Source organism: Rhodoferax ferrireducens (genome assembly GCF_003347515.1).
Classification (GTDB): domain Bacteria; phylum Pseudomonadota; class Gammaproteobacteria; order Burkholderiales; family Burkholderiaceae_C; genus Rhodoferax.
Window position 1 is genome coordinate 114,155 of sequence record NZ_QEII01000298.1, and the last position, 211,493, is coordinate 325,647.

The window sequence follows — 211,493 nt, forward strand, 5'->3', positions numbered from 1 at the left end:
GCTGATCGACCCGGTCCCCATAGATTTCATCCGCTACCGCCCGCAACTGTTGATGCTCAATGGTCTGGCGCACTTCGGCCTCAACGAGCGCGAAAAGGCCAAGCAATACCTTGAAGCCTTTCAGAAGACGCAAGGCAACAGCGCCGCATCGAAATTGCTGGCGCAAATCTACTTGGGCGAGTCAAACGTTGATCGCGCCATTGAGGTTCTTGAAACCTATCTGAAAGCGCAACCGGCCGACGGTCAGGCGATGACCTTGCTGGGTTCCGCGCTCCTGTCCAAGGGGCACCATGCGCGGGCCGCATCCTTGATGCAGCAGGCGCTGAAAACCAATGACGCACCCGAATTTCGTACCGTGCTGGGCTTGAGCCTGATTCGCAGCGGCCAGTCCGGCAACGGCGTTGTGGAGCTGGAAGCCGCCTATAAAAAGGATCCGCACCAGACCCAGGCGGCCACCGTTCTTATTAGGCTTTATTTGCGCAGTGGACAAGCATCAAAGGCGGCGCTTATTGGGGAAAATCTGGTCAAACAACAACCCTCCAACGCGAGCTTTTTCAATCTTCTTGGCATGGCCCGAGGGGAGTCGGGCTATCTGGCGGGAGCCAGATCAGCATTTGAGCAAGCGATCAAGCTGGACGACCGGCTGGTATCGCCAAAGATCAATCTGGCGCGCCTTGAGATTGCCAGCAAGTCCTATGACGCAGCCGCCGCCCGTCTTGCCGCCATTCTCAAGATCGACGAAAAGAACACAGAAGCCATGTATGAAATGGCAAGCCTGTCAGATCGCAGGGACCAGGCCGCCGAGACCCAGCGCTGGCTCGAGAAAGCCAACGACCTCTCAGGCCCGAAAGAAACCCGCTGGGGACTTGCCTTATCCGACTTCCATTTGCGCAACGGTCGCCCAAGCCCGGCGCTGGAGGTGGCAAAGCAGGTCTCTGCCAAAGCGCCAGACGATCTGTCAGTGCTGATGGCATATGCCAAGGCGCAATTGGCCAGCAGCGACAGCATTGGCGCCAAGGCTTCCTTGACAAGTGCCACCCGCGTGGCCGACTACAACCCGGTTTCACAGTTGCAAATTGCCGTGTTACAGCTGGCCGCGAACAATGTGGCCGGTGCGGCCTACAGTCTCGAAAAAGCGCTGTCAGGTCAACCAGATTATTTGCCGGCCATGGCATTGATGACCGAGGTAGAGCTTCGCCAGGCCGAGCCTGCCAAAGCCGAAAAACGCGCGCGCGATATTGTGGCGAAGAATCCGAAACGCGCCATCGGCTACAGCCTGCTGGGCGACGTGGCCATCGCCCGGGGCCAGACCCCGGCTGCACTGGACGCTTACCGACGCGCGCATCAGCTGGAGCCATCCACCGACACCTTGTTGCGGTTGTTTCGCACCCTCGCCGCCCAGGACGGCGGCAAACCAGCCCAGCTACTGGCTGAGCAGTGGATGAAAATCCACCCCAAGGATGCGCTCACTCAACGGGCGATGGCCGATGGCTATGCCAGAACCGGCAATTTCATCATGGCCAAGACGGCTTATGAAGGCCTGATAAAGATGAGCCCCGATGACAGCCCGGCCTTGAATAATCTGGCCAACGTCATGCTCCGCCTCAAAGACCCCGAAGCCGTCAAGACGTCTGAACAAGCCGTGGCCAAGAATCCGGGCAACCCCAACGCCATCGATACGCTTGGCTGGGCCCTGTCTCAGTCTGGACAAAACGACCGCGCCCTGCAACTCTTGCGCGATGCCCGCCTGCGCGACCCCGGTAATCCCGAAATCCGTTACCACCTGGCAGTCGTGTTGGCGCAAACCGATCGAAAAACTGAAGCCCGCGAAGAACTTGAAGCGGCCTTGAAAAGTGGCCAGGTCTTCGAGAGTTCTGCGGACGCGGGCGCATTGTTGAAGTCACTCAAGTAAATGACGCAGGCAGGCGCGCTGCGTCGATATTCTTTACACCTTGATTTACGACATCCACAAAGAAAAATGTAACCTCTTGAAACATAAGCATTAATTTGTACTGGCATGAATTTCGCTAGAACAAATCATTCGCAGCGCGCTGCAAAGGTTTCTGTTTCCAAGCCTGCTTAATATGAGGATGAACATCATGAAAATCACCACTTCCAAACGTATAGTCAAGTCGCTTGCTGCGGTTGCATTGGCGGTGTTGGGAGCCACGGCGTTTGCAGCATCGACCTGGGATTTGGTTGGACAGTGCACATCAAATTCCACCAGCCAGGTTTGTGGTGCATCAGGCGCGGCGATCAGCGGCTGGTCTACAGGAACCGGAACCGTTATCGCGCCTACAACGGGTACAACCTTTGCCGCAGCGACGGTGTACAACTGGGGCGCCGCCGCAGGCTTGGGCGTCGTTGCCATCAATGACGACCCGAACACGAGCGGACCACACGCCACGGATAACAAATACGGAATCGATGCGCTTTTAGTCAACTTTACAAGTGCTCCCGTAAACCTGAGTAGTTTGAAAATAGGCTGGAATGGCACGGACAACGCGACAGGGACCTATATCGACTCCGATTTATCTGTTCTAGCTTGGACTGGAGGCGGGACTCCTACCCTGGCCGGAGCTGGCCTGTTGTCGTCGGGTTGGACACTCATCGGGAATTACACCGACGTTGGCGCATCTAATGGCAGCACGGCCGGCGGCACGCAAGGAATATCGACTCCAATCTACTCGAGCTATTGGCTTATCAGCGCCTACAGTACCGCTTACGGCGGCACGTTGAGCCAATTTAATGATGCATTCAAGATACTGTCAGTGGCCGGCAACACATGCGCCGGCACAGTGACCAATAACAGTTGCGGTAGCAGCAGAGTGCCAGAGCCGGGCTCTGTCGTCTTGCTAGGCGTCGGCCTGGTAGGTCTTATGGCTTCGCGTCGCCGCGGTCAAAGCAGCTGAAAGCCTGAACCAAGCTCCCCGCCATTCCCCAAAAAAGCACTGATTTCCAGTGCTTTTTTTTGCCGCAGATTCAAGTACGAAGTACACCGTATCCGGCAATCCGGACTTCATGTTTGTACAGGAAAACGCCGCATCCAAGCCTTCCTTGCGAGATGGGGAACGACCTGATGCAAGGGCATGCGCAAAGCGTGTGAGCGCACAAACAACAGCCAGCGGGCCAGGTCCGTCCATCGGGTGTCGCAACTGGGGTGATCGGGCCGAAGGGCCAAACCGAGCAGCCAGGCCATCATGATTCTGGCAGGCGCCGGGGGACTGAGCCGGCCCACCCGCCCCATCCATTCGGCTGGCGCCATGACCCCAAACAGCCGTCGAATATGAAACAAGGCATGGAACAAGGGGATTTGCAAGCCCAGTTCGTGCGCGCGATCGAACAGCCGCAGCCAGAACTCCGTTTGCAACGAAAAATGCTCCAGCAAGTCCTTTAGGTCAAGCAGGTCACGCAGGCCGTGGTCGAACTCCCCTTCCTGAAACAGGTGCACGGCGCTGTGCAGCACCATGTCTTCGGGCGCCAAGACGAACAGGTCCCCCGCGTCGTCAATGGCCTCGATACGCTCAAGAAGCTTGGCTCCATCAACCTTGAAGCGGGAGGTCGGGGGTGTGATGGTGTGATGAACATCAATCACCGTGCCGCGCTGTACATGCCTCAAGGGCGGGATCTCGTGCATCCATTCGCGGTAGTAGCGCTCGTTGTAGGCATCGCGCTCCTCACCGATCCAACCGGCCCGAAACAACGCGCCTTCGACTTCTGGCAGGCGCTCCCGTTTGACCATGATGTCTATGTCAGAAAAAAGCCGGCCGTGCCGCGGCGGCAGGCCGGCCACGAAATAAGCCGCGCCTTTGAGCATGACGATGGGAGTGCCCACTTGCTTCAGTGCGCGCCTGATGCAGTGCACCTCCCATTGCACTTCATGGTGTTGGCGGTCAACCAGCCTCAGCGCCCCTTCGAGATATTGTCGTGGTTTCGCAGGAACCTCTGACAACCAACCGTGCGCAGCATGGTGCTGCGCGAGACGCCCCAGCAATCGCGCTTGCCTAGCCTGACCCAGCAGCATTTCCCAGTCCGAAAGCGTCAGTTCGGGCCTTTGGTCTGATTGCGCCCAGACGCCCGAAAGTAGATCTGGTTTCAAATCCGCGCCCTCTCGGCAAGCCGGTCGAACACGGACACGGCTTCATCCAGCTGGCTGTACCTGAAGTCATAGCAATCACTGGACCCAATAACGTCGGCGAGCAGTTCAAAGCCGGTTAATCCGAGCAAGGTGTAATTGAATGAGTTGCGGCCCAGTTCCAGCATGCTGTTGGCCTTGGATCGAGGCGTGAGTTCTGCCCGGGTATCGGGAACATATTTCGGGAATATCACCCATCTCGGTCGGGCCCGATCCTCGATGCGCTCCACATGAGCGGCAGGCGCCTTCATGTGGCTGACAGAACCTTTGGAGGTGTCATGGGTCACCTGATTCAACACTGCGCCCGGGACAAACTTCCTGATCACCTCAAGTGACTGATTTTTCAAGCTGATGGGCCGACCCAATGGCGCAATCAAGCCGTCTTCGAGTGAAATCAATGTCAGTTCATCCGACAGAAGTCGCCAGCCTCGGTTGACGAGACCTGCGCACAACGTACTTTTCCCCGATCCTGGAGGGGCCGGCATGATAACGGCACAACCGTTTCGCTCCATTACAGCGGCGTGCAGAGTCAGGTAATGGTGGGCTTGGGTCGAGATGCACCAGTTCATTGCCCACTCAAGCAAGGGAAAAGCATGATCAATGGGCAAGGCGGTAAATGGATGCTCGCCGTCATAAATTAATTTGACCTGCGGTCGCCACCATCTCCGTAATCCTCCGCTTGGGGCCAGAGTCACGGTGAAGTCGACAAACTCCTGATTGTCAACGAGTGGGTAGTTTGGATAGAGCAGTCTCAATCCATCGGCAACGGAGTCAATGGCTGAAATAATTCTGAAACTGAACGGGCCGGTACGAATTGTCAAACCCGTTTGACGAAGTCGACTCTTGACTTCAGAAGAACTTAACTCCGACATCATCATTGCGATGCTGACTCAATCAATCCTGCCGCTGCCAATCGTTCCAGAATGCCACTCAGCGCATGTGACAGCTCCTGATCGCAGGGTATTAGCATTTCTTCTGCAACCCATGAAACAAGTTCCGAAAGACTGAGAGAGGTGGCCTCAACCATCATCAGAGTAACGGCCGTGAGGGTGTCCATCTGATGAGTCTGTCCGGACCCGACGTCAAATACCGCCCACTCGTCGTTCCAGCAGCGCCAGTGAAGCGAGGCCAGTGCGTTCAGATGCCAAACCACTGTTCAAATATTTTCAGTCTATCTGCCAAGGAGAAAAGGCTTGTCATTGTAGATATCTTATGGCGCATGAGTTTCCATGTAGGTCTTGAAGAATGCCAGGGCATCTTCGTACACAGTGGACGAGGTAGAGTTGTAAAAGTCAAGTACCTGCTGCCCAGTATAAGGAAAGTTGAAGCTCGTCGACAAAGCGTTCAACCAGGCACAAATCCAGTGAAATTCGTCAGTATTAGCGAAATTTGGTGGGTTCATGACCTCAAACAGCGTCGGGTTGCCCGTCAATGTTCTCTTGGTGAAAACAGTACTGCATTTTGTTTTATAGGTCCAAAATTTCGGAAGTGCAGGCCACGTACGCTTTGGCACCAGCTTTCCACTCACCGTCATTGATTGACCCCACCACCCGGGGCTATAACCACCGCAAACCGGAGTATTCGTTGGCGTTTTTGAATGCACGCCGGATGTCATGCCCGATACACTGCATTGATGTTTGCCATCAAAAGTCAGCAAACTCTGACCTGCCAAAGTCTGAATGGGTACCGTCGCGGCCAGAACCGCAGCTCCCTTGCCGACGCCTTGAAGAAGAATACGACGGCGCGCAATTGCCCCAAATGAAGGGGTGTCCGGCTTCCCCAGTCCTGTCGGATCAATATTTTCAGTGCCCATATCAGTTCCCTCACGTTGCCGCTAATCTTGCGGTAGGTTCAGCATATTTCGTGCCGCGCTCTCTAAGCTCTTGATTCATATTGCTATTGTCTTAGTGACGATCCATATTGATCACTAGCTGTAAATAAATTCGACATATCTATAAACTCTTCAAAAGAGTTGCAACCTCAGTCTGCCCGGCAAACTTGTCACCCAATTTATTCAGTTCGTCCAGCTCCTTCTTGGCCAATTCTTTCTTTCCTCCCTTGATATGAATTTTTGCCAGGTTGAGTTTGAACAAGGCGTTTTGCGGCTGCAGAGCCAGCGCTTTCACCTGAAGCTCTATCGCCTTTGCGTAGTCGCCTCTATCAGACAGCAACATAGCCAAGGTGTCCATGAAAGCCGGTTGATTTGGAGCCAAGGTATTTGCCTTCTCGGCATAAGAAATAGCGCCCTCTTTGTTCAGTTTGGCGCTCACCCAAGCCAGATTGTTGTAGGCGACCGCGTTGTTGGGCTGCAATTTGACCACCGTCGCATAGTTCTTTTCGGCATCGCCGTAATCTTTGCGTGCAATAGCGCCATCGCCCAGGTAAGACAGGAAGGTTGCATCTTTGGGGTTGCCCTTTTGCCAGGTAGCGGAAAATTTGTCTGCTTCAGCGCCTTTGCCAGAAGCCAGCAAAACAGAGTGCAGCTTCAGCGCTAATTCAGACGAAGAACTTATCTGCTTCAGCCCGACACGATAGGCCGTTGCAGCACTTTCCCAGTTCTTCTGAAAGGCATTGACGTCGCCTTCCAGCACATAGCCCACGGCCTCTTTAGGCCGTTGCTTCTGCACCGTGCGCGCCATCGTCAGGGCATCCTGGAACTTCTTCCCATCCAGATCGAGCAGGATCAAGGCACGCTGCGCGTCCAGCAGGTCGGGCTTGATCTCGAGCCCCTTGCGAAGGCTATTGCCCGCAGCTTCCTTGTTCTTTGCAGCCATATGGGCCTCAGCGAGGCGTACTTGAGGTAACGGAGACAGCGGTTGCATGCCCGCCAACTTGTTAAATGTAGCAATGGCCTGATTAAGTTCCCCTGAAGCCTGTTGCGTGCGACCCAACGCATCCAGCACCTCAGGACTGTCTGGCAACGCAGCCACTGCATTCTGGGCCGCCGACGAAGCTGTTTTGAATTCCTTATTGCGTAGATGAAAATCAATCAGTAACAAACGTGCTGACACATCCGTGGGGTTGGCGGCAACCGCACTGCCAATGAGCTTGGCCACATCCTCTTTTGTGGCCCCCGACCTGGCTGCAAGTTCGGCAAGCGCCAGCAAGGCCTGGCTATTTTTGGGGTCCTTGGCCAGCACGGCCTCGAAGCGCTTTTTGGCGTCATCAGGTCGTTTGTCCGCCACGTCCAACCCGGCCAGACTGACCACGGCTGGAAAGTAGGTCGGGTCAATCGCCAAAGCACGCTCAAAGCTCTGTTTCGCACCGGCCACATCTCGTTTTGCCAACAGGGTTCGCGCGCGCAAATGGGCTGCCAATGGCTTGTCTGGCTGCTTTTTCTCAAGCCCGTCGATGGCCTTCAAAGCCTTGTCAAACTCTTGCCGCCTCAAGTGCGCGCTAATCAGGGCCAGGTCTGCTGTCGTACCCGTGTCAGACCCGGCAATATCCTGCAACTCTTCAAATGCCGAGTCCACCTGCCCGCTCATCAAATGGGTCAACGCCAGCGAGGTCCGGTTTCTGCCGTCCTTGGGGTTCTGCTGGGCCGCTTTCGCGAAGTACTGTTCAGCGCTCTTGACATCGCCGTTTTGCAAATAAACCTCGCCAGCCACTGCCAGCAGGCCAGGGTCGATATTCTTCCTGTTCAGGCCTGGAAGCAAGGTCGCCAGCGCTTTGGCCGGCTGTCCTGAGCGCAGATAGGTCACAACAAGCAGCCGACGGGCCAGGAGCAACTCGGGCGCCATCTGCACGGCTTTGCTCAAATAGCCTTCCGCCTGCAGCAGTGAATTGAGTTGAAGCTCCACGGCGCCGGCCAACTGCAAGCCTTGAAGATTGCCAGGGGCCGCTTTCAGAACCTGCTGGGACAGATCTCTGGCCAATTTGAAATCTTTCTTCTGAAAGGCGAGCTGGGCCTCAAAATATTTGCTTTGTGGATGTTGGGCTGCAAACTTCTTTAGTTGGTCGACCTGCTTCTCAACTTCTTCAAGATTGCCTTGCCGCATCAACAGAGTTATGACGGCTGCATGACCGGGCAGAAAATCCGGCTTGATTTCAATCGCTTTGCGATAAGCGGCCAATGCGTCAACGAGTTGATTTTTCGCATACAGCAAAATGTCGCCTTTAAGCTTCCAGGCCTCATGGCTCCGGGGCGACTTGGCAATTACTGCCTCTGCCATCGCCAGCGCCCCGTCAAAGTCACGCTGCATGGCCTTTTGTCGGGCCTGTGCGATGCGGGCAGGCGCATAGTCTGGGTCCGCCAGCAAGGCTGCATCCAGTGCCGCTTGTGAAAGCTCAGCCTTCCCCTGCATGGCATAGGCCGAAACAAGCGACATCTGCAGACTTGCTTTTGGGGATGGTTGACTCAATTCAACCTTGGCGAATTCGTCCGTCAGTTTCCTGGCATGACCTTGCGCCAACAGGGCTCTGGCCAATGGCGGAATAACTGTATCTTGGGGGTACTTCAAATCAAGGGCTTTGCGCAGTTCAGTTTCAGCGCCAATGGGGTCCCCACTGTCCAGTAGTGCCGTACCCAGCAAGTAGCGCGCCTCAGGCAAGTCCGGATTGCTCTGAAGCGCATTCTTGATCTGTATGACCGCAGCCTTGTTATCGTTCTTCGCCAAATAGTCTTTGGCAGAGATGAGCATGGCGTCAGGCTGGTCGCCGCAACCGGCGAACAACATAGATACCAGCACAGTTGAAAAAACTGTGCGAGCATGTGATTTTATTGAGTTCATGTCTGTACCGTGAATTGAAATTTGAAGGCGAAGCAAACTACTTTAAACCCAGCCGGTGCATCAAATCGTAGAGTGTGGGCCGACTCACACCAAGCAATTCCGCAGCCTTGACCATATTTCCATTGACGCGACCCAGCGCCGCAATAATCGCCCGTCTTTCAGCGTTGTCGCGAATCACTCGCAGATCAAGTGAGTTGTCAAAATCGTCCGTCGCAGTATTTTTCAGCCCCAAGTCTTCGCAGGAAATCTGGTTACCGTCCGTCATGATGGTGGCACGCTTGATGCAGTTCTCAAGTTCACGGATGTTGCCTGGCCAAGGGTGGCATTCCACCGCCTTGACCGCCTCTTCGCTAAGCGTCATGGACGATCGATTTTGTTCGTGTGCAAAGCGTCGCACGAACGCATGTGCCAACAATGCAGCATCCCCAACACGGTCACGCAGTGGCGGAATGTTGACAACAATTTCTGCCAACCGGTAATACAGGTCCTCGCGAAAACGGCCTTCTTTGCTGAGCGCATTCAAATCCTGATGCGTCGCACAAACGATGCGCACATCCACCGGTATTTCTTGCCGACCACCTACACGCTCAATCGTTCTTTCCTGCAAAAAGCGCAGCAGCTTGGCCTGCAACGGAAATGGCAAATCTCCAATTTCGTCCAGCATCAAGGTCCCGCCATTGGCCATCTCGATCTTGCCCAGCGTCATCTTTGCCGCGCCGGTGAAGGCGCCTTTCTCGAAGCCAAACAATTCACTTTCCAGCAAATTCTCCGGAATGGCCGCGCAATTGATGGCAACAAATTTCTCCGCTCGCCGGGGAGAAGACTGGTGCAAACCGCGAGCCAATACCTCTTTTCCCGTACCGCTTTCGCCAAGCAGCATGACCGTGACGTTGCTGGTCGCCACTTTTTCAATCGTGCGGCAGATACGCAACATGTTGGGGTCGCGCGTCATCAAATCTGACAGGGCATCCGGTTGATACAGAGTTTGCAGCCGCCTATTCTCGCTTTGCAACTCAAACAACCTGAAGGCGCGCTCAATAGTCAGGTTGAGTAACTCGGGTTCGAACGGCTTCGCGAAAAAATCATAAGCACCCATTGCAACGGCACGCAAGGCATTGGCCTGATCGTTTTGTCCAGTCAGGACAATCACCTTGATGTCCGGGTCAAAAACCAACATTTGCTCAAGAAGTCGAAAACCTTCAGAGACCGAGTCCGTATCAGGCGGCAGTCCCAAATCCATTGTGACGACCGCGGGCGCGCTCTTGCGCAATTGCAGCAATGCGCTTTCCCTGTCATGGGCCATCACAGAGTCAAACCGGTCAAGCGACCACTTGATCTGCTTTTGCAGGGCCAGATCATCTTCAACAATCAGCAACGACCGCGTTTTTTCAGATGTCATGAAACCTCCAGCGAGTGAAGGTCTGATTCCTTCTGGATTTCAAACAAAGGCAGGAGCATCTTCACCGTGGTGCCTTGACCGAGTTGGCTGTCAACCTCAATTCGTCCACCCAGCTCCTGCACATACTGGAAGCTCTCATAAGCGCCAATGCCCATCCCGGCTTGCTTCGTCGTCTGGAAGGGTTTAAACAGGCGATCCCGAATGAAATCCGCGGACATACCCTGCCCTGTGTCACCAACCACAATTCTGGCCTGTCCACTCACACGATCGAGATTTACCCAGACGCGTCCGCCAGGGTCTGTAGCATCAAAGGCGTTTTGCACAACATGTCCGATAATTCGCTCCAATCGTTCCTCATGACCACGCGTCAGGACCGGCTCCGATACTTGAACTTCAAGCGTTCTGCCACGCCCTGCGGCGACAGCCTCTATGCGTTGAATTATTCCGCCAAGATTCACCCCGAATGCCATCCCAGGTGGCGTGGCCCCTTCACGCAACTGAAGCATGAGCTGCCGCATTCTGTCCAGTGAATTCTCGACCGTCATCAACATGTCTTGCTGAAACTCCGGGTTATCGCCCAAGCGTTTAGCATTTTTCATCATCAAGGAAAGTTGGGTCACGATATTCTTCAGATCATGCACGACAAAGGCCGACATGCGATTGAACGCATCAAACTTGCGCACCTCCAGCAGCGCCTCCGTCGCCTGCATTTGCGCCAGGAAACTGGCCGCCTGCTGACCCGCAGTTTTCAACAAATCATTGACTTCCCAGTTCACATCAACGCGTGTACGCGCGCTGGCCAACACACAAAATCCAATCAGCTCATCACCCACCATCAGGGGCACCACCAGCCAGGCCTTCGCAATTCCTTGCAGCCATTCCGGCACTTTGAGTTGCCCGTAGCGCCGGGGGAAAGAGCGGTACTCTTCCAGATTGACCACCCAGCCACTGGTCACCATGAACTGGCACAGTGGCGAGTCGGCGTCTTCTTTTTTCTGGGTGTGCGCCATATTCCAGCGCGCCGTTTGACTGAACGCAGCCTCGCCCTTTGCCTTCATCCAAAGCCCCCCCGCCGGACTTTCAAGCATGTCTGCCAGTCCACGAATCACCTGCTGCCCCATTTCCTGGGGGGAATTCCTGGCGGTTAACGTGTGAGTAAATTTGAGCCATTCCTCTCGGTAGTCAAAACGATAGCGGAAGAAATGTTTACCCAAAAAAACCCGGAGCTTGGCGCGTACGGTACCGGACAGCACCAAGACCACCAGTAAGACCAAGGCAATGAATACCAACCCCAACTGCAACGCCCGACCCCACTCACCACCAAAGTAGCGAACGTAGTAACCAACACTCGATATGAAGATCAAATACACACCGGCCATCAGCAGGGTTGCCGAATGAAATGCAGCCCGGGGTGAAAGGCGGATCTTTGAAACCCAGTCACTGCGCCGCGTCATCGAAAGCAGCAACAGCGGTACGATCAGTGTGTGCACAGCACCACGGATGCTGAGGGCGTCACTGTCCAGGCGGTTGAACAAAACAGCTTCTGAAAATAAGTACAAATCAAACAAAAATGCCCCGGCCAGGCCAAGACACAAGGGCTTGATATTCCAGCGCGAATCTTCCGTCACGTTTCGGAATACCTGTTCAAGCAAGACCATGGCCAAAACCGGGAAAGCCATTGAACTGAACAAGATCAACCTTGTCGCGTCGCCCAACAGGTTGATATGCAAAGCGGCCAATGTGTTTGCCATCAGTCCAAAGACCAAGACGGCCGCAGTCACTGGCGCTATCCAGGTCATCCCTGCAGGGCTGGCCTCCACCCGCTTCGGCTGAAGCAGGATTAACAATAAGGCACACCAAAAACTGTATCGAAGCAGGTCAGACACGGCGCTGAAATATAAGAACAGCGGTTTCCCCGTCAGTATGAGCGCCAGCCCAAACCATCCCCACAGCGCACTGCAAGTCACCGCCGCAAGCTCCGTGGCTTTGGACCACTCGCGCACAGAGCGCCAATAGCCGAGTTGGAGCAGCCGCAACGCAAAGGCCGAATAAGCCAAACCGACCAACCCATAACTCCAGGCGGTCAAAACAAGATTGCTGCTATCCATGGCTCAACAATTGCGGCATTGGACCCCACTCCCAGCCATAGTCAAATCCATCTTACTGCGCACCTTTACCCATCACGACCACACCCACGGTTTCAAATAATACAACCAGGTCAAGAAACAAGGTATGGTTTTTGACGTAATAGAGGTCGTACTGGAGTTTTTCAGCGGCGTCTTCCACCGAAGCCCCATAGTGGTAGCGCACTTGTGCCCACCCCGTTACGCCAGGCTTGACACTCTGGCGTACCGCGTAATACGGAAGCTCTTGCGTGAGCTTGTCCACGAAATAGGGCCGCTCTGGACGTGGTCCCACCAGACTCATATCGCCCCCCAGTACACTGAACAATTGGGGCAACTCATCAATCCGGAGTTTGCGAATCACCCGCCCGACCCGTGTGACCCGACTGTCTGCTGCTGACGCCCAACGAGGTTCGCCATCTTTTTCTGCATCGGTGCGCATGCTGCGGAACTTCACCACATTGAATAGCCGACCGTTGAGTCCTACACGCTCCTGCAGGTACAGAATGGGGCCACCACTCTCCAGAAGAATCAAAATTCCTGTCATCAACATGACGGGCAATGCCAGCACAAGCAACAACGTCGCACACACAATGTCAAAAAGACGCTTGATCAGGGTTCGCACCAGCCCCTGCTCAAACCCATCCCCAAAAATGAGCCACCCCGCCGACACGGAATCGCGCCTGATCTGCCCCAAGGTCTTCTCGAAGTGGGTGGCAATGTCAACGACCCGAACGCCATGCAGTTTGCAGTCCAGCAATTCGCGCAGAGGCATACTCCCGCCACGGCGCTCGCTTAAGGCGACCACGATCTCGTCAACCTGCTCTTCCAGGACAATGTCAGTCAACGACTTTTCGCGCGACAAAAGGCCCCATGCAGAAACCTCAGCGATATCCTCATTGGGGCTGGCGTAATACCCTACCAAATCAACATTGGGGTCTGCGTTTTTAAGCGTTTTCCCGACCAGCCTGGCCCGCGCACCCGAACCGTAGACCAAGACACGCTGTCGCATCATGGCTCTCGGCTTGGCATGTGTCACGTAAACACGATGCATCAGCATGACAACCACGGCGCCGACCAATGCGAACACAATTACGCCTTCATTTTCCAGCCGAAGAGGAGAAAGACGAAAAACTCCGTAGCCCAATGGCAAAGAGAGGCACAGGGCCAGCACGGCGCGGGCGCGCGTCTGGCCCAACGTGCAACTGTGGACACGCTGGTAAAAACCGAGACCCGCATTGATGACCACAATGCCCATCGCCAACAGGAGAGACGTGGTCACAACCGTGGACGAAACCGAAGCCGGATTCGACACCTGAGACAAGACGGAAACGACCATGGCAGTAACAACCAAACCAAGATCGAAAAAGATTTGCAAAAGCGTGCGCTTGTGAAAATAGTGATTGAATATTTTGATCATGTACAAGCTCCGCAGACCATCGGCTCAAAATTGAGTCTGCACTGAGACGTTTTAAAGCTCTTGATTTTTCTCAAGGTCGCTGTAACCAGCTGTATCAGCTGTATCAGCTGTCGCAGGATTTCAAGCAATCGCGCTATCGGGGTGATTTTCTTGGGCGGCCTGAATTGAAAACAGTATCAAGAGATAAAACAGGAAGGCCACTCGAGGCACATCCATCACGCTGCTAACCAACCCGACCAACAGTGCAGCACACAATGAGGCCGCCAGATACGGCGACAAAGCCTGTGACAAAGCCTGTGACCGGGCGCGCCCGAACACCAAGTGCCAAAGTGCATACCCCCACAGCACAGCGAGAAGCAGCAAGCCGGCCACGCCCCGTTCAATCAGCACTTCAAGAAACATGTTGTCGATGTGCCAAGGCAAAAAATAGCGCTGGGCAGCGGGAAACCAGTGCGACAACCCTTGAGAGAAGTTGCCGTTTCCAAGCAGTTCCTCCCGCTGTGGCCCGATCAGCCTGACATTGTCGAAATCCGCAACTCCACCCGCGTTGACAACGGACAGCGAGAACACGCCCATGCGTGGTGCATACCAAAAGCCACCTGCCAAAGCCGGGCCTATAAGCGGTAATACAAAGGTTTGCCATGAAGTTTGGGCTGGTAAGACTCGAATGAATGCCGCTTGGCAGCCTCCGTCGTACAGCAGATGTCTTTCACACAGCGCCAGATAAACATCCGTTTCCTTCTTCACCCGAACATCTAGACTGACACGCTGCCGCCCCGTCAGAAGCATCGGCACCCGTTGCGTCAACGCATACAGGCCGCCCAGTTCATTCATCGTTCCAGGACCTCGCACGGTCACAAAGGTGTTCACACGCCGCCCCGGCGCCCACTCACCGTGAAACTTCACATCACCCGAGAATTCGCCTTGAGAACCACGACTGGCATAGTTTTCCGGCAGACGCCCAAGGCCCTTACCCAGCAGCCAGTCGGAAGACCCCTTCAGCAGCGCAAGGCCATGCTGCCAATGCTCAGCGCGGCTAACCAAGTCTCGGTCTGCTCTGGCCAGGCGCTCGGTCATGAATGAGCCTCCACCCAACACCGCTGCCACCTCGGCAGCCAGTGCAAGTATCAGCAGCAGGCCCGCCTTGGCGCGCCAGCCCTCAAGTTTGTAGCGTCGCCATGGGGAGCTGAAGAACGCCCGGGCATTGAAGTCACACTTTTGAGCCCAGAGCAACATGACCAGCAACGCGAGGGAGGCCGCCACGGCAAAGTAGACCCCACGGGCAAAAGTCGTCAGGCAGGCATAAGCGGTAAGTAACGCCAAGGCGGCCGCAGCAGTCCAGGACACGGGACGACGGGCGGCGAGCACGGCCCATGCGACAAAAGGGGTCGTCAACGCCAGGTAAGCATCAATCGCAGCGCCCCCGACATGCATCTCCCAAAACAAAGCCACCGTGCGGTAGTGCCTTATAAAATCCAGTAGCCCGGGGAAGGCGGCACGCTCCCACAGAACCGCCAGCGCGACCACAGCGAGCCCCACCACCATGCCGCTTGCCAGCCGCTGACTCGAATGCGTTCTGGAATTTTCAATTTCCTGCTGAAGCAAAGGAATAAAAAGCAGTGCAAAAGCCAGACTTTTGAACAAGCGCAAACTGTTCAATGCATCGGCATACCCGGCAAACCAGTCAAAGGCAAAGCCTCCGGCATCCACGAATCCGCGGTACAAGGACAACAGTCCAGAGCCAGCCAACAGGGCCGTCAGCGCCAACAAACGACATGGAATTCTTATCCCATTGCGTGCGTGGGACGACCAGGCCAAACGGCCATAGCCCCCCACCAAGGCGCCCAGCAACAGGAGGTCGAACTCCTCAAAGACAAGCCATCCCGTCCACGGAGAGAAATTCAAAAATGGAAGACAGGCGGGCACCACAAAGATCCATAGACCCGGACGCCACGCCACCAGAAGACACCACAGCCCGAAGAGCAGCAATGCCGCCACAGGCCATAGCGGGTGGTGCCAGGCCAGCGCCGCCCCGGCAGAGAAGCTGCCCAAGACCACCAGCAGCCAAGTTGGATGCTTCAGTGGCCCACCCCTAAACAAGAACCTCAAGACAAACTGGATGCCCCAGGAACCCCTGCGGACTTGCGCTTGCGCCATAGGCGCCCGACTGGTAAACCACCACCAGGTCGCCCACCCGTGCCACGGGTAAGGTCATGCGGTCGGCCAGCAGGTCTAAAGGGGTACACAAGGGTCCTACCACCGATGCAGTTTCTTTTTCTGGCGAATCAACCTTGTTGCCGATCGTGACGGGATAGTTTTTGCGTATCACCTGTCCAAAATTGCCAGATGCGGACAAGTGGTGATGCAGCCCACCGTCCGTCACCAGATACACCTGCCCGCGCGAGATCTTGCGGTCCACCAGGCGCGCCACATAAACACCCGCCTCACCCACCAGGTAACGCCCCAGCTCGACTACCAACGAGGCCTCAGGCAGCTCGGCCTGCGCCCGTTGGGCAAGCCGGGCCAGGTTGTCGCCAATCGGCCCCAAGTCAAGCCTTTGCTCACCGGGAAAGTAGGGAATGCCAAAGCCACCTCCCAAATTCAGAAAGCGCACCGGCGCGGGCGCATCCTGCGCCAGCCGCAGCGCCAATTCGAAAGATTTTTGCTGGGCTTCGCAGATAGACTCCGAACGCAAATTCTGTGAACCAGCGAACAAATGAAAGCCTTCAAAGGCCAAACCAGCACGGCCAATGTCGGCCAGCAGCGTGGGCATCTGCTCCACATCCACGCCAAATTGTTTGGGGCCACCTCCCATTTTCATGCCCGAGCCTTTGAGTTCAAAGTCCGGATTGACACGCACCGCCACGCGGGCCGGCAGGCCCAGTTCACTGGAAATCGCCTCCAGTGCCACGACTTCGCGAAAGGATTCAACGTTGATCAGCACGCGGGACGCCACCGCTTGGCGTAACTCGGCGTCGCGCTTGCCTGGCCCGGCAAAGCTCACCTCCAGCGGGTTGGCGCCGGCATCCAGCGCAACCTTCAACTCCCCCGCCGAGGCCACATCAATCCCATCTACCAAGCCCGCCATGAACCCCACCACGGCCGGCATGGGGTTGGCCTTCATCGCGTAGTGCAGCTTGACGCCCTTGGGCAGCACATCACGCAACTCGGCCACCCGTGCCCGCAACAGCGAGCGGTCATAGGCATAAAAAGGCGTTTGCCCCACCCTGGCGGCGAGTAGAGACAAACGCTCGCCACCGAGCACCAGTTCCCCGTCGCTCACAGAGAACTGATTCATGGGGGCATGCACGGGCAGTTGGTGTTCGGTGACGGACATGGATTTTCTTCAGCCTTGAATTTCAGGTAGGGTGGAGGACTCAGCTGCATTGAGCCTTTCTCGATTGCGCTCAATCCACTCGGTGGATAGCAGCTTGCGATCGATCTTGCCATTGGGGTTGCGCGGCAGCGGCCCGGCGACGATCTCAATGCCTGCCGGTACCATGTACGTGGGCATCCGCGCACGGCATTCATTTATTAGGTCATTTAGACCTCTAGCCACCGCCCCTATTGCGTAAGTAGCTATTACTTGTATAGCATGCCCTAATGTGGGGTGATCTACACCAAAAGCCACACACTCGCCCACCAGTTGGGTGGCGTACAAAATTTCTTCCACCTCGGTGGGGCTCACCCGGTAGCCGGAGGTTTTCATCATTTCATCGCGTCGGCCAATGAAGTAAAAAAAACCTTCGGCGTCCATACGCACGGTATCGCCCGAGAAAACCGCATATTCGGGCAACTGCAAGCCCGACTGCCGCCCCGGCGCGTCTGAGGCCAATAACTTGTAGCGCTCAGCCGTCTTTTCGGCATCGTTCCAGTAGCCCATGCCAACCAGGGCACCCCGGTGCACCAGTTCGCCCGGTTCTTCCGGACCACATGCCGATCCATCTTCGCGCAACACCAAAATTTCAGCGTTAGGAATGGCCTTGCCAATTGAATCGGGGCGGCGGTCAACCTCTGCCGGTGGCAGGTAGGTTGAGCGAAACGCTTCTGTGAGGCCATACATCAGGAAGGGTTTGGCTTTGGGCACGCGCTGGCGCAACGAGGTGAGCGTTTCACGGGGCATGCGGCCGCCGGTGTTGGCGAAATAACGCAACTTTTCGTTAATGGCTTCGGGCCAGTCCAGTTGCGCCAACTGGATGTACAAGGGCGGCACGGCGGTCAGGCCGCTCACGCCTTCAAGAGCCATCGCTTTCAGTACATCGCGCGGCATCAGGTAGTTCAACAACACCACCCGCGCACCGGCATGAAAGGCGGTGGTGAGCTGGCTGAAGCCGGCATCAAACGACAAAGGCAGTGCCGCCAGCAACGTGTCTTGTGGATTATTCTCAAGATAGGAGGCCACGCTCTTCGCACCCGCCACCATATTGCGATGCGACAGCACCACGCCTTTGGGCTTACCGGTGCTGCCCGAGGTGTACAGAATGGCGGCCATGTCGGTATCAATCACCCGGTGCCCGGACTGCAGGGGACCGTCAAGCAAGTCACGCCAGAAGGTCAACCCAAATCGGCCTGAGGCGGTCACGTTGGTGGGGACTGAATTCGCGACAGAATCGGTCACCACCACATGGCGCAAGTCATGGCACTCAGCCAACACATCTTTCATCAAGGCCAGACGCTCCGGCGAAGTCACCAACACGCGAACGTTGCAGTCGCGCAAGATGAAGGCCACCTGCTCCGGCTTGAGCAGCGGATTAACCGGCACAAAAACCGCCCCGGCCGCCGGCGCGCCAAAACTGGCAATAACGGTCTCGAAACGCTTTTCAAGGTAAATGGCGACACGTTCACCGCGCGCCAGGCCCAGGCCCAACAGGCCGGAAGCAAACTGATTGACGCTGGCGCTCAGATCTGCGTAACTTAGATTGGAGGCACCGCTGGTCAGTGCAATCGCCTCCGGAGCACGGCGGGAAGTCAGGGCTATCAGTTCAGGCAAGAGTGTGGATTCAGTCATGGAAATACAACAAAGGCCGCAGCAGTTGAGAAAACGCAAGTGGATGAAAAGTACCAAAAGCTATACATGATTCCTTGGTTCCCAAAAGAATTTGGGTTGGGTCAGTCGCCACTCAGGAAGCTTGAATTGAACATATCACAAGAAGTACTTCGTGTTGTTGACGAAGTTCTCAGTTTGAATGGGCGCGCAGCCACCTTCACGCGCGACACACCGTTGCTGGGCGCCATTCCCGAATTGGACTCGATGGCTGTTGTTACGCTGATCACGACGCTTGAGGAACAGTTTGGCTTGGTGGTTGACGATGATGATATCGATGGGTCAACCTTTGCCACGCTGGGCTCGCTAACCGACTTTGTCAGCGGCAAACTGGCGGCCTGACAACTCATGCCGGTGCAACCCGAGGCTTTTTTTCTGTCTGCCGAGGCGGTGCAGACCATGCAAAGCGGTCAACGCTTTTGCCTGTTTTACCCGCCTCAAGGATACCGCGTCCGAGGCTTGGTGTTGTACATCCACCCCTTTGCCGAAGAGATGAACAAAGCCCGCCGTATGGCAGCACTACAAGCACGTGCGCTGGCCCAGGCGGGTTACTCTGTGCTGCAGATCGACCTGCGGGGCTGCGGCGACAGCTCTGGCGATTTTGGTGATGCCACCTGGAAAAGCTGGGTGAGCGACGTGGTGCAAGGCTGTCATTGGCTGCGTAACCAAAGCAATGCACCAGGCGCGGATTCGGGCCAAGTGCCGCTGTGGTTGTGGGGCCTGCGCGCCGGATGCCTGCTGGCTGTGGAGGCGGCCAGCCAACTTGGCGAGCCCTGCAACTTTCTCTTCTGGCACCCCCCGTCAGCCGGCAAGCCGCTGCTGCAACAGTTCTTGCGCCTCAAAGTGGCGGGCGACATGCTGGGTGGCCAAGCAAAGGGAGTCATGGAGGGTATGCGCCAGCAGTTGGGCGTTGGCGTGGCAGTAGAGATCGCCGGCTATATGCTTTCACCCGGACTGGCATCTGGCCTGGAGCAAGCGGCCCTGGTGCCACCTGCCGACCAAGGCCTGGCGCAGCGCGTGGAATGGTTCGAGATTTCTACGCGGGACGATGCCAGTTTGAGCCCGATCTCAGCCAAAACCATTGCCCAGTGGCAGCAAGCGGGCTTTGCCGTTAACAGCCATGTCGTGCCAGGCCCGGCTTTCTGGCAAACCATGGAAATTGAAGACGCCCCGGCACTGATTTCAGCCACCACTGCCGCGGTTTTCGCGTCTGCGCCTAAAGCCATCGGCGAGGCATCCTTGGCATGAACTACACCGAAGAGACCGCCCTCTTTGCATGCGCTGGTGACACGCTGATGGGCATTCTGGCCAAACCAGAAATACCGGCACAGATCGGCGTAGTCGTGATTGTGGGTGGCCCGCAGTACCGGGTCGGCAGCCACCGGCAATTTGTGCTTTTGTCGCGTGCCTTGGCTGCGGCCGGTTATGCCGTTCTGCGGTTTGACTACCGGGGCATGGGCGATAGCGAAGGTGAACAAAGGGATTTTGAGGCGGTGAATGCAGACATTGCAGCAGCCATTGACGCGCTGCAAACACGCATTCCGTTCGTCAAGCAGGTGGCCCTGTGGGGCCTGTGCGACGGCGCATCTGCCGCCTTGCTGTACTGCCATGAAACCCAAGACCCACGTGTCAGTGGCCTGTGCCTGTTGAACCCCTGGGTTCGGTCCGAGATGAGCTTGGCGCGCACCCAAGTCAAGCACTACTACACACAGCGATTGATGCAAAAAGAGTTTTGGTTGAAATTGCTTGGCGGCAAAGTTGAGCTGGGTTCCGTGGGTAGTTTTGTCCAAAAAATTCGCTTGTCGGTCTCAGGTTCAAGCCGACCAGCCATGGAAAAAGAACCCTTTCAGCAGCGCATGGCCACAAGCTGGCACAGCTTCCGGGGGCACATTTTGCTGCTGTTGAGTGGCGAAGATTACACAGCCAAAGAATTCATGGACTATGCAAGCAAAAACGCAGGATGGGGAAACGCGTTAGCGCATCCACGCTTGGTTCGACATGATCTACATGGGGCTGACCATACATTCTCTAACGAGGTTGCACGCGCCTTGGTTGTGAACTTATCCATTGACTGGTTTGATTGCCAAACCAGACAGCGGGAAGACTGAAACAAGTTGGAATGTTGCTCAATTATTGCCGGGGAAAAGATATGATTTACAAAAGCCAGACTCGAAAAAATGCATTTGAGAACACAATTTCTGTTCGCGCCCAACTCGGTCGAGAATTTATTGTTACATCAATCGGCCTGTTGGTCGCTATCTTCAGCGCCATGCCCCTGTATGCACAATCAGGCTATTCGGCTTGTGGTTCGCTCAAAAACGGGTATGGCCCTTACGACTATCGCACCGACCGGGACAAACTCCCAATTGTTACGGGCGCTCATTTCACCGAGGTGGTTGAAGCCTTGATACGTGGCACCACCAACACGCGTCCTGGCGGTGACATTGACTACACCCTGAGGGCAATTCCCAACAACCACCGGGCACTCATGGCAATGATGCGGCTGGGTGAAAAAGAAAAAACAACCCAGCCCAGCGGTTCAAGCTACTCCATCGAATGCTGGTTTGAGAGGGCCATTCTTTTTCGCCCTGACGACGGCATTGTGCGCATGATCTATTCAACCTACCTCAACCGCAATGGGCGCATCCCAGATGCAACAAGACAATTGGAAATTGCCACTACCTACGCCAAAGACAGTGCAGTCACCCACTACAACATCGGGCTGCACTACTTCGACCTGAAAAACTACGATAAGGCTATTATCCAGGCGCACAAAGCCATGGCTCTGGGATGGATGCAAACAGAATTGCGGGACCAATTGCGCGGGGTTAGCAAATGGACTGAACCCGTGGATTTGCAGGCCACCCCGGCAACGGACAGCGCATCTGCACCTGCTTCCAAGTAGTCTTCATGCCCGTGTCGCTGACACCCCTTCCACGCGGCCCCATCCTGGACTGGTCGAGCTTCAAGATTGTTGACTCCCCGGGCATCGCGAGTATTGAGAATCTGACTCACACCGAATTTACAACCAGCGGACGCGCTGCCATCTACCATGCCCTGTTGCAACTTCAACTCCCTCCGGAAAGTACCGTGCTGGTTCCAAGTTACCACTGCCCGACCATGGTTGCGCCAGTTTTGTTAGCTAACTTGACCGTCGCCTATTTTGGAATAGGGGCTGACGGGCTACCAAACCTTGACACCATTGATGCGGCCACGGCAAACAAAAGTAAAGCCATGATCGTATCGCACTATTTCGGGTTGGCGAGGTCACTCGCTGAAGTTCGTCAATGGTGCGACGAGCGCGGGATTGCATTGATCGAAGACTGCGCCCATTGCTATTTTGGCGAGGCCGGCGAGCGACCGATTGGTGCTTGGGGCGATTTTTCGACCGCCAGCCTTTCGAAATTTTTGCCTGTGCCGGAAGGCGGACTTCTTGCCTCGGCGCATCGTCCTATCGTCCGCCTTCGGCTTTCACCCCCCAGTTTCAAAGCGCAGCTCAAAGGCTGGGTAGACGTACTTGAGTTGGCAACAAAGTACAACCGATTTGCCGGCATCAACCACGCACTGTCCCTGCTCTTCCAGCTTAAAAATTCGAATTTTCTGCTTGAAACAAAGGCGGTGACTACGCCAGATACCACGGCGACCAACATGATGCGGGATTGCGACATGGCACGCATCTCTCAATCTCCACTTTGGGCCTCAATGACCTTGAAGTCGGTATTGCCCCGAGGACGAATGGTCGTCAGACGACAGGAAAATTTTGCCAGTTATGCCAAGTACTTTGAGGGCGTCCGCGGTGCAATACCACTTTTCCCCTTGAACACGACACCCTTTTCGAAGATCGCTCCTTACGTGTTTCCGCTCTGGGTCGACGATGCCGACCGTGTTTACCCCGCGCTTAGAGCCCTGGAACTGCCTGTATTTCGGTGGGACAGAATCTGGCCGGGAACACCCCGTCTTGACCGTGATGTGGGTCCACTGTGGAGCCAGCACGTACTGCAATTGCTTTGCCACCAAGACCTTAGCGAAGCGGATATTGATCGAACGTCCCACTCCATACTGAGCTTGCTATCCCCCCATAACGTCCCGGCGACTGCCGTTGCACAGTAGCAACCCCAAAGAAATACCACGTAATGTCAACCTCACGCATTCTCTGGAAGAACCTTCCAGCCTCATCCCTCCAACAAGACGGCCAACTATTACTGGATTGGGACCGGCTGAACGCAGCGCGCGGCAACCTTCCTTTTCTGGCCGGCGACGCCATCGTTTCTGCGCTAAAAATTCTGGGCGATGGCAGCGAAAGGCTTCTCGTCGGGTATGACGGAACGACTGTGGTGACGATGGTCCTGCTTAGCCCTCAGGGCAAATTTCAATGGCGTACTTTTCAGCCCTCCCAACTGCCACTGGGCGCCTGGGTTGCAGAGGCTCGCTTGCAGTTAATGGACGTCACGCGTAGCCTGTTGCGGGGCCCACTGGGTTTTTGCCTCGGGCTTTCCATCACCCAGGTTGACCCGCACATCGCCCCACGCGCCGAAGACAACCCCGACAGCCAGCATACTGACTACATCGACACCGGCTGGATTGATATCCAAGGCAGCTTCGACGACTATTGGAGCGCGCGCGGGAAAAACCTCCGCCAAAACATGCGCAAACAGCGCGTCAAGCTGCTTGCCGACAACGTCAAATTAACCATGCAGGTATTGCGCGACCACGCTGACATGGCCCCTGCCATCGCACGCTACGGCAGCATGGAAAGCGCCGGCTGGAAAGCACAAAATGGCACGGCCATCCACCCCGACAATGCCCAGGGTCGCTACTACCGTGAGCTACTGGAGCACGCCAGTCTCCAGGGTGAAGCGGTCGTCTACCAGTATCTGTTCGACGACCGCGTCGTTGCCATGAATCTTTGCCTGATACGCCAAGGCACACTGGTTGTCCTCAAGACCACTTACGACGAATCGATTCAAACCTATTCACCTGCTTTTCTTTTGCGAGAAAACGAACTGCAAGAGATCCACCAGCAGGGCCAAATCAAGCGCGTGGAGTACTTCGGCCGCCTCATGGACTGGCACACCAAGCTGACCGACCAAAAGCGAACTGTTTATCACCTGACGGTCTACCGCTGGCCATTCATAAAAAAATGGGCCGAAGTCCGCCGTCGCAAGGCGGACACGACAAGCCCTAGCCCTAGCCCTAGCGCATGATTACCGTCATCATCCCCTACTATCAAAAATCGCCCGGCATTCTGGCCAAGGCGCTGGCCAGCATCGCGGCGCAGCAGGCTTGCCCGCTATCCGTGCATGTAATTGTTGTGGACGATGCATCACCCGCCCCAGCAGGCCCCGAGCTTGCCAGTGCGGGCCCCATCCCCCACCCAGTGCAAGTGATCGAGCAGCCCAACGCTGGCCCCGGTGCCGCCCGCAACACAGGGCTGGACAACGCCCCACCCGGCACCCGTTACGTCGCGTTTCTGGACTCTGACGATGAATGGACGCCAGACCATCTGGCGCGAGCAATTGCCGCACTTGACAGTGGCTATGACTTTTATTTTGCCGATCACTACCAACTGGGGCAAACCACCAACGCCTTTGAACGAGCAGGTCGAATCCAACTCACCCAGCATCCAGTTTTGCCTGGTTTACCTGCAGGTTTGCATGCCTACCAGGGCGATATGCTCGACCAGATCATGCGGGGCAATCTCATTGGCACCTCAACGGTTGTTTACAACTTCAACCGCTTTTCCAATCAGCGCTTCAAAGTCGAGTTCACGAACGCGGGGGAAGACTATTTATTCTGGATGGAGCTTGTTCACAAAGGCACAAAAATCGCATTTTCCAGTCAATCTGAAGCCCGCTACGGCAAGGGCGTTAATGTTTATGCCAGCGCCGGCTGGGGCAGCGAACAACATCTGCTGCGCATACACAATGAACTCAAGTATCGAAAAACTACAGCCAAACTGTTTACGCTAACGGCCCCCCAGCACACCCACATTCAAACCTGTGTGCGTGATTTGCAAAGCGCATTTATCCGCGACCTGATTCATCGAATTACGCACCGGCAAAAACTGCCATTAGAGCTGCTCGCAAAGCACTTAAAAATGGATCCATTGACCTACCTGACTGCCCCGATTTCTCTTGTCAGAATACTGCTTGGAAAGTTGTGAAAAAATCACCCATCCAAAGTTGGATAAAACTCCATACCGATTTACTGGAAAAAATGAATAAACAAACCTTCCCATTGGTTTCAATCATCATGCCAGTCTTCAATACAGGTTCATTTTTGATTGAAGCAATCAATTCTATTTTGAACCAAGAAGCCCTCTTCGATTGCGAGTTGCCATCATTCGAATTAATTGTTGTGGATGATCACAGCAATGATCCAAAAACGCTTGAAATTCTCGGTGGAGCTACATGTTCAGACTCTCGAATTCACGTTATCTCGAATCAAAGGTGCAAAGGTGCTTCCGGCGCTCGAAACACCGGAATCGACAGGGCACGTGGCATATGGATCGGGTTCCTGGATTCGGATGACATTTGGTTTCCACAGGCCCTGGCACTGCGATGGCGTTGCATTATGCAAAACGAAAATGTAAAGTGGACAGGCGCGCATTTTCGGTTGCTAAAACCGACAACCAGCATAGAAGGTAAGCCAGTTTTTGCAACCGCTGAAAATCTAATAGCGGATCTTGACCAAAAAAATAACATACCAGAAATAAAGTGCTTACCTCGGCCAGTCGAGGAATTTGGCGATAGCTGCATGATTCAAACCACAACGGTCCTGATCCTACGCACTCTAATCGTTGAAAAGGGCATGTTCAACGAACAGTTGCTTCGCGCTGAAGACTACCATCTCTGGTTCAAATGTGCTTTTGATACTGACCTATGGATGACTAAGGCTGAGGTCTCTTTCTACCGCATACATTCAGGCAGTCTTACCCATGGCAACACTCCCAAATACCTCTACGAAGACGCCATGATTGAGTTGCTATTGAAAGAAACTTCCAGCAATATTTATAAAATCATATTGACCAGACGTTTCGATTTTGTGATGCAGGACCAATGTTATTTTTATCGCAGTCAAAAACTATTCGACTGTGCCTTAAAAAAAACATTTCAATGGATTATCAAAAGGCCACTTAATATGTCGGCTTGGAAGGAGTTACTAGCCTGTGGCTTACGAGTTGGGTAATGCGATACATCGAAACTATCCGAAATTAATTGAAGCTATCCTTTACGCCTGTTCATCATAGATTCTTCTCAAACAATATCAAACTATTCACTATAGTTGACCAAGGATTCCGAAATGGAAATAGATCCAGGACACGCCAGTACGGTCATTGTCGATTCATATCGAAATTTAAACCAACCACCATTATCAGAATCAAACAGTTATAAGGGATTAAGAATTCATGCGCTACCAGGGTTGCACGAATTTTTGGCAGCTGTCACACTCAAGCATATGAAAATTGGCAGTTCTTTATTGGATATCGCAGCAGGTAGCGGCGCTATGAGCCAACGACTAAGCGATATGGGGTATCAGGTTACTGCAACAGATTACGTTACAGAAAACTTTAAGCTTCACAGCTCCATACCATTTGTCACCTCAAATTTGAACGAATTATTTTCGAATGAATACTCGCTCTCTTTTGAAGCCATTATTGCCTCGGAAATCATCGAACATCTGGAAAATCCAAGACATTTCGCACGCGAGTGTTTCAAGCTTCTTGCACCTGGTGGCAAGCTCGTCTTGTCTACCCCGAATATTGATAGCCCCGCGTCCATAGCGAGCTTCTTGCGCTCGGGCACATTTCTATGGTTTTCCGACACCGAGTACCAAGTCGATGGGCACATCACCCCCCTGAGCCAATGGCAATTGCATAAGTGTTTTTCAGAGGCCGGTTTCTTGTTCCGCTGGAAAGGATCTTTTGGCAAGTCTGAACAGAGAATACAGGGATCGCCACGGCTGATGCTTTTGACCAAAGGAGTCCAGCGACTGTCATGCCGAAGCAACGATCTAGAGGGTGAAATTTTTGTCGCAGTGTTGGAAAAACCAGAGGCAGGGACGTCTGCCTCTGGTTGCGTCTAGACTTATTCGCTATTCAGCAGCGCGCTGATTAACTAGTCGGCCCGGCACCCCCCCCGCCAACCCGCATGAACACTAGATTTTTTGTGTGAATTGTGTGCACCAAATCCCTCAAGAAACGCTTTATCGGGAATCGATTTCTGAGGGATTTGAAGATGGAAACGAGTGACTTTTTCCGCAGCCACATTGACGCCATGATCAACCTGAACGACCCTTTGGCGGTGCTGGCAACTCGGCTGCCATGGAGTCAGATCGAAGCGGCCGTGGCGGCCAAGTTCGAACACCAGCATCGCACAGGTCAAGTCCTCAAAGACCAGGACATGTTTGGCAGCACCGAGACTTTGGTGGGAGCAGGTCGCAGCAACGCCGGACGCCCCAAGCTGCCCGTTCGCTTGATGGCCAGCCTGCTGTACCTCAAGCACAGCTTCAACCTCAGCGACGAAAAACTGGTGGTGCGCTGGAGCGAGAACATCCCGTGGCAGTTCTTCAGCGGCATGGCCTATTTTAAGCACCGCCTGCCCTGCGATGCCACACAGATTGGGCGCTTTCGCCGCGACTTGGGCGAAGATGGCCTGGAGCTGTTGCTCAAGGCAACCATCGACACGGCCGTCGCCATGGAGGCCGTCAAACCCAAAGATCTGGAGCGCGTGATTGTCGACACCACAGTCCAGGAGAAGGCCATCGCGCACCCGGTAGACAGCCGCTTGCTGGAGATCGCCCGCCACAAGGTAGTCAGTGCCGCCAAGCGCGCAGGCATCCAACTCAAACAGACCTTTGCCAAAGAAGGCAAAGCCTTGCACTGGAAGGCCGGCGGTTACGCCCATGCCAAGCAGTTCCGGCGTCTTCGCCGCGTGCTCAAACGCCAGCGCACGATTCTGGGCATCGTCATGCGCGAGGTGCAACGCAAAACACAAGGCGCCGACTTCTCGTGCGACCAGCCCAAGGCTGTAAGCGATTTGTCAATGTGGATTGGGCGCGCTGAGCGCATCCGCACGCAACAGCGTCACAGCAAGAACAAGCTGTACGCGCTGCATGCACCGGAGGTCGAGTGCATTGGCAAGGGCAAGGCACGCAAACCCTACGAGTTTGGTGTCAAGAGCGCGGTGGTGGTCTCACACCAGCATGGCCTGATGCTGGGTGCACGCACCTTCCCCGCCAACCCCTACGACGGCCACATCCTGAGCGCTGTCCTGGAGCAGGCAACAAATTTGATGCAGGACTTGCCGGTCAAGCTCAAGCACATCGTGGTCGATCTGGGCTTTCGCGGCGTGGACGCCGATAACCCCGACCAGCAAATCATTCATCGCGGCAAGTTCAAGCGCCTGAGCGCGCAGCAAAAGGGCTGGCTCAAACGGCGCCCAGCCATCGAGCCGGCCATTGGACATTTGAAGTCGGATCACCGCATGGAGCGCTGCTGGCTCAAAGGGTCGATTGGGGACGCCTTGCATTCCATCAGCTGTGCCGCGGGCTACAACCTACGCTGGCTGCTGCGCGCCATTGCTCGCCTGGGTATAGGGGCGGGTTTTTTGCGCCTGTGGCAGGCCGCGTTGTTGCAGCAATGGGGCATGGCAGCGCTATACGGGACAACTGGGAGCGCGTGGACAGCACGCGTGAGAGATTGCTTGGACCGTACGACGAATGTCAAGAAACCGATTTTTGGCCCAAGCGTTTATGCCGCCTGATTGAAAAGCGAATTTTGCAGGGCCGACTAAATAGTGAGTGAATTTTACAGGGCCGACTAACTAAGGTTTTACTATGAACGATATTCTGGTCTCCGCAATAGTTTCCACCTACAACGCCGAGCGTTTAATGGTAAGCGACCGACGAATACCGTTCTTGCGGACGGTATTCGTCGATCGCTTACGACTATTGGAGAAATTCAGCTGGAAATATTTTTGTGTGAATTGAGGTCACGAATTCAGGTCTAAAACTTGTGTTGCCAAGGCCACGGACTTCAAATTCTTCAGAGTGCAGTGCTCAGCAAGCCAGCGGTAGGCATCTCGCAGTCTCACTTCCAGCCCAGCGACGTCAGGCGTTCAATGTCCATATCTGGTGTGTTGCACAGAGCGGCGAGCGTGTAGACGGCTGATTCTGCGGCGCGGTTAGGAAGTGACTGTCGGTTGATTTGAAACCGATTATTCAAAGTTTGCGGCGACGCCTCTTCTACCTCAAAAAAACGCCTCGGGGCCACGGCCTGTGAACTGGAGTGAAGATGTTTCACGCCAAGTTCGGCGAAGGCAAAGTGCAAACGCTCGAAAGCGTGCTCGACGATGCCACGACGCGCCAGCCGCTGGCACATGGCCCGGCGCCGCATTGACGCCTGTCAACACCAGGCGGCGAGCCATATGTGATGATAAAGCTATAACGCTATACATTGAGGAGACTGTCATTCCCGCGTCCCCTTACATCCGCTGGTTTCACAAGTTGTCACTAGTCGATCTGCCTTTGCTCGATGGCAGGAATGTCTCGCTGGGCGTGCGGGTACCAGTCGGCTTTGCCGTTTTGACATTGCTGATATCGCGGCGCAGTTCGGCCACAGCCGAGGGTTTACCCAGCCCGCTTTGCCGACCAGCACGATACCTACCTCAACATCCAGGGCGAGGATATGTTGATTGACACAGTCCAGCGCTGCCCTATCTCAATAACCCAGGACTTACCATGACTAGCGTGTTTATCAGCATCCTGAATTGGAACGATGCGGCGCGCACGCTCCACTGTGTGCATGCCGTTCACAAAAGCGCCGTCTCCCGCAATGTAACCGTCACGCTCGTGGTACTTGACAACGGCTCTAACCCTGCCGACTGGGCCGTTCTGCAACAAGGGCTGGCCAATACAGCTATCACACTTATTCGCCAAGAGGCCAACACGGGATTCGCAGCGGGCCACAACGTAGTCATCCGGCAGGCCATTGAACGGCAGGCCGACTACATCTGGTTGTTGAATAACGATGCCATCGTGAAGCCCGACACTTTGGCTGGCCTGCTCCAGGCCATTTCAGAATCTCCGGAGTGTGGGGTCGTGTCGCCCTTGATTTATGCCCACTACGACGAAGGAATTGTTGACTTTATTGGCGCAGTCCAGGACTGGAAAAAGCTCGAAACCAGGAACGCTGGTAATCCCGCCGAGGCGAAAGAAATGCAGGCGAGTCATCCAAGCGATTTTGTTGTTTGGGGGACAGCCCCTCTTTTCAAAGCCACTGCTCTGAAAGCTACCGGACTTCTGGCAGAGTCCCTGTTTGCCTATTGTGAAGATGGCGAACTTTGCGCTCGTCTTTCGAAAGCAGGCTGGTCCAGCAGAATGGCATTTTCAGTATCTATTCAACACTTTCGGCGGAAGGCCGTCTTTGATGAGCGCCCACCTTATTGGTTCTATTTGATGACTCGTAACTCTCTATTAGTTTATCTGCTGCACACTCCCCCAGAATTTCGACGCCGGATTCGGCTACGACTCCTCAGCCGGGCCATGATCTCGGCCGCTAATCTGCGCGAGCATGGACAGCCCGAGAAAAGCAATGCCTGTCTGCTGGGGATTTGGGACGGATTACTTGGACGAGACGGCCCGCCCCGATTAAACGTTACGCCACCGGCGTTTCTAGGTTGGATATCGAGCGTCTTCCCATACCGTCTGCAACAGTGGCTGGATGCTGACTAGTACAGTGACATGTAAATAACGAAACATGAATACACTCCAGTTATCGCCATCCGGCATACACGGGAGTGGTCATGCGTCAGACGGAACTGAAGTTGAGCGAGGAGGATCGCTCGGTTATCGAAGCAATTCGCAGCAAGGGCGTGCATCAGGCGCGCGAGGTCAATCGTGCTCATGTCCTGTCATGCCTGGACCGGGACATACCCGAAGCCCAGATCATGGAGGTTCTGGGAATTGGTCGTACCGCCGTATGGCGCGCCCGTGCCGCGTATTTGCAAGGTGGCTTGGAATTGGCGGTATTCGATATGGCACGTTCAGGACGCCCGCGTCAGTACGACACCGACGCCGCCGAGGCGCGTGTGATTGCCCTGGCCTGCTCAACCCCACCCAAGGGACACCAGCGATGGACCATGGTCGAACTTGAACAAGCCGCTCGCCAAGAGCCTGGCATGCAATCCGTGAGTCGGGAAACCGTGCGGCGCATGCTCAAAAAAACGATCTCAAGCCCTGGCGCCGAGTGATGTGGTGTATCGGGGCGTTGACCGAGGAGTACCGTGCCCGGATGTATGCTCTGCTCGAACTGTATGCGCGTCCCATATCCAAAGCCGAATCCGTCATCTGCATTGACGAGAAGAGCCTGCAACTTATTGCTCACAGCCACGAACCGTTGCCCATGACGCAGCACAACCCAAGCAAGCAGGGCTACGAGTACGTGCGCAACGGCACCGCCAATCTGTTCGTTGCCGTCGAGCCCAAAGCAGGGCAGCGAATCGTCCCGGTCACCGAGCGGCGCGGCAAGATTGACTTCGTTGCCTTCATTGATGAGTTGCTCACTGGCGCATACGCCAAGGCACGACGAATTCACTTGGTGCTCGATAACCTGAACACTCACTTCAGAAGGTGCTTTGACGATGTGCTTGGCAAGCGCGCGGCCGCGAAGCTCTTGCGTCGCGTGCAATTTCACTACTCCCCGAAGCACGCAAGCTGGCTGAACATGGCGGAGATCGAGATCGGCATCCTCAGCCGCCAATGCCTGGATCGGCGCATTGCCAGTCGGGAACTTCTGGAATCCGAAGTCGAGGCCTGGCAGCAAGCGCGCAACGAAGACAAACAAACCATCGAGTGGAACTTCACTCGGCAGGATGCGGATCGAAAGCTGGGACGACATTATGTTTCCAAACTTGCGTGTTGATGTACTAGTAATGCGACAATCGACAATCTAGCATTGTCGTCCCGCACTACCACTCAGCACTAGCCGCAACGCGACTAAAAATAGAGAAGCGCCAACTAATCCACCACGATCAGGGGGGGCCTCCGGCGGCCTGGCAGGGGCCCATTTGTTCAAAAATAAACCAACTCCAGACAACGGAAAACAGCCGAAAAAGCAAGCCGGCATAAAATTAAAACGCGCAACACCGACCTTCGGTCACGTTCGCCGGAATACCGGTCACGTTGCCGGAATCAGTGGTCACGTTCACCGGAATACGCAGTCACGGATTCAGGAGTATGTTAGGCGGCGCGAAAGAAATCGCGCGATGCCTTTCCTGATGGAGGCATGGTGACCCGACCGCCTGAACTTTAAGTTTGCCAAGACCATTCTGCTTAGTGGATGGATGGGGCTTGAGGTGGGCCTCGACGGTACTTGACTCAGAATCTCGTGTAGTACGCTTACGCCAGTCGTCAGGATTGCTCTTTGTGTCCAATGAAGTCTTCTAACAGGCTGCTGAAATACCTCGCTCCAAGGTCGACCCCTGCCACGCCTCAAACGTTATAGACGAGGCAATATTGCAAGCCCCAAGACCACCAGACCATGCGCGGAGCCGATACCTTCACCGAGAGCTTGTTCACCATGCGTCGTCTGGATGACTTCGTGCCGGCTAGCCATCCCCTGCGCGCCGTGCGCGAGATGGTAAATCTGGCATTGAAGAACATCGAGCCACTGCTGTCTGGCATGTACGCCGCCGACGTCAAAGGTGGTCGTCCAAGCATTGCTCCGGAGAAGCTACTGCGCGCCATGCTCCTGCAAATCTTCTACAGCATTCGCTCGGAGCGCCTGCTGATGGAGCAGACCCAATACAACCGGCTGTTTCGCTGGTTCATAGGCCTGTCCATGGACGACACGGTCTGGGTGCCCACGGTATTTACCAAGAATCGTGAGCGCTTGATTGCGCATGACGCTGTCATCGAACTCTTCAACGAAGTGCTGGCGATTGCCAACAAGAATGAATGGCTCTCAGGTGAACACTTCAGCGTGGACGGCACGCTGATTCAGGCCTGGGCCGGCCACAAGAGTTTCGCCCGCAAAGACGGCAGCGACGATGACACGGGAAACTTCAAAGGCAAGAGCCGCAGCAACGACACCCACGAGTCCACCACCGATGCTGATGCACGGCTATACCGCAAGGGCAACACGGCCAGTGAGTTGCGCTTCATGGGGCACACCCTGAGCGACAACCGCCATGGCCTGATTGCCAGCGCTGTGGTCACCACAGCAGATGGCTATGCCGAGCGTGAAGCCGCCAAGGTAATGATTACCGATGCAAAGCAGGTTGCTGACGAGAAGGCGCAAATCACGCTGGGTGCCGACAAGGGTTACGACGCAGCAGAGTTCATTGAGGCGTTGACGGAGATGAAGGCGCTGCCCCATGTGGCGCAGAACACCAGCAACCGCAAGTCAGCGGTGCCAGACAGCGTCGCCCAGAGCGATGGCTACGCAATCTCGCAGCAAAAGCGCAAGCTCATCGAACAGGGAATTGGTTGGGCCAAGTTCATTGGCCCGATTCGCCAAGTCATGGTGCGTGGATTGAAAAGGGTAGACCAGCTATTTGTGCTGACGATGGCGGCCTACAACCTCACGCGTATGCGCACCCAGGAACAAATCCGTCTGCAGACGACATAGTGGCAGGAAAGCGATGCAAAACGACCTCAAAAGAGCCCGATATTGACCTCAAATGAGCCAAGTTTTCAAATTACGAAATCAGCTCCAAAATACTCCGCTCACCCGGGCGGCGAAGGACGTTATGCAGACTAATATTTCAGCAGCCTGCTAACTCCGTGCCATGAAACTGGCCGCCCATTCAGCTCCGGGATGGGCATGCTTGTACAGAATTCATTGATAGAACGCACTTCAATCTCAGAACTCAGTGATATGTTATAGGTGTCTTCTCATTTGTCATGGTCGCCTGAGATGCCGGCTCATGCCAGCCGATATACAAACATTTTAGACTTCTTACATTAGGTCTGAATGTCTACCAAAGGAAGTTAAGGATGGTGCTGAAGAAGTATTTACGAACGACGCTGGTCAAGCTGGCGAACTCACGACATTATGAGTTGATTCCGTCCTGGAGATTCGGAATCCAACCCTTGGCCCGCCATTTGAAGGCGATTTTTGAAACGTACAAAATCGATTGTGCCTTCGATGTTGGAGGCAATCTCGGGCAGTATCACGACCTCTTGCGGGATGAAGTCGGTTTCAGGGGCTGGATCTTCTCATTTGAGCCTGTGAGCAAGTACGTCGACATTCTTAAAATGCGATCTTCATCGGACTCCAAATGGCGAATATTTGATTTTGCTCTCGGGAGCACGCCCGGAATGGCTTCAATAAATGTCACAAAATCTCCGGGATTAAATTCTTTTCTTGAACCGCGTAAGGATGCCGTGCTGGATTATTGGAGTGCCGATTCGGTGTCTGGAATGGAAGAAGTTTGTATTAAAACAATGGATGGTATATTTGAAGATTTAGTTAAGGAGCATGAATTTAGCGCTCCTTATCTAAAACTGGATACGCAAGGATTTGACCTTGAAGTTCTTAAAGGGTCAGCCAATTTTTTGAGGAATTTCCGGGCCATGCAAACTGAGGCAGCAATCATGCCTTTGTATAAGGGTATGCCCGACTTTCGAGAGGTCATAGAGTATTTAATGCTCGCTAATTTTGAGTTGAGCGGCATGTTCCCGGTTTCTCACGACAAATCGTTGAGACTGATTGAGTTTGATTGTCTTATGACCAATAAATTGTTCGCTGAAAAAAAACTCTAGCCAGGTCATTTTCTGCTCACATTACGGTTTATTCTTGCTTCATTTAGCAAAGCAGCATACTTTGTCAACGCGGCAGTCCAGGTAAAATTAGTAAGTACACGATATTGCAGGCGTCTACCCATGGCTTGGGCCGTTGCTGGGATGTCAAGAAGTGATCGAAGGCATAGCGCCAATTCAGCAGGATCGTCTGGCGCAACAAGCCGCCCTGTGACGCCATCAGTCAATATCTCCGGGATACCCCCTACACGTGAGGCGACTACCGGCAAGGCAAACGCACCAGCCTCCAGCAGCACAATGCCAAACGATTCTTGCCTGCTGGGGAGTGCAAAAACTGTGGCCCGCTGAAAGAACTCAGCCATCCTGTAATGCGGCGTGTCTGGAAAAAAGTGAACCCGCTCGGCAACACCCTTACGACGGCATTGTTCCTGCAATGACGTCAGTGCGTTGTCGGTCGCTCCGATAAAGACGAGGTCTACGTCAGCATATTCATCTGCAATGGCGGCATAGGCTTCGATCAGGACATCCTGGCCTTTCGTCTGCTCAAACTTGCCAACATTGAGGATAAACCGCTCACCAGTAGGTATCTGGGATCCCGCCATGGCAGTAAATGCCGATGCATCGATGCCGTTATGAATTACGCGCGGAACCACTTCGATACCAAGAATTCTTGTAAGCCTTCTTGATAGCTCGTCTGAACACACGACCACTCCAGAGACACGCAGGAGTAGTCGCCGCCATTGTGCGATTGTATCGGCCGATGCACTTCGAAGACTATTCACGTCGGTCCCATGAAACGAAAGGATCAAGGGAATGAAAGTGTCAAAGCAATTCGTGATGCGATCTAATGCAAAGGCAGTAGATCCAGGGTAGTGCGGGTTAATTACAGCTACTCGGTGTTCGCGGCAAAATCGCCGAAACGCGGGGCAAAATCGCTGCTCCCATAACCAGAATACAAGCCCCTCCTTTATACCCATTTTTGACGGGTAGGGTCGGATACGCCAACGTACTGTTTTCAAGCCGTTGACCTCCTCCCAAATGGGATCAATGGCACTCCAGTCGGCAATGAGCACTATCGGATCAAAAACGGCGGACTTCACCATTTCGCGAGCAAGATTGATGATCACTTGATTGACCCCGCCCAAATGGGCGAGGGACCAGGGTAGAACAAACAGATATGTTGAACGTTGGGAGGCCGCGCGGACAAGCGGCCTTACTGAGGGTGCGGTTGGATGGCTCATCAGGATATAAAGATACGGCCAGAGTAAGGATGTTTACATCTCACGTGGTTTTAGCGGCTTGTTGTTTTGCTTTTGACCAGATTCCCACGATTTCATCCTGCAGCGGATGCTGAAAAATCATGATGCCGACGACAAAACCTGCCAGACCACCTGCGCCGCCCAGCACAAGTGGCATGACAACGGCGTCTGGGTAGGGTCCATAAGTTAGTAAAGCCACCACAGGCGCTATCGCCGCCAGCAAGGCAACCCACATGCTCCGGCGCAATGTGCGCAATAGCACAAGAAGTGGCAGGTCGATGTGCCTTAACGTTGCTCGCAGCCACAAGCCGGCACTCACCGCTGCGGATGCGATCATGGCAAAACCCAACGGCATAAGGCCATGCGAAGCGCTGAGTGCTACAAACACCACGCTCTGGAGCGAACTGAAAATCGTCACGCGGGCAATGGCCGTAACCGCGCCGGATGACAGCAGCGCGGTCTGGCACAAAGCAGTCGGCACGCTGAAAGCAATCGCTACAGCCAACAAACGCGCCAGATCAACGGATTGATCCCATTGATTACCGTACAAGACACGCACAATCGGATGCGCCAGACAGACAACAGCGAAACAAAAAGACCAGCCAAATGCTGTGACATATGACGTCGCTTTCAGAAATGGGTCAACAAAGCTGTCCCGTTCACGCGATTGCCTGGCAAACCAGGGCAGGCACACTGCGCCTACGGCATCTACAAAAAGCCTGTAAAACATCTGCACCAGACCACTGGAGCGCGAATACAGGCCCACCGCAGTCAGGTCTTGCAACTTTCCAAGCAGAAGCTCCGGAGCGCTGCCCGACATAACACCAACGATGGAGCTGACGGTAAGTTGTGAGCCAAACACCAAAACGCGTCTGATTTCACCCACTCCCGGCAGCCATGGAAAACATTTGGGCCGAAAGTAAACCGCCATCAACGCATTGACAATCGTAGAAGCAAGTGATCCATACGCCAGACTGATGGGGCCATAGTTCTTCCAGGCCAACCAGGTTGACACCAGCGCCCCGCTCAGTGCTGCGGAGAAACGCATTAACGCAATGCTCTCGAAACGCATTTCCCGCATTAACCAGGCATAGGTGAGCGAGCCAAAGGGATTGACAGCGTAATTCAAAGCGACCAGCAGCATGATGTCACGCATGCGGGGCTCGTTGTAAAACACCGCGACGGGAAAACTGGCCAGCACCACCACGCACGCCAACCCAAGGCCCAGACCTAGCTGCACGGCCCATACCGCGCGGATTCGCTCGATCGTGAGATTTTTCTCTTGCACAAGGTACTGCCCTGCACCCATGTCACGGACGGTGGCCACAAACATCAATAGCACCATAGTGACTGAAAAGACCCCGATCTCGGCCGGCGTCAACAGTCGCGCTATGACCATGGACGACACCACGCCGATCAGCAGACTCACATAGCGATCCAGAAAGGAGAATACCAACGATTTTCGAGTGGGCATGAGGTTCAGCACGTGCTGGGCGCAACTATTGTTTGCGCCAGTAAAGCCGCTAGGGCCTGTGACCGACCGCGCCGGGATGCTTGTTGCACAGCCAAGGTATGCGGAAGAACCGCTTTACCTTCACGCCAGCCACGCACCAACGCCGGTAACACCCGTGCGATCTCATCCACTGAGTCCAGCCGCGCCACGTTAGTCAAACCAGCCCCTCGAAGGACGCCAGCCGTGTCACCTTCGGGATCTGTCAGCCCCAAAATAGGTTTACCAGCCCGCAGATATTCATAAATCTTCGCCGGAATCTGGGCATTGCAGTTGCTCGCCTGCATGACCAGCAGCGCGTCAACCGCCAGCATTTCGGCCAGCGCCTCTCGGTAAGGGATCGCGGGGCAAAGCTCGATAAAGTCTTGTGCACCGTGGGTTCGCGCCAAACTTTGCAACAAGTCGTCATGCACCGAGGCCCGAAAGCGGATGCGCAAGTCAGCCGGGCCCAGCGCGCCGGTCTTTTGCAGCCGACCAAGTGCCCCGAAAAGTTGGGTGGGGTCACGCTCTGATGGGTAAACGATGCCGCTGTGCAACATAACAAGAGGGTGCCTGATAGCCCCCTCAGCGTAGGCACCGTTTGGAGGTGGCGCAACAGACGCAAAGCTTTCTTCGTCGTAGCCATTTTCCAGCACCACCATGCGGCTGGCCGCAGCTGGGTAGCGCTGCTGATACATGCGTGCCGCACCGGGAGTGGTGAACACGCAGTATCGTGCGTGCGCAGCAGCATCGGCCTCTATGTCCTGGTAGCTCTGCCAAGTCAGCGGGTCGGCCGGGTAACCCGCTTGCGCCATGGGGTCACGAAAATCGGCCACCCAAGGAATACTGGTCTTGCGGTGCAGTGCAGAGGCAATCACATGCGCGGTGGCGATGGGGTAGGTAGACCAAATCACATCCGGCTTGAACTCATCAATCAGCTTGAGCCCCTCGCGGATGGCGGCAAACTTCCAGCTGATCCAGCGGTCAGGGCGCGCCATCCAGCCCAGATAGCGCCCGGCGATTTGTAGGTGGCGGGCCGTGTCGAGCGCAAAAGCCCGGCGCACCACGGTACTGGCAGGCACGTCGGCCAGCAGATCATCGCTGGTTTTTTCATAGGCACGGGGATGGGCGCTGAGCACCAAGGGCTGCCAGCCAAGGGATGGCAAATGCTGTACAAAGCGCAGTGTGCGTTGAATGCCACTACTTCCAGCCAGCGGCGGGAAGTGGTAGGCAATCATCAAGATTCGTTTCAGGCGAGCTCCGTGCGGAAAAGCAATGCCACCGCCAACGTATAAACGCTGACGCAAGCTCGTGACATGGCTAACGTCAAGAGGCACTGCGGGTTGCTTGTCTTCAAGGGATAGGAGCCAGAGAACTACAGCTCCCCTGACCTATCTTGATTGTGGCCCCAATCTCAGGAGGAGTTCCGCCACAAAAACTGTACGTGGCAGTGGTTCCGGCTCCATTCTTGAAGACCGTGTAGGGGTAAGTGCCGCCGCCATTATAGGTATGGGTGACTATGTGATTACTTCCACTTCCCGAGACACTCCAGGTACCGACCGTCTCCGTAGGATCCATTGTGTTGGACCCGAGCTTCCAGTCGGTGAGGGCTCCCCCAGATCCAGTTGAATGAAACTCCTGCCAAGTCCATCCGCCAGTGCCATTGGTGACGCAAACAGTATTGCCTGTCAATAAACTGGCAAGATTACCTACCTGATTTACACCTGCGCCATTGCTACATGCCGCCATCGCGTCCCCTGAAAAAACGACAAACGCGATAGTGCTTGCAAGAACAAAAATTTTCATGCCATTTCTCCGAAAAATGAAATAGGACGCCTATTCAACTTCTTGATCGACTAAGCATGCCCGTTACTTGAAGTATCAAAATGCGAAATATCAAAGACGCACTCGTGTGTAATGTGTTTCATGACGGCAACCTGCCATTCGACCGCGCGACTGGATAAAAGCAGGCCCAAGCGAGTAGCAACAACAGCATCAAGAACCTGGGCGCGTCGATTTGGGTATCAAAAAGGCCACCCACCAAAAAACTACTAAGTGCGGCAAGTGCTGCACCCGATACAGCATCGCCCCGCCAAGCCTTTTTAGCTGCCCGGGCTAACGCCAAGAAGAAGAAAATGCCTAATGCCATCACGCCAAACCAGCCTTGGTCAAACAGCACGCCGTAGTACAGACTGTGTACACGCCAGTGGGCATGCAGGGTGCCGACCGTGGCAAAAAACCAGCGGTCCAAGCCCTGTGAAAAATCGCCATTTCTTAGCAAATTGGTGTTGCTCCCGGACTCCAGCCTCACGTTGTCAATATCGATGGTCGATTGCGGCACGTCGTAGGAAAGCGAAAGTTTGATGGGCCTGTGGCGGTACCAAGGGCTGTCGGAAAGCCCGTTGGTGGTAAAGCGTGCTTCGACCCTGCGCCACGCACCAAACTCTTTGCCAAGGTCAAAAGACGGCGCTATACAGTTGGCAGAATTCAACAGCCACTTCTCGCAAATGGGTACCGTCATTTTGGCGTCTGGGCGGCCGGGGCGCACATCAAGCGTGAGTACGTAGTGTTGTCCCGGCACCAAAGATACAAATTGATCTACGCCAATGGAATCCCCCGCGCCGAGACGCAAATAGGTGTTACCGGCTTCGTTTTTCAGCTGATAGGTTCCCACCTTGGGATGTAAGGTGCTGCGCCAGTATTTGGCTTCAGGAAAACGGCCGAGACCCATGCCAAAAAGCGACGTAGCCCAGCCGGGATCCCGAATATTGAGCACATCATCCCAATGCGTCTGCCGAAAGCCCAGGTCGGCGCTCACGCTTGCCATACGCGCTTGCGCAAACTCGCCCTTGAAGATAGGCACGGCCAGCAGCAGCATGGCGCTTACCAGCCCGGCAATGACGACATCGGCATGAACACGTTGCTTCGCTTTAAGTATCGTGGCCAGCAGCACGATGATAACGACAACCGCAAACGACAGGTAGCCGCCGCGAGAAAAAGTGACCATAAGTGCATAGGTTGAAGCCAGGATGAACGCCATGCCTGCAAGCCTGATCAGCCAGTGCCGTTTCTCCAGTGTCAGAACTATCAAAAAGGGGATGGCCGCCGCAAGAAAGCAGTCAATGTAGGCGCCACCGGTGTGGGCGGCCGAAAAGGGCCCGGTAACGCGATAGCCGTCAGAGAAGTTCCAGAGTCCGCTAAACGCGACGCGCTCCCACACAACAACAGCCACCGTGAGCCCCAAACCCGCAGCCATGCCCCAGCAAAACGGGCGGCGCGCATCAACGCCAGACGCGACAAACCGACTGGACAAGCCATAAACCAACAACGCCCAAAAGGCGCCTTTGACAATTCGCAAGGCGTTGTAATGGCTGTAGTAGTTGTTGAACGCGTTTGCGTCAGGTAGCGTAAACGGCCACAAGCCCTGGAGGGTGCTGATGACGAAGCTCAGTACAACGAGGGTAGTCGCCACGATAAAGAGGATATCGGCCCGCGACCGACTGCGGGGCAGCGCTGGGGCACGACCGTAGGCAACTGCCAGGCAGACCAACAAGAGTGCGTCAAATTCATCCAGAAAGAAGCGCCCGCTCCACGGCGCCAGGTCAAATACCGGCAAGGCTGCCGGAATAATGGCAAACACCGACACAGGGCGATGCCAGACCGTGGCGGCGCATGTGATGAGTACTGGACCCACGAGTAACGGGAAGGCCGGAAAGGTAGCAACCCAAACGCCCGTTGCAGCCAGGCAGAGGAGCAGCCAAATGGGAAGCCCCTTTTTATCTGCAACGCTCGCTGCAACAATGTCAACGGGTTTGCGCTCCTTTTGGGAAAGTTGTCGTAGGAGACGCACGGTGAACCAGCTCGCAGCGCATGCCAGCAGGATGTTGGTAGGGTCGGGGTGAGCGCCCCGAATGAAAAGTTTGCTGCTTTCAATGCCCATCGCGCTAACTAAGGCCATGCCCAAGGCGAACTTGGGTGAGCGACCATGTGCCCAAGCCAGCAGGGCAATGGGCATGTAGGAGATGGAAACTACCCCGAGACTAAACAGCGCCATAGCTTCGGTGGTGTAGTAATGGTAATAAAAAGGCATGAAATTGACTTGCGCCAGCTGCGCAGTTGCGGCGTTCAGCCCCTGCCAACTGGCGTTAAACCAGCCATTGATCTCAAGCAACGCGATCAGATAAGCCGTGACTATTAAGGTTGTGAAGCGGCGCAACACGAGAACAATCTGATGGGAAGTCCAGCGATCCCTATGCCTGCTCAGCACCAAGCCACCCCAAACACCGACCGCTCTGGTTAGCACTGACAAACCTTGCGAGACACCCGAGGCCATGAAGAATTGCACAAGCTCAATGAAACCGCCTAGCAGCAGACCGATGAGCACCGCTTGCTTGTGGTTGGCAAAGCCCGCAAGGCGTGCCAACAATAAGCCAAGGGGCAAGGTCAACGCAACTTCAACAGCCAATTGAAGGCTCACTAGCATGAGCCTGGGAGCACTGCTCGCAACCAACCAACCCCAGTTGCTCGAATCAATCTTGGTAGAAAGCTCCGGCCACGACACTAAAAAGTCGTAAGGAAAAAAGGCGAAAGCAAGGTACGCAAAGACATAGCCATCAAGGGTCAGCACCTTCAGTCGCTGCGGGTCATGGAGGAACGATTTGAGCAGCGTGTCGAACCAGTTCGCATACCTGGTCGAGAGTGCAAGCCCCACAAGACTGCCGATGCACTCGGCCAGGATGTCGTTCAGAGACACCGTTCGCGGTGGAAAGAAGAGCTGGGTGAATTCAACCCCCACCGCCAGTGCCAATGAAAAAGCGCCGGCAGTGGCAAGCAACAGTGTGCGAGGCACTTTTTGGAAAGTTTGCATCAACAAGCAAGCCGTCAAGAACCCCACGGGGACGTAGAGCACGCCGTTAGCGACCCAGTCGGCACGAGAGTCAACACCAAGCACCAGAAATGGGATATTCTGAAACGCCAGGATGGCATCATCCAATGAGCGATACACGTACTGCAATGGAACCAAACTGCCGTAAACCACAAACAGCACATAGAGCACGAAGAGCCATTTCACGATGGCGTGAGATGCTGGCGGGTGGTCGAAGGGATTCGTCATGGCAAGGCTTTGGTTGTCATATGGTCAATGCTAACCGCGCAAATTGCCTGGCCGCAAACGAAAGACGCTCGGCATGATCGATAGGCAAGTGTTCACCAGGTCAGCCATGGTGCTGGCGGGTAGCGTTGTGCTCTGTGGCTACCGATCCTCTCTCCTGGCTCAGCCTCGAGAGCACTCTGGCAATCCCGGCGTCCTGCAAGTTGGCCCTACAAGAACTGTCAAAACAATAGCAGAATCCGCAAGGCAAGCAACGGCAGGAAACACAATTGAAGTGGATTCTGGCGACTACACCGCCGACGTAGCCGTCTGGGAGCATGACGATATAACTGTGCGCGGCGTGGGTGGCCGGGTGCGGCTGCTGGCTCATGGTGCGGCGGCCGAAGGCAAAGGCATCTGGGTGGTACGCGCCAACCGAATGCGGGTGGAGGGCTTTGACTTTGAAGGGGCTGCGGTGCCCAGCCGCAACGGTGCGGGCATCCGGCTGGAGAGGGGTTCTCTGCTGGTGCGCAACTGCCGCTTTATGCGCAACGAAATGGGACTACTCACCAGCAACGACCCGACTACCGTGCTGGAGGTGGAAAACAGTGAGTTTGCCTTCAACCAGCGCCCTGACGGCCACAACCACAATCTCTACGTGGGGCAGATTGCAAGGCTGTCGGTCAAGGGCAGCTACTTTCACCACGCACACATTGGTCACCTGCTCAAGAGCCGAGCAGCGGTGAACCACATTTATCACAACCGGTTGACCGACGAGGAGGGTGGCACGGCCAGTTACGAACTGGAGTTTCCCAATGGCGGGGTAGCCCATGTGGTGGGCAACCTAATTGCGCAAAGCACTCACACTGATAACCCGCACCTGATCTCGTTTGGCGCCGAGGGCTACAAGTGGCCGCGCAATGAGATCCACCTGGAAAACAACACATTGGTGAACCCGCTGTCCCGCGGCGGTGTGTTTCTGCGGGCGGCACCGGGTGCAGACGTGATACGCGCCGTCAACAACCGGTTGGTGGGCCCGGGCACGCTGGAGTCGGCTGGCCCGGGGGAATACCGAAACAACGTCTCGGTATCATCCACGCATGATCCCGAAGCAGTGAAGCGCATGGCGCCGCGCATACCCAACTGAACCTTTAACGACCGTATGGACGACCTTATGCCCGTGACTGACTCATCCCTTGCTCTTGGTTCACCCCATTTTTCTGATACGCGCCTGGCCGGACTGGCCAGCACTCAGGGACACCTGGTGGCTTGGCGTGAAGCGGTTGGTAAAGATGCCGACAAAGCTGCCATCGGGGTGACCGGTGACTTTGCTGTGGGACTGCACGAGCCTGGTGGCCGCTCCTTTCTGGCGGTGGACCGCTTTGCCATTCACACCCTGTGCTACCAAGTGGTGGATGGACAACTGCGCTTTGCCGCCCGTGCCGATGAACTGGCGAATGCTGGTACTGAGATTGATCCACAGGCAATTTTTGACTACCTGTACTTTCACGTCATTCCGTCACCGCGCACCATTTACAAAGGCATCTACCGGCTGCCGCCCGGGCACTATGCCTTGTTTGAAAATGGACAGCTCACCGTCGCGCCGTATTGGATGCCGATTTTTGAGGAACAGCGCAACCCTTCGTTCGACGCGCTAAAGGATGAGTTTAGACAGCTGCTGCGTGATTCGGTAGCTACGCAACTGGATGGCAGTAAACCGGCCTGCTTTTTGAGCGGTGGCACCGACAGTTCGACCATTGCAGGTATGGTGGCCCTTGCCAGTGGAGAGGTGGCCGCCAGTTACTCGATTGGTTTTGACGCGCAGGGCTACGACGAAATGGAATATGCCCGTCTGGCAGCCAAACACTTTAAGACTGAGCACCACGAGTATTACGTAACGCCCGATGACCTGGTACGCAGCATTCCAGTCGTTGCGGCGCACTTTGACCAGCCCTTTGGCAATTCGTCCGCACTGCCCTCTTACTACTGCGCCAAGATGGCGCGCGAAAACGGCGTCAACAAAATACTGGCGGGCGATGGCGGCGACGAGCTGTTTGGCGGCAACAGCCGCTATGCCAAGCAAAAAGTGTTTGGCTGGTATTGTCATCTGCCTGGTTTCCTTCAAAAGGGCCTGATGGAGCCGCTACTGGGCACCCGCGCCGCCGCGGCCTTTGCACTGACCCGCAAGGCTGGCAGTTACGTGGAGCAGGCCCGCGTGCCGATGCCTGATCGGCTGCAGATGTACAACCTGATTACTCGCCTGGGCGTGAGCGAGGTGCTGACACCGCAATTACTGGCACAAATTGACACTACCGGCCCGCTAAGTCTGCAACATGAGGTGTGGCACAGCCGCCAAGGCTGCAGCCACTTAAACAAGGAACTGGCCTTTGACTGGCGCTTTACCCTGGCCGAGAGTGACCTGCCCAAGGTACTTGGCGCCACCAGCTTTGCAGGGGTGGCCGTGGGCTTTCCGATGCTCGATGACCGGTTACTGGCTTTCTCACTCAAGCTGCCGACCGAGTACAAACTCAAGGGGCAAAAGCTACGGTGGTTTTTCAAGGAAGCGCTGCGCGGCTTTTTGCCCGACGAGATACTGACCAAGAAAAAGCAGGGCTTTGGCCTGCCATTTGGCGTGTGGGTCAACACGCACCCTGAACTCAAGACGCTGGCCACCGACTCGCTGCACAGCCTGGCCCGACGTGGCGTGGTGCGAGCTGATTTTGTGCAGAGCCTGTTGATGCAAAGGCTGCCTGAGCACCCAGGATACTTCGGCGAGATGGTGTGGATCTTGATGATGCTGGAGCAGTGGCTGCAAAGGCATGCTTCAACATTCAAGATGTAGCTTCACTGCGACGCCCGGCTCGTTATGTATTGTCTTAGCTATCGGGTCTTGCCGAGCTCCATAGCCGTGTCGCATCATGCTTGTTAGTTGACATTGAACAAAGGCCTGCATCCCTTCGCAGCCAACAATTCATCACGATGATTGTCAGGGAACACGAATGGCGGACACGCAAATGTATCGTAGGGGAATCGTCCTCGCAACTGGCGCGGGCACGCGTCTTCATCCTGCCACTGCTGCCATATCCAGGCAAATGCCGCCGGGCCACGACAAACCAGTGATCGCGTGTCCGGAAGAGCTTGCGTTTCGACTCGGCTATATTGACGCAGTCAAACTGGCCGCTTTGGCTGCACCATTGGGCAGGAGTATCTATGCACAGTACTTGTTTGACATTCTTCGTGAGCAAAGGGGTGTATATGCTTAAAACGAAACACGTAGATCTTCTAACCGATGCAAGCTTGCAGTGTTCCACTGCGGGGGAAGCGACGGCCCGCTGGCCATTCGTGGTCATGCTTCGAGGTTCTGGTGTACTCGAACCCCTTTGAAGAGGAGAATCCGCTTTGACAAATTTACATTTGTCGGTCGTCATTCCGGTCTACAAGTCGGCTGCCACCCTCAAAGAGCTGCATCAGCGGATTTCTGCGACTCTGGATGCCGAAAAGATCCCATTCGAGTTGATTCTTGTCGAAGATTGTGGCGGCGATGATTCTTGGCTCGTCATTGAAGAGATCGCGGCGATAGATACACGCGTTAGAGGTTTCCAACTCAGTAGAAATTTTGGCCAGCATGCAGCCACGATATGTGGCTTTACGCAATCCCGCGGCGACTGGGTTGTGACTATGGATGACGACTTGGAGCAAATCCCTGAGCATTTGCCCAAGCTCATTAGCAAAGCAGCGGAAGGCTATGACTTGGTGTACGGCATTTATGCAGAGCGTAACCATAAAGCGTGGCGCAACATTAGCTCCTCGATCGCGCGTTGGTTGTTCAATAAGGCGATCCCCTCGCTAAACTACACTTATACGAGTTACCGCGTAGTCCGTGGCGACATCGCGCGTGCATTGAGTCAATTTGACTCCCCTTTCCCCTTTGTTGATGGGTATCTTTCATGGCTTACCGGGCGTTATGCCTCCGTTGAAGTCCCGCACGGTACTCGACTCCAGGGAGTTAGCAACTACACCCTGAAGAAACTCTTTACGCACACTGTCAATATCTTTGTTACGTTCTCTGATTTGCCTCTACGCATGGCAACATGGCTCGGGCTTGGTGCATTCATGTTCGGTGTGATCTGGATGCTTGCGATATTGGTTCGATATGCACTTGGTGGAGTGTCCGTTTCGGGTTTCACGTCGATCATGGTTGGTACGTTGATGTTCGGAGGTGTGCAATTGCTGATGCTGGGGATTTTTGGAGAATATCTCGGCCGTATGAACTTCAAGTCATCCAAGAAACCGTTGTACCTAATTGGCAAGCGTGCAAGCAGGGATGAATGAGTATGGTACCGTGCCGAGTGGTGATTCTTGGGGGGAAAGGGACGGCGGTGAATATCGCTGAGCAAATAGACCATGCGTATCGAAATTATCAATATCCCATGACCGTAGAGGGCTTTGGCATAGATGACCCTGGTCTCGGCAACAGCATTGCGGGTTTCCCAGTGATATGCGGTCTGCACGATGCCTGGCCAAAATATCGAGATACGCAGGTACAGTTCATATTCGCACTGTATAAGCCTGATGTGATGGAGCGGAGAGTTGCGCTGCTAAGGCAACTAGGTATCCCAACCGAGCGCTACGCCAACTTCATCCATCCCACGGCCTATAGATCAGGCAGCGCCATCTTCGGGCACGGTAACGTCATTCTTTCGAATGCCAGTCTGCAGCACAACGTCCGACTCGGAAATCACAACATCGTCAACTCGAATGTAGTGATCGAACACGAAGCCACTTTGAGCAACAGCGTATTCATAGCCGCCGCCGCTTGCATAGGTGCGCGAGTCGCGATTGGCGACGGCTCATTTGTTGGCTTATCAGCAACGGTCAGGGAGGACGTTTCGATTGGCGCATACTCATTCGTAGGCATGGCATCGGCAGTTTTGCACGATGTTGCTCCTCGAAACACTGTTTACGGTTTGCCCGCGTCCACCAAATCATGATTGCCTACGAGCGCAGAGCGTGTACCGTTCTCCACAACTTGCTTGCTTGTCATCTACCCACTAAACCGATATTGCTGCCAGCAAATGTGTGTCCGATCGTACCTATTACGTTGCACAAGGCACGTCGCAGCTTTGAGTTTGTGGATATTTCCCGCGCGACACTTTGCATCGATCATGAAAAGCTGCTTGCGCGCTGGACAGCTTCGGCAGAGCCGCCAGGGGGGCTCATTTATGTCCGAACCTATGGCGCAATATTCGAGACGGGCGGATTATTTGATGAGATTAAGCGCCTGACACCGGGAGCGTTGATCATTGATGACCGATGCGCGTGTGCGCCATCGTTTGCGGCAGATGCTTTGCTTGAGCATGTTGATGCGGTGATGTACAGCACCGGCTACGCAAAGCATGCTGATATTGGATTCGGGGGCTACGCCTTACTAAAGGATGAGTCACTTTACAGGCGCATCAGATTGCCCTTTAACGTGCGTGACCTTGAATTTCAGACAGCGCAACACAAAAAGGCGCTCTCAAGTCGACGGGAATTTAACTACATAGACAATGCCTGGCTGGATTTTTTAGAGCCTGAGGCAGACTGGGCTGCATACCGCAAGATGGTGGAGGAAAAAGCCACCCAGGTCTCGCTAGCAAAACAAACAATCAACCGCATTTATTCCAGCAGACTGCCGCAAGAGATCCAATTGTCATCGGAATTCCAGGAATGGCGTTTTAATATCCACGTAGCAGACAAGCCTGCCCTACTAACGGCCATTGGAGAAGCTGGCTTATTTGCTAGCGGTCATTATGATTCCCTGGACGGATTGTTTGGGACCGGTACAGGCGAAAATGCACGCGCGCTGCATCGGCACGTGGTCAATCTCTTCAATGATCTACATTTTGATGTCGACAGAGCCACGTTGCTTGCCAATCTAATTCGCAATACAACAGGCCTTGCACCGAGTCCCTTAGGCCTATGAAAACCGTCGTCGTTTTGCAGTCCAACTACATCCCCTGGAAGGGGTACTTTGACTTGATACACGATGCCGACGTATTCATTTTTTATGACGACCTGCAATTCACCAAGAATGACTGGCGCAACCGCAACAAGATTAAGACTGCCCAGGGCAGCAAATGGCTCAGCATACCGGTAGGTACCAGTGCCAATCGGCTCATATGCGAGGTTGCGATGGAGGATGCGCGTTGGCAGCGCTCGCATTGGGATAGCTTGCGGCAGCAATACGGAAAGTGCCCTTACTTCAAGCTGTATCAGCCATTTTTTGAGGAAGTCTATTTAGACAGGCGGTGGACGAACTTGTCTGGACTGAACCAGCACTTGATTCGATACATCTCCCACGACATCCTGAAAATAACCACTCAATTTCGCGATTCGCGGGAATTTGAATTGGAGGGCCAGAAGCTGGACCGGCTGCTCGACTTGGTCGTTAGAAGCAACGCCACGCGCTATGTTTCGGGGCCGGCTGCCAAGGACTATATCAAGTCGGAACGATTTGGCGAACTGGGTATTGAACTGGTGTGGAAAGATTATTCAAACTATCCAGAATATCCTCAACCATATCCACCATTCGGGCACGGCGTATCCATTCTCGATTTGTTGTTCAACGTAGGCCCTGAGGCCCCACACTACATTTGGGGTTGGCGCGATGAAAAGGTTTCATCGTGAAGCGAGCGCTGACACAGCTTGTGCGCTACACCATCGTGGGCTTGGCATCCAATGCGATTGGCTATGTACTCTACCTCGTGCTGACGCGTCTTGGTTTGGGCCCCAAGCTTGCAATGAGCTTGCTGTATGGCATAGGCGTGCTGCAAACTTTTGTTTTCAACAAAAAATGGTCATTCCGGTTTAACGGCGCGGCGGCGCCGGCTCTTGTTCGCTACGCCACAGTCTACGCGCTGGGTTACGTCATCAACTTTCTAGCGTTCATCCTGCTGGTCGATCAGGCCGGGCTACCGCATCAATGGGTAATGGCGGGCCTGGTCCTGTTCATGGCCGTATTCTTTTTTGCGGGGCAAAAGTTCTGGGTGTTTCGACAGACTCCTGTCCCGGGGTTGAGGGGCCGAGTTTGAGCACGCCTTTGTTGCCGACTGGGTCAAATGTGGTTTTCAAGCGCTCGTTGTTCGGTACTTACTCGTTCATCGAAAACCTACTTCGGATATTTTTGGAGTTGCTTCCGCATCCATTGCGTTACTGGATCTTCAAGGCCCTGCTCGCACAGTTGGGCTCTGATTCGATGATCGACTATCAGACCTACTTCCGCTATCCATGGAAGATAAGCATCGGCAATGGGGTCTGGATCAACCGAGGCTGCGAGTTCTACGGCTCAATGCTGGGCGGCAACGCGCAAATCACTATCGGCGACCACTGTGCCTTGGGCCCGAGGGTGAGAGTATTGAGTGCTACGCATAACTATCATCGGCTGGACCTGCCTGACGAGGCCGCGAGCGTGACCATAGGGCACCACGTTTGGGTTGGTGCGGGAGCAACGATTTTGCCAGGGGTAACCATAGGTGATGGCGCTGTGGTGGCCGCAGGCAGTGTGGTGACACGCGATGTAGCACCTTTTTCCATTGTGGCCGGCAACCCGGCGCGTTTCTTGAAATCCCGGGAGTTAGACGATGAATGTGCCATTTAACAAACCATATATGACCGGCAAGGAACTCTGGTACATCTCGCAAGCCCACGCAAGTGGTCACTTGGCGGGCGATGGCCAGTTCACCAAGAAATGCAGTGCCTGGCTGGAGCAGCGCATAGGCTGCCAAAAGGCGCTTCTCACCCAGTCTTGCACTGCTGCACTGGAGATGGCGGCAATCTTGGCTGACGTACAGCCTGGCGACGAAGTGATCATGCCGTCTTACACGTTTGTGTCCACCGCCAATGCGTTCGTGCTGCGTGGTGCCACACCCGTGTTTGTGGATATTCGGCCGGACACGCTCAATATCGACGAGACCAAGATCGAAAACGCCATCACGCCGCGCACCAAGGTAATCGTGCCGGTGCATTACGCGGGCGTCAGTTGCGAGATGGACACCATCATGGACATCGCGCGGCGCCACAATCTCCTTGTGATTGAGGATGCTGCCCAGGGCATCATGTCCACCTACAAAGGGCGGCCTCTCGGCAGCATTGGCCATATGGCGGCATTGTCGTTTCATGAGACCAAAAACATCATCTCCGGCGAAGGCGGTGCACTGCTAATCAATGACGCACGTTTTGTTGAACGCGCCGAAATGATCCGCGAAAAAGGAACCAACCGCAGTCAGTTCTTCAGGGGGCAGGTGGACAAATACACGTGGGTAGATATCGGCTCGTCCTACTTGCCCGGTGAAATTGTCGCCGCATTCTTGTGGGCGCAAATGGAAGAGGCGGACGCCATCAACAAGCGGCGCCTGGATATCTGGGCCAACTACCATCAGTGGTTCGCCAGCCTGGAAAAGGCCGAAAGAGTGCGTCGGCCAACCCTGCCCCGTGAATGTGTTCACAACGCGCACATGTACTACCTGATTTTGCCGAGCTTGGGCCTGCGCACCGCATTCATTGAGCGCCTAAAGGCTAGAGGCATTCATACCGTGTTTCATTACATTCCCTTGCATTCGTCTCCTCGCGGCCAATCGATCGGTCGTGCGCATGGTGACATGACACATACCAACAACACTGGTGAGAGGCTGGTGCGGTTGCCGCTGTGGCTGGGACTGGAAGAGCAGCTCGCAGATGTTATTGCCGAGGTGGTGGCCGCTGCGCAGTAGCATTTTGGGTTGCACGGCTGCGCAGTTCGTGCATGTTTTATTGAAAAACGAGGGATTTGTGCTGTGGAAAATGTAAACACATCTTCATGGAGAACGGTGCAGATATCGGCTATGCAGAAAACCGACTGGCTCAGTCTTGTTGCGGTACTTGCCCTTGCCATCGCGCTTCGGGTTCTGTTTTACACGGGATTTTTTGGGTCGGACGAGGTCACTTACGTGGAGACCGCTGCCAATATCGCGGCAGGTGACTGGCGTGCTTCCAACTACATTGGGGCCACGCGATACGGTATGAACCTGCCGGTGGCACTTTCCATCTCCCTTTTTGGATTATCGGAGGCCAGTGCCAATGTCTGGCCACTATTTTGCTCGGTCGGCGAAGTGGCGATTGTGTTCACCGTTGCACGGTGGTTGTGGAATACCCGAACCGCGATTGTGTGCGCCAGCTTGCTCGCGTTATTGCCATTGCATGTGCATTTTGCTGGTCGCATGATGGCCGATCCGCCATTGGCCTTTTTCCTGTCGCTCAGTGTGGCGCTAATGCTGCGGGCTGCCTCTTCGAAGTATTGGTTGAATTATCTTGCGGCTGGCTTAGCTTGGGGCGGTGTGTTTTGGGTCAAGGAATCGGTTGCTTTGCTGTATTTGCCCGTGTTTCTTATCCTGGGTGCCTATCTCAATCGGATCAGTAGTCGGTGGCTCTGGTTATTCGCTGGAATGGCCTTAGCAGTGGCGGCAAACTGCGTGCTGATGAATTTTGTAGCTGGCAACCCCATGTATTTGTTTGTTGTTATGAAGCAGAATGTAACAACCTACGCTGCCGGTGGCTTGTTTAGTTCCGCAATGGCGACCTCTCCTTGGTATTACCTCCGCTACCTGTTCTTGGACATCAGGCACACATTCTTGCTGGGGTTCCTGGTTGCGGCCGGATCCATCCTCTATGCGCGATATTTTATACGCGACAAACAGGTTGCATCCGGCGCTCAATTCGTCGTCTTGTGGATGTTATTGCTGGTTGGTATGTTTTCTTTTGCAGTCGTGTCTTTTTCGCCTGTGAAACTGATCACGAAGCAGACCAATTACATGTTGATCTTCGTTGGCCCGCTGGCGCTGCTGGCTGGCTGGTTTTTGGCCTCGCTGCCAAGGCGGGTCTTTGTACCTTTGGCTGCCCTGGTTGTCTGCGGATCGGTGGTGCTGGCTGCGCTTGAGCAGCAGGCGATTGCTGTGTTCACTGCCAACAGCAAAGCGGTTTATTTTTTCCTGCGCGATCATCCAAGCGCCTACCTGGTAGGAACGACCAACAATGAACGGGCGATCAACTTTTTCTCGATGATGGAACACCGTCGAGAACTGCGTGAACGAATCATCTCGTTTGGCGAGCTGGCTGCCGTTGAGAGCTCCAATGCCACGGTCAATCTGGCTATCAGAACATCCGGAAAGAATGTGTTCACGGTGCTCGACTTGCAAAACATCGATTGGGGTAACAAGCCCGGCGGCATAAAGCGCCTTTCAGATGTACCCAAATGCTGGACATCAATGGGCACGTTGACTCCAGCTGCGCTGGGCAATGGACGCTGGGTAGCCAAGGGTCTCATCGCTGCAGGCGCTGTGCTTCCCGCGAGTCTGCAGCAACGTTATATGTCGGCCCTGCAACCCGTGGCAGCGCCTGCCCCTGCGTATTTATTCAGAGTAGACCACTCATGTCTGGCGAGCTAAGAATACTCCTATTTGTATAGCTACTTACGCATATTAGACGAGGACTAGAGCCCTATTTAGCAAAAAACTCCAACCAAGTTAAATCGGGAATTCTGATCTTCATGCGCTGCGCAAGTTGGCCAGCATGCGGGTCCCGAAGCTCAGACGGGTCTGATCCCAGGGCGTGAAGCGCCGGATCTGAAACAGGTCAGTTCCTACGCCCGAGGCACCCCACTGGGTGCTGACGGCGGCGTCAAAACCCAGGCTTCGTACCACGTCCACAGTCTGTGGTATGTAGTCTTCACCCGGCTTGCCGTTGGGGTAAGCGAACAGGCCCACGCGCTCGCCCAGCAGCTGCTCCAGAAAATGCTTACTGCCCTGGATTTCCTGTCGGGACTGCTCATCGGTGAGCCGGGCCAGGATAGGATGAGATACGGTGTGTGCGCCAATTTGCATGCCGGCCTGGCGTATGGCCTTGACCTCTTGCGAGGTCATCATCAAGTCATGGGGAAGCGGCACCCTTGCCTGATTTGCTATTTGCTCAGCGATGGTGATCCGCTCGTCAACGGGCCGATACTTGATCTGACCGATGAGTGCGGCAATAGCGGTTCTCTTTTCGTCGATGGAACCAACGGGGTGTTGGCCCAAATTCAAGAAAGACAGGTCGAGCACCGGCCCGGCGCAGGCGCGGACGGTCTCAATGATGGTGTCATTCCACATGCGGCCTCCGTCCAGAAAGCCGGTGGCAATAAAGAATGTTGCCGTCAGGCCATGCCGCTGCAGGATGGGCATGGCCACATGGTGGTTGTCGGCATAGCCATCGTCAAACGTGATGCACGCCGCCCGCGCGGGCAGGGTACTGGCCTTCAGGTGGGCCACTGCCTCGCCCAGCGGACGCACGTTGAACCACGACTTGAGCCAACCGCAGACTTCATCGAAGCGCCTGGCATGCATTTCGTCGGGGAAGAGCGGGTCGGGCTCTGCCAGCACTCTGTGAAAGATCAGAACCGACAGGCGTGCCTTCGTGCCGCCTGGCGACATGCATGCCAAAATTTGTTTCAACATGGGTTAACCTGGTTTGGTCAGTTTTGCCAGACCGGGAATGGTCCTCCAGCCAGGCGCATAGGCAGGCTCAGTCTTCCAGCTTTGTCTTTCGACCCAAATGCGGGTCAATACCACCATCACCAAAATGTTGTAAGGCAAGTCAAAATAAGCCAGACTCAGAAAAGCCCCACCGACCGCGTAACCCACCAGAGACACCTGACACATGGCACCCAAATCCGCCGTCCACTTAGCCTCTGGCACCAAGTCTTTCTGGGCGTGCATCGAGCCTGCCATGCGCCACGTGGCAAACCAGATACCTAAAAACAGGAACAGCCCCACAAAACCATGGTTGCCCAGCACCTGAAAATAAATGCTGTGCGCCGCATGCACATCAGTGGGATTTGGAGAAAATCTGGCAAAAAGCGCTGGAGTGGCCGGGTCAAAGCCGACGCCAACTGGATAACGCCAAGCTATCCGCCATGCGACCCACCAGGCGTTGATACGCCCCATAGCCGAGCCATCCTCTTCGTATGTGTTGATGGTGGACATCCGCGCTGACCACTCGTCCGGCATGAAGGCCACCAGTGGCACGGCCGCCGCGACTAACAAAATACTCATGCGCAGCTTGTTTTTACCGCGCCACCACAACATAAGCACCATGGCAGAAATACCCAGCAGTGCCCCACGGGATTGAGACCCCAACGCCGCCGCCGCGCATAACACCATGGAGCCTGTCATGGCGAGGCGCGCCCATGCGTTGGCAAGCTGAAGCTGCAAAAACCTGAGCAACGGAATCGTCACCACCAAGGCCAGCGCTATTTCATTGTTACCTTCAATGAATGAATCGGGTGGCCCCCAAACACGGTGGCTACCGCCAGTGGTTAGAGTGAAAATGCCACCCTTGATGCCCAATAGGGCGAGCGAGCCCACGCTCACCCACATCAGTGCAAAGATATGCTTTTTGCTCTGTAGAACCATCAGTGCCAGCAGAATCATGAGGTCAATCTTCATGACTTTTTTCCACTGCACATAGTCCCCCGCCACGTCCATCCCGGCCAACCATGATAGGGTCATCCAGAGCATAAATATCGCCAACCAAATGACAGGGCTCGCCTTGAAGGGCGATTCGCGCTCTTTAGTCATCAACAAGCCCAACATGACGCTTACCGCCGCCACAGCGGCCAGTGGCGCGTCGTAAGCCAAGCCCCAGGCGTAGCGGTGCGGGTTCATGATGCTGAGCCAGGTCCACAGCATGATGCCGATCCAGGGCTGTCGCAGCGCGGCCAGTGATCCTGCCATAACGATGGCGATAATGAGGAGGTCACGCATGGCTGATGATGTAGCGAAACTTGCCAGACTTCTCAGTGGGGATGCTGTCCACCAGCTCCACCACCACGGATACGTCAACCCCCAGCCGCCGCTTAAACCCGCTGACGATCTGGTCCAAAGCGTCTGGGGTAAAACCCTTATCGGTGACCAGCAGAACGCGGGTGAGCGCCCGGGTTTCCTGCACTACTTTGAAAGCTTTGACACCCGGCAGGTCACGCAGGATGTAAATGAGTGACAGACCATGCATCACCGTGCCGTCTGCTGCCACAACAAAGTCAGTGCTGCGGCCCTGAATATCTTGAAGCAGTGGCAGGCCACGCCCACAGCTGCAGGGGGTTGCGCTCAGCACGCCAATATCGCCCGTGCGGTAGCGGATAAAGGGAAAATCGTTGGTGGATAGGTGGCTTACGACGATTTCACCTGCCACACCAGGGAGCTGAACCTGCCCTGCGTCGTTGACGATCTCCACTACGATGTCATCCGCTGTCAGATGCATGCCGCCGCCGGGGCATTCGTGAGCGATGAAACCGGCGTCTCGCCCGCCATAGCCGTTGGCCACCTTGCATCCAAATACCTGGCTAATGGTGCTGCGCTGCTCGTCATACAGGCGCTCGGATGTAACAAATGCCACCTTGATGCCCAGATCGGTCATGACCACGCCACGCTTTTGGGCATGCCGGGCAATGTGGGTCAGGGCGGACGGATAGCCAAACAACATGCGGGGCTTGACCGCGCGGATGGTGGTGATGAATTGGTCGAGCTTGGGCTCGGACATTTCAAACGCGGGCAGTAACTGGGTGCGCAGTAGTTTGTCGCGCCAGCGCTTGATGCCGTCTTGTTTACCCAGCTCGATGGGCGAGCCCCAGACCACGATTTCAGGGTCGCCAATATCAACATCCCACCAGCGAGTGGCGCGCCATTTGGCGGCGACGTCATGGCTGACGCGCTTGTTGCCGATAAAAAAGACAAGTGGCTCACCTGAAGAGCCGCCGGTATTGAAGCGGGCAAGACCCCGCGCATGGGCATGTTTAAGCGTGTCGGTGTTGGTGCGGATGATGGACTTTGTCAAAAAGGGAAGGCGCTGCAGGTCGGCTGTGCTTTGGATACTGGATGGCACAAAGCCAAGCTGGGCAAACAAGTCACGGTAATAGGGCACATGCATTGCCACGTCTTGCAAGAGATCACGCAGGCGCTGCAGCTGGAACGCAGCAATGCGATCGGCAGGCCACCACTGAACCTCTTCCATGCGGCGGCGCAGCGCCACCGTGTTGTGCCGTTTCAGGCGCTCATGCACAGGAAACAGGAATGAAGATACAAAAGAGGTGTACAGACCCATGTCACATCCAGTTAGTCAGGGCGTGGCCTGCTGCAAGGCTCGCCGATAAACAGCACCTAGCACGGGCTGCACGCAAAACCACGTGTAGCGTTGCGCCTCTTGCAGACCGGCCTTCGCCAGTTGCTGCCAAAGGGGCTCGTCTGACAACAACACCATGCAAGCTTGCGCCATGGAAGCCGGATCAGCCGGTGGCACCAGTGAGGCGGTTACACCGTGTTGCGCAAGATGGGGAATACCGCCTACATTGGTGCTGACCACGGGCACACCGCTGGCCCAGGCTTCAAGCACTGAGTTTGGCATGTTGTCGGCCAGGCTTGGGTTGAGCATGAGGTCTGCACTGCGGTACAGCGCGGCCATGGCATCGCAGTCAAGGCGACCAGCGAACTGCACCGCATCGCCAAGGCCCTGCTCAAGAACGAACTGGCGCAGGCACTGCTCCTCGGGGCCACTGCCGGCAATGGTGAGGCGTGACTGCTGAAAGCTTGCCCTGATGATTTGAAATGCACGGATGGCGGTTTCGTTGTCGTACAGCGGCTCCAGGTTTCGCGCGACGACCAGGTGGGGCGCTCCCTTGCGAACAGGGTCACGCGGATGAAATCTGCTGAGGTCAATGATGTTGGGGACAATGTCACTGTGCATGCCAAAGCGGGAAAACACACCCTGCAAGAAACCCGAAGGCACGACGAGTGCGCGAGTCCGACGCATGGTGAACCTGACCAGGTGCCCGGAGCGCTGGAGAAACTCCTCTGCCTCGCCGCCCCGATAGTTGACCACCACGGCTACACCGCGACAGCGAGCCACCCAGACGGCTGGGGCAGCAAACAAGTGCCATGACCAGCCGGAGTTGGCCATGATGTGAAAAATATCTGTACGGCCGGCGGCACGCCAAAGCGATACCAGGAAAGGGGCCAGTCTGAACAAGGAGCGTAGCACTGGCACGCTACCGATCCAGCTTGGCCGATACGGTGGATTGACCTGCACAGTGGTGACGATGGCGCCACCTGCGGTCAATAGCTCAGCCAATTGCCGAGTCTGATTAGCCATGCCACCCGATGGTGGCGGCAGCGGACCAATCAGGCCTATGCGCAGTCCGGGCAAGCAGGGCATGGTCATGAGTTGCTCGCCAGCGCTGAGTAGGCCTTGGCGTAGTTGGCCACACTGTTGGTCCAGTTGCGTTCTGCTTCCACAAAGCGTCTGCCTGCCTCACGCATAGCTGGCCAGCGGGCTTGGGCAGCCAGCAGATCAAACACCGTTTGTGTCAATGCATCGGCACTGCCGGCCTTGAACAGCATGCCGGTCTCGCCATGGCGAATCAACTCTTTGTGACCGCCAACGTCAGACGCCACCAGCAACCTGCCTTGAGCCATGGCTTCGAGGGGTTTAAGCGGGGTAACCAGTTCAGTCAGGCGCATGGAGTGACGGGGGTAGACCAGCACGTCCACCAGATCGTAATAACGTTGCACCTGATCGTGCGGCACGCGACCGGTAAAGACCACCTTGTCGGCCACGCCCAAGCGCTGGGCTTGGGCCTTCAGCGCGGCGTCTTGCGGGCCACCGCCCACCAGAAGCACACGCACATCGGGTCGCTGTACCAGGATGCCCGGCAGCGCGTCAAGCAGCAGATCGAGCCCTTCGTAGGCATAAAACGAACCGATGAAACCAATGACACTGGCATCTTGCTGGCCTAGCTGGGCCTTGAGCGCCGCGTCGGGCTGGCCACCAGGCTCAAACGATTCGATGTCGACCGCGTTGGAAATGACAGTGACCTTGGCGACGGGGATACCACGGGCCACGATGTCGCTGCGCAGGCCTTCGCAAATGGTAAACACGTGGTGGGCGCGTTTGAGCGCCCGGGTTTCAAGCCAGTGGGTCAAGTCATAGCGCAGGCTGCCCTCAGAAGTGGTGCCGTGGTCCACGGCAGCATCTTCCCAAAAGGCGCGCACTTCATAGACCACCGGAATGCCCAGTCGCTTGCCCACGCGCAGCGCAGGCAAGGCGTTAAGAACCGGGGAATGGGCGTGGATGATGTTAGGCCGCAGTTGTTCGGCCACCTGCTGCAGGCGACGCTCCAGTTGGCGCATAAGAGCGATTTCGCCCAGTCCGGGCAGCTGGCTTACGGGCTCAGGTGGGGTGCGGTAAAAGTGCCAGCCGTCTACATTTTCCTCCGGCACGTCGCAGTCAATTTGCTTGGGGCTGGTGAGGTGGAAGGTTTCCCACCCTAGCTTGCGCTGCTCGCGCAAAATAGAGAGCGTGCGAAAGGTGTAGCCGCTGTGCAGCGGGATGGAGTGATCAAGGACGTGGAGGATACGCAAGCTCATGCGGTCACCGCTACGGACTCAGCCTTACTGGTGTCTACCACTTGTCGCAAAAAGGCTTCAAACATCAGCAGCGTCCACAGCGGCGCGCTGTAGTCGCTAGCGCCAGACTGATGAGCCTCAACCAGATGATGCAAGTAGGCCGGGTTGAACCAGCCGGTAGCGGCCAGCCGCTCACCCAGCACCGCGTCGCGCACGCGCTGCTTCAGAGGGCCGCGGAACCAGCGCGCCAACGGCACAGAAAAACCCATCTTGGGTCGGTACAGCACATCTTGCGGCAGGTACGGCTCCATGGACTTTTTGAAGATGTATTTGCCTTCTTGGCCGCGAATTTTGTGACTGGATGGCAGTGTGGCCAGCCACTCTACAAGCTCATGGTCCATCAAGGGCTCGCGCACCTCGAGGGAATGAGCCATGCTGGCGCGGTCGACCTTGGTGTTGATGTCGCCAACCAAATAGGTTTTGAGGTCCACGTATTGAATGAGTGCGAGCGGGTCGTCGGTGTCGGCTTGGGCCGCGTGACGGTTGAATACTTCTTTCGCGTTGTAGCCAGCTAGCTCAGTTTTAAAGCGCGGGCTGAACAACGCCTCCCGCATGGGGCCGCGCAGGATGGAGATCGTATGAAAATAGGCCCCTACCGAGCCGCGGGCCAGACCCTCGAAGGTAGTTTTGGCGCGAAACATGCGCGGCGCCCAGTCAGCTTTGGGGTAGAACCTGCCCAGCGTACCAAACACCGGGCCGCGCACACTCTGGGGCAGCGCGGCGCGCATGCGCTCTTCCATCAGGTGCATGCGATAGCGGCGGTAGCCGCCTAACGATTCGTCGCCACCATCGCCGGATAGTGCCACAGTCACATGCTTGCGCGCCAGTTGGCAAACCCGGTAGGTGGGGATGGCAGAGCTGTCGGCATAGGGTTCGTCGTACAGGCGAGCCAGGGTGTCGATGAGGTCGAAGTCATCGCTTTTGACAACTTCAACACGATGGTTGGTGTGATAGCGATAGGCAACCGTTTGCGCAAAGGCAGACTCGTTGAAAGCCGGGTCGTCAAAGCCAATGGAGCAGGTGTTGACGGGCTCTTGGGATAAGCCGGCCATGACTGCGACGACGGCGCTACTGTCCACCCCGCCCGATAAAAAGGCACCGAGCGGCACCTCCGCGATCATGCGCAGGCGAACGGACTCCTTCAAACGTTGGACCAGTTCAGCTTGGGCGTCGGCCTCCGAGATCGGGTTGTCCAGACTAAAACGAACATCCCAGTACGCCACTGGCTCGCCAATCGGATGACCACGCCGAATGGCGAGGGTGTGGGCGGGCGACAGCTTACGGGCCTGTTTGAAGATGGTGCGAGGCTCGGCCACGTAACCCAATGCAAAATATTCTTCCACGGCCAGAGGATCAATGTCGCGACGCAGGCCGCCATGGGCCAGGATGGACTTGAGTTCCGAGCCGAACAGCAGGGTGCCGTCGTCCAGCAGCGCGTAATACATGGGTTTGACGCCCAGGCGGTCACGCGCCATGAAGAAGATTTGCTGGTTGCGGTCCCACAAGGCGAAGGCAAACATGCCGCGAAAACGCTTGACGCAATCGGCACCCCAGGATTCCCAGGCATGGACAATGACCTCGGTGTCGCTTTTTGTGTGAAACACATGGCCCAGCGCCTGCAGCTCGGGAATGAGTTGCTGGTAGTTGTAGATTTCACCATTGAAGACGACCACCACAGAACCATCTTCGTTGAATAGGGGCTGCTGACCGGTGGCAATGTCGATGATGGACAGGCGCCGATGGCCCAAGCCCACGCCGGGCTCGATGTGCAGACTGCCCTCGTCCGGACCGCGGTGCAGTTGCGAGTCGTTCATGCGCTGAAGCACAGCGCGGCTGATGCCACAGCTGCCTCGGGTGTCAAAGATACCGGTAATGCCACACATGATGTTTATTGATTTTGTTGGATGGGGTGCATGGGATGTATGCGGTGCAACTGCTGGTCATACACAGACTGGTAGGTGAACACCATGGACTGCATGCTGAATGAGGTCTGCACACGCTGGCGACCCGCCTGACCCATGTTGCGAGCCAGCTCGCGGTTGGAGGCCAGCGCCACCAACTGATGCGCCATGGTCTGCGGATTCGCAGAGGGAACGATATAACCGGTCTGCCCCGGCACAACGAGGTCGGCGTTACCGCCCACTGCCGTGGCGACTACGGCCAAGCCGCTGGCCATGGCCTCCAGAATGGTGTTGGAGATGCCCTCGGCCAGTGAGGGCAAGGCAAAGACGTGCAGGCCACGCATGATGTCGGACACGTCGCTTCGCTCGCCAGGCAACCAGGCCAAATGGGCCAAGCCTGCGGCCTGCAGCACAGCTTGGACCTGCGCACGCAAAGGTCCCTCTCCCACCATGGTGAGGCGCATACGGGACTGAAGTTCAGGGGCCAGGGCAAGGGCTTGCACAAAAGCATTCGCCAGCATGACCTGGTCTTTGACGGTTTGCATGCGGCCCACGGTACCGACCAGCCAATGCTGCGCCGGATCGAACGGGCAGCCGACAATGGGCTGCGGCCCAGCGGGAGCCGGGCAGAAGAGCGAGGTGTCGACCCCGTTGTAGGCCTGCGTGATTTTTTCTCGCGGAACACGTACCTTGTCCACCAGATAATCAGCCAGATCACGCGACAGAGCCGTGTAGTGGTGGACGAAGGGATTGTAGAAACGGCGTACGCGCTGATAGGTGACGTTGTTGCCATCCAGGTCTCCCACGTCGCGGCCGTGTTCACCGTGAATGCGAATCGGCACCCCGGCGGCCCAGGCGGGGGCCTGCACTTCGAGCGCAGCGAGGTTTCGGCTATGAACGATTGCGGGTCGCAGCTGACGGAACAGCTTGAACAGTTTGGGGTATTGCCAGACGCCGTGGCCCGGCGGCTTGCAGAGAGAGATGAACTCAACGTCGCTGCGCTTGATGCGCTGGCCGAACTCCGACACTTCGGTCAGCGCGAGTACAGCATGTCGATAGGCGTGGGCGGGCATGTGGTTGATAAGGTTGACAATGCCATTCTCCAGCCCGCCCGTGTCAAAGCGATACATCACATGGAGCACGAGGGGGCGATGGTCTGGCATTTACAGGCGCCAGAGTTTGTAACCAGCCTCTTCGATAGACCTGCGGTCGAAAGCGGCCTTGACGTCAATGAACGCCCCGCCCTTGACCAGTTTTTTGCCAAAGTCTTCCACGGTCAATGTGGCGTATTCCCGGTGTGCTACCGCCGCCACGATAGCGTCAGCCCGGGGCAGATCAGCCCATGACAACAGAGGCACACCATATTCATGCATGGCTTCATCCGACTCGGCCCGTGGGTCGGTCACAAAAACTTCTACGCCGTACGACTTGAGTTCATTGATGATGTCAATCACTTTGGAGTTACGCAAGTCGCCACAGTCCTCCTTGAAGGTGAGCCCAAGCACATTCACTTTGGCACCTTTGATGTAACTGCCGGCCGCAATCATGTGCTTGATGGTCTGCTCTGCAATGAACTTTCCCATGCCGTCATTGATGCGGCGGCCGGCCAAAATAACTTGTGGGTTGTAGCCCAGCATCTCGGCCTTGTGGGTCAGATAATAGGGGTCAACGCCGATGCAATGGCCGCCTACCAGGCCCGGCTTGAATTTAAGAAAATTCCATTTGGTGCCCGCCGCTTCGAGCACCTCGGTGGTGTCGATGCCGAGCTTGTCGAAAATGATGGAGAGTTCGTTCATCAGGGATATATTCAGATCGCGCTGGGTGTTCTCAATCACCTTGGCTGCCTCTGCGGCCTTGATGCTGGAGGCGCGATGGACGCCGGGCACGATGATGGTCTCATAGAGTTTGGCCACTTTATCCAGCGTGGCGGGGGTATCGCCTGACACAATTTTGAGAATTCTGGTGAGGGTGTGCTCTTTGTCACCGGGGTTGATTCGCTCAGGCGAATAGCCCACGAAAAAGTCTTTCCTCCACTTCAGACCGGACTCCCGCTCCAGTACGGGAATGCAAACCTCTTCTGTGGCGCCCGGATAAACCGTGGATTCGTAAACAACGATGGCGCCCTTTTTCATATGACGACCGACGCTGGTGCTGGAGCCAATGAGCGGACGAAAATCAGGGATATGCGCGTTGTCTACCGGTGTGGGCACAGCCACCACGATGATGTCTGCCTCGGCCAGCATGCCGGGGTCTGCCGTGTACAACGCATGGGGCGAAGCCCGCATCTCATCGTCCGACAATTCACGGGAAGGGTCAACGCCTTTGAGGCACGACTCAACCTTGGACGCCGCGATATCAAACCCGATGGTGCGAAAGTGTTTGCCAAACTCCACCACCAGAGGCAAACCCACATACCCTAAACCAATTACTGCAACGACATTCATCACGAAACCTCCACAGCATTCATAAAATCAAAGAGCGCTCAAATTTCTTGTTTGTCACTTGTCCATCACTTTTTTCCCCGCGTCTTCAGCAATAACTCATTGATGGCCGCGTAATTAGTAGCCCAAAAGGAGTCCAACACCGCTTCGGCGCCCCCGGCCTGGTCTTTAGGGGTATAGACGATGATGACTGCAGAGTCATCACCACGCCCCAATAGCCGGTGGAACGCGCCATAGGCCTTGGCAAGGTAATCGCTGGAAATCAGCGTTCCATTGATCCAGTAAACTTGAAAAACCATCATCCGACCTTCATGGGCTGTGTCGGTCAAGGCGGCACTACGCAGTTCTGCCGTGCGCAAGGCAAGCTGTTTGCCACCGAAAGTGACCTTCCGGGTACCGCTGTCCACCAGGACCCACTGCGGATCTTTACTCGTAACCAGCACATTGTTGGAACTGACCAACTTCCGGCTGTAATCCTGATGGCGGTAATAGCCCAGATACAGCCCCACGGTACGGCCCTGACTGGCGTAGCTGCTGTTCATTTCGGCGGATGGATTCTGGAAAGCCGGCTTAAAGTCAGCCACAGCCGGACTAACGGATAGCCAGCTTGGAGCCAGAGCCGTCGGCGCAGTGAACGAGACCGGATCGAGCCCTTTGCCCCGATCAGTAGCCCACAGAGCGATATGGGGCAATGTCACCAGTGCCACCAAACAAACCGTGCTTGTCCATAGCCTTGCAGTTGTCACCGGGTGCTTCTGCGCGGGGAACCCGGAGCCGCTCTCGCCCATCAATTTCTCGGGTTCTGCCCAACGGGCGCCGATGACGAACATCAGCATAATAACGACGCCAAAAAAGAGCCAGCCGTAAATCAGGTGATCAACGCCTGCTGCGAGTTTGTTGCCCGAGACGTGCCCCAGCATGACGATGATGTAGGCGCGCATCCAGTTGGCAACGACGGGGACAACAATAGAGACCATCACGAACAGGATGCGGCGCTTGTTGGATTGGTAGTTCAAGTAGGCAAACAGGGTGCCCACGGTGAGCGAGGCAATCAAGTACCGCACGCCGCTGCAAGCCTCCACCACCGACCAGTTACCGGAAGGAATGACAAACTGTAGCCCTTCACGATAGACGGGAATGCCACTCAGGCGCAAGGCGATCACGGTGAAATTTGCCGTCCACTCCATGAGCTGAGGCATGAGAAATTCACCAATAGGCACGGCAAAAAATAAGAAACCTAGCGGGAAAATAATCACACGCGTAACAGTCCAACCCAGCACAGCAGGCACGGCCAAAACCAGCAGCGCTACAAACGCCAGTTGCGTAAGCGCATTGATAGCGGCCAAATCACCCAGTAGCCAGACAAAGGCAGCACAAGCAATGAACAGAAATGATCCAAACGCTGGCTGGGGTGTCTGCACAGCAATTGCATGGCGCTGTCGCCAGACTAGCCACAACACAATCGGAGGCACCAGGAAGCCGTGGGTAAAGGTGTCAGACCGGGCCCAGATTGTCACGATGGCAGCGCCGGTCTCGCGGTACAAGAAAATCGTCCAGACCACCAGCGAGGTCAATGCGGTAAGGGCCTGCCGCCATGGCTGCGCCACATGTGCATTGGCCGCAAAAACGTAGGGGGTCGCGACTGGGTTCATGCGTTTTCTCGTGCAGGCGTTTGATCACCCAAATAGCGGTCGATGCCGCCCAAGTGAGCGGTCCAGCTGTAGCTCTCGATCACCCGCAGTCTTGCGGACTGTCCCACGGCAGCAGCCCGAGCCGGCGCTTTAAGCAAAGAATCAATTTCGCGTACAAAGCCGCCGACCCCTGAAGCACAAACCAATTCTTCGCTTCGTGCCGCGATCACCTGCGCGCATGAACGGGAGGCCACCACCGGCCTGCCCATCGCCATGGCCTCCAAAATTTTATTTTGAATACCACGCGCCACCCGCAAAGGCGCCACCACCAGCGCTGCATGCTGCAGATAAGGCCGGACATCAGGCACGGTTCCGGTGACCACCACCGAATAAGACGCCAGGGCCAAAACGGACTGCGGCGGATTGCGTCCTACGATATAGAAGCAGAGCTGCGGCCAGGACTGGCGCAACCGCGGCAGGATGTCACGTGCAAACCAGGTGACGGCATCGATGTTGGGCCAGTAATCCATGGCACCGGTGAACACCACGGGCATCTGCTCTGGCGGTAAGGCCGGCCTTGCAAAGGGTGAAGCCCGAAAGGGGTCAGGAGAGAAATAGTCGGTATCAACACCGTTGCTCATGGCAACGACCGTGTCGGCGCATTCAGGTGCCATTTTCTGAAACAAGGTCGTCTCATTCTCAGTCACAAAAAACGACTTTTGAGACCGCGCCGCCACCGTACGTTCGAAGCCCCTCAGTCGCTCGCCCTCTCGCCGATACAGCCATGAAAGAGGCCACCGGTGACTGGTCGCATATTCTGTCCACTTGGCCGAGTCGACATCGACAAAATCGACCACCATGGGTGGACGGGTGACTCCCGGCATGGCCGGCACATACTGTGCCATGACTGACGAAAAAATCACTGTGGCATCAATTTTGTAGTCAGCTAGGGTCTGGTTGACCCATGCTTGCAGATGGGCATCCTGATAGTAATGCAGGCTCAAGGGCTGCTGCGTCAACAATCCAGTGAGGCTACGCAATTTAGCCATTCGGGGGTTGAGCCGCGCAACATACAGATCAGGACACATTTCCCGCACGGTATCAATGTAGGCATCGTCGTCGGGATCGTCCACGAAGGTACCCAGAAAAACACGGTGCCGGGCAGTCAGGTGCTTTAACAAATGATAGGAACGAACTTTGTCACCCTTGTTTGGCGGAAAAGGCAGCCGGTGCACCAGGTAAAGCAAGTTACTCATGATGGCTGTCAACCGAGGTTGCGCACAACAAAAGGCCCCAACCAGTTGGCCAGGACAATGGGCATGCGCCGCCAGGTTTCAATCAGCAGCTTGTATTTGGCGTTGGACGGGTTGTTTTGCGGAATGGCGTCGCGCTTGTAGAGGCAATACTCATAGTGCAGGGGCTTGGGCTCAAAGCCCCAGTTCTTCTTGAACGAGAACGAGCCGGTGCCTTGCTTGCTGCGGCCATAGTCAAACACCTTGAGTCCGCGCAGGCATGCGCGGCGCATTAACTCCCAGTATTTGAAATCATTGGCGGCCAGTTCACGCGCGGATTCATCGTCGCCCGCGTAGTAGGGCAAGACCTCATCACGAAAGTAAAAACTCAACACGCTGCTAAGCGGGCGGCCGTCTGGCGCGGTGACGGTTAGCACTTCGCAATCAGCGCCAAACTCGGCGAGCAAAGACTTGAAGTACCGCTTGGGCATGGCGGGTGTGCCATGGCGGTGAACATTATCCGCATACAGGGCAAAGAAACGATCAACGTCATGGTCAATCTGGCTCACCAGACCATTCTTGATACCTTTGCGAACCATAGCCCGCTGCTTGCGCGGAATGGCCAACATGTTAGCGTCCTCTTCAGGCTGGATTTCCTTTCGAAACGTAACATACAGGTCTTGCGTGGGCCAGTCTGAGTGACGCGGTTTCACGTTGCGCCATTCAAGATGGGCCACACCCAGGCGTTTGGCGATTTGCTGAGCTTCAAGTTCCAAGACGGCGGCAGCCGGCGCGTTGACCGCAGCAACGCCGCCATACACGGCAAAAGGTAGGGCCACCAGTGAGTTGCCAAACAGCCAGCTCTTGACATGGCCAAGAGGCAACACGCCCTGGATACTGCCATCCGCCATGGCATACAAGAAATAGGTGTCGTGGCGAAAAACATCACGCACAATTCTTTGCCATCCAGCGCGATGAAAAAATGTCGCGTCGGGACACGCCATGACGAACTCATCCCACAGCACTGATGTAGCAATGTCTTGCATTGATAGGCGCTTGACGGTCAACACAGGGGTCTCAGGCGACACTGACATGCTTGGCAATTCTGTTCAGAAAAATGTGATCCATACGTCCCCACTTGAAATCACCTAGCAGATGATTCAATCGAACTTGCATCCGGTCAATGTTGACGTAATGGCGAAAGCGCGTTTTCCGGCTGATACCCGCAATACGAGGTTGCCCGGTGTCAAGCTCCCACGGATGGAAATAGAAAATGCCTGACTCGCGGTCATGTCCGTTCACCCGATTGAGCATCCAACGTGACAGGAAGTAGGGCAACAATCTGAAGTATCCCCCACCGCTGGATGGCAAGTTACGGTTTAACACCCGCAACGTCGTAATCGGGATTTCCATCAAACCCGGACGCACCTCGTAGGCAAAGCGAGGTGAGTCCGGCATGCCGTAGTGGTCGTGGCGAATAGGGTAAATGCTTGAGCTGTAGCGGTAACCGGCCCGAGCCAGGCAGTCAAAGGCCCAGAGGTTCCCCGTACCGATCGAAAAACTGGGTGCGCGATAGCCATTGACCTCGCTGCCCGTCAAATCTTCCAGCACAATTTTGGCCAGATGAATATCGGAAAAAAAAGCGGCTTCGGTTTGTTCGCTGGCTCGCTCGTGACCATAGCCGTGGCTGGCTATTTCATGCCCTTCGTGCACGATCTGACGCACTAACTGAGGGTAACGCTCGGCAATCCAGCCCAAGGTAAAGAATGTTGCCTTGGTATCGTGACGCGCCAGCATTTCAAGAATGCAGTTGATGTTGCGCTCTACGCGACATTCACGGGTGTTCCACTCGGAACGTGCAATGTACGGTGCAAATGCAGAGACTTGAAAATAGTCTTCAACATCGATCGTCAATGCGTTGGTAATGGCCGAGGCGGGCATACGGGTCTTCTTAGTTAGTGACCGTTCGCGAGGCGATTTCCGCTGGCCTATGTTTCAACCACCGGTACAAATCAGCCGTAATGCGTTCGGAGGCATGCCCATCCCAAAATTCAGGAACACGACCACGCTTGCCATTTCCAGTCAAGATATCGTGCACAGCACCAAGAATGGCATCACGGTCGCGTCCAACCAGGATATTGGTACCTTGCTCAACGGTAATAGGACGCTCAGTGTTTTCTCGCAGAGTCAAGCAAGGCACGCCGAGCGCCGTCGTTTCCTCCTGCAGACCACCCGAGTCGGTAAGTACGACAGTGGCTCCCGCCATAAGACCCAGCATTTCAAGGTACCCCTGCGGTGGCAATAAAACCATGCGCGCAGAATCAATTAAGTCCATCAGACCGAATCGCTCGATATTGCTGCGGGTTCGCGGATGCAGGGCAATCACCAAGGGCAAGCTGGCTGCAACCTCATCTAGCACTCCGAGTAGCGCACGCAGGGTTTCAGGATCATCCACATTGGAGGGCCGATGCAGGGTCACCACACCATAGCCGAAGGGATGGCTTAATACCAAAGGATCGACATTGCAGGCTTGCAGGGTGTCCTTGGCGCCACGAGCGTTCGCCCGCCCAAATACCACCGAGTCAATCATGACGTTACCCGCAAAACAAACCCTGTTCGACGGTATGCCCTCCCGTGTCAGGTTATCTTCAGCCGTGCGCTCCGTGGTGTAGAGCCTGTCAGATATTTGGTCAGTGAGAATGCGATTGATTTCCTCCGGCATGGCGCGGTCATAGCTACGCAGGCCGGCCTCAATATGCACCACCGGCACACTTTTTTTGACGGCAACCAGTGAACACGCTAGCGTTGAATTGACGTCTCCCACCACCGCCACACATGAAGGCGTGTGTGCATCAATAATGGGCTCGAACCGTCTCATGACTTCGGCCGTTTGGATGGCATGGGTGCCAGACCCCACTTCAAGATTAACGTCCGGCCGGGGCAGGCGCAGATCTTCGAACAGGCGGTCACTCATGTCTTTGTCATAGTGCTGACCGGTATGCACCAGCAACACTGGCAGGGGCGGAATATGTGCCGCCATAGCCCTGAGAATGGGGGCCATTTTCATAAAGTTGGGCCGAGCTCCCACCACGCAAATGACAGGACGCAAGTTGCTCATTGAGTGCTCTCCTGGTTTGCCTTATTGACCGCCGAGACGAGTTTTTTCAGCATGACAAGAATTTCCAGGTTGATACGCTCAAGGCGAAGCACGCTTCCCTCCAGACGTCTCAAGCGACCGTCATATTGCTCAACGCCCAGGCCGTCAATTTGACTTGAAATTGCACCGGCCAAGCCGGGTGTAACCTGCAATTTAACAAGATCGATATCAACCAAATTGGCCGTTGTCAGATCCGCAATTTGTGAATCGGCCCAGTCCGATCGGTCCTCCTGGGTCTTGTTGGCGGGGGCCGCTGATTCATCATGAATCTCGCTCACGACCTCGTTGACATCTTCAAGGTCAAAGGCGTCTTTATTTCCCAAAAATCCAAGTAACAACAAGCGGTCACAAATCAAGTTGATACGGCGGGGAATGCCCCCTGAGGACTGGAAAATGCCTTCATATGCGCCCATATCGAAGCTAGGTCGACCGGACGCACCGGCACATTTCAAACGATGTTCAATATAGCCCCGCGTTTCATCCAGATCCAATGGCCCAATATGGCAAGTGGCGGTGACGCGCTGCCTGAGTTGCTGCATGGTGGGACTTCGCAAAATCGTACGAAACTCGGGTTGCCCAACCAAAAACGTTTGTAGCAGCGCCTGCTGGCCAAACTGAAAGTTGGACAGCATACGTAATTCTTCCACCGCCCGGGATGTGAGGTTTTGAGCCTCATCAACAATCAGCAGGCAGCGTTTACCTTGACTTGCCTGGCTGACCAGATACGCCTCCAGCGCCATGAGCACGTCAGCTTTTGAAACGTCTTTGACACGCACACCAAAAGCCGCGCCCACCATGCGCAGGGTGTCTTCAGCATCGAGTTGCGTGGTGACGAGATTGGCGGCCACGACCTTGGTGGGGTCCAGACTGGCAAGCAAGCCCCGCACAATGGTGGTCTTGCCCGCGCCAACCTCGCCCGTGATAACTATGAAACCTTCGTTTCTTTGCACACCGTACTCAAGGTAGGCCTTAGCTCGTCGGTGCTGCTTGCTGCCAAAATAAAAACTGGGATCAGGGTTCAGCTGAAAGGGTTTGCTGCTTAACCCGTAAAATGATTCGTACATGGGTCAGAACTGCACAATCAAACTACCAATGACGGCGGTTTCGATATAAGACGACGTGTTGCCGCTAGAAACAACGCGACGCACCGCTATAGAAGCTGTGGCCTTTCTGCCTACTCTGCCAGTAACGTTGATGTTGAACGAACGCAATGTAATGTCTTGCTGACTTGAAACCCCAGAGGTGTTTTGCTGCGACACAAGGACACCCAATGAATAGTCGGGCGTTAGGCGATGCGCATAGTTGACCATAAAGCCGCGCTGGCGAACCAACGAAGAATTCGAGAAATCATCGACGCCTGTCGACACAGTGTCGAGCCTGCTGCCCTCGCTTCGCGTGGCAATAAATGTGACAGTATCGCGCACGCCAAGCAACGCCAAGGAAAAATCTTGCCGACGCTGCAATGACACTGCCGCCGTCAAAAAGCTGCTGACGACAATTGCATTTGGACTGATGCCATTTGCCTGCAAATAGGCATTGACCAACCTTGCGCGGGCTGTCGGGTTGGGCTCAAGAGATTCGAACTGGCTGTACAACAGGTCATAGATGGATCCGAGACTGGCAATGCCGGTCTGGCTTGGTGTCGCTGAAACATCCTTGGAATCAGTAAATCGCCACATGGTGCGCGCCGTTCGGTGCGAAAAACTCAGGTTGTGCGCTTCTCCGAATGAACGGTGATCCCGCGATGCTGACAAACTGGTCAACTCTGACGGAAACCAGCTTGCTCCAAAGCCGCTTGTACCGTAACTTTTCTTCTCGATGCTTGTATAGTTATTGGATTCACGTCCTGCATTGGAAAATATGCGCAATTGGGGCGTGATCGAATATGACAAGCCAAGACTTAATCGATCATTTTCGGTGGGACGACCTGCGCTGTAGTTAACAGTTTGACGATTGCCATCTGCCGACCAGCCAAGGTTACGAAAGGCACTAGCACCGCTCAATCTAACGCTGCCATCGACCATACTGACGCCCGATCCCTCAGCCGTATCGCTGTTAGTGACGGATCTGCTGTAACGAGCCTCATAGCTGGCCATATCGCCCAATCGCCCGCGCACGTAGGGCGAAAGCCGGTAGTGGGCAACCTCAGCTTTATTGGCGTTGATAGCGGCATTGTCGACGGACTGCGTACCAAAAGCAGAAACCGCCTGCTGCGAAATGGAGCCATTGAAATCGACAAAAGCCCAGCCATCAACCACCTCCAGCGTACCAAACGTATTGAGACCGTTTTGGAATTGAGTGCTGTCGGGTGATGAATTTTGCGCATACATCACACTGGTTAAAGAATAGTCAAAAAACGTCTTAAGCGTTGCACCGTCAATATTGATGCGGACACCGGCACTGATTTCAGTAATCTGTTCCGACTGCTGTCCATCACTGGCCAGACGCACGTTGTCGGTCAAGGTTTCAGAAACCGAGACACTCGGCATGACAGTCACCTGACCATAGACGCCAGCCGACGCCATGAACAGCATGGCTACCACAGGGCCTGCAACAGCAGGGATTTTCCGGGTTCCGAGAGAAGGCGGATTACAAATCATGACTGAACGTGACAGCGAATATAGTTAAGCTTGCGGCTGCTCATGCCCGTAGCCGTATCCCTGTCCGTATCCGCGTCCGTATCCATACTGCCCCATGAAGACAGCTTTTGCCTGATTAAGCAACATTAACTTGACGGGGCATGCCTCAATAGTGGCGAGCGCTTGCCGAACTTCTGACTGCAAGGTTCTTTCAGCTTGTACCACCACCACAATCTGGCCCATATGAGACGCGAGCACCCGCGCCTCCGTGGTGAGAAGAAGCGGTGGTGAATCAAAAACAATGATGCGGTCCGCATAGCGCTTTGCCATATCATCCAACAACCGAATCATTGCATCGCTGGCCAACAACTCTGTGGCGCGCGCATGCGGTGTTCCACTGGGCAAAATGGTCAGCTTCTCAATGTTGGTTTTCAACAGCATGCTTGACATATCCTTTGACTCATCAAGCACCAGATCAAGCAACCCGGGGCCAGAGGGAAGCCCCAGCACGCGCATGACAGACGGACGCGCCACGTCGGCGTCCACGAGCATGACTGTGTTATCCAACTCGGTGGCAATGCTCAGCGCCAAATTGATGGCATTGAAACTCTTGCCCTCGCCGGGCAGCGCGCTGGTAATCATGATCAGATTGCCATTGACGATTATCGAGGCGCCCTTGCCCATGGCGTTTTGAATCAATGGCCGCTTGATCACCCGGAATTGATCTGCAATTTCGGACCGGGGCGCATTGGGGCTAACAATTCCCGCCGTAGCAAGTGCATCCAGGTCAATTTCAACACGCCTGGACAGCGGCGCAGGCTGCCCCTCAGGCGTTCCGATATCAGGATTTTTGGCCGTAATGGATGGAGTCGCAAGGGTCTGCGTAGCAGGCATATCTACACCCGCCTGGCGAAGCTGTTCCAAGCGTTGCGCCGCCTGTTCGATCAAGCTACTCATATTTGATTCATCCTGCCCGCCCCGACAAAAGGGAGAAAATAATCATTCCTCCAATAAAAACACCAACTAAGCCACCTGAAGCACCCAGAAACTTCTTCAAATCAGATTTTTCTTTCTGCACAGCCCCTTCACCCATTACCAGGGTAACCACACCAAGCAGCGGTAACCCAATCGCATCTCTCAGAGAACGTGCATCGTAAAAAACGGCGCGCAACTGACTTGCGACAAAGGCGACCGCAAGCCCGGCACCCAACGCAGCCAACAAAGCAAGGGGCAGGAGCAGCAGACGATTGGGCGCCACCGGATTGGGAGACACGCGCGGCGGGTCTATCAGACGAAAATCGACAACGCCAGCGGAGCTCTCCAGCTCACCCGACATCGTTGCCGACTCTCTGCGGGACACAAGGTCGTTATAGTTTCTCTTGTTGATTTCGTAGTCACGATTCAACTGGGAGTATTCCGCTTCAATTTGCGGGGCTGTCTTCATCAACTCACGAGCCCGGTTGAAACGCGCCTCGTACTCACCAACCCTTGCTCGCAGGGCAGCGACTTGCACCTCCGCGCTGGCCTGCATGCGATTGAGTTCCTGATAGGCCAAGCTGTTGGTCGCCCCCGACTCGGGGTTGGCCATTGCGGTCTTACGCAATTCTTGCACTTCTTTGCGCTTGATTTCTTCGAGCTCTTTAATCAGACGCCTGGCGTTCGAAACATCAGGATGTTGCTCGGTAAAACGCTGTAGCAATCCATCAAGATATCGCTTCTGCGCGTCAATGCGCGCATCAATTTCAGGTGTCGAGATCGACATGGCTGATTCTTGCAGCAGGCTACGCGACGTTATATTGGCGTTTTGCGATTTTTCGGCGTCCAACTGACGCTTTGCTGCATCACGCGCGTTTTCTGCCTCACGCAATTCCAGTCGGGCTTGACTCAGTTGACTGCTCACGGCACTAAGCTGCCCGGCCATGTCTTTCCCGTCGGCGGCTTGAGTTTCAATGTTTCGAACCTTGTATTCCTTCAAACGAGTTTCAGCTTCTTCGAGCTTGGCCACATAGGCCTTGATCTGCTCATCGATGAACATTTTGGCCGCATTTGAATCCTGACGGGTGTTCCCCAAACTTGATTCAACAAAAATTGAAACCAGGGACTGAATCACTCTTTTGGCTTTGTCCGGACTGGTGTCACGATACGACAACACGTAAAGGTTATCCCGGCCGACATTCTGGATTTGAAGCGTCTTCATCAGATTATCAATCAATGCGTCCTGCGCGCTCTTGGATTGACTTTTCAAATCAAGGTCTGCCATGCGAATGAGCTTTTCGACATTGGGACGACTGATGAGTGTGCGGCTCAACATCGCCACCTGTTGCTCAATATTGGGTTGCACCGTCAAGCCCGACATCAAAGGCTTCAAAATGGACTGCGTGTCCACAAAAATGCGGGCGGTTGCCTCGTATTTATCGGGCACCGACAGCACAACCACCGAACCAACGCCGGTAACCACCCAGGCAACCAGCAGGCCCAGCCAGCGATGCTTCCACATGCCTCTGGCGATAGTTAATATTTGGCTAATCAGGTCATCCATCGGATATTGTCTTTGCGGTCAGAGTTTTTGGACGCTGCAAAGCCTTCATCAAGCGAAGCAGCACGCAGAAGTGAAGCCCGCCTTAGAACCAGCCTTGCGGAATAATCAGAATATCGCCCGGCTTAACTTCGACATTGGCCGATATGTCGCCGCGCTTGATGAGGTCTTTGATGCGCACAGAATAGCGTTTATCACCCTCTGATGCACGCGTGATGGACGCCCCATTTCCATCAGCAAAGTCAGTTAACCCGCCTACTGCAATCATCACATCCAACAAAGTCATATTTTGTTTGTAAGGCAAGGCTTGGGGTTTGGCAGCCTCGCCGACGACCCGAATTTGCTCGCTGTAAGGGCCAACAAAGCCGGTGACAATGACCGTCACCACTGGGTCGCGTACCAGTTTACCCAACACCTTTTCAACTTCGCGGGCAATCTCTACCGATGTCTTGCCTTGCGCCACCAACTCATCGACTAAAGGCATAGTAACCTTGCCATCTGGCCGCACAGGTACTGACATGGAGAGCTCGGGATTGCGCCATACACTGATGTTCAAGGAGTCTCCAGCACCCACAATGTAGTTGTAATCCGGGGTGGCTGCGGCAGCTGGCGCCGGAGGGTAGACAGGAGAAAATCCTGCGCAACCCGCGACAAGACTGACCAGCAATCCGAGCGCCGCCCAGCAAGACCCGAGTTTTAGAATGATGCAAAGACTTTTCAAAGCGTTTCCCCTAGACAGGTTGAATGCATTCGTTTGACGCGAGGGCAGAAATTTAGCGGATCTGCTTGAATGGCCAAGTACGAATCATGCTTTCTAGTCTGCCTTCAACGACTTTAAATACCTTGATATTTCTCAAGATAGTCACAGCCCTGTTACAGAATTTGGCGGATTCCTAAATGCTTACCCCGGCAAAAACCGAGTAGCATTGTCCAAGTCTTCATGGATTGCGCCAGCCTTGAGCACGCCGACAAGTTTTCGCCAGGGCAAATCCGCTTCAGCCAATCTGAAGCCGTATAGCCCGTGAGCGCCATTGTATTTTCCACGTACTGCCATGGCTCTAATAATCGATTTTTCCTCACTCCCCAATCGAATTCTGGCCTCGCCCCAAGCATTTATGGGCAGGGGGACTTTGGAGTTCGCCAGAAAGCCGTCATCGGAAAACTCCACCACCTGTAGGGCGTAGACGTCTGTTTTTTCGGGACTGATGACAGAGAAAATGCCGGGGCATTTGAGTGAATAGCGTTGATGCTTGCGCTGCCGACTCGGGAAATTTGACTCGGACAAATCAGCTGGTAGTACCTGCTTATACTCCGGGAGGTTATAGATGGAATGCAGCAGTCCCTTCTCTCTTTCACTTAGATTTTCAAAAGTCCGGGTACGTTGGTTAAAAAAATAGTCGAGCAAATTCGGTGTCATCACTGGATCATTTGTCGAGAAGTAACGCCGACGTGGCATCACAATATTGCGCAGGCGGCTTCGCATCAGATACACATAAAGATTCTTGCGCCTCGGTTTCTTTTCATAAACCCGTTTGAAAAGTCCAGGGGCTGCATGCAGGTCAATAGTTGCGCCTACTGCCGGGGCTCCGTTGGCGAAGTCGTAGTTTTCAACCTCGTTTTCTTTCAATCTTTCAAAGAGCAAAAGAGACTCGTACATTTCAATCCGATTCGGATTGACGGCAATCACAAGATGCCGCGTATCGAAGAAGGTGGTGCAGTATTCATACATGAATTTCATCAGAGGGAACAATATCATCCCGCCGGTGTTCCTGAATTTTGGATGTACCGCAAGCGCTGATACTTCAGCTATTTGGCCGATTTCCTCGCGAATTGCGTGCAGGTCAAAAATGGACTGCAAAGGAAATCCGAAAACACTTTCGCGGATCAGCGAAAGTGTTCCAACAACCTCGCCATCAAATTCGGCGCAGAGCGTAGTCGTGGTGGGCAGCGCGTGGTAGATCGTGACACGCATGCCTGACGGGTCAGGTCGCATGAAGCCGCTGCCAACGTAGGCATCATGCAGGAGCCTGAAACACGCTTCTAGCTCTTCTTTCGTTTCCGCTATTTTGAGGACCAGACGTTTGTCGGGTTTGGGATCGCAATCAACAAAAGACCTGTACACGGCAAACCGAAGGGGCCTCGGGAAGTATGAAAATACTTTCCGAAGTGTATGGTGCAAGAGTCTTCTCGCACCTGATACATATGGATTGTTCATTCAACCGTTTGCAGCGTTGCCAATTTGCGCATGAAGGGATGGTTTGGAATAGTGTTATCCACACCATCATTTCTCGTACTCCAAAGCATTGCATTGACAAATACGATGTTCCCTTAAGAAAAATCGCGCCGTGTCGGGATGAATCCAAGAGAAACAGCAGATACCAGACAATCGACTGAACACTTTGCAGATGGCCACTGCGTCACTAACTCAACCGTCAGATTGTCCGCGCAACACAGGCCGTATGAACTTCAACAGCAATTGTTGCAACGGGTTGGAATTCCCAAACGGACGCCAGGTCAACTTAAGCTTTTGATGATAGGCATCGAAATGCATCCCCCACGGAGCCGCTTTGATGGAGCCTCGGCCCAGCAATACCTTCAAGACAGATGTACCCATCACCCCAGCACATAAGTCGCAGGCCATGATTGTTGACGGGCCCCTCTTCTCCTGAAAATTAACCGCGTCGGGCGCCACCAGGTAATCACGTTGAACCATTGCTGGCGACAGGCCGGCAATGAACCGCGCGTATTGCTCCTGTGATTCGTGGCCATCTACCTTGAAGTACTTTTCAAAACTCATGCCCTCAGGACGAAAGTAAAGGAACGCAGTGCCCATGCCGAGCGGTGCCGCCGTCAGCGCGGGAATTCCTTTTTCCCGACACTTCGCGAACACCATGCGGCGGGCCGGCAGCGCAAAGAAGTCCAATCCATCCACATAAACATCGACGTCACGCAAAAATTCGTCAACATTTTCAGGCGTGACGCCTTGCGGAGACAGGCGCAGATCGATCTCGGGATTAATGTCGCGCGCCATCCGGGCGACTGTGTCGATCTTGGGCTGCCCCATAAAAGGCATAAACGCGCCAGCTTGCCGGTTCATGTTGTGCACATCGAAATTGTCAAAATCGGCAATATTGAAATTGGCGATGCCCAAACGGGCCAGCGTAAGCAAATGCGCACCGCCAACGCCGCCCAGCCCGGCAATCGCGATGCGAGACTTTTTCAATTTAGCCTGTTCGCGCTGTGTAACCCAGCCAATATTGCGTGAAAAAGCACTGTCATAGTCAAAGGAGATTGCGGCGGCCATGGATACTCTCACTGTGTTAGATTTTGTATTGTGCCCCCGAAATCAACGCAAGGAAAACCAATGAGTCGTGACACGCTGACCCACATTCTTGACCTCGCGCGCTGGGCACCCAGTGGTGACAACACACAACCGTGGCGGTTCGAGATCGTGGACGATCATCTGATCCGGGTACATGGCACCGATACGCGCGACCATATCCTTTATGACTACGACGGGCACCCGAGCCACATCGCCCACGGCGCGTTGCTTGAAACGATTCGAATTGCGGCGTCTGGCTTTGGCCTGACAACCAACTGGACTATTTCGTCAGAAGGCGATGATCGAAATCCGACCTACGATGTAAGTTTGGCCCACAGCCCGACGATCGTCCAGGACCCGCTCCTCCCCTGCATTGAGATACGAACGGTGCAGCGCCGACCCATGAAAACCAAGCCGCTGACGGACACGCAGCGCCGGGCACTGATTAACGCTGCAGGCGATGGATTTCACGTGCAGCTGTTCGAGTCCTGGGGAGATCGAATGAAGGTTGCCAGCCTCCTGTGGGGCAGTGCGAAAGTGCGACTGACCTGCCCGGAAGCTTATCCAGTTCATAAAGAGATCATCGAGTGGCGCGCTCGCTACAGCAAGGACCGCATTCCGGAACAGGCCATCGGCGTTGATCCGGCGACCGCGCGACTGATGGAATGGGTCATGCAAAGCTGGGAACGCGTGGCCTTCTTTAATCGTTATCTTTTAGGCACGGTGGCACCGCGTATCGAGCTCGACTTGCTGCCCGCGCTATGTTGCGCCGCACATCTATTGGTGCGACCCCAACGCGCCCCTGAGGTACTCGCAGACTGGGTTCATCTTGGCATCGCAGTGCAGCGAGTCTGGCTGACGGCGACGCACCATGGCTTGCACTTGCAACCGCAGATGACCCCTCTGATTTTCCGTTGGTACGCCCGCGCGGGGCGTCAATTTTCCAGCGAGCCGGCACTGTTTGAACAAGCGCTCAAGTTGTCTGGTGACTTTGAGAAAATCGCCAATGCAACAGCGAAGGATGATTTTGGCTTTTTCGCTCGAGTTGGAATCTCGCCAGTGCCACAAAGCCGCTCGATCAGACAAGACCTTGCGGCGCTGATGAAGAGGTGAGGCGAAGTAGGACGGTGCACCGACAATCAGCACGATGGCCACCAGCACTATGATGTGATGGCGTTGGCTATGGCACGCTGCAGCGTACGATGATTGCCGCCCGCCCCCACTGACATGCGGCCTGAAGCAACACCCGTCCGGGGGCTGCCACCTGAAGATACTTTTACGACTTGGCGTGGCACTTTCAAAATGGCCTGATTAGCATCCCAACCCCGCGCGGGGGTGGGATGCTAATCAGGCCACTTTGGAGATTATTTTTGTTCGATGCTGTCAATTGCAGCCGTAAGGTCCATACGACGATTCCAAGCATCGGCAAATCAAGACTAAAAGTTCTGGCCGCGATATTCAGGTTCAGGCGTGCCAGCGATTACTACAGCGCCTCCTGGGATGAGCACTGCACCACCCAACGTCCTTCCTGACAAGATGAGCTGTGAAGAACACTTGCTCTGGGGTAATTTAACGGATGATAAAAAGGCCCTGCGCTTTCTGGCTGGCTTAGCGCAGGGCACACCAACGGAGTAAATGGCTGTCGAATTCCTTTACATCGCAATCCGACCTGTGCGGGTGGCACACTGTAGTTCGACACGATGTTGATGAATTTTCTTTGTAAATCAACGCGTTAGGCAGGACCACCAAAACTTGGCCCGTGTTTTGCTTATAGAGCTGGTCTCTAGCCTCCGCTTCCGACTAAACCTTAACCCACCCTGACAAGGAGAAACCATATGAGACTGCTTAAGAAATCGCTGATCGCGGCGTCCATTGCCGCGCTAGCCCAAGTGAGTGCCTTCGCCGCCCCGCTCACTTGGTCCTACGACTGGGGTGCGGCCAATACGGCCTTAGGCGTTGCCCCGGCCGTTCTGCTCTCTAACCCGACCGATGAACTGAAATTCACGGCCGAAAGCGTCGTCAGGTTCACGGACGGCGCTGGACAGGGGGTGGGAACCGGTGCTGGTGTGGTCTCTGCGGGTGATGCTTTTGTCGACTACATCATCATCCGTATTGACCAGTTGTTTCTTGGCGGCAATGTCAGCAGCCAACCTGGCTACCAAACCTTACGGGAAATCACAGTGACGGCCCAGCTCACCGGGACGCAACTGACCGCTAACACCTATTCGGTCGCCAACGGTGGCATCATCAATTTCCTTTACGACTCGGGTGCCGGGTTCACTACTGCGGACTTCGCGAGCTTGGCCACCTTCCTTGACGGCAATGGCGTTCTCGGTGCCGCGCTCTTAGCCGAGCATGGGGTGACTCGTAGCCCCAGCGGAGGTCTGAACAGCAATAACCTTCCTGACGGCACCATCGACGTTACCATGGACCTAGTCGACGATCTTGCCCTTGGAGACTTCGAGGTCAGTACGGGAGGACTGAGCATTGACGGTTTGGTAGTAGGCATTGCCGACGGAAATAACCACGTCTGCACTGATTCCGGCGGGTCAGCGAGCTGTTTCTCGAACACCGCCGCTATCCTAGGCGTCTTCGGTGCTGGGGGGTTGGGTGCTGGCGAGTTTCAGTTCCACACCAGGAGCGACGGTTCGTTCGTCAAGGATCTGCCCGAGCCGAGCAGCTTAGTCCTCATGGGTGCTGCACTGCTGGGACTGGGTGCGGTCGGCCGTCGGCGTCGTCAGAGCTGATCTTCAAGACCCGCAGAAAGGAGCGGGCACACACTCAAAAGGCCCCGCCATGAAGCGGGGCCTTTTGTCATTTTGAGTCGGATACCGGTTGAAAAACCAAACTTCACTGCACGGAATATCTCTCAAGAAACACCACCCAAGTGATTGATTTGTAATGGCGTTTTTATACGGCTTATTCAACGGCGACGAGTTTCATGCCCATCTTATCTTGGTGGCGCGTTGTGTCAATTGGCGCAGGATCCGATCGCGGTAGCGCTCTTCGTAGTAATCCTGTCCTTGGTCGGTGTACTCCTCGCCTTTGGTCAGCATCGTGTGGATCAGCCGCGCCAGTTTGTGAGCGGCGGCTGTCACGGCCTTGGGTTTGTCCATGCGTGAGCACATGCGCCTGCAATACGCACCGAGCGCCGATTTGCTGCTGCGCAGCGCAGCCGCAGCCAAACGCAGCGCTTGCGCGGCGCGGTTAGCGACCCGCTTGGCCTTGCCACTCATCACTTTGCCGCCGGTGATCTTGGTGCCCGGACACAGACCCAGCCAACTCGCGAAATGGCCAACGCTGGGGAATCGCGATATATCTGCACCAGTCTCTGAAATCACCGCCAGTGCCGTGGTCACGTCGATGCCGTCGATGCGTGTCAAGTCCATGCCACACATTTTGAAGAGCTGCGTGCACAAATCGAACTTTGGTGCGTTGCGCGCCCATCCGCGCTTTTTGCCTTTGGCCGGTTCCCCGTCATGAGCCTGCAGACTTTGCAACTGGGCCTCAATCAGGACGTCACACTGAGCCACCTGAGTAGCGATGAAATCGAACGCGTCCAGCGCCTGCTTGAGTGCAAACAGATGCTCAGATCGCCAGTTGCCTTGCAGGCTTTTGGTAATCTCTTCGATGCTGGCGTGAATACGCACATTCTTCATCGCTGCCAATACGAGACCGTCACGCTCACCTGCGACGATGGCGCGCAAAATCTTCTGGTCGGTCTCGCCCACCACGTCCGAGATGACATTGGCCCGCTGCACGTTCATCTGCGTGAGCGCCTTTTGCATGTGCTGCACATGGCGACCCTGGCTGCACAGCAGCATGGCGCGTTGGCGCCATAGCGAACGTAACACACAGATGACATCGGCGGGTCGAAACGCGCCGCTGAGCAAGCCATAAGTCATGAGCTGCTGCAGCCACTGGCAATCCAGCACGTCGGAATTGCGTCCCGAGACGTTCTTGACGTAACGCGCGTTGACCAGCAGCACGGTGAAACCGCGTTGCTCCAGCAGTTCGAACAGAGGTATCCAGTAGACGCCGGTGGACTTCATCGCCACCGTGTCCACGCCACAAGCGTCGAGCCAGTCGGCCAAGACATTCAGGTCGCCCGTGAAGCTGGGGAATTCGCGCACCGGTTGGTCGTCACGATTGGGCGGTACGGCCACGAAATGCGATGCGCTGCCGATATCGATGCCAGCGGCGTTGGGGTGGGTGATCGTCAGGGCGACGCGAGACTTTCCCGGTTTGAGGGGAACAATGAGATTGCGTTTGGCCATACTTTGCTCCATCAAACAAGCTGGAATGTGGCGCCGCATCGGGTACGTCGTCTTGCTCACCCTCTCAAACGGCATATCGGTGCAGCAGTTGCAAACCGCCGAACCGATTCACCAATGTCGATGACGTCACCCAGGACCACGCTAACTTGCGGGCAATTGGCACCATTGCTACATCGGTCTTCAGCGGCACCGCATTCCACCATGCAACAACAACGCCAACACGTGTTTCTTCGGCGCGATTTGCGGCAACGGGCCGATTACTTCGCTAACTTAGAAATAGTAGGCTCCCAAGACTTGGATTACACGGCGATCCGGCAATATTCCAAATTCACTGGTGGGGTTGCCGATGTTCTGCTGCAGCTGCAAGGTCAGATCGAAGCTCGGCCAGTGATGGCGCAGTTCTATCCAGGCCAGCCGACTCTCGTCGCCTGGATTGAGACGAAGGTATGCGGTCAGATCCAAGTCCTTAAATAGCAGACTTTTTTGCGTGACATAGATCAGGTAAGCCTGCTGGGGTGCCAATTCCTGGAGCCGCAGGGCTTCACGCAGGTACGTCAGCTGGGTCTGTGGCGCTAAGCCAAGGGCAGCCCAGTCTGACTGATTCAGGCCAAAGCCGTTGTACTGGTATTCGGCCGTGACGGACAACTTGCTACGCGTGGTGTAGGTGATCCCACTGACAAAGCGATTGCGCGTGGTCGCGCTTACCGGGAAAGCCAATGCGCGGCTCAGCAAGTCGGGCTCACTGCCTCGCGACCATTCCATGTGTGCTACTGCGGCGTCCGACAGCAAGGCCGTCAAATTGGCGCCCAGCGTCGGCGACCTCCCGTTTTCCTTATAAACCAGCACTTGGCTACTAATGCGTTGCGAAAATTGAGTGCCTAGCGCGATCAAGGCGCGGTCCCGGTTGTTGGTTGACCCTAGGTCCAGGCTCCAGCCGTCCGGATTGGGGCGATCTGCCAACTTCGGTGAAAAGGCAACTGATAACGAACCGTTGGTCCAGAGGCTTTGTGCACGCAACATGACCGAGCCAAGTCGATTTTCGCGAAGCGCAAAAGGATCAGCGGTGGTCACGACGCGTAAGCTGCCGTCACGGAAAAAATCGGTGGGGTTGTAGCCGTAGCCCGGCCCATAGCGCAGATTGATACGGCCAAACTCCAACACTGTGTTTTCACTCTCGGGCTGCCAACTCAAATAGGCCTCGCGCAGGCTGTTTACGGTCTCATCAGCACCTGCATCTCTGGGATGAACGTGATCAAGGCGGTCAGAAATGATGGCGCGAAAACCCGGCGCAAGCGATGCCGAATGCGAAAAATCCAGCGATCCGCGTCCAATGTTGCGACTGTCTGGCAAGTAGCGTTGACTGGCGTTGCCGATTGCGCCCTCGATGAAAAACTTGGTGTTGCGGGCGGCTTCAGGAGCTACTTCTGGCGCGCTTTCCAGGCTCAGGGCCTCAACCTCCGCGTCTGCGCCCAGAGCGGGCATCGCCTGGGTGAATGCCACCGCGAGAAAGGAACAATAAACGGCATGGGTGAATGAGCGCATGGGCTTAGTCCGGTTGGAAGCGAGGCAGGTAATCTCTTTGCATCCACGTATCAGGAATGGCGCGTGCCTTGTAGTCAGAAAAGCGCATGAGCGTGACCGACTGGGGATTAAGACCGTCAATGATCACGGTCTCGGTCGGGCGCTCGGCGCCGAGTTGGGGCTGAAAGCGGCGGTAGTAGGCCGTCTTGAGCAGGCGCGACGATTCGGCGAAAAAGCGCGCCTTGAGGGGCCGGTTGTTTTCAACGTCAACCCATATCTCGATGCTGGCATAGGTGACATCCGGTGCCGCTGCCGTGAGGGCAAGTTTGTGTGCCTTGCGTGTGCGGCGCTCGCCATCCTGAATATCCTCATCGACCACCCAAGTCGCCTTGTAATCTTTCGCTAAATTCACGGTAGCCACATCGCCATTGGACGCCTGCCCCAACAAGCGCTGTTGCGGGGACAGACGAACACTCGCCTTACTGGTCGGATCGTAAAACCACATGTCATTGCCGTTCTTGAGCATTAACTTGCCCACGTCCCGCGCGGGCAAGACAAAACGGATCAGGCTGGCGAACTGGCCGCCCTGCTGTTGCGTCCGGGAGTAGCTGGTCAATGTGCTGGTGTCGACCTGCTTGCCCGCCTGGAATTCAGTTAAGGTGACGGTAACGCTGAACGGGCGTCCCGGGTTGCGAATGGCATCGCTGGCGGCCAGTATCTCTTCCGCGCTCGGCGCGGACCATGCCAGGCTAGACCCAAATAGAAACGAAAATAAAAACAGACCGAATGACTTCATGATCGTGGACCTCTCTCTATCAGACGTGGCGCAAGGCCTCGACCACATCCAGGTGCGCGGCCCGGTACGCGGGCCACCAAGCCGACAGGATCGCAATGCCGATGAGGCCGAAGGTCGTGCCAATGATCATGCGATTTTCCCCCCAGACGTTGACCGTGAACGGCACCAACTCAACGTTGCCTGGTGGCAACCAAGGCATACCGATCTGGTTGATGATGACAGACAACATCAACGCCAGCACAACGCCGAGCAAAGCCCCGCACAAGCCAAGCAGGGCTCCTTCCGTCACGAACAAGCGAAGAATTCCGGCGCGCCTCAGCCCAATAGCACGCAGGGTACCTATCTCGACAGTACGTTCAACAACCGTGGTATTCATCGTGTTGCTGACCGTAAATAAAACGATGCCCCCAATCAGAACAAAAACGAAACCAAATATGGTGTCAAACATCTGCATGGTCTGGACATAAAAAGGATTCAGCGCCCTGAAGTCCAACACAGCCAGCGGTTGGCGGGAGGAAAAGTTGGCCAGTATCGGTGCCAGACGCGCCAGCGCCGCCGGAATCTGATCAGAGTGGCGCAGTTGAAGCATGATCGAAGTTGCACTGGGTGGTAATTTCCCATAGATCAACTGCTGCAGCTGCGCAAGATGCATCATCATGGAGACTTCATCCAGCTCTTTGACGCCCTGATCTTCGGCACGAATCACTTCCAATGACGTGACATTCGGTGCGCCCCGAGCGTTAACGACCAGTACTTCAATCCTGCGTGGGCTGGCCCCGCCAGAGGCGGATGCAACCGGCGTTTCTTGCAGGCTGAGCTGGGCGACGTCGTCCGGCAAACTGGCGCCGTCGGACTTCGCTTCCTTTTCGGGCTTGGGACAACGGGCAATCTGTAACGCATCGCATAACTGCAATACCCGCGCCACACCAGTACCTACGACGGCGGCATCTTTTGCGGCCCCTTCCAGGGCAGACAGCGGAGCCTTGGTGCGTAGATCAAAATCGTTCCAGCGCCGCATACGGTTGATGTCTTCTGCAACAAACCCATGGCCGATGATAGTGCGGGACACGCTGGCCGCGTAATTGCCCGCAATACCGCCAAACTGTAAGGTTGGTGTCGCTACTAAGATCATTTTTTGCAACGCTTCATCGCTTTGAATGGCATCTAGGACCTTTGTGTAGTCGGCTATGCCATAGGCCGTCGGATTGCCGCTACCGTAAAGATAAAAATCCCGATGCTGAATTTGCAGATGCCCCCCCTTTTGCACGTGTCTCGTATGCAACTCGTAATTGACGTTGGTGCTGAAGCCGCCGAACAAGAGTATCGAGGCGGCGCCTATCGCCATCGCCAACAAGGTGGCCAACGAGCGGCGACGGTTGCGCAAGAGATTGCGCACAGCCAGGGACAAGGTCATCATGGCGCGTCTTCCTCGCCTTGGCGACGAATGCCGTGAATCGCTCCATCCTTCAGAAAAATCGTGTCGTCAGCGGCCTTGATCACATCAGGATCATGGGACGAAAATACAAAGGAGACCTCGTAACGATCCACCATCTGGCGCATCAAGGTCAGAATGGCGGCGCCAGTCTGACTGTCCAGATTGGCCGTTGGTTCGTCAGCGATAACCAACTTGGGCTTTCGGGCCAAGGCGCGGGCAATGGCCACCCGTTGGCGTTGCCCGCCAGACAATTGGCCCGGAAAATATTTTGCTTTGTCTTTCAAGCCCACCGCGTCGAGCAGCTTGGGGACCCGTTCACCCCGTTTCTTTGCCGAGGCGCCTGCCAGCAACAAAGGATATTCGACGTTCTCATACGCGCTCAGGACAGGTAGCAAGTTGAAATTCTGAAAAATGAACCCGATATTTTTGGCGCGAAAATCCGACAGAGCATCGTCTGTCAAGTCGCCCACCTTGCAGTCCGCCACGATGATTTCGCCCATGTCAGGCTTGTCGATGCAGCCGATCATGTTGAGCAGGGTCGTTTTGCCACTGCCCGAAGGGCCCAGTAGCACCGTAAAACATGCCCGGCGGATGAGGATATCAACCCCCTTGATCACCGGGACACTAACTGTATCCATGTGATAGGTCTTTTCGACTCGCGTAAGAATGGCCACCGGCCGGTGATCTACCGTTTTCTCCGCCGCCTGTTCTGTCATGCATCGCCCCTATTCGTGATTGCACAACGGCTTTCTCAGACGGTGCGATCCTAGCTGTTTGAACTTCGCTCTTTTTATCAATTATTACCGCTTCCTCATCTGAAGCCAAGTGCATGATCGACTAAGCTGATACGCTTTCGCTTGCCGTAAGAACCCGAAAATTGGCAAGTGTCTGTTACGAATTCCCAGAAAATGAGCGTTCTGAGATATCCTCCAATGACGAAACTACTGATGGTCTGCATGGGCAATATCTGCCGCTCGCCGATGGCGCAGGCGGTGACCTTGCATCTGGCGGAAGTATCGGGTCTTGCGCGCAATATCCAGGTCGATTCGGCCGGGACCCATGTCGGTCGTTGCGGCATGCACCCTGACCCCAGGGCTGCCACGGCGCTGTCTGGACGTGGATATCGAATAGGTAAAAGTCGCTCACGTCAGGTCACCGAACGCGACTTCGAGCGCTATGACCTGGTACTGGCGATGGACCATGCAAACCTGAACGATCTGTTGCGGATCTGCCCTGCTGAGCAATCGCACAAATTAAGGTTGCTTCTCGAGTTCGCCCAGAGCTTGGACGTCCGCGACATTCCTGACCCCTATTACGGCAACGTCCAAGGCTTTGAGCGCGTCCTTGACCTGTGCGAAGCCGCCGCGCGGGGCCTGGTCAAGCACTGCCAAACTGCGCCGTGATTGTTTTTACACCGTGTAATAGTCGCGGTACCAGGCGACAAAACGCGCGACGCCGTCCTGGACGCTGGTGCCAGGCACAAAGCCAACCCAATCCTGCAGGGCATCGGTATTGGCATAGGTTGCCGGCACATCGCCATCCTGCAGGGGCAGCAGGCGTTTTTCAGCCTTCTTGCCCAGCGCATCTTCAATGCAGGCAATGAAATCGAGCAGCGGCACCGGGTTGTTGTTACCAATGTTAAACACGCGGTAAGGCGCGCTGCTGGTGGCCGGATCAGCCAAAGCGGGGTCATAGGCGGGATTGGCGACAGCCACCCGGTCCAGCACGCGGATGACGCCCTCGACAATGTCATCCACGTAAGTGAAGTCACGCTTCATATCACCGTGGTTGAACACGTCGATGGGTCGTCCTTCCAAAATGGCCTTGGTAAACAGGAACAAAGCCATGTCAGGCCGGCCCCAGGGGCCGTAGACGGTGAAGAAGCGCAGACCGGTGGTGGGCAGCCCATACAGATGACTGTAGGTGTGCGCCATCAACTCGTTGGCCTTCTTGGTGGCGGCATACAAGCTGACGGGGTGATCCACGCTATCGTGCTCGGAAAACGGCATCTTGGTGTTGCCACCATACACGCTGGAGCTTGACGCGTAAACCAGGTGCTGAACTCCTTCGTGGCGGCAACCCTCCATGATGTTTACAAAACCCACGATATTGCTGTCGATATAGGCGTGCGGATTTTGCAGGGAATAGCGCACACCCGCTTGGGCGGCCAGGTGAATAACGCGATCAAATTTCTCGGTAGCGAAGAGCTGAGCCATGCCCGGTCGATCGGCCACGTCCAGCTTGACGAAGCGAAAACCCGCGTGGGGTGTCAGGCGCTTGAGGCGACTTTCTTTCAGGGTGACGTCGTAATAATCATTGAGATTGTCCAAACCCACCACTTCATCGCCACGCGCCAGCAGGCGCAGTGCTGTGGTCATGCCAATGAAGCCAGCCGCCCCCGTCAGAAGTATTTTCATAGATCGATGTTTGAACCCGTTTATTCGGGCTAATCTTAATGCTTGCCAGCCAAAGAGCTTGCGTTGACATCAATGACATCGGCCGCATCGAGAAAAAAAGAGCTCATGAGCTTGGCCGCAACGCCCAATACACCGTGCTTGCGATTGATCCGAACCACTTCACCATCGCAAGCCAGCTTTTGCCTCTGCCCATGGACATGCACCTCAACAGAAAAATGCACATGCGAACCTGGATCCTGCGTCATTTCAGTTTCGAAATAGATACCGGTGGCGCTGATATTGCGGGTCAGGCCCTGAACGCCACCGATCTCGACCGGCAACTCCGTATCGAATCGGTCAGCGCCCCGCCCATGCGCCAAAGACGGTGTTTTGCTTTGTGAATTTATGTGTTTCATGCTTCGGCAATATCAGCGACCATTCCACGCACAATTCGTGCAATCGGCCTAAAGCCGCCCAATCAAGCGTCCACCTGACCAGACTGAGTAGCATGAACTGCGCCGGGACAAAGCCATAGCCAAAAAATTCATGCCAAATCAATGACTTAAGGCTTTTTTCGAGGACTTGCCGAAATGGCTTGATCCAACTATCGCGCGAAACTGTAAGCTAATCCGACATCTTGCAGGATCATCCGCACCGCCCCGGTTACGGGGTCACAAACCCAGCCGTCGGCAAATTTCCACCGTCGCCACACTCTGGTTCATGGCGTAAAAATGCAGTCCCGGTGCGCCGCCGGCACGCAATTGCTCACACAGATCGGTCACCACGTCCAGGCCGAAGGCCTTGATCGAGACCACATCATCACCAAAACTTTGCAGGCGCAGGCGAATCCAGCGCGGGATCTCGGCGCCGCTGGCGTCGCTGAAGCGCATGAGCTGGGTCGAGCTGGTGATGGGCATGATGCCGGGCACCACGGGAATGCTCAGTCCCAGCGCATCGACCTCTTCCACAAAGCGGAAGTAGGCGTCGGCGTTGTAAAAGTACTGGGTAATGGCGGAGTTGGCGCCGGCTTTGACTTTGGTGGCGAAGGCCTGCAGGTCCGCCGCGGGCGACTTGGCTTGGGGGTGGACTTCGGGGTAGGCGGCTACTTCGATGAAGAAATCGTCGCCGGTCTCAGCCCGGATGAACGCCACCAGATCACTGGCATATTGGAATTCGCCACCCGCGCCATAGCCGCTGGGCAGGTCACCGCGCAAGGCCACCAGGCGTTTCACGCCCATGGCTTTGAGCGTGGCCAGCTGCTCGCGCACGGTGGCACGGGTGGCACCGATGCACGAAAAGTGCGAGGCGGCGCTCACGCCCTCGGCCAGAATGTCGCGCACGGTGTTGAACGTACCCTCTTGCGTGGAGCCCCCCGCACCAAAGGTGACCGAGCAAAACTCGGGTTTCAGGGCGTACAACTGCTGACGCACCAGGCGCAGCTTTTCCACACCCTCAGGGGTTTTGGGCGGGAAGAATTCAATGCTCAAAGGGGTGCGGGTGATGTCGGTCATGTTGAGGCACTTATTAATTCGTGATTGCGAGCGTAGCGTGGCAAACCAGGAGTCGTGGATTGCCACGCTACGCTCGCAATGACGTCAATGTAGATTTACAAAGCGTTCAGTTTGCGGGCGCAAATGAAAAACTCGCGATTGCCATCGCCGCCTTCAATCGGCGAGTCGAACCACGCGGTCACGGTCAGGCCGAGTGCTGTGCAGGCGTCACGCAGGCGCTGCTCAATCAGCGGGTAAAAGCTGGCATCTTTCACGATGCCGCCCTTGCCCACCTGACCGGGTTGCAGCTCAAACTGGGGTTTGACCAACGTCAGCAGTGTGCCGCCGCTTTTCAGCAAAGGCACGATGGCCGGCAACACCAGGGTTTGCGAAATAAAGGACAGATCGGCCACGATCAGGTCAAACTCGGGCGCGAACTCGGCACCGTCTTCATCATCCTCTTCAACATCAAATTGGCCGTCAGCCCCCGTGCTGTCTGCGTAAGCAGCTATTAAATCAGCAGCACCCAGATTTCGGGCATTGACCTTTTCGACGCACAACACACGCGGGTCTTCGCGCAGACGCGGATGCAGCTGGGCGCTGCCCACGTCCACACCCACCACTGACGCAGCGCCGTGCTGCAACAGGCAGTCGGTAAAGCCGCCGGTCGACTGACCAACATCCAGGCAAGCCAGCCCGGTCACGGACAAGCCCACCTGCTTCAGCGCCGCCTCCAGCTTCAGGCCGCCACGCGACACATAGCGCGCCTCAGAGTCGTCCAGCAGCTTCAGTTCAGCCTCTAGCGGAATCTCGTCACCGTTTTTGGTGACGGTCTTCCATTCAGTGCCTTTGAGCCACTGCACGCCGTCGGCGATCAGGCGCTGGGCCTGCGAGCGCGTGCTGGCAAGTTGCCGTTGAACGAGTAATTGGTCAGCACGCATGATGTGTAGGTGTCATTCAGAAGAAAAGCGAGGCGGCATGGATTGCAGGTCCCTCCCGCAATCCAATGCCGGTTTTTTTAATAGCGGTACGTGTTGGCTTTGTAAGGGCCAGCCTTGCTCACGCCGATGTAGGCGGCTTGTTCGTCCGTGAGTTCAGACAGCATGGCGCCGACTTTTTTCAGATGCAAACGCGCCACTTTTTCGTCCAGGTGTTTGGGCAACACATAAACCTTGCCGGTCTTGTATTCCTTGGGCTTGGTGAACAGTTCGATCTGGGCGATGGTCTGGTTGGCAAAGCTGGACGACATGACAAAGCTGGGGTGGCCGGTGCCGCAACCCAGGTTCACCAGACGGCCCTTGGCCAGCAGGATGATGCGTTTGGACGGGGTCTTGCCCTTGGCCGGGAAGATGACGTGGTCGACCTGCGGTTTGATCTCTTCCCACTTGCATTTGGACAGCGAAGCGACGTCGATTTCATTGTCAAAGTGGCCGATGTTGCAGACGATGGCCTGGTCCTTCATGGCCGCCATGTGTTTGTAGGTGATGACGTTTTTGTTGCCGGTGCAGGAGACAAAAATATCGCACTTGTCGGCCGCGTATTCCATGGTCACGACCTTGTAGCCTTCCATCGCGGCCTGCAGCGCATTGATCGGGTCGATCTCCGTCACCCAGACCTGCGCGGAGAGTGCGCGCAGCGCTTGGGCCGAGCCCTTGCCGACGTCGCCGTAACCGGCGACGCAAGCCACTTTGCCGGCAATCATCACGTCGGTGGCGCGCTTGATGGCGTCCACTAGGGATTCGCGGCAGCCGTACAGGTTGTCGAACTTGCTTTTGGTCACCGAGTCGTTGACGTTGATGGCGCGCAAGGCCAGTTCGCCACGGGCCGCCATTTCGTTTAAGCGCAGCACGCCGGTGGTGGTTTCTTCGGTCACGCCGATGATGTTTTTCAGGCGACGGCTGTACCAGGTCGGGTCCAGCTTGAGCTTGGCCTTGATGGCGTTGAACAGGCAGATTTCCTCTTCGCTGCCGGGCTTGGCCAGCACCTTGATGTCTTTCTCGGCCTTGGCACCCAGGTGCATCAGCAAAGTGGCGTCGCCGCCATCGTCCAGAATCATGTTCGGGCCTTCAGCCGCAGTGCCTTTTTTGCCACTGAATTCAAAGATGCGGTGGGTGTAATCCCAGTAGTCAACCAGCGTCTCGCCCTTGTAGGCAAACACCGGGGTGCCGGCTTCCACCAAGGCCGCCGCGGCGTGGTCCTGGGTGGAGAAAATATTGCAGGAAGCCCAGCGCACTTCAGCGCCGAGGGCTTGCAGGGTTTCGACCAGCACGCCGGTCTGGATCGTCATGTGCAGCGAGCCGGTGATTCGTGCGCCTTTCAAAGGCTGGGCCTTGGCGAACTCTTCACGAATCGCCATCAGGCCGGGCATTTCGGTCTGGGCAATGTTCAATTCCTTGCGGCCCCAGGCGGCCAGGCTCAGGTCGGCGACAACAAAGTCTTCGACTTTGGCGACGGCCTGGAGGGCGGCCTTCACGGCGGCTTTGGCCGGGGCTTTAACGGAGGCCTTGGCCAGGGTTGTCACTTGGGTTTTGACGGATTTCAATACGGCGCTCATGCTTGACTCCAAAAAATGATTTTGAAAAATCACCGCTCGCGCAGGAGAAGCTTTCGGGAAAGACTCACCTCACAGAGCAGTGGGTGAGCGCGGTTGATGCGGTGAATGGCGGGGCGCCAACTCACGCGGTCCGAGCCTCGTTCACTGGGTGTGAACTGCAACGCTCCTCGGAAGGCTGTGATTCTACCTATTCCGGATTATGTTTTTCATGCAGCGCTGGCGATGACGACGACAGAGCGAATTCGTCGTGAACTATTCCCGCCCCTGCAACTGATCGATCCGTCGCAGTGCTCGTCTCTGGCCTGCCCGCATGTCGGATTTTTTTACATAGTCGATCCACCCACCCAATTCTCCACGCGCAACTCGTTGATTTTCCTCAAAAAACATAAAGCGGCATTATTTTTGCTTTTAACGATTTGTTACATCATTTACTTAACCACAGGAGAATAACGATGAAGATGAAATTGAAATCGTTAGTGAGCGCCGTCGCTTTGGCTCTAGCGGGCACCACGGTGCTGGCTGGCCCGGTGATCATTGACGGCACTGACGCAAACGACCACGGTTTTGCCTCTGGCAGCGCGAACTTCTCTGGTTGGCTGTATATGCAACGCGCTTTGGAGAACTTGGCTGCGACCGTCAATCCCAGCGCCACCAAAGTGGTGGTTGATCTGGGCACAACAGGTAGCCAAGCTGGCGCTGCAATTCTTTCAGCATTCAATCTCTCATCCCTGCCCGGATCGGGCTGGACTCTTTTGAACGTCGACGGGGCAGCGGCCATCTCCGCCCATCTGGCCAGTTTGTCGACCGCCAACACGGGCATTCTTTACCTCCCGACCTTCGGTAATTCCGGCGGAGACCTTACTTCTGCTGAAATGGCAGCGATCAACGCCGGCGCAGCCAGCATCAACACTTTTGTTGGCGGCGCAGGCACCCCGCTAAACGGGGGCGGGCTATTCTCGATGGGAGAGTCCGGAACGGGCGCCTACGGCTGGCTCACGACCTTGATCCCAGGCATCATTGCCACTGATGTAGGCGGCGGCGGAATCGGCACCAACATCACGCTGACGGCGGCGGGCTCAACAGCCTTTGCAGGCGGACTTACAGACTCCGACCTGGCCGGAGCTGACCCGTGGCACGGCCACTTCAGTGGCGACCTGGGTGGCTTGAGCGTCTTGGGAGTCGCCCTTCAAGGCGCAACGTCGCGCAATGTGATCATTGGAGGCGGTGCAGGCACAGTTATTGGCTGCGGGCAACCTGGTCAAGTTGCCTGTCCAAACAGCGTTCCAGAACCTGAAACGCTGCCGCTGGTGGCTATCGCTGGTCTGGCTATGTTGTTCAATGGCTTGCGCAGGCGCCGGACGAAGTAATTCAAGCGAACAACGGTCACGTCAGAGCCCTTCCGTGGAAGGGCTTTTTTTCGTCTGAAGTTCGGCGCTGCGGGTTGCAGCATGGCCGAACGCGAACAGGGTGTGAGCATAAATTCAGCCGCCCTTGCCACCCCGTTAAAATCCAACGCCTGCGCGCGGCGGTTGAGTCGGACCGAGTGGATTGCCCTTCGAAGGGCGACCAACCGATCTTTGACGTTGATTCCGGCGGCATTTTCAGCGTGCCCCAAGCCGCGGACTTCCCCGCTCGCCTCGCATCCTGATATTTTTTGGATTTTTATCTTGTCATTCCTCGCCGAAACCCGCCGTCGCCGCACCTTTGCCATCATCTCCCACCCTGACGCGGGTAAAACCACGTTGACCGAAAAGCTCTTGCTGTTCTCGGGCGCGATCCAGATCGCCGGCAGTGTCAAGGCACGTAAAGCGACCCGCCACGCCACCAGTGACTGGATGGAAATCGAGAAGCAGCGCGGCATTTCGGTCGCATCAAGCGTGATGCAAATGGTGTACCGCGAGCACGTCATCAACCTGCTCGACACCCCCGGTCACAAGGATTTCTCGGAAGACACCTACCGCGTGCTGACCGCCGTGGACTCGGCGCTGATGGTGATTGACGCCGCCAACGGTGTCGAAGCGCAAACCCGCCGCCTGATCGAGGTCTGCCGCCAGCGCGACACGCCCATCATCACCTTCGTCAACAAAATGGACCGCGAAGTGCGCGAGCCACTGGACATTCTGGACGAGATCGAGCGCGAACTCGGCATGCCTTGCGTGCCCATGACCTGGCCGGTCGGCCAGGGCAAGACCTTCGGCGGCATCATCAACCTGCGTACGCGGGCCATGACGGTGTTCGAGCCCGGCAGCGACCGCGGGCCGAAGGACTTCACCACCATCCCCATGAGCGATCAAGCCACCCTGCTGAAACGCTTCGGCCACGAGTTCGAAACCGCCATGGAAAGCATGGAACTGGCCACTGGCGCCTCGCCTGTCTATGACCACGACGCCTTTCTGGCCGGCAAGCAAACCCCGGTGTTTTTTGGCTCGGGCGTCAACAACTTCGGTGTCATGGAAGTGCTGGACGCGCTGGTCGATCTGGCGCCCTCGCCCCAGTCCCGCACCAGTTCCTTCGTGGTCAACAGGCAGCCGGTCATTAAAGAGGTCCAGCCAGAAGACGACTTCTTCTCGGGCGTGGTGTTCAAGGTGCAGGCCAATATGGACGCCAACCACCGCGACCGCATTGCCTTTGTGCGCATGGCCTCGGGCAAATACACGCCGGGCATGAAGCTCAAGGTCATGCGCACCGCCAAGGAGCTGCGCCCGACCAGCGTGGTGACCTTCATGAGCCAGCGCCGCGAGGCCGTGAACGAGGCCTACGCCGGCGACATCGTGGGTTTCACCACCCATGGCGGCGTGCAGCTGGGCGACACCATCACCGACGGGTCCGTGAACCTGCAGTTCACCGGCTTGCCCTTCTTTGCGCCCGAATTGTTCATGACCGTGGTACTGCGCAACCCCTTGCGCACCAAGCAATTGCAGCAAGGCCTGGCGCAGCTGGGGGAAGAAGGCGCGATTCAGGTGTTCCGGCCTGAGGTCGGCGGCAACATGCTGCTCGGTGCCATTGGTCAGCTGCAGTTTGAAGTGGTGCAGCACCGCCTCAAAGGCGAATACGACGCCGACATCCGGCTGGAAAGCAGCCAGTACACCGGCGCGCGCTGGATCACCGCCGACACCCCGGCCGAACTCAAGACCTTTTGCGAGGCCTACCCGATGCGCATGGCGCGCGATGCGGCCAACACGCTGGCTTATCTGTGCACCTCGCCCTATGACGTGCGGCTGGCGCAGGAGCGTTTTCCGAAAATCCACTTCCACCCGCTGCGCGAGCACGCCGGGCTGGCACTGCAAAGCGCTGGTTGAGCAAACCGTCATTTCGGGCTTGACCCGGAATCCGGTCGCACGCCGCTGGACTCCTGCCTTCGCGGGAATGACGGTACAAAACAGTTTTCATCAAACAATTAACAAGCCGTGAAGCCACTCTCACATTGGCCACTCGAAGACCGGCGCCAGCTCCTCGGTGTCTTCACCGACATCGACGACACACTGACGACCGAGGGCGCGATCACGCCCGACGCCTTGCAGGCGCTCGGCGCGCTGAAAGCGGCCGGCCTGCATGTGATTCCCATCACCGGCCGTCCGATTGGCTGGAGCGAGCTGTTTGCGAAGGGTGATCCTGCCCGCGGCCTTTTGCCCTGGCCGGTCGATGCCATCGTGGCCGAAACCGGCGCGGTCGCCTTTGTCGGCCAAAATTTAGATGAAATAGGCATCCAGCCCCCGTCCCCCCTGCGCAGACAGCTATCAAAACTATACCAACAGGATGCCACCACGCGGGCCGCCAATTACCGCCGGATGCAGGACGTGGCACGCCAGGTGCTGCGTGAGGTGCCCGGCGCCCAGCTCTCGCAGGACTCGCCCGGCCGCGAAACCGACATCGCCATCGACCACAGCGAGTTCACCCATCTGGGCCCGGACCAGATCGCCCAGGTGGTGCAGATCATCCGAGCCGCCGGCATGACGGCCACCGTCAGCAGCATCCACATCAACGGCTGGTTTGGCGCCCACAACAAACTGGTCGGCGCACGCTGGATCGTGGACAGACTGTTCGGCCGCGACCTGGAGGCCGAGCTGAAGCGCTGGGCTTTTGTCGGCGACTCGACCAACGACCAGGTGATGTTTGAACATTTTTCGCACAGCGTCGGTGTTGCCAATGTGCGGCGTTTTGAGGCCCAGCTGAAGCACTTGCCGCGCTACATCACAGCCAGTGTGCGCGGCGCTGGTTTTGCCGAGGTGGCGGCGGCCATTTTGCAGGCACGACGCCCGTGAACGCGCAGCCGTCGACCGGCATCCCTACCCACCCTGGCGCGCGGCTGGGCTTGCTCAGCATATTTGGCTCCACGTTTTTTGAGCTGATCGGCTACTTCATGCTGCTGCCGCTCTTGCTGCTGCGACTCAAAGGCGCCGAGGTGTCCACCACCGTGGCCGGGCTGTTTGCCGCCACCGGCTGGCTGGGCGTTTTTCTGGTCACCCCGTTTGCCTCGGCGGTGACCCAGCAACTGGGACGCCGGCAAACGCTGTGGCTGGCCGCTGCCCTGCCGGTGATTTCGTCCGTGGGCTTTGCGCTGAGCAACACACTCTGGCTGTGGTTTGTGCTGCAGCTGGTCGCCGGGGTGGCGTCCGGCCTGCGCTGGGTGCTCGCCGAGGCCATCGTCGCCGAGTTTTGTCCGCCGGGCCAGCGTGGCCGCTATGTCGGCATTTTCGAAACCATGGTCGGCGCCACATTTGTCATCGGCCCGGCGACCCTGGTGTGGGTGGGCGCGAACAGCCCGCATGCGCTCTGGGTGGTGATCGCTTTTTTCACCATCGCCTTGGGCTGGAGCGCGCTGATACCGCCACTGCCGCCGGCCGCCGATATACACACCGCCCGGGTCGGCCTGCACGGCGTCTGGCACGCGCTGCGGGCGCACCCCATCATCATGCTGGCGGGTTTTGTGGGTGGTTTTTTCGAAAGCGGCGTGACCTCTATCCTGCCGCTGTACGGCCTGGCACTGGGCCTGAGCGCCGCCACCGCCGCGCTGCTGGTCTCAAGCAGCGGACTCGGCAGCGCCCTGACCATGTTGCCGGCCGGGATGCTGGCCGACCGGTTTACCGACCCCAGCCAGGGGCGGCGCACCCTGATGGTGATGTTTGCCGCCCTCACCCTGGTCGCCACCTGCGTCATCCCCGTTGTCGCGCACATCGCCTGGCTGGCCTGGCCGCTGGTGTTTTTGTGGGGCGGCGCCGGCGGCAGCCTCTACACCCTGGCCATGATCGACATCGGCTCGCGCGAGCAGGGCATCACCCTGGTCAACAGCACGGCGGTGCTGGTGCTGACCTACACCCTGGGTGGCCTGGTGGCGTCCGGGGCGTCAGGGGCACTTATCCAGTGGTCGCCCACGCTGGGCTTTCCGGCGCTGCTGGTCAGCGTGGCCGGTGTGGGTCTGGTGGCGTTGATCCGGACGCGCCGGTCCCGTCACATTTAAGCCGCCCCGGCGCGCGCCCCAACACGACAATGCAAGCTACATCAAGAACACTTTTCACCCGGAGCCTCCATGTTTTTTGCCGTTGATCTCGCCACCGTCACCCATGGCATCCAGCTCGCTGTGGCCCCGGTTTTTTTGCTGACGGCCGTGGCGGCGATGATCGGCACCGTGGCCGGCCGGCTGGCACGCATCATCGACCGCGCGCGCATTCTCGAAGACAGGATTGAAGCCGCGCCGGCCGGCGAGGCCATGACACCGGCCTATGAGGAGCTGGGGAGTTTGCGGGTGCGTGGCAGGTTGGTGAACATCTGCATCGCCCTGCTCACCTTCTGCGCCATCCTGATCGGACTGACCATCGTGGCGCTCTTTCTCGGCGAAACCACGGAGATGCAAATCCTTCGCCTCGCGACGGTCTCGTTTCTGTCGGGCGTGGTCTGTTTCCTGCTGGCGCTGCTGTGCTTTTTGACCGAAACGGTGTTGGCCACGCGGATACTCAAGTTCGCCCAGCCCAAAGCGTCTTAAAACGGCGCGTCCAGGTCGCGGTTCCAGATCGGCTTCAATTTTGCCGCCTGTTCGACCAAGCGCTCAAACGGCAAAGCCTGTTTGACCAGGATCACCGTGCAGGGCGCATCCATGGCCACCTTGATTGGCACGGTGGCGACAAAGCGTTGCGTCATCAGGCCGTGCGTGGCGGCGCCCATGACGATGAGACTGACCTGGTTGCCGGCCGCGTAATTCACCAGCGCCTGCGCCACATCGCCCGACTCCAGCACGTGGTAGGAAGTCTGGTGACCCGGCATGTCCAGCGGCTGTGCCCACTGGCGCAGGCTGGCGAGGTAGCGGCGGTGCACACTGGTCTCGCTGGTCAAGTCGCTGGAGGCGTTGGTCTGGCCGGGTGAGATCACGGTCACGCAGGCCAGGCGGGCGCCGGGACGCGTCCCCAGCGAACGCGCCACGGCCTGGCGCAGCGAGTACAAGGTGGCGTCGCTCACGTCTTTGTGCGGGATCGCCACCATGACGATGGGCACCTCTTCAATTTGCTGTGCCGGCAGCGGGCTGGGCTGGTAGTGCATGCCGGCGGCCTTGAGCCAGCGCTTGAAATGGGTGCCAAAGCCGGTGCCCGTGAGATTGCGGCCGCGCGCGGTCACGGTGATCTGCTCGGGGTTGCGCAAGTCAAACGCCAGATGGGCGGCCGACGGATAGCGCTTGTCCGCCTCGGGCTCCAGGCAACGCAGAATCACTTCCTGCAGCCACTCGGGCAAGTTCGGCTGCAGCTTGCGCGGCGGCGTCGGGTCCATCCACAGGCGCTGGCGCAAGCCGCCCTCGGTCTGCGGCGCGCCAAACGGCAGCTCGCCGGTGGCCAGCTGGTACAGCATGACGCCAATGGCAAAAATATCGCTGCGCGGGTCGCCGCGTACGCCCACCACTTGCTCCGGTGCAATCCAGGCCGGCGAGCCGACCGCCTTGCGCAGCTGTTCGGCCAGCAGATCCGGGTAGAGCGCGTTGCACGACAAGCCAAAATCCAGCAGCACCGCGCTGCCGTCGGGGCGGATCAGCACATTGGCCGGCTTCAAATCGAGGTGCACCGTGTTTTGCTGGTGCAGGCTGTGCACCGCCAGCGCCACGGCCGCGCCCAGGCGGGCCAGCTCGTCAGCCGCCGGGCGCTCGGGCGCCTCCAGCCAGTGCTCCAGGGTTTGGCCGGGTACGTACTCCATGACGAGATAGGGCACGTTTTCCAGGTCGCCCGCGGCCACAAAGCGCGGCACATGCGGGCCCGACAAGGCCTGCATGATCTGGTGCTCGACCTCAAAACTGACGATGGTCTCGGCGCCGTCCCCGGCCGTCATGCGCGGGATCTTCATGGCCAGCGGGAAGCCGGGATCACTCGCGCCGTCGCTTTCGCCCTGCGTGTAATGCACGCGGTAGATGTGGGCCATGCCCCCGGAATGGATGCACTCGTCGATCGTAAAACCGTCCAGCTGCGCGCCGGGCTCCAGCAGCTTCATCGCCCCTGCTCCAGCCGGTCGGCAAAAAACGCCGGCAAACCGGCCCGCCGGATGGCGGCTGCCGCCGCGTGGTGGTCGTACGAAACGCGGTGAAAAGTCAGCTGCAGCTTGTCGGTATCAAACAGGGCGTACATGGCCTGCGGATTGCCATCGCGCGGCTGGCCCGCCGAGCCGATCGTGGCCAGCCAGTGGCGATGGCGCGGCACCGGCACCGCAATGCCAGGCGTCGGCAGGAACTTCATCAACCCAGCCCCCACACCCCGGTAATACAGGGTTTGCTGGTGCACATGGCCGCCAAACACATAGCGCACCTCGGGCCAGGCGGCGGCTGCGTCCAGGCTGGCGGCGGCGGCGCGCTGGTCGTACACATAGCGCCACAAGGCGGGGTCGTCCACGCTGGCGTGCACGAGCAGAACATGGCGTTCCTGAAGGGTCAGGGGCAAGCTGTCGAGAAAATGGCGCTGGTGGTCGTCGAGTTGCGCGTGGGTCCAACGGGCCGAGGTCTCCCCCACGGTCTTGATCTCGGCCGGTGGCGCCACGGCCATCGCGTCGTGATTGCCCTTGATGAGCAGCGCGCCGCCGGCAGCCAATTCCTGTGCCTGTTCGACCACGGCCGCGGGGTCGGCGCCGTAACCCACCAAGTCGCCCAACAGCGCAAACTGTTGCGCTCCCTGTGCACGGGCATGGTCCAGACAGGCATCAAAGGCCTGAATGTTCGCGTGAATATCTGACAGCAAAGCCAGCTTCATGTTGCTCCTTGAGTATTCTTTGCAACATCATGCCCGATCGCGCTGACGGCTAGCTTGTTTGTTGCTCGAATCCTTCGAGCACATTGACGGCATTGACGCCGATCTCCGCCACGGCGTAGCCGCCCTCGAAGACAAACACGGTGGGCAGGCCTGCGGCGGCCAAGTCTTCGCCCACCCGCAGATAGTCTTCGCTGCGTAGCCTGAAGCCCGAAATCGGGTCGCCCTCGAAGGTATCGAGCCCCAGCGACACCACCAGCGCCTGCGCGCCGAAGCGTGCAATGCCTTGCAGGGCGTTCTTCAGTGCTTCACGCCAGGCGGCAAAGTCGCTGCCCCGGGGCAGCGGCAGGTTATGGTTGAAGCCCAGCCCGGCGCCGGCGCCCTGTTCGTCCGCGTAACCCAGGAAAAACGGGTATTCGGTGTGCGGATCGCCATGGATACTGGTAAACAGCACGTCCGAACGCTCATAAAAGATGGCCTGTGTACCGTTGCCGTGGTGGTAGTCGATGTCGAGGATCGCCACGCGTTCCGGCCCGCTGTCGCGCAAGTGTTGCGCCGCCAACGCGGCATTGTTCAGAAAACAATAACCGCCAAAGAAATCAGCCCCGGCATGGTGGCCGGGTGGACGCGACAGGACAAAAGCCGAACGCGCACCCTGCATCAACTGCTCGGCCGCGGCAAAAGCGCAGTCCGCCCCGACACGGGCGGCGTTCCAGGTGCCGGCGGTCAGCGGCGAGCCGGCGTCATAAGAGAACAAGCCCATGCGCGCCGAAAAATTGGCTGGCAACACATCGGTTCTGAAAGTACGGGCCGGCCAGACCGACGGCAGGGCATCACGCGCGGCGTTGGCCGGGTCCAGCGCCACCCACTCCTCCCAGGCGCCCGCCAGGAAGTCAAGATAGCGCGGGGCGTGGATGGTGGTCAATGCCGGCACGTCAAACCGGGACGGCGACCTGATCTCTCCCAGTTGCCGGCGCTGGAGCTCCTGCAACACATAGTCGACACGGGCGGGCACTTCAAAACACGGCACCAGGGCGCCGCGAAACATTTCAAGCTTGCCCTGGTGCAGGGCGTGGTGGGGATTGAGGTAGGCGATCATCTTGCAAGGGGATGGAAAAACACCATCAAAGTATGCCGTTGGCAGGGCGAACCCGCTTTGCTTTTTTGAGGTGTCTGAGCCTATGATTTAAGTAGATCAAACTAATTTAAAGTCGAAAATGAGTTCAAAAAATTCAAAGCAGGACCTGGATCACGTCGACCTGACCATTCTTCGTCTGCTGCAGCAAGATGGCACCCTGTCCAATCCCCAGCTCGCCGAGCAGGTGTCTCTGAGCGTCACGCCGTGCTGGCGCAGGCTCAAGCGCCTGGAACAAGACGGTTTCATCACCGGCTACCAGGCCAACCTCCATCGCCGCAAACTCGGCCTGGACGTCCTGGCTTTTGTCCAATTAAGCTTTCTGGTGGTGACCGACGTGTCGATCCAGCTTTTTGAGGAGGTGATCCGGGGCTGCCCCGAAGTCCTGTCCTGCCACAAAGTCACGGGCCAGGCCGACTACCTGCTCCAGGTCGTGGCGAAAGACCTGGATGCTTATAGCGATTTTGTCGACAACGTGTTGCGCGTCATACCCGGCATCAGCATGATTCACTCCAGCCTGGCCATGCGCGAAATCAAGGCATCCAACCGGTTTCCGGTGCCGGATTAGCGTTTCCAAATTGACATTGAAAGCCAACCAATATCACGCCGCCAGCCCCAAAAACTTCAAGAAGAATCAGCCGCTGGCGCACATCCCGCATGCCTGCATAGCTACTATTTTCATAGCCAAATCAATGGCAAAAACGTGAGTGACAATGCAGCGTCCAGTCCAAGCTTTTTTTCCGGCTCTTCCAGGTTGGTTGCCGATGATCCCGCCACAGCGGGCGCCTGACCGCAAAAGTCTCACTCTTTTAAATGGGGTCCTATGTACTCGCACCATTTCGGCCTGACGCAAGACCCGTTTTCCATCGCACCCGACCCCCGCTTTCTCTTCATGAGCGAGCGCCACCGGGAGGCGCTGGCGCACCTTCTTTACGGCGTGACCGGCCCGCACAAAGCCGCCAGCGGCGGCGGCTTTGTGCTGCTGACGGGCGATATCGGCACCGGAAAAACCACCATCTGCCGCTGCTTTCTGGAGCAGATTCCCGCCGACTGCCATGTCGCCTATATCTTCAACCCCAAGCTCACCGTCACCGAGTTGCTGCAGTCGATCTGCGAGGAGTTTCATGTTGCGGCGGTAGCCGGGGCCTCCCGGCCGCCCACGGCCAAGGACTACATCGACGCGCTCAATGCCTTTTTGCTGCAAAGTCACGCCGCCGGGCAAAGCAGCGTTCTCATCATCGACGAGGCGCAGAACCTTGAAGCCGATGTGCTGGAGCAACTGCGCCTGCTGACCAACCTGGAAACCAACGAGCGCAAGCTGCTGCAAATTGTGCTGATTGGCCAGCCCGAACTGCGCGCCATGCTGGCCCGCCCGGAGCTGGAGCAGCTGGCCCAGCGCGTGATTGCGCGTTTTCACCTGGACGCGCTGACCGAGGCCGAGAGCACGCAGTACATTCAACACCGTCTGGCCGTGGCCAGCCACACCGGCCCGCTGCCGTTTGAGCGCCAGGCGCTGCAGCGCATTCACCGCCTCACGCATGGCGTGCCACGCCGCATCAACCTGCTGTGCGGACGCGCGCTGCTGGGCGCGTGGGCGAATGGGTTGCACCGGGTGGACCGGACGGTGGTGAACAAGGCGGCGGCCGAAGTGTTCGGGCCGGACCTCCCGCACCTACCCAGCGCCAGCCCAAGGCCGGTCGCCTACGCGCTGGGCGGCCTCGCCTTGCTGGCCGCAGCCGCGCTGACCGGTTTTCTGGTGTGGCCCGGCCCGCCCGCAGCCCGTCAGACGGGCGCCTCGCCGCCGATCCGGGGGGCGCCGATGGCCCAAAACCCGGTCGAAGAGATCGACGCCCTGCTGCCGCAACTGCCGCCTGACATCAACCTGGCCTGGCGCGCGCTGGCCCCGGTCTGGAAACTGCCGGCCAGCGACGGCGACCCCTGCCAGGTCGCTGGCGTGCAGCAGCTTCAGTGCTACCGCGCCGACAAACTCACCGTGCCGCTGCTGCGCCAGCTTGATCGCCCCGGCATCCTGACCTTACAGGCGGACAACGCCCCCCCGCTGTACGCCGTGCTGGTGGGACTGACCGAGCAGACCGCCACGTTGCGGGTGGGTGCCAGCCTGCATACCGTCCGGCTGATCGCGCTGGGCCGGCTGTGGCACGGCGACTTCGCCACCTACTGGCGCCGCCCGCCCGGTTACAGCGCCAAACTGCGCGATGGCAGCAGCGGCCCGGCGATCGAGTGGCTCGCCAGCCAGCTGAGCCGGCTCGACGGCGTGCCAGCACCGACAGCGGGCGCCTCTGCGGCCCCGCCCGTGCTGGACGCGGCGCTGAGGAAGCGCGTGCAGGCTTTTCAGCACGCACAAGGCCTCATCGCCGACGGGCAACCCGGCCCCATGACCTTCATGCAGATCGACAGCGCCACGGATGTGAATGAGCCGCGCCTGCAAACCAACCCGCGATAAGCCCATGTCCTACATCCTCGATGCCCTCAAACGGGCCGACGCCGAACGCGGGCGCGGCGCCGTGCCCGGCTTGCACGCACGCCAACTGACGACCCCCGCCGCCCGGGACACCGACAACACGCGACAGCGTCTCTGGCTGGCGGCCGCTGCCGCGACCCTGATGCTGGGCGGCATTGCCGCAGGCCTGTGGTTCTGGCCAACGCCTGACGGCCATGCGCGCCCGGCGGCCGTGGAAGCGGCGATGACCAGGCTCCCCGAGCCTGCGCCCGTGGCGCAGAGCGCAGCGATACCAAGACCCCAATCGGCGCCGGTTCCTCTGCCTATTCCGGCACATGTGCCTGCGCCGGTCCCGGCACCAATACCAACGCCCGTACCCGCGCCGGTTCCTGCATGGCAAGCGACGGTTCCCGCACGACCTGCAGCGGCCTCGTCACGGCCCGTCGTCACCGCCGCCGCCCCGGCAACGCCGAAGGCGACGCCCTTGCCCTTGCCGCTCGAAAAAGCCTCTGCTCCCCAAGCGGCGTTGGCCGCCATCCCGATGCTCAGCGAATTGTCCGAAGACCTCCGTCGCGACATCCCGAAGCTGATCATCACCGGCACCGTTTATTCGGAAAACCCGAAGCAGCGGCTGCTGCTGGTCAACGGCCAGGTGCTCTCAGAGGGCAGTCTGGCCGCGCCCGACGTGAACGTGGAGGAAATCGGGACCAAGAGTGCCGTGTTCAGCTTTCGGGGAACGCGATTCCGGGTGGCGCAGCAATAGCCGCAATAGCCAACCGGTGGTTTGGCTGATGAGCAGATCAGGCCCGTTCGCGCCGTGCGCTTTCACGCACTGGACGCAGCTCTAACTTCAAGCCAAATCAGCCTCTAGCCACCGTCCTACCTGCGCAAGTAGCTACTATTTATATAGCAAAATAGAAAACCAAAAACCAGCACCCAAGGGCTAGCGCGCCAGCACCGCCGCCAGCGCCACACCGGTGTGCGTGCCCAGCGCCACCACCCCTTCGGGCGTGCTCGCCGCCACCACGCGGCCGCCGGCCTTGCCGCCGTCGGGCCCGAGGTCCAGCACCCAATCGGCCTCGGCAATCACATCCAGGTCGTGCTCGATCACCACCACGCTGTGGCCGCCGTCGACCAGACGGTGCAGCACCTTGATCAGCTTTTCCACATCGGCCATATGCAGGCCGACCGTGGGTTCGTCCAGCACGTACAGGGTGTGCGGCGCCTTCTGGCCGCGCCGGGTGATGTCGTCGCGCACCTTGCTCAATTCAGTCACCAGCTTGAGTCGCTGCGCCTCGCCGCCGCTGAGCGTGGGCGAGGGCTGGCCGAGCGTCAGATAGCCGAGCCCGACATCTTTCATCAGTTGCAAGGGGTGGCTGATGTTGGGCATGGCGGCGAAAAACTCCACCGCTTCATCCACCTCCATCTGCAGCACGTCACCAATGTTCTTGCCGCGCCAGGTGACCGCCAAAGTCTCGGGATTGAAGCGCGCGCCCTTGCAGGTTTCGCACAGCACTTTCACGTCCGGTAGAAAGCTCATCGCGACAGTGCGGATGCCCTGCCCTTCGCAACCGGCGCAGCGGCCCTCGCCGGTGTTGAAGCTGAAACGGTTGGCGGCATAGCCGCGCGCCTTGGCCTCCAAGGTGTCTGCAAAGAGCTTGCGGATGATGTCCCAGAAACCGATGTAAGTGGCCGGGCAACTGCGCGGGGTTTTGCCGATGGGGGTTTGATCGACTTCCAGCACGCGGTCCACGGTCTCGTAACCGGTGACGGACTCGCAGCCGGTCCAGGCGATTTGTTCGCCGGCGGCCAAGGCATCGCGGCCGGCTTTGGTGCTGCGCTTTTGCACGGCGCTGTGCACATTGCTCAGAAGCACGTCGCGCGCCAAAGTCGATTTGCCGGAACCGCTGACGCCGGTGACGGCGACGAGACGGCTCAAAGGCACTTGGGCGGTGACGGTTTGCAGGTTGTGCAGGGAGGCGCCGTGGACGGTGAGCCAGCGCTGCACATCGGGGTCGGCGACATTGGGATCAGATGCCAAGGTCGAAGCCACTTTTTTCTTTTTCCGCGGCGCAGGAACGAAAACAAATTCCGATCCCGCGTTCACTGCGTGCTCACCCACGTTCACGGCAACAGTGCTTGAACTTTTCGCCCCCGTCGCGACCAGGTTCGCGCTGGCACGCAAGGGCATCGCGGTCGGAGCCGGTTCGCCGGGCAACGATTTGGCGCTTGCGTATGAGGCGCCCGGCGAACCGGCTCCGGCCGCAGCGGGCACCGCGCCAACGCCAGCCGCAGCGAGAGGCACAAGAACAGAACGCCGCACCTTCAAAGGATGCTTCATCGCATGCAGCAGATAACGCCCGGTCTGCGAGTCGCCAACCTTGACGATATCGGAGACCGACCCTTCAGCCACCAACCGCCCGCCGCGTTTACCGGCACTCGGCCCAATATCGATGATGTGATCCGCATGACGAATGGTGTCTTCGTCGTGCTCCACCACCACCAGCGTATTGCCCTTGTCGCTTAAAGATTGCAGCGCACCCAGCAGGATCTGGTTGTCCCGCGCATGCAGGCCGATGGTCGGCTCATCGAGCACATAGCACACGCCCTGCAGATTGCTGCCCAGCTGGGCAGCAAGCCGGATGCGCTGCGCCTCGCCACCGCTCAGTGTCGGCGCGCCCCGGTCCAGCGTCAGATAACCCAGGCCCACCTGCTCCAGAAACTCCAGCCGGCTTTTGATCTCCGGCACCAGATCGCGCGCAATATCGGTTTCGCGCCGGCTCATGCGACCCAGGCGCTGCAGCGTCTCCACCCACTGGCGCAAGTCAGTCACACTCAGGCGCGCCAGTTCGGTGATGGCCACCGCGTCGATCGCCAGTTTGGCGTCCCGGCCCTGACTGGCACCGCTCGCCAGCTGCAGCCCGAACTTGACCGCGCGGGCCGTCGCATTCAGACGCGTGCCCTGGCAGGCGGGACAAGCCGCATCGACCAGGTCCTCCACATCGGCCTCGGCAAAGGTCTGCTCGCGCCCCTTGTTGTCATCGTCTTTCACCGAATCATCAAACACCTTGCGCTGCTCTTTGGTCAATCTGACCCCGGTGCCGACGCAATCCGGGCACCAGCCGTGCTTGCTGTTGTAGGAGAACAAACGCGGGTCCAGCTCGGCATAACTGGTGCTGCACACAGGACAGGCGCGCTTGGTCGAAAAAACGCTCAACCTGCCCAAGCCCGCCGTCGAAGTGCCGGCCTGCATGAGCGCCTGCAAACCGCCCAAATCGCTCAGCACATGGACGACACCCTTGCCATGCACTAGCGCCTGCGCCAGCGCGGCGCGCAGCTGCGCTTCGTTTTCCGGCTTCACATCCAGGCTGAGCACCGGCAGCTCGATCGTGTGCTCCTTGAAGCGGTCAATGCGCGGAAAACCGGTGGTTGGCAAAAAGTTGCCGTCCACCCGCAAATGCGTGAACCCTCGCGGTCGAGCCCAGTCGGCCAACTCGGTGTACACGCCCTTGCGGTTCATCACCAAAGGCGCCAGCAGCCCGATGTGCTGACCACGGAAGTTCTTCAGCAGCTGCGCCGCAATGCTGTCCGGCGTTTGTGGCGCCACCGGCGTGCCGTCGTGGATGCAATGCTGCGTGCCCAGCTTGACGAACAGCAGGCGCAAAAAGTGCCAGACCTCGGTGGTGGTCCCGACCGTCGATTTGCGCCCACCCCGGCTCAGCCGCTGCTCGATCGCCACCGTCGGCGGAATGCCATACACCGCATCCACCTCCGGCCGCCCCGCCGGCTGCACGATGGAACGGGCATAGGCGTTGAGCGACTCCAGATAGCGCCGCTGCCCCTCGTTGAACAAAATGTCAAACGCCAGCGTAGATTTGCCCGAGCCAGAAACACCAGTCACAACAGTGAACTTGCCCCGTGGAATATCAACACTCAGCGACTTCAGGTTGTGCTCCCGCGCATTGACGATGCGAATCGAATTCTCAGCCGCGTGCAAACCACGATCCGCGGCGGAAGGGGTTGCGCCGGGCAACGATTTGGCGCTTGCGTATGAGGCGCCCGGCGCAACCCCTTCCGCCGCAGCGAACGCCAAATAAGCACCTCGAGATTCATTCACCACATGCACCCCGCCCATCGCCGTCGCATACTCCCGCAAGGCTTTGCCCGTGTGCGACGAAGGATGCTGACGCACGTCGTCAGGGCTGCCATACGCCACGACTTCCCCCCCCGCCTCACCCCCTTCAGGACCCAAATCAATCAACCAGTCACTGGCCCGAATCACATCCAGGTTGTGCTCGATCACGATCAGCGAATGACCGGCATCCAGCAGCTTGCGCATGGCGCGCATCAGCTTTGCGATATCGTCGAAATGCAGGCCCGTGGTCGGCTCGTCAAACATGAACAGCGCCCCGCGCTTGGCCGTCGCCTGGCGGCTGGCCGTGGCACTCTTGGCCGCGTCGGCCAGAAAGCCAGCCAGCTTCAGGCGCTGCGCCTCGCCGCCCGACAGCGTCGGCACCGGCTGACCCAGCTTCACGTACTCCAGACCTACATCCATAATCGGCTGCAGCGCACGCAGGACATCGCGATCGGCTGCAAAAAGAATAGCAGCCTCGCTGACCGTCAAGTTCAATACATCGGCGATATTGAGGACGCGTGGAACCGAAGGGGGCATGGATTGCCGCGCTTCGCTCGCAATGACGTCACCCAAATCTACCGAAGGATGTCCGTCATTGCGAGCAGCGCGTGGCAATCCATTGACTCCAAGCCCACGGTGGGCCGGCCTTTCAATGGTGATTTCAAGAATCTCCGGGCGAAAGCGCTTGCCGTCGCAGTCCGGGCAGCGCAGGTACACGTCACTCAAGAACTGCATTTCCACATGCTCGAAACCTGAGCCGCCGCAGGTAGCGCAACGGCCGTCACCGTTGTTGAAGCTGAACTTGGACGCGGTATAGCCACGCTGGCGCGACAGCGGCGCATTGGCAAAAATCTCGCGAATGGCATCCCACGCGCCAACATAACTGGCCGGATTCGAGCGCGCTGTTTTGCCAATCGGCGACTGGTCCACAAACACCACATCGCTGAGCTGCTCGGCGCCCAGCAGGCGCTCATGAACACCGGCCGCCTCCGTGGCTTTGCCAAAGTGGCGCATCAACGCCGGAGCCAAAATATCCTGAATCAAAGTCGATTTGCCCGAGCCGCTGACACCCGTCACGCACACCAGACGCTGCAAGGGAAACTCGACCGTGACATTCTTCAGGTTGTGGTCCCGCGCCCCCTCCAGAATCAGGCGCGGCGTGCTCGCCTCCACCAGCCGCTTGAAGCCCATGCCCACCTGCTTGCGCCCGCCCAGGTAGGCGCCGGTCAGGGTGTCGGCACTGCGCAAATCGGCCGTCGAGCCGTCAAACACAATTTGCCCGCCGCGCTCGCCCGGGCCGGGGCCCATGTCGATCATGCGGTCAGCCGCCAGCATCACGGCCGGGTCGTGCTCCACCACCACCAGCGTGTTGCCCGCGTCGCGCAAGCGCTGCATGGCCAGAATGATGCGGTGCATGTCACGCGGATGCAGCCCAATGCTGGGCTCGTCCAGCACAAACAAGGTGTTGACCAGCGAAGTCCCCAAGGCGGTGGTGAGGTTGATGCGCTGCACCTCGCCCCCGGACAAAGTGCGGCTTTGCCGATCCAGCGTCAGATACCCAATCCCCACATCGCACAAATACTTAAGCCGTGTGGAAATCTCCTCAAAAAGGAGTTTCAAAGTCTTGAAATCAGCCGCAGACCGGGCGGGATTGGGGGATGCGGGGGGTGACGATTTGGCGCTTGCGTATGAGGAGCCTCCCGCATCCCCCAATTCCGCCTGCAGCAAATCGAAAAAGCGCCGCAACCGATCCAGCGGCAGCAACATCAAATCGTGCAAACACAGCCCTGGCAAAGCTTCAAGTTGCGGACGGGTCCACTTCACCCCCACCGGCATAAACCGTTTACGAGGATCAAGCACCAAATCGGCCTCCGCCTTGCCACCCATACGCCACAACAAGCTCTCTGTCTTCAGCCGCGCACCGCCGCACACCCCACAAGGCGTGTAACTGCGGTACTTGGACAGCAGCACCCGGATGTGCATCTTGTACGACTTGGTCTCCAGATACTCAAAGAAGCGCTTGATACCGAACCAGTGCTGGTTCCACTTGCCGTTCCAGTTGGGCGAGCCATGAATCACCCAGTACTGCTGCTCGGGGGTCAGCTTGTACCAGGGCGTGTCGCGCGGAATACCGGCCGCCTCGGCATGGCGCATCAAATCGTCCTGGGCTTCTTTCCAGGCTGGTGTTTGCATAGGCTTGACGGCGCCGGCGCGCAAGGTCAGTTTCTCGTTGGGAATCACCAGCCCGTAATCCACCCCGATCACCCGGCCGAAGCCGCGACAGGTTTCACAGGCACCGACGGCCGAATTGAACGAAAAAGCCGACGCAATCGGGTCGGCATAACGCACATCGCTTTCCGGACAATGCAGGCCGGTGGAGAACTTCCAGATGATCGGCTCCGCAAAAGCTACTGAATTAATAGCATCTTGCGCTTTATCCACGGGGGCTTGAGCCTCATTTAGCACATAAACCGCCAGACGTCCGCTGCCATGCTTGAGTGCGACTTCAATCGCCTCCACCACGCGCGCACGCTCGGCGCTACCGAGTCGAAAACGGTCGGCCACCACATCCAGTACGAGACGAGCCCCCACGCTTGCCACTTCGTGTGCTGCGCTGCCCCCCGAGGGGGCCGTGCCTTGCTTGGGGCGGCCCAGCGCGGCGGCAGCCCCCAAGCTCGCCACTTCGCGCCGCGCCTGCACCTTGGTAAAGCCACTAACCGAGAGCCACTGCTCGATTTCTTCCGGCGAGGTGTTGGCGGGCAACTCCACCGGAAAAGTGATGGCCAGACGCGGATCAGCCGGCCCCGCCCGCTCGACCAGTTGGGCATAAATACTCTCCGCCGAGTCGTGCCGCACCGGCGCAGCGGTCTCGCGGTCAAACAATTGCCCAGCCCGCGCAAACAAGAGCTTCAAATGGTCGTTGAGTTCGGTCATCGTGCCCACCGTTGAGCGCGAGGAACGCACGGGGTTGGTCTGGTCAATGGCAATCGCCGGCGGCACGCCTTCCACCTTGTCGACCGCGGGCTTGTCCATGCGGTCCAGGAACTGGCGGGCATAGGCGGAAAAGGTTTCCACATAGCGCCGCTGTCCTTCCGCATACAGCGTATCGAACACCAGGCTCGACTTGCCCGAGCCACTGGGGCCGGTGACCACCGTCAGCTCGCCGGTGCGAATGTCCAAGTCAAGATTTTTGAGGTTGTGCTGGCGCGCGCCGCGAATGCGGATGAGACCGTGTGGCATGTCTTGATGTCTTTCCTGTGGGAGCCAGACATTCTAGGCAGTTCATCTCGCAGGGCCGCGCCACGGGGTCATCCTGAAGCGGGCCCGATCACAGATCGACCGGATACGGGTAGTTTCCACAATGATAAATATCAAAGAATCAGGATACAGTGACCCCGACTTACAAGGATTTCAACATGAGACTTGGACATTCCGTGCTGGGGGCATTGCTGCTGGCGACCATGGGCGTGGCCGCCCAGGCGCAAATTTTGATCGGCCAGACGGCGGGTTTCACGGGCTCGGTCGCGGCGGGTGTGAAAGAAACCACGGACGGCGCCAAGCTCTATCTGGATGCGGTCAACGCCAGAGGGGGTGTCAACGGCCAACGGATTGAACTGATTTCGCTGGATGACAAATTCGACCCCAAGCTGGCCAGCGAAAACGCCCGCAAACTGATTGAGGAGCAGAACGTCCTGGCCATGTTTCTCACGCGGGGTACACCCCACACCGAAGCCATTTTGCCGTTTCTGGACAAGCATGGCGTGCCCCTGATCGGGCCGTCTACGGGTGCCATGGTGTTGCATGCACCAGTCAAGAAACATGTTTTCAACGTTCGGGCGACTTATCAGCGTGAAGCTGAAAAGGCCATCGCCCACCTCGCCACCATTGGCATCACCCGGATTGCCGTGATCCACGCCGATGACAGCTTCGGGGCGGATGGCCTGACCGGTGCGCAAAAAGGCCTGGCGGGCGCCAAGCTGACGCCCGCCGCCGTGGAGAAATTTAACCGCTCCAAACCCGACTTCTCCCAACTCGCCCCCAAGATCGCCAAGACCGATGCGCAGGCGGTCATGATGATCGCTTCCGGCGCCGCCGTGGTGGACTGCATCAAGGCCTTGAAAGCCGCTGGCAGCAATGCCCAGTTTGTCACGCTGTCCAACAATGCATCGGGCGGATTCATCAAAAGCCTGGGCGACAATGCCCGCGGCGTCATCGTGACGCAAGTGCTTCCTCAGTCGGTCGGTTACATGCTTGTCAAGGAAGCCAGCGATCTGGCGCGAGCCAAAAACGTCAACGACGTCAGCCCCGCCATGCTGGAAGGGTTTTCCGCCGCCAAAGTGCTGGTCGAGGCGCTACGGCGGGCCGGCCCCAAACCCAGCCGCGAGCGCATTCAGTCTGCGCTGGAAGGGATCAAGAAGTTCGATATTGGCGGGCTGGAGGTGAGCTTCAGCACGGAAGATCACACAGGCCTGGACTTTGCCGACCTGTCCATCATCAGCAACGACGGCAAATTCAGGCGTTGAACCTGAGGAGTAAGCCAACTCACGGCTAACCCTTGAGTGCCTGCTCCAGAGCAACGCAGGACTTGGTGCCAACGGCGTCCTGGATTTTGGGCAGCAGTGCGAGTAAGTCGTCAAAGCCACTGGCCGCTTCCACCGCCAGATTCAGTCTGAAGCCACGCAAACCAAGACTGGCTGTGAGCTGGGTTGCAATCGGCATGGCGGCGCTGTAGCGCTCTTGGGACGAACGCGAACTGACGGGCAAGGCCGGCGGCGGCTCATCGGCACTGCTACGGAAGACGCCGGGGCTTAAAACCGGTGCAGCATCACGCGCGGCGACCAGAAAACCCTGTTCGACGAGATGATCAATGTCTTCCTGGCTGATACCGAGACCGCTGGTGGAGGCCAGCACCTGCCCTATGGACTTGACACCATCAAACAGAATAAAGGCCGAGCGCTGGCGGGCCGACAACAGGACAGACCGGGCTTTGAACGCGTGTTGACCCGCTTCCGTTTTTGAAAATTTCATTGCCGCATTTTAGGGTTTGGACGCGACCAAGTCAGCGCGGATTTACCCTTGCCTGCAAGCCTGCAGCAGACGATTCGACGACGACTATTTGCTGGCAGGGGCCGAGGCTGGCCCGACGGCAGCTGGCTCATGCATGGCTTCCGTGCCATGTTTCTCACCGCTTAAATCAATATTGCCACCCTTGCTCAAAATGAACAGGGCCAGGCCCGCAAAAATGGCGAAAGCCACTGCAATTTTCCACATATCAATCTCCCTGAAACAGGCCCCCGCAAATGAGGGGCAAAAAATGGCCCTCGCGTGGAGGGCCATTCAGCTAGGAACCGCGCCAAATCAGCACGGTCAAATCATCAGCAAACTTTAGTCGTTGGCGTAAATGTCAACGTCCTTGGTTTCCTTGACAAACAGCATACCGATAACAAAAGTCATACCGGCCACGATGATGGGGTACCACAAGCCGTTATACATATTGCCGGTCTGCGCCACGATGGCGAAAGCGGTGGTCGGCAGCAGGCCGCCAAACCAGCCATTGCCAATGTGATAGGGCAAGCTCATCGAGGTGTAGCGAATGCGGGTGGGGAACATCTCCACCAGCATGGCGGCGATTGGGCCGTACACCATGGTCACCAGGATCACCAGGTAGGTGAGGATGGCGACCACCTTGAAGGAGTCGACCTTGGCCATATCGGCTTTGGCGGGATACCCGGCGGCTTTCAGAGCGTCAGCCACAGCTTTCTTGAACTCGGCATCTTTCGCCTTGGCCTCGGCCGCAGGCAGACCCTTGGACGTGTAGCTCGGGATCACGGTTGTGCCAATGGTGATGGTCGCCGGTGCACCGGCCGCGCCGACCACATTGTCATAACTCACTGAAGCGCCGGCCAGCACCTGCTTGGCGATATCGCACGAACTGGTGAACTTGACCGTACCGGTCGGGTTGAACTGGAAGGAGCACTCTTTGTCGTCCGAGGTCACCACCACTTTGTTCGCGGCCTGAGCGGCAGCCAGCGCCGGATTGGCGGCCTTGGTCAGTGCCGTGAACACGGGGAAGTAAGTCAACACAGCCAACAGGCAACCCGCCATGATGATGGGCTTGCGACCGATCTTGTCTGACCAGGCACCAAACACGATGAAGAACGGTGTGCCGATGAGCAGGGAAATAGCCACATAGATGTTGGCGGTCGCACCGTCCACCTTGAGCGCTTGCGTCAGGAAGAACAAGGCGTAAAACTGGCCCGAATACCACACGACGGCTTGACCGGCAGTCAGTCCGATCAGGGCCAAGATCACGATTTTCAGATTTTTCCACTGACCGAATGACTCGCTCAACGGTGCTTTGGAGGTCTTGCCTTCCGCCTTCATTTTGGCGAAAGCGGGCGACTCGTTCATGCTCAAACGAATCCACACCGACACGGCCAGCAAAGCAATCGAGACGATGAACGGAACACGCCAACCCCAATCGGCAAATGCAGCCTCGCCAATCAGGGTACGCGTGCCCAGAATCACCATCAGACTCAGGAACAGGCCCAAAGTGGCCGTGGTCTGAATCCATGAGGTGTAGGCGCCACGCTTGCCTTGTGGCGAGTGTTCTGCGACATAGGTCGCTGCACCACCGTATTCACCACCCAGCGCCAGGCCTTGCAGCATGCGCAGGGCAATCAGGATCACGGGCGCGGCCACGCCGATGGTGGCGTAGTTCGGCAGGATACCCACGATGAACGTGGACAGGCCCATGATCAGGATGGTCACCAGAAAGGTGTACTTACGGCCAATCATGTCACCCAGGCGACCAAACACCAGCGCGCCAAAGGGCCGCACGATGAAGCCGGCAGCAAAGGCGAGCAGCGCAAAAATGAAGGCCGAACCCTCATCGAGACCGCTAAAGAACTGCTTGGCAATAATGGCGGCAAGTGAGCCGTAGAGGTAGAAGTCGTACCACTCAAAAACGGTACCCAACGAAGAAGCGAAGATCACCTTCTTTTCTTCGGCGGTCATTGGCCGTGCGGCCGCTGTGGTTGCCATATTTTTGTCTCCTGTATATTTAGTTTGAGTCCACCGAATGGAGGCTCGACAGAATTATCAGAGCGGGTTCTGACCCCGCTCTGACGCGAAACCAACACAGGCTTGCGGCAAACTGAATACCCGCTGACAAACTAGGGTGAAACCCTTTGATCAGCTTTCGCCATGTGAGAATCAGGCGCATCCATTCGGGTAAACCCCAACCAGTTTCAGATTGAGTTTTCAGCATGATTCCATAATGCAGAGAGCCCACAACGGTGAGCCGCAAGGGCGCCCTTGGTCGACGACAACCCGCCTGACAAGAGCCCGCTGAAAAGAGACAGGAGAATCGACATGACTGATCTGGATGTGACTGCGGTTCTACGCAAGACCGAGGCTGGGGTGAATGCCATCAAGCTTAGAGACCGGGCCTTGACGCCCCAACTACGCATGCTGTTGATCACGGTGAATGGGGTCAAGACGGTCGCCGAGTTGTCAGCGTCGATGCCCACCCCGGACGAAGCCCTGCAACTCCTGGGTGAGCTGTTGAGCGCCGGATTCGTACACGAACTGGCTCAGACCCAGCCGGCTTCAAGGACGGCACCCGTAGATGCAAAGACCAGCAGCGTGGCGTCCAATGAAGTGCTGAAAACCGCGATTCGACGCGCCACCCGCCTGCTCGTAGACACACTGGGACCCGACGCCGAAAGCCTTTGCCTGCAGATTGAGCGTTGCACCAGCGCGACCCAGTTCAATACCAAGATCAGCGAAATCGCCCGCATCGTCGGCGCTATACGATCCGAGAAAAAAGCCGCCGAGTTCTTGCTGGTCACGATTCCGTAGGCGACACCGTCCTGGCGGGAACGACCCCCTAGGCCGGGCGCAAAAAAACCCCGCCGCGGCGGGGTTTCTGTTTGCATGCAAGCAAGCGATGTTCAGTGGGCGGCACTGCCCGCACTGACCTTGCCATCCAGGCTGGGGTAGCGCACATGCTCCACCAGCTCCTGAATATCCCGGCCCGGCGCCTTGGTCAGCAGCGACACAATAATGATCACGACAAAGCCCAGTGGCACACCAAACAGGCCCGCCGAAATGGGCGCGATGTCCCACCAGGTATTGGCCTTGATGATCTCAGGCGTGATGGCTGCACCGCTGTGCGTCAGCTTGTAGAGCCAGGGCTGCGTGGTCACCATGTAGTAGAACGTGATGCCCAGTCCGGCCAGCATGCCGAGCGAGGCACCCCATTTGTTGGCCCGCTTCCAGAAGATGCCCAGGGTCAGGGCCGGGAAGAAGGTCGCCGCCGCGAACGAGAACGCCGCCGACACCAGGAACAGAATGTCGGCCGGCTTCTGCGCCGCCACGTAGGCCGCGCACAGGGCCACCACCAGCAACAGCATCTTGGACACCATCACGCGGCGCGCGGTGGAGGCGTTCGGGTCCAGCACCTTGTAGTACAAGTCGTGCGACAAGGCGTTGGCGATCGTCAGCAACAAACCGTCCGCGGTGGACAGGGCCGCAGCCAGCCCCCCGGCGGCCACCATGCCCGATACGACGTAGGGCAAGCCACCAATTTCAGGCGTGGCCAGCACAATGATGTCGCCACCAATGGAGATTTCCGCCAGTTGCAGGATGCCATCCTTGTTGACGTCCACCACCGACAGCAAACTCGCATCGACCGTGCTCCAGCGCGCGATCCACTCGGGCAAGCTGGCAAAAGGCGTATTCACCAGCACGGTGTACACCTCAAACTTGGCCAACACGGCCAACGCCGGTGCGGTGAAGTAAAGCAGGAAGATGAAGAACAGCGACCAGCTCACCGACTCGCGCGCTTCCTTCACCGACGGCGTGGTGTAGTAGCGCATCAGGATGTGCGGCAGGGCCGCCGTACCAATCATCAGGCAGAACACCAGCGCCATGAAGTTCTTGCGTGAAACATCCTGCGCAGCCTCATCTTTGCCCGGGAACGGTTGGGCATGGCGAATCGGCGGCGCAGACCGTGCCGCGCTCCCGACACGCGCAGCGGTGTAGGCCGCTTTGGCCGCGGTCTCGTCCTTGGGCAGCGCGGCCAGGGCCGCAGCGGCGGCATTGATGTCGGCCACCGGGCCGTTCGCCGCTTTCAGGTCGTCAAGCTTCTTCTGGGCGGCGGCCTTGTCGGCGGCCATGGAAGCGGGAACATCCTTCAGCTTCTCGACCGCGGCGTCCGAGCGCGCCTTGAAGATGCCACGCACTTCCAGCTCTTTCGGGTCTTTCAGCAGCTGCTCTTCCTTGGCGGTGATTTTTTCCAGGGTGTAGCCATAAACCGCTTGCGGAATCGGCACTCCGGTGTGCTTGACCGACAGCCAGACCACCGGCAGCAGGTAGGCAATGATCAAAATCACATACTGCGCCACCTGGGTCCAGGTCACGGCACGCATGCCGCCGAGGAACGAACAGACCAGAATGCCGCCCAGACCGGCAAAAATGCCGACCTCGAAAGCCAGTCCGGTCAAACGCGTGGTGATCAAGCCGACGCCATAGACCTGTGCCACCACGTAGGTGAACGAGCACAAAATGGCGCCACAGACCCCAATGATGCGTGGCATGTGGCCCTCGAAGCGAGCCCCCAGAAAGTCGGGGATGGTGAACTGGCCAAACTTGCGCAGGTAGGGCGCCAGAAACAGCGCCACCAGGCAGTAACCACCGGTCCAGCCCAGAATGAAGGCCAGGCCGCCATAACCGGTAAGGTACAGCGTACCGGCCATGCCGATGAAGGAGGCGGCCGACATCCAGTCGGCCCCGGTGGCCATGCCGTTGTACATGGCAGGCACGCGACGCCCGGCCACGTAGTATTCCGCCGCATCACTGGTTCGGCTCATGACCCCGATGCCGGCATACAGCAGCACCGTGGCCGCCAGGAACAGGTAGCCAATCCAGTTCCGGGGCAGCCCCATTTGCTCCAGGAGGGCGACGACGATCACGAAGAGAATGAAGCCGCCGGTGTACCAGGTGTAGACCTTGTTCAGGCCCTTCTTGAAGTCGCTTTGCGATTGATTGGTGGATCCGAACATGCCCATCATGCTTCTCCTTCGGCGACGCCGTATTCGTTGTCGAGCTTGTTCATGTAGTGGGCGTAATACCAGATGATCAGGCAATACACCACCAGCGCCCCTTGCGCCGCCACCCAGAACGAGAACGGCCAGCCGAAAAAGATGAACGTCATCTCACGGGCAAAAAATACCAGAATGAATGTGACAAAGAACCAGATGCCCAGTAGAAGGGCCGTGATTTGAAGATTTTTGCGCCAGTACTCCTGGTGCCTAGCCGAAAGTTGCATAGCTTGCTCCTCTTATCGTTAATTAAAAAACCACCCGACAAAACTCAAATCAAGCTTCCGGCCGCCAACCCGGTCTCGCGCTCCAGCTGGGCCGCCACCTTGGGTTCGAACCCTTTCAGGTGGCGAATCACCGCGCGCGCTTCCTCAGGCTGCTTCAAATCCACATGCACCCGCGCCAGCTGATACCAGCCAAACGGGCTCATGGGCTGCAATTTGGTGTTGTGCTTGAGCGCCTGCACAGCCTCATCCAGCCGCCCCTGGCGCACCAGCACCAGCCCCAGGCCGTACCAGGCCCGGTCCATCTTGTCCTCGATGCGAATGGCCGCGCTAAACTCGCGCTCCGCCTCTTCGAGCCGCCCCAGCTCTTCACACACGAAGGCCACGTTGAAGTGGGCATTCGAGGTGTCAGGCACCAGCGCCAGCACCCTTTCGAAATAGGTCAAGGCCAGCACATGTCGGCCACCTTGCATGGCCTCATAGCCCAGGCTGTTCAGGGCCAGCAAATCGTCAGGCGAGCGCGCCAGGACCGCATGGAAAACCTCGGTGGCATGGCCGCGCAGCCCCAGGAACAGCCAGACCTTGGCCTTCCAGTGCAAGGCAAAACGATCAAGACGGCTCAGGCCGGGCGCGCTGGCACGGCTGGTGCGAGGAATATTCACTGGCATGCTGCCGCTCCCAATTGAAGACACAAATCAATCTTTGCTTTCACTACCAGCACCCAGGCCACGATGAGCCAGCTCGCGGCGGCCAAAGGAATGTGCCGATCCAGAATCAGCTTCGGGCTGATGCGACGCGTTACCCACAGTGCCGGCTTGGCCGCCACGTCCAGCAATTGCCAGAACACATTGGTTTGACGCTTGGCCCCCGCCAGTAATCCCAGGATGAAACGCCCGGCGATGAACATCAACGAGAGCTCAATCAGGCTTTTTGCGATAACGATGGCTAGCAACATGAAACTTATTACTTTCTTACAAGGTCTGGCCTCAGACGCAATGTCAGCCGCTCCGCTGACCTGATTCTGACGGCCAACTGAACCGAAACTTACGAACTAGGTACTAACCATAGCCACATGTTTCACGATGTAACAAATTGACCTTTGCACGCGCCTACCTAGGGAATGTCCTAGTCCGGCCAAGGCCTACAATTTGCCAATATTTTGGGGAGACACGGACCATGCATCACTCCGCCATCACGGGTCAGCGTCTGGTTGCCATCGTGTTGCTGGGCTGCGTGCTGTTCAACTACCCGGTGCTCTCCCTCTTCAGCAAGCCGGGTGCCTTGTTCGGAATTCCGCTGCTGTACTTGTATATCTTCGTGGTGTGGGCCTCGCTGATTGCGCTGACTGCTTATGTGATCGAGCGGCTGGACTGATGCTGCAAGGCTGGGTCATCATCAGCGTGTCGTTTGCCTACCTGGGCTTGCTGTTTGGCATTGCCTATTACGGCGACAAGCGCGCCGATGCCGGACGCTCCATCATCGCCAACCCGGCCATTTACGCCTTGTCGCTGGCGGTTTACTGCACCACCTGGACCTTCTATGGCAGTGTCGGGCGCGCCGCATCGGCGGGCATTGGTTTTCTGCCCATCTACCTGGGCCCCACGCTGGTGGCGGGGCTGTGGTGGTTTGTGATGCTCAAGATCATTCGCATCAGCAAGGCCCACCGCATCACCTCGATCGCCGACTTCGTGGCCTCGCGCTACGGCAAAAGCCAGTTGCTGGGCGGCTTGGTGACGGTGATTGCGGTGGTCGGGGTGGTGCCCTATATCTCGCTGCAACTCAAGGCGGTTTCCAACAGCTTCACGATACTGACCCACTACCCCGACATCGTCATGCCCGCCAAGGCCGCGACACAAGCCCTGTGGCAGGACAGCGCGCTGTACATCGCCATGACGCTGGCCGCGTTCACGGTGTTGTTTGGCACCCGCCATCTGGACGCCACCGAGCGCCATGAAGGCATGGTGGCGGCGATTGCATTCGAGTCGGTGATCAAGTTGCTGGCTTTCCTGGCGGTCGGCCTGTTTGTCACCTTTGGCCTGTTCAACGGCATGGGCGATATCTTTGCGCGCGCCGAGTTGGTGCCCAAACTCAAGGCGCTGATGACGGTCGCCGATTCTGGCAGCAGCTATGGCAGCTGGTGGTCGCTCACCCTTCTCTCCATGCTCTCGGTCATGCTGCTGCCCCGGCAATTCCAGATCGCGGTCGTGGAAAACGTCAATGAGCAGCACTTGCGCAAAGCGGTCTGGCTGTTCCCGCTGTACCTGTTGCTGATCAACATCTTCGTGCTGCCAATTGCCCTGGGCGGCATGCTGCATTTCTCCACGGGCCTGGTGGACGCGGATACTTTTGTGCTGACCTTGCCGATGTCCGAGCGGCACGAAGCACTGACCCTGTTGGTGTTCATCGGTGGTTTGTCGGCGGCCACCGGCATGGTCATTGTGGAGACCATTGCGCTGTCCACCATGATCTGCAACGACCTGGTGATGCCACTGGCCCTGCGCATGAAGGCCTTGCGCCTGAACGAGCGACACGACCTGTCCGGCTTGCTGCTGGGCATACGCCGATGGGCCATCGTGGCCATCCTGATGCTGGGCTACATCTACTTCCGGGCCGCGGGCGAGGCCTATGCGCTGGTCGGTATCGGCCTGATCTCGTTCGCGGCGGTGGCCCAGTTTGCGCCCGCCATTTTTGGCGGCATTTACTGGAAGGGCGGCACCCGCAACGGCGCCATCGCGGGGCTGCTGGGCGGCTTCGCGGTGTGGGGCTACACGCTGTTGCTGCCCTCGTTCGCCAAGTCGGGCTGGCTGTCGTCAGAGTTTCTGCGCGAGGGTCTGTTCGGGCTGACACTGCTGCGCCCGCAACAACTGTTTGGTCTGACCGGGATGGACGAGATCTCACACAGCCTGTTCTGGAGCTTGCTGGCCAACCTGGGGTTCTACCTGGGCGTGTCGCTCACCAGTCGGCCCAGCGTCCAGGAAACGCGGCAAGCCACCGCCTTTGTGGATGTCTTTCGCCATACCGTCGGCACGGCAGGGGGTTCGCGCCTGTGGCGCGGCAGTGCCCAGGTGCAAGACCTGCTGCCGCTGATTGGCCGCTTCCTCGGGCCGGTGCGGGCGCAGGAGGCTTTCCTGGGTTTTGCCCGGGGCCGCGGCCTCGCGTCCATCGAGGAATTGAAAGCCGATGCGGAGCTGGTGCACTACGCCGAGACGCTGCTGGCCGGCGCCATTGGCGGCGCCTCCGCGCGGGCCATGGTGGCCTCGGTGGTGCAAGAGGAGCCGCTGAGCATTGACGAGGTGATGAGCATCCTGGACGAGGCCTCCCAGGTGCGCGCCTACTCCCGTGAACTCGAACTCAAGTCGCAGGAACTGGAAGCCGCCACCGCCGAACTGCGGGCCGCCAATGAGCGTCTGAAGGAACTCGACCGCCTGAAGGATGACTTCATGTCCACCGTGACCCATGAACTGCGCACGCCACTCACCTCGATTCGTGCCTTCTCGGAAATCCTGCTGGAAGATCCGAAGACCGGATTGGCCGAGCGCAAGAAGTTCCTGGGCATCATCGTCAAGGAAACCGAGCGCCTCACCCGCCTGATCAACCAGGTGCTGGACATGGCCAAGATCGAATCAGGCAACGCCGAATGGCACACCGCCGAGCTGGATTTGCGCGCAGTGATCGAGGAGTCGGTGGCGGCCACGTCCTCGCTGTTCAACGACCGGCATGTGACGCTGACCCAGGACCTGGCGGCCGGCACGCCCTTGATCCTGGCCGACCGGGACCGCCTGATTCAGGTGATGCTCAACCTGTTGTCCAACGCGGTCAAATTCTGCGATCCGGCCCGAGGCCTGGTGCATGTGAGCTTGCGGCAGGAACGCGAGGGCCTGCGCGTGGATGTGCGCGACAACGGCAGCGGCATCAGCGCGGCCGATCAAAAGATCATCTTCGAGCGCTTTCGCCAGGTCGGCAACACCATGACCGACAAGCCCCAGGGCACCGGCCTGGGACTGCCCATCAGCCGGCACATCGTCGAACGTTTTGGCGGGCGGCTGTGGGTGCAAAGCGAGCCCGGCCACGGGGCCACGTTCTCGTTTACACTGCCTTTTAACCAGGGCACCAGCGCCCCGGCCGCAGCGCCTCACCCGCCAGATAGGACCAGCCCATGAGCAAACGCATCCTGATTGCGGACGATGAACCGAACATCGTGATCTCGCTCGAGTTTCTGATGAAACGCGAAGGCTTCGATGTGCAGGTGGCGATGGATGGCGAGGCCGCCTTGCGGGCCATCGCCACGCAACTGCCGGACCTGATCCTGTTGGACATCATGCTGCCGAAGAAGGACGGGTTTGAGGTTTGCCAGCAAATCCGCGCCAACCCGGCGTGGCAGCAGCTCAAGGTCGTGATGCTCACGGCCAAGGGGCGCGACACCGAGGTCAGCAAGGGGCTCGCACTGGGTGCCGATGCATACATGACCAAGCCCTTTTCCACCCGCGACCTGGTGGCCCAGGTCCGCCAACTGCTCGGCCTCACCGCGCCATAGCGGCGCGCTGGACGCCCCCGCGCCTCAATCGATTGCCATGAACCACCGGATCAGGCTCGCAGCCGGACTCGGCATTCTGTATGGCTTGCTGGCCGTGCTCTTCGGCCTTCTCGGCCTGGTCCTGTGGGGCGACATGCAGGAGGCCGAGCGCCAGGCCGTGCTGGCCATCATGCGGCCGCGCTACGCCATGGCGGTGGTCATCATCCTGCTGGCCTGGTTCGGGCTGGGGCTGCTGGTCTGGGTTCTGTACCGGGCCTATGCGCTGGCCCCTGTGCGCCTGCGCGAACAGGCGCTGGTGATGGTCAACGCCAACCCCTCGCTGCGCCTGCAGGAGCTGGGGGCGCCCGAGATCCGCACGCTGGCGCAGGTGGTCAATTCACTGGCTGACCAGCGCGAATCATTGCAGCGCGATGTGGAGCAGCGGATTCTTGAGGCCAAGGCCTCCGTCGAAGAAGAAAAAAACCGCCTGGCCGCCTTGATGTCGGAACTCACACAAAGCGTGGTCGTGTGCAACCTGGATGGCCGCATCCTGCTCTACAACAACCGCGCCCGGCTGCAGTTCCAGGTGCTGGGGCCGGGGGCGCTCGGCGGCAGCGCGGCCCTGATCGGGCTGGGTCGCTCCATTTTTGCCATGATGGAGCGCAACCTCATCACGCATGCGCTGGAGACCGTGCAGTACCGTCTGCAGCGCGGCAGCGAACAACCCTCCACCAATTTCGTCACCAGCACGCGCGCCGGGCAGTTGATACGCGTGCAAATGGCGCCGGTGTTCGGCAACGCCGGGCGGCAGAACGCCCCCCCCGCCGGCGCCGCCACCGATCGCGTCATCAGCGGCTATGTGCTCATGCTCGACAACATCACCCGCAATGTGGAAACACAAAACCAGCGGGACTCGCTGCTGCAGGCGCTCACCGAGGGCAGCCGTGCGTCACTGGGCAATGTGCGTGCGGCGGCGGAGAACCTGCTGCAATACCCGGACATGGAGCACGAACAGCGCGAGCGCTTCGTCGGGGTGATCCGCGATGAAGTGGCGCTGCTGAGCCAGCGCATCAACCACGCCAGCAGCGAGTTCGCCGACACGCTCAAGGCGCGCTGGCCGCTGGAGGACATGCATGGATCGGACCTGCTGCAGGCGGCACAACAGCGCATTGCGCAAAAGACCGGCCTCAGCGTCACCGTTGAAGCCATCGCCAGCGATTTGTGGATCAGGGTGGACAGCTTCTCGCTGCTGCAGGGCCTGTGCCACCTCGCCGCCCGGCTTCAGGAGGCGTGTGATGTGGACGCCGTGGCCCTGCGTCTGCAGGCGTCCGGTCGGCTGGCGGCGCTGGACCTGCTGTGGTCGGGTCCGGCCCTGGAACCGGCGCTGCTGGCGAGCTGGGAACAGTCCCCCATGCGCGCCGGCGACGAAGGCACGCCCCTGACCCTGCGCGAGGTGATCGAACGCCACGGCGGTGAACTCTGGCAACAGCACGACCAGGACAGGCCGCTGTCCCTGATCCGCATGCTGCTGCCCACCACGGTGGCGCAAGAGGCCGCCGATCCGGCCGTGTGGCTGCGCAACGAGAGCCGCCCTGAGTACTACGACTTCGACCTGTTCCAGCAAACCGAGGAAACACGGGCGCTGGACGAGCGCCTGCTGACGCAACTCAGCTACACCGTGTTCGACACCGAAACCACCGGACTGGAGCCCTCGCAGGGCGATGAGATCATCCAGATTGGCGCCACCCGCATCGTCAATGGCCGCCTGTTGCGAAACGAGACCATCGACCAGCTGATTGACCCCCGGCGGCGACTCAAGCCCGAATCCATGGCCATCCACGGCATCACCGACGACATGGTCCGGGGGCAGCCCACGATTGACCAGGTCTTGCCCACGTTTCATGAGTTCTGCGAAGACACGGTGCTGGTGGCGCACAACGCCGCGTTTGACATGCGCTTCCTGCAACTCAAGGAAACGTCAACCGGCCTCGTGTTTTCGCATCCGGTGCTCGACACGCTGCTGCTGTCTGCGGTGATTCACCCCAACCAGGAGTCACACCGGCTGGAGGCCATTGCCGAGCGCCTGGGCGTCAGTGTGATCGGCCGCCACACGGCCCTGGGCGACGCCATCGTCACCGGCGAGATATTCCTCAGGATGATTCCCTTGCTGGCGGAGCAAAACATCCATACCCTGGGGCAGGCGCGGGCCGCCGCCGCACGCACTTACTACGCGCGCACCACTTATTGAACCCGCACCGCGCCATGGAACAGACGCCCTTCCCGACTCCGCGCAGCAATGTCCTGGCCATGCACAGCCCCTTGAGCCAGTTGCCCAAGCGCGCGCCGGTGACGGTCATGCTGGGCACGCCACTGCGCGAAGCGCTGGCCATCATGGACCGCCTGCGCATCGGCTCCATCATCGTGGTGGACGACCATGGCCGCCTCCCCCTGGGCATTTTCACGCTGCGCGACGTGTTGCACCGCGTGGCACTGCCGCAGGTCAGTCTGGAGGAGCCGATTGCCAGCGTGATGACCGGTGGCGTCATCACGGTAAAGCCGCACACCACCGCCTATGAGGCCGCCGTCATCATGGCGCGCCGTGGGCTGCGCCATCTGCTGGTGGTCGACGAGGCCGCTCACCTGGTCTCCATCGTGTCACAAAACGACTTGTATGCCTTGCAACGCACCAGCCTCAAGGACGTCAGCAACGACATCCGCCAGGCGCGCGACCTGCCTACCCTGCAGGCCTGCGCCAAGGACATCCAGCGCGTGGCGCTGGCCTCGCTGACGCAGGGCATGGCGGCGGCGCAGCTGACGCAATTCATCTCCACCCTGAATGATTTGCTGACCTTGCGCGTGATCGAACTCACCCATGACGAGTTCGACCTGCCGGAGATCAAATGGTGCTGGATCGCGCTGGGCTCGGAAGGCCGCTACGAACAAACGCTGTGCACCGATCAGGACAACGGCATCATCTTCGAATCCGAGAACGCCGCCGCCACCGACACGCTGCGCCAGCGTTTCCTGCCGTTTGCGCAAGCGGTCAACCAGAAGCTCGATGCCTGCGGTTTTCCGCTCTGCAAGGGCGGCATCATGGCGGGCAACCCGCAGTGGTGCCTGTCCCTGCCCGAGTGGCGCGCCCGCTTCAGTGACTGGATTGAACACCCGCAACCCAAGGCCTTGCTCAACGCAGCGATATTTTTTGACTTCCGCCCGCTCTATGGTTTTGACAGCCTGAGCGACGCGCTGCGCGACTGGGTGCTCGACGCTACCCGCAACGCGCAGCTGTTTCTGCGCCTGATGGCCGAGAACGCGCTGCAATGCGCACCACCGCTGGGCCTGATTCGCGATTTCGTGTTCGATGGCAACAAGGATTTCCCCAACACCATCGACCTCAAGATGTATGGCTCGCGGCCTTTCGTGGACGCCGCGCGCCTGCTCTCGCTCACGCACGGCGTGCGCCAGACCAGCACGGCGCAACGCCTGCTGGGCGCCTCCAGGTCGGTGAACTTTGGCGGCGATGACGTCGCCGCCATGGTGGACAGCTTCTACTACATCCAGTTGCTGCGCTTGCGCCACCAGCATCAGGTGCTGGGCGAACACGGCGGCGGCAACCGCATCAACCCGGACCTGCTGAATGAACTGGATCGCCACATCCTCAAGGAAGCCTTCAAACAGGCCCGTAAACTGCAGAGCCGGCTCAGGCTTGACTACCGACTGTAGCGCGGCGTGTCTTTGGCCGGAGCGCAAACACAGCATTCAGTTGCAACGTAAGGGACTGGTCAGACCTCGTGTGCAAGATCAGCCCAATGTGCCGACAACACATTCCCTGTATTCCGTGCAAACCAAACCCGAGGAGACCCACATGATTGATCCGTTGGTCAACAAAATTCAAACCCACCCAAAGTACCTGGAACTTCGGAAAAAACGTAACGCGTTTGGCTGGGGCCTGACATTGCTGATGATGGTCGTGTATTACGGCTACATCGCACTGATCGCGTTCAACAAACCCTTTCTGGCCCAGCCGATTGGCGCGGGCGTGACCTCGCTGGGGATTCCCATCGGCATGGGCGTCATCGTGTTCACCATTGTGATCACGGGCATCTATGTGCGTCGCGCCAACAGCGAGTTTGACGATCTGACCGCTGCCATTTTGAAAGACGTCTCCAAATGAAAACAGCAAAAATAACTTTTGTCGCATTGCTGGCACTGCTGGCGGCAGGCTCAGCACTGGCCGCCGGGGCGGACCTCGGGCAAGTCGAGAAACAACCCACCAACTGGGTTGCCATCAGCATGTTTGCCGGCTTCGTCATCATGACCCTGTTCATTACCAAATGGGCAGCCGCCAAGACCAAATCCGCCGCTGACTTCTACACCGGCGGTGGCGGCATCACCGGTTTTCAGAACGGCCTGGCGATTGCGGGCGACTACATGTCGGCCGCGTCTTTTCTGGGTATTTCCGCAGCCGTGATGGCCTCCGGCTATGACGGCTTGATCTACTCGATCGGCTTTCTGGTCGGCTGGCCCGTCATCACGTTTTTGATGGCCGAGCGCCTGCGCAACCTCGGAAAATTCACATTTGCCGACGTCGCCGGTTACCGCTTCCAGCAAAAACCGATTCGCATTTTTGCGGCTTCCGGCACGCTGGTGGTCGTGGCTTTCTACCTGATCGCCCAAATGGTGGGTGCGGGTGCACTGATCAAACTGCTGTTCGGCCTGGACTACTGGCTGGCCGTGGTGATCGTCGGTGCGCTGATGATGATTTATGTGCTGTTCGGCGGCATGACGGCGACCACCTGGGTGCAGATCATCAAGGCCTGTTTGCTGCTGGCCGGTGTCACCTTCATGGCCTTCATGGTCATGTCGAACTACGGCTTCAGCTTTGAAGCGCTGTTTGCCGCAGGCGTCAAGGTGAAGACCCAGCTGGCCATTAACGGTGGTAAGACCGAGGTCGACGCCGCCGCCATTGGGCTGGCCATCATGGGCCCCGGCGGTTTTGTGAAGGATCCGATTTCGGCGATCTCCTTCGGCATGGCACTGATGTTCGGTACCGCCGGTTTGCCCCACATCCTGATGCGCTTTTTCACGGTGCCGGATGCCAAGCAAGCGCGTAAATCCGTGCTGTGGGCGACCACCTGGATTGGCTACTTCTATGTGCTGATTTTCATCATCGGCTTCGGCGCCATCACCCTGGTGTTGACCAACCCTGAGTTTGCGGATACCGCCAAGGGCATCATCAAGGGCGGCGGCGGCTCGGCCAATATGGCAGCTGTGCTGGTAGCCAAGGCTGTCGGCGGCAATGTCTTCTTCGGCTTTATCTCCGCAGTCGCTTTTGCCACGATTCTGGCGGTGGTGGCCGGTCTGACCCTGTCAGGCGCTTCTGCTGTGTCGCATGACATCTACGCCACCGTGATCAAAAAGGGCAAGGCTGACAGCGCTTCCGAACTCAAGGTGTCGCGCATCACGACACTGGTTCTCGGTGTGGTTGCTGTTGTTCTCGGCATCGCGTTCGAAAAGCAGAACATTGCGTTCATGGTGTCCCTGGCCTTCGCCATTGCCGCCTCGGCCAACTTCCCGGTGCTGTTCATGTCGGTGCTCTGGAAAGACTGCACGACCAAGGGCGCGGTGATTGGCGGCTTCCTCGGTCTGTTCTCATCCGTGGCGCTGACCATCGTGTCGCCCTCGGTCTGGGAAGCCACGCTGGGTTACCCCAAGGGTTCGGCGCTGTTCCCTTACACCTCGCCGGCTCTGTTCTCCATGACCATCGGCTTTGTCGGCATCTGGCTGTTCTCCATTCTGGATCGCAGCCCCAATGCAGCCAAGGAACGTGCCGCATTCCCGGCGCAGCAAGTGCGCTCGGAAACCGGCTACGGCGCATCGGGCGCTTCCGGCCACTGAGACTGAGATTCAACTGAAACGCAGGCCCACAGCCTGCGCTATTCAAAGCTTCAACCGGGCCACGTGCCCGGTTTTTTTGTGTCCGACTATGTGGTGAAACGCACAGACAAAGTTGCGCCCAATCAATACAGTTATTCGTGGGCCACGCATCGACTTGCCCACGCACACGTCAACCTTTGAAGGACAAGTCCATGAATACACTCAACAAATTCTTGCTTGCATGCGTCCCGGTCGTGGGTCTTGCCGCCTGTGGTGGTGGCGACACGGCAGACCGGATCGATCTCGCCGACCCGACCGTACGCTTCGTGCATGCCTCACCACTGGCGCCGAACCTGACGCTGTCCCACGGCACCGTCATCCAGTCGGATGTGACCGACAAGCCTTACAAATTCGCCTCGAACTACTTCAACGTGGATATGGGCGCTTCCGACTGGTCCGTGAAGACGAGCACCGGCGCTGTGACCCTGGGGACGGTGTCGATCGACCCGGTGCGCGGCAACAAGTACACGATCGTGGCCTTGCCGGCTTCCAATACCGAAAGCAGCATTTACCTGATCACCGACCCTTACAACAAGCCCCTCACGAGCGACAGTGCCCGGCTGCGAATCATGAACGCATCGTTCAACGCGAGCAACATCGACCTGTACATGACAGCGGTCGGTGCCGACATCACAGCGACAGGCCCGACGATCGGGGCCACCGCCTACAAAACCTCTGGGCCGGCCTCGGGCGGCGACTCGATTGACATTCCGGGCGGCACCTACCAGATAACAATCACGACAGCCGGCACCAAAACTGTGCTCTTCAAGGGTCAGCGGACTTTCGGCAACAACAATGATATCTTGCTCATCAGTGTGCCCGACTCGCTGCTGCCCGGCGCCATCAAGACACTGGTGAAAATCGAGGGAGAAACAGGAACGACCGAAGTGCCCGCCAGCTGACTTTGCATGGAGCGCCGATCCTCAGATCTTCGGGTTCTTCGGTGTGTCGGTCACGGGCTTGCCTTCATCGTCCAGGTCCGTGTTGGGCTTGATGGCCGGAGAGCCCGCGCCTGGCGTGGCGTTGACGTTGTCCTCGACCATGTCGAGAAACTCATCCACCTCGTCGGTCGAGTGCTTGGAGGGTTCGATATGGGCCGGTTGTTCGCGCGTCATGGTGATTCCTTTGCGTTGATGGCAGGGACGCTCAGTATCTGCCGCTGACCGCGCGGCGTCTGTCAGTCGGACGGAGGCGCCACGGTAAGACGGCACCTACAGCCGGTTCGGACGGTGGGCTCTGGCTTTGAATGTGCCCGCCCGCTGCGGCGTCACGGCGACCCAGCCGTGCCTGCTCGGTTTTTTAGGCACGCGTCATTGATGACGCCTCAGGAGTCGTCGCTGGACCACAGGTGAACACGGCTGTAGACATTCACCACACCGGGCACCCGGCTGGCCACCGCGCGTGCGCGCGACTCATGACTGGGCTGCCTGGCCCACCCGCTGAGCATGACGACACCGTCATTGACCGCCACCTGAATGTCCCGGGCTTTGTCGTCCAGAGATGTCTGGATGGCGTCCGTCACGGCGGTGGCAAGCGCCGGGTCACCCACAGCGCTAGCGCTGGATGAATAGGCCGGGGCTCGTTCACCCATCTGCATGGCGGAACAGCCCATCAGCCCGGCAACTGACAAAACAAGGGCTGGTGGCAAATACAAATACTTGATTTTCAGGGACTTCATTGCAGTTCCTTTCACAAAAAAGCAAATCAATTACCTCCCCTGCGTCGCCTCACAAATTTTTACTCTCACGAATTGCAGTCTGCATTGCGAATCCTCACGAACCCGAGCTTTAAGACACCTTTCCGCTGCCCAGCTCAGTCCCCACGCAAGTGCCGCAGTTTGATGAAGGCCAGCGCCGCCATCACCGCATCGTTCAGCGCATCGTGGGCGTCACGCAAGGGCAGGCCCAGATCGATCATCAGGGTGGCAAAACGAAGATCAATGTCAACATTGGCCTGCTGCTGGTAGGCGGGGAGCTGCCTGAATTTGAAGTCGTAATACAGGGCGGACACCTCGATTTTGGCTTGCGGCAGGCCCTGACCCAGCATGGGGAAGAGCGCCCGATTCAGCATGGCCAAGTCAAACTCCAGGTAATAGCCCACCAGTGGCCGGCTGCCGATGAAATGCATCAGGCGCTTCATCGCTTCATCCATCGGCAAGCCTTGGGCCACGTCGCGTTCGCGCAGACGATGAATGCGCACGCTCTCGGCCGAGATCCCGCGCTCCGGACGCACCAGCAACTCGAGCCGATCGCTGGTCATGATGCGGTTGCCGACGATGCGCACAGCACCGATCGAAATGATTTCATCGGTGCGCACATTCAGGCCAGTGGTCTCGCAGTCCAGCGCCACCCATTCGTTGGCGGGCGGCGGGTCGAACATGAAGCGAAACGCCGGGTCACCCAGGTGGTACAGCAGCCACTCGCGCTTGAGCGCGGCCCACCAGCGCGAGGGCAAGAGCGGAACGCTCACGACACCGCTTCCAGATGGAAGCGGTGTCGCAGCAGGGTTTTGAAACGCTTGACCACGCCCAGCGTGTCCTTGAGCAGGTCACGGTCCAGGCTGCTGAGCCGGCTCACGTCGATGGCGCCGCTCACAGCCTTGCCGGTGGCCAGCTCGGCCAGCCCGACCTTGAGCTTGAGGCCCATGAAGAAGTGCAGGCTGTCCGTCAGGTCCGTGCCTATGGCTGCCTCCAGCTTGCCGGCGGCCACCAGCGCCGCGATGCGCCCAGTGGTGCTGGTCTCCATCACGCGGTGCGCCAGCGCCAGACTGCGCACGCCGTGCACCAGCGGGAAAATACCTTCCTTTTTGAGATTGAGCGGCTGGTCGGCGTCGCCCCGGCCCAGCAGCCGGTTCCACCAGCCATAGCTGCTACCAAAGGAATCAATAGCCGCCGCAAACCGGCTCAGCATGGCGTCGCTGTCGGTTGCCAGGGCCATCAGGCCGCGCCGGACCGCGTCCAGCAAATGAGCATCGCCACAGACCGTGTGCGCGTCCATGAAAATCGCCAGATTCATCAGGCTGTCGCCATCCGGCAGGAGCAACCATTGCCGCGTCATCTGGCCAAATTCACTCGCGCTCTTGCGCCACTGCGGGTTGCTGACCATGATGTGGCCCGGGCACTCCGGGTAGCCAAAATCCTTGAGGGCGCTGGAAAAACGCTGGCAGATCGCCTCCAGATCGTCGGGGGGCGTGTAGCCGTCGCGCAGGATCAGGGCGTTGTCCTGGTCGGTCTTGAGCAATTGCTCGCCGCGGCCCTCGCTGCCCATCACAAACAGGCAGCTGTTGACCACCAGCCCGGCCGGCGCGATCAATTGCCAGGCACGTTCGAACAGCCGGGCGTTGAGCTGCTGTACCAGCTTGGCGATCAGGTTGACGCGGGAACCGCTGCGGTACAGCAGCGTGATCATGCGGGTGATCTGGGCCGCGGCCTGGCTCAGGCCAGCCAGGTCCTTGGCCTCCTCGATCTGCACCGTGATCAGGTGCGACTGGTTGGACAAGAAGCTGAACAGGTCCAGCGCTTCCAGGATGCCCACCACCGTGGCGCCTTCCACCACGACGACCCGGTGCACCCGGTGGCGCAGCATCACGGCCATGGCGTCGCCCAGCTGGTCGGCGCTCTGCACCTCGATCAATGAAAAATTGGCCAGTTCACCCACCGCCAGCTGGTTCAGCGGACGGCCGTCCAGGATGGCGCGCTGCAGGGCCGTAGCGGTAAAAATGCCCAGGCGGGCCGGCACGCTGCGCGTGTCACGCACCAGGACATTGGAGGTGCGCTCGGCTTGAAACAGTTTGACGACGGAAAGAATATCGGTGGTGGCATCGACAAAGTGGGCCGGCCGCAAAAAAGCCTCGTCCACCCGGGACAGGGTGAGCGACTGCAGCTCGTGCTGACTCTTGCGCTCGGACAGGGCGCTGAGCTTGTTGCTCAGATCCGAAAACAGCAGCGCACCAAAAGTGGCATTCGACGCAATCAGGTCGCTCACCGCCTGGCGCGCCAGCTGATAGGCCACCACCTCCTCGGCCGCCACGAAGCGGCTGCTGACCCGGCCCGCCACCAGGCCCCGGCCATCAAAGCAGTCGTCCGGCCCGTAGGTGGTCGTCACCTCGCTACCCTCCAGCTGGGTCACGTAGCCTTTGATGATGACAAAAAGATGAGTCGGCGCGATCCCCACGTCCAAAATCGTCTCGCCCTCGCGAAAATAAACGACGTCGACGCTGTCGCGCACCAGGCGCTGCTCGTCCTGATTCAGGCAGTCAAACGGGGAGGCGGAAAAATTAAAGGCATTGGGCATGGCGTGGACCAGTCATCGAGCCCGAACATTCAACGCCGGATGCCTTGCGCCACGCTTGCAACCGTGTCCCACTGGCGGTCAAACCAGGGGTCACCCGACAGATAGGCCTGCAGCATGGGCAGCGCGTCCAGGCCCCAAAACAGCTTATCGTCCACCACCAGGGTGGGCACACCAAACACACCCAGTTGCAGGGCCTCATCGGTGTGGGCTTTGAGCTGGGCCTTGACCTCGTCGCTGTTGACGCCGCGCGCGGGCGTCAATTGCGCCATCAGGGCGGCCAGACGCGCCGGGTCGGTGGCCTCCAGGCCACCTTGCCAGACATGGCGGAACAGGGTTTCACACACATAGCGGTTCGGCGCGCCTTGGGCTTCACACGCCACGGCCAGACGCAGCAAGGCCAGCGGGTTGAAGGGGTGGCTCGCCGGCAATCGCAGGTCCACACCCTGGCTGTGCGCCAGCCACAGCACCTGGCGGTAGGTCCAGTCGCGCTTGGGCGCAATCTCGGCCGGACCCAGCTGGCCGTGCTGCTTGAGCAGCGCGGCAAACAGAATCGGCTTGTAGGTCACGCTGTAGCTGTGCCCCATCAGGGCGACCGGCAGTTGTTCAAACGCCAGGTAGGCGTAGGGCGAGATGAAATCCAGGTAGAAAGTGATGTGTTTCATGGCTTGTGGCAGTGGATTGCCGCGCTGCGCTCGCAATGACGAAAATTTGAATTCATAGCAATGCCTTTGCAGCGAGGCGCTGCTCGATCTGGGTCCACATGGCGCGCTTGGCCGGATCATCCGCGCTGCTCCACAGGCGAATCTCGTCGAGCGTGCGATAGCAGCCTTCACACAATCCCGTCAGCTCGTTCATACGGCACACCGAGATGCAGGGCGAGGGTACATTTTCCGCTGTAGCCCGCGCCAGCAGTGCGCGAGCAGCTATCAATTCAGGAACGTTAATGGAGGCATCAGCCGTCGGCGCCTGCACCACATCGGCCACCGGTGCACCCGACAACAGCGCCAGATCCTGCGGCCGCAGCTTGAACACGCCGTGCGGATGGCCGGCGGCGGCCCATATTTCTTCAAAGCGGAACAACTCCTGGTCAATCAGCGTCACCGAGGGCGTGGCGTGGGCAATCGGGGGCACACCGCCAATGGAATATCCGGTTTTGGCTTTGACGAAAGTGGCGTCCGCACGACCCAGCGGCCCCACCAGGGCCGCCACCTTCTTCTCATCCACCCGCTTATCTCCCGAGGTCACCACCAGCACGGCTGCATCGTCGGACTTGCGGCGAAAGATGATGCTTTTGGCGATCTGGCCCACGGCGATGCCCAAGGCGTCGGCCGCTTGCTGGGCGGTGCGCGCCGCGTCGTCCAACATGACCGGAGTGTGCGGGTGGTCTTGGGCCTGGAGGGCAGCGACCACGCGTTGCACACCTTCTGGCAGGGATTTCAACTCGGCACCACACATCTCAGTTGCTCCGCTTGTTGAGCAGGGCCGTCGCCGCGCGCGAACCGGATTTGCGCTGCAGAAAGTCGCTGATGAATTTGCCGGCGTCAATCAGCTTGTCCAGGTCAATGCCGGTCTCGATCCCCATGCCGTGCAGCAGGTAGACCACGTCTTCCGTCGCCACATTGCCGGTCGCGCCCTTGGCGTAGGGACAGCCGCCCAGGCCGGCGACCGAGGCGTCAAACTGCCAGACCCCCATTTGCAGGCTGATCAGCGTATTGGCCAGCGCCTGGCCATAGGTGTCGTGAAAATGGCCCGACACATCGTTGATGTCGTAATGTTTCAGCGTCGCTTCCATGGCGCGCTGCACCTTGAGCGGGGTGCCGACACCGATGGTGTCGGCCACACCGACATGCTGCACGCCGATGCCCTTCATCAGGCCGGCCAGGTAACTAACCCGCGCGGGCGCAATCTCGCCTTCGTAAGGGCAGCCGACCGTGCACGACATGGCGCCGCGCACATAGATGCCGGCCGCGCGCGCCGCCTGCACCACGGGCGCAAAACGCTCGATGCTTTCGGCGATCGAGCAGTTGATGTTCTTCTGGCTGAAGGCTTCGCTTGCGGCGCCGAACACCACGATCTCGTCCGGCTTCGACTTCAGCGCCGCTTCAAATCCCTGCAGATTGGGCGTCAGCACCGAATAACGCACACCAGCTTGGCGCTGGATGCCGGCCATGACCTCGGTGTTGTCCGCCATCTGCGGCACCCATTTGGGCGACACGAAACTCGTGACCTCGATCTCGGTCAGGCCGGCGTCCTGCAACCGGTGCACCAGCTCGATCTTGACGGCGGCCGGCACTGGCTGTTTTTCGTTCTGCAGGCCGTCGCGGGGGCCGACATCGACCAGTTTGACACGGGTGGGAATGCTCATTGGGGGTTCCTCAATTGAATCGTACGGCCATGCTCAGTAACCGCGCTCAGGGTCCACGATACCGGCAACCGGATCACCACATTCAAGCGCCATGATCTTGCCCGCAATCTGCGCAATGCTTTCCTCGCGCAGGGTGCGGGCCGAGGTGTGCGGTGTCAAGCTGATCTTGGGATGCGTCCAGAACGGGTGCTCAGCCGGCAGCGGCTCGGTGCGAAACACGTCCAGCGTGGCGCCGGCCAGATGCCCGCTGTCAAGCAGCGTGATCAGATCGTCGTCCACCAAATGGGCGCCACGGGCCACGTTGATGACGTAGCCACCGGGTTGCAGTTTGGACAGGGTCTCGCGGTTCATGACGTCCTGTGTGTCGGGCGTGAGCGGCAGCAGGTTGACCAGCACTCGGGTGGCGCGCAGAAAGTCATCGAACTGCGCCACGCCAGCAAAGCCCCGCACGCCCGCTATGGTTTTGACGCTGCGGCTCCAGCCATTGACCGGAAACTCGAACATTTGCAGCGCCCGCGCCACGCGTTCGCCCAGCACGCCCAGCCCCATCACCCCGACAGAGAAATCGGCCCGGTGGCGCGGCTTGCGGTAAGACCATTGGCCGGCTCGCATATCCGCCTCGTAGCCGTCGAACTCGCGAAAGTGCCGGATCACGGCGTGGCAGACATACTCGGCCATTTGCACCGACATGCCGGCATCATCCAGCCGCACCAGCGTGGCTTGCGGCGGCAGGCGCAGCTTCATCAGCGCATCCACCCCCGCGCCGATATTGAAAATGCCTTTGAGTTGCGGCTGCTCGTCAAAGAACTGTTGCGGCGGCGCCCACACCACGGCGTGGTCGGCCGGTGGCGCGCCGGGCTGCCAGAGCGCCACCTGGGCGCCCGGCAAGGCGGCTTCAAGACCCGTCAGCCAGGGTTCGGCTTTGGTATCGGTGCAACAAAATGTGATTTTCATGGGCGCTAAGGTTAACCCGCTTCGACACGCCATTCCAGACTCGTCATTGCAAGCGTCACCCCCGTCATTGCGAGCGCAGCGCGGCAATCCAGGAGCCATGGATTGCCGCGCTGCGCTCGCAATGACACCCTCAAGCCACCAGCTTGAGCAATTCCGCGCCTTCGGTCACCTGGTCGCCTGGCGCGTAGAGCAGCTCGGCCACCACGCCGTCCATCGGGGCGGCGATGGTGTGCTCCATTTTCATGGCGTCCATCACCGCCAGCGCCTGACCCTTGCTGACCTTGTCGCCGGCTTTCACGGCGAAGGACACCACCTTGCCCGGCATCGGCGCCGTCAGGCGCCCGCCTTCGGACTGCACATCGCCAGCGTGGGCCAGGGCATCGATTGCTACTATTTGTGTAGCGCCTTGCGAAGTGAATACATGGGCCACAGCCCCGTTTGTATAAACATTCACAATCTGGCGGCGGTCGCCCAGGCGCACGTCGATGCCCTGCGTGACCGGCGCAAACGTGAAGGTTCCGACCTCGCCCGCCACGTCCAGTTGCAGCGAGCCGTCGTGCAAGGTGGTCATGTGCACGATCTGCACCACGTCCTGAAACGCGTAGTCAAAGCGGCGCGTGCTGGGTCCGTGCGAGCGCCAGCCGTCTTGCCGCGCCCACGGGTCCAACCAGACCGCGCGGCTGGCGATCTGGGCTTCCGCCGCTTTCTCCGCCAGCAAGGTGTGCGCAATGGCACTGGCCACGGCCAAGCTCAAGCCGACCTTCTCCTGCTTGAACAGCACCGCCTCTTCACGCGGAATCAGGCCGGTGTCCAGATCGGCCTGGGCAAACGAGCGGCTTTGCACCACGTTGCGCAGAAACTGCACATTGGTGTTGAGGCCGACGATGTGGGTCTGCGCCAGCGCCGTGTCGAGCCGGGACAGCGCCTGCTCGCGCGTCTCGCCGTGCACGATCAGCTTGGCGACCATGGAGTCGTAAAACGGCGAGATCGGATCGCCCTCGCGCACGCCGGAGTCCACGCGAACGCCGCCGCTGTTGCGCGCGAAAGTTACGCACTCCGGCAGGCCATAGACGTGCAGCGTGCCGGTGGCGGGCAGGAAGTTGTTGTCCGGGTTTTCCGCGCAGATGCGGGCCTCGATGGCATGACCGGTGATCTTGAGCTGGTCTTGCGCCAGCGGCAAGGGCTCGCCCGACGCCACGCGCAGTTGCCACTCCACCAGGTCCTGCCCGGTGATGGCTTCGGTCACGGGATGCTCCACCTGCAGCCGGGTGTTCATCTCCATGAAAAAGAAGATCATGGAACCATCGGTTTTTTGCTCGACGATGAACTCCACGGTGCCGGCCCCGACATAGTCCACGGCCCGGGCCGCTGCCACGGCCGCTTCGCCCATCTCTTTGCGAAATTCGGGCGTCATGCCCGGCGCTGGCGCTTCTTCCAGCACTTTCTGGTGGCGCCGCTGCACCGAGCAGTCGCGCTCGAACAGGTAGACGTAATTGCCCAAGGTGTCGCCAAACACCTGAATCTCGATGTGGCGCGGGCGCTGCACGTATTTTTCGATCAACACGGCATCGTCGCCAAAGCTGTTGATGGCTTCGCGCTTGCACGACGCCAGCGCCGCCGCAAAGTCCTCCGAACTGTCGACCGCGCGCATGCCCTTGCCGCCGCCGCCGGCACTGGCCTTGATCAGCACCGGGTAGCCAATGCTGTCGGCCTCGCGCTGCAGCAGCGCCGGGTCCTGGTCCTCGCCGTGGTAACCCGGCACCAGCGGCACGCCGGCCAAATTCATCAAGCGCTTGGACTCGGCCTTGAGCCCCATGGCCTTGATGCTGGAGGGCAGCGGGCCGATGAACACCAGACCGGCGTCGGCGCAGGCTTGGGCAAACTCGACGTTTTCGCTCAAAAAGCCATAACCCGGATGCACCGCCTGGGCGCCGGTGGCTTTGGCGGCTTCGATGATTTTTTCCCAGCGCAAGTAGCTGTCCTTGGGCGCGCTGCCGCCGATGTAAACCGACTCATCGCAGACGCTGACGTGCTTGGCATTGGCGTCGGCGTCGGAATAAACCGCCACGGTCTTGATGGCCAGGCGGCGGGCGGTAGCCGCCACGCGGCAGGCGATTTCTCCTCGATTCGCAATCAGGATTTTGTTAAACATGTGAACACTCCATCGAGGAAAAATCGCCTGTGTGCACTTCGTGCACCAGGCAATGTAGCTGCGCTGCTGCGCCGCTTTGCGGCTGGTCGCCCCGATTGGCGATGAGGATTTTATTAAACATGCGAGTGTCTCCTGAGGCCTTAGGCCAGCCAGTTGGGTTTACGTTTTTGCAGAAAGGACTGCACGCCTTCGCGGCCTTCGCTGCTGGTGCGGATGTCGGCAATGCCTTCCACGGTGCGGGCGATCAGCGGGGCGTCGATGTCGCGCCCGGCCACGTCTTGCAGCAAGGTTTTGCAGCTGCGCACGGCGTTCGGGCTGGCGCTGATCAGCGCCTGGACCAGTTCATCCACCTTGGCGTCCAGCTGCTCGGCCGGCACCACCTCATGGACAAAGCCGATGCGGTGCGCCTCGGCCGCGCTGAAGCGCTCGGCCGTGAGAAAGTAGCGGTGCGCGGCACGCGCGCCCATGGCGCGAATCACATACGGGCTGATGGTGGCCGGAATCAGGCCGAGCTTGACCTCGCTCAGGCAGAAGGTGGCGCTGTCCACGCTCACCGCCATGTCGCAGGCGGCCACCAGCCCCATGCCGCCGGCAAACACGTCGCCCTGCACGCGGGCCACGGTCGGTTTCGGGCATTCGTACATCACGCGCAGCATCTCGGCCAGCGCGCCGGCGTCGGCCAGGTTCTCGGCGCGCGTGTAGTCGGCCATGCGGCGCATCCAGTTCAGGTCAGCGCCGGCGCAGAAGGCCGGGCCAACAGCGGCCAGCACCACGGCGCGCACGTCGGCACGGCTGGCGGCGTCCTGAAAGGCCTGGGTCAGCTCCAGAATGACCTCGTCGTTGAAGGCATTGCGCACATCGGGGCGGCTGAGCGTCAGGGTCAGCACGGACCCTTGTTGGGTGGTTTGTAAAGCGGCCATGGCTTACATCCGGAACACGCCGAACTGGGTATCCGGGATCGGCGCATTCAGCGATGCACTCAAACCCAGCGCCAGCACGCGGCGCGTGTCGGCCGGGTCGATGACACCGTCGTCCCACAGGCGGGCGGTGGCGAAATACGGGTGGCCCTGCTCTTCGTACTGGCGGCGGATTGGCGCCTTGAAGGACTCTTCTTCCTCGGCGCTCCATTGCCCGCCCTTGAGCTCGATGCCGTCGCGCTTGACCGTGGCCAGCACGCTGGCCGCCTGCTCGCCGCCCATGACCGAGATGCGCGCGTTCGGCCACATCCACAAAAAGCGCGGGCTGTAAGCGCGGCCGCACATGCCGTAGTTGCCGGCGCCAAAACTGCCGCCGATGATGATGGTGAATTTGGGCACCGCCGCCGTTGCCACGGCCGTCACCATCTTGGCGCCGTTGCGCGCGATGCCTTCGTTTTCGTACTTGCGCCCGACCATGAAGCCGGTGATGTTCTGCAGAAAAATCAGCGGAATCTTGCGCTGGCAGCACAGCTCGATGAAGTGCGCGCCCTTCAAGGCCGACTCGCTGAACAAAATGCCGTTGTTGGCGATGATGCCGACCGGCATGCCCTCGATGTGGGCAAAGCCGGTGACCAGCGTCGTGCCAAAACGCGGCTTGAACTCGTGCAACTCCGAGCCGTCAACGATGCGGGCGATGATCTCGCGCACGTCAAAGGGTTTGCGCGTGTCGGTCGGAATCACGCCGTACAGCTCATCCGCTGCAAAATTAGGAGCTACCGACGCAAGCAGCGCAGGGGCTAGCGCCTTCTTTTGATTCAAATGCGAGACCGCTTGGCGCGCCAGCGCCAGCGCGTGCAAGTCGTTTTGCGCCAGGTGATCGGCCACACCCGAGAGCCGCGTGTGCACGTCGCCGCCGCCCAGGTCTTCGGCCGTCACCACCTCACCGGTGGCGGCCTTCACCAGCGGCGGGCCGCCCAGGAAAATCGTGCCCTGGTTCTTGACGATGATGGCCTCGTCGCTCATGGCCGGCACGTAGGCGCCGCCGGCCGTGCAACTGCCCATGACGACGGCGATTTGCGCGATGCCCTGCGCGCTCATAGTCGCCTGGTTGAAAAAGATGCGGCCGAAGTGGTCGCGGTCCGGAAACACCTCGTCCTGGTTCGGCAGATTGGCGCCGCCCGAGTCCACCAGGTAGATGCAGGGCAGGCGGTTTTGCTGCGCGATTTCCTGCGCGCGCAAATGCTTTTTGACCGTCATCGGGTAATAAGTGCCGCCCTTGACGGTGGCGTCGTTGCACACAATCATGCAGTCCACGCCGCTGACGCGGCCGATGCCGGCGATGACGCCGGCGCTGGGCGCGCTGTCCGTGCCATCGCGGTCCGGGTACATGCCCATCGCCGCCAGCGGTGACAACTCCAGAAACGGCGTGCCGGGGTCGAGCAGCAGTTGCACGCGGTCGCGCGGCAGCAGCTTGCCGCGCCCGGTGTGCTTGGCGCGCGCCGCTTCGCCGCCGCCCAGCGCGGCCTTGGCGATCTGGGCGTTGAGGTCATCGACCAGGGTGCGCATGGCGCGGGCGTTGGCCAGAAAATCGGCAGAACGGGCGTTGAGTTGGGTGTCCAGGATGGGCATAAAACTTCTTTCAGGCGGTTTTGTCTTCTTGCAGGCCAAGCTGCTGCTTCATGTCGTCACGAATTTTGAACTTCTGGATCTTGCCGGTCACGGTCATCGGGAACTCAGCTACAAAGCGGATGTAGCGCGGCACCTTGTAGTGGGCAATCTGCCCCTTGCAGAAGGCCTTGACCTCAATCTCGCTCAGGCTCTGGCCCGGCTTCAGAATGATCCAGGCGCACAGCTCCTCGCCGTATTTTTGGTCGGGGATGCCGACCACCTGCACGTCCTGAATCTGGGGATGCCGGTAGAGGAATTCCTCGATCTCGCGCGGGTAAATGTTTTCGCCGCCGCGTATCACCATGTCCTTGATGCGCCCGACGATGTTCACATAACCTTCTTCGTCCATGGTCGCCAGGTCGCCGGTGTGCATCCAGCCCTCGGCGTCGATCGCCTCGGCGGTGCGGCTCGGGTCTTCCCAGTAGCCGTGCATGACCGAATAACCGCGCGTGCACAGCTCGCCCGACACGCCCGGCGCCACTGTTTGTCCAGTGACCGGATCGATCACCTTGACCTGCAAATGCGGCTGCACCAGGCCGACCGTCGCCACCCGTTTTTCCAGCGGCGTCGTGGTGCTGCTCTGGCAGCTCACCGGGCTGGTTTCGGTCATGCCGTAGGCGATGGTGACTTCGGACATGTGCATGTCGCGCACCACGCGCTTCATGACCTCGATCGGACAGGGCGAGCCGGCCATGATGCCGGTGCGCAGGCTCGACAGGTCGAACTCGGCAAAACGCGGATGGTCCAGCTCGGCGATGAACATGGTCGGCACGCCGTGCAGGCCCGTGCATTGCTCGTCCTGCACGGTTTGCAGCACGCTCAACGCGTCGAAACCGTCGTTCGGGTAAACAATGGTGGCGCCGTGCGTGAGGCAAGCCAGATTACCCAGCACCATGCCAAAGCAGTGATACAGCGGCACCGGAATGCACAGGCGGTCCGCCGAAGTGAGCTTCATGGCTTCGCCAATGAAGAAGCCGTTGTTCAGGATATTGCGGTGCGTCAGCGTGGCGCCCTTGGGGAAGCCGGTGGTGCCGCTGGTGAACTGGATGTTGATCGGGTCAGTCGGGTGCAGCAATTTGGCCACGGCGCCAATGCGCGGGTCGGCTGCGTCACCCGTCGCCAACAGCGTCGAGAAGCGCAGCAGGCCCGGCAACTCGTCGCCCTGCCCCGGCTCGTCGATCCACACCACGGTGCGCAGATGCGGCAAGCGGGCCGACTGCAAGGCGCCCGGCTGGGCGGTGGCCAGTTCCGGCGCCAGTTCGCGCAACATGCCGACGTAGTCGCTGGTCTTGAAGCGGGCCATGGTCACCAGCGCCTTGCAGGCCACCTTGTTGAGCGCGTAGTCCAGCTCGGCGACCCGGTAGGCGGGGTTGATGTTGACCAGAATCAGCCCGACCTTGGCGGTGGCCAGCTGCATCAGCAACCACTGCGCGTTGTTGTGTGACCAGATGCCGACCCGGTCGCCCGGCTGCAGGCCGAGGCCGAGCAAGGCACTGGCCAGCTGATTGCTGGCCGTTTGCAGTTCGCGGTAGGTGTAACGCTGGCGCTGGTGCACGCTGACCAGCGCTTCATGCTCGGGCAGGCGCGCGGCCATGGCATCAAAAAACGCGCCCAGGGTTTGCTCGATCAGGGGCACGTCGGTCGCACCGCTGGACAAACAGGAAGTCAAGGCGGGCGCTGCCTCAGGTGTTGTTGTCATGTTGATTCTCCTCAAGGGGCACGGGCATAGGCCCCAGAAACTGTCGCAGCTTGCAGCATAGGCCTGTGCGCCCATCGATGGCAGCCACTTAGGTTGCAAATCGTGCCACCTGGCGCCATACTACAGATCATGCCGCGCACTGCCTCTCCCGCCCCTTTTTCAACCGCAATTACCACCACCGGCCCGGCCGTGACGCCTATGGCTTTTGTGCACGCCATTGTGGAGGCTTATGCCCGCCAGGGCAGGAGCCCGGCGCAGGCCCTGGCCCTGGCACAAATTGCGCCAGCGGCGCTGCAGGATCCGGCCGCACGCATCACGGCGGCGCAAATGGAGCGCATCTCCGGCGCCGCCATGCAGGAGCTGGACGACGAGGGCCTGGGCTGGTTCAGCCGCCGCCTGCCCTGGGGCAGCTACGGCATGCTGGCGCGCGCCTCGATCAGCGCGCCCAGCCTGGGCGTGGCGCTCAAGCGCTGGTGTCGCCACCACGGGCTAATGACCGACGACATCACGCTGAAACTGACGCTGGCAGGCGACAGCGCCACCCTGTCCATCACCGAAAACCGGGACCTTGGCGCACTGCGCGAGTTTTGCCTGGTCTCGGTGCTGCGCAACATCCACGGCCTGGCCTGCTGGATGATCGACTCGCGTCTGCCGCTGCAGGCGGCGCAGTTTCCCTTCCCCACGCCGCCGCACGCCGAGGTCTATGGCGTGCTGTTCTCCGGCCCCACCACCTTCGATGCCGCGCCGGCCGGCATCCGTTTTGATGCGCGCTACCTGGCCTTGCCGCTGCGGCGCGACGAACAAGCCCTGCAGCAAATGCTGCAGCGCGCGCTGCCCTTGACCGTCTTGCAGTACCGGCGCGACCGCCTGCTGGCGCAGCGCGTGCGCCAGGCGCTGAGTCTGCATCCGGCGCTGATCCACAACGCCGACAGCCTGGCCACCCTGCTGCATGTCTCGCCGCGCACGCTGCACCGGCAGCTCAAGGACGAAGGCGCCTCGCTGCAGGCCCTGAAGGACGAGGTGCGCCAGGCGCGCGCACGCGAGCTGCTGCTGCGCACCTCGCGCCCGATCAAGCAGGTGGCCGAGGCCGCGGGTTTTCGCAACGAGAAAAGCTTCATCCGCGCCTTCCATGCCTGGACCGGGCTGTCACCGGCGGAGTTCCGGCGCCAGTCCCCACCCTTGGCATGATTTGTCCCTTTTGTGGCGCGCCCGACACCCCGCATCTTTATAGACTGGGACCATGATCACTGTCGACGACTCCACCACCCTGGGCGAGGCCTTTTTCCGGGCCTGCGCCGCCTATGGCGCCAACAGCCTGCTGGCCGTGCCGGCCAACCCGGCGCGCAGCTATCACCCGCAGGGCCGCGAGATCAGCTACGCCGAGGCGGCCGAAACCGTGCGCACGCTCATGGACCGCTACCGCGCCGCCGGTTATGGCCTCTCGCACCGCGTCGGCCTGTTTCTGGAGAGCCGGCCCGAGCACATGCTGCACAAGCTGGCCCTGAATGCGCTGGGCGTGTGCTGTGTGCCCATCAACCCCGATTACCGGCCGCGCGAACTGAGCTACCTGATCCAGCATTCGCGCGTGGACCTGATCGTGCTGCTCCCCGGCCGGGTCGACGCCGTGCGCGCGGCCCTGGCGGCATCGCCCCACCAGCCCGGCCTGGCCATCGTGGACGAGCGGGCCGCCCTGCCAAGGACGCTGACCGCGCCCCTGACCCCGGCCGCCGCCGGCCAGCCCCAGGCCGACAGCCCCGCCAGCATTCTCTACACCTCGGGCACGACGGGCCAGCCCAAGGGTTGCGTGCTATCGCATGCTTACGAACTGGCCGCCGGCCAGTGGTACGCCAGCCAGGGCGGGCTGGGCGCGATCCGCGAGGGACAGGAGCGCCTGTACAACCCGCTGCCGCTGTTCCATGTCAACGCCTCCATCCTGTCTTTCTACTGCATGCTGCTCAGCGGCGGCTGCCAGGTGCAGACCGACCGCTTCCAGCCCTCGCGCTGGTGGGCCGAAGTCTGCGAGAGTCGCGCCACCATCGTGCACTACCTGGGCGTGGTCGTGCCCATGCTGCTGGCCCAGCCGGTCAATGCGCTGGAGCGGGCCCACGGCGTGCGCTTTGGCTACGGCGCCGGTGTCGAGCCGCAACTGCACGCGCTGTTTGAAGCGCGTTTCGGACTGCCCCTGCTGGAGCTCTGGGGCATGACCGAGAACGTGCGCACCTTGTGCGACTGCCAGGAACCGCGTCAGGTCGGCACGCGCGCCTTTGGCCGGGCCAGGCCAGGTCTGGAAGTGCGCGTGGTGGACGAAGCCGACGCCGAGCTGCCCGACGGCAGCGCCGGCGAGATGCTGATCCGCCATTCCGCCGCCACCCCCCGGCGCCATTTTTTCAGCGGCTACCTGGACGACCCGGCCGCCACCGAAGCCGCCTGGCGCGGCGGCTGGTTCCACACCGGCGATATCGTCACGCGCTCGCCCGACGGCATGCTGCACTTCATGGACCGGCGCAAGAACATCATTCGCCGCTCGGGCGAAAACATCGCCGCCGCCGAGGTCGAAGCGCTGCTGCTGACCCACCCGTGGGTCGCACAGGTCGCCGTCATGGCCGTGCCGGACGAAATTCGCGAGGAAGAAGTGCTGGCCTGCGTGGTGCTGGACCCGGCCACGGCCGCCGGTGTGAGCCGCGAAGACGCCGCGCGCCAGCTGTTCGATTTCTGCCACCAGCAGCTGGCCTATTACAAGGCCCCGGGCTGGCTCTGGTTTGCCGACAGCATCCCGACCACCGGCACGCAAAAAATCCAGAAACACCGCATCTTTCCCGAACAGACCGATCCGCGCACGCTGGCCGGCATGATCGATCTGCGGGCGCTCAAGAAACGCAGCGTCTAGCAAGACAAGCTCCATCAACCCGAAGACTGGCACCCCATGATCACCTTGCACCACTGCGTCAGCGCCCGCTCCTTCCGCCCTCTGTGGCTGCTCGAAGAGTTGGGCCTGCCCTATACCTTGCGCATGCTGCCGTTCCCGCCGCGCGCGCTGGCCCGTCATTTTCTGGCCGACAACCCGCTGGGCACGGTGCCACTGCTGGTCGATGACGCCATGCGCATGACCGAATCGGCCGCCATCTGCCAGTACCTCGCGGCGCGGCACAGCGCCGGCGACCTGGACGTGGCGGTCAGCGACCCGGCCTATGGCGCCTACCTGAACTGGCTGCACATGGGCGAGGCCACGCTGACCTTCCCGCAGACCCTGGTGCTGCGCTACGCCCACTTCGAAAGCCCGGAGCGACGCCAGCCCCAGGTGGCAACCGACTACAGCCGCTGGTTCCTGGCCCGCCTGCGCGCCCTGGATGTCGCATTGTCCGAACAGGACTTTCTCTGCGCCGACCGCTTCACCGCCGCCGATGTGTCGGTGGGTTACGCCCTGATGCTGGCCACGCACCTGGGGCTGGCGCCGCAGTTTTCCGATGCGGTGCGTCGCTATTGGGATCGCCTGCAGCAACGCCCGGCCTTCCAGCGTGCGCTGCAAGCTCAGCACCAAGCCGCGCTGGACCAGGGCGTGTCGACTATTCCGGCGCCGGAGGTGCGGCCTGACTGATTTTCGCCCTAGCACAAATCCCTCAGCAGCCACTCCACAAATTTTGTGGATAACTTTGTGCACCAGCCCCGGGACAAGCCCACCAAAACCACGGCTGGCGCGGCTTTCAACGCGATGCCTGCGAAACAGGCAGGCAGAACAAAAACACGGCTCAGGGCAAAATAAATTCCAGTCCACAACTTCTGTGGACAACTTTGTGGATCAGTCTAGGGAAAACCAACGGAATCCTTATCTGGCGCGGCCTGCAACACGGTGCCTGTCAAATAGGCAAGGGGAATAAGTCGCACATTCAGCCTTAAAACGATGAATTCCCCTACATCAAAAAACGCCATAAACCGGCAACGGGCCCAGCAAAGCACGACAAATATTCTTGAAATATTCCCCCGCTTTGATGCTCTAGCGAGACCCGCCCAGCCCCTGAACTTGATTCACAAATTATGTGGATAACTTTGTGCACCAGCCCCGGAACAACCCCGGCAAAGCCTTAGCTGACGCGGGCTGCAGCACGATGCCTGTCAAACAGGCAGCCGGCCCGCCGAATCAGGCACCTCGCCCGCCCGAGCGGTTTCAGGCCGCTTCCAACAGCAGCTGTGGCAACTCGGCCATGTGGCCAAACAAGCGGCTGGCACCAGCCTGCAGCAGGGTCGGCCCCTGCTCGGGCAGCGGGCAGTAGGCCCAGACGGTAGCGCCCGCCGCCACGCCCGCCGTGGTGCCCACGGTCGTGTCCTCGATCACCAGGCACTGGTGCGCCGGCGCATCCAGGTGCCGCGCCGCCGCCAGGTACACGTCAGGCGCGGGCTTGGAGCGCGCCATCTCCTGGCCGCTGAAGATGTTGCCGGCAAAGAAATCCATCAAGCCGACTTTGAGCAACTGCATTTCCACCTTGGCGCGGTCAGCACCCGAAGCGCAGGCAATGCGCTGCCGGGTGTAGCTGTGTGCCGCCTGCACGGCCGCGTGGGCGCCGGCCATGATCTCCAGCCGCGCGTCCAGCTCGCGGTTGCGCCGCGCATAAAAAAGGTTCATCCAGTCTTCGGTCAGCGGCTGGCCGGTATGCGCCTCGATGGCGACGCGCTCGTCGCGCACGGCCTTGCCGACAAAAAACTGCATGCATTCCCGGGCCGTCATGACCCAGCCGCGCTCGGCCAGCATCTCCCGCAGCACGGTGTTGACGATCGGTTCGCTGTCGACCAATACACCATCGCAGTCAAACAGGATTGCTTCAAATTTCATAGCTAGCTACGCTTATTCCATGAGGGCCAGAGGCCGATTTAATCAAAAAACACCAGTCCGATCAGCTTTTTTGGGGGCGCCGCGCCTTTTGTTCTTCCAGCGTTTCGGTCGGCGCGCCCTGCTGGACCCACGCGGTGTAGCCGCCATCGATATGGGCCACATTGCTCATGCCCATGTCCTGCAAGGCCTTGGCCGCCAGCGCGCTGCGCCAGCCCGCGCCGCAAAACAGCACGAACTCCTTGGACTCGTCGGCAAACAGGGGTTTGTGGTAGGGCGAGGCCGGGTCCACCCAGAACTCCAGCATGCCGCGCGGCGCATGGTAGGCGCCGACCACGGTGCCCCCGACCAGTTCGCGGATGTCACGGATGTCGACGAGCTGCATGCGCGCATCGTCCAGGCGGGCCTGGACGTCGGCCACCGAATAGGTCTTGACCTCGGCCATGGCCTCGTCCACCAGTTGTTGATAGCCTTTGGTGATGGGCATGAGTTGCTCCTTGGGTTACTTCGGTTACTGGGGTTAGCGACGTCAGGGAATAGGGCTTTATACAAGCGGCGCGGGTTCGGCAGCCACATCGACACGGTTGCGACCGCCCTGCTTGGCCTGGTACAGCCCGGCGTCGGCGCGGCTGATGGTCTGATCGGGCAGCTCCGTGCCGCTGAACTGGCTCACGCCGATGCTCACGCTTAAGCCCAGGCGTTTGCCCTCCACCTCCAGGCATTCCTGCGCAATGCGCTGGCGGATTTTTTCGGCAATCTGGCGCGCCTCATCGAGTGCGCAGCTGTTCAGCACCACCAGGAATTCCTCGCCACCCCAGCGCACCGCAATGTCGGATTTGCGCAAAACCTGGCGCAACTGGCTGGCCACACTGCGCAGCACCCGGTCGCCCATCGCATGGCCATATTGGTCGTTGACGGACTTGAAATGATCCAGGTCCAGCAGCAGCACCGAGATGGGACGCGGCTGGCGGGCGTGCTCGGCCATCAGCTTGTCCATGAGAATGTCGTAGGCCTGGCGGTTGAGCAGGCCGGTGAGCTTGTCGGTGGAGGCCATCTCCTCGATGCGGCGCTGGTAACGCGAGAGCGACAGATTCATCAGCATCACCACCAGCACGGTGATGAGCAGGCAAACGCCGAGGTTGATGTAGAGCGTCTTGCGTACCTCGGCCAGGGCCTGGGACTCGTCTTTTTCGACAAACAGGTACCAGTTGAGCTCCGGGATGTAATGCACATTGAGCAGGTAGTTGACGCCATTGGCCTGGTACTGGTAGCCGCCATTTTTTTCCAGCAGGATGCGGTCCACCAAGTCGCGCAGGCCGGCCCGGTCGTGCAAGTCCGGAGGCAGCTCCCGGCCGTTTTGACCGAACAGCACCGTCTTGCCCTGGTGATCCACAAAATAGATCGTGCGCTGGTAGCGTTGCTGGTAGTCCTTGATCCGCTGGTGCATGGCATCGGTTGTGACGCCGATACCGGTGGCCCCCAGGTACTTTCCGGCAAAGTCAAACACACGGTAGTTGATGAAGATCGTCATGGCATCCTGGTTGGCCATGTCAGGGTCTACATTGATCTCGTGGTCGGCCTTCAGGTCGCGCACGCGGTAGTACCAGGCGTCGCGCGGCTCGTCCGGCGATACTTTCTTGAGCACGCCACTGCCGGTGTAGTAGTTGGCACTGCGCTCGGAGACGAAGAAGGTGCTGAAGGCGCCGTAGCGCGTCTTGACCTCCTGCAGGTAGCGATTCATCTCGCTCACATTACGCTCGCCCTGGAGCACCCAGTCGCGCAAAAAGGTGTCGTGCGCCATGGTGGAGGAGATCAGCACCGGCTGCACCAGGTCTTTTTGCAGCGCCACGTAGATGTTGCTGGAAGCCAGCGGCAGCTCCTGCCCGATGATGGCTTCGCGGATGACGTTTTTGGACACGAAGTAGCTGCCCAGGGTGGTCGCGAAGAAACCCGCCACGATGAGAAGACTGAGCAAGGCCAGCAAGCGCCGGCCGTCAAAAATGCGGTGAACGGAAACCATGGAGTTGGGAGTTTTGTATGACTGACCGTCAGCAGGCCTGACGAAAGTATTGTTGCATGGGCCCGGCTAGCGACCCCAGCCATTGCGCGCGCCAACCGCCAATGGCCCACATGGAGGCCCCGCCCGCCAAGCGTCAAGCCAGCGCGCGCTGAATAATGATCTTCTGCACGTCGCTGGTGCCTTCGTATATCTGACACACGCGCACATCGCGGTAAATGCGCTCGACCGGAAAGTCACTCACATAACCATAACCACCCAGGGTCTGGATGGCGACGCTGCAAACTTTTTCGGCCATCTCGCTGGCGAACAGCTTGGCCATGGCGGCTTCTTTCAGGCAGGGCCGGCCGGCGTCGCGCAGGGCGGCGGCGTGCCAGATGAGCTGGCGCGCGGCCTCGATTTGCGTCGCGCAGTCGGCCAGACGGAAACCCACGGCCTGGTGATTGAAGATGGCGGTGCCAAAACTCTCGCGCTCCTTGGAATAAGCCAGCGCCACCTCGAACGCGCTGCGCGCCATGCCCACGCTTTGCGCGGCGATGCCGATGCGGCCGCCTTCCAGCGCGCCTAGCGCAATCTTGTAGCCCTCGCCCTCGGCCCCAATCAAGTTCTCGACTGGCACGCGGCAGTTGTCAAAATTGATCTGCGCGGTGTCGCTGGAATGCTGGCCGAGCTTGTCTTCGAGACGCGCCACCACATAACCCGGTGCATTGGTGGGGACAATAAAAGCGCTCATGCCTTTCTTGCCTGCGCCCTTGTCGGTGACGGCAATGACGATGGCGACATCGCCGTTTTTGCCGCTGGTGATGAACTGCTTGACGCCGTTGATGACGTAGCCATCGCCGTCCTTCACCGCCGTGGTGCGCAGCGATGACGCGTCGGAGCCGACATGCGGCTCGGTCAGACAAAACGCGCCCAGCATCTGGCCTTGCGCCAGCGGCGTCAGCCACTGTTTCTTTTGCGCGGCGTTGCCGTAGCGCATCAGGATGGCATTGACCGGGCAGTTGGTGACGCTGATGGCGGTGCTGGTGCCGCCGTCACCGGCGGCGATTTCTTCCAGCACCAGGGCCACCGTCAGGTAGTCCATATTGGCGCCGCCAAACTCCTCCGGCACGCAAATGCCGTAGGCGCCCAGGGCCGCCAGGCCTTTGTGCGCTGCCTTGGGAAAAGTGTGTTCCTTGTCCCATTGGGCGGCGTGCGGCCACAGCTCGGCTTGGGCAAAATCGCGCACCGCGTCGCGGATCATTTCCTGGTCTTGGGTTAACAGCATGTTTCAGTCCCGAGGGCATCCGTGCAAAATTTATAACAAATCGGGCTCTAGCCCTCGTTCAATAAGCGCAAGCAGCTATTTAACTTATAGCATCTCAAGCGCCACGGCCGTGCCTTCGCCGCCGCCGATGCACAGCGTGGCGACGCCTTTTTTGAGTCCCCGTGCCTGCAGCGCGTACATCAGGGTGACCATGATGCGGGCGCCGGACGCGCCAATCGGATGCCCCAGCGCGCAGGCGCCGCCGTTCACGTTGACGATGTCGTGGCTCAGCCCCAAGTCATGCATCAGCGCCATCGGCACCACGGCAAAAGCTTCGTTGACTTCCCACAAGTCCACGTCTTTCACGCTCCAGCCAGCCTTGGCCAAGGCCTTGTTCACGGCGCCGACCGGGGCGGTGGCGAACCAGTTGGGTTCCTGCGCATGCACGGCGTGGCTGACGATGCGCGCCAGCGGCTTGAGACCGAGCTTGGCGGCGGTCGAGGCCCGCATCATCACCAGCGCGGCCGCGCCGTCGCTGATGCTGGAGCTGCTGGCGGCGGTGATGGTGCCGTCTTTTTTGAACGCGGGTTTGAGCGAGGCGATTTTTTCCAGCTTGACCTTGCCGGGCGCTTCGTCGGTGGCAATCACGGTGTCGCCCGCGCGGCCCTTGACCGTTACCGGGGTGATTTCTGCCGCAAACGCGCCAGATTGGGTCGCTGCCTGCGCCCGCTTGACGCTGGTGATGGCGAAGCTGTCCTGGGCTTCGCGGGTGAAGCCGTACTTGGCGGCGCAGTCTTCGCCAAACGTGCCCATGGAGCGGCCGGCCTCGTAGGCGTCTTCCAGACCGTCGAGCATCATGTGGTCGAACATGCGGTCGTGGCCGATGCGGTAGCCGCCGCGCGCTTTTTGCAGCAGATACGGGGCGTTGGTCATACTTTCCATGCCGCCGGCCACCACCACGTCGGCGCTGCCGGCCAGCAACATGTCGTGGCCAAACATGGCCGCGCGCATGCCGGAGCCGCACATTTTGGACAGCGTCACAGCCCCGGCGCTGATCGGCAGCCCGCCCTTGAAACCGGCTTGGCGTGCCGGCGCCTGACCCTGACCGGCCATCAGGCAATTGCCAAACAGCACTTCATTGACGGAGTCGGCGGCAATGCCCGCGCGCTCTACCGCAGCCTTGATGGCCGCGCCGCCCAGATCGTTGGCGGAGAGAGAAGAAAAGTCGCCCTGGAAGCTGCCCATGGGGGTGCGGGCGGCGCCGACGATAACGATGGAATCGGTCATTTTGAGTCCTTTAAATGAAAATCGGGTTACAGGTAAATAAGGCTTGCGTTGGCAACTGTCAAGTCAATCGCGCGATCAGATCGAGGCCGGCACTTGCTCATCGGGATGAGCGATATGAAAGCGTTTGTCCTGTTCGTAGGGGAACACGTCATACACATGGCCCTGCTGGATACGCTCTTTGTGGCTTTGCCAAAAGGCGGCATCCAGCAAATCGGCATGGTGTTTCATGAACACCTGGCGCACGGCCGGGTTGCCCAGCAGGAAGGGGCCGAAGGTCTCGGGGAACACGTCCTTGGGGCCGACGGTGTACCAGACCTCGCCCGACATTTCTTCTTCCTCATTGCGCGGCGTCGGCACCTTACGAAAGTTGCAGTCGGTGATGTATTCGATCTCGTCGTAGTCATAGAACACGACCTTGCCATTGCGGGTGATACCAAAGTTCTTCCACAGCATGTCGCCGGGAAAGATGTTGGCCGCCACCAGGTCCTTGATGGCGTTGCCATACTCGATGACGCCACGCTCGATCTGCTCGCGCGCCCGGGCCGGGGCGCCCTCCGCCGGGTCCGGTGCGGCGCCACCGGCGTCAAAGGCTTCCTGCAGATAAATATTGAGCGGAATCATGCGCCGCTCGATGTAGACGTGCTTGATGATGACCTCGTTGCGGCCATCGCCGTCCCGGTCAACAATCTCCAGCTGGCTGGGCGCAAACTTCTCGATCTCGGCAATCAGTTCATCGCTGAAGCGGTCACGCGGAAACCCGACCTCGCTGTACTCCAGCGTGTCGGCCATGCGGCCCACGCGGTCGTGCTGCTTGACCAGCAGGTATTTGCCCTTGATCTGCTCCCGCGTGGTGTCTTTTTGCGGCGGGTAATAGTCCTTGATGACCTTGAACACATACGGAAAGGACGGCAGGTCAAACACCAACATGACCATGCCCTTGATGCCGGGTGCGATGCGGAACTTGTCGCTGGAGTGGTTCAGGTGGTGCAGAAAGTCGCGGTAAAACAGGGTCTTGCCCTGCTTGGCCAGGCCCAGCGCGTTGTAGATTTCGTTGCGCGGCTTGCGCGGCATCATGCTGCGCAGGTACTGCACATAGGCCGAGGGAATCTCCATGTCGACCATGAAGTAGGCGCGGGCAAAGCTGAACAGCATCAGCAAGTCATCCTCGCCAAACAGGGCCGCGTCAATGGCAACCTGGCCCTCTTTATTGGGCAGCACCGGCAGCGCAAACGGAAATTCGTTGAAACCGTTGATCAGCTTGCCCACGATGTAGGCGCCCTTGTTGCGAAAGAACAGGCTGGTCAGCACCTGAAGCTGGAAGTTGGCGCGCAGCTTGGCCTCGCCCAGGCGCTCGACCATGGCGGCCTGCACCAGGGCGGCGTCGCGCGCCAGGTCCACGAAGGAGTTGCGCAGGTCAAAGTCGTTCACCATCTGCATCAGCACCTCGCACATGGTGTCGCGCGTGGGGTAATAACAGCGGTAAGTGGGGCGCGCCTCGGACTCGCCGTTTTCGATGTATTCGGTGCTCACCGCCGGGCGCACAAAGATGAAGTCGTTCTGGAAATAACTCCGGTGCAGGATTTTGGTGGTGACCGAGTTGAAAAAGGTCTCCGCCAGCTCCGGCTGGTGGTGGTTCACCAGAAGGCCGATGTAATGCAGCTTGATCTGCTGCCAGATGTCCATCGGCTGCTCACCGGCCTTGAACTCATGTTCCAGCCGGTTCGAACACTCGCGCACCCGCAGATCGTAAAACTCGATCCGTTCGCGCTGGGCGCGCTGCTGGCCGTGCCAGTCGGCCGTCTCGAAGCGGTGCTTGGCGCGGGCCGACTCGGTGCGAAACAGCTGGTAATGGCGGTTAAAACCATCCATCATGGCTTTGGCGATGTCGTAAGCGAGCGTGGAGTCGAGACGCTGGGGAAACATATTGGATGGATTCTTGACGATTACCACTGTTTTGATAGCTATCTACGCACGTTTGGCGTGGGCAACCCCTGCAATAGCCGCCCGATAGAGGGAATCCAGCCCTTCCGTCGCCGCCACCGTCAGGTGCATGTCCTGCAGCAGACCATCGTGCACACCATACACCCAGCCATGCAGGGTGACGTTCTGGCCGCGCAGCCAGGCGTCCTGCATCACCGTGGTTTGCGCCACGTTGATGACCTGCTCAATCGCGTTAAGTTCCACCAGCGCGTCGTAGCGAAACTGTTCGGGTAGCCCGTCCAGCAAGTCGCGATGCCGGTCCCGCACGTCCTGAATATGGCGCAGCCAGTTGTCGGCCAGCCCGATACGCGCACCCTCCAGCGCCGCCTGCACGCCGGAACAGCCGTAATGCCCGACCACCATGATGTGCTCCACCTTCAGGCGCTCCACCGCAAACTGGATGGTGGACAGGGCATTGAGGTCGGAATGCACCACCACATTGGCCACGTTGCGGTGCACAAACACCTCGCCCGGCTCCAGCCCGGTGATCTGGTTCGCCGGCACCCGGCTGTCGGAGCAGCCGATCCACATGTATTTGGGGTTTTGCTGGCTTTTCAGATTGGTGAAAAAGCCCGGGCGATCGCGCTCCATCTGCGCGGCCCAGGCGCGGTTGTGGGTGAACAGGTCTTGAATGGATGTGGTCATGAGCGACATTTTCGCCTGCCCCGACTGATGAGGTTCAGCAAGTCTCGGCAAACAGCTCGCGCCCGATCAGCATGCGACGGATTTCGCTGGTGCCAGCGCCGATTTCATACAGCTTGGCATCGCGCCACAGGCGGCCCAGCGGGTAGTCGTTGATGTAGCCGTTGCCGCCAAAAATCTGCACGCCCTCGCCGGCCATCCAGGTGGCTTTTTCGGCGCACCAGAGAATCACCGAGGCGCAGTCCTTGCGCACCTGGCGCACATGCTCCACCCCCAGCAGGTCCAGGTTCTTGGCCACGGTGTAGGCGAATGAGCGCCCGGCCTGCAGCACGGTGTACATGTCGGCCACCTTGCCCTGGATCAGCTGGAATTCGCCGATGCTCTGGCCAAACTGCTTGCGGTCATGGATGTAGGGCAGCACGCTGTCCATCACCGACTGCATGATGCCCAGCGGGCCGCCGGTGAGGACGGCGCGCTCGTAATCCAGCCCGCTCATCAGCACCTTGGCGCCGCTGTTGAGGCCGCCCAGAATATTCTGCGCTGGCACTTCGACATTGTTGAACACCAGTTCACCGGTATGGGAACCGCGCATGCCGAGCTTGTCGAGCTTTTGTGCGACCGAGAAGCCCTTCATGCCTTTTTCGATCAGGAAGGCGGTGACGCCGCGGGCGCCCAGCTCCGGCTCGGTCTTGGCGTACACGACCAGCGTGTCGGCATCGGGACCATTGGTGATCCACATCTTGCTGCCGTTCAGCACGTAGTAGCCGCCCTTGTCTTCGGCCTTCAGCTTCATGCTAATGACGTCGCTGCCAGCGCCGGGCTCGCTCATGGCCAGTGCGCCCACATGCTCGCCGCTGATGAGTTTGGGCAGGTATTTGCTGCGCTGCTCGTGCGTGCCGTTGCGCTTGATCTGATTCACGCAAAGGTTGCTGTGCGCACCATAGCTCAGGCCGACCGAGGCCGACGCGCGCGAGATTTCCTCCATCGCAATCATGTGCGCGAGGTAGCCCATGTTGGCGCCGCCAAACTCTTCACCCACGGTGATGCCCAGCACGCCCAAGTCGCCCATCTTGCGCCACAGGTCCATGGGGAACTGGTCGTTTTTGTCAATTTCGGCGGCGCGCGGTGCGATCTCGGCCTGTGCGAATTCGCGCACGGCGTCGCGCAGGGCGTCAATGTCTTCACCGAGTTGAAAGTTGAGTCCTGGCATGTTCATGGTGGTTGGCTCCTTTGTATTGCTTGAATAGCTTGGGTTTCAATAAGTCTTGGGCACCGGCATCAGCGTTTGCTGCATCACGGCGCAGGCGCTCTCGCGGCCATCGGCGTCGATGTGGATGACCTCGGCCGTGGTCACGATAATGCGACGCCCGGCCTTGACCACATGGCCCGTGGCGTGCAGTTCACCGCCCTGGAACGCGGCCAGAAAATTGATTTTGAATTCGACACTGGTGACTTCCATGCCCGGCGGCGCCAGGGTCAGGCCGGCATAACCGCCGGCAATGTCAGCCAGCGCGCCAATCGCGCCGCCGTGGAAACCGGCCTGTTGCTGGGTCACTTTGTCCGAGTACGGCAAGGCGATCACGCACAAGCCGGACTCCACGCGCAGCAGCCGCGCGCCCAGATGGCGCATCAGGCCTTGTCGGTCAAAGCTGTTTTGCACGCGACTCTGGAGGGATTCTTCAGGCTGCATGGCTTTTCTTTCCTTGAGCGGCGCTGCTTTTCGATTCACTGTGGCTCATGCTTTTGGCCAGCAGCGCCTTTGCCTCGCGCTGGTGCACCTTGAGTTCATCCAGGTTGTCCTGCAGGTCGGCCATCTGGTCTTCCAGCTGCTTCTGGTGCTCGGCGATGACCAGCAGAAACTTCTCCAGCTGCGGCCCGGTGTCGCGCGGACTGTCGTACATGTCAATGATGTCCTTGGCCTCGGTCAGGCTCAGGCCCAGGCGCTTGGCCCGCAAGGTCAGCTTCAGGCGGGTGCGGTCGCGCCCGCTGTAAACGCGGGTGCGCCCGCCGGGGCCGGAGCGCTCCGGCTGCAGCAGCCCCATATCTTCATAAAAGCGGATGGCGCGCGTGGTCAGGTCAAACTCGCGGGCCAAATCGCTGATGCTGTAGGTGATAGCCATAATTTGTGAGCGACAAAGGTGACTGCGCCAGTCGGCGCCGCCCCCTACAATGCCTGATTTGCTTGACGTTTACGTAAACGTCAATTATGTCGCAAATCAGGAGCCCCTTTGCAACACCACACCAACGAACTCGAAAAACAGCTGCACTACCCGCTCGGCGATACCCTGCCTGCGCCCGGCGCCACCGTGGCGGTGGTGCCGGGCGTGAAGTGGCTGCGCATGGCGCTGCCGTTTGCGCTGAATCACATCAACCTGTGGCTGCTGCGCGATGAGGTCGATGGCCCCGACGGCAAGGTTCAGGGTTGGAGCATTGTGGATTGCTGCATCAGCACTGACGAGGCCAAAGCCCAATGGGAGCAGGTATTCGCCAATGAGCTCGAAGGCCTGCCCATTCTGCGCGTGATCGTGACCCACATGCACCCCGACCACATCGGCCTGGCGCACTGGCTGTGCGAGCGCTGGAACGTGCGCTTGTGGATCAGCGCCACCGACTACACCATGGCGCGCATCGGCACTGAAGGCCCGACCGGTTTTGGCGGTGATTCGGCAGCGGCTTTCTTTGCTTCGCATGGCCTGAATGACCCGGAGTCGGTCGAGAAGATCAAGGCGCGTGGCAGCTATTTCCCGACGCTCGTGCCTTCGGTACCGCGCCAGTACCGGCGCATGATGGACGGCGACGTGCTCAGCATTGGCGGGCGCCAGTGGGTGTGCATCAGCGGCTACGGCCATGCGCCCGAGCACATCGCACTGTATTGCGAAGAACTCAAGGTCTTGATCGGCGGCGACATGATGCTGCCGCGCATCTCGACCAACGTCAGCGTGTACGACCAGGAACCCGAGTCGAATCCACTCAAGCAGTTTCTGGACTCGATTGATAAATTCCGGGCGCTGGACGCCGACACGCTCACCCTGCCCGCGCATGGCAAGCCGTTCACCGGCCTGTATCAGCGCATTCAGCAGTTGCACGAGCACCACCGCGACCGACTGGCCGAGGTAATGGAGGCCTGCAGCGCCAAGCCCCGCACAGCGGCCGAGATGCTGCCGGTGCTGTTCAAGCGCGCGCTGGACCTGCACCAGACCACGTTTGCCATGGGTGAGTCCATTGCCCATCTGCACCTGCTGTGGTTTGACGGCCGCTTGACACGCACGCTGGGCGCGGACGGCGTGTACCGGTTTCAGGTCAGTAATTTCGTTTGATCTGCGCAGTGACGAGCAGCTATTTCGCCGGGCCGCACGGCAAACACCTCGATCGTAGTTTCCGTTCCGCGCAATGTGATCAGCCCGAGTGAGGCGGTTTGGTGCTGCGTCAGCTGGCCATTGGCGGCCGAGCCAATGAGCAGTTGAGTCGGCAGATCGCGTGCCGCCGACTCAAGCCGCGACGCGAAATTGATGCAGTCACCGACCGCGGTATAGGTGCTGCGAAAGGCAGTACCCAGGTCGCCAACCAGCGCACGGCCGCTTTCGATGCCGATGCGCACGCGCACGGGGGCAAATCCCCCGCGCTGGCGGCGGGCATTGAACGCGTCAACTTCGACCAGAATTTCCAGCGCGGCATTGACCGCCCGGTCGGCCTGATCAGGGCAAGCCAACGGCGCCCCCCAAAAGGCCACCAGGCCGTCACCGCTGTATTTATCCAACGTGCCGCGCCAGGCCAGAACAGGGCGCGTCAGGCAACCAAGAAAGTCCTTGGTCAAGGTGGCTGCATCTTCCAGCGACAAGGACGAGGTATTTCGGGTATAGCCCTCCATATCGGCAATCAGCACGGTGATCTCTCGCTGGGTCGGCTCCAGGCTGCGCTTCATGCCCAGGCGCACCATCTCGTCAAGCACCGGCTGGGCGACGTAATGCGAAAACGTGGTGAGCAGGTGCCGGCTTTTGCGCTGCGTCTGCCACCATTCGTGAGGAATGGCCACCACAAGCATGAAGAAGTAGGCCCAGAGCGGAGCCGTCACCGACCATTCCGCCTGCCTTGCGACCGCCGCAAAAGCCAGTCCCAGCCAGGCGGTGACCAGACCAAGCAGCAGTAGCATGCCGCCCCAAGCTGACAGCCTGGCAATGCAGACTGCGGCCAGGGCGATGCTGAGCACGCTCCAAAGCAACAACCAGACACGCCCTGACCAAGGGGTTCGGGCACGCCCTTCGGCCAAGTCCAGCAAGCCGGAGAGGCTGGCCGCATGAACCATGACGCCACTGCTGAGTGATGCCAGTGGCGTACCAACCCGATCGCCGAGCCCGAGAGATGATGAGCCCACTAGTACGTAGCGACCAGCGATTAGCGAGCGCGGTGCGCTCTCGCGCAGAATATCTGCGGCGGAAATGACGGTATAGGCGGACAGGGTATGGGTGTAAGGAATCCGCCATAGGCCCTCTGCATTGCCGGGGGTCACCCGCCGGACTGAATCGGAGCAGGCGAGCAACGCGCTGGCGAAGTGCAGATAGTCTTGCCCTTGGTACCGGGTGAGTCCTGGCGTATGGCGCAGCACGCCGTCGGCATCCGGCAGGTAGCCGATGTTGCCTATGCAGCGGGCACCTGCCAGCCCGGCATGATTGGCAATATAGCCATAGGCACTGACACCGCCGTGATGCGGCTGTGGATTCAGGCCGCCCGCCAATGTGCCCTGCAGGATTGCCAGCTGGCGCGGCGTGTAGTCGAATATTTGCGCCAGATTTAGTGGCGCATGGGCTGCCAGCGAGGCCAGGCGGGCATCGCCCTGTGCCTCTCCCGGATCGGGGAAGACAATGTCCAGCCCGACCGCTCGGGCGCCATAATTACTGAGCAGTATTTCCACCAAGTCCGCCACCCGCTGGCGCGGCCAGGGCCAAGGGCCGATTTCGCCGAGGCTCGCTTCGTCAATATCAATAATGGTGACGCGGTCTTCGGGCGTGGGGTCGGCGACGATCCGGATAAAGACATCCCGCAGGCCTTCATCCAGTCGGGTAACCAGCTCCGGACGCTGCCACTCGAGTAACAGGACGATCAGGCATGACAAGCAGGCAATCACGGCACGCGTTGCCCAGGCCGAAGTGAAATTCGAGACGGAAGGGGGCATGGCGAAGCGCATTTACCTACAAGGTCGCGGCCTGCTCCAACACGGCCAGGGTCTGCCTCGCCGTTTGCGTCCAGGAGTAGCGCGCTGCATGCGCAATGCCAAGCACCGACAAGCGCTCGCGCAACTCGCCGTCCTTGAGCAACCGCAGCAGGGCGTCCTTGATTGCCAGAACATCAGTCGCATCGACCAAGAGCGCAGCCCCGCCGGAAATTTCCTGCGTCGCCCCGGTATTGCTTGTGAGCACCGGAACGCCTTGACTCATGGCCTCCAGGACCGGCAGTCCGAAGCCTTCATAGAGCGACGGATAGGCCAACGCCAAAGCGCCGCCCAGCAACAGGCTCAGGTCTGCATCCTCCAGAAACCCGGTAAAAACCACCGAATCATCTGCCTCTTGATTTCGGGAGGTGACCTGCCCCATCATCCATCCCCGCACGCCGACCACCACCAGCTTGATACCGAGCCGGTCGTCCTTATCGATGTCCAGCCAAGCGTCAAACAAACGGCGCAGGTTTTTGCGAGGTTCCAGGGTCCCCAAGCAAATCACATAACCGCGGCCACCCGCCAGCGTATCGAAAATCGAATCTAAACCTGCGTCCGTGCTCGGCAATGTCCTTGGCGCCAACAGCGTCACCTCGGTCTTGCCCACACTTGCTGGCAGCAGCTGATGCAGATCATTGCGGGTGGTTTCCGAAATAGCGATCACCCGCTTTGCTTTCCTAACCGCCGCCGAGATCATCAGGGGAAAGTAATAACGCTTCACACGCTCATGCACAGCGGGGAAAAGCTGAAAAGTCAAATCATAAATGGTGACCACCATCCGCCGCCGACTCAGAAGAGGAAGGACAAAACCACAGCCCCAATGGACATTGATGCCCAACCGCCATAGATGCCAGGGCATGAGCAGCTGCTGCCAGAATACTCTCATCAAACGCGAGTCCGGTGCATCGATGAAACTGAACCGGCTATCCAGCCCGAGGGTGTTCAGATACCCCGAAGTCTTGGGGCTGGCGAAAATAAAAAAATTATGGTCAATGTCTGGACTCTGATTCCAAACCTGAAGGATTTCAGTCAGATAGACCGCGGTACCGGTCTTGACGCCGCCAAGACCTGTTGCATCAATGGAGATTTTCACGGCGACCTCCCCAATGGGTGGCAGTCAATGCCCGCGCCAACTTGAATCCTTCCTCGTCCCAACGCGGAACGCCCCGGTCGGACATGACGGATTGCGGACTCGGCAGACTCAAGGCATGGCGTATTCCCGCCTGAATCCCAGCCACAGTTGGTGCGACATAGGTCACGTCCGGCCCGCCCGCTTCCCGGGTCTCCGGCATGTCCGAAGCGACGACACGGGCTCCGCACATTCGCGCCTCCAGAATGGGCAAACCGAAACCCTCATAAACAGAAGGCATCACCACCGCTTCGGCGCCTGCGTACAAAGCAGGCAATAGCGCATCGGGAACATGCCCGGTCAGGCGAATATCCACGCCCAACCCACGAGCCTCACCGACGGCCGCCAGGAGCGCGTCGTTTTTCCAACCCGCCTGTCCTACCAGGACGAGCGCGATACCAGGCAACTCTCCCGCGCGCCGCATGGCCATGAAAGCCTCGATCAGTCCCCGCAGGTTTTTTCGGGGCTCCAGAGTCGATACCGACAGCAGATACGGGCCGGGAACATCGAGGGAGTCGCGCATAGCGGAAATTGCTGCTGCGGCGGCGGGCCGGAACTGTGCATCGACCCCGGGGCGTACCACGAGATCGGCTCGGCGGTAGCCGAATTCACTCAGGCGCGACGACGTGCCTTCCGAAATGGCAACCAGCACGTCAGCTCTTCGCAGTCCGGCACGAAAAAACCAGCCAAACGCCAGTCGATGCTTGAAACTCATGCTCTGCGGCATGACCCGGTGTACCAGGTCGAGTACCGTCAGTACGGCATGTATGCGGCGAGGCAAGCCTAGAGGCAGGAAATTGGCCCCTCCCCAGAAAGCCGAAACCCCATCCGCCTGGGCCAAGCGCCCGGCGCGCAATAGATACCAGGCGAAAGGCGACAGACGCCTCCCCCAGATCGTCTTATCCGTCCGCAAAGACCAGCGGCTGTTATGGACGGGCAAGGAAACGGGGGCGTTGCAGAAGACGAGGAAACGTGCGTCCGGCAAACACTGGTCCAAGGCTCGGCAAAGCTCGGAAACATAGCGACCCGAGCCCGCCATGGCACCGGTCAGGGCGCGGCCGTCAATGCCGATCAACATTCAAAAATGGCAAAAAAAACCAAGCCGCACAGCAGGCCAGCCGAGCTACCGATGAAGTTCCCCATCATGTCAAACAGGCAAAAACCACTGCCATAGCGATAGTCCCAGCACTCCTTCACCAAACCCAGCAAGAAGACGGCGGCAAAGGCCAACGGTGCCGGCCAAAGTACCAGAGCGGCCAGCGTCAGCCAGAAACTCCAGACCATGTGTTTGACCTTATCCTCTTCACGCAGCTTGGTGGGAAGCGCCATGAAGAATTGGCGTAGCGAATTGGTCATCAAATGGTGCGCTGGATTGTGAATAAAAAGGAACGTATCTTAGTCTCTTACTCCGTCGAGTCGGCCTCGTTGGTGACCGCCTTGCGTAGCGCATCCGGCTGGCGAACGATCAGGCGACGCATGTCTTTTTCCACCACGCCCTTCTGAAGCAATATATGAATTGCGCGCGAAACCGTTTCCCGGCTGGTATTCACCATGATCGCAATTTCCTGCTGGGTCGGCATTTTCTCGATCACCACCAAGCCGCCGGGAGCAATCTTGGCATATTGCTGCAGCAGAGCGAAGACCCGTTGAAAGGCATTGGGAATGCCGAGAATTGTCCGGTAACTGGCTGCGGTCCGAATGCTTGATGCCATGCGCTTGAGCAGACGCTCGGCCACCACAGGCGTGTGATAGATGAGCGCTTGCGCCTGGCTGCGCGGCAAAGAGGCAATCAAGGAGTTTTCGCATGCGACCACTGTCGCTGAACGCGGCAGGTTGTCGAAAATTGACAACTCGCCAAAATAGTCACCTGTGGTCAAAAAATTCAAGCCGATCTCGCGACCGTCCTCAGTCAGATCCACCGCCTGCAGGCGACCTGACAACAAAAACATCAGGTGCTCACCGGCGCTACCCTTGTGAAGCACATGGTGCCCACGCTCCACAGCACGAAGCTGCAAGGCAGCCGCGACCTTAGCCAGGGTGTCTGAGTCGACACCGGCAAGCAGTGGGATTTTTTGCAGATGAACCGTAACAACCTGCCGCGATGGTGCGGCATTTGTATCCGTCCCGGCGGCCATCGCTTATTCCTTGCTCACGCGCGCCATGTCAGCATCCACCATCATGGTGATCAGCGTTTCAAGATCGGTCTTCGCCACCCAGCCGAGTTTGGCTTTGGCCTTGGCCGGGTTGCCAAGCAGCACTTCGACTTCGGCAGGACGGTAGAACAGGGGGTCAATCACCACATGGTCCTCATGCTTCAAGCCCACATGCGTGAAGGCAATACGGCACATCTCACGCACCGTCGTCGTCAGACCGGTAGCGACGACGTAATCGTCCGCGGTTTCCTGCTGCAACATCAACCACATGGCATCAACATAGTCGCCGGCAAAACCCCAATCGCGCTGGGCGTCGATATTGCCCAAGCGCAGCTCCTTTTGCTTGCCCTGCTTGATGCGCGCCACGGCATCTGTCACCTTGCGCGTGACAAACTCGATGCCGCGCAGCGGCGATTCATGGTTGAACAAGATGCCGCTCGACGCATGCAGGCCAAAGCTTTCGCGGTAGTTGACGGTCATCCAATGGCCGTACAACTTGGCAACGCCATAGGGGCTGCGCGGGTAGAACGGAGTTGTCTCGCTCTGCATGGTTTCCTGAATCAAGCCAAACATTTCGCTGGTCGATGCCTGATAAAAGCGAGCTTTCGGGTTGACGATGCGAACCGCTTCAAGCATGTTCAATGCGCCTACACCGGTCACATTGGCCGTCAGCACCGGTTGCTCCCAGGAGGTGCCGACGAAGCTCTGCGCACCCAGGTTATAGACCTCGTCCGCAGCGGATTTTTCCATGCTGCGAATTAATGAAGAGAGATCGGTCACGTCGCCTGCCAGCAAATTCACGTCACCTGCGATGCCGAGGTGACGTAGCCGCCAGAGTGTGTCGGTAGAGCGCCGCGCATGCACGCCATGAACCGCGTAGCCCTTGTCGAGCAGCAACTTGGCCAGATAGGCCCCATCCTGACCGGTGATGCCGGTTATCAACGCGCTTTTACTAGCCATTTTTATTCTCCCAATAACGATAAAGATTCAATAGGGTTTCGTCTATCGGCACGGCCGGCTGCCAGCCGGTGTGCTGCGACAATTTTTCGTGGCTGCCGCAAACCCTGGGCTGATCGGACGGCCTGAAGCGGCTGGGGTCATTCGTGACTTCTGCTTTGACACCAGAAATCTCCAGCAATCTCTCAACCAGCGAACGCACCGAACGCTCAACGCCGGAGCAAACGTTGTAAATCTCTCCGTTGTGGCCACGTGCCAGCAGCAGCTCATAAGCGCGCAGCACATCGCCGACATCGGTGAAATCCCGGGTCACGTCAATGTTTCCCACCTGCAACACGGGCGGGCGCTTGCCGGCACCGATCTCGGCGATCTGCCGGGCAAAATCCGAAATCGCGAAACTGGGCGCCTGCCCCGCGCCAATATGATTGAACGGCCGCGCCACCATCACCTCGAAGGGGCCGGTCTGGCTCCACTGAAAACACAGCGCTTCGGCGGCGGCCTTGCTGACGGCATACGGATTGCGCGGCCGCAAGGGCAAAGCTTCACGGATCGGCAACTGTTCGGCCGACACCATGCCATAGGCGTCGCCCGTGCTCACAAACAGGAACCTTCCCTTGAAGCCCGTCTCCGCCAGCGCTTCCAGCAAACGCAAAGTGCCCAGGAAATTCACCTCAAAAGTGGCCTCCGGCGCCTTGAACGAATCGGGAACAAAACTCAGCGCGGCCAAATGCAGCACACTGCTGGGCGGATTCTCACGCAGGCAGTCCAGAAGCGCAGCCTTGTCTCGAATATCGATTTTTGGTGCTGCTTGGGACAAGCCAAACGCACCTGGAATCATCCTCAAGGCATGGGCCCCTACAAAACCATGGTCACCGGTGATCAACACGGGGGAATCGTCGGCGGTACTCTTAGTCATCGTTGTTCACTCAGTTAATACGATGTCCAGCAAGCTCTTCGTGCTTTGTTGCCACGTCAGCCAGGGCATAGACGAAGATTGTGGCGCACGACCGGCCTGATGGAGCGCCAGCCAGCCGCGAATGGCCTTGGCAAGTGTTTCAGATTGTTGCCCGGAGAAATAATACGCATGGCCCCCCGCGACCTCGCGAAACACCGGAATGTCGCGAGCAATGATGGGCAACCCGTGCTGAACGGCCTCGATCAGGGGCAAGCCAAAGCCCTCGGCTTCAGATGCAGCAATCAGGCAGGTTGCCGCGCCATAAACCTGTTCCAGAAACTCGTCGCTGATTCCTTCCAGCCAAAAGAGGCGTTGACCAAACTCCGGATGGGCGCGGACTTTTCTGGAAAAATCTTCCATCATCCATCCCTCCTTGCCGACCAGGACCAGGTGCGCCGGCACGCCCTCTCGCCACAACTGCTCAAAAGCAGCCAGGGCTTGCGGCTGTGCTTTACGCGGCTCGACGGTTCCAACCATCAGGAATGACGGCTGCCTGCTGATTTTCTCCAGCACCGCCACCGCATCGGCAGGTATGCCTGTGGACGGTGACGAATTTTCAATATCGGCCCCAAGATGGAAGTGACTTACCTCCGGCAACACGCGCGCCTGGGCATGCTCATTCAGCCAGGCCCGCACCTCGTCAGCCACGGCCGCAGAAATACACAGCAAACCATCCGCCTCCCGCGCCAAAGACTGCAACCAGACTTCAAACGCATCGCTGATACCCGCAACCGTGAACTGCGGATGAAGCAGGGGAATAATGTCATAGACGACAAAATAAACCTTGGCACCTGCCTGCCGGAATTTCCTTAATTCCGCTTCGGCCTGGGGAAACAAATGGGCGCTGAGATCGAGCCCAAGAAAAACGTCTCCCGGCCGCACGCGGACCGCCTGCTCATCAAGCCCCGGATCGCCCTCGCCTGGGAGCCGGATTGACGTGAACTTATCGGTATAACGGTACCCTTGGTCCGGGGTTCCATACACGGGGCGTATCTGGAATCCCTGCGGCGGCGCAGCCAGAAGCTCACCCAAAATGCTGCGCACCACACGCTGAATCCCGGTTTTGGCGTCACGGAAATACATCTCTGACACATCAACGAGTAACTGCGCGCTTTTTACCCCCTCGTTGGCTGCGATAAACCGCTCGCGGTGATCCGCAATCGACGCCTCCAGCCGGAGATCGAGCAACAGCCCCTGAATAACTGCATCGAAGCTCGCCGAGACCCGCGACCAATTTCGTTCGGCAAGCCACTGATGCTGCGTGGCAATCAATTGCCGGACGCGCTCAGGATCTTTCTCCAGGGCGCAGACCGCATCAACAATATCTTGCACCCCTCCGCCAGTCATGCGCAAAGTGCAATCCGACAAATCGGAAAAAATAGGCAGTGGGCTCACCAGCACCGGCTTAAGCGCGGCCAGTCCTATGGTTACAGCGCCACTGGCGCTTTCACGGGTTTCCTTGTAGGGGAAAACGATGTAGTCAGCCATCCCCAGCAACTGCACGCACTCGTCGATGGGGCGGAAATCAGTAATCCAGGTAATCTGGCTGTCAACGCCGAGATCGCGGGCGCGCTTCTGGCACGCGCGAAGCGTGTCCTCGCTGCGCGAGTCCAGGGTTGAATTCAGCCCCAGCAAACGCACCGGCCGTTTGCTCGCTTGAGCCAGCGGCTTGATGCATTCAACCAGCGTGTCGATCCCCTTGTGCGGGAGAATAAAACCAAAACAAGCCAGCACAAGCTCATCGTCACCGATGCCCCAGGCGCGTCTGGTCGCGCCGGGCCGCGTTTCTTCTTCCGGCTGAACCACCCCATGGGCCAGGAGAAGGACATTGTTGGCGAGGCCAAGCGCCAGAAGATGGTTAAGGTCTTCCGGTTGATGGACCACGATGCGATCCAACGCGCGCAATGCGGCCACCGCCTTGCCGGACAAACGACATTCGTCCAACAAGGGCAGCGTCGCGTGAAGCTCCAGAATGACGACACAACCTTCATCGCGCATCGCCACCAAACGTTCACAAACCTCATCCGTCAGGGTGAACAAGCTCGGCTGGTGCTGCACCAGCAGAACGTCGAATTGCTCCTGCCGGATCTCGTCGATCGCCGCACACACCGACGCGCTGTTGCCAATTTTCCATGACGGCCGGTAGATGGACTGCTCCGGCGCTGGCAAGGTGCGTGCGTCACAAAACACCTGCAGTGATTGCGAGGGATCAAATGCGCTTAACAACTTGTGGCTGTATTCCGCGATGCCGCAACGGGTATTCCACGGGCTCAACAGGGCCAGGCGTCGCGACGCTGCACTCTTGTCAGCGCGCAGGTTGGCATCCAGCCAGTGAACGCTTTCCAGCACGGCCTTGGCACTTTGCTGCCAGGTGTAGGTTTGCCGGACATGCTCAATACCGGCCTGCCTTCGCCGCGCAAGGTCATCGTCATCGGACATGACTTCACTGCGCAATTGGCGCATTTGCGCTCCCAGCGCCTGCGCGTCAGGCTCCACCCAGCATGCTTCGGCTGACTTCAAATGACTCAGTGATGGCGAAAAATGGAACGGGACCAGCAAAGCCGTCGCACGCGTACAGAAATCGAGGTGCGCGCCATACCCCGTAACGATGACAGGCAAACCCAAGGCCAGGCCCTCTGCGGCGGGGAGGTTGAAGCCCTCGCCACGGGTCGGCAGGACCAGCGCCTGGGCGCTTCGGTACAAGGCCAGCATCCCCGCATCGTCCAGTGGCTCCTCGTCAATGATGACTTTCGGCGCGTCGGCGCGTCCACGCCGAAGCGACTCCAACTGCTCACGAACACGATTGTGCGGGTTCGGAAAAGTCTTGATGTAAAGCTCGACCGCGTCGCCTGCCGAATACTGATCGAAAAATGCCTTGAGCAAGACATCGACACCCTTGCGTTCGAAAACGGACGAAACGTGCAGAAAGCGAAAAGCTCTACCGGGCGCGGGCTTAATCGCCTCAATCGGGGCCACATCCGGACTGACCAGATGATCGATGCCAATGGGAATAACAAAGATGGGAAGGCGGCAACCAGAATTGCGCAGCGCCCGCTTGACGAAATGGGTGGCCACCAGCACGGCGTCAAAATTTTCGTTGATATGGGTAACGGTATCAACGGGAACGGCCGTCTCCTCCCAAAAGAACACGATGAACCGATAGCGTGATTTTTCCGCATCGGAGATCAGCGGGAAATGATGTGCAATCGAGATCGTCCGGTCAGCGGCAGTGGCAGGAATTCGGCGCCCAAACATGGCATCCAGCGGCGCTCTCTGGGCCAGCGGCAGATCCACAGGGTTGTCATACACCTCCCCGTGGCAGGGCCGAAAAGCCACTTGCGCCTGGCTCAGGGCATCCAGCGCCACCGCCAGCCCCCGATTGACGATGGCCAGACTGTAATGCCCTTCCACATGTCCAATAAAACGAAACCAGAATTCCTGTGTGCCCGTAGACTGCCCCCGCTGCAGGAACATCGCCTCCGGCGGCAAAGGCCGGTTTGGAAACACCGAAGCGTTGAAGCGTTCCAGCCAGTAAGTGCTCGCGTCCGCGCCGGACACCAAAGCGTGCCGGTCAAAACCCGCATGCCGCCCCGAACGCAAAGCGGAATGAAGTGCGACCGCCCGACGATGCAGACCCAGCGCTCTCGCCAGGTTCCCGCCGATGCGCCGTATTTTGGGGTGTGCATCAAGAATGGCGGCAGCCTGTCGCCCCACACCCAATGAGGCAGCTACGGCCCTCTCGCGAAGGCGCAGCTGCCGCACGCTTGTCGTCAGCTCCCGCAAAGGCTTCGTCAGCCGCCACGAAGTGCTGTTGTACACGGCGGTCAGCATCGCCTGAAGCGCGTGCGCCTGCTCCTGCGCCTCGTGGGCCTGGACTTCCGCCTCGCGGGCCTGGTTTTGCGCCTCCCAAGCCTGGTTCGCCGCCTCGCGGGCTTGGCTTTGTGCCTCGCTGGCCTGGTTTTCGGCTTCGCGGGCCTGGTCTTGCGCCTCCCGGGCTGCGGTTTGGGCCGCATGGATCTGGGCTTCAGCGTAGGCGCTAGTTGCTTCCAGGCTTTGACTCAGACGGTGCGTCTCGGCGCTGATGTAATCGTCAAACACGTTGGGCGGGGCGGCAAAAGACGCGGCCAATTCCTGCCGTTCCGGGGCCGTGTAATAGCGATTCAGTCCGTCAAAAAAGACACACCGATACCCGGCATCGAGCAAGATAGGTTCCCAGTTGGCATCGATTTCTTGTGAGTTTGGAATGGTTGCCTCGACCACCACAATCCAGGGCCGAAAGCGCGAAAAGTCCATGCCTTCCAGCACACTTCGCTCAAAACCTTCCACATCGATCTTGAGAAAATGGACATCGCCTTTGACATATTCAGCAAAAACGCCATCCAGCCGGCGCATCGGCACCTTGCTGCTGGAGATGGCCAAACCCGCTGACTGATGCAATTCCGCGACCGCCGAAGAGGCTGTCGCCAACCCCCTGATCGACGTGTCAAACAGCTCAATTTCGCCGTCTTCGGCGCCCATGGCAAGCTGGAGATTGATGTCTCGGGGTCGTTCTGCCTGCAGTTGGACAATATGCTGGGCCAACGGCTCGATATTGATCCCTGACCATCCCCGATCGTAAAACGCCTTGGTGACCGAATCATCCGACGGATGATTCGCGCCCACGTCGATATAAAAGCCGTTTTTGACCTGCTTCAGTGCACGCCACAGCATGACATCTTCATGGTTCTGGGCATAAGAAATAAAACTCATTGCTTTTCGATCCTGATCACCGGCTCGTTCCAGAGTGAACCGACAAATTGGAACTTATCCACATTCACGACGCTGAATACAACCGCCAGATCGCGCCATTCATAATTGGAAGTCAGGTGCGTGTCCCGATCAACCAAAGCCGTTTGAATCGAATAGGTCCCAACGCCATAGTTCGCCGGAAAAGAAATCGAAAAATGATACTTTTCACCCGGTTTTGGCGCCGTGATGACCTGGTCCGTATGCCAGGTATTGGTGCCATACATCACCTGGCCTAAACGGTCCTTGATTCCATAACCCAGCACCAGGCTCTCGATCTCGCGTTTGACGGTCACCGCCACGCGCAATTCAACAGGCTCACCAACCCGCACCACTTCGATTTTGTCGCCGGCCACGTTATAGAGACCAATTTCAGAAACCACGGCCTCCCCGGTACCCGAAACAGTCTGCACCCGGCCATCATCCAGGGGAATCTGCTTGACATTGCTGTTTTCAATGTCGGCAATCAGCGCGTTGTAGTAGTCCATCACCGTCTCCGGCTCGCCCTGCATGGCAACCTGCCCGTCTTTCAGCAGAATGGCACGGTCGCAAATGGCCTGGATCGCGGATTTATCATGCGACACGATTAGCAGCGTCGTCCCCTGCTTGCCGAAGTCGCGAATGCGGTTGAAACTCTTGTGCTGAAAATAAGCGTCCCCCACCGACAAAGCCTCGTCAACAATCAGAATATCGGGGCGCTTGCAGGTCGCGATACCGAAGGCAAGCCGCATCTGCATCCCGCTGGAGTAAACCCGCACCGGCATGTCGATGTATTCACCGATCTCGGCAAACGCCTCTATCTCAGGCATCAGGCGGGTGATCTCCTGCGCCGTCAGGCCAATCAGCTGCCCGGCCATGTGCGCGTTTTGTCGCCCGGTGAAGTCCGGGTGAAAACCCATGCCCAGCTCCAGCAAGGCAGCGACACGGCCGGTGATCTGCACGTCGCCGGCGGTCGGCTTGCTGGTGCCGGTAATCAATTTAAGCAGCGTGCTTTTGCCCGCGCCATTGATGCCGATGATGCCCACGGACTCACCCGGTGAGACCTCAAACGAAATATCGTGCAGCACCCACTTCAGGCGATGGCGCGGCTTGCTTGAGGGGCTAAACCACTCCGCCAGTCGCCCCCAACGTGAGTCATATTGACGATAGGCCTTGCCCAGATTGTTAACGCGAATAGTGCCCATCAGAGTTCATCCACCATATCGCCCGCGTGCTTGCGAAACAGATATGCACCCAAAACACACAGCAGCAAAGAGAGCACCAAAACGGGAATCAAACGGGACCAATCAGGCCATTGGGAATAGACCAAGATTTTTTGATAGGCATCCACCAGCAACGCCATCGGGTTGTAGGCCAGAAACCGCCTCATGCCCTCGGGCAAAACATTGGCCGGATAAACAATGGGCGTCAGCCAAAACCAAAATTGCAGGACGATGCCAAAAAACTGGCCAACGTCCCGAAAAAACACATTCAGCACCCCGAGCGTCATGCCCAGGCCAATCGAAAAGGCGGCCTGAACCAGCAAGACGGGCACGACGCCCAAAAACACCCAACCCGGGAAATTACCACTCGACACTAAAAAAACAATAAACAAAGCAAAAATAATACTGAAATTCAAACCCGCGTTCAGAACCACAATAATGGGCAAACACAGACGCGGAAAACTCAACTTCTTAATGAGATTGGCATTCTCAATAAATACGTTTTGAGCCCGGCCAACGATTTCGGAAAAAAAGCCCCAGGTCAGAACACCGGCACACAAGTAAATGCTGTAGGCAAACGCGCCATCCACGCCCGGCAAGCGCGAGCGCATCAACTGGGAAAAAATTACGGTATAGACCGCAATCATCGCCAGGGGATTAATGATCATCCATGTCGCCCCCAGCAGGGAATTTCGGTACTTTGACTGAAACTCCCGTTTGACGCTGCTGAGAATAAAGCCTCTGAAAGCCCAAATGGCGCGTAGAAGATTCACTAAAAAATTCCTGCAAACCCAACATTTTACCCGACCGTCAACCTAAAACCCCGGCTGCCACTCCCAGCTAACCTGCAACACCCGCGCCTGATACTCGAAGAGCGAGATGTTCTCCCGGTTCCGAACGTCACGGAATTCCACATGCAAGGCATGCCGGGGCGCCAGGGGAAAAATGACGGCAGCCCGCAGCAACTGTGTCTCCTGGTGGCGGTGCTGATCAATCAGACCGGGCGAATAGGCCTGGCGCCCCGCCCAGCTTTGGTGACTCCAGCTGAGTTCACCAATGACGTCCCCGGCGAGTTTCATCCGCCCCGTCAGGCTGGCAACCGCGCCACTGCGATCGTTTCCGGGGCGCTGATCCGTGCCCTTGTCCAGCGCATAGCCCACGCTGGCCTGCACGAACGCGTCAGGCATCTGGTAGGTCAACTGGCCGCGCGACTCCCACAACTGAGAGTCGAACCCGGTCAGTGTCGGATATACAACACCGGTCCAACCATTGACAACACCAAACTCCCACCCCCTCGGCAGTGCCAACGGCGGGGTAAGTTGCAGCTGAAGGTGGCCCTGGCGCTGGTAAGGCGTGCCCCCCACCGTGATCAGGCCCAGAGTGCCCGTGCCGCGCAGCCCCCAGCGCCCCAGCCGCCACGGGTGCTCCACGCCCACCACCAGCGAACTCAGGTCGAATTGCGAAAAAGTGTCGTATTGACGCGCCTGCAGATGCGCAAAACCGAGTGTGCCGCCCTTGGAGAGCACCTGCGTGAACTCGGCCGACAGGGCGGTGAACTGGTCCTGCTTGGGCGCGTATTCTGGCGAGAGCACCAGATTGACCAGGCTACTGCCGCTGCCAATGCTGAAGTTGGGGTTGCTCGCACCCTGGTTGGCGTTGCTATCGCTGCCGCGCCCAAGACGCAAACGAACAAAATTGGCAAGTTTGGGGCCCTTGCAGCCCCCCGCCCTCTGCTGGGCGATGACCTCCAGAATGGCGGGGGGCGGCGAAAAGCGGCTTTCAATGACAATGAAAAGCGCCTCAGCTTCTGCGGCACTGCCCATGCCGCAATGCAAGATGGCGATGTCCAACCAGGCGCCTGCGTGTTCCGGCTCCTGGCTCACCAGGCGTTGCAGCGCCTCGCGCGCCTCGTCGTAACGCCCATCGGCAATTGACTGCATGGCCTCCTGGTACAGATTGGCATCCGCCTTGCGCGCGGGGGCTTCTGCAAAAACAGGCCAAGCGACGCACAGCGCAATAACAATAAATACCCTGGCAAATAAGCCACTGAACGTCAAAATAACTCCGGTGAGGGTCCGTTTTGCAGGAACTTTGCAAGAACAAATAGGGGGGAAAAGGCGCGCTCAATCAGGTCAAGCGGGTTTGCCCGCGGTGCTACGCTCAGTCGTCAAAGTATAAAATAATTGCAACATCTGGTATCTGCCGGAAATAAGAATCGAGTTTCTATGAGTAACAACGCTCTTTGGCGCAACATCCTGGCAACTGCCGGTTCATTCTTTTTCCTCTTGGGCGCGGCCCACGGCGAAGACGCCGGCAAGGTGGTTCAGGCCATCGGCGATGTGCGACTGGGTGGCGCGCCTGCCAAAGTTGGCGACACCGTCCAGGCCGGGGACGCGCTCACCACCGGGGGCGATGGCTACCTGTACATCAAGACCGTGGATGGCGGCTTTCTCATTCTTCGCCCGGGCAGCGACGCCCGCGTGCTGGCCTACCACATTGACCCCGCCCAGCCCGCCAATAACCGCATCAAGATCGAACTCCGCCAGGGCGTTGCACGCAGTATCTCCGGCGAGGCCGTGAAGAAATCACGCCAGAACTTTCGTTTTAACACCCCGGTTGCCGCCATTGGCGTGCGGGGCACCGACTTCACCGTATTCACTGACGAGCAGACCACGCGGGTTGCAGTGGTGTCGGGCGGCGTGGTGGTTAGCGGCTTTGGCGCCGCTTGTGGCGCCGACGGCAGCGGCCCCTGTGAGGGCAGCGCCAAGCGCGAGCTGTTTGCCGGCCAAGAAGCGCAAGTGCTACAGGTGAACCGGGGTCAGGCCGTGCCGCAACTCTTGCGCAGCAACGCCCTTTCGCCCGACGTCAACGCACCGCCGCGCGCCGACGAGCCGCCCAAAACAACAACCAGCAGCAATGGCGCTGCGGCACCGGGCGCTAATACAGCCAATAGCAACACAGACCCCAACCTGGCACCCCTCAAGCTGTCAAGCCTGGACAAACAGCTGTTGCCAACGCCCACACCCGTGACCGTGCCAGTGACCGTGCCGGAGGTGACACCTGCACCTGCGCCCCGGGTGCCGGCCATCGTTTGGGGTCGCTGGCAGGCGCTGCTGGACAAGCCGGCCGACATCAATCTCACCGCGCTGCGGGCCGACAACCAGCTGATAGGGGTTAACACCTATTACGCTTTATTACGAAATAAAGACAGCCTCTGGCAGTCACCCGCCGAAGGCGCTGTCAGTTTTTCGCTGCAAAACTCGCAAGCCGTGGTTCAGGCGAATGGCACGGGGCCCATTTCAGCCGCCAGCCTTGAAAACGGCAAACTCACGGTCAACTTTGCCACCAGCAGCTTCACCACCCAGTTTGACCTGCTCACCCAGGGTCAGCGCATCGCCCGCCAGGCCGAGGGAACCGTTTTTAAAGACGGCACCTTTGGCAACACCAGCCAGTTTTTGGGGCGCAACAACATGCTGGTGCAAGGCGTGCTGGCCCAAAACCCGGGGCCGACTGCGGCCTATTTGTTTGAGTCTCGCCTGGACAACGGGCAGCCCAATGCGCCGTTAAGCGGGCAGGTAGCCAGCGGCGTTACCTACTGGGCCAAATAAAAAGTTGTAATAAAGCCACGCCTCCGTAACTAAATGTGACGTAGATCACAAGTTTGGGACTTCGGCGGCGGCGACAATCGCACCAGCCTAAAGTGCTGAAGAAGGTCTTATGCATCTGCATGTTGTTAATGCGCAAGACTTTCTAGATTATTTTCAACCAGGAGTTTTTCAATGGCTTTGACCACAACACAGATCCAAAACGCGTACGTTGCCTTCTTCAATCGCCCTGCCGACGTGGCTGGCCTGAACTACTGGAGCACCTACGCCGGCAACGCGGCTGATCTGCTGAACACCTTTGCCCTGTCTGCCGAGTACACCAACCTGTACACCGGTCAGAACAACACCCAGATGGTCAACACCATCTACATCAACCTGTTTGGCCACGCGCCAGATGTTCCCGGTCTGAACTACTGGGTTGGTCAGCTGAGTTCTGGCGCCCTGAAGATCGGCAACATTGCTGACGCCATCAACAAAGGTGCACTGACCACCGACGCAACCGCCGTTGCCAACAAGACGGCCGCCGCTGTTGCCTTCACCAACGCACTCGACACCACCCCTGAAATCGTTGCTTACGCTGGTATCAACGCTACCGGTCTGGCTGCCGTCAAGACCTGGTTGGCTGGCGTAACGACTGACGCCACTCTGGCTACTGCGACTAGCGCCGCTGGCCTGACCGCGATTACCGCTACCGTGGTCGCTAACCCAGTGACTACTGGCGCTACCTTCACGCTCACTACTGGTGTGGATACATTGGCTGGCACTTCTGGCGATGACACCTTCATCGCTTCTGTTGTATTCGATGCCACCGAATTGGCCACAACCGCATCTACCTATACGGTCGCTGACGCGATTGCTGGTGGTGCTGGTACCGATGCTATTAACTTGGTGATCTCCGGTGTTCAAGATGCTGCCGTTGTTATCCCTGGAGCAAATATCACTGCTGTTGAGACATTGAATGTTCGCAACACCGTTGCTCAAATTGCAAGCCTCGATGCATCTACTGTTGCTGGTCTGACTGCATTCAATGCGGACCGCTCAATCGGTGAACTGACAGTGACTAATCTCGCCTCTGGCGCTTCTGCTGGAATGATTGGCAACGGTACTGTTGTTACTGGTGCATTGAATGCTGGCTACGTCGCTGCTGCTACTGCTGCTACATTGAACCTTTCCGCTGGTGTCAATGGTGGTGCTGTGGTTCTGACTGGTACCGGCGTTCTGGCGACCACAATCAACTCCACTGGTGCAGCGAACACAATCGGTGCAGTGACCAATGCGGCTTCCGCTACCTCGCTGACTGTTAATGCGACATCCAACTTGACTACAGGCGCCATCGGAACAAACACCGCAGTTACAGCTTTGACGCTGAACGCAAATGGTGGTTCGATTACCACTGGCGCTATCACCGCTGGTGCTGCAACTACAGTGGCGATCACTGGTACAAGCGCAGTTACAACCAACCTCAATGCAGTCGTTGCCCCAACAATTACTGTTGCTGGTTCTGGTGCAGTTGCTCTGGGTACTTTGAACAACTTGGCCGCTACAGTTACTAGCACTCAAACTGCTGGTAGCTTGACACTGGCAGCTGGTACTTTGGTAACAGCCAAAATCACTGGCGGTGCTGGTGCTGACGTGTTCACCACAGGTGCAGTTCTGACAACCGGCTTTATGGACGGCGGCGCAGGCACTGACACTTTGGATCTGGGCACGAACGTTGCACATGCGAACACATCGACATTGGCAGCTAAGTACACAAACTTCGAAACACTGCGTGTAAATGGCACCTTCGATGCATCGTTGATCACCGGCCTCACCGGCATTGAATTGAGCGGCGCAACTAATGCAGTTACCGGTTTGACTGCAGCGCAAGCAGCCAACGTAACGGCGCGTGCAGATATTGGCGCGACGACACTGGCACTGGCTACAGCCACTGGAACAGCTGACGTCCTGAACCTGAAGATGGGTGTTGGCACGACTACTTTGGCCACAACCAATGCCGGTGCTCTGACTGTCACAGGTTTTGAAACGCTGAATATCACAACGAATGCTGGCCCAACAGCCACAGTCGGCGCGAACAAAACAACGACTATTGCCTCACTCGTTGGTGCGACTCTGAATACGGTGAACTTGAACGGTACGGCTGTTGCGATTACCAATGCGGCTACGACTGTGGCTACCACTTTCAACGCTTCTGCGCTGACGGGTGATGGTACTGTTGCAGGCTTCAATGGTCTGACACTGGGTGGGAACTTGGCCGTTGGCTCCACCGTGACTGGTTCTGCCTTCATCGATGCGATCACACTGGGCACGGTTGGCTCCACTTACAACCTGGGCGCAGGTGCAGACACCATCACTGGTACGCTGGCTCAGTACCGGACTGCTACCACGTACAACACGATTGACGGTGGCGCCGGTATCGATACCGCAACGATCTCGAACGGTGCCAACACAGCAGTGACAATGGTTGATGATGATTTCAAAGCACTGACCAATGTCGAGAAAATCACTATTGCCACCTCAGGCACTGCGGCTCAGTCGATCACCACAGGCGGTTGGTTTGAAGCGAATTTCAAGGTCGGTGGCGCAACGCTGACAACGACATCGACCACGGGTAATATCGTTGTCACCGAAGGCTCGTTCTCTGGCACCAATGCTGTGACAGCGACTACTTCAACAGGTACTATCACAATCGACGGTGGTACAGGCAACACGACCATCACGGCAACCAGCGTTGGTACTGCCGCAGCGGAAGGCCGCACGACTATCACCACACTGGGTGGCAACGATACCGTGACCATTACAACGGCAGCTGCAACAACATTGAACGTGATTTCGACAGGGGCAGGAAATGACACTATTGTGGCAAGTCTGAGCACGGACACAATCACTGGCGGTACAGGTACTGACACGATGACTGGTGGCGGCGCAAATGACACCTTCGCTTTTGGCACCAATGGCTCCATCGCTGGTACTTCTTTGGACGTGATTACGGACTACTCCGTTACAGCTGATATTTTGACTTTCGGTGCAGCTACGACAATGGCTGTTAACGACGTGACCGCACTGGTTGCTGGTTCGAACGTGAACACCACGGGCGGTCTGGTTACTTTCGCAACTGCGGACACTACCTACGCACTGAAGGTTGCAGCTATTCAGGCTGATGCGCAGTTGGACACAGCTGGTTATGTTGCCGTCTTCAATGATGGTGGCAATGCCTACGTGTACTACGCAGGTGCTGCTGTCGGCAATGCTGATGACCAAATCATCCAATTGACCGGTGTTACTGCGGGTTCTATCGCTGGTGGTGCGACTACTATCGTTTCCTAATCTCCCCCCGGAGATGCATCCCTCGCTTCGGCAAGGGGTGTAGATGAAAACCTCTGAAAACCCCGCTGCTCACAAGGCAGTGGGGTTTTTTCTGAGCGCGCCTTGCAAAGGTGTGCTCAGAAAAAACCCCACAAACTAAAGAGGACGAACTATGAGCGATTGGACCGCCGGCTACGTTGCCGACATTGGCTACACCTACGGCTACTACCAAGAGCTGAACCCGCTCCGGGCAAAGTTGGCCTTCTTGAATGCCGGTCTGGTACCCCCCGAAAACGGTAGCCACTGCGAACTTGGCTACGGTCAAGGCATGAGTGCCAATATCCACGCGGCCGCATCCGGCAGTGCGTGGCACGCCACCGACTTCAACCCAGCCCAAGCAGGCTTTGCTCAATCCCTGGCACGGGCATCTGGTGCCAGCGCTCACCTTACCGATGAAGCCTTTGCTGATTTTTGCACCCGAGCCGACTTGCCGGACTTTGACAGCATCGGCCTGCATGGTATCTGGAGCTGGATTTCGGACGAGAACCGTGCCGTCATTGTTGATTTCATTCGCCGCAAGCTCAAAGTCGGCGGCGTGCTCTACATCAGCTACAACACCCAGCCGGGTTGGGCGGCCATGACACCCATGCGGGATTTGTTGACCGAACACTCCGAGGTGATGGGTGTAGCGGGCCAAGGCATCGTTCACCGCATTGATAGCGCAATAGAGTTTGCCGACAAGCTGTTTGCCACCAATCCGGGCTATGTCAAAGCCAACCCGACGGTGGTGGAGCGGCTCAAGGGCATCAACGCCCACAATCGCAACTACCTGGCCCACGAATACTTCAACCGCGACTGGTTGCCCATGCCCGTCTCGCGCATGGCACAGTGGCTGGCCCCGGCCAAAGTGGGTTATGCCTGTTCCGCCCATTACCTAGATCACATTGATGTAGTGAACCTGACAGCCGAACAACAGGCATTGCTGAAGGAAATTCCCGACGCCATGTTCCGCCAGACAGTGCGTGACTTCATAGTCAACCAGCAGTTCCGCAAAGACTACTGGGTCAAGGGCGGGCGCAAGCTTAACCCGCTGGAACAAGCCGAAGCGTTTCGCGCTCAGAAAGTCATTCTGATGCAGGCCCGCGCGGATGTTTCCCTAAAAATAACGGGGTCCATTGGCGAGGCCACCATGCAAGAGGCGGTTTACAACCCCATTCTTGACGCTTTAGCCGACCAGAAGCCCAAGACACTGAGTCAGCTTGAGGTGCTAGTCAAAGACAAAGGCGTGACCTTTGTCCAGTTGACCCAAGCGATGATGATTCTTGCCGGTGCGGGCAGTCTGTCTGCGGTGCAAGACGAGGCGCTGATTCCCAAAGCCAAAAAATACACCGACAAGCTCAACGCCCATTTGATCAACCTCGCACGGGGCAGTGCAGACATCAGCTCCTTGGCAAGTCCCGTAACCGGGGGCGGTGTGACCATCAACCGATTCCAGCAGCTATTCCTGCTGGCTATCAGCCAAGGCAAAAAGCAACCCGCAGAGTGGGCGCAGTTCGTCTGGCAGATTCTTGCCGCGCAAGGTCAGAAGATTGTGAAAGAAGGAAAAACTCTGGAGACCGTTGAGGAGAACCTGGCCGAGCTGACACTGCAGACCAACATCTTCAATCAGAAGCAGTTGCCGGTGTTGAAAGCACTGCAGATTGCGTAAAAACCTCTCAAGACCCCACTGCCCACAAGGCAGTAGGGTTTTTCAATTAAAGGAATCCAATATGACCATCATCAAAATCGACGACAAAGACTACGACCTTGACACCCTGTCAGACGAAGCCAAAGCGCAACTGCAAAGCCTGCAATTTGTTGATGCCGTGCTGCAAACCGCCCGCATGGCCTACAGCAAAGCCCTGCAAGCAGCCTTGCCGTCGCCATTCGCTGGTGACACTATGAAATTCAATTGAGGGTAGGGTGGCCCAGCAAACCAAGCTCACTCTGTCATGAATGCTTCAAGCGTTTTGCCTTTGCACGTTATACCTGCCGACAAGCTATTTAGAGTCTATGTGAATGACGGCGGGACTCTGCATTTGGCACTGTGGTTCAAGTGCGCCAATAACGGTGATTTAGTGACAAAACCAATGGCCACGATAGGTGATGTGACCAAAGGCAGAGGTCGAATGAGCGATGGTAATTTTTTAATAACAAATGAACCCGAGCTGGTTAAGCTCACCGGCGCTGAGAAGCCTGACCACTTGCATTTCACCTACCATCCCTCGATAAAAAAGACTACACCGATTCTCAGGGGGGCAAACGGTCAGTGCTATCCACCAAAGTTCAACCTATCGACTCTCAACACCTTGGAAGAAGTGGTTAGGCATCAATTGGCCACTCCCGAGTCATACCCAATCCAGAGCCCAAAACATGGAGATGCTGACCACAAATTCCACGCCGTACTCAACAACGCTTATGACGGTAAGCATCAGCCAACCTTGACATTTTGGGTGGCGCCTATCGGTCGTACCAGTGCACACATTCCGGATGAGTTCATCTTGCCTGGCTGTTTCATCTACGCGAAGATATCCCCAAAGAAACTAGCCATCGATATCCTGATACAGGCGAGGCTGTCACACTCTCAGTACACCAGTGAAGGAGACGTGCACATCATGGCGGCCCCAGTGTTTGACTGACACCCGTTGACGACATCCGACGGTTAGCCTTTCATCTCGTTCCGCCATCAAAATGGCGTCGAGCATAAACCACCGAGCGCCTAAAATTCCAAGGCAACGGGAAGAAGGTGGCCTGGCATGATTCTTATGCTGGATTATTTATAAGAAATAGGCCTCTAGCCCTTATGCTGCTTGCACTAGCAGCTATTAAATTCATATCAAACCATATTTACCAAAGCTGACCTTGCCATGCCCAAAATCACCATCGACAACCAAGACTACGACCTCGACACGCTCTCGGACGAAGCCAAAGCCCAACTGCAAAGCCTGCAATTTGTCGATGCCGAACTACAACGCCTCACCGCCCAGACTGCCGTGTTTCAAACCGCCCGCATCGCTTACAGCAAAGCCCTGCAACAGGCCCTGCCATCGCCCTTCACTGGCGACACCATGAAATTCAATTGAGGGTACGCTTCGTCCTTCATGAGTATCGGCCCCTAACTAAGTAAGCAATGCCATCAACAACAACTTCCAGCAGCACCAGCATCGTTGGTCAAACTTTCCTACGAAGCATCAATGCGCTGATTGAAGGCGACAAATGGGGTGGGGTAACCGGAACCGGGGTGAACCTGACCTATAGTTTTCCCTGGGCAAATTCAGGGAGCGCGATTTTTTCTGGAGCCTACGGATTTGGCAATTATTCGTACCTTAATGAACAGAATGCGAGTGCCCACTATGGCCTGAATGCGATCCAGCAAGTAGCGGCGCGCAGCGCCCTGGAATCATGGGCCAATGTCGCCAACATCACTTTTTCTGAAGTCGCAGAAAGTAGCTCGAATGTGGGCGACATCCGGTTTGGGTGGACTTCTGCCACCCAGGCTACAACTACCGGCCAATCAGCCTGGGGGTGGGGAAGCTATCCCAATTCGTATTGGCCCAGTGGTGGCGACATTTGGATCAGTACGATCGCATCCGGCACCCTCAATCAGAGTTGGTCAGCGGGTTCCTACAATTTTTTGGCCTTGGTACACGAGCTGGGTCATGCCCTGGGTTTGAAGCATTCATTTGAGGACGGCCAAGTTCTACCGACGGCTCAAGAGTCGAGCTTGTACACGGTCATGTCTTACACAGGTATTCCAAATAGTCTGTTTCGCCACACAACTGCTAACGCGGATGGAAGTTATTCATTTAGCTATTCCACCGTGAATCCCGACTCGCCAATGCTGTATGACGTGGCGGCAATGCAATACCTTTATGGCGCAAACATGTCGTACAAGACGGGCAATGATGTCTACACCTTCGACCCCAATACGCCGTTTTACAGAACTCTTTGGGACGCTAGTGGCGTTGACACTATCTCAGTTGCCAATTTCAGCAAGGCTTGCATCATAGATTTGCAGCAAGGTCATTTTTCAAAGATTACTGTCGAGTCAGACCCCTTGCCACCCGCCTACACCGGCGGTGCAATGCCTAACTATGACGGCACGAACGCGCTCGCCATCGCCGTTGGGTGCGTGATTGAAAACGCAATTTGCGGCAGTGGTAACGACACGCTGATGGGCAACGAAGCAAACAATCGTCTGGATGGAGGCGCAGGCAAAGACACCGTGACTTACGCGAATGCTCGTGCCAATTTCACAATTGCTGCAACTAGCGGTGTACCCGGCGGATTCACCATTACCAGCGTAGCCGGGGGCATTGATCTACTGGCGAACGTAGAGTATGCGAAGTTTTCTGACAAAACGGTTTCTTTCGACATCAACGGCATTGCTGGACAAGCCTATCGCGTGTATCAAGCGGCATTTGACCGTACACCAGACAACGGGGGGCTGAAATACTGGATCGGCATCATGGACAGTGGCAAGGGCCTCGACACAGTCGCCTCTGGTTTCATTAACAGCGCAGAGTTTCAGTCGCTTTATGGCAGTAATCCAACCCATCAACAGTTTGTGACCAAGTTGTACAGCAACGTGCTGCATCGCGCACCGGATCAAGGTGGCTATGACTACTGGACGGGTTTGCTCGCCCACAACCAGATCAGCAAAGTTGTTGCGTTAGTGCAGTTCTCCGAGTCGCCGGAAAATCAGGCCGGTGTCATAGGCGTGATTCAAAACGGTATCGACCTCCTCAACTAAGTCCCTCAAGATTTCACCACCCTGCGGAGCGCCAGATGCCATTCTGGTAGTAATGCACTTGGTTGTTCCATAGTAGCGAGCGGTCGTCGCGAATGTCGCGCTCTCCCATGACCGTAGACGCCAGCGGCGTACGCGGGGTCAGACTCTGCCCGGACAGGTCTATTTCGAATTTTTGAAGCTCCGTGCGCGTGAACTGGAAATAGTCATTGGCGGCCCCAGTGGCTGGGAGCGGCGGTATGTCATGCAGGCTTATCGGTAGACTCACACGAACGGTGTTGCCCACCGTTTGCAGCGCGACGCCGTGATGGCTGTGCAGCGCAGTAGCATTCGTGCCGCGCCGGCCAATGATGCTACGCGCGGCCTCGCGTGGCTGGGCGGGATTGGTGACGTCAATCAGCGAAAGCTTCACGCCCTGATACCAGGCAAAGCGTCCGTCGCCCGCCATGCCGTCCGAGATGGCGTCCTTGCCCACGCCGAGCAACAGGGTGTCGCTCAAAGGGAACAAGTAGTCGGAGTAGCCGCTAACCTGCAGCTCACCAGCCATCTTGGGGTCGGCCGGGTTAGACAAGTCCAGTACGTAAAGCGGATCCGTTAGCCGGTAAGTGACGAGGTAGCTGCGCGTGCCGATGAAACGTGAGGCGTAAAGTTGCTCGCCCTCCTTGCCTAGCGGCGCCGGTCTGCTGGCGTTGGGCAGCTCACTCACCACCGCCAATGCACTGGCGCTTTCTTGCAGGATGGTCAGGTGAGCAGGGGACTGCATCGGAATGGTTGCACCGGATGCGTCCGCAGGTGGTGCGGTCTGCGTGATCACGCGCAGCACGCCCTTGTCCTCGCCCATGCGAAACGACTTTCGATTTTGATCAAAACCCAAATGCCCGGTCACATTGCCCGAGCCCCGATAGGCGATGTCCAGTCCTTTGAGCGCGAACTTGTGAATATCAGTGGAGGTCTGCCCGGCATAGACGGGGAGTGCGCCACTGTAGGTGTAGGCGGTGCGGGTGGTCGCCAGGTACAGGCTCTGGTCCGACATGTAGAACGCCTCGGTGCCGCCAGTGAAGCAGCGCGCGGCGTGCCGGTGCGTGGCGGAGGCGAGGTCTATGCCGACGACTGTGATGATATCGGCGCTCTTGACGGCGTTGTTCTCCTGCGTAAAGCAGGACGATGCCTGAACCAGCGGCTGCGCGGCTCCGCCATCAATGGAGAGGGTGGGCAGCAACTGTGCCGATTGCAGCGCATCTAACACCGCCTGGTTGGCGGCCGCTTTCGCCGCGGGCCAGCTGGGATCGAGCCCCGGCACTTGCGGATAACTGCGCATCACCAGATACAGCATTGATCCCAACCGGCGCGAGCCGATGAGCTGGGCCGTCATGCGCAGGGTTCTGATCTTCTGCAACTGGACCGGGTTAGCGGTGTCTATCAAGGCGACCTCGGTCACGCTCTGCCCCCAGAGTTGGGGGGCAAACCAAGCGTCGAAAATGCCCCAAGCGGTAACGCCCTCGGCGATTACAGCCAGTTGCTGGCGTTCGCTGTTGAGGTACAAGCCGGTGCCCCGAACGCCGGCTGAGAACGCAATTTTCAAACTGTCCACAGGGACAAGGGAAGCATCGCCCGCGTTCGCGCCCAGCCGTTGTCGGCGCAGTACGTCACGCGTGAAGTCGGTGGCGGTGGCGGGCTCCAGATTGAAGACGTAGGTACCGTCGCTTTTGATCAAGTCGGCCTCGTCCACCCCTGCCTCCTGCAGCGTGGTGTTGGAAAAAACAGCGGTAGTTGCGCCGGACGCAGCCGGTGCGGCAGTTGTGGCGGCCGGCAAGTCCATCGCCCAAATGCTTCCCAAGTACCGCGTGGACGTCGGACCAAGCGCTTCGCGGAAATAGGCGGTTAGACCGGCCTCGGTCGTGCTGTGCAAGCTCCAGGGCGTCGGTGGTGGTTCTGTAGTGGCAGTGGTGCTACTGCCACCGCAACCCACCAGAGTCAGCACCGCGATGATCATCAGACCGACCAGGCGGCTAGATGCACCCTTTGGAGCTTCGCTGCGATGACGGATTTTGGTTGCCATAACACCTCCTTTTGGGGACGCCATTGACCACGCAGAAGTCTACAGGGCAATTGTGTTCTTGAACACCCGAGGTGCTCCGACCTACAAGCACACCGGTAACCATGTAGAAAGCTGGGCGGTTGTGGTTGAGCACCGCTACTGGTTTTTCGCCAGCAGTACGCAGCACCTGTGCCGGGTTATTTTTATACAAAACAAGCCTCTAGCCCTTATGCGACCTGCGTTAGTAGCTATCAAATTCATATCAAACCATCTTGACTAATTTTGACCTGACTATGTCCAGCATCGCCATCGACAATCAAGACTATGACCTCGACACGCTCTCAATTGAGGCCAAAGCGCAACTGCAAAGCCATAAGCTACAGATCCGGATTTCACGAGACATAAATCCGATATTCACGCGAATTAACTCCGAAATATACGTCTTCTCTTTCCGTATTTTACGTTGATGAATTCCATATCTCACGGTACGATGTGGTCATGATCACACCATCTCTTTACCCGCGTCTCATCGAGGCGCGCATCGCTGAAGCCCTGATGGACACGCCCGTCGTTCTCCTTGCAGGTCCGCGCCAAGCAGGCAAAACAACCTTGGTGAGGCAGATGGCGGAGCAAGGGCTGCGCTACCTCACGCTGGACGATGAGCTGACGCTTCTGTCAGCGCGGGAAGATCCGGTCGGGATGATTCGAAGCTTGGATCGTGCTGTCATCGATGAGATCCAGCGTGCGCCACAGTTGTTGCTGGCCATCAAGAAAAGTGTCGATGAGGACAGACGTCCAGGGCGCTTCTTGCTAACCGGGTCAGCGAATTTGATGGCGCTGCCGACCGTGGCCGACTCGCTGGCCGGCCGAATGGAGACGCTCTCACTGCTGCCTCTGTCGCAAAGCGAGATGCACGGTAGCGCGACGAACTGGATAGATGCGGCTTTTGCTGGTCGGCTGCTCAAGGTCGATACACCCTTGCTGGGGGAGGCGTTGGTTGAGGCGGTTTTGCGGGGCGGCTACCCTGAGGCGATCTCCCGCACGACCGCGCGTCGGCGCAAAGCCTGGGCGCGTCAGTACATCGACGCCATCATCCAGCGCGATATCCGTGATGTGGCCAGCATCGAGAAGCTTGATCAGTTGCCGCGCTTTCTGCGCGCTCTGGCACAGGTGGCGGGCCAGATGTGCAACTACACACAGCTGGGTGGTCAGGTGGGGTTGGATGGCAAAACGGCCGCCCGCTATGTCGGGGTGTTCGAGCAGATGTACTTGCTCAAGCGTATCGACGTTTGGGCACGCAACCGACTCAACCGTGTCGTCAAAACGCCCAAGCTACAGTTCATCGACTCTGGGCTGCTGGCCACCCTGGTAGATCTCGGCGCCGCTGAGGTGCAGCAGGATCGCAGCCGGTTTGGCAACGTGCTGGAAACCTTCGTTTATGGTGAACTGCTCAAGCACACCACTACGGCTGAAGGCGACTATCGATTGCTGTACTACCGCGACGCTGACAAGCACGAAGTTGATGTGGTAATCGAGAACGCGGCTGGCCAGCTGGTTGGCGTAGAGGTAAAGGCAGCTGCTACAGTCAAGGCAAGCGATCTGCGTGGCTTGAAGAAGCTGGCCAGCGTCGCGGGTGACCAGTTCAAGATGGGCGTCCTGCTCTATGACGGCACTGAGACTATGCCGTTGGGCGATAGTCTATGGGCCGCGCCGTTATCGTCTTTGTGGGGAAAGTAGAACAGTAAGCGCAACATCATGGTGTCGCGCAATATGTCGTTCTTATCCGAAATTACTCATTCCTATGCGCAAGGTTGCTCTGATGATCGGATGTCGCTTCCGGGCTTTATGGCTCTGCCAGCGGTCGTCAGTTCGATTCCGACAAGCGGCACCAGCATTTAATCCCGGCACGGCCTCCTATACTGGCGCATGGTTGCTACCGTTACATCCCACACCGATACCCGCAACCGAGCCTATGCTGGCGAAGGCTTTGACGGCGTGGTGCGCGTTGCCGTCGGCGGCTATTACGGCACGGGCGTCCTGCTCTATGACGGCCACGCCGTCCTCACAGCGGCTCACTTGTTCACCCATGGCAGCACTGCGGCGAGTGTCACTTTTGAAACGACAGTGGGTAGCCAAACCGCAACGGCCAGTCGCGTCGCGCTACAGCCCACCTACGACGCTACGCAAGGCAACAACGACCTTGCCATTGTGTGGCTGTCCAGCAGTGCGCCCGTCACAGCCGAGCGTTACAGCCTGTACCGCGGCAGCGACGAAATCGGCCAGTCGCTGACGATGGTGGGCTACGGACTGCCCGGCATGGGTGCCACAGGCGAGTTGACGAATTACAGCGGCGGCCCACTCCGCCTGAAAGCCAGTAACCAGTTTGATGCGGATGCCGGCACACTCAAGAGCGGGCTTGGGTCGGCAATGAGCTGGACGCCGATGCCTGGCACGCAATTGATCGCCGATTTTGACAACGGCACCACCCACCAGGATGCGTTGGGTCGCTTAATCATTCGCCCCGGAACCGGTCTGGGGCAGGACGAAGGCTTGATAACGCCCGGTGACAGTGGTGGCCCGGCTTTCATCAGCGGACAGGTCGCCGGTATCGCCAGCTACACCGCCAGTCTGGTGAGCGGCGGTGTCCACCCCGACATCGACAGCGTGAGCAATAGCAGCTTTGGAGAGGTCGCGGCTTGGCAACGGGTCAGCTACTACCAGCAGTGGATTGACCAGAGCCTGCGGGCGCAATACACGAATGCGCCAACGCAACCGGCGCAGGTGCAAAAAGCCGCCACCGAGGGCAATAGCGGCACGAGCTACGCCTATTTCCTGCTGCAGTTCACTGGAGTGCGTAGCGACCCCAACCAGCTGTTGAGCGTGGACTACCGCACGCGCGATGGGTCGGCCACGGCCGGTGAGGATTACCTCGCCGCCAGCGGCACTTTAGTGCTCTACCCCAACGAGAATCAAGCCGCGATTGCGGTGGAAATCGTCGGGGACTACCAGGCCGAACCCAACGAAACCTTCTATCTTGACGTGACCCATCCCGTGGGGGGCAGCTTTGGCGACGGGGTGGTCATGCTCACGGCGGTACGCACGATTGTCAATGACGATGGTGCCTGGCTGTGATCAGCGTTGTAGCAGTTGGTTCATCGCGACCACGGAGTCGATATCAGCACTGCCCACGAGCGCAAGCAACCTGATCCTGGACATCAGGTGGACATAACGCGCCTGCGTCAGGTCGCGCAAAACCACCATACGCTGCTGCTCGGCGTTCAACACGTCAACCACGGTGCGGTTGCCCGCCTGATAAGACTTGCTGCTTGACACCACCAGCTGATCGGATGAGCGAACTGCTTGTTCCAAGGCCCTGATCTTGGGGATGCTTTCAGTAACGCCCCGAAACTCTTTGTGGACGCGCACGCCAAGGTCGCGTCGGCCGGCTTCCAGCGTTTGTTCTGCATTCTCAAGCCCGGCGAGGGCCTGCCGCACCAACGAGTTCACGTAGCCGCCGGCAAATAGCGGGATGTTGAGCTGCACGCCAACCGAAGCATTGGTGTAGGTGGAGCTGGTGTTGGTGACGCTTTCGCTTTTGCTGCGGGACCACTGCGCGATCGCATCCAGCGTTGGATAGTGTCCGGATTTGGCCTTGTCCACCTCCTGGCGGGCCACTTCAAGCTGGGCCTTGAGAGACTGAAATTGGGGGCTGCTTTGCTCAGCGCGCTCGATCCAGTCTTCCAGGCGCTTGGGCTGCGGATCAAGCAGTTCAAGCTTCGACACATCCAACACAGCCAGCCTGTCAATGGGCTGATTGACCAGCATTTGCAGTTGCTGTAGCGTGTAAGTGATGTTTTGACGGGCTTCGATTTCTAGTGCAACGCTCATGTCGAGGCGGGCTTGGGCCTCGTCAATGTCGGTGCGAGTTCCGCTGCCGGCGGCAAATGTCTTGCGGGCGGCATCAAGCTGGGTGGTGTAGGCGGTACGCTGCGCCAGCACCAACGCGAGCTGATCATGGGTCAACAAGGCTTCAAAATAAGCACCGATAACGCGCACAGCGAGGTTTTGCTCTGCTTGGGCCAGTGTGGCATCGGCAGTGTCAACCTGTGCTTTGGCCTGGCGGTATTGGGCCATCAATTGGGGGCGAATCAAGGGCTGCCGCAAAGACAGTGTTTGGTTGCTACTTGGGTAGTTGGTGTGGGTGATTTGCTCCTGGCCCAGAAAATTGGGGCTTTCACTGGTGAGCTGGTTGTTGGTGCTTGCCAGGCTGGCGGTCACATTGGGCAAGAGTTGCGATCTTGCTTGTGGCAAGCGCTCACGCCCGGCCGCGGCCTCTGCCCTGGCCGCCAGGAGGGTGGCATCTTGCTTTTGTGCGGCTTCAAAGGCCTGCAACAAATCAATCGGCCAGGCCACCATCGACAAAGAGAGCAGAGCGCCGCCCACGATCCAACTGTTGCGGTTCATGTGCTCACTCCTCTTTCATGGATGCGGCGAGCCGCTTGGTCAACGGGCTGAGCAGGTAGGTCAACATGGAGCGCTCACCGGTGAGAAAGACAACTTCAACCGGCATGCCGGGTTGGAGCTGGCGCTTGCCCAGTTTTTTGTACCCGTCCGCAGTTACGCCAACCCGTGCCAGGTAGTAGCCCACGCCGGTTTGATGATCGGTCAGCAGGTCCGCCGAGACCGAAACGACCTTGCCATCCACCACCAACTGCGGTGTATGGGCAAAAGACGAGAACCGCACATCCACCATCAGGCCTTTATTGACGCGGTCGATAAGGTGCGGCGCGACGCGGGCCTCGATGAGAAGGGCCTGGCCTTCTGGCACGATGTCCATCAATTTTTGGCCGGGGCCAATGACGCCGCCCACCGTCTGGAATGCCAGACCCACGACTTGCCCCGCCGCCGGGGATTTGATCTCGATGCGGCTGAGGTCGTCTTTGGTAGCACGGTACTTTTCACCATCGGCCTGCACTTCGCGACCCACGTCGGCCAACTGGGACTCCACCTCTTTGCGGTAATCCTGTTGCCGGGCAATGATCCGCTGGCGCTGCTCGGCCACGGAGCGTTTGGCGCGGATGGCGTTGCCTTGCAGTTCGGCCAGCCCGGAACTGGCCTCGAACGCCATGCGTTCGAGTTCGAGTTGCCGGTTTCGCGGGGCGTAACCCTCTTTAACCAGGCCGCGGGTGTTGTTGAGCTCTTCGGTCAGCAAGGCCTGCTGGTTCTTGCGGTTGACCGACATCCCTTCGTAGGCCTGAATCAGCCCTTCTTGCCCTTGAACGCTCTCCTCAATGGACTGCAGTTCAGCACGCAAGGAGGCCCGGCGCGAGATAAACAGCTGCTCTTGTGTCTGAATCACCTGACGAATCTGCGGGTCCTGGCTGGCTTCCAGCACGTCGGGATGGAACGCAATTTTGGGTTGACCCCGCTGCTCCGCCAACAGCCGGCTTTCCATGGCACGCAAGCCAACGTAGCGCTGTCGAGCGGACTCGTAGTTTGCGCGTGCAACGGCTTCGTCCAGGCGCATCAGCAACTGTCCCTCTTTGACGCGATCACCCTCCCCGACCAGCACTTCTTTGACAAGCCCCCCGGTCAGGTGCTGGACGGTCTTGCTTTTGGTGTCAATGGCCACCATACCCTGACCCGGCACGCCTTCGTCAAGCGGAGCCAAGCCGGCCCACAGTAGAAAGCCTCCAAAACCAAGCCCCAGCGCCCATAGCCCGATGCGGGCGGGGCGGCCGGCGTCTGCCGACAAGGCTTGTTCGGCAGGGGGGATCTCGTCGGCTAGCACGCTGGCGGACAGTGACTTGGAGGGAGGACGTTTGAACATATCTAGTTTGGCCATAACAGACTCGGCAATAAATGAGGTGGGGAAATGGGATCAGGCCGGCAAGGCAGCCGCTCTGGGCGCCTGCAAGGCGGCGATCACGGCGTCGCGCGGTCCGTCGGCCTGCACCTGGCCATCGCGCAGGATCACAATACGGTCGGCCACCGCCACGGCGGCCGGGCGATGGGTGATTAAAAACACGGTCCGGCCTTTGGCTTTCAGTTGCTGGATGGTCTTGAAGAGGGCGGCTTCACCTGCGTCGTCGAGGTTGGCATTGGGTTCATCCAGCACGATCAGCACCGGGTTGCCGTAGATGGCGCGCGCCAGGCCAATGCGCTGGCGTTGCCCGCCCGACAACAAATTGCCGGCCTCGCCGATAGGGGTGTCGTAGCCCTTGGGGAAGCGAAGAATCATGTCGTGCAAGCCAGCGCTTTGCGCTGCTTCAATGACTTGCGCGGGGTCCACCGTGCCAAAACGGGCAATGTTTTCGGCAATAGAGCCTTCAAACAATTCAATGTCCTGTGGCAGGTAGCCGATGTGGGGGCCGAGTTCGACGCGGTTCCAGCCTTCGATCGGCAAACCATCGATGAGGACTTCACCCGATACATCCGGCCATATGCCCACCAGCACCCGCGCCAGGGTTGACTTGCCCGACCCCGATGGCCCCAACACGGCCGTGACCGTGCCGGCGGGCATATTGAGGTTGATGTTTTGAAGAATCGGAATCAAACGGCCAGGCGCGCTGGCAAACACCTGGTGTAGCGTGATCTGTCCGGCAGGCGCTACCCGCTTGAGGGCGGGGTCCCGCGGCGGGTATTCAAGCAGCAGTTGTTCCAGCCGGGTGAAAGCAGAGCGCATGCCAATGAACTGGCGCCAGCTGCCCACCATCATGTCGATAGGTGCAAGCGCACGCGACATGAGTACATTGGCCGCAATCATCCCGCCCGGCGAGAGCTGGCCATCAATCACCAACAAGGCCCCGGCACCCAGCGCCAGCGACTGTTGAGCGTAGCGAATGAACTTGCTCCAGGCGGTGATGCGATGGGTCAAGTGTTGTGCATCCCCGCTGCGCGCGAGGTGGTTCTGATGCCGCTCGGCCCAGCGCACCTGCAGATTGCGAACCATGCCCATGGACTCCAGTACTTCGGCATTGCGCAATTTGCTCTGCAGGAAGCTGCCGGCCTCGGCACCGGCCTTGGCGGCAGCCTCTGACGGGGCCAGCGTGTGGCGATGCCCAAACCAGGCGAGCGCGGCCTGGATCAGTGCAAACACCACGCCAATCACGCCCAGCCAAGGGTGCAAAAAGAACAGCACGGCCATGTAGATCGGCGCCCAGGGGGCATCAAAGAACGCAAAGATGCCGTTACCGGTGAGAAATTGGCGAATCTGGATCAGGTCGCCAAACGCCCGCGAGGGGCTGGTGCCCGACTGACTCAGGTGCGCCTCAAAGCTGGCGTTAAACACCTGCGTACTGAGCTGCTCATCCAGCCGCACGCCGGTGCTGACCAGCAGACGCGAGCGCATCCACTCGGCAAAGCCCATGACGGCAAACAGGAACAGGGTCAGCAAGGACATGGCAATCAGCGTGAGTTCACTCTGGCTGGCGAGCACCCGGTCATAGACCTGCAGCATATAGAGGGTGGGAGTCAGCATCAGCACATTGGCCACCATGCTGAAGGCGCCCACAATCAGGAACTCACGGCGAAAGCTCCACAGGGTGGAAGTCAGGTCACTGCGTTTGAAAAATTCAGGTGTTTTCATATTGTTTTGTGGACAGTCGTCAGGCGTTCGCGGGCGATGGCTGGGGTGTGGCAACCTGACGAGCCTGGGTCGCAGCGTCAGAGAGCGCCTTCAAAACATCATCTCGCGGGCCGAACATCTGGGTCTGCCCGTCACGCAACACCAGCATTTTGTCGACCACGCTTAGCACGCTGGTGCGGTGCGTCATCACCACAAAAGTGGTGCCACGCGACTTGAGTTGTGCGATGGCACTGGCCAACGCAGCGTCGCCCTGCTCGTCCAGGCTGGAGTTGGGTTCGTCCAGCACCACAAAGGCGGGGTTGCCGTAGATGGCCCGCGCCAGGCCCACGCGCTGGCGCTGCCCGCCAGACAACATGGCGCCCTCACGCCCCACGGGGTTGTCATAACCGAGCGGCAACGCCAGAATGAATTCATGCAGGCCCACGGCATGGGCAGCGGCCTCTACCTTGGCCTGGTCGACCTCGCCAAACCGGGCGATATTCTCGGCCAGTGTGCCGTCAAACAACTCCACGCCCTGCGGCAAATACCCCAAGTGCGGACCCAGTTCAGTCTTGTTCCAGGTGTGGACATCGGCGCCGTCGAGCCGGACCTTGCCATTGACGGCGGGCCACAAACCGACCAGCATCCGGGCGAGCGTCGTCTTGCCAGAGGCCGATGGCCCCACCACGGCCAATACTTCGCCCGGTTGCAGGGCAAAGCTCACGCCTTTCAGGATGGGAGCCTGGGTGCCGGGAGCGCCGGCGATCAGGTTTTCAACCAGCAACTGACCCTGTGGTGCGGGTAAAGCCATACCGGGCGGGCGCTGCACTACCATGCCCAAGAGGTTGTCCAAACGATCATAGGCGTCGCGGACATTCACGACGGTTTGCCATTGCGCCACAATTTGAATCAGCGGCGCCAACACGCGCCCGCCAAGAATTGAACCGACAATCATGTAGGCGGCACCGCCGTTTAGTTGGTTTCGCAGCAACAACCAGGCCCCCAGACCCAACAGCAGAGAGCTGACTGTGTTTTGCAAGAATTTGGAGACCGCCTGGTAAAAGCCGGCATGGTCTGACGCGGTTGCTTGTAAACCCAGAAACTCCCGTTGCTTGTCCATCCAGCGGCGGTGAATGTCGCGCAACATGCCCATCGATTCAATCACTTGGGCATTGCGCAAGGTGCCGTCGGCATACTGCTGCGCGGCAATGGCGCTGCGGTTGGCGGCCAGCAGCGACGGTTGCGTGCTGCGCTCATTGAGCCAGCCAACAAAAGTTTGCAACAGGGCGGCCACCACGGCGGCCCAGCCCAGGACCGGGCTGATGGCAAATATCAGCACCAGAAACACCAGTGAAACGGGGGCCTCCATCAAGGCCAGCAAGACCGGCGAATACAGAAAATCGCGCACGGTGCGGAAATCATTCATGGGCTGGGCCGTGCCGCCGGGCAGGCGTTTGAGATTGGCCTCAAAAATCGCGGTAAAAATGCGCCCACTCATGCGGCGGTCAAACGCCATGGCCGCCCCATACATAACCTCGGAGCGCACCCACTCCAGCACCTCCATCAACACATAGGCTGCCAGCACCAGCAGCGTCAGCATGGCCAGTGTGGTGTGGCTGCGGCTGTTGACGACCCGGTCGTAGACCTCAAGCATGTACCCCGATGGCGCCAAAATGAGCAGACTGGCAAACAGGCTGAACCAGGCCGCCCGCTTGAAATAGGGCTGCAGCGCGGACAGGGCGTCGCGCAGTTCAGACGGGGGTTTGCTGGGATTCATTGGGCCTCCTCGACCATCACATATTCCGGAATATCAGCACCACTGCCCAGAGCGGGCTCGGGTGCTTCACTTTCCTGTCCATCGCTGAACAGGAATGACAACTCAAACACGCCGTCTAACCGGCGCGATAACACGATTTCACGCAGTTTTTTTTCGTTGAAATTGGCTTCGTCTGCCGGTTTCAGGGCCAACGCAAAACGGATTCGACCGTCGAGCGTGTACATGGAGAGCTGGCCCTGCTTTACGCTCAGCGTATGCCGGTCAAAATACACAGGGCAGTTGTCTGCAAAACGCAACAAGGGCAGCGGTTTGTCCCCCATGTGCGATAGATTGAACGGGCTTTGTGAATGCTGGAACACGACGCGACAAGTGCGTGACACCGAGTAGATGGCATTGCAGACCATCTGAGAGCCAAGCTCTGGAAAACGCTCCCGCAGGCTGCGGTACATCAGGTGGTGCAGTGCCACCCGGTTCCACACCCGCGTTTGTTGAACCGTGGGCGCCAGTGCATTGCACACCTTTGCAAACGCCGCCTGCAAGGCCTGCAGACGGGCCAGTTGCTCAGGCGATGTGTTCAGCGGAATGCGCAGCATAAAGTTCATATAGGAAAAATTCTATCATCTTCCTATATGAACTTTTCAGCCATCTCGCCAAACATGCGACAGATGAGACTCAGCCCAGCTCAACTGAACTATGAGTGCGTTCTTTGATGACCCAGCTGCAATTGCTTCAGGCTGAGTCCCACACCGTGCATTCCATCGAGCTTGAAGACACCCACGACTTGCTCCAGATGGCCGGCCTGGTCCTGCAATGACTGGGCGGCGGCGGCGGCTTCTTCGACCAGGGCGGCATTTTGCTGCGTGACCTGGTCCATTTCGGCAATCGCATCGTTCACGCGCTGGATGCCGCTGCTCTGTTCAGCGCTGGCGGCGGCAATCTCACCCATGATGTCGGTGACGTGGCGGATGCTGTCCACGATTTCCGTCATGGTGGCGCCCGCTTGATGCACCTGGGCGCTGCCGGTGCCGACTTTTTCGACGGAGTCGCTGATCAGGGTCTTGATTTCCTTGGCCGCAGCGGCCGAGCGTTGCGCCAGGCTGCGCACTTCGGCGGCAACAACGGCAAAGCCGCGTCCCTGCTCCCCGGCGCGCGCGGCTTCGACGGCGGCGTTCAAGGCCAGGATATTCGTCTGGAATGCAATGCCATCGATCACATCAATGATGTCGACGATTTTTTTGGAGGAGGCATTGATGGACTCCATGGTGTGAACCACTTGCGACACCACAGCCCCGCCTTTGACCGCGACGGCTGAGGCGGAAATGGCGAGCTGGTTGGCCCGGCGCGCGTTGTCGGCGTTCTGATTGACGGTGGACGTGAGTTCCTGCATGGAAGAGGCAGTGTTTTCCAGGGAGCCGGCCTGCAACTCGGTGCGCGCGGACAGATCGGCATTGCCATTGGCGATATGGTTGGCGGCGCTGTAAATGGTGTCGGTGCCGTCGCGCACCTTGCCGACGATGCGCACCAGGCTTTCATTCATGTCCTTCAAGGCCTGCTGCAGCTCGCCCATTTCATTGCTTGAATTGACCGTGATTTTTTGCGTCAAATCGCCTGCGGCAATGCCACGCGCCACTTTCACCCCGAACTCCAGCGGCTGGGTGACGACTTTGCGGATGAAGGGGTAGATCAGCATCAGCACCGGGATGCAGGTGATGATGGCGGCGAGAATCGATTTGAGACGCTGATCGGCCAGGCCGGCATTGACCTGGTCCAGCGAGACTTTCATGCTGACGACGCCCAGCACGGTGTTTTCAGGCACCTGATGGCACAGCGTGCAATCCTTGCCGAGGGAGTTCTTGAGTGCCAGCGCGGGCCGCACCGTGCGCAGGTATTCGCCCTTGCTGTCCGACTCCACCTGGATGACTTCCTTGCCACTTTGCAGCACGCGTTGCTCCAGCGCGTCCGGCCGGGTGTCATCCTTGGCGGTACCGGGTCCAAAGGCCTTGGAGACGCTGTCGCCGCGCAGGACACGGACGTCACGGATGGAGCCGAGCTGCTTGACCTGGTCGAGGAACACGTCGCGCTGCGCCACGGTGCCGGTCACCATCATGCCGGTGAGCCCCGCCATGGTGGCGTTGTGCATGCTGAGGGAGAAATCGCGCGCCTGCTCCAGGGCCGCATCGCGATAGACATAGCCCTGCCAGACGATCACGCCCGACCAGACAACGATCAGCGCGGCGCCGATGGTGGTCAGGAGTTGTACCCATATTTTGTATTTGGCGACGTGCAAAATGTGATTCCTTGCTGGAGCGAACGGGAAACGCAAGCCTTTTGTTTCGGGCTGGTTTGGCAACGCCCTTTGTACGCGTTTTCAAGCTCGCCCGGCTTGCTCCAAGTCAAGGTTTTGCTGTGCTGATGCGCTCACCTAGAATGAAAATTGGGGCGCCCCGCGCACCGGTTCCGAAAGGCTCAGATGTTTGAATCGGCAGAACTTGGTCACAAGATTGGCAAAGCGGCCTACCGTGCGGCGGTGTCTGATTTGCGTGCGGCACTGCTTGGCGTACAGGTTGATTTATACGAGAACCGGAAGATCCCGGTGGTGGTGCTGATCAGCGGCCAGGACGGCGCCGGCAAGGGCGAAACCATCAATGTGCTCTACGAGTGGATGGACCCCCGGTTTCTGTCCACGCTGGCGTTTTCCAAGCCCACCGATGAGGAACGCGAACGCCCGGCCATGTGGCGCTACTGGCGCGCCTTGCCGCCCAAGGGCCGCATCGGCATGTTCGCCGGCTCCTGGTATTCCGATCCGATTCGCGAGCGCATTCAGGGCGAGATTTCCCTGAAGGAACTCGATGCCCGGGCCGACCAGATCAACCGCTTTGAGGCGATGCTGGTCAACGAGGGCGCGCTGGTGCTGAAGTTCTGGTTTCACCTGACCAAGGAGGGACAGAAAAACCGGCTCAAGGCGCTGGCAAGCGCCCCCCGCACCGCCTGGCGCGTGACCCGATGGAACTGGGACCGGCTCAAGACCTACGACAAGCTGCAGGACGTGGCCGGTCATTTTCTGCGCATGACCAATACGCCCTGGGCGCCCTGGGTGGTGGTGGAAGGCACGGATGACCGCTACCGTTCGCTGACGGTGGGGCAAATCCTGCTGGACACCTTGACGAAAAAGTTGGCCGGACCGGCCCAACAGGCGTCGCCGGTGGCGCCCATGGTGCGGGTGGACACGGACGGCCGCAACGTGCTGTCCGAACTCGATCTCACGCTCGCGCTGGCCGACAAGTCCTACGCGATTGCGCTGGCCAAATGGCAGGGGCGCCTGTCGGCGCTGGTGCGCGATGCGCGCTTCAAGGGCCGCGCGCTGGTCTGCGCCTTTGAGGGGGCGGACGCCGCTGGCAAGGGCGGCGCCATTCGGCGCATCGGCGCGGCGCTGGATGCCCGGCAATACCAGGTGACGCCGGTGGCCGCCCCCACGGACGAAGAGCGGGCACAGCCCCATCTCTGGCGTTTCTGGCGCCATGTGCCGCGCCAGGGCCATGTGGCGATCTTCGACCGCACCTGGTATGGGCGGGTGCTGGTGGAGCGGGTGGAAGGCTTTTGCTCGGAGAACGACTGGCTGCGCGCCTACAGCGAGATCAACGACTTCGAGCATGAAATGAACGACGCCGGCGTGATCGTGCTGAAGTTCTGGCTGCAGATCAGCCAGGCGGAGCAGCTCAGGCGTTTCCAGGCGCGCGAAAAGATTGAATTCAAACGCTTCAAGATCACCCAGGAAGACTGGCGCAACCGCGAGAAATGGGACGCCTACCAGCAGGCGATTTGCGACATGGTGGAGCGGACCAGCACCGGCCATGCGCCCTGGACCCTGGTCGAGGCCAACGACAAGAACTATGCGCGCGTCAAGATCCTGCGCACGCTGTGCCAGCGGCTGGAAGCCGAACTGGATGCCATGCCAACAGCCGGCAAAACCCCGAAGCGCGCCAAATCGGCCGGCAAGTAGGCGGATCTTGTTAACCTTCAGACATGAACTCAACCCCGCACACCCCTTTGGATCGGCCATCAACGGCGGAATCCCCCATCATCAATCTGGCGCTCCAGGGCGGCGGCTCGCACGGCGCCTTCACTTGGGGCGTGCTGGACGCGCTGCTCGAAGATGGCCGCATCACCCTGGAAGGCATCAGCGGCACCAGCGCCGGGGCCATGAACGCGGTGGCGCTGGCGCACGGTTTTGCCCAGGTTCAGCAGCGCGGAAAAGGGGATGCGCGCGAGGCCGCGCGCGAAGCGCTCAGCAGCTTCTGGAACGGCATCGTCAACATGGGCGCGCTGTCCGAAGCGCAGCGCTCGCCGTTTGATGTGCTGTTTGATCGGCGGGGTGGCGGCAACTCGCCGACCGCTGCCTGGACCGAGGCCATGACCAACTTCTGGTCTACCGCGATGTCGCCCTACCAGAGCAATCCTTTCGACATCAACCCCTTGCGCCATTTTTTGGAACAGCAAATCGATTTTGAAGCGGTGGCACAACTCCAGACGCTCAAGGTGTTCGTGGTGGCGACACGGGTTTCCACGGGCAAGGCCGAGGTATTTTCGGGCAAGCGCCTGAGCGTCGATGCGGTCATGGCCTCGGCCTGTCTGCCCATGGCGTTCAAGGCCGTGGAGATCGAGGGTGAGCATTTTTGGGACGGCGGCTATTCCGGCAACCCGGCCATCCATCCCCTGATTTACAACTGCCGCAGCCGCGACATTGTGCTGGTGCAGATCAACCCAATCAAACGCGACGAGCTGCCCACGACCAGCGCCCAGATTGCGGACCGCATCAACGAGGTCACGTTCAACGCGGCACTGATGGCCGAGATGCGCGCGATTGATTTCGTCAAGCGCTTGCTGGCCGAAGGCAAGCTCGATCCCGCGCACTACAAAGACGTGTTGATGCACCGCATCGACGGGGGCGAGGCGTTGGAGGCCTACGCGGCGTCCACCAAAACTTCGACCAACTCAAGCCTGATCCATGACCTGCGCGACTTGGGCCAGGCCCACGCCCGCGCCTGGCTGCTCAAGCACTTCGCCTCGCTGGGCGTGGCGTGTACCGTGAACATCAGGCGGGACTATCTGGACGATTTGCGCGTGCCCGTTACCGCGCGAACCTGAGCATCGGGCGAGGTGACGGCCGGCGGACCCGGGTTAGCTATTGCCTGCCGCGCCCTGGCCCGCGTTCCTCGTCCTCGATCACGCGTTCTCTCCCCTGCCCTTGTCCCTGTCCCTGTCCTTGACGTGGCCTCTGCCGCTCTTGCGGGGCAGCCTCGTGCGGTGGCTGCTGCGGCCTCTGCTCCTGAACGGCTGGCTCTCGCTGCCTTGGCGGCGCTTGATGGGGAACTGGCCGCTGGGCCTCTTCGTCTCTTCTTGGCTGCGGCGGTGGCGGATTCCGCCGCTGGACGTCCTGCGGCCTGGAATCTCTCTCCTGCGGCGCTGGCTGCCGTTCCCGCTGCGACGGTGCGGGCGCTCGTGGCGCGGCCTGCTGCTCCTGGAAGCGCTGGCGCACGACGGCGTCACGCGGCTGATACCGGTAATTTTCGCCATGCAGTTCGCGTTGCTGCTCTATGCGGGGATAGCGGTCGCCGGGATAGTGTCGCTGGTAGTCCGGCAAGGGTGCCGGGGCTGGCGCGGAACGGCGGTTCCAGCGGTCCCAGCCGCTTCGACCTCGCTCCCACGAAGGACCCCAATGCTCGCCCCAGCGCGGCGGCGCGTCTGCCTGCCAGCCACGAAAGTACACCGGCGGCACCCGGTAATAGCGCACCGGAATGCGCAGCACGAACACCGGCACCACCTGCGGCGCCACCAGCTCCCACGGCCCGTTGTACCAGGAGCTCGCGTACCAGTCGTCGCCTTGATAGACCCAGTACATGCCGTCGTAAAAGAAGAAGTTCGAGTTCAGCCGCGGCGCATAGTAAACCGGGTAGTCCGGCACCTGCACGAGCTCCGGATACACCGGCAGGTTGATGCCGATGCTCACGCTGGGAAGCCCGATGCCAATACTCACCTGCGCCAGGGTCGAGGTCGCCGACCCCAGCAGCATCAAAAACACAATCAATCCGTAACGCATATTCTGTCCTCCAGTGTCAATTTGTTGAAAATTGCTCTGCGGTCAGACTAGCCGAATGCCCCCTGAAAGTCGGTGCGCTGTCGCACAGTTGGCGATGGCAAGCCGGGAAGGCTCAGGCCCAGCGCGGCGTCGCTTCGTCCTTGAGTTGACTGCGCAGCGCGGCGTAGTCCGGCACCACCGAGCGCACCGTGTCCCAGAAGCGCGGACTGTGGTCCATCACCCGCAGGTGGCTGAGTTCATGCGCCACCACATAGTCAATGACGGGTTGGCGGAAATGAATCAGGCGCCAGTTGAGCCGGATCGAGCCGTCGGTGCGGGCGCTGCCCCAGCGCGTGCGCGCATTGCTGAGCGCCAGTTGGCGCCACTGCACCTGCAGCTGCGGCGCAAAGTGATCCAGCCGCTCGATGAAGTTGCGCCTGGCCTGCTGCATCAGCCAGACCTGTACCGCGTCCCGAATTTGCTCCGGCGCGGCCGCCTGCGGCAGGGCCAGTCGCAGGGTTTGGCCGGCGGTGTCCGCCGCGCTATGCAGCACCGCCTTGGCAGCGCCTCGGACCAACGGCGTCGAATGCAGCAGCACCTGCACCGGCGCACCCAGAAAAGGAATGGTCGTGCCGTCGCACCACTCGATCTGCTGGGCCACCAGCCGTTCGTGGCGCTCCGCCGTCTCGCCGAGTTTACGGATGATCCAGAGTGACTTTTCCTGCAAGGCCGCGTCCACCTCGTGCAGCGGCACCCACTTGGGCGCGCTCACCACCAGGCCCTCGGGGCCCACCGAAAACCCGATGGTGCGCCGCTTGCCGCCGCGTTTGAATTCAAAAGCCACCAGCGCGTCGCCCAAACGCGTTTCGCGATTGGCGCGGGGGTGACAAAACGAGGCGAGAGCATTGATCTCGGCCAAGGGGCGCCCCGCCGATCGCGGCTTGCTTGCTACTATTTCAATAGCCACTTGCGCACTATCGACGGGGGCTGTAGGCTGATTTGATCCAAAAAGATCGAGTGTGAACTGCAACAGCGGATGCATGGCGCCCAGCTTAGCGGTAAGCCTCGGGGTCAATCCGGTGCATCTCGGCTTCGATCCAGGCCTCGACCTCACGCATCAGCTCTTTGGGTTCGCGGCCCACGCTGGGAATCGGTTGGCCAATCGACACCTGCACCACGCCGGGGTGCTTGACAAAGCCCGTGCGGGGCCAGCATTTGGCTGACGACACCGCAATCGGAATCACCGGGGCGCCGGCTTCCACCGCCAGCCGGGTGCCGGCCGTCTGGTACGTGCCTTTTTCGCCCCGCGCGATGCGCGTGCCCTCGGGGAAGATGATGATCCAGGTGCCTTGGCCCAGCAGGCGCTTGCCCTGCGCCACCACATGCTTGAGGGCGGCGGCGCGGGATTCGCGGTTGATGTGGATCATGTCCAGCCGCGCCATCGACCAGCCAAAGAAAGGGATGCGCAAGAGCTCGCGCTTGAACACAAAGGCCAGCGGGTGCGGCATCAGGGTCGGCAGCAGCAGAGTCTCCAGCGTGGACTGGTGCTTGGACAGCAAAATAGCCGGGCTGCTCGCCCCCGCCGGCAGGTTTTCCAGGCCGCGGACCTGCACCTGGATGCCCAGAATCACCCGGCTGCCCCAGATCACCAGGCGAAACCAGTTGACTGCAAACCACCACAGCGAGGTGCGCCCGACCCACAGGGAAATCAGCACCAGCGCGAGGCCCCACGGGATGACCGTGATCAGCAGCCAGGCCATGTGCAGTATCGATCGAATCAGTAACATTTAATGCTTTTCAGGCCTCTAGCCCCCGTAGATAGTGCGCAAGCAGCTATTATTTTTATAGTGAAACAGGCTATCTAGACGACGGCTGCTGCGGCGGCGGCAGTTTCTCGCGCTATCAGGAAGTCGGCGAAGGCGGCCAGATCGGCATGTACCTGCGTCTCTTTGGGGAATGTTTCGGGCAGGCTGCGCCCGATGTAGGCGGCGCCCCGCCCTGTCAGCACCAGATGCGGCTCGCAGCCGGCGGCCAGACCGGCCAGCACGTCGCGCGCCGAGTCGCCCACCATGGGCACGTCGTGCAGGTCAAGCCCATAGCGTTCGCCAATCTGCTCAAACAGGCCGGGCTCGGGCTTGCGGCAGCGGCAGCCGTCATCGGGTGCATGCGGACAGTAAAAAATGGCATCGACCCGGCCCCCCACGGCGGCCAGCAGCTTGTTCATCTTGGCGTGCATGGCGTTGAGCGTGGAGACATCGAACAGGCCCCGGCCCAGGCCGGACTGGTTGCTGGCGATCACCACATGCCAGCCGGAGTGGTTGAGCCGGGCAATCGCCTCCAGCGCGCCCGGCAAGGGCGCCCATTCCTCCGGCGACTTGACATAGTCGTCGCTGTCTTCGTTGATGGTGCCGTCGCGGTCGAGGATGACGAGTTTCATGGCGGATGAACTCACGATGCCAGCCGGGAAAGATCGGCCACGCGGTTCATGGCGTCGTGCAGGCTTTTCAGCAGACCCAGGCGGTTCAGGCGCAGGTCGAGTTCCTCGGCGTTGACCATGACGCCATCGAAGAAGGCATCGACCGGCGCGCGCAGGGCGGCCAGGGTTTGCAGCGAGGCGGTGTAGTCGCCCGCGTCAAACTGGGCTTTCGCCTTGGGCGTCACGTCTTGCATGGCAGCGTACAGGGCAATCTCGGCCGGCTCCTTGAGCAGCAGCTCGCTGACGTGGGGATCAACGTCCAGCGCCTTTTTCAGGATGTTGCTGATGCGCTTGTTGGCGGCGGCCAGGGCGGCGGCTTCGGGCAGGGCGGTGAAGGCACGCACGGCAGCGAGTCGCTTGGGGACATCCCCCAGACGTTGCGGTCCTTGCGACACCACCGCGTCGACTTCCTGCGCGCTGTAACCCTGCTCGCGCAGGGAGCCGGCGAGGCGGTCGTAGATGAAGCTTTGAAGTTCATCCACCAGTTTCGACCGGTCAGGGCTAATGAGGCTTCCGAATGGATCGCCCACGTTATGCAATAACCAACTCAGCTCAAGCGGCAAATCTTTTTCGACCAGCATCCGGATCACGCCCAACGCGTGGCGGCGCAAGGCAAACGGGTCTTTGTCCCCCGTAGGAACGTTGCCGATGCCGAACATGCCCACCAGCGTTTCCAGCTTGTCGGCCAGCGCAACCACCACGCCCACGGGATTGCGCGGCAACTCGTCACCGGCAAAGCGCGGTTTGTAATGGTCCTCAATGGCGAGCGCCACGTCGTCGCTCAGGCCGTCATGGCGGGCATAGTAGCCGCCCATGATGCCCTGCAACTCGGGGAATTCGCCCACCATGTCGGTCAGCAAATCGGTCTTGGCCAGGCGCGCAGCGGTATCCGCTGCTTGGGTCAACGCGCCATCTTTCTCAATGATCCAGGACTGCGGAGCCAACTCGCGCTTCACCTCACCGCTCAACTGCAGTCCAATGACTTTCGCAATGGCACTGACACGTGCCACGCGTTCACCCTGCGTACCCAGCTTGTTGTGATACACCACCTTGTCCAGCCCCGCCACGCGGGATTCCAGCGACTTCTTGCGGTCCTGGTCGAAGAAGAATTTGGCATCGGCCAGGCGCGGGCGCACCACGCGCTCGTTGCCGCCAATGACAGCGCTGGCGTCCGCCGGGCTGATGTTGCTCACTACCAGGAATTTGTTGCTCAACTTGCCCTGCGCATCGAGCAGCGGAAAGTACTTTTGATTGGCCTTCATGGTGAGAATCAGGCACTCCTGCGGCACATCCAGGAACTGGGCTTCGAACTCGCAGACCAGCACGTTCGGGCGCTCGACCAGGCCGGTGACTTCGTCGAGCAGGGCTTCGTCTTCAATGGCTTGGGCACCCTGGCCCACTTGGGCAGCAGCGGCGGCCAACTGGCGCACGATCTCGGCACGACGCTCGGCAAAGCTCGCAATCACGGCGCCGTCCTGGACCAGCGTGGCGGCGTAGTCGTCGGCATGCGCCAACACCACCGGCGACACCCGGGCTTCAAAGCGGTGGCCTTGCGTGCTGTTGCCCGCCTTCAGCCCCAGCACCTTGACTGGCACCACGGTGCTGCCGTGCAGCGCCACCAGGCCGTGCGCCGGACGCACAAAATGCACGCTGCTCCAGCCGGGCAGTTCGCAATCGGTTTCCAGCTGGTAGCTCATGACCTTGGGGATGGGCAGCTTGGCAATGGCTTCTTCCAGCGCTTTTTGCAGGCCGGTGTCCAGCGTGGCGCCCGAGACCAGGCTGTCATAGAACAGGGCCTCGGCCTTGCCATCGGGCGCTTTTCTGAGCGCCGCCACGGTCGCCACCGGGTCGGACACGTCGGCGCCCAGTGCCTGCAGTTTCTTGATCAGCGCGGGCGTGGCCAGGCCGTCGGCGTTCAGCCCCACCGTCACCGGCATGAGTTTTTGCTGTACCGCCTTGTCAGCGGCCTTGAGCCAGACGTGGGTGACGTGGGCCGCGAGACGGCGTGGCGAGGCATAGGCGGTTACCACCGAGTCGGCGGTCGTCAGCCCCTGGGCGCGCAATTGGTCGCCCAGTTGGGTTGCGAACGCCTCGCCCAGCTTCTTGAGCGCCTTGGGCGGCAGCTCTTCCACAAACAATTCAACGAGCAGATTCTGTGTTGTCATTTTTATGCGGCTTTCTTCGTCATCTGTTCCACCCACTCGCGTGGCGCCATGGGAAAGCCCAGGCGCTCGCGGCTCTCAAGATAGCTCTGCGCGACTGAGCGCGACACATTGCGGATGCGCCCCATGTAGGCGGCGCGCTCGGTCACGCTGATGGCGCCCCGTGCGTCCAGCAGGTTGAAGCTGTGTGCCGCTTTCAAAACTTGTTCGTAGGCCGGCAGCGCGAGTTGCTGCTCGATCAGATGTTTGGCCTGCTTTTCGTGCGCGGCGAAGGCAGTGAACAGAAAATCGACGTCGCTGTGCTCGAAGTTATAGGCCGACTGCTCTTTTTCGTTTTGCAGGTAGACGTCGCCATAAAGGATCTGGCCCCCACGCCCGCCCACTGCGTGCGGCTCGCTGCCCCCCGAGGTGGCTGGGTCAGCTTGGGGGCGGCCCGGCGCTGCCCCGGTGTCGGTCCACACCAGGTTGTAGACACTGTCCACGCCCTGCAAGTACATGGCCAGGCGCTCCAGGCCGTAGGTGATCTCGCCGGTGATGGGCTTGCAGTCGATGCCGCCGACCTGCTGGAAATAGGTGAACTGGGTGACTTCCATGCCGTTCAGCCACACCTCCCAGCCCAGACCCCAGGCGCCGAGCGTGGGGTTTTCCCAGTCGTCTTCGACGAAACGGATGTCGTTTTTCTTCAGGTCAAAGCCCAGGGCTTCGAGTGAGCCGAGGTACAACTCCAGGATGTTGGCCGGGGCCGGCTTGAGCACCACCTGGTACTGGTAGTAATGCTGCAGGCGGTTGGGATTCTCGCCGTAGCGCCCGTCTTTCGGACGGCGGCTGGGCTGCACGTAGGCGGCCTTCCAGGGCTCGGGCCCCAGCGCTCGCAAAAACGTGGCGGTGTGCGACGTGCCGGCGCCAACTTCCATGTCATAGGGTTGCAACAAGGCGCAGCCCTGGGCATCCCAGTAAGACTGCAGTTTCAAAATGATTTGCTGGAAGGTCAACATGGCTTGGGGGGCGCCGACGGGCGGCGCCCTGGTGTTTGAAAGACAGACGCGGCGTGCGCGTGTAAACGGCCGATTTTACGGGGGTTCCGGCGCGCCAGATCAGTGCGCCAGGCTGATGACAGACGCGCGTTTTTTCAGGCTTTGGCGCGCGGCCAGCAAGAGCAGGCCAAAAACGCCCAGCCAATACGGCCACAGACCCCAGCGCGCCATCCACCAGGCATAGGGCGTGATGCCTATCCGGCCTTCGACCTCGCCCACCAGTACCCCCCGCGTGTCGCGGGGAATGGCACGGGTGACGCGGCCGCGATGGTCCATGATGGCGGTCGCGCCGGTGTTGGTCGCCAGCAGAAACGGCCGCTCGAACTCCAGCGCCCGCATGCGCGCGATCTGCAGGTGCTGGTCCATCGCCAGGCTGTTGCCAAACCAAGCCAGATTGCTGACGTTGACCAGGATGGTGGGCGCTTGCGCCGGATCGATGAAGAGCTGGGCCAGCTCTTCGCCGTACAGGTCCTCGACACAGATATTGGGCGCCAGTTTTTGCCCCTGCCAGTCAAAAGACGCCTGCCCGAGATCGCCGCGGTTGAAGTCACCCAAAGGGATATTCATCATGGCGGTAAACCATTTGAACAGCGGCGGGATGAATTCGCCAAACGGCACCAGGTGGTGCTTGTCGTAGCGCCAGGGTTGCGTCTGTCCGGGCTTGAGCCCCGCGACCGAGTTGGTATACCCCTGCTGGGAATCGCCCAAGGGCGTGCCGATCAGCGCCGCCTGTTCACCCGAGGCAAAGCGCTGTTGCAAGGCCTCCCAATAGGCCGGCGGCAACTGCTGCGGCAGCACCGGAATGGCGGTTTCAGGGGCAATCACCAGCGAGGTGCGGCTCAGTTGCAGTTGCTCGGCATACCACTGCAAGGCCAGCGGCACGCCGCTGCCGGGCTCAAATTTCTCGTCCTGGGGGATGTTGCCCTGCAAGAGTGTGACGCCCAGGCGTCCGGTCGATCCGGACCAGCCGGGCTCGCCGCCCCGGTAGAGCGACAGCACGAAGGGGCCAGCGAGCACCAGCAACACGGCCGCCAGACCCACCAGCCGGGCGCGCCAGGCACCACCCCGCCATGTGTGGAGCCACTGAACCAGGCTCATGCCCAGCCAGGCCGTGAGGGCACACAGCCCATACATGCCCAACCAGGGGGCGTAGCCGGACAGCGGGCCCTCCACATGGGCGTACCCGGCGGCGCCCCAGCCAAAACCGGTCAGCCAGATGCCACGCGCCAGTTCAGCCAGCAACCAGAGCGCTGCGAAAACAATAGCTTCCCACGCTTTATTGACGGGGGCTAGCGCCACAAATAGTCCACAAACAGCGGCATAGTACAAAGCCAGCAGCCCGGCCAGCGCGAAGACGGCCAACACGGCCAGCAAACTTGGCAGGCCGCCGTAAGTGTGCAGGGCGACGAAGATCCACCAGAAGGTGCACGCCAGCCAGGCCGTGGCAAATAGCCAGGCCTGTGCTGCGGCAGGCCGCCAAGCACCCGGGCCCTGGCGCCGGCAGGCCTCCAGCCGCCACGCCAGCAGCCCCAAAGCCAGCAACTGGAGCCACCATACCGGCTGGCCTTGGCGCAGGCCCAGAGGCGCTAACAGGCTATTCGTCACGGCCCAGGGCCAGGCCATGCTCGCGGCATGGGCGGCGCCGGCCATCAGGGCCAGCGCCATGTGCATCCATGAAAGATTTTGTGCGGGTAACGCCGGCATGGCGGCCCACCGCCACTGCGCCCTAGGGGGCTTCATCGGCAACCGGTGATACCTTGAACCATTTCACAGCGCCGCCTTTGGTGTGCATCACCACAAAATTCAGCCCCGCCAGGGTGTGATGCTCGCCGCGCTTGGGAACATGACCCATTTCATGGGCAATCAGGCCGCCAATGGTGTCGAATTCGTCGTCGGGGTCGGAGCCAGTCAGCGTGACGCCAAAGGCATCGTCGACGCGCTCGATGGTGGTGTCGCCGCTGACGCGGTAAGTGCGATCCGCCAGACCGTAAATATCGCCCTCGTCCTCGGCAATATCGAATTCGTCTTCAATCTCACCCACGATTTGCTCCAGCACGTCCTCGATCGTGACGAGCCCCGCGACCCGGCCGAATTCGTCAATGACGATAGCCTGATGGTTGCGGTTGCCCTGGAAGTTACGCAACAAATCGTTGAGCCGTATGCTTTCAGGGACAAAGACGGCCGGGCGCAACAGAGCCCGGATGTTGAGTTCGGGCGCACGCTGGAGTTTGAGCAAGTCCTTGGCCATCAGGATGCCAATGATGTTCTCGCGTTCGCCTTCATACACCGGAAAACGCGAATGCGCCGTGTCGATCACGCCATGCATCAGCACGTCGTAGTCATCCCCGATATCAACCAGATCCATCCGGGTGGCGGGCACCATCACGTCGCCGGCCGTCATGTCCGCCATGCGGATCACCCCCTCAAGCATGGCACGGGATTCGGCGCCAATGAGGTGGTTTTCCTCCGCTTCCGCCAGCGTTTCAATCAACTCAGCGATAGAGTCCGGCCCCGGGTGGATGAACTCGGCCAGTTTTTGCAGGAAAGTACGCTTGTCTTCCCGGTCAGGAAGTCGCGGGGGATGGGGGTCTGACACAGCCAGAGGAGCAGGACATGCGGTTGTTGTTGAGCCTCTAGGATAGCGGATTGCGATGACGCCTTCAGCACGAGGCATGCAACCGCGCTACTTCGGCGTAATTTGCTGGGCGTCCTGCACGTCACGGCGAAGCGCCTGCACGCCGGCCAGAACGTCCCAAAACTGTTTGACCTGCACCTTGACGCGGTAATTTGTCTGGGCGAACTGCTCTTGCAGCAACTCGCTCAAACGGGTGTCGAGCGTGGCGGGCAGCAGCAGCAGATGGGCCTCGGATTCAGAACCATCGCGCTCGACCGTGGCGCCAGCCTGACGGGCAATTTTGAGCATGGCGGTGTTTTCGCTCAGGGCGTGAATGAACATCCGGCTGACGCCTTCATTGCGCGCATGCATGGCGGCCCGATCAAACAGACGGGCGCCATAGCCACGCCCGCGGGCCGATTTCAAGACGGACACGCCAAACTCAGCGCAGGCGTCCAGACTGCTGTCGGCGGAGAACGCCAGATGCGCCATGGCTATCAGCTCAATACGCCGGTTGTAAATGCCAAAGATCTCATCCCGCTCAAAATTCAGACTGTCCGCATAACGTTGGATTTGCGCGTCATTGGCCGAGAAACCGAAACGCAAATAACGGTCATGCGGATCCAGTGCCAACAAATGGCGGTTGATCCGCACGCGGTGGTTAACGCCCAGAGAGCGGATGGGCACCAGCACCGGTGACTTTCCAGATGCAGACGTCGGCATGAGACCCACTGAGACAGGGCGCGATGGCTCCTTGGCGCCTTCCAGCGATGCCTCGTCCAATGCCTTTGGTTCAATCATGGGCTGGACTATAAGGGTTTTCCCTAGAGTTATCACCTCACAGCACAAATCGCCTTACAAGGGCACGGCCGTCGTCGCCTTGACACGATCCAGCACAAAGCTGGTTTTGCAATCCTGCACGCTGGGATGCTTGAGCAGCGTGTCCATCACGAAATGTGAGTACGCCCCCATGTCTCGAACCAACACCCGCAGGAAATAGTCCATTTCGCCACTCAGGGCGTCGCACTCGACGACTTCAGGCCAGGTCTGAACGCTGGCCCGAAATAAGTCCCTGGGAGGGAGCTTATGGCTTTCCGTGTGTTTTTCCAGTCGCACGTTGATGTGGGCCATCAGCGTCAAGCCCACGGCCTCCGGCTTGACTAAAGCCACGTAACGATCAATCACACCACCGGACTCCAGCCGCTTGACCCGACGCAGTACGGCACTCGGCGACAGGCTCACCATCTCCGCGATTTGCTCATAGGTAGTGCGCCCATTCGCCTGCAGGCTGCTTAAAATAAGTCTATCTAGCTTGTCTAATGTTTCCATTTGACAAATTTTGCAACTTTATTGTGCTTGATGCGAATTTAACGGGTTGCGGTAGGGACGGAGGTTACCCCCCGCCCCCGCACTGACCTTGCCCCCGAAAACTGTAGTTCTTAAGCCTTGTTCAAAATACGCACAAGGAGTTAGGAAATGTCAGACAAACAGGTTCGTGGGAAGTACACGCAGGAATACAAATTGGAGGCTGTTCGTCAAGTCAAGGCTGGGCAGTCCATAGCGGTGACGGCAAAGGTGCTGGGCATCCCCAAGGCCAGCCTGAGCAACTGGGTACGCTTGAGCGCCAAGGGCATTCTCAGCGGCGCGGGCGACAAACCTGCGACAGTCACGGCTGAACAAATGGAACTGGCTCGCTTGCGCGCAGAAGTTGCACGTTTGCGCATGGAGCGTGACATCGCAAAAAAAGCCGCGGCGTACTTCGCGCAGGACACGCTGCGAGGTACGCCTGGATTCACCAAATGAGAAAGCACTATCCGGTTAGCATTGCCTGTGAGGTGCTGGAGGTCAGCGCCAGCGGGTACTTCACCTGGGCGCGTCAACACAAGGCCAAGCGGACAACCCCACCGGGTCGCTACAGCGACGAAGCCTTGCTGGCCCACATGCGTGCCATCCATGCCGAAGTCAAACAGGAATACGGCTGGCCGCGCATGCACAAAGAACTGCTTGCCCGTGGCATTCGGGTTGGGAAAGAACGGGTGCGCCGTCTTATGCAGCAGCACGGCATCAAGGCCAGGACCAAGCGCAAGTTTGTGGTGACCACCGATAGCAAACACAACCTGCCAGTGGCACCGGACCTGGTGCAGCGCAAATTCAATCCCGAGGCACCCAATCAGCTTTGGAGTGGTGACATCACCTACATTGCCACCGATGAAGGCTGGGTGTACCTGGCAGCGGTCATTGACCTGTTCAGTCGTCAGGTGGTGGGCTGGAGCATGAAGGACCACATGCAAACCAGTCTGGTCAAGGACGCCTTGACTATGGCGCGCTTTCGTCGCCGACCAGGCGCAGGGTTGATATTCCACAGCGACCGTGGGAGCCAGTATTGCAGCCATGAATTCCAGAATGCACTGACGGGCTGGGAGATGCGCTCATCGATGAGCAGGAAGGGCAATTGCTGGGATAACGCACCCACGGAGAGTTTCTGGGGCCGGCTGAAAACCGCCAGCCTGCACGGAAAGAAATTCGCCACCCGGCAGCAGGCCATGGATGGGAGTCGTCGTTTGCGCACGGCAGTGGCCTCGCGAGGGATCGTGATTGGCATCTACCGTCTGCGCCGTCTGATGCGCAAGCACGGACTGCGCTCGGTATGGAAGCGCAAATTCGTGCACACAAC

173 protein-coding genes, 2 pseudogenes and 1 riboswitch (1 of these 176 cut by a window edge) are annotated in these 211,493 nt (G+C 58.6%); of the genes and pseudogenes, 67 read left to right on the plus strand and 108 right to left on the minus strand.

From position 1 onward, the window contains the following. Together prsT (C5P05_RS21000) and xdp1 are read left to right on the plus strand one after the other, a co-directional pair. On the plus strand, positions 1-1,912 hold the 3' portion of the coding sequence (prsT, locus tag C5P05_RS21000; protein WP_114971791.1) for an XrtA/PEP-CTERM system TPR-repeat protein PrsT. Its footprint begins 926 nt before the window's first position; only the last 1,912 of its 2,838 coding nucleotides appear in the window; its start codon lies beyond the left edge, outside the window; the stop codon is at positions 1,910-1,912. Positions 1,913-2,099: 187 nt separating this feature from the next. Next, positions 2,100-2,912 carry an exosortase-dependent surface protein XDP1 gene (gene xdp1 / locus C5P05_RS21005; protein ID WP_157979414.1) on the plus strand — a complete coding sequence of 271 codons (813 nt, stop codon included), beginning with the start codon at positions 2,100-2,102 and terminating at the stop codon, positions 2,910-2,912. Between the two features lie 107 nt (positions 2,913-3,019). Here xdp1 and C5P05_RS21010 read toward each other — a convergent pair whose 3' ends face one another. The 11 genes from C5P05_RS21010 to C5P05_RS21055 all read right to left on the minus strand — a co-directional run bounded on the left by C5P05_RS21010 (position 3,020) and on the right by C5P05_RS21055 (position 18,815). Beyond that, positions 3,020-4,024, minus strand: a complete 1,005-nt coding sequence (locus tag C5P05_RS21010; protein ID WP_114971793.1) for a nucleotidyltransferase family protein — start codon at positions 4,022-4,024, stop codon at positions 3,020-3,022. Between the two features lie 71 nt (positions 4,025-4,095). Beyond that, positions 4,096-5,013, minus strand: coding sequence for an HprK-related kinase A (locus tag C5P05_RS21015; protein WP_114971794.1), 918 nt, complete (start codon positions 5,011-5,013; stop codon positions 4,096-4,098). After that, positions 5,010-5,288: an HPr-rel-A system PqqD family peptide chaperone gene (locus tag C5P05_RS21020; RefSeq protein WP_114971795.1), complete on the minus strand. Its 279-nt coding sequence runs from the start codon at positions 5,286-5,288 to the stop codon at positions 5,010-5,012. The genes C5P05_RS21015 and C5P05_RS21020 overlap by 4 nt, the downstream gene beginning before the upstream one ends. Positions 5,289-5,345: 57 nt before the next feature. After that, entirely contained in the window at positions 5,346-5,948 is a 603-nt protein-coding gene (locus tag C5P05_RS33800) for a hypothetical protein (protein ID WP_157979415.1), read from the minus strand. A 139-nt stretch (positions 5,949-6,087) separates the two neighbouring features. Further along, positions 6,088-8,865 carry an XrtA/PEP-CTERM system TPR-repeat protein PrsT gene (prsT, locus tag C5P05_RS21025; RefSeq protein WP_114971796.1) on the minus strand — a complete coding sequence of 926 codons (2,778 nt, stop codon included), beginning with the start codon at positions 8,863-8,865 and terminating at the stop codon, positions 6,088-6,090. A gap of 37 nt (positions 8,866-8,902) precedes the next feature. After that, on the minus strand, positions 8,903-10,264 hold the full coding sequence (gene prsR, locus C5P05_RS21030) for a PEP-CTERM-box response regulator transcription factor (protein WP_114971797.1): 1,362 nt from the start codon (positions 10,262-10,264) through the stop codon (positions 8,903-8,905). Then, complete coding sequence (gene prsK, locus C5P05_RS21035) at positions 10,261-12,372, minus strand: XrtA/PEP-CTERM system histidine kinase PrsK (protein WP_114971798.1); 2,112 nt, start codon at positions 12,370-12,372, stop codon at positions 10,261-10,263. The genes prsR and prsK overlap by 4 nt, the downstream gene beginning before the upstream one ends. A 52-nt stretch (positions 12,373-12,424) precedes the next feature. Then, entirely contained in the window at positions 12,425-13,807 is a 1,383-nt protein-coding gene (locus C5P05_RS21040) for a TIGR03013 family XrtA/PEP-CTERM system glycosyltransferase (RefSeq protein ID WP_114971799.1), read from the minus strand. A 120-nt stretch (positions 13,808-13,927) separates the two neighbouring features. Next, positions 13,928-15,859, minus strand: coding sequence for a hypothetical protein (locus C5P05_RS21045; RefSeq protein WP_157979416.1), 1,932 nt, complete (start codon positions 15,857-15,859; stop codon positions 13,928-13,930). A gap of 40 nt (positions 15,860-15,899) precedes the next feature. Then, complete coding sequence (locus C5P05_RS21050; protein ID WP_114971801.1) at positions 15,900-17,144, minus strand: pyridoxal-dependent decarboxylase, exosortase A system-associated; 1,245 nt, start codon at positions 17,142-17,144, stop codon at positions 15,900-15,902. 9 nt (positions 17,145-17,153) lie between these two features. Then, on the minus strand, positions 17,154-18,815 hold the full coding sequence (locus C5P05_RS21055) for an acyl-CoA ligase (AMP-forming), exosortase A system-associated (RefSeq protein WP_114971802.1): 1,662 nt from the start codon (positions 18,813-18,815) through the stop codon (positions 17,154-17,156). A 126-nt stretch (positions 18,816-18,941) separates the two neighbouring features. Between C5P05_RS21055 and C5P05_RS21060 the strand changes: the two genes are divergently transcribed. The 15 genes from C5P05_RS21060 to C5P05_RS21130 all read left to right on the plus strand — a co-directional run bounded on the left by C5P05_RS21060 (position 18,942) and on the right by C5P05_RS21130 (position 34,616). Further along, positions 18,942-19,193, plus strand: a complete 252-nt coding sequence (locus C5P05_RS21060) for an acyl carrier protein (protein WP_114971958.1) — start codon at positions 18,942-18,944, stop codon at positions 19,191-19,193. Between the two features lie 6 nt (positions 19,194-19,199). Then, the gene (locus C5P05_RS21065) at positions 19,200-20,099 is read left to right on the plus strand and encodes a hydrolase 2, exosortase A system-associated (protein ID WP_232834600.1); all 900 of its coding nucleotides are present in this window, start codon (positions 19,200-19,202) and stop codon (positions 20,097-20,099) included. Further along, the gene (locus C5P05_RS21070) at positions 20,096-20,959 is read left to right on the plus strand and encodes a hydrolase 1, exosortase A system-associated (protein ID WP_114971803.1); all 864 of its coding nucleotides are present in this window, start codon (positions 20,096-20,098) and stop codon (positions 20,957-20,959) included. The genes C5P05_RS21065 and C5P05_RS21070 overlap by 4 nt, the downstream gene beginning before the upstream one ends. A gap of 41 nt (positions 20,960-21,000) precedes the next feature. Next, positions 21,001-21,756 (plus strand): tetratricopeptide repeat protein, encoded by a 756-nt coding sequence (locus C5P05_RS21075; RefSeq protein WP_114971804.1) that lies wholly within the window; start codon positions 21,001-21,003, stop codon positions 21,754-21,756. Positions 21,757-21,761: 5 nt separating this feature from the next. Then, on the plus strand, positions 21,762-22,961 hold the full coding sequence (locus tag C5P05_RS21080) for a DegT/DnrJ/EryC1/StrS family aminotransferase (protein ID WP_114971805.1): 1,200 nt from the start codon (positions 21,762-21,764) through the stop codon (positions 22,959-22,961). 23 nt (positions 22,962-22,984) lie between these two features. Beyond that, positions 22,985-24,055: a GNAT family N-acetyltransferase gene (locus C5P05_RS21085; RefSeq protein WP_114971806.1), complete on the plus strand. Its 1,071-nt coding sequence runs from the start codon at positions 22,985-22,987 to the stop codon at positions 24,053-24,055. Beyond that, a complete protein-coding gene (locus C5P05_RS21090) occupies positions 24,052-25,014 on the plus strand; it encodes a glycosyltransferase family 2 protein (protein WP_114971807.1) in 963 nt (320 codons plus the stop codon). Before C5P05_RS21085 ends, C5P05_RS21090 begins: the two co-directional genes overlap by 4 nt. Next, entirely contained in the window at positions 25,011-26,039 is a 1,029-nt protein-coding gene (locus C5P05_RS21095; RefSeq protein WP_157979417.1) for a glycosyltransferase family 2 protein, read from the plus strand. The genes C5P05_RS21090 and C5P05_RS21095 overlap by 4 nt, the downstream gene beginning before the upstream one ends. 114 nt (positions 26,040-26,153) lie before the next feature. Further along, positions 26,154-26,936 carry a class I SAM-dependent methyltransferase gene (locus C5P05_RS21100; protein WP_114971809.1) on the plus strand — a complete coding sequence of 261 codons (783 nt, stop codon included), beginning with the start codon at positions 26,154-26,156 and terminating at the stop codon, positions 26,934-26,936. A 152-nt stretch (positions 26,937-27,088) separates the two neighbouring features. Beyond that, positions 27,089-28,615, plus strand: coding sequence for an IS5 family transposase (locus C5P05_RS21105; protein WP_232834602.1), 1,527 nt, complete (start codon positions 27,089-27,091; stop codon positions 28,613-28,615). Positions 28,616-29,591: 976 nt separating this feature from the next. After that, positions 29,592-30,584, plus strand: a complete 993-nt coding sequence (locus C5P05_RS21110; protein WP_114971810.1) for a glycosyltransferase — start codon at positions 29,592-29,594, stop codon at positions 30,582-30,584. Positions 30,585-30,655: 71 nt separating this feature from the next. Continuing rightward, positions 30,656-31,102, plus strand: a complete 447-nt coding sequence (locus C5P05_RS21115) for a helix-turn-helix domain-containing protein (RefSeq protein ID WP_114971960.1) — start codon at positions 30,656-30,658, stop codon at positions 31,100-31,102. Then, entirely contained in the window at positions 31,102-31,773 is a 672-nt protein-coding gene (locus C5P05_RS21120) for an IS630 family transposase (RefSeq protein WP_114971811.1), read from the plus strand. The genes C5P05_RS21115 and C5P05_RS21120 overlap by 1 nt, the downstream gene beginning before the upstream one ends. A gap of 618 nt (positions 31,774-32,391) precedes the next feature. Beyond that, entirely contained in the window at positions 32,392-33,480 is a 1,089-nt protein-coding gene (locus C5P05_RS21125) for an IS5 family transposase (protein WP_114971812.1), read from the plus strand. Between the two features lie 368 nt (positions 33,481-33,848). Continuing rightward, entirely contained in the window at positions 33,849-34,616 is a 768-nt protein-coding gene (locus C5P05_RS21130) for an FkbM family methyltransferase (RefSeq protein ID WP_114971813.1), read from the plus strand. A gap of 5 nt (positions 34,617-34,621) precedes the next feature. On the opposite strand, the gene C5P05_RS21135 is transcribed toward C5P05_RS21130, so the two are convergent. The 5 genes from C5P05_RS21135 to C5P05_RS21150 form a co-directional block, all read right to left on the minus strand. Then, entirely contained in the window at positions 34,622-35,854 is a 1,233-nt protein-coding gene (locus C5P05_RS21135) for a glycosyltransferase family 4 protein (protein ID WP_114971814.1), read from the minus strand. Between the two features lie 40 nt (positions 35,855-35,894). Continuing rightward, positions 35,895-37,346 carry an oligosaccharide flippase family protein gene (locus C5P05_RS21140; protein ID WP_157979418.1) on the minus strand — a complete coding sequence of 484 codons (1,452 nt, stop codon included), beginning with the start codon at positions 37,344-37,346 and terminating at the stop codon, positions 35,895-35,897. 5 nt (positions 37,347-37,351) lie between these two features. Beyond that, positions 37,352-38,599, minus strand: a complete 1,248-nt coding sequence (locus tag C5P05_RS21145) for a glycosyltransferase (protein WP_114971816.1) — start codon at positions 38,597-38,599, stop codon at positions 37,352-37,354. A gap of 115 nt (positions 38,600-38,714) precedes the next feature. Further along, entirely contained in the window at positions 38,715-39,167 is a 453-nt protein-coding gene (locus tag C5P05_RS33805) for a hypothetical protein (RefSeq protein ID WP_157979419.1), read from the minus strand. A 118-nt stretch (positions 39,168-39,285) separates the two neighbouring features. Continuing rightward, positions 39,286-42,474: a VanZ family protein gene (locus tag C5P05_RS21150; RefSeq protein WP_114971817.1), complete on the minus strand. Its 3,189-nt coding sequence runs from the start codon at positions 42,472-42,474 to the stop codon at positions 39,286-39,288. A 271-nt stretch (positions 42,475-42,745) separates the two neighbouring features. On the opposite strand from C5P05_RS21150, the gene C5P05_RS21155 reads away from it, so the two are divergent. From C5P05_RS21155 to C5P05_RS21205, 11 genes and pseudogenes are all read left to right on the plus strand, one after another. After that, positions 42,746-43,597 carry a hypothetical protein gene (locus C5P05_RS21155; protein ID WP_114971818.1) on the plus strand — a complete coding sequence of 284 codons (852 nt, stop codon included), beginning with the start codon at positions 42,746-42,748 and terminating at the stop codon, positions 43,595-43,597. A gap of 33 nt (positions 43,598-43,630) precedes the next feature. Next, a complete protein-coding gene (locus tag C5P05_RS21160) occupies positions 43,631-45,292 on the plus strand; it encodes an asparagine synthetase B family protein (protein WP_232834603.1) in 1,662 nt (553 codons plus the stop codon). 172 nt (positions 45,293-45,464) lie between these two features. Next, positions 45,465-45,576: pseudogene (locus tag C5P05_RS35310) on the plus strand (sugar phosphate nucleotidyltransferase); the annotation flags it as partial. Between the two features lie 273 nt (positions 45,577-45,849). Then, complete coding sequence (locus tag C5P05_RS21170) at positions 45,850-46,782, plus strand: glycosyltransferase family 2 protein (protein ID WP_114971821.1); 933 nt, start codon at positions 45,850-45,852, stop codon at positions 46,780-46,782. Then, on the plus strand, positions 46,779-47,441 hold the full coding sequence (locus C5P05_RS21175; protein ID WP_114971822.1) for a sialic acid O-acetyltransferase: 663 nt from the start codon (positions 46,779-46,781) through the stop codon (positions 47,439-47,441). The genes C5P05_RS21170 and C5P05_RS21175 overlap by 4 nt, the downstream gene beginning before the upstream one ends. Continuing rightward, positions 47,438-48,415 carry a hypothetical protein gene (locus tag C5P05_RS21180; RefSeq protein ID WP_157979420.1) on the plus strand — a complete coding sequence of 326 codons (978 nt, stop codon included), beginning with the start codon at positions 47,438-47,440 and terminating at the stop codon, positions 48,413-48,415. Before C5P05_RS21175 ends, C5P05_RS21180 begins: the two co-directional genes overlap by 4 nt. Next, positions 48,412-49,119 (plus strand): WbqC family protein, encoded by a 708-nt coding sequence (locus C5P05_RS21185; protein ID WP_114971824.1) that lies wholly within the window; start codon positions 48,412-48,414, stop codon positions 49,117-49,119. Before C5P05_RS21180 ends, C5P05_RS21185 begins: the two co-directional genes overlap by 4 nt. After that, complete coding sequence (locus C5P05_RS21190; protein WP_198674812.1) at positions 49,116-49,523, plus strand: GtrA family protein; 408 nt, start codon at positions 49,116-49,118, stop codon at positions 49,521-49,523. The genes C5P05_RS21185 and C5P05_RS21190 overlap by 4 nt, the downstream gene beginning before the upstream one ends. Next, positions 49,520-50,089, plus strand: coding sequence for an acyltransferase (locus tag C5P05_RS21195; RefSeq protein ID WP_232834604.1), 570 nt, complete (start codon positions 49,520-49,522; stop codon positions 50,087-50,089). The genes C5P05_RS21190 and C5P05_RS21195 overlap by 4 nt, the downstream gene beginning before the upstream one ends. A gap of 10 nt (positions 50,090-50,099) precedes the next feature. Then, the gene (gene rffA / locus C5P05_RS21200; RefSeq protein ID WP_232834605.1) at positions 50,100-51,200 is read left to right on the plus strand and encodes a dTDP-4-amino-4,6-dideoxygalactose transaminase; all 1,101 of its coding nucleotides are present in this window, start codon (positions 50,100-50,102) and stop codon (positions 51,198-51,200) included. Between the two features lie 111 nt (positions 51,201-51,311). Beyond that, positions 51,312-52,910 (plus strand): ArnT family glycosyltransferase, encoded by a 1,599-nt coding sequence (locus C5P05_RS21205; RefSeq protein WP_114971827.1) that lies wholly within the window; start codon positions 51,312-51,314, stop codon positions 52,908-52,910. A 99-nt stretch (positions 52,911-53,009) separates the two neighbouring features. Here C5P05_RS21205 and C5P05_RS21210 read toward each other — a convergent pair whose 3' ends face one another. From C5P05_RS21210 to C5P05_RS21305, 20 genes are all read right to left on the minus strand, one after another. Continuing rightward, positions 53,010-53,954: a polysaccharide deacetylase family protein gene (locus C5P05_RS21210; protein WP_114971828.1), complete on the minus strand. Its 945-nt coding sequence runs from the start codon at positions 53,952-53,954 to the stop codon at positions 53,010-53,012. Between the two features lie 3 nt (positions 53,955-53,957). Beyond that, positions 53,958-55,262, minus strand: coding sequence for a putative O-glycosylation ligase, exosortase A system-associated (locus C5P05_RS21215; RefSeq protein ID WP_114971829.1), 1,305 nt, complete (start codon positions 55,260-55,262; stop codon positions 53,958-53,960). Beyond that, the gene (locus C5P05_RS34660) at positions 55,255-56,598 is read right to left on the minus strand and encodes a phenylacetate--CoA ligase family protein (protein ID WP_114971830.1); all 1,344 of its coding nucleotides are present in this window, start codon (positions 56,596-56,598) and stop codon (positions 55,255-55,257) included. Before C5P05_RS34660 ends, C5P05_RS21215 begins: the two co-directional genes overlap by 8 nt. 15 nt (positions 56,599-56,613) lie before the next feature. Continuing rightward, positions 56,614-57,711: a glycosyltransferase family 4 protein gene (locus tag C5P05_RS34665; protein WP_232834606.1), complete on the minus strand. Its 1,098-nt coding sequence runs from the start codon at positions 57,709-57,711 to the stop codon at positions 56,614-56,616. Next, positions 57,708-58,910: a TIGR04063 family PEP-CTERM/XrtA system glycosyltransferase gene (locus tag C5P05_RS21230; RefSeq protein ID WP_114971963.1), complete on the minus strand. Its 1,203-nt coding sequence runs from the start codon at positions 58,908-58,910 to the stop codon at positions 57,708-57,710. The genes C5P05_RS34665 and C5P05_RS21230 overlap by 4 nt, the downstream gene beginning before the upstream one ends. 2 nt (positions 58,911-58,912) lie before the next feature. Further along, complete coding sequence (locus C5P05_RS21235; RefSeq protein ID WP_114971831.1) at positions 58,913-60,838, minus strand: XrtA/PEP-CTERM system amidotransferase; 1,926 nt, start codon at positions 60,836-60,838, stop codon at positions 58,913-58,915. A 5-nt stretch (positions 60,839-60,843) separates the two neighbouring features. Next, positions 60,844-62,019 carry a TIGR03088 family PEP-CTERM/XrtA system glycosyltransferase gene (locus tag C5P05_RS21240; RefSeq protein ID WP_114971832.1) on the minus strand — a complete coding sequence of 392 codons (1,176 nt, stop codon included), beginning with the start codon at positions 62,017-62,019 and terminating at the stop codon, positions 60,844-60,846. Continuing rightward, a complete protein-coding gene (locus C5P05_RS21245) occupies positions 62,020-63,300 on the minus strand; it encodes a nucleotide sugar dehydrogenase (protein WP_114971833.1) in 1,281 nt (426 codons plus the stop codon). 65 nt (positions 63,301-63,365) lie between these two features. Further along, positions 63,366-64,949, minus strand: a complete 1,584-nt coding sequence (xrtA, locus tag C5P05_RS21250) for an exosortase A (protein ID WP_114971834.1) — start codon at positions 64,947-64,949, stop codon at positions 63,366-63,368. Continuing rightward, entirely contained in the window at positions 64,946-66,184 is a 1,239-nt protein-coding gene (locus C5P05_RS21255; RefSeq protein WP_114971835.1) for a TIGR03087 family PEP-CTERM/XrtA system glycosyltransferase, read from the minus strand. Before C5P05_RS21255 ends, xrtA begins: the two co-directional genes overlap by 4 nt. An 8-nt stretch (positions 66,185-66,192) precedes the next feature. Further along, positions 66,193-67,254 carry a FemAB family XrtA/PEP-CTERM system-associated protein gene (locus C5P05_RS21260; protein ID WP_114971836.1) on the minus strand — a complete coding sequence of 354 codons (1,062 nt, stop codon included), beginning with the start codon at positions 67,252-67,254 and terminating at the stop codon, positions 66,193-66,195. Further along, a complete protein-coding gene (locus C5P05_RS21265) occupies positions 67,238-68,101 on the minus strand; it encodes an XrtA system polysaccharide deacetylase (RefSeq protein ID WP_114971837.1) in 864 nt (287 codons plus the stop codon). Before C5P05_RS21265 ends, C5P05_RS21260 begins: the two co-directional genes overlap by 17 nt. Before the next feature lie 10 nt (positions 68,102-68,111). Continuing rightward, positions 68,112-69,278, minus strand: coding sequence for a non-hydrolyzing UDP-N-acetylglucosamine 2-epimerase (wecB, locus tag C5P05_RS21270; RefSeq protein ID WP_114971838.1), 1,167 nt, complete (start codon positions 69,276-69,278; stop codon positions 68,112-68,114). Continuing rightward, complete coding sequence (locus tag C5P05_RS21275) at positions 69,275-70,381, minus strand: XrtA/PEP-CTERM system-associated ATPase (RefSeq protein WP_114971839.1); 1,107 nt, start codon at positions 70,379-70,381, stop codon at positions 69,275-69,277. The genes wecB and C5P05_RS21275 overlap by 4 nt, the downstream gene beginning before the upstream one ends. 3 nt (positions 70,382-70,384) lie before the next feature. Then, positions 70,385-71,851: a TIGR03016 family PEP-CTERM system-associated outer membrane protein gene (locus C5P05_RS21280; protein WP_157979421.1), complete on the minus strand. Its 1,467-nt coding sequence runs from the start codon at positions 71,849-71,851 to the stop codon at positions 70,385-70,387. Positions 71,852-71,941: 90 nt separating this feature from the next. Then, positions 71,942-72,853 (minus strand): XrtA-associated tyrosine autokinase, encoded by a 912-nt coding sequence (locus tag C5P05_RS21285; RefSeq protein ID WP_114971841.1) that lies wholly within the window; start codon positions 72,851-72,853, stop codon positions 71,942-71,944. Positions 72,854-72,860: 7 nt separating this feature from the next. Continuing rightward, positions 72,861-74,435, minus strand: a complete 1,575-nt coding sequence (locus C5P05_RS21290) for an XrtA system polysaccharide chain length determinant (protein ID WP_114971842.1) — start codon at positions 74,433-74,435, stop codon at positions 72,861-72,863. Between the two features lie 82 nt (positions 74,436-74,517). Further along, a complete protein-coding gene (locus tag C5P05_RS21295) occupies positions 74,518-75,099 on the minus strand; it encodes an XrtA/PEP-CTERM system exopolysaccharide export protein (RefSeq protein ID WP_232834614.1) in 582 nt (193 codons plus the stop codon). Positions 75,100-75,333: 234 nt separating this feature from the next. Further along, complete coding sequence (locus tag C5P05_RS21300) at positions 75,334-76,647, minus strand: N-acyl amino acid synthase FeeM domain-containing protein (RefSeq protein WP_114971844.1); 1,314 nt, start codon at positions 76,645-76,647, stop codon at positions 75,334-75,336. Between the two features lie 210 nt (positions 76,648-76,857). After that, the gene (locus C5P05_RS21305) at positions 76,858-77,736 is read right to left on the minus strand and encodes a ThiF family adenylyltransferase (RefSeq protein ID WP_114971845.1); all 879 of its coding nucleotides are present in this window, start codon (positions 77,734-77,736) and stop codon (positions 76,858-76,860) included. 60 nt (positions 77,737-77,796) lie between these two features. Between C5P05_RS21305 and C5P05_RS21310 the strand changes: the two genes are divergently transcribed. Continuing rightward, complete coding sequence (locus C5P05_RS21310; RefSeq protein WP_114971846.1) at positions 77,797-78,867, plus strand: nitroreductase family protein; 1,071 nt, start codon at positions 77,797-77,799, stop codon at positions 78,865-78,867. Positions 78,868-79,589: 722 nt separating this feature from the next. After that, positions 79,590-80,501 carry a PEP-CTERM sorting domain-containing protein gene (locus C5P05_RS21315; protein WP_114971847.1) on the plus strand — a complete coding sequence of 304 codons (912 nt, stop codon included), beginning with the start codon at positions 79,590-79,592 and terminating at the stop codon, positions 80,499-80,501. A gap of 192 nt (positions 80,502-80,693) precedes the next feature. Here the strand turns inward: C5P05_RS21315 and C5P05_RS21320 are convergent, their stop codons facing one another. The 5 genes from C5P05_RS21320 to C5P05_RS21340 all read right to left on the minus strand — a co-directional run bounded on the left by C5P05_RS21320 (position 80,694) and on the right by C5P05_RS21340 (position 86,421). Further along, complete coding sequence (locus tag C5P05_RS21320; protein WP_114971848.1) at positions 80,694-82,031, minus strand: IS110 family transposase; 1,338 nt, start codon at positions 82,029-82,031, stop codon at positions 80,694-80,696. Positions 82,032-82,301: 270 nt separating this feature from the next. Continuing rightward, on the minus strand, positions 82,302-83,573 hold the full coding sequence (locus C5P05_RS21325) for a hypothetical protein (protein ID WP_114971849.1): 1,272 nt from the start codon (positions 83,571-83,573) through the stop codon (positions 82,302-82,304). Positions 83,574-83,577: 4 nt separating this feature from the next. Beyond that, positions 83,578-84,348, minus strand: a complete 771-nt coding sequence (locus tag C5P05_RS21330; protein WP_114971850.1) for an outer membrane lipoprotein-sorting protein — start codon at positions 84,346-84,348, stop codon at positions 83,578-83,580. Between the two features lie 19 nt (positions 84,349-84,367). Beyond that, positions 84,368-85,765, minus strand: coding sequence for an ABC transporter permease (locus tag C5P05_RS21335; RefSeq protein ID WP_114971851.1), 1,398 nt, complete (start codon positions 85,763-85,765; stop codon positions 84,368-84,370). After that, positions 85,762-86,421, minus strand: a complete 660-nt coding sequence (locus C5P05_RS21340; RefSeq protein WP_232834607.1) for an ABC transporter ATP-binding protein — start codon at positions 86,419-86,421, stop codon at positions 85,762-85,764. Before C5P05_RS21340 ends, C5P05_RS21335 begins: the two co-directional genes overlap by 4 nt. A 294-nt stretch (positions 86,422-86,715) precedes the next feature. Between C5P05_RS21340 and C5P05_RS21345 the strand changes: the two genes are divergently transcribed. Beyond that, positions 86,716-87,186, plus strand: a complete 471-nt coding sequence (locus C5P05_RS21345; RefSeq protein ID WP_114971853.1) for a low molecular weight protein-tyrosine-phosphatase — start codon at positions 86,716-86,718, stop codon at positions 87,184-87,186. A 6-nt stretch (positions 87,187-87,192) separates the two neighbouring features. On the opposite strand, the gene C5P05_RS21350 is transcribed toward C5P05_RS21345, so the two are convergent. The 5 genes from C5P05_RS21350 to ahcY form a co-directional block, all read right to left on the minus strand. Continuing rightward, on the minus strand, positions 87,193-88,200 hold the full coding sequence (locus tag C5P05_RS21350) for an NAD-dependent epimerase (protein ID WP_114971854.1): 1,008 nt from the start codon (positions 88,198-88,200) through the stop codon (positions 87,193-87,195). 35 nt (positions 88,201-88,235) lie between these two features. Further along, positions 88,236-88,595 carry a PilZ domain-containing protein gene (locus C5P05_RS35315; RefSeq protein ID WP_114971855.1) on the minus strand — a complete coding sequence of 120 codons (360 nt, stop codon included), beginning with the start codon at positions 88,593-88,595 and terminating at the stop codon, positions 88,236-88,238. A gap of 255 nt (positions 88,596-88,850) precedes the next feature. Then, the gene (metF, locus tag C5P05_RS21360; RefSeq protein WP_114971856.1) at positions 88,851-89,690 is read right to left on the minus strand and encodes a methylenetetrahydrofolate reductase [NAD(P)H]; all 840 of its coding nucleotides are present in this window, start codon (positions 89,688-89,690) and stop codon (positions 88,851-88,853) included. A gap of 95 nt (positions 89,691-89,785) precedes the next feature. After that, on the minus strand, positions 89,786-90,610 hold the full coding sequence (locus tag C5P05_RS21365) for a TlyA family RNA methyltransferase (RefSeq protein WP_114971857.1): 825 nt from the start codon (positions 90,608-90,610) through the stop codon (positions 89,786-89,788). Positions 90,611-90,687: 77 nt separating this feature from the next. Then, the gene (gene ahcY, locus C5P05_RS21370; protein ID WP_232834609.1) at positions 90,688-92,223 is read right to left on the minus strand and encodes an adenosylhomocysteinase; all 1,536 of its coding nucleotides are present in this window, start codon (positions 92,221-92,223) and stop codon (positions 90,688-90,690) included. 78 nt (positions 92,224-92,301) lie between these two features. Then, a riboswitch (S-adenosyl-L-homocysteine riboswitch) is annotated at positions 92,302-92,398 on the minus strand. 2 nt (positions 92,399-92,400) lie between these two features. Between ahcY and C5P05_RS33810 the strand changes: the two genes are divergently transcribed. From C5P05_RS33810 to C5P05_RS21395, 6 genes are all read left to right on the plus strand, one after another. Next, positions 92,401-92,673, plus strand: a complete 273-nt coding sequence (locus C5P05_RS33810; protein ID WP_157979423.1) for a hypothetical protein — start codon at positions 92,401-92,403, stop codon at positions 92,671-92,673. 2 nt (positions 92,674-92,675) lie between these two features. Continuing rightward, complete coding sequence (locus C5P05_RS21375; RefSeq protein ID WP_114971858.1) at positions 92,676-93,590, plus strand: PEP-CTERM sorting domain-containing protein; 915 nt, start codon at positions 92,676-92,678, stop codon at positions 93,588-93,590. A gap of 300 nt (positions 93,591-93,890) precedes the next feature. Next, entirely contained in the window at positions 93,891-95,522 is a 1,632-nt protein-coding gene (locus C5P05_RS21380) for a peptide chain release factor 3 (protein ID WP_114971859.1), read from the plus strand. A 108-nt stretch (positions 95,523-95,630) separates the two neighbouring features. Next, positions 95,631-96,485: an HAD family hydrolase gene (locus tag C5P05_RS21385; RefSeq protein ID WP_114971860.1), complete on the plus strand. Its 855-nt coding sequence runs from the start codon at positions 95,631-95,633 to the stop codon at positions 96,483-96,485. Then, the gene (locus C5P05_RS21390; protein ID WP_114971861.1) at positions 96,482-97,681 is read left to right on the plus strand and encodes an MFS transporter; all 1,200 of its coding nucleotides are present in this window, start codon (positions 96,482-96,484) and stop codon (positions 97,679-97,681) included. The genes C5P05_RS21385 and C5P05_RS21390 overlap by 4 nt, the downstream gene beginning before the upstream one ends. 69 nt (positions 97,682-97,750) lie before the next feature. Next, a complete protein-coding gene (locus tag C5P05_RS21395) occupies positions 97,751-98,203 on the plus strand; it encodes a DUF2721 domain-containing protein (protein ID WP_114971862.1) in 453 nt (150 codons plus the stop codon). On the opposite strand, the gene C5P05_RS21400 is transcribed toward C5P05_RS21395, so the two are convergent. The 3 genes from C5P05_RS21400 to C5P05_RS21410 are packed head-to-tail and all read right to left on the minus strand — an operon-like array spanning position 98,200 to position 101,532. Continuing rightward, positions 98,200-99,687 carry a serine/threonine protein kinase gene (locus tag C5P05_RS21400; protein ID WP_114971863.1) on the minus strand — a complete coding sequence of 496 codons (1,488 nt, stop codon included), beginning with the start codon at positions 99,685-99,687 and terminating at the stop codon, positions 98,200-98,202. The genes C5P05_RS21395 and C5P05_RS21400 overlap by 4 nt on opposite strands. Further along, positions 99,684-100,436, minus strand: coding sequence for a metallophosphoesterase family protein (locus C5P05_RS21405; RefSeq protein WP_114971864.1), 753 nt, complete (start codon positions 100,434-100,436; stop codon positions 99,684-99,686). The genes C5P05_RS21400 and C5P05_RS21405 overlap by 4 nt, the downstream gene beginning before the upstream one ends. Positions 100,437-100,485: 49 nt before the next feature. Beyond that, on the minus strand, positions 100,486-101,532 hold the full coding sequence (locus tag C5P05_RS21410) for a histone deacetylase family protein (RefSeq protein WP_114971865.1): 1,047 nt from the start codon (positions 101,530-101,532) through the stop codon (positions 100,486-100,488). A gap of 118 nt (positions 101,533-101,650) precedes the next feature. Between C5P05_RS21410 and C5P05_RS21415 the strand changes: the two genes are divergently transcribed. The 3 genes from C5P05_RS21415 (at position 101,651) to C5P05_RS21425 (ending at position 104,792) form a co-directional block, all read left to right on the plus strand. Then, a complete protein-coding gene (locus C5P05_RS21415) occupies positions 101,651-102,136 on the plus strand; it encodes an Lrp/AsnC family transcriptional regulator (protein ID WP_114971866.1) in 486 nt (161 codons plus the stop codon). A 255-nt stretch (positions 102,137-102,391) separates the two neighbouring features. Next, a complete protein-coding gene (locus C5P05_RS21420) occupies positions 102,392-104,032 on the plus strand; it encodes an AAA family ATPase (protein ID WP_114971867.1) in 1,641 nt (546 codons plus the stop codon). A gap of 4 nt (positions 104,033-104,036) precedes the next feature. Beyond that, positions 104,037-104,792 carry a general secretion pathway protein GspB gene (locus C5P05_RS21425; protein ID WP_114971868.1) on the plus strand — a complete coding sequence of 252 codons (756 nt, stop codon included), beginning with the start codon at positions 104,037-104,039 and terminating at the stop codon, positions 104,790-104,792. 180 nt (positions 104,793-104,972) lie between these two features. On the opposite strand, the gene C5P05_RS21430 is transcribed toward C5P05_RS21425, so the two are convergent. Beyond that, positions 104,973-111,404: an excinuclease ABC subunit UvrA gene (locus C5P05_RS21430; RefSeq protein ID WP_114971869.1), complete on the minus strand. Its 6,432-nt coding sequence runs from the start codon at positions 111,402-111,404 to the stop codon at positions 104,973-104,975. Between the two features lie 176 nt (positions 111,405-111,580). Here C5P05_RS21430 and C5P05_RS21435 point away from each other — a divergent pair, with 176 nt between their 5' ends. Next, positions 111,581-112,687 carry an ABC transporter substrate-binding protein gene (locus C5P05_RS21435; protein WP_114971965.1) on the plus strand — a complete coding sequence of 369 codons (1,107 nt, stop codon included), beginning with the start codon at positions 111,581-111,583 and terminating at the stop codon, positions 112,685-112,687. 25 nt (positions 112,688-112,712) lie between these two features. On the opposite strand, the gene C5P05_RS21440 is transcribed toward C5P05_RS21435, so the two are convergent. The 3 genes from C5P05_RS21440 to C5P05_RS21445 all read right to left on the minus strand — a co-directional run bounded on the left by C5P05_RS21440 (position 112,713) and on the right by C5P05_RS21445 (position 115,208). Further along, positions 112,713-113,192 (minus strand): hypothetical protein, encoded by a 480-nt coding sequence (locus tag C5P05_RS21440; RefSeq protein ID WP_114971870.1) that lies wholly within the window; start codon positions 113,190-113,192, stop codon positions 112,713-112,715. An 84-nt stretch (positions 113,193-113,276) separates the two neighbouring features. Next, positions 113,277-113,435 (minus strand): hypothetical protein, encoded by a 159-nt coding sequence (locus C5P05_RS34070; protein ID WP_198674813.1) that lies wholly within the window; start codon positions 113,433-113,435, stop codon positions 113,277-113,279. 114 nt (positions 113,436-113,549) lie between these two features. After that, positions 113,550-115,208: an MFS transporter gene (locus C5P05_RS21445; protein ID WP_114971871.1), complete on the minus strand. Its 1,659-nt coding sequence runs from the start codon at positions 115,206-115,208 to the stop codon at positions 113,550-113,552. A gap of 330 nt (positions 115,209-115,538) precedes the next feature. On the opposite strand from C5P05_RS21445, the gene C5P05_RS21450 reads away from it, so the two are divergent. After that, positions 115,539-116,027: a hypothetical protein gene (locus tag C5P05_RS21450; RefSeq protein WP_114971872.1), complete on the plus strand. Its 489-nt coding sequence runs from the start codon at positions 115,539-115,541 to the stop codon at positions 116,025-116,027. A gap of 92 nt (positions 116,028-116,119) precedes the next feature. Here C5P05_RS21450 and C5P05_RS21455 read toward each other — a convergent pair whose 3' ends face one another. From C5P05_RS21455 to C5P05_RS21470, 4 genes are read right to left on the minus strand one after another with little or no spacing between them, the layout of a single operon-like run. Further along, complete coding sequence (locus tag C5P05_RS21455) at positions 116,120-118,240, minus strand: sodium:solute symporter family protein (protein WP_114971873.1); 2,121 nt, start codon at positions 118,238-118,240, stop codon at positions 116,120-116,122. Next, positions 118,237-118,497, minus strand: a complete 261-nt coding sequence (locus C5P05_RS21460) for a DUF4212 domain-containing protein (RefSeq protein ID WP_114971874.1) — start codon at positions 118,495-118,497, stop codon at positions 118,237-118,239. The genes C5P05_RS21455 and C5P05_RS21460 overlap by 4 nt, the downstream gene beginning before the upstream one ends. Before the next feature lie 44 nt (positions 118,498-118,541). Next, entirely contained in the window at positions 118,542-119,162 is a 621-nt protein-coding gene (locus C5P05_RS21465) for a tetratricopeptide repeat protein (RefSeq protein WP_114971875.1), read from the minus strand. Continuing rightward, a complete protein-coding gene (locus tag C5P05_RS21470) occupies positions 119,153-119,449 on the minus strand; it encodes a hypothetical protein (protein WP_114971876.1) in 297 nt (98 codons plus the stop codon). Before C5P05_RS21470 ends, C5P05_RS21465 begins: the two co-directional genes overlap by 10 nt. Before the next feature lie 221 nt (positions 119,450-119,670). On the opposite strand from C5P05_RS21470, the gene C5P05_RS21475 reads away from it, so the two are divergent. The 8 genes from C5P05_RS21475 (at position 119,671) to C5P05_RS21510 (ending at position 129,846) form a co-directional block, all read left to right on the plus strand. After that, positions 119,671-119,868 carry a hypothetical protein gene (locus C5P05_RS21475; RefSeq protein WP_114971877.1) on the plus strand — a complete coding sequence of 66 codons (198 nt, stop codon included), beginning with the start codon at positions 119,671-119,673 and terminating at the stop codon, positions 119,866-119,868. After that, complete coding sequence (locus tag C5P05_RS21480; RefSeq protein ID WP_114971878.1) at positions 119,868-122,654, plus strand: ATP-binding protein; 2,787 nt, start codon at positions 119,868-119,870, stop codon at positions 122,652-122,654. Before C5P05_RS21475 ends, C5P05_RS21480 begins: the two co-directional genes overlap by 1 nt. Continuing rightward, on the plus strand, positions 122,651-123,028 hold the full coding sequence (locus C5P05_RS21485; protein ID WP_114971879.1) for a response regulator transcription factor: 378 nt from the start codon (positions 122,651-122,653) through the stop codon (positions 123,026-123,028). The genes C5P05_RS21480 and C5P05_RS21485 overlap by 4 nt, the downstream gene beginning before the upstream one ends. Positions 123,029-123,065: 37 nt before the next feature. After that, positions 123,066-125,255 (plus strand): 3'-5' exonuclease, encoded by a 2,190-nt coding sequence (locus C5P05_RS21490; RefSeq protein ID WP_114971880.1) that lies wholly within the window; start codon positions 123,066-123,068, stop codon positions 125,253-125,255. Positions 125,256-125,269: 14 nt separating this feature from the next. Continuing rightward, positions 125,270-126,730 (plus strand): DUF294 nucleotidyltransferase-like domain-containing protein, encoded by a 1,461-nt coding sequence (locus tag C5P05_RS21495; RefSeq protein WP_114971881.1) that lies wholly within the window; start codon positions 125,270-125,272, stop codon positions 126,728-126,730. A 142-nt stretch (positions 126,731-126,872) separates the two neighbouring features. After that, positions 126,873-127,181 carry a DUF485 domain-containing protein gene (locus C5P05_RS21500; RefSeq protein ID WP_114971882.1) on the plus strand — a complete coding sequence of 103 codons (309 nt, stop codon included), beginning with the start codon at positions 126,873-126,875 and terminating at the stop codon, positions 127,179-127,181. Further along, on the plus strand, positions 127,178-128,905 hold the full coding sequence (locus C5P05_RS21505; RefSeq protein WP_114971883.1) for a cation acetate symporter: 1,728 nt from the start codon (positions 127,178-127,180) through the stop codon (positions 128,903-128,905). Before C5P05_RS21500 ends, C5P05_RS21505 begins: the two co-directional genes overlap by 4 nt. A gap of 191 nt (positions 128,906-129,096) precedes the next feature. After that, positions 129,097-129,846: a DUF4397 domain-containing protein gene (locus tag C5P05_RS21510; protein WP_114971884.1), complete on the plus strand. Its 750-nt coding sequence runs from the start codon at positions 129,097-129,099 to the stop codon at positions 129,844-129,846. Between the two features lie 21 nt (positions 129,847-129,867). Here C5P05_RS21510 and C5P05_RS21515 read toward each other — a convergent pair whose 3' ends face one another. From C5P05_RS21515 to C5P05_RS21570, 13 genes are all read right to left on the minus strand, one after another. After that, positions 129,868-130,059 carry a hypothetical protein gene (locus tag C5P05_RS21515; protein WP_114971885.1) on the minus strand — a complete coding sequence of 64 codons (192 nt, stop codon included), beginning with the start codon at positions 130,057-130,059 and terminating at the stop codon, positions 129,868-129,870. Between the two features lie 209 nt (positions 130,060-130,268). Then, entirely contained in the window at positions 130,269-130,622 is a 354-nt protein-coding gene (locus C5P05_RS21520) for a BON domain-containing protein (RefSeq protein ID WP_114971886.1), read from the minus strand. A 134-nt stretch (positions 130,623-130,756) separates the two neighbouring features. Next, complete coding sequence (locus tag C5P05_RS21525; protein WP_114971887.1) at positions 130,757-131,413, minus strand: 3'-5' exonuclease; 657 nt, start codon at positions 131,411-131,413, stop codon at positions 130,757-130,759. Next, entirely contained in the window at positions 131,410-133,236 is a 1,827-nt protein-coding gene (locus C5P05_RS21530; protein ID WP_114971888.1) for a DUF294 nucleotidyltransferase-like domain-containing protein, read from the minus strand. The genes C5P05_RS21525 and C5P05_RS21530 overlap by 4 nt, the downstream gene beginning before the upstream one ends. 29 nt (positions 133,237-133,265) lie before the next feature. Continuing rightward, on the minus strand, positions 133,266-133,898 hold the full coding sequence (locus tag C5P05_RS21535; protein WP_114971966.1) for a 2-hydroxychromene-2-carboxylate isomerase: 633 nt from the start codon (positions 133,896-133,898) through the stop codon (positions 133,266-133,268). A 52-nt stretch (positions 133,899-133,950) separates the two neighbouring features. Beyond that, complete coding sequence (locus C5P05_RS21540; protein WP_232834610.1) at positions 133,951-134,676, minus strand: YbaK/EbsC family protein; 726 nt, start codon at positions 134,674-134,676, stop codon at positions 133,951-133,953. Positions 134,677-134,692: 16 nt separating this feature from the next. Further along, positions 134,693-135,601: a hydroxymethylglutaryl-CoA lyase gene (locus tag C5P05_RS21545; protein WP_114971890.1), complete on the minus strand. Its 909-nt coding sequence runs from the start codon at positions 135,599-135,601 to the stop codon at positions 134,693-134,695. 33 nt (positions 135,602-135,634) lie between these two features. Next, a complete protein-coding gene (locus C5P05_RS21550; protein ID WP_114971891.1) occupies positions 135,635-136,555 on the minus strand; it encodes a 2-hydroxyacid dehydrogenase in 921 nt (306 codons plus the stop codon). Positions 136,556-136,685: 130 nt separating this feature from the next. After that, complete coding sequence (locus C5P05_RS21555) at positions 136,686-138,707, minus strand: biotin carboxylase N-terminal domain-containing protein (protein WP_114971892.1); 2,022 nt, start codon at positions 138,705-138,707, stop codon at positions 136,686-136,688. Next, positions 138,700-138,828, minus strand: a complete 129-nt coding sequence (locus C5P05_RS35030; protein WP_269813958.1) for a hypothetical protein — start codon at positions 138,826-138,828, stop codon at positions 138,700-138,702. Before C5P05_RS35030 ends, C5P05_RS21555 begins: the two co-directional genes overlap by 8 nt. Positions 138,829-138,847: 19 nt before the next feature. Next, the gene (locus tag C5P05_RS21560) at positions 138,848-139,627 is read right to left on the minus strand and encodes an enoyl-CoA hydratase/isomerase family protein (RefSeq protein ID WP_114971893.1); all 780 of its coding nucleotides are present in this window, start codon (positions 139,625-139,627) and stop codon (positions 138,848-138,850) included. Between the two features lie 3 nt (positions 139,628-139,630). Next, positions 139,631-141,253 carry a carboxyl transferase domain-containing protein gene (locus C5P05_RS21565; RefSeq protein WP_114971894.1) on the minus strand — a complete coding sequence of 541 codons (1,623 nt, stop codon included), beginning with the start codon at positions 141,251-141,253 and terminating at the stop codon, positions 139,631-139,633. Between the two features lie 10 nt (positions 141,254-141,263). After that, complete coding sequence (locus tag C5P05_RS21570; protein ID WP_114971895.1) at positions 141,264-142,991, minus strand: AMP-binding protein; 1,728 nt, start codon at positions 142,989-142,991, stop codon at positions 141,264-141,266. A 129-nt stretch (positions 142,992-143,120) separates the two neighbouring features. Between C5P05_RS21570 and C5P05_RS21575 the strand changes: the two genes are divergently transcribed. From C5P05_RS21575 to C5P05_RS21585, 3 genes are read left to right on the plus strand one after another with little or no spacing between them, the layout of a single operon-like run. Further along, positions 143,121-144,179 carry an AraC family transcriptional regulator gene (locus tag C5P05_RS21575; protein ID WP_114971896.1) on the plus strand — a complete coding sequence of 353 codons (1,059 nt, stop codon included), beginning with the start codon at positions 143,121-143,123 and terminating at the stop codon, positions 144,177-144,179. Positions 144,180-144,231: 52 nt separating this feature from the next. Then, the gene (locus tag C5P05_RS21580) at positions 144,232-145,878 is read left to right on the plus strand and encodes an AMP-binding protein (RefSeq protein ID WP_114971897.1); all 1,647 of its coding nucleotides are present in this window, start codon (positions 144,232-144,234) and stop codon (positions 145,876-145,878) included. A gap of 36 nt (positions 145,879-145,914) precedes the next feature. Next, entirely contained in the window at positions 145,915-146,586 is a 672-nt protein-coding gene (locus C5P05_RS21585) for a glutathione S-transferase family protein (protein WP_114971898.1), read from the plus strand. 567 nt (positions 146,587-147,153) lie between these two features. Here C5P05_RS21585 and C5P05_RS21590 read toward each other — a convergent pair. The 10 genes from C5P05_RS21590 to C5P05_RS21635 form a co-directional block, all read right to left on the minus strand. Continuing rightward, on the minus strand, positions 147,154-147,816 hold the full coding sequence (locus tag C5P05_RS21590; RefSeq protein WP_114971899.1) for an HAD family hydrolase: 663 nt from the start codon (positions 147,814-147,816) through the stop codon (positions 147,154-147,156). Positions 147,817-147,877: 61 nt separating this feature from the next. Further along, positions 147,878-148,300, minus strand: coding sequence for a rhodanese-like domain-containing protein (locus C5P05_RS21595; protein WP_114971900.1), 423 nt, complete (start codon positions 148,298-148,300; stop codon positions 147,878-147,880). A 57-nt stretch (positions 148,301-148,357) separates the two neighbouring features. Beyond that, the gene (locus tag C5P05_RS21600; protein ID WP_114971901.1) at positions 148,358-149,833 is read right to left on the minus strand and encodes a sensor domain-containing diguanylate cyclase; all 1,476 of its coding nucleotides are present in this window, start codon (positions 149,831-149,833) and stop codon (positions 148,358-148,360) included. A gap of 133 nt (positions 149,834-149,966) precedes the next feature. Beyond that, a complete protein-coding gene (locus C5P05_RS21605; protein ID WP_114971902.1) occupies positions 149,967-151,097 on the minus strand; it encodes an acyl-CoA dehydrogenase family protein in 1,131 nt (376 codons plus the stop codon). A gap of 84 nt (positions 151,098-151,181) precedes the next feature. Continuing rightward, complete coding sequence (locus C5P05_RS21610) at positions 151,182-152,363, minus strand: acetyl-CoA C-acyltransferase (RefSeq protein WP_114971903.1); 1,182 nt, start codon at positions 152,361-152,363, stop codon at positions 151,182-151,184. A gap of 75 nt (positions 152,364-152,438) precedes the next feature. Further along, a complete protein-coding gene (gene aceK / locus C5P05_RS21615; RefSeq protein WP_114971904.1) occupies positions 152,439-154,286 on the minus strand; it encodes a bifunctional isocitrate dehydrogenase kinase/phosphatase in 1,848 nt (615 codons plus the stop codon). 42 nt (positions 154,287-154,328) lie between these two features. Beyond that, complete coding sequence (gene can, locus C5P05_RS21620; protein WP_114971967.1) at positions 154,329-154,988, minus strand: carbonate dehydratase; 660 nt, start codon at positions 154,986-154,988, stop codon at positions 154,329-154,331. A 34-nt stretch (positions 154,989-155,022) separates the two neighbouring features. Then, a complete protein-coding gene (locus C5P05_RS21625) occupies positions 155,023-156,201 on the minus strand; it encodes an isovaleryl-CoA dehydrogenase (RefSeq protein ID WP_114971905.1) in 1,179 nt (392 codons plus the stop codon). Positions 156,202-156,240: 39 nt separating this feature from the next. After that, on the minus strand, positions 156,241-156,675 hold the full coding sequence (locus C5P05_RS21630) for a PaaI family thioesterase (protein WP_232834611.1): 435 nt from the start codon (positions 156,673-156,675) through the stop codon (positions 156,241-156,243). Continuing rightward, positions 156,665-157,105: a MerR family transcriptional regulator gene (locus C5P05_RS21635; protein ID WP_114971906.1), complete on the minus strand. Its 441-nt coding sequence runs from the start codon at positions 157,103-157,105 to the stop codon at positions 156,665-156,667. The genes C5P05_RS21630 and C5P05_RS21635 overlap by 11 nt, the downstream gene beginning before the upstream one ends. A 108-nt stretch (positions 157,106-157,213) precedes the next feature. On the opposite strand from C5P05_RS21635, the gene C5P05_RS21640 reads away from it, so the two are divergent. After that, positions 157,214-158,302: an MBL fold metallo-hydrolase gene (locus C5P05_RS21640; protein ID WP_114971907.1), complete on the plus strand. Its 1,089-nt coding sequence runs from the start codon at positions 157,214-157,216 to the stop codon at positions 158,300-158,302. On the opposite strand, the gene C5P05_RS21645 is transcribed toward C5P05_RS21640, so the two are convergent. From C5P05_RS21645 to C5P05_RS21695, 11 genes are read right to left on the minus strand one after another with little or no spacing between them, the layout of a single operon-like run. Further along, complete coding sequence (locus C5P05_RS21645) at positions 158,281-160,155, minus strand: CHASE2 domain-containing protein (protein WP_198674814.1); 1,875 nt, start codon at positions 160,153-160,155, stop codon at positions 158,281-158,283. The two genes, C5P05_RS21640 and C5P05_RS21645, sit on opposite strands and share 22 nt — an antisense overlap. A 16-nt stretch (positions 160,156-160,171) precedes the next feature. Beyond that, a complete protein-coding gene (locus C5P05_RS21650; RefSeq protein ID WP_114971909.1) occupies positions 160,172-161,287 on the minus strand; it encodes a glycosyltransferase family 4 protein in 1,116 nt (371 codons plus the stop codon). Next, a complete protein-coding gene (locus tag C5P05_RS21655) occupies positions 161,271-162,401 on the minus strand; it encodes a glycosyltransferase family 4 protein (RefSeq protein ID WP_114971910.1) in 1,131 nt (376 codons plus the stop codon). Before C5P05_RS21655 ends, C5P05_RS21650 begins: the two co-directional genes overlap by 17 nt. Continuing rightward, positions 162,395-162,679, minus strand: coding sequence for a hypothetical protein (locus C5P05_RS21660; RefSeq protein ID WP_114971911.1), 285 nt, complete (start codon positions 162,677-162,679; stop codon positions 162,395-162,397). Before C5P05_RS21660 ends, C5P05_RS21655 begins: the two co-directional genes overlap by 7 nt. Before the next feature lie 47 nt (positions 162,680-162,726). Next, complete coding sequence (locus tag C5P05_RS21665) at positions 162,727-163,458, minus strand: Crp/Fnr family transcriptional regulator (RefSeq protein ID WP_114971912.1); 732 nt, start codon at positions 163,456-163,458, stop codon at positions 162,727-162,729. A gap of 3 nt (positions 163,459-163,461) precedes the next feature. Beyond that, on the minus strand, positions 163,462-164,436 hold the full coding sequence (gmd, locus tag C5P05_RS21670; protein WP_114971913.1) for a GDP-mannose 4,6-dehydratase: 975 nt from the start codon (positions 164,434-164,436) through the stop codon (positions 163,462-163,464). Then, positions 164,429-165,349, minus strand: coding sequence for a GDP-mannose 4,6-dehydratase (locus tag C5P05_RS21675; protein ID WP_114971914.1), 921 nt, complete (start codon positions 165,347-165,349; stop codon positions 164,429-164,431). The genes gmd and C5P05_RS21675 overlap by 8 nt, the downstream gene beginning before the upstream one ends. 6 nt (positions 165,350-165,355) lie before the next feature. Next, positions 165,356-170,137, minus strand: coding sequence for an FkbM family methyltransferase (locus tag C5P05_RS21680; RefSeq protein WP_114971915.1), 4,782 nt, complete (start codon positions 170,135-170,137; stop codon positions 165,356-165,358). Further along, complete coding sequence (locus C5P05_RS21685; protein ID WP_114971916.1) at positions 170,134-171,357, minus strand: ABC transporter ATP-binding protein; 1,224 nt, start codon at positions 171,355-171,357, stop codon at positions 170,134-170,136. Before C5P05_RS21685 ends, C5P05_RS21680 begins: the two co-directional genes overlap by 4 nt. Beyond that, entirely contained in the window at positions 171,357-172,148 is a 792-nt protein-coding gene (locus C5P05_RS21690; RefSeq protein WP_114971917.1) for an ABC transporter permease, read from the minus strand. Before C5P05_RS21690 ends, C5P05_RS21685 begins: the two co-directional genes overlap by 1 nt. Positions 172,149-172,190: 42 nt before the next feature. Next, positions 172,191-173,315: a tetratricopeptide repeat protein gene (locus C5P05_RS21695; protein WP_157979424.1), complete on the minus strand. Its 1,125-nt coding sequence runs from the start codon at positions 173,313-173,315 to the stop codon at positions 172,191-172,193. A 285-nt stretch (positions 173,316-173,600) separates the two neighbouring features. On the opposite strand from C5P05_RS21695, the gene C5P05_RS21700 reads away from it, so the two are divergent. The 7 genes from C5P05_RS21700 (at position 173,601) to C5P05_RS21730 (ending at position 183,078) form a co-directional block, all read left to right on the plus strand. Beyond that, the gene (locus C5P05_RS21700; protein WP_114971919.1) at positions 173,601-174,983 is read left to right on the plus strand and encodes a FecR family protein; all 1,383 of its coding nucleotides are present in this window, start codon (positions 173,601-173,603) and stop codon (positions 174,981-174,983) included. A 171-nt stretch (positions 174,984-175,154) separates the two neighbouring features. Beyond that, the gene (locus C5P05_RS21705; RefSeq protein WP_114971920.1) at positions 175,155-178,307 is read left to right on the plus strand and encodes a DUF4214 domain-containing protein; all 3,153 of its coding nucleotides are present in this window, start codon (positions 175,155-175,157) and stop codon (positions 178,305-178,307) included. Between the two features lie 151 nt (positions 178,308-178,458). Next, a complete protein-coding gene (locus tag C5P05_RS21710) occupies positions 178,459-179,994 on the plus strand; it encodes a class I SAM-dependent methyltransferase (protein ID WP_114971921.1) in 1,536 nt (511 codons plus the stop codon). Positions 179,995-180,055: 61 nt separating this feature from the next. Next, positions 180,056-180,241, plus strand: coding sequence for a DUF6447 family protein (locus C5P05_RS21715; RefSeq protein ID WP_114971922.1), 186 nt, complete (start codon positions 180,056-180,058; stop codon positions 180,239-180,241). 36 nt (positions 180,242-180,277) lie between these two features. After that, entirely contained in the window at positions 180,278-180,964 is a 687-nt protein-coding gene (locus C5P05_RS21720; RefSeq protein ID WP_114971923.1) for a hypothetical protein, read from the plus strand. A gap of 228 nt (positions 180,965-181,192) precedes the next feature. Continuing rightward, positions 181,193-181,408, plus strand: a complete 216-nt coding sequence (locus tag C5P05_RS21725) for a DUF6447 family protein (RefSeq protein ID WP_114971924.1) — start codon at positions 181,193-181,195, stop codon at positions 181,406-181,408. A gap of 47 nt (positions 181,409-181,455) precedes the next feature. Continuing rightward, positions 181,456-183,078, plus strand: a complete 1,623-nt coding sequence (locus tag C5P05_RS21730; RefSeq protein ID WP_114971925.1) for a DUF4214 domain-containing protein — start codon at positions 181,456-181,458, stop codon at positions 183,076-183,078. 13 nt (positions 183,079-183,091) lie between these two features. Here C5P05_RS21730 and C5P05_RS21735 read toward each other — a convergent pair whose 3' ends face one another. Next, positions 183,092-185,134, minus strand: a complete 2,043-nt coding sequence (locus C5P05_RS21735; protein WP_157979425.1) for a beta-propeller domain-containing protein — start codon at positions 185,132-185,134, stop codon at positions 183,092-183,094. 477 nt (positions 185,135-185,611) lie between these two features. Here C5P05_RS21735 and C5P05_RS21750 point away from each other — a divergent pair, with 477 nt between their 5' ends. Then, a complete protein-coding gene (locus C5P05_RS21750; protein WP_114971928.1) occupies positions 185,612-186,850 on the plus strand; it encodes an ATP-binding protein in 1,239 nt (412 codons plus the stop codon). 189 nt (positions 186,851-187,039) lie between these two features. Beyond that, positions 187,040-188,245: a trypsin-like serine protease gene (locus C5P05_RS21755; protein ID WP_114971929.1), complete on the plus strand. Its 1,206-nt coding sequence runs from the start codon at positions 187,040-187,042 to the stop codon at positions 188,243-188,245. Here C5P05_RS21755 and C5P05_RS21760 read toward each other — a convergent pair whose 3' ends face one another. From C5P05_RS21760 to C5P05_RS21785, 6 genes are all read right to left on the minus strand, one after another. After that, positions 188,246-189,577 carry a TolC family outer membrane protein gene (locus C5P05_RS21760; protein ID WP_114971930.1) on the minus strand — a complete coding sequence of 444 codons (1,332 nt, stop codon included), beginning with the start codon at positions 189,575-189,577 and terminating at the stop codon, positions 188,246-188,248. 4 nt (positions 189,578-189,581) lie between these two features. Continuing rightward, entirely contained in the window at positions 189,582-190,958 is a 1,377-nt protein-coding gene (locus C5P05_RS21765) for an HlyD family type I secretion periplasmic adaptor subunit (protein WP_114971931.1), read from the minus strand. A 36-nt stretch (positions 190,959-190,994) separates the two neighbouring features. Further along, positions 190,995-192,701, minus strand: a complete 1,707-nt coding sequence (locus C5P05_RS21770; RefSeq protein ID WP_114971932.1) for a type I secretion system permease/ATPase — start codon at positions 192,699-192,701, stop codon at positions 190,995-190,997. A gap of 19 nt (positions 192,702-192,720) precedes the next feature. Continuing rightward, positions 192,721-194,457: a type I secretion system permease/ATPase gene (locus C5P05_RS21775; RefSeq protein WP_114971933.1), complete on the minus strand. Its 1,737-nt coding sequence runs from the start codon at positions 194,455-194,457 to the stop codon at positions 192,721-192,723. Then, entirely contained in the window at positions 194,454-195,059 is a 606-nt protein-coding gene (locus tag C5P05_RS21780) for a hypothetical protein (protein ID WP_114971934.1), read from the minus strand. The genes C5P05_RS21775 and C5P05_RS21780 overlap by 4 nt, the downstream gene beginning before the upstream one ends. A gap of 89 nt (positions 195,060-195,148) precedes the next feature. Then, on the minus strand, positions 195,149-196,744 hold the full coding sequence (locus tag C5P05_RS21785) for a methyl-accepting chemotaxis protein (RefSeq protein ID WP_114971935.1): 1,596 nt from the start codon (positions 196,742-196,744) through the stop codon (positions 195,149-195,151). A gap of 183 nt (positions 196,745-196,927) precedes the next feature. Here C5P05_RS21785 and pap point away from each other — a divergent pair, with 183 nt between their 5' ends. Continuing rightward, the gene (pap, locus tag C5P05_RS21790) at positions 196,928-198,457 is read left to right on the plus strand and encodes a polyphosphate:AMP phosphotransferase (RefSeq protein WP_114971936.1); all 1,530 of its coding nucleotides are present in this window, start codon (positions 196,928-196,930) and stop codon (positions 198,455-198,457) included. A 23-nt stretch (positions 198,458-198,480) separates the two neighbouring features. Then, a complete protein-coding gene (locus tag C5P05_RS21795; RefSeq protein WP_114971937.1) occupies positions 198,481-199,602 on the plus strand; it encodes a patatin-like phospholipase family protein in 1,122 nt (373 codons plus the stop codon). Between the two features lie 37 nt (positions 199,603-199,639). Here the strand turns inward: C5P05_RS21795 and C5P05_RS21800 are convergent, their stop codons facing one another. The 10 genes from C5P05_RS21800 to C5P05_RS21845 all read right to left on the minus strand — a co-directional run bounded on the left by C5P05_RS21800 (position 199,640) and on the right by C5P05_RS21845 (position 210,148). Then, positions 199,640-200,554 carry a hypothetical protein gene (locus tag C5P05_RS21800; RefSeq protein WP_114971938.1) on the minus strand — a complete coding sequence of 305 codons (915 nt, stop codon included), beginning with the start codon at positions 200,552-200,554 and terminating at the stop codon, positions 199,640-199,642. Between the two features lie 112 nt (positions 200,555-200,666). Next, on the minus strand, positions 200,667-201,575 hold the full coding sequence (locus C5P05_RS21805) for a M48 family metallopeptidase (RefSeq protein ID WP_114971939.1): 909 nt from the start codon (positions 201,573-201,575) through the stop codon (positions 200,667-200,669). A 10-nt stretch (positions 201,576-201,585) separates the two neighbouring features. Continuing rightward, positions 201,586-202,320, minus strand: a complete 735-nt coding sequence (locus C5P05_RS21810; RefSeq protein WP_114971940.1) for a lysophospholipid acyltransferase family protein — start codon at positions 202,318-202,320, stop codon at positions 201,586-201,588. A gap of 74 nt (positions 202,321-202,394) precedes the next feature. Beyond that, positions 202,395-202,970 (minus strand): D-glycero-beta-D-manno-heptose 1,7-bisphosphate 7-phosphatase, encoded by a 576-nt coding sequence (gmhB, locus tag C5P05_RS21815; RefSeq protein WP_198674815.1) that lies wholly within the window; start codon positions 202,968-202,970, stop codon positions 202,395-202,397. An 11-nt stretch (positions 202,971-202,981) separates the two neighbouring features. Further along, complete coding sequence (gene glyS / locus C5P05_RS21820; protein WP_114971942.1) at positions 202,982-205,174, minus strand: glycine--tRNA ligase subunit beta; 2,193 nt, start codon at positions 205,172-205,174, stop codon at positions 202,982-202,984. Positions 205,175-205,176: 2 nt separating this feature from the next. Next, a complete protein-coding gene (glyQ, locus tag C5P05_RS21825) occupies positions 205,177-206,166 on the minus strand; it encodes a glycine--tRNA ligase subunit alpha (RefSeq protein ID WP_114971943.1) in 990 nt (329 codons plus the stop codon). Between the two features lie 99 nt (positions 206,167-206,265). Beyond that, positions 206,266-207,909 carry an apolipoprotein N-acyltransferase gene (gene lnt / locus C5P05_RS21830; RefSeq protein ID WP_232834612.1) on the minus strand — a complete coding sequence of 548 codons (1,644 nt, stop codon included), beginning with the start codon at positions 207,907-207,909 and terminating at the stop codon, positions 206,266-206,268. A 22-nt stretch (positions 207,910-207,931) separates the two neighbouring features. Next, the gene (locus C5P05_RS21835; RefSeq protein ID WP_114971945.1) at positions 207,932-208,801 is read right to left on the minus strand and encodes an HlyC/CorC family transporter; all 870 of its coding nucleotides are present in this window, start codon (positions 208,799-208,801) and stop codon (positions 207,932-207,934) included. Between the two features lie 87 nt (positions 208,802-208,888). Beyond that, entirely contained in the window at positions 208,889-209,620 is a 732-nt protein-coding gene (locus C5P05_RS21840; protein ID WP_114971946.1) for a GNAT family N-acetyltransferase, read from the minus strand. Between the two features lie 54 nt (positions 209,621-209,674). After that, positions 209,675-210,148: an Lrp/AsnC family transcriptional regulator gene (locus tag C5P05_RS21845; RefSeq protein WP_114971947.1), complete on the minus strand. Its 474-nt coding sequence runs from the start codon at positions 210,146-210,148 to the stop codon at positions 209,675-209,677. A 147-nt stretch (positions 210,149-210,295) separates the two neighbouring features. On the opposite strand from C5P05_RS21845, the pseudogene C5P05_RS21850 reads away from it, so the two are divergent. Further along, positions 210,296-211,368 (plus strand): annotated as a pseudogene (locus C5P05_RS21850) (IS3 family transposase); the annotation flags it as partial. Beyond that, a partial coding sequence (locus tag C5P05_RS34675) for an IS3 family transposase (protein ID WP_232834615.1) occupies positions 211,363-211,493 on the plus strand: 131 nt, incomplete at its 3' end. The pseudogene C5P05_RS21850 and the gene C5P05_RS34675, both read left to right, overlap by 6 nt.

Coding starts and splice junctions, on each gene's coding strand:
- C5P05_RS21460 (WP_114971874.1), bottom strand. CDS start 118,497: ATGCAACTTTCGGCTAGGCACCAGGAGTACTGGCGCAAAAATCTTCAA.
- C5P05_RS21320 (WP_114971848.1), bottom strand. CDS start 82,031: ATGGCCAAACGCAATCTCATTGTTCCCCTCAAACCGGGAAAGTCTCGC.
- C5P05_RS21175 (WP_114971822.1), top strand. CDS start 46,779: ATGAGTATGGTACCGTGCCGAGTGGTGATTCTTGGGGGGAAAGGGACG.
- C5P05_RS21420 (WP_114971867.1), top strand. CDS start 102,392: ATGTACTCGCACCATTTCGGCCTGACGCAAGACCCGTTTTCCATCGCA.
- wecB (WP_114971838.1), bottom strand. CDS start 69,278: ATGAGCAACTTGCGTCCTGTCATTTGCGTGGTGGGAGCTCGGCCCAAC.
- C5P05_RS21760 (WP_114971930.1), bottom strand. CDS start 189,577: ATGAACCGCAACAGTTGGATCGTGGGCGGCGCTCTGCTCTCTTTGTCG.
- C5P05_RS21345 (WP_114971853.1), top strand. CDS start 86,716: ATGACGAAACTACTGATGGTCTGCATGGGCAATATCTGCCGCTCGCCG.
- C5P05_RS21695 (WP_157979424.1), bottom strand. CDS start 173,315: ATGCAGTCAATTGCCGATGGGCGTTACGACGAGGCGCGCGAGGCGCTG.
- C5P05_RS21325 (WP_114971849.1), bottom strand. CDS start 83,573: ATGCGCTCATTCACCCATGCCGTTTATTGTTCCTTTCTCGCGGTGGCA.
- C5P05_RS21450 (WP_114971872.1), top strand. CDS start 115,539: ATGACTGATCTGGATGTGACTGCGGTTCTACGCAAGACCGAGGCTGGG.
- C5P05_RS21040 (WP_114971799.1), bottom strand. CDS start 13,807: ATGATCAAAATATTCAATCACTATTTTCACAAGCGCACGCTTTTGCAA.
- pap (WP_114971936.1), top strand. CDS start 196,928: ATGTTTGAATCGGCAGAACTTGGTCACAAGATTGGCAAAGCGGCCTAC.
- C5P05_RS21065 (WP_232834600.1), top strand. CDS start 19,200: ATGCCGGTGCAACCCGAGGCTTTTTTTCTGTCTGCCGAGGCGGTGCAG.
- C5P05_RS21215 (WP_114971829.1), bottom strand. CDS start 55,262: ATGCGTGACCTCCTCATTATCGCCATCGTTATGGCAGGATCACTGGCC.
- C5P05_RS21110 (WP_114971810.1), top strand. CDS start 29,592: ATGACTAGCGTGTTTATCAGCATCCTGAATTGGAACGATGCGGCGCGC.
- C5P05_RS33805 (WP_157979419.1), bottom strand. CDS start 39,167: ATGAAAATTTTTGTTCTTGCAAGCACTATCGCGTTTGTCGTTTTTTCA.
- C5P05_RS21465 (WP_114971875.1), bottom strand. CDS start 119,162: ATGCCAGTGAATATTCCTCGCACCAGCCGTGCCAGCGCGCCCGGCCTG.
- gmd (WP_114971913.1), bottom strand. CDS start 164,436: ATGGCTAGTAAAAGCGCGTTGATAACCGGCATCACCGGTCAGGATGGG.
- prsK (WP_114971798.1), bottom strand. CDS start 12,372: ATGGATAGCAGCAATCTTGTTTTGACCGCCTGGAGTTATGGGTTGGTC.
- C5P05_RS21185 (WP_114971824.1), top strand. CDS start 48,412: ATGAAAACCGTCGTCGTTTTGCAGTCCAACTACATCCCCTGGAAGGGG.
- C5P05_RS21600 (WP_114971901.1), bottom strand. CDS start 149,833: ATGGTTTCCGTTCACCGCATTTTTGACGGCCGGCGCTTGCTGGCCTTG.
- C5P05_RS35315 (WP_114971855.1), bottom strand. CDS start 88,595: ATGAAACACATAAATTCACAAAGCAAAACACCGTCTTTGGCGCATGGG.
- C5P05_RS21585 (WP_114971898.1), top strand. CDS start 145,915: ATGATCACCTTGCACCACTGCGTCAGCGCCCGCTCCTTCCGCCCTCTG.
- C5P05_RS21570 (WP_114971895.1), bottom strand. CDS start 142,991: ATGACAACAACACCTGAGGCAGCGCCCGCCTTGACTTCCTGTTTGTCC.
- C5P05_RS21350 (WP_114971854.1), bottom strand. CDS start 88,200: ATGAAAATACTTCTGACGGGGGCGGCTGGCTTCATTGGCATGACCACA.
- C5P05_RS21235 (WP_114971831.1), bottom strand. CDS start 60,838: ATGTGTGGCATTACCGGTATCTTTGACACCCGAGGCAGCTGTGGCATC.
- C5P05_RS21265 (WP_114971837.1), bottom strand. CDS start 68,101: ATGCCCGCCTCGGCCATTACCAACGCATTGACGATCGATGTTGAAGAC.
- C5P05_RS21550 (WP_114971891.1), bottom strand. CDS start 136,555: ATGAAAATCACATTTTGTTGCACCGATACCAAAGCCGAACCCTGGCTG.
- C5P05_RS21565 (WP_114971894.1), bottom strand. CDS start 141,253: ATGCCCATCCTGGACACCCAACTCAACGCCCGTTCTGCCGATTTTCTG.
- C5P05_RS21665 (WP_114971912.1), bottom strand. CDS start 163,458: ATGGCCGCCGGGACGGATACAAATGCCGCACCATCGCGGCAGGTTGTT.
- C5P05_RS21455 (WP_114971873.1), bottom strand. CDS start 118,240: ATGATGGGCATGTTCGGATCCACCAATCAATCGCAAAGCGACTTCAAG.
- ahcY (WP_232834609.1), bottom strand. CDS start 92,223: ATGAGCGCCGTATTGAAATCCGTCAAAACCCAAGTGACAACCCTGGCC.
- C5P05_RS21770 (WP_114971932.1), bottom strand. CDS start 192,701: ATGAAAACACCTGAATTTTTCAAACGCAGTGACCTGACTTCCACCCTG.
- C5P05_RS33800 (WP_157979415.1), bottom strand. CDS start 5,948: ATGGGCACTGAAAATATTGATCCGACAGGACTGGGGAAGCCGGACACC.
- C5P05_RS21245 (WP_114971833.1), bottom strand. CDS start 63,300: ATGAATGTCGTTGCAGTAATTGGTTTAGGGTATGTGGGTTTGCCTCTG.
- C5P05_RS21395 (WP_114971862.1), top strand. CDS start 97,751: ATGTTTTTTGCCGTTGATCTCGCCACCGTCACCCATGGCATCCAGCTC.
- C5P05_RS21365 (WP_114971857.1), bottom strand. CDS start 90,610: ATGCGTGCTGACCAATTACTCGTTCAACGGCAACTTGCCAGCACGCGC.
- prsR (WP_114971797.1), bottom strand. CDS start 10,264: ATGACATCTGAAAAAACGCGGTCGTTGCTGATTGTTGAAGATGATCTG.
- C5P05_RS21530 (WP_114971888.1), bottom strand. CDS start 133,236: ATGCCCAATGCCTTTAATTTTTCCGCCTCCCCGTTTGACTGCCTGAAT.
- C5P05_RS21090 (WP_114971807.1), top strand. CDS start 24,052: ATGATTACCGTCATCATCCCCTACTATCAAAAATCGCCCGGCATTCTG.
- C5P05_RS21575 (WP_114971896.1), top strand. CDS start 143,121: ATGCCGCGCACTGCCTCTCCCGCCCCTTTTTCAACCGCAATTACCACC.
- C5P05_RS21405 (WP_114971864.1), bottom strand. CDS start 100,436: ATGAAGCTGGCTTTGCTGTCAGATATTCACGCGAACATTCAGGCCTTT.
- C5P05_RS21470 (WP_114971876.1), bottom strand. CDS start 119,449: ATGTTGCTAGCCATCGTTATCGCAAAAAGCCTGATTGAGCTCTCGTTG.
- C5P05_RS21125 (WP_114971812.1), top strand. CDS start 32,392: ATGCGCGGAGCCGATACCTTCACCGAGAGCTTGTTCACCATGCGTCGT.
- C5P05_RS21080 (WP_114971805.1), top strand. CDS start 21,762: ATGCCCGTGTCGCTGACACCCCTTCCACGCGGCCCCATCCTGGACTGG.
- C5P05_RS21100 (WP_114971809.1), top strand. CDS start 26,154: ATGGAAATAGATCCAGGACACGCCAGTACGGTCATTGTCGATTCATAT.
- C5P05_RS21280 (WP_157979421.1), bottom strand. CDS start 71,851: ATGCTGTTCATGGCGTCGGCTGGCGTCTATGGTCAGGTGACTGTCATG.
- lnt (WP_232834612.1), bottom strand. CDS start 207,909: ATGCCGGCGTTACCCGCACAAAATCTTTCATGGATGCACATGGCGCTG.
- gmhB (WP_198674815.1), bottom strand. CDS start 202,970: ATGAAACTCGTCATCCTCGACCGCGACGGCACCATCAACGAAGACAGC.
- C5P05_RS21315 (WP_114971847.1), top strand. CDS start 79,590: ATGAGACTGCTTAAGAAATCGCTGATCGCGGCGTCCATTGCCGCGCTA.
- C5P05_RS21605 (WP_114971902.1), bottom strand. CDS start 151,097: ATGCTGTTAACCCAAGACCAGGAAATGATCCGCGACGCGGTGCGCGAT.
- C5P05_RS21150 (WP_114971817.1), bottom strand. CDS start 42,474: ATGACGAATCCCTTCGACCACCCGCCAGCATCTCACGCCATCGTGAAA.
- C5P05_RS21055 (WP_114971802.1), bottom strand. CDS start 18,815: ATGACTGAATCCACACTCTTGCCTGAACTGATAGCCCTGACTTCCCGC.
- can (WP_114971967.1), bottom strand. CDS start 154,988: ATGACCACATCCATTCAAGACCTGTTCACCCACAACCGCGCCTGGGCC.
- C5P05_RS21435 (WP_114971965.1), top strand. CDS start 111,581: ATGAGACTTGGACATTCCGTGCTGGGGGCATTGCTGCTGGCGACCATG.
- C5P05_RS21330 (WP_114971850.1), bottom strand. CDS start 84,348: ATGAAGTCATTCGGTCTGTTTTTATTTTCGTTTCTATTTGGGTCTAGC.
- C5P05_RS21700 (WP_114971919.1), top strand. CDS start 173,601: ATGAGTAACAACGCTCTTTGGCGCAACATCCTGGCAACTGCCGGTTCA.
- C5P05_RS21500 (WP_114971882.1), top strand. CDS start 126,873: ATGATTGATCCGTTGGTCAACAAAATTCAAACCCACCCAAAGTACCTG.
- C5P05_RS34070 (WP_198674813.1), bottom strand. CDS start 113,435: ATGTGGAAAATTGCAGTGGCTTTCGCCATTTTTGCGGGCCTGGCCCTG.
- C5P05_RS21205 (WP_114971827.1), top strand. CDS start 51,312: ATGCAGAAAACCGACTGGCTCAGTCTTGTTGCGGTACTTGCCCTTGCC.
- C5P05_RS21140 (WP_157979418.1), bottom strand. CDS start 37,346: ATGCCCACTCGAAAATCGTTGGTATTCTCCTTTCTGGATCGCTATGTG.
- C5P05_RS21260 (WP_114971836.1), bottom strand. CDS start 67,254: ATGTCAGTGTCGCCTGAGACCCCTGTGTTGACCGTCAAGCGCCTATCA.
- C5P05_RS21810 (WP_114971940.1), bottom strand. CDS start 202,320: ATGTTACTGATTCGATCGATACTGCACATGGCCTGGCTGCTGATCACG.
- C5P05_RS21630 (WP_232834611.1), bottom strand. CDS start 156,675: ATGCAGCCTGAAGAATCCCTCCAGAGTCGCGTGCAAAACAGCTTTGAC.
- glyS (WP_114971942.1), bottom strand. CDS start 205,174: ATGACAACACAGAATCTGCTCGTTGAATTGTTTGTGGAAGAGCTGCCG.
- C5P05_RS21290 (WP_114971842.1), bottom strand. CDS start 74,435: ATGGATGACCTGATTAGCCAAATATTAACTATCGCCAGAGGCATGTGG.
- C5P05_RS21590 (WP_114971899.1), bottom strand. CDS start 147,816: ATGAAATTTGAAGCAATCCTGTTTGACTGCGATGGTGTATTGGTCGAC.
- C5P05_RS21750 (WP_114971928.1), top strand. CDS start 185,612: ATGATCACACCATCTCTTTACCCGCGTCTCATCGAGGCGCGCATCGCT.
- C5P05_RS21430 (WP_114971869.1), bottom strand. CDS start 111,404: ATGCCACACGGTCTCATCCGCATTCGCGGCGCGCGCCAGCACAACCTC.
- C5P05_RS21410 (WP_114971865.1), bottom strand. CDS start 101,532: ATGATCGCCTACCTCAATCCCCACCACGCCCTGCACCAGGGCAAGCTT.
- C5P05_RS21475 (WP_114971877.1), top strand. CDS start 119,671: ATGCATCACTCCGCCATCACGGGTCAGCGTCTGGTTGCCATCGTGTTG.
- C5P05_RS21120 (WP_114971811.1), top strand. CDS start 31,102: ATGTGGTGTATCGGGGCGTTGACCGAGGAGTACCGTGCCCGGATGTAT.
- C5P05_RS21625 (WP_114971905.1), bottom strand. CDS start 156,201: ATGAACATGCCAGGACTCAACTTTCAACTCGGTGAAGACATTGACGCC.
- C5P05_RS21485 (WP_114971879.1), top strand. CDS start 122,651: ATGAGCAAACGCATCCTGATTGCGGACGATGAACCGAACATCGTGATC.
- C5P05_RS21085 (WP_114971806.1), top strand. CDS start 22,985: ATGTCAACCTCACGCATTCTCTGGAAGAACCTTCCAGCCTCATCCCTC.
- C5P05_RS21560 (WP_114971893.1), bottom strand. CDS start 139,627: ATGGCCGCTTTACAAACCACCCAACAAGGGTCCGTGCTGACCCTGACG.
- rffA (WP_232834605.1), top strand. CDS start 50,100: ATGACCGGCAAGGAACTCTGGTACATCTCGCAAGCCCACGCAAGTGGT.
- C5P05_RS21510 (WP_114971884.1), top strand. CDS start 129,097: ATGAATACACTCAACAAATTCTTGCTTGCATGCGTCCCGGTCGTGGGT.
- C5P05_RS21505 (WP_114971883.1), top strand. CDS start 127,178: ATGAAAACAGCAAAAATAACTTTTGTCGCATTGCTGGCACTGCTGGCG.
- C5P05_RS21515 (WP_114971885.1), bottom strand. CDS start 130,059: ATGACGCGCGAACAACCGGCCCATATCGAACCCTCCAAGCACTCGACC.
- C5P05_RS21240 (WP_114971832.1), bottom strand. CDS start 62,019: ATGCCAGACCATCGCCCCCTCGTGCTCCATGTGATGTATCGCTTTGAC.
- prsT (WP_114971796.1), bottom strand. CDS start 8,865: ATGAACTCAATAAAATCACATGCTCGCACAGTTTTTTCAACTGTGCTG.
- C5P05_RS21730 (WP_114971925.1), top strand. CDS start 181,456: ATGCCATCAACAACAACTTCCAGCAGCACCAGCATCGTTGGTCAAACT.
- C5P05_RS21705 (WP_114971920.1), top strand. CDS start 175,155: ATGGCTTTGACCACAACACAGATCCAAAACGCGTACGTTGCCTTCTTC.
- C5P05_RS21480 (WP_114971878.1), top strand. CDS start 119,868: ATGCTGCAAGGCTGGGTCATCATCAGCGTGTCGTTTGCCTACCTGGGC.
- C5P05_RS21300 (WP_114971844.1), bottom strand. CDS start 76,647: ATGAACAATCCATATGTATCAGGTGCGAGAAGACTCTTGCACCATACA.
- C5P05_RS21755 (WP_114971929.1), top strand. CDS start 187,040: ATGGTTGCTACCGTTACATCCCACACCGATACCCGCAACCGAGCCTAT.
- xdp1 (WP_157979414.1), top strand. CDS start 2,100: ATGAAAATCACCACTTCCAAACGTATAGTCAAGTCGCTTGCTGCGGTT.
- C5P05_RS21595 (WP_114971900.1), bottom strand. CDS start 148,300: ATGCCCATCACCAAAGGCTATCAACAACTGGTGGACGAGGCCATGGCC.
- C5P05_RS21275 (WP_114971839.1), bottom strand. CDS start 70,381: ATGTACGAATCATTTTACGGGTTAAGCAGCAAACCCTTTCAGCTGAAC.
- C5P05_RS21555 (WP_114971892.1), bottom strand. CDS start 138,707: ATGTTTAACAAAATCCTGATTGCGAATCGAGGAGAAATCGCCTGCCGC.
- C5P05_RS21780 (WP_114971934.1), bottom strand. CDS start 195,059: ATGAACTTTATGCTGCGCATTCCGCTGAACACATCGCCTGAGCAACTG.
- C5P05_RS21015 (WP_114971794.1), bottom strand. CDS start 5,013: ATGATGATGTCGGAGTTAAGTTCTTCTGAAGTCAAGAGTCGACTTCGT.
- C5P05_RS21305 (WP_114971845.1), bottom strand. CDS start 77,736: ATGGCCGCCGCAATCTCCTTTGACTATGACAGTGCTTTTTCACGCAAT.
- C5P05_RS21130 (WP_114971813.1), top strand. CDS start 33,849: ATGGTGCTGAAGAAGTATTTACGAACGACGCTGGTCAAGCTGGCGAAC.
- C5P05_RS21520 (WP_114971886.1), bottom strand. CDS start 130,622: ATGAAGTCCCTGAAAATCAAGTATTTGTATTTGCCACCAGCCCTTGTT.
- C5P05_RS21255 (WP_114971835.1), bottom strand. CDS start 66,184: ATGAGTAACTTGCTTTACCTGGTGCACCGGCTGCCTTTTCCGCCAAAC.
- aceK (WP_114971904.1), bottom strand. CDS start 154,286: ATGTTTCCCCAGCGTCTCGACTCCACGCTCGCTTACGACATCGCCAAA.
- C5P05_RS21655 (WP_114971910.1), bottom strand. CDS start 162,401: ATGTTGATCGGCATTGACGGCCGCGCCCTGACCGGTGCCATGGCGGGC.
- C5P05_RS21070 (WP_114971803.1), top strand. CDS start 20,096: ATGAACTACACCGAAGAGACCGCCCTCTTTGCATGCGCTGGTGACACG.
- C5P05_RS21440 (WP_114971870.1), bottom strand. CDS start 113,192: ATGAAATTTTCAAAAACGGAAGCGGGTCAACACGCGTTCAAAGCCCGG.
- C5P05_RS21180 (WP_157979420.1), top strand. CDS start 47,438: ATGATTGCCTACGAGCGCAGAGCGTGTACCGTTCTCCACAACTTGCTT.
- C5P05_RS21685 (WP_114971916.1), bottom strand. CDS start 171,357: ATGGGCACTATTCGCGTTAACAATCTGGGCAAGGCCTATCGTCAATAT.
- C5P05_RS21645 (WP_198674814.1), bottom strand. CDS start 160,155: ATGCCCCCTTCCGTCTCGAATTTCACTTCGGCCTGGGCAACGCGTGCC.
- C5P05_RS21735 (WP_157979425.1), bottom strand. CDS start 185,134: ATGGCAACCAAAATCCGTCATCGCAGCGAAGCTCCAAAGGGTGCATCT.
- C5P05_RS21445 (WP_114971871.1), bottom strand. CDS start 115,208: ATGGCAACCACAGCGGCCGCACGGCCAATGACCGCCGAAGAAAAGAAG.
- C5P05_RS21135 (WP_114971814.1), bottom strand. CDS start 35,854: ATGAGCCATCCAACCGCACCCTCAGTAAGGCCGCTTGTCCGCGCGGCC.
- C5P05_RS21335 (WP_114971851.1), bottom strand. CDS start 85,765: ATGATGACCTTGTCCCTGGCTGTGCGCAATCTCTTGCGCAACCGTCGC.
- C5P05_RS21805 (WP_114971939.1), bottom strand. CDS start 201,575: ATGCATCCGCTGTTGCAGTTCACACTCGATCTTTTTGGATCAAATCAG.
- C5P05_RS21800 (WP_114971938.1), bottom strand. CDS start 200,554: ATGCGTTACGGATTGATTGTGTTTTTGATGCTGCTGGGGTCGGCGACC.
- C5P05_RS21635 (WP_114971906.1), bottom strand. CDS start 157,105: ATGGCTATCACCTACAGCATCAGCGATTTGGCCCGCGAGTTTGACCTG.
- C5P05_RS21115 (WP_114971960.1), top strand. CDS start 30,656: ATGCGTCAGACGGAACTGAAGTTGAGCGAGGAGGATCGCTCGGTTATC.
- C5P05_RS21415 (WP_114971866.1), top strand. CDS start 101,651: ATGAGTTCAAAAAATTCAAAGCAGGACCTGGATCACGTCGACCTGACC.
- C5P05_RS21725 (WP_114971924.1), top strand. CDS start 181,193: ATGCCCAAAATCACCATCGACAACCAAGACTACGACCTCGACACGCTC.
- C5P05_RS21495 (WP_114971881.1), top strand. CDS start 125,270: ATGGAACAGACGCCCTTCCCGACTCCGCGCAGCAATGTCCTGGCCATG.
- C5P05_RS21210 (WP_114971828.1), bottom strand. CDS start 53,954: ATGTTGAAACAAATTTTGGCATGCATGTCGCCAGGCGGCACGAAGGCA.
- C5P05_RS21795 (WP_114971937.1), top strand. CDS start 198,481: ATGAACTCAACCCCGCACACCCCTTTGGATCGGCCATCAACGGCGGAA.
- C5P05_RS35030 (WP_269813958.1), bottom strand. CDS start 138,828: ATGTTTAATAAAATCCTCATCGCCAATCGGGGCGACCAGCCGCAAAGC.
- C5P05_RS21720 (WP_114971923.1), top strand. CDS start 180,278: ATGAATGCTTCAAGCGTTTTGCCTTTGCACGTTATACCTGCCGACAAG.
- C5P05_RS21545 (WP_114971890.1), bottom strand. CDS start 135,601: ATGAGCATTCCCACCCGTGTCAAACTGGTCGATGTCGGCCCCCGCGAC.
- C5P05_RS34665 (WP_232834606.1), bottom strand. CDS start 57,711: ATGACCATGCCCTGCTTGCCCGGACTGCGCATAGGCCTGATTGGTCCG.
- C5P05_RS21715 (WP_114971922.1), top strand. CDS start 180,056: ATGACCATCATCAAAATCGACGACAAAGACTACGACCTTGACACCCTG.
- C5P05_RS21660 (WP_114971911.1), bottom strand. CDS start 162,679: ATGACCAATTCGCTACGCCAATTCTTCATGGCGCTTCCCACCAAGCTG.
- C5P05_RS21490 (WP_114971880.1), top strand. CDS start 123,066: ATGAACCACCGGATCAGGCTCGCAGCCGGACTCGGCATTCTGTATGGC.
- C5P05_RS21840 (WP_114971946.1), bottom strand. CDS start 209,620: ATGATTGAACCAAAGGCATTGGACGAGGCATCGCTGGAAGGCGCCAAG.
- C5P05_RS21310 (WP_114971846.1), top strand. CDS start 77,797: ATGAGTCGTGACACGCTGACCCACATTCTTGACCTCGCGCGCTGGGCA.
- C5P05_RS21075 (WP_114971804.1), top strand. CDS start 21,001: ATGATTTACAAAAGCCAGACTCGAAAAAATGCATTTGAGAACACAATT.
- xrtA (WP_114971834.1), bottom strand. CDS start 64,949: ATGAACCCAGTCGCGACCCCCTACGTTTTTGCGGCCAATGCACATGTG.
- C5P05_RS21610 (WP_114971903.1), bottom strand. CDS start 152,363: ATGACCGATTCCATCGTTATCGTCGGCGCCGCCCGCACCCCCATGGGC.
- C5P05_RS21680 (WP_114971915.1), bottom strand. CDS start 170,137: ATGAGTTTTATTTCTTATGCCCAGAACCATGAAGATGTCATGCTGTGG.
- C5P05_RS21010 (WP_114971793.1), bottom strand. CDS start 4,024: ATGCTGCTGGGTCAGGCTAGGCAAGCGCGATTGCTGGGGCGTCTCGCG.
- C5P05_RS21675 (WP_114971914.1), bottom strand. CDS start 165,349: ATGACTAAGAGTACCGCCGACGATTCCCCCGTGTTGATCACCGGTGAC.
- C5P05_RS21285 (WP_114971841.1), bottom strand. CDS start 72,853: ATGAGTAGCTTGATCGAACAGGCGGCGCAACGCTTGGAACAGCTTCGC.
- C5P05_RS21400 (WP_114971863.1), bottom strand. CDS start 99,687: ATGAAGCTGCTGGAGCCCGGCGCGCAGCTGGACGGTTTTACGATCGAC.
- C5P05_RS21050 (WP_114971801.1), bottom strand. CDS start 17,144: ATGTCCGTCACCGAACACCAACTGCCCGTGCATGCCCCCATGAATCAG.
- C5P05_RS21845 (WP_114971947.1), bottom strand. CDS start 210,148: ATGGAAACATTAGACAAGCTAGATAGACTTATTTTAAGCAGCCTGCAG.
- C5P05_RS21775 (WP_114971933.1), bottom strand. CDS start 194,457: ATGAATCCCAGCAAACCCCCGTCTGAACTGCGCGACGCCCTGTCCGCG.
- glyQ (WP_114971943.1), bottom strand. CDS start 206,166: ATGTTGACCTTCCAGCAAATCATTTTGAAACTGCAGTCTTACTGGGAT.
- metF (WP_114971856.1), bottom strand. CDS start 89,690: ATGACCGACATCACCCGCACCCCTTTGAGCATTGAATTCTTCCCGCCC.
- C5P05_RS21340 (WP_232834607.1), bottom strand. CDS start 86,421: ATGGATACAGTTAGTGTCCCGGTGATCAAGGGGGTTGATATCCTCATC.
- C5P05_RS34660 (WP_114971830.1), bottom strand. CDS start 56,598: ATGGGTCTGTACACCTCTTTTGTATCTTCATTCCTGTTTCCTGTGCAT.
- C5P05_RS21535 (WP_114971966.1), bottom strand. CDS start 133,898: ATGAAACACATCACTTTCTACCTGGATTTCATCTCGCCCTACGCCTAC.
- C5P05_RS21375 (WP_114971858.1), top strand. CDS start 92,676: ATGAAGATGAAATTGAAATCGTTAGTGAGCGCCGTCGCTTTGGCTCTA.
- C5P05_RS21580 (WP_114971897.1), top strand. CDS start 144,232: ATGATCACTGTCGACGACTCCACCACCCTGGGCGAGGCCTTTTTCCGG.
- C5P05_RS21105 (WP_232834602.1), top strand. CDS start 27,089: ATGGAAACGAGTGACTTTTTCCGCAGCCACATTGACGCCATGATCAAC.
- C5P05_RS21145 (WP_114971816.1), bottom strand. CDS start 38,599: ATGATTGCCTACCACTTCCCGCCGCTGGCTGGAAGTAGTGGCATTCAA.
- C5P05_RS21710 (WP_114971921.1), top strand. CDS start 178,459: ATGAGCGATTGGACCGCCGGCTACGTTGCCGACATTGGCTACACCTAC.
- C5P05_RS21425 (WP_114971868.1), top strand. CDS start 104,037: ATGTCCTACATCCTCGATGCCCTCAAACGGGCCGACGCCGAACGCGGG.
- C5P05_RS21765 (WP_114971931.1), bottom strand. CDS start 190,958: ATGGCCAAACTAGATATGTTCAAACGTCCTCCCTCCAAGTCACTGTCC.